The sequence below is a fragment of the Rhodococcus sp. 3258 genome (assembly GCF_031456475.1).
In the GTDB taxonomy this organism is placed as follows: Bacteria; Actinomycetota; Actinomycetes; order Mycobacteriales; family Mycobacteriaceae; genus Rhodococcoides; species Rhodococcoides fascians.
Genome location: NZ_JAVDUT010000008.1, coordinates 1 through 186333 on the forward strand (window position 1 = coordinate 1; position 186333 = coordinate 186333).

Sequence of the window (186333 nt, forward strand, 5' to 3'; positions counted from 1 at the left end):
ATAATCCGCTGCCTCAAACGAGCCGTCGCCCGCGAAATGTTCCAACTTCTCACCCAGAAAACTGCCACTTGACACTCATAGGAGCATCACATGCGAGCGAAGCGAGCTCCACTCCCGCTCACATGCGAGCGAAGCGAGCTAGGACGAATGCATACAGGCCGTACAACGCGATTCCCACGCCGGCGAGGATCAACAGAACCTGCCCGTACGGCTGGGCTCCCAGGGTCTTGACGGCACCGTCGATTCCGGTGGCCTTGGATGGATCGGACTGCAGTACCGCTACGACGACGAGGATTCCGGCCCCCACGAGCGCCGTGCCCTTGGCCGCGTATCCGGCGATGCCGAGTTTGACGACCGCTCCGCTCTGGCTGCCTTCGAGGTCGTCGAGGAAATTCTTCGAGACGCCCTTGTAGACGTGGTATCCGCCGACGCCGATGACGATCAGGGCGATGACGATCAATACGAGCTTGCCGCCACCGGATTCCATCAATCGCGCCGAGTAGCCGGCGTTCTGTTGTCCGCTGGACTTACCGGATCCGGTCGCGAAACCGTAGGTGGAGAATGCGAAGGCAATGTAGACGACGGCCAGCGCTGCCGCCTTGAGTCGATCCATCGCGCTGCCCTCGTCGGAATCGGACTTCTTGCCGACGATGGCCTCGACGATGCGCCACAGGGCCAGTGCCACGAACGCGACGACGGCAACCCACAGTGCGATCTTGCCGCCGGGCTTCTCGGCCAGTTCGGCGAGTGCTCCGGACTGGTCGGCGTTACCGCCCTGACCGAACGCCAATCGGATGGCGATGTACCCGATCAGGACGTGCAGCACTCCGCTGACGAAGTGGCCGGCCCGGGCCGCCTTCTCGAATGCACCGTTGTCCTGAACCGAATTGGCCAGTGATTTTCCTGTAGCCGATTTTCCTGTTCCCGAATGTCCCGACGTGGATTTTCCCGACGTGTTCACGAACGTTCCCCGATCAGTTGATGTGGGCCGATGTTTACCCCACGTAGAGCGGGGAGAAACGGTCTTTCGGCGCGAAACGCCGTACGAGATCCCAGCCCGGCGTTAACGCCGGGCGGACACTGATCGATGTAGCAAGCGGAGTGTCGGGACCAACGAAGAAATTGTTCGGAGTGATCCACCGTGAAATTACAGTCGATAATGCGTCGTACCAGCAGTGATCTGCCCCTGTTGAAGACCGCCAGGATGAGCGGCAGTCCGCGTACCTGGCCTGCCGAGAAGCTCGAGCGGCTGCTCACCCCGCAGGAGATCGATCTGATCAGGCGCGGCCGAATCTGACCCTGCTGTTCCCAGGCTCGACGCCGTCACTTACCTCCCATAGGGGGTCCGGTGGTGGCATGCTCATGAGGTTGACGAGCACCAGTCCTGGAGGGTCATGAAACCGGTCATTCTCAGCGTCGACGACGATCCCGGAGTATCGCGTTCGGTCGCCCGCGACCTGCGCCGCCGGTACGGCGAGCAGTACCGCATCGTGCGCGCGGAATCCGGTGCCGGGGCGCTCGATGCGCTCAAGGAACTGACGTTGCGCGGCACTCCGGTCGCGATTCTGTTGGCCGACTACCGCATGCCGAACATGAGCGGCATGGAATTTCTCGAACAGGCCATGGATCTGTTCCCGACGGCGCGGCGAATCCTGCTCACCGCCTATGCCGACACCGACGCTGCGATCGACGCCATCAACGTCATCGATCTCGACTACTACCTGCTCAAGCCGTGGGATCCACCCGAGGAAAAGCTCTACCCCGTCCTCGACGCTCAGCTCGAAGCCTGGTGCGCGTACGACCACCGGGCCGTGGAGGACACCAAGATCGTCGGCCACCGCTGGTCTGCGCGGTCCTCGGAGATCAGGGAGTTTCTCGCCCGCAATCAACTGCCGTACCGCTGGTACATGTCCGACGAATCGGAGGGTGCGCGGCTGTTGGCCGCGGCCGGAGTGGCCGACGACCGCCTCCCGGTGGTCATCACCACCGAAGGTGACGCGCTGATCGAGCCGTCCGATGCCGAACTCGGCAACCGTCTGGGGCTGACGGTCTCACCGTCGGAAGAGTTCTACGACCTGGTTGTCATCGGCGGCGGCCCGGCCGGACTCGGCGCTGCGCTCTACGGCGCGTCCGAGGGCCTGCGCACCACGTTGATCGAGCGCACTGCGACCGGCGGGCAGGCCGGGCAGAGTTCACGCATCGAGAACTACCTCGGCTTTCCCGACGGCGTCTCGGGCGCACAACTCGCGGAGCGGGCTCGTCGGCAGGCGCTGAAGTTCGGTGCAGAGGTGGTCACCACGCAGGACGTCGTGGCCCTGGAGACCAACGGCGCTGCGCGGACCGTGCGGTTCGCCGACGGCCGCAGCATCAGTGCCCAGACGATCATCCTGTCCACCGGCGTCGCCTACCGCCGGTTGGAGGCCCCCGGAATCGACGACTTCACCGGCCGCGGGGTGTTCTACGGGTCGGCGATGACCGAGGCAGCTCGCTGCGCCGAACAGGACGTCTTCATCGTCGGCGGCGCGAACTCGGCAGGCCAGGCGGCGGTCTATCTCTCGCGGGGCGCGAGGTCGGTGACGATCCTGATCCGTGCGGCGTCCCTCGAGGCATCGATGTCGTACTACCTCATCAAGCAGATCGAGGAGAACCCGAAGATCAGCGTTCGGCCGTGTACCGAGGTCGTCGGCGTCTCCGGTGACGGGCACCTGGAGCAGATCACGCTGCACAACAGGGCAACCGACGAGACGACGACGGTGGACGCGCAGTACCTGTTCCTGTTCATCGGCGCGGCACCGCGGACCGATTGGCTCGACGGCGTGCTCGTGCGTGACGATCACGGATTCGTGGTGACGGGCCCCGATCTGGTGGTCGACGGCCGTGGTCCTGCCGGGTGGACACCCGCGCGGTTGCCGCATCACCTCGAGACGAGCGTGCCGGGAGTGTTCGCGGCCGGTGACGTCCGGTCGGACTCGGCCAAGCGGGTTGCCTCGGCAGTGGGAGAAGGAGCGATGGCCGTGATGTTGGTGCACAGATACCTGGCAAATCCGTGAACGCGCCCCTGTGCGATCCGGAGGAGTTGCGGACGCTGTTCTTGTTCGAGCAGCTCACCGACGCACAGCTCGCCGAGCTGTGTCGAGACGGCCGTATCGAAACGATCGAGCCGGGGCCGGTGTACGCGGAGGGCGACCCAGCGACGTGCTTCTACGTGTTGATCGAGGGCTCGGTGGTGCTCTCGAAGCTGTCGGGCGGGGAAGACCTGGTGGTCAATCGCACCTCGCAGCGCGGGGTGTATGCCGGTGCGTGGCAAGCGTATCTGGGCGATCGAGTACCGCAGACCTACCAGGGTTCGATGCGGGTGACCGCGCAGTCCCGGTTCTTCGTCCTCGATGCCGACTGCTTCGCCTCGATCGTGCGCGAGTGGTTCCCGATGGCCCTCCATCTGCTCGAGGGATTGTTCTTCGGTAACCAGAACACCAAGCAGGTCGTCGAGCAGCGAGAACGCTTGTTGGCGTTGGGCTCTCTGTCGGCCGGGTTGACGCACGAGCTGAACAATCCGGCCGCGGCCGCGGTGCGGGCGACGTCCGCGTTGCGAAATCGGGTGGCGCACATGCGGCAGAAATTGGCAATGATTGCCGGCGGGACTCTCGATCGCTCGAGCTTGTCGCATCTGGTCGGACTGCAGAACGAGGCCGTGGAGTTGGTGGCCAAGGCTCCGAAGCTCACCGCAATGGAAGCGTCGGACCGGGAGGACGAGCTCGGAGAGTGGTTCGACGACAACGGAATCGACGGGGGATGGGATCTGGCCCCCACTTTCGTCTCGGCGGGTCTCGACGTGCCGTGGCTGGATCGGGTGTCGGCGACGGTGGGGGATCCGGCCATGCTCGAAGGGGCGATCAGGTGGCTCAACTACACGGTGGAAACCGAGTTGTTGATGAACGAGATCTCGGATTCGACCACTCGGATCTCCACTCTGGTCGGCGCGGCCAAGCAGTACTCGCAAATGGACCGCGCGCCATACCAGACGGTGGATGTTCGAGAACTGCTCGACAGCACGCTGATCATGTTGGGGCGCAAGATCGGTGACGATATCCGCGTGGTGAAGGAATACGACCCGTCGGTACCTCCCATTCCCGCGTATGCCGCCGAGCTCAATCAGGTATGGACCAATCTGATCGACAATGCGGTGCAGGCCATGGAGGGCCGCGGCACGCTCACCGTTCGCACACTTCTCGACGACGATCAGGTGCAGATCGAGGTGTGCGATACCGGACCCGGTGTGCCGGAAGACATTCGGTCGCGAATATTCGAGCCGTTCTTCACCACCAAGGCCGTCGGTGAGGGCACGGGGCTCGGTCTGGACATCTCGTGGCGGATCGTGGTGAAGAAACATCAGGGCGATCTGCGAGTGGTGTCCCAGCCGGGGGACACCCGATTCATCGTGCGGCTGCCCGTTCATCCAGCAATCGAGGAGGCATCATGACAATCGACGGTATCGATCCGACAGTCTCGCCGTCCGGCCCGGGCTGCGTGGAGTGCACGCAGACGCAGGGGTGGTGGGTGCATCTGCGGCGGTGTGCGCAGTGCGGGCACATCGGGTGCTGTGATTCGTCTCCGTCGCAGCACGCCAGCAAGCATGCCGAATCCACTCGGCACCAGTTCGTGCGCAGCTTCGAGCCCGGCGAGGACTGGTTCTACAACTACGAGGACGAGCAGATGTACGACGGGCCCGAACTTGCTCCGCCGCAACATCATCCGCTCGACCAGACGGTTCCGGGCCCTCGTGAACGGGTGCCCTCGAATTGGCAGAGTCTGATCAACTGAATGGGCGGGGCCGACTGAACAGTCGATTTCGCGCGGATGAACACCGCAAATCGAGTGCGCACTGTGGGTAATCTCGCAGCATGACCTTGATTGCGGAGGACCTGCTGCTGTTGTTGCTCGACGACGAATCGGGCAAGCCATCGGCCGATTCCACCAAGTTGCCCCGTGTTCTCGCGGGTGCGCTGGTCGTCGAGCTCGCCCTGGGCGGGTCGCTCCGCATCACCGGTCCCGGTGAGCAGACCACGAAGGACCACGTCGTCGTCGCGGGAGATCCGCCCGCGGACCCGTTGCTGCGCCGGGTGTTCGATCTGGTAGCAACGGCGTCGCGGTCGATGAAGCCGCAGAAGGTGATCGAGAAGTCGCAGAAGAATCTGGCGAAGGAACTGGCTGCGCGTCTGGTCGCGCAGGGCTTCGTCACCGAGAAGCAGGACAAGGTCTGGGGGCTTTTCCCGACGACGACGTGGCCGGCTCGCGACACCTCTCGGGAGAAGGTGCTGCGGGATGCACTGCGGAGTGCTCTCGTCGACGGCACGACGCCGACGCCGCACTCGGCTGCTCTGATCTCACTGATCTCGGCAGTCGATCTGACGCACAAGGTCATCGTCGATGCCGACAAGAAGGTGCTGAAGACGAGGGCCAAGCAGATCGCCGAGGGTGAGTGGGCGGGTGCAGCTGTCCGCAAAGCGGTCTCGGACGTCAATGCCGCGGTGACGGCAGCGATCATGGTGCCCGTCATCGTTTCGACCACGAGCAGCTGAGGGCGAAAATGAGAAGTATTGCGATTCTGTTGTTCGACGACGTCGAGGTGCTCGATGCCTGCGGGCCGTTCGAGGTGTTCTCGGTGGCCAATCGGGTGGCCCAACGTGCCGGTAGCGCGGTGCCTTTCGACGTGACGCTCGTCGGGCTCGACGACGCAGCGGTACGCGCGCGAGGTGGGATGAGAATCGGCGTCGACACCACGATCGACGATCCACGGACCTATGACCTCGTCCTGGTTCCCGGCGGTGTCGTCGACGCGGTCGAAGCGGACGGCCGAGTGCTTCAGTGGCTGCAGCGACTTCGACCCACCGCAGAAGTTGTCGCATCGGTGTGCACCGGTGCTTTCGTTCTCGCCGCGGCGGGCCTGCTCGATTCGCGTCCGGTCACCACGCACTGGGAGGACCTCGACCTGTTGCGCACGCGCTGGCCCGCGCTGGCCGTGCACGAGGGAGTTCGATACATCGACCACGGTGATCTGGCGACGTCGGCCGGTATCAGTGCAGGCCTGGACCTTGCGCTGCATCTGGTCGCGCGGTGGACGAGCGCCGATCAGGCTCTCGCCACCGCGGGCCAGATGGACTACGACTGGTCAGGCGCTGAGCACCCGTAGGACCAGGGCGACGACGGCGAACACGGCCAGGCCTGCCGCCGGACCGAATTCCTTGTCCTTGATGCGCAGGTGCGCGACGACTGCTCCGACGAAGTACGCGATGACGCCGATGGCTGCCGCGACTCCTATCGGCCATGCGAACAGGCCGACGAGCAGGCCGATGGCACCGAGGATCTCCGCGTAGGCCAACCACGGAATCTTGTCTGCGGGCACGCCCACCTGTTCGAGCATCGGGACGACGGAGGGGTTGCGCGTCAGCTTTCCGACGGCGGAGAACGTGAGTGCCACGGCCAGCAGCACCGACACGACGACTGTTGCGATGAACATGAGCCCTGCTTTCATTTCTGAGGCCACTAGTGAATCAGAAGTGGCAAGGCAGACAGTAGCACTTCGGTACGGTGGGGTCATGGCCGCGAACGAACCCACTCACGAACCTCGTGCCTGCGACGGAGCCCTGACCAAAGCGTTCGGCTTCCTCGGCAAGCGATGGAACGGAATTCTGCTGGCCACCCTGATGAACGGGTCGATGGGATTCGCGGACCTACGCCGGGCCGTCGGTGGTATCAGCGATTCGGTCCTGTCCGAGCGGCTCGGTGAGCTCGGCAAGGCCGGCCTGGTCCAGCGAACAGTGGACAACGGACCGCCGCTCTCGGTGCAGTACAGCCTGACGCCGTCCGGTGCGGCGCTGCTGCCGTCCCTGCAAGCACTGACCGACTGGGCTTCGAAAAACCTCTGACCCCCGCGAACAATGTCGCGAGGGCCAGAGATCGGTGGTTGAGAAGGTGCTCAGTCCGCGTTCTTGCTGACGTTCTGGCCTTCGGCCGAATCTGCGAACTCCTGGGTGTCGAACACTTCGCCGCCCAGGGGATCGACCGGTGCGTTGTCACCGGAGTACTCGACCGCACCCGTCTCGGGGTGAATCTCGAGTTGTTCGGTGGGCACCTCGTGCACCGCCAGCACGACGCTGCCGTCCGTGCGCGGCGGCGTCACCCCTTCTCGAGACGGTGCCAGGCCGGAGAATGTCGACGAAATTCCGGCACTCACTCGCTTGCGAACCGCCGGTGACACCGGTGCTGCCTGAGGCTCGTCCTGCCCCACATCGGGTGTCGCGGTGACGCGCAAGTACCGCGGGGTGGTGGCGACGTCGTAGCGGAAGGCCTTGAGCATCGATATGCATGCGAGCACAAGGATGATCGAGAACGGTACTGCCGTGGCTATCGACATCGTCTGCAGGGCCGTCAACGATCCTGTCCCGCCGATCAGGAGCAGCACCGTTGCTGCCACGCCTTCGAGAATCGACCAGTACACGCGGGTGATCTTCGGGGGCTCGAGGTCACCGCCGGTGGAGAGGATGTCGATGACCAACGAGCCGGAATCGGAGGAGGTCACGAAGAAGAACACGATGACGAAGATCGCCAGCACGCTACTGATCGTAGCCAACGGCAACGTGTCGAGCAGCTGAAACAGACTCGTGTTGGTGTCGACGGCACCGTCGACCAGCAGGTCACCGTTGTCCCGCTGACGCAGAATGCCGGCATCACCGAAGATCGTGAACCATAGCGAACCGATGATGGTCGGTGCCAGCAGCACTCCGAACACGAATTCGCGGATGGTACGGCCGCGTGAGATGCGGGCGATGAACATGCCGACGAACGGTGCCCAGCTCATCCACCAGCCCCAGTAGAAGATGGTCCAGGCACCGGCCCAGCCATCGTCGGAGAAGGGCGACGTGCGCAGCATCAACTCGGGCAACGCCTGGACGTAGCCGCCGAGGTTCTGCACCCAGGACTGCATGAGGAACAGGCTCGGTCCAGCGATCAGAACGAAGACGGCCAGCGCCGCGGCCATTCCCATGTTGATGTTCGAGAGCCATTTGAGCCCTCGTGAGACGCCGGATACGACAGAGAACGTGGCGAGGCCGGTGACGCCGGCGATGATGAGGACCGTCACCCAGTTGTTGGTGTCGACCCAACCCAGGTACTCGAGACCGGCCGAAATCTGCTGCACACCGAATCCGAGCGAGGTGGCCACACCGAACAACGTGCCGATGATGGCGACGGAGTCGATCGCATGGCCGATGCCGCCCTCGATGCGCTTGCGTCCCAGCAGCGGCTCGAGCAACCAGCGCACGGACAGTGGGCGTCCTTTGCGGTACGTCATGTAGGCCAGCCCGAGTCCGACCACGACGTAGATCGCCCAGGCGTGCAGACCCCAGTGGAACAGGGTCAGCTCCATCGCCTGACGGGCGGCCGGGTCGGTGCTGCCGGGAATGCCCCCGGCTTCGGGTGGCGTGACGTAGTGCGAGAGAGGTTCGGCGACGCCGTAGAACACCAGGCCGATACCCATGCCGGCGCTGAAGAGCATCGCGAACCAGGACAGGACGCCGAACTCCGGCTTCTCGTCGTCGCGGCCCAGGCGAATGTTGCCGACCCTACTGAGGCCGCAGTACAGCGCGAACACCACAAAACCGGTGGTGGCCAGGATGTACCACCAGCCGACGCCACTGGTGATGGCGTTGTTGAGCTTGTCGAACGCGTCGGCGGCAGTGCCGGCATAGATCACCGAGAAGGTGATCATCACAAAAATGACGATAGATGCGGGGACGAAAACCGGCTTGAGCAGGCCGCCCCACGCTTCCTTTACTGCTTTCACTTACTTGACTTCCTTACAACTCGAGTCGAGGTGATCGGCTGACCACTATCGGTATGCCGTTCTTTTTCCCTTGTTTTGGTCAAGTACCGGTAATCACCATAAACGACGTCGGCGCGGGCGGCGAAACGTGACCGAGCCGGTGAGCTGGGGAGACAGGCCCGCGTCGAAAGTCTGCCGAGTCGCCGCGAGCACCCGAACGGACTACAGTTCTGTCGATGTTGCGGTCTCGCCCGGTCGTCCCCTTGTGGAGTCGATGTGCCGCGAGTAGCACTGCTGCACAGGAGATTCTGTGAATCCCGGCCAGCTGCAGCCGGGTGCGGAGTTCGCCGGCTTCCGGGTGCAGCGTCGCCTCGGGGTCGGCGGCATGAGTGAGGTGTACCTCGTACTCGGCCGCGGACACGATCGGCTCGAAGCTCTGAAGATCCTCGACCGCGACGCCTCGCGCTCGCCGCGACTGCGCACCAAATTTCGGACCGAGGCCACGGTGGCCGAGCTGCTGGTGCATCCGAACATCGTGTCGGTGCACGAACACGGTGAGTTCGAGGGCCAGTTGTGGATGTCGATGCACTACGTCGACGGGTACAGCGCGGCGCGGTTGGTCGCTCGCGGTCAGATCGCTCTCGACGTCTCCCGCGTGGCACGCATCGTCGCCGAGGTGGCCAAGGGCCTCGACTACGCCCACTCGAACGGCGTCCTGCACCGCGACGTCAAGCCGTCGAACATCCTCATCTCCACCGAGCGGGTGGACGGGTACGAGCAGGTGTTGTTGTCCGACTGGGGAATTGCGCGTCTGGTCGACGACTCGACGCCGCTGGTCGTCGGCGGAACTGTACTGGCGTCCATCCACTACGCGGCACCGGAACTGCTTCGCGGGGGAGTGCTGAGCGCGCAGACCGACGTCTACGCATTGGGGGCGACGCTGGTCGAATTGCTGACCGGGCGAACGCCGTACCCGTTGGCCACGCCGCTCGCGATCACGGCCGCCCATCTGTCGGCCGAACCGCCTGCGGTGACGAGGCGTCGGCGATCACTGCCGCGGGGTCTCGACGCGGTGGTCGCACGCGCGTTGGCCAAGGACCCGGCAGATCGATTCCAGACCTGCGTGGAGCTTGCCGATGCCGTGGCTGCTGCTGTTTCTGCCGGAGTGCCGGAGCCGCCGGCGCGACGCTCACCGTTCACCCGCTCGCGATGGCTCAGGTTTTCGTGACTCCATGAGCAGGGCCCCGCATCGGGTCGATGCGGGGCCCTGGCTCGAGAGGGGGTTGGGAAGGGTCACTCCTCCGGTTCGGTCGGACGGTTGGCCACCACCGGGTACTGGCCGGTGTAGCCCATTCGTTCTTCGGCCACCGAGAGCACCTTGGTGCGCACCAGGAACCAGCCGCCGATCAGTGCGGGGATGATGACGACGAGGGTCGCGATGGTCCACGAGCCGATCGGGGCATCGAAGGCCATCAGGACCAGCACGCCGAACAGGAAGACCAGCGTCGCGTAGCTCGTGTACGGCGCACCGAACAGACGGAACTTGGGCCGCTTCAGGATGCCCTTCTTGGACCAGCGGTACAGCTGGATCTGGCACAGCACGATGGTTGCCCAGCTGGCGATGATGCCCAGTGCGGACATGTTCAGCACGATCTCGAACGCTTCGCCCGGGGCGATGGCGTTGAGGGCGACACCGAACAGTGTGATGAAGCAGGTCAGCAGAATGCCGCCGAACGGTACTCCGCCCTTGGTCATCTTCTTGGTGAATTCCGGTGCGCTGCCGTTCATCGCCATCGACCGCAGAATTCGGCCGGTCGAGTAGAGACCGGCGTTGAGGCTGGACAGCGCCGCGGTGAGCACCACGATGTTCATGATGGTGCCCGCGCCGCCGAGGCCGATGCTCGAGAAGAACGTCACGAACGGCGAGGTACCGGCCTGATATGCGGTGTACGGCAACAGTAGTGCGAGCAGTACCAGCGAGCCGACGTAGAACAGTGCGATACGGGCGATGACCGAGTTGATCGCCCGCGGCATGATCTTCTCCGGGTTCTCGGTCTCGCCGGCCGCGGTCCCCACCAGTTCCACTGCGGCATAAGCGAACACGACACCCGAGATGACGATGACCAGGGGCCACGCGCCGGACGGGAACAGGCCGCCGTTGTCGGTGATCAAGCTGATTCCGGGCATCTCGGAACCGACGGGGATGCGGCCGGCCAAGAAGACGATGCCGACGATCAAGAAGGTCACCAGCGCGATGACCTTGATCATGGCCGCCCAGAACTCCATTTCACCGAACCACTTGACCGACACCAGGTTCAGGCTCATCACCAGAACCAGTGCGACCAGCGCGATGGCCCACTGCGGAATCACCTCGAAACTTCCCCAGTAATGCATGTAGGTCGCGATGGCCGTGACGTCGACGATGGCCGTCATCGCCCAGTTGAGGAAGTACATCCACCCGGCGACGAATGCGGCCTTCTCGCCGAAGAACTCGCGAGCGTACGAGACGAAGCTGCCCGACGACGGGCGGTGCAACACCAATTCGCCGAGGGCGCGGAGAATGAAGAAGACGAAAATTCCACAGAGGGCGTAGGCGAGGAACAGGCCAGGCCCGGCACTGGCGAGGCGTCCGCCTGCGCCGAGGAAAAGGCCGGTGCCGATTGCGCCACCGATCGCGATCATCTGCAACTGTCGAGGTTTGAGGCCCTTGTGGTAGCCCTCTTCCTCGTGGTCCATCGCCGAGTTGTCGTACGACGTGTCGACCGTATCGGACATATTCGATCCTCACTGTCGCTTTTGCGGGGGTTTGTCCGAATTTTTCGGGTGTCGAAACCGTTGTCGCTCAACGGTATTAGCGTCACGGGTCCGATGCACAGTATTCGGATGTTAACAATGCGTACAGGTGTGAACAGTGTGTGACGGATACCGGCTCGGCCGAGCATCTGCTCGGCACCTGCGTCCCGCGGTGGCGTCGAGCATGGGGGGTGCGGCGGTTCGCCGGCGGCGGACGACCTTGCACTCACCATGGGCGAGTGCTAGAAATGCAGTTGGCACTCTCGACACGTGAGTGCCAGGTCGGGACACGGTGAGGCCGGGGAATCAACGACACCCCTGGTCGTCCGTCGCGGGCACCGAGCTCGGCCAGCAATGTGTCACCCCCAATCCGGAGGATCACTTCGCAATGGCCAAGATCATCGCGTTCGACGAAGAGGCACGCCGTGGCCTCGAGCGAGGCCTCAATGCCCTCGCCGACGCAGTAAAGGTGACGTTGGGCCCCAAGGGTCGCAACGTCGTACTCGAGAAGAAGTGGGGAGCTCCCACGATCACCAACGATGGTGTTTCCATCGCCAAGGAGATCGAGCTCGAAGATCCCTACGAGAAGATCGGTGCCGAGCTCGTCAAGGAGGTCGCCAAGAAGACCGACGACGTCGCAGGCGACGGCACCACCACCGCTACCGTTCTCGCTCAGGCACTCGTCCGTGAAGGCCTGCGCAACGTCGCAGCCGGCGCGAACCCGCTCGGCCTCAAGCGCGGCATCGAGAAGGCTGTTGCAGCCGTCACCGAGTCGCTGCTCGCGTCCGCCAAGGAGATCGACACCAAGGAGCAGATCGCTGCTACCGCTGGCATCTCCGCAGGCGACCCGTCCATCGGCGAGCTCATCGCCGAGGCAATGGACAAGGTCGGCAAGGAAGGCGTCATCACGGTCGAGGAGTCCAACACCTTCGGCCTGCAGCTCGAGCTCACCGAGGGCATGCGCTTCGACAAGGGCTACATCTCGGCGTACTTCGCCACCGATGCAGAGCGTCAGGAAGCCGTCCTCGAAGACGCGTACATCCTGCTCGTCAGCTCCAAGATCAGCACCGTCAAGGACCTGCTGCCGCTGCTGGAGAAGGTCATCCAGTCCGGCAAGCCGCTCGTCATCATCGCCGAGGACGTCGAGGGCGAAGCTCTCTCCACCCTCGTGGTGAACAAGATCCGTGGCACCTTCAAGTCCGTCGCCGTCAAGGCTCCCGGATTCGGTGACCGTCGCAAGGCGCAGCTCGCCGACATCGCCATCCTCACGGGCGGCGAGGTCATCAGCGAAGAGGTCGGCCTCTCCCTGGAGACCGCCGGACTCGAGCTGCTCGGACAGGCACGCAAGGTCGTCATCACCAAGGACGAGACCACCATCGTCGAAGGCTCGGGAGATTCCGACGCCATCGCCGGTCGCGTCAACCAGATCCGCGCCGAGATCGAGAACTCCGATTCCGACTACGACCGCGAGAAGCTGCAGGAGCGCCTGGCCAAGCTGGCCGGTGGCGTTGCAGTCATCAAGGCCGGAGCGGCAACCGAGGTCGAGCTCAAGGAGCGCAAGCACCGCATCGAAGATGCCGTGCGTAACGCCAAGGCAGCCGTCGAAGAAGGCATCGTCGCCGGTGGCGGCGTGGCACTGCTCCAGGCAGCGCCCGCACTCGACAACCTCAAGCTCGACGGTGACGAGGCAACCGGCGTGAACATCGTTCGCGTCGCACTGTCCGCCCCGCTCAAGCAGATCGCATTCAACGCAGGCCTCGAGCCCGGCGTCGTTGCGGACAAGGTCTCCAACCTGCCAGCAGGTCACGGCCTCAACGCCGCGACCAACGAGTACGAGGACCTGCTCGCTGCAGGCATCAACGACCCGGTCAAGGTCACCCGCTCGGCACTGCAGAACGCAGCGTCCATCGCGGCTCTGTTCCTCACCACCGAGGCCGTCGTCGCCGACAAGCCCGAAAAGGCCGGAGCGCCCGCTGGCGATCCGACCGGTGGCATGGGCGGCATGGACTTCTGAGTCCAGCCCCTCGCTGAAAAAGCCCGACTCCCTTTCGAGGGGGTCGGGCTTTTTCGTGTGCTGTAGTCAGTCCCGGTGATACGCGATGTTGACGACGTTGCCGTCGGGAGCGCGAACGAAGAAGCGGCGCACACCCCACGGCTCGGTCGTCAATGGGTGCACGATCTCGTAGCCCAGTTTCTGCGCTTCGGCGTACGCGCCATCGACATCGTCGGTGTGCACCGACATCACCGAATCCTCGGGTGCGCTCCGATCGCTCGTCACCAGCTGAACGCTGACCGGGCGGTCGGGTGACGACAGCCGCGCGACCCACCCCATATCGAACTCCTCGGATTTCAGACCGAGGAACTCGGTGTAGAACGATTTGGCCTCGTCGACGTCCGGAACCCGCAGGTTGGTGATGATGCTCATTGTTTTCATCGAACTCCCTTTCCGAACGTGGGCCGGTCGGAGACCCGGGAGGTTCGACGCTAGCAGCGGAGTTGTCGGCTGTTCGGTGGTTAGTGTGGGGCATGACGCGAATCCGCTCGATGACGGTCGCACTCGCTCTGGCAGCGGCCCTCGCAGGCTGCTCCACCTCGGGAACTGCCACGCCGGCGTCGGCACCGACCACAACCGATGTCACCGCCACCACCGAGCGCGCCGAGCCGACGTCTACAACGCCAACCACTACCTCGAGTGCCGCCGAGCCGTACGTCGTCGGCAGCACCCGAGTCACCGGATCTACGGAGCGTGCGACCTACGACGTCGCAATTCCACAGCTCAGTGGTGGAAACGCTGCCGTGACGGCGGAGTTCAACGAGTCGATGCGCGCCGCGCTCCAGGATCAGATCGACCGCGAGTACGGGAACGACTTCGCCCTCAGCGACGGCTACTCGACGGGTACGACCTACGTCGGGAGGCGCGTGATCAGTGCCGAACAGATCACCGATTGGATCGCCGTACCGCCCGGAGCGCACGGTAATTCACTGCTTGCGACCGTGACGATCGACGCCGACACCGCACAGCCGATCTCCCTCGACGATGCCTTCACCGATCTCGACACAGGCCTGGCCCGGCTGTCCGAACGAGCAGCGGAGATTCTTCCGACCACCCGGGCAGGCGACAGTTTCGAGCGCTCGGGCATCGAGCCGACGGTGGCCAACTTCGCGAACTGGACGGCATCGCCGGAGGGAATGAACATTCACTTCGGGGACTATCAGGTGGGTTCCTACGGCATCGGCCTCATCACCATCACCGTCCCGTGGTCCGACCTCTCGGACGTCCTCGCTCCCGGCATGCAGGACGTGCTGAGCAGCTGACCTTCGGCGCGACAATGCGAACATGGACCGATGATGATTCGCGCAGGGGTGCTGGATGTGTCGTTCGACCGCTTCGGTGATCCGGCGGGCCGCTCGGTGGTGCTGTTGCACGGATTTCCCTACGACACCAGGTCCTACGACGACGTTGCCAGGCTGCTCGCCGAATCCGGCTACGACGTGGTGGTGCCCTACCTGCGCGGCTTCGGACCGACTCGCTTCGTCGACGCCGACACGATGCGCTCGGGTGAACAGGCTGCGATCGGCCACGACCTTCGTGAGCTGATCGTCGCGCTGGCACTGGACCGACCGATCGTCGCCGGCTACGACTGGGGTGGGCGAGCAGCGTGCGTCGTCGCCGCGCTGTGGCCGGAGCTGGTGTCGGGCCTGGTGAGTGTCTCCGGATATCTGGTCCAGGACATCGCTGCCGCTGTGTCCACGCCGGTGCCGCCGCACCTCGAGAAGCGGTACTGGTATCAGTACTACCTGCACTCCGAGCGCGGCAGGGCCGGGCTCGCGGCCTACCGCGCCGAGATCGCGCAGACACTGTGGACGGATTGGTCGCCGACATGGCGGTTCGGGGACTCCGAATTCGCGGCCACCGCGCCCTCGTTCGACAACCCCGATTTCGTGGATGTGTCCGTGCATTCCTATCGGCACCGATACGGAATCGAGGCGGGCGACGTCGCTTACGCCGCGACGCAGGAGTTGCTGACACGGCAACCGGCGATCACGGTGCCCACGGTCGTGATCGATCCGACCGAGGACACCGTCGCCTCGCTGTACGGCCGCCCGGACCACGCGGCGCACTTCACCGACCTGATCGATGTTCGTCAGGTCGAGTGCGGCCACAACCCGCCCCAGGAGTTGCCCGGGCAATTCGCCGACGCCGTCATGACCCTCGGTCAGGTGATCCGGGATCGCGAAAGGAACTAGTCGACCGCGAGTTCGCCCAGTTCGTTCCAATCGGTGCCGTCGACTTCCTGGCTGATGATCTTCGGCGTCTCCACCAGGTACGGCGGAAGATCCTTCTGGGCCTGCTTGAAGTGATCCGAATTCACATGGGCGGCACCGGCATCCGGGTCCTTGAACGCCTCCACGAGGACGTACTCGGTGGGGTCGTCCAGGGTGCGGGACCAGAAGTACCAGAGGCATCCTTCCTCGGCCTGGCAGGCTTCGGTGAAGTCGCGTGAGATCTCGGGCCAGTTGTCGGCGTGCTCGGGCTTGACCTTGAACTTGGCGGTGATGAAGATCAACGTTGCTCCTCGTAGTTGGAATGGTGCTGGTGGGTACTACCCGATTTCAGGGTACGAGAATCGCGCGGCCGCGAACTCGTCCGTTGTCGAGGTCGTCGATGGCGCTCTGGAAGTCGTCCAGTGCGTACGTCTGCGTGTGCAGGTTGACGGCACCGCGGGCGGCGAGTGACATCAGATCGCACAGGTCGTTGTAGGACCCGACGAGATTGCCGACGATGTTCTTCTCCGCCGACACCAGGTCGATGGTCGGCACGTCGACGTTCTCTCCGTACCCGATGACGTGATAGTCGCCGGCCCGCCTCGTCATGGCCAATCCCTCTGCCGTGGAACCGTTCTCACCGACGAAGTCGAGTACCACCTCGGCTCCGAAGCCGCCGGTGAGTTCCATGACCTGATCGACCTGACTGCCGTCGGCGACCACCGCGTGATCGGCCCCCAAGGTGAGCGCGAGTTTCACGGCGTCGGCATTGCGGTCGATGACGATCAGCTCGGCGGGCGACAGTGCTTCGAGTACCTGAATGCCGATGTGGCCGAGGCCGCCTGCTCCGATGACGACGCACTTGTCGCGGGGAGTCAGACGCCGGGCCGCCTTCGCGGCCGCGTGATATGCCGTCAGGCCGGCATCGGCAAGTGCAGCGACTGCGGACGGTTCGAGTGAATCATCGATCTTGACGACGGTTCGCGCATTGGTCCGTAGGTAATCGGCGTATCCACCGTTGGTGTCGATACCCGGGAAATCGCTCGTCTCGCAGTGGACGTCGTCGCCCGAGCGGCACGCCCGGCACAACCCGCACGTGACGAGTGGATGCAGAATCACCTTGTCGCCCTCGCGGACGTTGGTGACGGCCGAGCCGACGGCGTGGACCCACCCGGCGTTCTCGTGGCCGATCGTGTAAGGCAGTGTGACGCCGGACTTCTCGGCCCACTGGCCTTCGAGAATGTGCAGATCGGTACGGCAGACGCCGGCACCGCCGATCCTGACGATGACGTCGAGTGGGCCCTGTACTTCCGGAATCGGTACCTCGGTCATCTCCAGATTCTTGTGATATCCGACGACCTGGACGGCGCGCATCGAACTCATGAAACATGCTCCTGTGTAGTGCGGAGGGGGACAGTGAGAGTGGTGAGAGGAACGAACGCGCCCTCTTCGCGAGGGACTTGCTGTTCCTCTGCGCCGGGGTAGCGGGTCTGCAGCAATCCGCGGCAGAAGTGCGCATTACCGTCGATCGAAACGCGGGTGGCGCGGGCGCGTCGCATCACCATCGTGAGGTCGCCGGTGTGTGGACGACCCGCATGATCGACCAGTGCCGGTGCGGCCGGATTGGTCCGCAGGCCGAGAGCCTCGCGTCGGCGAAGCAGCGCGGTCGTCGTGCGGTTGTCCGGTAGGTCTGCGAGAACCACTGCGGCCAGGTCGTTCTCGGTCGAGTCGGGATTGGCGCGCAACCACGCCATGAGCGACCGTTCCATCGCCGCCACATAGGCCTTGCGACGGAACGTCGCTCGTAGTTCCTCGAGATCCTCCTCGGCCTCGTGTCCGAAGGTGCCGCGGTAGCCGGCGTCGGCGGCGAGGCCGGCATTGATCTTGTCCGAGTCGTGGTGATCGTCGAGTTCGACGAGAACGTGCTCGGTCCACGGCAACGCCGTCAGCACGTCCTTGGAGTCTCCCGCCATCAGATACGCGAAATTCGGTGAGCAGAACGACGTGGGCAGTCGAAGATGAACGTGCACTGTGCCCTCGTCGACTTCGAGGGATCGCACGAACCCGAGATCGGTGATCGGCTCGTCCAATTCGGGATCCAGGACGACTCCGAGGGCGGTGTACGCCTCGTCCTTCCTGGTGGTCACAGCAGTCGTCACGTCACACCGCCGCAAGGTCGGCGCGTTCGGGCTGACGCGGTCCGGTCTCGGTTTCGTCGGCGTCGGGCAGCTGCAGCTCGGCGGGCACCGGGATGTCGTAGAGCTTTGCGGCGTTCAAGCCCAGGACCTTTTTCTTCTGCTCGAGTGTGATCGGTGCGTATTCGTCGAGGGACTCGTGGATCTGGAAATCGACGAATCCTTCGACCAACCACTTGGGCGTCCACAGTGCGTAATCGGAGGAGAAGAAGATGCGGTCCTCGCCGAGCCAGTACAGCAGCTCGCCCATGATCTGACCGAAGTACTTCGGCCGCGTGTGCATGAACGGGATGGCGACCGCGAGGCCGGCATACACGTTGGGCTCCTGGGTGGCGATCCAGCAGAAGTCCTCCAGGCGCGGCAGTCCGCAGTGTTCGACGACGAAGTTCAGATCGGTGAAGTCGGTGGCCACGTGGTCGACGTCTGCGACGTCGAACGCATCGCGATCGAGCGGACGGATGGTGGGTCCCTTGTGCACGTGGATGTTCTTGATGCCGACCTCGCGGCACACGTCGAGGTAACGCCGGGTCCAGTCGTCGTCGAGCTTGTAACCGCGAGAATCGCCGTGCCAGTCGGCCGTGTAGAGCTTGACGCCCTTGAGCCCGAAGCGTTCTGCGTCGGCACGCAGTTGGTCCAGGCCACGCTCGCCGTTGCGTGGGTCGAAGTGATGGTTGTAGGTCAGCTTGTCCGGGTGAGCTGCAGCGAGCGCCGATGCCTCGTCGGTCTGGCCGAACCCGCGGTGATAGAACTCGCCCAGGTGAGCGGGCTGGAAGATGGCGTGGTCGACGTATCCGATCTCGAACAGGTCGCGCATCAACCGATCGCCGCCCTGGTAGAGGTACTCGTCATAGGTCCACAGCTCGCTCTCGGGGGAGAGGTTGCGGTGGTAGTCGTAGAAGCAGTCGATGAACTGCTTGCCGTGGATGTTGCGTTGGTTCTCCTGCCGCGCATCCCAGAGCGCGACGTGGGCGTCCACGATGAAGTAGTTCTCGCCGTTCTTGCTGTACATGGCTGACCTCCAGAGACTGTGCGTGACGTCTGTCACAAGCGATCTGTGGATGACGGTAGGCGCGGCGAAGGCTCGACGAAGTAGCGCGATGTCTCAATTCGAGACGCTGGTTTCGGATCCATGGCGACCAGCGAATGTAACCTGAATCACATGGCAGATCCCGAGGGTCTCGTACGAGCCCGCTTGCACTCGGAGCCCCTCGCTGCCGTGTCGCATCGGTTGCTCGCATCGTGGCACCGAAGCCAGGAATTCGGAGTGCCACTCGAAGACGTCGTACCAGCATTTTCGGGCACCTACGACGGCGAATCACTGTTCTACCGATGTGGGCGTGAGGTGCTCGACGGACTGCGCGACACGTTGGCGAACGAGCCGGTGTCGATGATGTTGACCGACGCCGACGGTCTGGTGCTCGATCGAGTGAGCGCGGACCGTGAGCTGTTGGCAGCGCTCGACCGTGTGCATCTGGCCCCCGGCTTCTCGTACGGCGAGAACCAGGCGGGCACCAACGGCCTCGCCCTCGCGCTCGCCGATCGAATTCCGGCAGTGGTGCGCGCCTCCGAGCATTACTCGCTCTCGCTCACCGGATACACCTGCGCCGCGGCACCGGTGCTGAACCCGATGACGGGCACCGTGGAGGGCTGCGTCAACCTCACCACGTGGTCGGAGTCGTCGACGGATCTGCTGCTGGCCCTTGCTCAGTCGGCGGCAGGGAACACCGCGGCGATGATGCTCGCGCGAGCGCAGGGACAGCACGCGCGTCCGGCACCACGTGGGACGGTCTTCCGCGTCGAAGCGTCGTCGGGTCGGCCGGGTGCGGGCAGCGTCCCGACGCTGTCGACGCGGTGGAATCAGGCTCTCGCGTCCTCCGAAACAGCTCTCAGCCAACATGATTCGGTCCTGCTGGTGGGAGAACCGGGAACCGGACGTGCCACGATTCTGGCCCGAGCGCTGCGTACCATCCGCCCACGGGGTCGAATTCTGAGTGCCGGAGTTCCGGCGGCGCGCGACGTCGACGCCTGGCTGGATCTGTGGACGCCCGAGCTGCCCAAACCCGACACCGCAGTCATCGTCCGCGACGTGGACCGGCTTCCGGCGCGAGGGGCAGACGCGTTGGCGGAACTGATCTCTCGTGTCGGTGACGGCGTGCCCGTCACCCTGACGGCCTCCGATTACGACGCTGTTCCCGCTGCCCTGGCGCAATTGGTGCGTTCGGTCGTCGAGGTCCCGCCGCTGCGCGATCGGCCCGAGGACATCGCTCCGCTCGCTCGGCATCTGGCATTGCGGGCGCGTGGACGCGAGGTCAGCCTGACCGGAGACGCCGAACGAGCCCTCGTCGGATATTCGTGGCCGGGGAACGTCACCGAGTTGGCGACGGTGATGCACGAGGCGGCGGTCCGCGCCGACGTCGTCGGCGTCAATCACTTGCCGCCCGAGGTGCTTTCGCGGACCACCCAACGTCTGACACGAATCGAGACGTTCGAGCGCGACGAGATGATTCGAGTACTCAGCCGGCCCGGCATCACGATGAATCAGGCGGGCGAGGAACTGGGAATGAGTCGAGCCACGATCTACCGCAAGCGAGACCGCTACGGCATCACGCTGCGTTCCCACACGTAGCTCCGGTGGACCTGCGAGAAAATCTCCGACTTCCGAGCGCGCGCGGCCGCGGGTACATCTAGTGTCGCTGGTATGGCATCTCCGGCAATAGAACTCGAGGTGGGCACGCGCACGGTGCGCATTTCCAACCCCGATCGGGTGTATTTCCCCGAGAGCGGTGCCACGAAGCTGGACCTGGTGAACTACTACCTGAGCGTCGGCGACGGCATCGTCCGCGCGTTGCGGGAGCGGCCGTGCATGATGCATCGCTTCCCCAAGGGCCTCGCCGGTGAAAAAGTGCACCAGAAGCGGGTGCCGCACGGAGCCCCGCCGTGGTTGGAGACCGTCGAGGTGACGTTCCCCCGCTACAACCGCACCGCGGACGAGCTGTGCGTGACCGAATTGGCGCACGTGGCGTGGGCGGTGCAGATGTCGACGGTGGAGTTCCATCCGTGGAACTCGCGCCGCGCCGACGTCGAGATGCCCGACGAATGGCGCATCGACCTCGATCCGATGCCCGACTGCCCCTTCGATCGGGTCCAACGCGTCGCCGGTGTCGTGCAGGACGTGCTCGGTGACCTCGGCGCAGTCGGCTGGCCCAAGACCTCGGGCGGTCACGGTCTGCACATCTACGTTCGCATCGACCCCGCGCACGGCTTCAAGGACTTGCGAAGGGCTGCACTGGCATTCGCGCGGGAGGTGGAGCGCCGCGCACCCGAGGACGTGACGACGACGTGGTGGCGCAAGGATCGCGACCCGTCGAAGTTGTTCGTCGATTACAACCAGAATGCCCGCGACCATACGATCGCCAGCGCGTATTCGGTGCGGGGAAACCCGAGGGCGACTGTGTCGACACCCATTTCGTGGGCCGAGGTACCCGACGTCGATCCACGCGAGTTCACGATTTTCACCGTACCGGCCAGATACGCCGAACTGGGCGACCTACATGCGGGTATCGACGACGCGGTGTTCGCAATCGACGAGCTACTCGAATGGGCGGAACGCGACGAGCATCAGGGCCTGACGGAGCCCGAGGAGTAGCCGAACTCGAAGTTATGGACGGACATCGGCAGAAATCCGTCCATAACTTCGAGTTCGGCAGCCAGAAGTCAGTCGGTGCCGGACTCGATTGCGGCGTGGTCGAGGGCTGCGGAGTCCACCGAGTTGTCGGCGCTGCTGGCGGCGATGGCGTCGGCTCCACCGGGGGCGAGTTCGCCGATCAGGTCGCCCCAGGCGGTCAGCTGATCCTGAGCGGCGTACTGCTCGAGTTTGCTGCGCGAATCTGCGATGTCGAGGTTGCGCATGGTCAACTGGCCGATGCGGTCGCCGGGGAAGAAGGCCTGCCCCTGGCTGCGTTCCATCGACAGTTTCTCGGGGTGGTAGCTGAAGTTCCTGCCCTGGGTGTCCACGATGGTGAAGTCCTGACCGCGGCGCAGGCGAACCGTCACGCTGCCGGTCACGACGTTGCCGACCCAGCGCTGCAGGCCCTCGCGCAGCATGAGTGCCTGCGGATCGAACCAGCGGCCCTCGTAGAGCAGGCGTCCGAGGCGGCGGCCCTCGTTGTGGTACGAGGCGATGGTGTCCTCGTTGTGGACGGCGTTGACGAGCCGCTCGTACGTGATGTGCAGCAGTGCCATACCCGGGGCCTCGTAGATGCCGCGACTCTTGGCCTCGATGATCCGGTTCTCGATCTGGTCGGACATGCCGAGTCCGTGGCGTCCGCCGATCGCGTTGGCTTCCATCACCAGGTCGACGGCACTGTCGAAGGACTTGCCGTTGATCCGAACGGGACGGCCACGCTCGAAGTCGACGGTGACGTCCTCGGCTGCGATCTCGACCTCGGGGTCCCAGAAGCGGACACCCATGATGGGCGAGACGATCTCGAGGGATGTGTCGAGGTATTCGAGACGCTTCGCCTCATGGGTGGCACCCCAGATGTTGGCGTCGGTGGAGTACGCCTTCTCGGCCGAATCACGGTAGGGGAGGGTGCGCTGGGTGAGCCACTGCGACATCTCGTGCCTGCCGCCGAGCTCGGCGACGAATGCCTCGTCGAGCCACGGCTTGTAGATGCGCAACTCGGGGTTGGCGAGCAGGCCGTAGCGGTAGAACCGCTCGATGTCGTTGCCCTTGTACGTCGAGCCGTCGCCCCAGATCGAGACGCCGTCCTCCTGCATCGCGCGCACGAGCAGCGTGCCGGTCACCGCGCGGCCGAGGGGAGTGGTGTTGAAGTACGTCTGCAGCGACGATCGGATGTGGAACGCGCCGCAGGTCAGTGCCGCGAGGCCTTCCTCGACCAACGGTTCGCGGCAGTCGATCAGCCGGGCCTGCTCGGCACCGTACGCAAGGCCGCGGGCGGGTACGTCGGACAGATCCGGCTCGTCGTACTGGCCGATGTCGGCGGTGTAGGCAAACGGGATCGCGCCGTGCTCGCGCATCCAGGCCACCGCTACCGAGGTGTCGAGACCACCGGAGAATGCAATGCCGATTCGTTCACCGACCGGGAGGGAGTTCAGTACCTTCGTCACGGCCAGCAGCTTAGTCGTACGGTCAGCTGGGCCGATCGGCGAGCGACTCCACTGCATCACGAACCGCATCGAGGTGCGCGGTCATGGCGCGAGCTGCTGCGTCGTACTCGCCGGATCGGATACCGGCGACGATGGCGTCGTGTTCGACGTTGGACTGCTGCTGCCGGTGGGCGACGAGGTTCAACGTTTCGGACTGCCGCGTCAAGGCGTCCCGGATGTCGACGACGATCGACTCGAACACGCGGTTTCTGCTGGCCCGCGCGATGGCGGTGTGGAACTGCGCGTCCAACAGGACCCAGGCCTCGTGGTCGTCCTCGGAACGCATCTCGTCGGCGAGGCCGGAGAGAACCGCCAACTCGTCGGCGGTACGTCGTTCGGCCGCCCACCCGGCTGCGGGTACCTCGACGTGGGGTCGGGCCTCCATGAGTTCACGGGCCTCGTAATTGCCGATGTCGAGGTCGCTACCCACTCGATCGCGGACGACGAAGGTGCCGAGGCCCGTCTTCGTTTCGGTCAGACCGAGCGCGTGGCACGAGCGCAGAGCCTCGCGGATGACGGAACGACTGACGCTGTGCCTCGCGGCCAGCGCCGCCTCGGACGGGAGCTTCTGCCCGACGGGGAGCTTTCCCGATGAGATCGCGGCACGCAGGTCGGCGAAGACTGCTTCGGCGGCGCTCATGCGGGCATTGGTGGGCGCACTGACTGCCCAGCTGTCCGACAGGTTCATGCAGTGATCCTATCCCGGGGTTGACCGACGAGGTGTTCTACGCCACACTCTACCTGTCAGACAGCCGGACAGCTGGACACCCCCTGAAGGAGCGCACCCACCGTGGCCGATACCCGCATCGAGAAAGACCTTCTCGGCGAACGCGAGATTCCGATGACCGTTTACTGGGGGATCCATACCCTGCGCGCGCTGGAGAACTTTCCCATCACGGGGCGGCCGATCTCCACCAATGCCCACCTCGTACGCGGGCTGGCAGCCGTGAAGTGGGCGGCCGCGGCGGCCAATCAGGACCTCGGAATACTCGACGCCACCCGCGGGGAAGCGATCCGGGCCGCGTGCCAGGAAATTCTCGACGGCCAGTGGCACGAGCAGTTCGTCGTCGACGTCATTCAAGGTGGCGCGGGTACGTCGACCAACATGAACGCCAACGAGGTCATCGCCAATCGTGCCCTGGAAATCCTCGGCCACGCGCACGGTGACTACTCGATGCTGCACCCCAACGAGCATGTGAACGCCTCGCAGTCCACCAACGACGTGTATCCGACGTCGGTGAACATCGCGACCATCTTCGCGGTGCACGAGCTGATCGCATCGATGAAGGTCCTGCGAGATTCGTTCTCCCGCAAAGCAAGCGAGTTTGCCACCGTCGTGAAGATGGGCCGCACCCAGCTGCAGGACGCGGTGCCGATGACACTCGGTCAGGAGTTCGGCACCTACGCGATCATGATCGACGAGGACTGCTCCCGGCTCGAGGAGGCCGCGCTGCTGGTGCACGAGATCAACCTCGGGGCCACGGCCATCGGTACCGGGCTCAATGCTCCTGCCGGATACACCGAGTCGGCCGTCGCGCACCTGCGCACCATCACCGGCCTGCCGTTGGTCACCGCAACGGACCTCATCGAGGCAACGCAGGACGTCGGTCAGTTCGTGCACCTGTCGGGTGTGCTCAAGCGCGTCGCAGTGAAACTGTCGAAGATCTGCAACGACCTTCGGTTGCTGTCCTCCGGGCCGCGCGCGGGCTTCAACGAGATCAATCTGCCTCCGATGCAGGCGGGTTCGTCGATCATGCCCGGCAAGGTCAACCCCGTCATTCCCGAGGTTCTCAATCAGGTTGCCTACGAGGTGATCGGTCACGACGTCACCATCACGATGGCCGCCGAGGCAGGGCAGTTGCAGCTCAACGCTTTCGAGCCGATCATCGTCAAATCCCTGTCCGACGGTATGGCGCATCTGAGTGCGGCCTGCCGGACCGTCGCGCATCGGTGCGTCGCCGGCATCACCGCGAACATCGATCTGCTGCGTGAGCGGGTGGAGAACTCGATCGGTCTGGTCACCGCGCTCAGCCCGTACCTCGGGTACGTGGAGTCGACGGCCATTGCGCAGGAAGCGCTGGTCACCGGCCGCAATGTCGTCGACCTGGTGCTCGAGAAGGGCCTGCTGGCGCGAGAAGAGCTGGATCGATTGCTGAGCCCCGAGCATCTCGCGAACCTGCGGGTGGCTCCCACCGAGCATTCCGTTGCTCCCGAGACGTCGACGAGGTAATGCGATGAGCACCGAGAACCCGATCCAGAAGCAGGCCTTCCGCGAGGAGGAGCTGGGGTATCGAAAAGAGCTGGCTCCGCGCCAGATTCAGATGATCGCCATCGGCGGCGCGATCGGCACCGGCCTGTTCATGGGTGCCGGTGGAAGACTGCGCGACGCCGGGCCCGCGTTGGTTCTGGTCTACGCACTGTGCGGCTTCTTCGCATTCCTGATCCTGCGCGCGCTGGGTGAGCTGGTGATGCACCGCCCGTCGTCCGGATCGTTCGTCTCGTACTCCCGCGAGTTCTTCGGTGAGAAGGTCGCGTTCGCGGCCGGGTGGTTGTACTGGATGAACTGGGCGATGACGGCCGTCGTGGACGTGACGGCAGTGGCGTTGTACATGAACTTCTTCAAGAAGTACTGGGCACCGCTGGGCAACGTGGATCAGTGGGTGTTCGCGCTGGCCGGCCTGGTGTTGGTTCTCGGTCTGAACCTGGTGTCGGTCAAGGTGTTCGGTGAGCTCGAATTCTGGTTCGCGCTCATCAAGGTCGTGGCCCTGGTGACGTTCCTCGCGATCGGCACCTACTACGTCATCTTCGGTACCCCCATCGACGGTCAGGCTCCGGGTCTGAGCGTCCTCACCGACAACGGCGGTCTCATCCCCAACGGACTGCTTCCGGCGATCGTCGTGATCCAGGGCGTCGTATTCGCCTATGCCTCCATCGAATTGGTCGGTACCGCCGCCGGAGAGACGCAGAACCCCGAGAAGGTCATCCCAAAGGCGATCAACACCGTCATCGTCCGCATCGTCGTCTTCTACGTCGGCTCGGTGCTGCTGCTCTCGCTGTTGCTGCCGTACACCGCGTATCAGGCCGGGGAGAGCCCGTTCGTCACATTCTTCGGAGCGATCGACGTCGAGGGTGCCGACGCGATCATGAACCTCGTCGTGCTCACCGCAGCGCTGTCGTCTCTCAACGCCGGGCTGTACTCCACCGGTCGCATCCTGCATTCGATGGCGGTCGCCGGTTCGGCACCGAAATTCGCGGCCCGCATGAACAAGCAGGGAGTTCCGTACGGCGGCATCGCACTGACGTCGGTGGTGACGCTGCTCGGGGTCGTCCTCAACGCAGTCGTCCCGGCGCAGGCGTTCGAGATCGTGCTGAACCTTGCTGCGCTCGGCATCATCAGCGCGTGGGCCGTCATCGTGGCGTGCCAGCTCAAGTTCTGGTCTCTGTCCAAGACCGGCGCGGTAACCCGGCCTGCGTTCCGGTTGTTCGGTGCCCCGTACACCGGCTACGCAACGCTAGGCTTTCTGGCGTGTGTACTGGTACTGATGGCCTTCGACAAACCCGTCGGTACATGGACCGTCGCGTCCATCCTGCTCATCGCGCCGATGCTGATCGCCGGATGGTACATGTGCCGCAACAGAATTCGAGAGGTAGCCGCCCGTAATGACTGAGGAGTGGAGCCTGCCGGAACGACCCGACAGTGCTGAGTTCGTCGCGTTGTTGACCACCGGTGGGACGATCGCCAGTAGTCGCGACGAGCACGGGGTTTCTCGGCCGGTCGCAGGCGTGGGCGTCGACATGGACGGCGTGGTGGTGCGCGAGGTGATGTCGAAGGACAGCTCCGCCCTGGACCTCGCCGATCTCGACGCCATTCGCACTGCCGTGGTCGACGCGTTGGCCGAGGACGGCTGCGCCGGAGTGGTGGTGTTGCACGGCACCGACACCATGGAGGAGTCGGCGTTGTACGTCGACCTGTTCCACGACGACGCGCGTGCGGTGGTGTTCACCGGGGCCCAACGCACCGCCGATCATCCGGACCCGGACGGCCCCGGCAACATCGCCGCAGCGGTGACGGCGGCGCGGTCCGAGCAGGGGGTGCTGATCGCGTTCGGCGGACGAGTACTGCCGGCCCGCGGGGCGATCAAGAAGCACACTTCCGAACTCGACGCCTTTCGGTCGGCAGCAGTGCCGAGGCCGGACCCGCTGCGGTGGCAGCCCGTCGCGGGAGTGCGCGTGGACGTGGTGGCCCTGTACCCGGGCGCGGACGGGGTGCAGATCGATGCCTGTCGCGAAGCCGGGGCGTCGGGCATCGTGCTCGAGGCGTTGGGCTCGGGTAACACCAACGCTCTGGTGGTGCACGCGGTGAAAGAGGCCGTTGCTGCCGGGCTGCACGTGGTCGTCACGACGCGGGTGCCGTTCGGTGAGACCTCGCCGACGTACGGCGGCGGAGGCGGCGGCCACGATCTGCTCGACGCCGGTGCGGTGTTCTCCCGCGAACTCCGGGCCGGGCAGGCGCGCATCCAGTTGGCGGCGCTGGTCGCCACCGGAGCGACTGACGTAGTTGTCCACAATTCGTTCGCCTAGGCGGGATCCCGCCTGCGGAGCCGAATAGTGGACACTCAGCGCACCAGGGAGGCTGACGTGAGCACGATCGAGATCGAGTTCGCTCCACATTGGGTGAACGCGTCGTTGGTGCGCATGCTGGCGCGGCCGTTCGTGACGATCGACGGCGTGGAGCATCGCCAGTCGTGGTCGAAACCGTCGACCTACGAGCTGGCACCGGGTGGCCACGAGCTCACCGCATTCATCCGCTACCGCGGCACGACGTCCGCACTCGGCACTGGACGGCGACGCGTCGAACTCGGTGCAGAACAGCATCTTCGGCTGCGAGCTCGAAACGGGTGGGCGAACCACATGCCGTTCGAGTTACAGCTCCGATTCGCCCCAGGTCTCGACGCGTAGTTCGTCCCCGACCGAGATTGTCCCTTCCTCGATCACCGAGAACTTCGAACCGAAGGCGACGCCCTTCTGCCGAGCCCGGCGGTAGGTGCCGAGAGTGCGCAGAGGTTCGGGTCCGGTGCGAATACCGGTGCTCTGCTCCACCGTGGTGACGGCGCAGCGGATCGCCAGCTTCGTGTACGCCAATCGTGCGTCGCCGATCGAGATGTTGCGCACTTCGTCCTCGACATGAGCGTCCTGCGAGCCGTCGACGACGATGTTGGGCCGAAATCGGTCGATCGGCAGCGGGGCGTCGAGGCGAGAGTTCAGACCGGCCAGCGTGGCGGTCGAGAGGATGTGGACGGCGGCGCTGTCGGCGAAATGGGCCGAGCCGGGACGGATTCCGTCGGTGACGCGGCCGTGATCGCGGGGCGCGGCGACGAGGCGGGAGGGCTCGCCGATGACGTCGGTGAGCCAGGCGGCGATGTCGTCGCCCTGGTCGATGCCCCGCAGCGGCGTGCCGAACATCGTGACCCCGCGGTCCGCGGAATCACGATCGACGACGGCGGTGACGCTCCCTGCGCTCTCGTGGCGCAGTGTCAGTGAGCCGTTTTCCACCGAGCAACGAACGACGGCCAGCACGGGATCGGTGCGTTGGCTGCGGAACGAGCCGTCGGAGTCGACGATCATGAACGCTCGGTCGTGTTCGAGACCGGCTGTGCTCACCCGGGCCGAGTCCAGTGCCGTACCGGCACATCCTTTGACGGGATAGGTCACCAGAGACGACACGCGCACCCGTCGAGGATACTGGGACACATGACTCGTGCTCTGTTGGTAGTCGATGTTCAGAACGATTTCACCGAGGGTGGTGCTCTGGCCGTGGTCGGCGGTGGGGAGGTGGCGCGCAGGATCAGCGCGTACCTCGCCCGGAGCGGCGACGACTACGACCTCGTGGTGTCCTCACGCGACTGGCACGACGGCGACAGCGACAACGGTGGACATTTCGCCACCGACGCTGCCCCGGATTTCGTCACCACGTGGCCCGTGCACTGCGTCGCGGGAACGGTCGGCGCGGAATATCACCCGGATTACCGAACCGGCAGCGTCGACGTGCATGTCTACAAGGGGCAGGGCAGACCGTCGTACTCGGCGTTCGAAGGCGTCACCGAGGACGGAACATCCCTGTCCGAGATCCTGACCGCCAACGAGGTGACGGCCGTCGACATCGTCGGTCTCGCCACCGATTACTGCGTGCTGGCGTCGGCGAAAGATGCAGTGGCACAGCACCTGGACGTTCGGGTTCTCACCGATCTGGTGGCCGGGGTCGCTCCCGAGACTTCCGCAGCGGCTCTCGACGAACTGCGCGAAGTCGGAGCAGCAGTGGTGTGAAACAGCAGTGGTCTACGAGTCGATCGTGGTGGTGATGGAGGTGACCGACGGTGCCGCGGGGGTGCTGCCGAATCCGAACGTCACCGGGGGAGTGACGGGCGTCAGCGAGCCGAGGTCCTCTCCTTGCCAGGATGCGACGACGTCGACGACGCGGTGCTGGTGCCTGGCTCCGTAGTATTCGCGCCGGCCTCCGCCGGCGCTGCCGCGAGTTCGCACTCCGCGCAGTATCACTCGGGCGATGGGGTCGCTGATCGTGCAGAACCACGGTGCGGTGGACACGGCGTCGGGGACGAGGCTCAGGGCGCGGCCGAGAACCGTCGGTCCGGCCACTCGGATGCGTACCGACAGATCCCCGGCCACGACGGACCGCCACCCGTCGGGCTGTTCGGAGAAGGTGACCGGTACCAGCTCGGTGGAATCGAACGAGTATGTCGCCGTGACGAATTCACGTACCGCCTCGTTCGGGGCCACGAGTAGGCGTCGACCGTCCGCGAATTGGACCATCACATCGGTGAATTCGCCGAGGGGCGAGCGCGTCCAGTGTCCGACGACGATGCGCACTCCCGATGTCGTACCTACCCCGTAGATCTCTCCGTGAAACCGTGATCTGGTCATCTTCGTGCACTCTCACCTAGGTAGCACTATGCGGTGCATAGTGGAGGTCATGGCGTCCTCGCAACCCACTGTATTCGTCCTGTTCGGCGCGACCGGAGACCTCGCGAAGCGAATGGTTCTGCCGTCGTTCTACCAACTCCACGTCGAAGGCCTGCTGCCGGAGAAATGGATCCTGATCGGCAACGGTCGCAAGGACTCGTCCGACGACGAGTTCCGCGACCACGTGAAAGATGTGCTCGACGAGTTCGCCGAGAACGTGGCCGACGACGATTGGTCGGCGTTCTCGAAGCGAATCCGTTTCGCGGGCAACGGCTTCACCGTCGACGATCCCGGCAAGCTCCCCGACGTCGTCGCCGACGCCAGGAAAGAGATCGGTGACGACGCACAGCTGGTGCACTACATCGCGCTGCCGCCGAGCACGTTCGTCGACTACACGAAGGCCCTGGGTGCACACGATCTCGCCGAGGGTTCCCGAGTGGTGTACGAGAAGCCGTTCGGCACCTCGCAGCACAACTTCGAGGAACTCGACAAGGCGGTGCACGAGGTCGTGAAGGAGGAACAGGTCTATCGCATCGATCATTTCCTCGGTAAGGAAGCAACGCAGAACCTGCACGTGCTGCGGTTCGCCAACGGCATGATCAGCGGCATCTGGAACTCCGAGCACGTGGAGCATGTGCAGATCGACGTGCCCGAGACACTCGACATCGACGACCGCGCCGAGTTCTACGACGAGACCGGTGCCGTACTGGACATGCTGGTGACCCATCTGTTCCAGGTGGCCGCCGAGGTGGCCATGGAACCCCCTGCGTCGTTGAAGGCCGAGGATCTGCAGTCGGCTCGCGAAACGGTGATCGGGCAGTTCCGTCCACTCGACACCGACGAGGTGGTTCTGGGGCAGTACGACGGCTACCGCGACGTCGACGGCGTTGCCGAGGATTCGACGGTCGACACGTTCGTGGCCGCGAAGCTGTGGGTGGATACCGATCGCTGGCGTGGGGTGCCGTTCCTGCTTCGTACCGGCAAGATGCTCGGTGCCGGAGCGCAGCGGGTGTCGCTGGTGTTCCGCAAGCCCGCCGACAGTCCACTGTCGACGCTGCCCGAGGACGGCGCGGTGCTCTCGTTCGACCTGTCCGGTGACGGCAGCATCGATATCGCCATGACGGTCAAGGAACCCGGACCGGATTTCGACCTGTCCGTCGGGCATCTGTCGTTGCCGCTGAAATCGGTGCCCGACGCGGAGCCGTTGAGCCCGTACTCCCGGCTGATCCTCGATGTACTGAACGGGGACCGATCGCTGTTCACCAGACCCGACGGCCTGGCCCACGTGTGGGAGGTGGCGGCGCCGCTGTTGAACGATCCGCCCGCGGTGAAGAACTATGCGCCGGGCTCGATGGGACCGACGGAAGCCGACGATCTGGCTGCGCCCTGCGGTTGGTTGATCACCGGGAAAACCGAGGACTGATCACCGGAACGGTGAAGAACCGGGTCGGCTTTCGAGCCCCGAAACAGCCGGTGGGTCCTTTTTGTCCGAAACGATGGAATGGATCGCGTCTGGAACGTTATGTTCCTGTGGCCTGGTCACCTTCCGACTCGGGCCACGACGTGTCTTTCGAAAGGCTTACCCATGCTCCTCGATCTCCTCACCGGCCTCCTGCCCATCCTCGGCGGCGGCGAAGACGGTGGCATCACCGGACCCATCACCGGTGGCCTCACCGATGGTCTCGGTGAACTTCTCGACGGACTGTTCGGCGGAAGCACCGGTAGCTTCGGCTCCAGCTAGGCCCCATTCCGCGAAGTCCGACGGCAAGGCCCCGTTCCTCCGCCGGCGAGGATGCGGGGCCTTTCCGCGGTCGCGGGAGCTCACGGGCGGCGCGGCATCAGCATCAGGGCCGCCAGGTAGATCAGCACGACTGTGCCACCGCTGAGCACTGCACCGGCGACGGTGGCGACGCGAACGAGGTTGACGTCCCAACCGAAGTAGTCGGCTATACCGCCGCAGACGCCTCCGATCATCTTCTGTGAGTTGGACAGGGTGAATTCTCTGGGGGAATTGCTCTCGAATGTCATGGTGAGAAGTCTGCGTCGCCGACGCCTGTGGGCACATCGGGGCTTTCACCCATATCGACCCGGAGAATCGAACGATCGAGAAACGGGTCGCCGAACAAGTTCGGTGACTTTTACGACGCAGACACTCGACCTGTTGTCGGCGCGAGGATTACGGTCGGATGTGTCGGTCGCTTCCGGTCCGTCCCCCTTGCAGACCGGAAGCGTGTCCGATGCGTCCGGTTGCGCTCGGTGTTCACCGAATCGCCATGGACCGGTCACCGATGAGCACTAACTTTCGGCGCATGACCGACTTCGATCTCCGCAACGGCGTGGCTGCACGCAAGAATCTCAGCGACGTGCGGGACATCACGACCGCCGTGGATCTTGCCGATACTTCGGGGTTCGTCGTCGACGACTCCGATGACGACGACCCGGTGCTGCTGACGGTCCCGGGCGGTCACGTCGTCGACACGTGGCGGGAGAACTACCCCTACGACGAGCGTATGACCCGCGCCGAGTACGAACTCGAAAAGCGGCTGCTGCAAATCGAACTGCTCAAGCTGCAGATGTGGTCCAAGGACACCGGACGACGACACGTCATCATCTTCGAGGGTCGCGACGCCGCCGGTAAGGGCGGCACGATCAAGCGGTTCATGGAGCACCTCAACCCCCGCGGCGCACGCGTCGTCGCGTTGGAGAAGCCGTCGGTGCGGGAGTCGACGGAGTGGTATTTCCAGCGGTACATCGGGCATCTGCCTGCGGCCGGCGAAATTGTGATGTTCGACAGGTCTTGGTACAACCGTGCCGGTGTCGAACGGGTCATGGGGTTCTGCACCGAGGAGCAGCATGCACAGTTCGTTCGGCAGGCACCGCTGTTCGAGCAGATGTTGGTGGACGAGGGCATCAGCTTGACCAAGTTCTGGTTCTCGGTGTCGCAGCACGAGCAGCGCACTCGCTTCGCGATCCGGCAGGTGGATCCGGTACGGCAGTGGAAACTGTCGCCGATGGATCTTGCGTCACTGGACAAGTGGGATGCGTACACCGCTGCGAAGGAAGAGAACTTCCGCGCCACCGATACCGACGTAGCACCGTGGACCGTGGTGAAGAGCAACGACAAGAAGCGCGCGCGGATCAACGCGATGCGGTTCGTGCTCAACAAGTTCGACTACGCCAACAAGGACTCCGAGATCGTGGGCGAAACAGACCCGTTGCTCGTCGGTCGCGCGAAAGACGTGCTCGGAGAATAATTCTGGGCTACATACCGGGGTCTGCTCGGTGAACGTCCTGCGTCGCTTCGGTATCCGCGCAGTGAGTTCGTGCCGCGTTGTGCACCGCGACGGTGGTTGCGGTAGGAAAGTGGTAGGCCGTATTACCTACGGCTGTACGAAGAGACGAGCATCAGGAGTTCTCATGGGTTCAGCTGCGCAGTTCATCACCGACATTGCAACCGGAGTCTACGACGGCATCGTCGACGCGATCGTCGAGCAGATCGTCGGCGTGCTGACGTCGGGTAGCGCCGCGTAATTCGTCGGTCCACGAGTCGCGGTCGCTGTCGGGGGCGGCCGCGACTTTTCGTCTCCGTGACCGTTTTGTGACAGCTCACCAAGATTTCTGACTTTTCGATGCCAATGCGTGTACGAAACGTTATCCGTTCGGGTAGAAATCTTCATGCAGAGGTAATCGAGTGACGACCGTCACGTTCGATCTGCACATCCCTCGAACAACAAGGAGCCTGTCGCATGTCCGCTGAACTCGGTGACCTCTTGGCAATCTTCATCCAGCTCTTCTCGGGTATCAGTTCTTCCTCCGACTGACATCCCGGCTCCGCGCCGTAGGCCTCGGCCAGGACGGCAGACCGGAGCCGAATCGATGAACAGTAAGGCTCGCGACGCCGCGTCGGCGGCGAATCCCCCTCTCTCGAAGGAGTTTTGATGGAATTTCTCTCGCTGTTGCTGCAGTTGCTCGCTGTCGGCAGCTCCGAAGGAACAGGTTCGGTCGTCAACATCCCCGGCACGCTTCCCAGCTGAAGCGCGACCCCGAAGCCGGGCCCGACTTACCGTCGGGCCCGGCTTTCTTGGTTTCGAAGTGTCATTCGTTCGACCGAAATATCCTCCAGCGGTCGATGATTCGCCGCCGACCGGGTAGACCTGAGCCTCATCGTCGATGCGCTCGGTATCGACGGTAGTAGAGGGGGCACCATGCTCGAAGCCATAGTCGGATTCATCAACAGTCAACTGTTCTGGTTCAGCTGGTCGACCGGTAGCTACCACCCGATCATCCTGTGAGGTAGTGCCCTGGGGCGGGTGCGGTCGCACCCGTCATAGGGTTGGCCGATGCAGACGGTTCCGATTCAGATGCCCGACGGTTCGACGGTGCCGGTGACGCTGTTTCCGAGTGAGGGCCGAGACGATGCGCCCGTCATCGTCGTTCTCCCGGGTCTCGGCATCCCCGGCGGCTACTACCGGCTGTTCGCCGAAGCGCTCGTCGCCCGCGGATTCCATGCTGCGATCGGCGATCTTCGGGGCCAGGGGGACAGTAAGCCGAAGCCGAGCTCGTCGAGCAGGTACGGATATCAGGAACTGGTCTCGGTCGACTTTCCGGCGATCTTCGAGGTGGTGCGCGAGCAGTTTCCCGCCGCAACCCCGTATCTGCTCGGCCACAGTATGGGCGGACAACTGGGCGCGATGTACGCCGCCCGAATTCGAGGCAGGCTCGGTGGCTTGATCCTGGTGGCATCCGGGTCGCCGTACCACCGCGGTTTCGGCACCACTCGCGGGGTCCCGCTCTACTTCGGCGCGGCGGCGATGGCGATCACCAGCAACATCGCCGGATTCTGGCCGGGGGACCGCATCGGCGTCGGCGGATTCGGCCGTCAATCACGAGTGTTGATCGACGACTGGTCGAGGTTCGCCCGAACGGGCTCGATCGAGCCGGCCGGTGCCGACATCGACTACGAGGAACGGATGGGCCGGCTGACCCTACCGGTGCTGGCAGTGACCATCGAGGGCGACGATCTGGCACCCAAGGGTTCGATGGAGAATCTGACGGCCAAGCTTGCCAACGCCGACATCACCACCGAACACATCGACGAGCCGCTGGGCCACAACGGGTGGATCCGCAATCCCACCGCGGTGGCCGACCTGGTCGAGCGGTGGATGCACCGCTGACACAACCCCGAGCCGTACGATACGGTCGTTTGGATTAATTCATGCGATAAGTTCCAACTCCGCGCCCGTTCTGGTGTACAACGCTAGTGACTCAACTTCTGTTCTGCCGAAGATAGCGAGCACGTGTATGAACGGCCTGGGGGCTACAGCTCGTCGGATCGGTAGGGCTGTGCTCGTGGCCGCGTGTATCGCTGCGTCGGCCTCGCAGGGCACGGCCCTCGCCGCGCCCGACGCGGACAACGCGTCGACGTCGTACGTGGTGCGCACGGAGGAGACCGACGCAGTCGCCATGACGGCGTTCGTGCATTCGGCCGCGATGGATCGGACCATCCCGCTGAAGATCCTTCGCTCTCCGGACCGCGCGAAGCCGAGCCCCACCGTGTATCTGCTCAACGGCGCGGGCGGTGGGGTGGACGGTATGGACTGGTACACCCAGACCGATGTCGTGTCGTTCTTCGCGGACAAGAACGTCAATGTGGTCACACCCGTCGGCGGGGCCTATTCCTACTACACGGACTGGCAGCGAGACGATCGCGTGCTCGGCCGCAACAAGTGGGAGACCTTCCTTACCCGTGAACTGCCTCCACTCGTCGACCAACTGCTGAAGACCAACGGCCGCAACGTCATTGCCGGAATCTCGATGGCTGCGACGTCGGTGCTCAATCTGGCGGCACACAACCCCGGTCTCTTCCGGGCGGTCGGCTCCTACAGCGGCTGCGCCTCGACCACCGATCCGTTGGGTCGCGCGTACGTCAAGACCGTCGTATCGATGGCGCTCGGAACCGACGTGAAGAACATGTGGGGCGCGGACGACGACCTCGACTGGGTGCACAACGACGCTGTCGTCAACGCCGACAAGCTGCGCGGCACCGCGCTGTACATCTCCAACGGCAGTGGCCTGGCGGGGGCATCGGACACCTTCGACGGAACCAACCCCAACGGCCCCGGTTTCGTGCTGCTGAACCAGATGGTGGTGGGCGGCGCCATCGAGGTCGCCACCGGCGACTGCACCCGTCGACTGAAGAGCGCTCTCGAAAAGCTGGATATACCAGCCCATTTCGAGCTACGGGAACGCGGGACGCACTCCTGGGGATACTGGCAGGACGATCTCCACAATTCCTGGCCGATGTTCGAGCAGGCTCTGGCCGACTGACATCACCGGCTCTCGAGGTGCCGCCACAGGAACTCGTACGTCAGTGCGGTCTTGAAAGCCAGCTGCGCATTGTCCGACGCCCCGCCGTGGCCGCCCTCGATGTTCTCGTAGTAGCTCACGTCCTGACCGAGCTCGGCCAGCCGCGCAGCCATCTTGCGCGCGTGTCCGGGATGGACTCGATCGTCTCGGGTGGACGTGGCGATGAGTATCGGTGGGTACTTCCGCTCGGACGCGGCCACGACGTTCTGGTACGGGGAGTACTGCGAGATGAACTCCCATTCGGCGGGGTCGTCGGGGTTGCCGTACTCGGCCACCCAGGATGCTCCCGCGAGCAACAGGTGGTACCGCTTCATGTCCAGTAGCGGGACCTGACATACCAACGCCCCGAACAGTTCCGGGTACTTCGTTTCCATGATGCCCATCAGCAGGCCGCCGTTGCTGCCGCCCTGGGCGGCCAAGCGATCGGCGGTGGTGATCCCTCGGGCCACCAGGTCGCGGGCGACCGCGGCGAAGTCCTCGTGGACCAGATGCCGGCCCGCTCGCAACACCTGGGTGTGCCAGGACGGTCCGTACTCGCCGCCGCCGCGGACGTTGGCGACGACGTAGGTGCCGCCGCGCTCGAGCCACGTTCGACCCATCGCTCCGCTGTAGCCGGGCGTCATCGAGATCTCGAAGCCGCCGTAGCCGTACAGCAGTGTGGGGCCGGGGCCTGCGTCGCCGCGTCGGACGACGAAGTAGGGGATCGCGGTGCCGTCGTCCGACTCCGCGAAGAACTGTTGCACGGTCATGCCGTCCGCGTCGAAGAAAGCGGGAGCCTGCTTGAGTACCTCGAGCGCGCCGCCGACCGTGCCGACCAGCAGCGTGGCCGGGGTGAGGTAACCCGAGGAGCCGAGGAAGAACTCGTCCCCGTTCTCCTCGGCGTCCGTACCGATGATCTCGGTCGACGCCAACTCCGACAACCCGTCGACGGTGGCCGTGTCCCACTCCGTCGTGCGCGTTTTGCGCCCCTCCAGGTACGCAAAACGCGCACGAGGGGTGAGCACATGCAGACGAGTGCGGACATCCTGCAGCGTCACCAGCAGCAGATGATTCTCGGTCCAGGCGTACTGATGCAGGGATGTGTGCTCGTCGGGAGTGAACAGAACCGTCAGAGATGCTGTGCCGCTCATGAATTCGTCGAAGTCGGCCGCGAGCAGCGCGCCCGCCGGATGGGTGACACCGTCGTAGGTCCACTCGGTCATCGTCCGAACCAGCAGCCAGTTCTCGTGGACCGACGTCGATGCGTCCGTCGGCGTCGGAATGCGGGTCACCGCCGTACCGTCGAGCACGTAGGTCTCGGAGTTGTAGAAGTCGGTGGACCGCTGCACGAAGTCGCGCTCGAATCCCGGCGTGCGGTCGTGCCACGCGGAGATCGAGATGTCCTGGGATTCGCCCTCGTAGACGGTCTCCGCGTCGGCGAGCGGGGTGCCTCGGTGCCATCTCTTGGTGATCCGCGGATAGCCGGATTCGGTCAGGGACCCCGGTCCGAAATCGGTGCCGACGAACACTGTGTCGACGTCGATCCAGCCGATGTCGGTCTTGGCCTCGGGCAGCGTGAAACCGCCGTCCTCCGCAGCGCGGAATGTGCGGGAGTCGAGATCGAACTCGCGTACCACCGTCGCGTCGGCACCGCCTCGGGACAGCGTCACCAAAGCGCGCAGCTGGTCGGGGCGCAGTACCTGAGCGCCGCCCCATACCCAGTTCTCGCCCTCGTCGGCGGCCAGGGCATCGAGATCGAGCAGGACGTCCCATGCGGGTTCGTCCGTGCGGTACTCGTCCATCGTGGTGCGCCGCCACACCCCGCGGATGTGCTCGGCGTCGCGCCAGAAGTTGTAGAGGAACTGCCCGCGCCTGCGTGCGTACGGGATCCGCGCATCGGTGTCGAGAATCTCGCGTACACCCGCCACGGTGGCGTCGAAACGCTCGCCTGCCAGCGCCTCGATCGTCACCTCGTTCTTCTCGCGTACCCACGCGAGTGCGTCGTCGCCGGTGACGTCTTCGAGCCAGAGGTACGGGTCGTCCGAGAAAGCCATGGCACAGTTCTAGCAGCACACGTGCGGTCGGGTGCAGGACGCGTGCGAGGCTACCGGCTGGTAACGAAGACCAGGTCGAGACAGTGTCGAAGGGCACGACTACGCTGGGGACTCGTGACCTCACACTATGACGTCGTTGTCCTCGGAGCCGGTCCCGGTGGGTACGTCGCTGCTATCCGCGCGGCACAACTCGGACTCAGCACTGCCATCATCGAGAAGAAGTATTGGGGCGGTGTGTGCCTCAACGTGGGCTGCATCCCCTCGAAGGCGCTTCTCCGTAACGCCGAGCTGGCGCACCTCTTCACCAAAGAGGCCAAGCTGTTCGGTATCTCGGGTGAAGCATCCTTCGACTTCGGCGCAGCATTCGACCGCAGCCGCAAGGTCGCGGACGGACGCGTCAAGGGCATCCACTTCTTGATGAAGAAGAACAAGATCCCCGAGTACGACGGCCAGGGCACGTTCACCGATGCCAACACCATCGAGGTCGAACTGTCCAAGGGCGGCACCGAGACGATCACGTTCGACAACGCGATCATCGCGACCGGCAGCACCACCAAGCTGCTCCCGGGAACCGAGCTCAGCAAGAACGTCGTCACGTACGAAGAGCAGATCATGACCAAGGATCTGCCGGGCTCGATCCTCATCGTCGGCGCGGGTGCCATCGGTATGGAATTCGGGTACGTCCTGAAGAACTACGGAGTCGACGTCACCATCGTCGAGTTCCTCGATCGCGCGCTCCCCAACGAGGACAAGGACGTCTCGAAGGAGATCGAGAAGCAGTACAAGAAGCTCGGCGTCAAGGTCATCACCGGCGCAGGTGTGCAGAGCATCGACGACGACGGCTCCAAGGTCACCGTCGAGATCAAGCACAACAAGTCCGGTGAGAGCGAGACCTTCACCGTCGACAAGGTGATGCAGTCCGTCGGATTCGCTCCTCGCGTCGAGGGCTTCGGTCTCGAGAAGACCGGTGTCGAGCTCACCGATCGCGGTGCCATCGGCATCACGAACACGATGCAGACCAACGTCCCGCACATCTACGCCATCGGCGACGTCACCGCCAAGCTCCAGCTCGCCCACGTGGCGGAGGCGCAGGCCGTGGTGGCTGCCGAAACCATCGGCGGCGCAGAGACATTGCCGATCGACGACTACCGGATGATGCCACGCGCCACGTTCTGCCAGCCGCAGGTCGCCAGCTTCGGTCTGACCGAGGACCAGGCCCGCGAAGAAGCGCAGGCTCGTGGATCCGACATCAAGGTCGCGAACTTCCCGTTCGCCGCCAACGGCAAGGCACACGGCCTGGGCGACGCGACGGGCTTCGTCAAGCTCATCGCCGACACCGAGCACGGTGAGCTGCTCGGTGGCCACCTCATCGGACCGGACGTCTCGGAGCTGCTGCCGGAGCTGACCCTGGCCCAGAAGTGGGACCTGACGGTCAACGAGCTGGCCCGCAACGTCCACACGCACCCGACGCTGTCGGAGGCACTGCAGGAAGCGATCCACGGCCTCGCAGGCCACATGATCAACTTCTGATCTCTGCTGTAGAACGACGAACGGCGGCGACCACCTCGGTGGTCGCCGCCGTTCGCTTCGTTCTGGGGTGCTAGGACTTTCGCCAGTGATCGAACCTGCCCTTGATGTCCGACGCCACGTCGCCGATTCCGTTGCCGACGGCGTCGACGGCACCGGTGAAGCCGCTGCCGATGTCGCGGACCGTCTTGATCAGCGGGTCCTCCGACGTGTCGAAGTTGTTTTTGTACGTGCGGGCCGCGTTACGGAACTCCTCCGACACCTTGGCCTCGTGGTCGGTGGACCGGCGTGGGTAGTCGCCACGAAGGACCGCCGCGTACTCGCCGGTGTCGACCCACTTCTTCAGTTCCGCAGCTCGCAGCACCGAGAACGGGTGCGAGAGGAGTTCGAGATTGAGCAGCTTGAGCACGCCGTCGCGCAGATCTCCACTGGCCTCGTACTCGGCGGCCTGAGCGAGGAAGGCGTCGACGTCGATTTCGCTGATACGTGCGCCGCCCGCCAACTTGAGCTGCACGCTGATCGCGGTGTGCACATCCTGTCCGCACAGCAAACCTGCTCTGTCGCCGGATAATTCGGATTTGCGCTGCCATTCCATCAGCCCCGCGATGACCGCGCGCAAGGCCCAGCCGCCCACCGGAACCCAGCCGACCGTGCCGGCGAGGCGCATCAGGTGCATGAGAACGGTGCGGTACACCGCGTGGCCGGACAGGGCGTGGCCCAGTTCGTGGCCGACCACGAATCGCTGTTCCTCGTAGGTCATGATGTCGAGCATGCCGGTGGTCAGGACGATGAACGGTCGATCCATCCCGATGGTGAACGCGTTGACCATCGGCGACTGAACCACGAACAGCTCCGGAGTTTCCTCCGCGCCGAGAATCTGCACACAATCGGCTCGAAGATCGTTCAGATCCTTGAACTGGCGTTCGTCGACGCGCACCGCGGTGGCCAAGTACATCAGGCGGTGCTGTCTCTCGCGCAGCAGTCCGGACAGCGTTCGCAGCACCGTGTCGAAGCCCTTGAGGGTGCGAAGAGTGACCAAGGCTGCTCGGTCCGAAGGGTGTTCCCAAGTGCGAGAAGAGATATCGGGAAACTCGATACGAGTACGGTCCGGTGCGTGTGTCACTGTGTGGCTCCCAGTCTGATCGGTCTGTTTGCCAAAGTATCAGTAAAAAGCCCTTCCGGTTCGTTCTTGACCACGGTCAGGTCTCGCATTGCCGGGGGTACAGCAGGGTCGGTAGCGCTAATTCTTGGTGGCACTGACGAATTGGGCGAGACCGCGGATGTCCTGCTCGATGTCGGTCATGCCCGCAGCGGCGAACATCTCGGTGAACTGCCCCTTCGGGAACATGCGTACCCCGACGGCGGCAGATCCCAGGCCGACGACGGTACGCAGCGGTGCCAGGCCCAGTTGACAGCTGGTCATGATGGCGATGCGTCCACCCGGTCGCAGGACGCGGATGAGCTCGTCGACCACCTGCAGTGGATGTGGCACGAGATACAGTGCGGCATAACAGCATACGGCGTCGAATGTCGCGTCGGCGTACGGGAGTTCGGCCGCATCGCCGCGAACGTACGCCGCACGCGGCCCCCGATTGTCGCGCACTGCGCGAGCGATCATGGCCTCGGAGATATCGAAGCCGACGGCGATACCGTCCTCGGTCAGCTGCTCCGACAGGAACCTGGTGAAGTTGCCGGGGCCGCAGGCGACGTCCAGGACTCGCTGCGGCCCGCGTAGCCGCAGATCGGCGACGGCCTTGGCGCGTTCGGCGGACATGGGCAGCCCGCCGATGCCCATCATCGATACTCCGAACGGGCGCCACATGTTCTCGTAGATCGCCGCGACACCGCGGTTGTTCATCGCTCGGCTGGCCATCGTGGGATTGGGGGCTTTGGCGTCGCCCATGAGTTCGACGTAGCCGCCGTCGATCCGGGCGCTCGTGCGCACCGACTCCGGTTCGATCATCGCCAGAGCGCGGCGCAGTGCAGTCTCGGGTGTCTCTTTCATCGTCGTGGTGGCCGGTCGCCGTAGTCGCGTTCGACGCGGAGGGTGCCCAATGTGGTTGCCAGCCCGTCGTATTGGGTGACCAGTAAGACGAATTCGATGAGGCGACGTTCGTCGAACTGGGTCGCCAGTTCGGACCACGTGGCGTCGGTGAGCGTCTTGGTCTCGATCAGCTCGTCGACGGCAGTGAGGATGGTGCGGTAGCGAGTAGACAGCCCAGGGGCGTGCGGGCCGGTCATGATCAGCTCGAGCAGGTCTCGGTCGATGCCGGCTCGACGGCCCAGGCGGATGTGGTGGTCCATCTCGTATGCCGATTCGCGCAGGTGCGCCACCCGGAGAATCACCATTTCCGATTCCTTGCGGGAGATCTTTCCGCCCGGCATCAGATGGCCGCTGTAGAACAGCCACGCCCGGTACAGGCCACCGGTTCGACCGAGAGTGGTGAACAGGTGGGGGTTGGGTACTCCCGCGCCTTTGGCGATGACCTTGCAGATGACCCAGTTGACGGGGCCGAGAGTGCGGGCGGTACCGGACGGAATGCGAGGAGTGGTCACGATCACATCCTACCGACTGGTAGCTCCGCCGTCCGGGGACGCGGTTCGCAACGCCTTGCAGGGTAGGCTAACCTCTTTTGTGTCTCGCATTGTTCTACCCGGAGGTCCCTCGAAGTGGTGCAGTTCAAGCTCGGTCTGACAGCGTTGGCCATCACCGCGCTCGCGGTGGCGGCAGGAGCGACGGCATGCTCGTCGGCCGATACCGCCGACGGGTCCGCCGGCGAAGCGACTCGAACGGTCGAGACCGTTCGAGGCTCGATCGACGTTCCCGACAATCCTCTGCGGGTCGTCACCCTGGAACCGGTGGAACTCGACACCACGGTCGCGCTCGGCATCGTGCCCGTCGGCACGGCGGTGCTCAGCGAAACCGCCGGTGTGCCGGCCTATCTCGGTACGGAAGCGGCCGGCATCGCCACGGTCGGCACGGTGGCCGAACCGACCATCGAGGACATTGCTGCCGCGCAACCCGACCTCATTCTCGGGACGGAGACTCGGCACGCGCAGTACTACGACCAACTCTCCGCCATCGCGCCGACGGTGTTCATCGCCTCCCAGTCCGATCCGTGGCGCGACAGTGTCCGATTCGTCGGGCGCGTTCTCGGCAAGGAGGCGAAGGCCGAGGAACTGCTCACCGCATACGACGACCGGTGCGCCCAGATCGCCGAAAAGCACGACACCGCCGGGAAAACAGCGCAACTGATCAGGCCGCGAAGTGGTGAGCTGACCCTGTACGGGCCGTCGTCGTTCGCCGGAAGCACGCTCGAATGCGCCGGATTCACCACCCCGCCGCGGCCGGAATGGGCCGACGAGATCTCGGTCGACCTCTCGCCCGAGCTCGCGGCTCAGGCGGCAGCGGACCTGATCGTCGTCACCGCCGACAACCCGTCGGACCCCGCCGCCATCCCGGCGTCGATCACCGCTAACGCTGCGACACTGCCCAATCCGCATGCGGTGGACCTGTCGTACTGGATCACCGGCGTCGGGCCCATGGGCGGACAAACCGTGCTCGACGACATCGACCGAATCTTGTCGGATGCCAACTGACGCGTCAGATTCGGACCGCGCCGGCCAGTGCCGCGGCCTGACGGGCGCGCTCGACCACTCGGTCGCGGGACGAATCGATATGTGCAACAAGCGTATCCAGCGCCGTGTCCAGCTGCCCGGCCAGTAGGTGCTCGACGATCGCGAGATGTTCATCGATCGCCGAGACCACGGCCGAGGCGTCGAGACCACCGAGAATACGCACGGGCCGCACCTTGGCGTTGACGGCGCACAGGGCCTCGGTCAGAGCCGCATTGCCCGACGCGGCCGACAACGCGACATGGAACTGCTCGTCCATGGCGACCATGTCGTCGGTGGTCTCCGGTGGGTGCGCACGCAACCCGGCCCACGTCGCCGCCAACGCCGACAAGGCAGCCCGATCGAAGGACTGCGGCGTCGAGCGAGTGATTCCGCGGGACTCGAGAGTCGACCGCAGTTCGTACAGATCCGGTAGATCGCCGAGCCGGGGACGATAGGGATGCAGACCGGCCTCGTCGCGCACGACCAGACCGTCGGCTTGCAGACGTGCCAGCGCCTCCCGCACAGGAGTGCGCGAGACGCCGTACAGCTCGGCGAGACGCTCCTCGCCGAGCCGTTCCGTGGAGCCGATCGCACCGGAGATCAGATCCCGGCGCAGTGACGAATAGACCTTCTCGCGAAGGTCCTTGCGCGGCACGATAAGCCCGGTCAGATCGCCATGGCTGCGCGCACGTCGGCCTCGGAATCGGATCCGCCCACACCGGTGGACGTGATCCGGCCGGCCTCGAGAATGTAGTACTTCTGGGCAGATTCCAATGCGAAGCCGATGTGCTGCTCCACCAACAGCACTCCGAGACCGCCGCGGCGGGTGAGCTCGATGACGGTGCGCTCGATCTCGGCGACGACAGACGGCTGAATGCCCTCGGTCGGCTCGTCGAGAATCAGCATCCGCGGTTCGGTGATCAAGGCTCTTGCGATGGCGAGCTGTTGGCGCTGGCCGCCGGACAGCAGGCCGGCTCTGCGATTCAGCAATTCCTTCAGCGCCGGAAAGAGGTCGAGTGCCTCGTCGATCAGTGCCTTGCCGCGCTTGCGCCCGTCGGCCACCACCTGCAGATTCTCCGCTGTCGTCAACTGACCGAACGACTGCTGGCCCTGTGGCACGTACGCCAGACCCCGGGCGACGCGGGCGCTGGGCCGCAACGCACTGACGTCCTCACCGTCGAACATGACCTTGCCCGAGTTCACTTTCAACAGCCCGACCGCCGCGCGCAGCAGCGTCGTCTTGCCCGCACCGTTGTGGCCCATCACCGCCGCGACACCGTCGGCCGGAACCGTCAGCGACGCACCGTGAACGACCTCGCTGCGGCCGTAACCTGTTCTGACGTCGACCAGTTCAAGCATGATCGGCTCCCTCTTCTGCGATGTGCTCGAGTTCCTCGCCCGCCGCGGCGGTGCCGAGGTAGACCTGCTGAACCTTCGGATCGGCCTGCACCTCGGCCACGGTGCCCTCGGCCAGAACGCGTCCGGCCGCCAGCACTGTCACCGAGGTCGCGAACATCCGCATGAAGTCCATATCGTGCTCGACCACCACCACGGTCCGTTCACCGCCGATGCGTTGCAGCAGCTGGCCCGTCTCCTCACGTTCCTCGTGGCTCATGCCGGCGACCGGCTCGTCGAGCAGAAGCACATCGGCGTTCTGCACCAACAACATTCCGATCTCGAGCCACTGCTTCTGGCCGTGCGCCAGAATTCCTGCGGCCTTGTCTCTCTGGGCCGTCAGACCGATCGTCTCGAGGGCCTCCTCGATCTGGGGCAGAACCGATGCCCGACGGCGCAGCATCGTCAGCACCGATCGTCCGGATCCGGCGGCGATGTCCAGGTTCTGCAGCACCGTCAGATTCTCGAAGATGCTGGCGGTCTGAAAGGTTCGGCCGATGCCGAGGCGCGCGATCTGATGCACCTTCTTGCCCAGCAGTTCCACTCCGGACTTGGTGACCGAGCCAGTGGCCGGAACGAGTCCGGTGATGGCGTCGATCAGCGTGGTCTTGCCGGCTCCGTTCGGTCCGATGAGGAAGCGAAGATCGCCCTGCATCAGCGTCAGATCGACGTTGGTGTTGGCCTTGAAGCCGTCGAAACTGACTGTCAGATCGCGGACTTCGAGGTACTGACTGGACATGCCGGCGTTGCCGCCGAACGTGGGCTGCGGGCCTTCGACGTGGATCATCGTGCGAGCTCTTTCTCTGGTTCCGCGCTGGCCTTGGGGACCGATTCGGGCTCTTTCTTTCGCTTGCGCAGTGCGAAGAGTCCGGCGATGCCGGCGGGGAAGAATCCGACGACCACGACGAACAGCAGACCCTGCGCATACGTCCAACCGGACGGGAACTGCTCGGACAGCGTGGTCTGCGCCCATGCGACTCCGAGCGCGCCGAGAACCGGGCCGAGCAGGGTGGTGCGCCCGCCGATGGCAACGCCGATGAGAAACGCGATGGACGGAACGATGCCGACGTCGTTGGGGGAGATGATGCCGACGATCGGGACGAACAGCGCACCGGCGAGACCGGCGAAGAACGCTGCGGCCACGTACGCGACGATCTTCACGTTCGCCGGGTCGTAGCCGAGGAAGCGCACTCGCTCTTCCTGATCACGGACGGCCACCAGTAGTTCGCCGTAGCGCGAATACATCAGCTGGCGGGTGATGGCGACGACGACGAGCAGTACGCCCGCAGCGATGAAGAACAGCATCTGCTTGTTGGCGGGGTCGTTGAGGTTGAACCCGAAGAACGTGCGGAACCTGTTGAGCCCGTTGGATCCACCGGTGGTCTGCTGTCCGATGAGCAGGATCGCGAAGGCGGCGGCCAGTGCCTGACTGAGGATCGCGAAGTACGCGCCCTTGACGCGACGCTTGAACACGCCGAGGCCGAGCACCAGCGCCACCAGTGCCGGCACGAACAGGATGCCCAGGATCGTCGTGATGGGCGAGGTGAACGGCAGCCAGTACGAGGGCAATTCACGGATGCCGGCGATGGACATGAAGTCCGGTACCGCGTCGCCGCGCAGATCGGCGTCGGAGATCTTCAGATGCATGGCCATGATGTAGGCACCGATGCCGAAGAAGACACCCTGGCCGAGGGTGAGCATTCCGCCTCGGCCCCAGGCCAATCCGATACCGACAGCCACAATTGCGTAGCAGATGAACTTGCCCAGCAGATTCAACCGGAAGTCGCTGAGGACGGCGGGTGCCACAGCGAACAACAGGATTGCGGCGAGCGCGAAACCGAGCAGAGCGCCGCGCTTGGAGATGAACTCGCTCATACCAGGCTCCTTGTCTTGACGGCGAACAAGCCCTGCGGGCGGGCCTGCAGGAAGATCACGATGAGGACGAACACGATGACCTTGGCGATCGAGGCCGTGGTGCTGTATTCGATGAACGAGTTGAGGATTCCGAGGGCGAAGGCGGCGATCACCGCGCCCTTGATCTGGCCGAGTCCACCGACGACGACCACCAGGAAGGCGTCGATCAGGTAGCTCTGTCCCACAGTGGAACTCGTGGATCCGATCAGAGTCAGTGCCACACCCGCGACGCCCGCCAAACCGGAGCCGAGGAAGAACGTCGAGATGTCGGTCCGGCGGCTCGAAATGCCCGAGGTTTCCGCGAGATCGCGGTTCTGCACCACCGCGCGGATGCGTCGACCCATTGCGGTCTTCTTCAGCGCGATCGACAGTGCGACAACGGCGACGACCGCCAGCACGAGAATGAAGATTCGGGTCTTGGGCACCACGGCACCGAGGATGTCGACGCCGCCGCTCAGCCATTCCGGCGAGACGACGTTGACCGCCGGGGCACCGAAGATGTCGCGAGCGAGCTGCTGCAGGATGAGCCCGACGCCGAACGTGACGAGCAGGGTGTCCAGTGGGCGGTGGTACATGCGCTGGATCAGCGTCACCTCGAGCAGCACACCCATCGCGCCGCCGACGAGGAAGCCGACGATCAGCGAGATGAACAGTGATGCGCCGCCGGTCGAGACGATCTGCTGCACTACGTAAGCCGTGTACGAGCCGGCCATGATGAACTCGCCGTGCGCCATGTTGATGACGCCCATCTGACCGAACGTCAGTGAGAGCCCGAGGGCGGCGAGCAAGAGAATGGATCCGATCGACAGGCCGGTGAACAACTGTCCGATCACGACGTCCATGGGGGAGCTCCTTCGGAGCATGTGAGTGGAACTTCGTAGCAGGCTACGAAGTTCCACTCACATGGGTGGTGGTCAGTTGAGGTCGGAGGCCCAGTCGTAGGTCTCGAGGAACGGGTCGGGAGCGATGGCCTCGGGGGACTCCCACACCGTGTAGATCAAGCCGTCGGGCCGGATCTCACCAATGCGGGCGGTCTTGGAGATGTGGTGGTTGTCGCCGTCGATGACGACCTCGCCCTCGGGAGCGGCGAAGCTGACACCGTCGGCTGCGGCCTGAATGTCGGCCACCGCGAACGAATTTGCCTTCTCGACGGTGTTCTTCCACAGGTAGACCGAGGTGTACGCGGCTTCCATGGGGTCCGAGGTGGGCTTGTCGGCACCGTACTTCGCCTTGTAGTCGGCGACGAACTTGGTGTTCTCCGGGCTGTCGACGGTCTGGTAGTAGTTCCAGGCAGTCAGCTGGCCCGCGATGTTCGCGGCTCCGATGCCCGCCACCTCTTCCTCGGCGATGGACACCGAGATGACCGGCATGTCAGCAGCTTTCAGGCCGGCGTTGGTGTACTCACGGAAGAATGCAACGTTGGAATCACCGTTGAGCGTGTTGAACACGGCATCGGCGTCGGCGGAGCGCACCTTGTTGACGATGGTGGAGAAGTCCGTCGAACCGAGCGGGGTGTAATCCTCGCCCTTTATCTCGATACCGTTGGCGGCCGCATACGCCTTGATCTCGCGGTTGGCGGTCTGCGGGAACACGTAGTCGCTGCCCACCAGGTAGAGGGACTTGACGCCCTTCTCCTTCAGGTAGTCCAGGGCCGGGATGATCTGCTGGTTGGTGGTGGCTCCGGTGTAGAAGATGTTCTTCGACGCCTCGAGGCCCTCGTACTGCACGGGGTAGTAGAGGAGAGCGTCGTTGTCCTCGAACACCGGCAGCATCGCCTTGCGCGACGATGACGTCCAGCCACCGAAAACGGCTGCGACACAATCGCTGCTGATCAGCTTCTCGGCCTTCTCGGCGAACACGGTCGGCTCGGATGCGCCGTCCTCTGCGACGACCTCGATCTGCTTTCCGTTGACGCCACCGGCCGCGTTGATCTGCTCGACGGCCAGTGCGATCGAATCACGCACTGTCACTTCGCTGATCGCCATCGTGCCGGACAGGGAGTTGAGCGAGCCGACCTTGATGGTGTCACCGGAGGTGTCCACACACGAGGTGGACGAGCCCCCGCCGCCCTCGGCGGTGGTGGTGTCGCTCGCCTTGCTACCGCAGGCAGTGGCAACCAGGCTCAATGCAGCCAGTGCTGCGGGAACGACCATGACGCGCTTGACGGACATGCGCTTCGAGACAGCAGGCATCTACGGCCCTTTCGGAAAGTGTGTATACGGAGATGTATTCGCGATTGCGAACAGTAAAGGCAACTTATTGCGTTGGTATTTTCTGCGGTGACGAGTCTGTTTCGCGCGTTACGAGTAGGTAAAGGCGAGCCAATGACAAGACTGCTTGACATTCTGTGACAAGCAGAGTTGACTTTCTGTCATGCCCGGATCCAACAACGTTCGCGCGCACCGCAAACAGGCACGCATCACGCAGGCCGAACTCGGCACAATCTGCGGAGTCAGCCGGCAGAGCATCGTCTCCGTCGAGGGCGGCGACTACGCACCGAGCGTGTACCTGGCACTGCGACTGGCCCGAGCACTCGACACGACAGTCGAAACACTGTTCGGCGACGACGAAGGGAAACGAACATGAGCGCATTCACCAAAGCTGCCCGCTTCGTGGGAGACCTGGACGACGACTTCTACGCCGACGAACTACAACGCGACATCTGGAACGAGGCCTCGGCCGTCGGATTCCAATCCCTGCTGTGGATCGGAATGATCGTCGGCGCTGTACTGCCCTTCGCGGCGGGTGTCACCGGGGCCTGGGTGGCATTGGGAATCTTCGTGGCTCTGACGGCCGTCGCGAACGTGGTGTTGGCATACGGCCGCGCGCGGGGGATCGACATGTACACCTCGCAGGAACTCCGGCGCGCTCGAATCGCATTGGCGGGCGTGCTGCTTTTTCTCACCGGCGGCGGCGCAATGATTCGTCTGCTTGCTCATTACGGTGGCGGTGACCTCGGGTCTGTCGCGATCGGAGCCGCAATAGGTGCACCCGTGGGCCTGGCTGCCGTAGTCGTGGGTGTGAAGATGCATCAGCTCCGGCAGCGAAAGGCCGAGCATGCCGCCGAGCTGGCCGAGCAGCGGGCTTTCGATACGGACGAATGAATTGGGTCTCGAATGTGTCGCACGATCTGTTACAGGGTGCAAGGATGCGTAAAGGCTTCGGTTGGACCGTCTCCGTTTCGCAGATTTGCAGGCCGGAGGGTATGTTCTGACCGATGACATCGCGATTTCCCGGTGTTGCGGCTGTAGGGGTGCTGTTCGGCGGCGGTTTCGGTAACGCGGACGGATGCACGTTCGATGTAAAGGGAGGCTCGGGTGGACGGCGATGACGACGTGTAATACCAATCCGTCCTCCGTCGCGCCACGAAGTACCAACGAGACCGTGTCGGGCGTCCACCTTCCGGTGGAGCATGCAAACAGGGAAGTCGAGACCGTGCGCAGAGAAAAGAGCTACCTCAGACTCGTAGGGTCGAGCACTCCCACGATCGAGGTTCTGGGCGGCCCCAGAACCATCACCGTCGATGTGGACAACGTTTTTCCGGGTCAGGTATGCGAGGTCCTGCACAACGGCATGCTGTCGCTGAGCCCACGCGTCGTCGTGGAAGACAACGCGACAAGCATCACGATCAGCACGTTCGCGCTCAAGCCGGGTGAGTACAACGTCTCGCTGCGTCTGGACGGACGCCTGGATTGCGTCACCGAATCGCAGACTGCTGTCGTCGGCGAGCAGTTCGAGGTCCGACGTAGTTCGTAGGCCGGACACAGCTCCTAGGCCGGACGCAAGGCCCGGTCATTTCAACACAGCGAAGCGGCGCGTAGCTCAGGTGAGCTACGCGCCGCTTCGCTTCGTTGTCGGTCCTCGCTGCCGTCAGGTCGCGCCAGTCAGTGACAGGTGCTGCCGGGATCGGTGTGGCAGTGCTTCGGCTCCGACGGTGCGACGTCGAGTGAGGGGTTGCGGTCGAAGAAGCCGAAAGGCTTGAGCCAGAACGAGACGGTGTCGGACGGCATCACCGGCCAGTCCTCGGGCCTGGTGATGTGATGGATGCCGAAGGTGTACCAGACCACCACATCGGTGTTCTCGATCGAACGGTTCTTCTCGGTCCACTCGGGGAGGCCGTGGTCGACGCCACTCTGATTGACGAACTCGCCACTGGGCCAACGCTCGTCGGGTGAATTGGGCGTGACCCACACGGTGTGACCGATCACCTGCGAACGCTGGAAGATGGGCGACGCCGGGTCGAACATCGCCGGAATCGCCGAGCCGGGAACCAACTTGTACGCCGGCCGGGTACCGAGACCGTTGGTGACGTTGTCGTTGACCACCTTCCACGCCTTCTGCGTGTTCCAGTCGTAATCCTGCTTGCCCTCGGACTCGGTGGTGAGCGGGGTGTTCACCTGCGTCAGGGCGAGGCCGTACGGATTGTCGGGACCCATCGGAACCATCTGGGTCTGGCTGGAATAGACGGTGTTCTCGGTGCCGTCGATGTCCAGATCGAGCCGGGCGACCAGGAAGTGCTGGTGGTACGGCGCATACGTGCGATTGTCGATCAGCGTGCCCGACGGATGAGTGCCGCCCTCCTCGAAGTGGGTGACGACCATGATGCCGGTGGCGCGCACCTCGCACTCGATGTTGCCGTCCTGATAGAAGCGCCAGTAGACGAGATACTCGTAGTTGGCGACGGTGGCGTGGAAGCTGACGGTGAGACGGCGCATCCGACGCACCTCTGCCCCGGCGTCGTGATCGACGTGCTTCCACAGCACCGCGTTGTCTTCCTCGTGGATGCAGATCGCGTTGGTGATCGTGTACGGCTCGCCTTTGCTGTTGTGCAGCACGGCATCGAGGTACCGGATCTCACCGAGGCAATCGCAGCCGAGCTCGAGCGAGGTGGTCATGAAGCCCAGGCCCCACTCGCCGATGTCGAATGCGGTGCGCCGATAGTGGTCCTCGGTGTGGTCACGATACGGAACGACCATCTCCGCGAACGACATTCGGTTCGCGACGGATCGCGTGTTCCCGTTGTCGTCGTAGGTGACCGCGTGCAGCGTCATGCCCTCGCGGTAGTTGAACCCCACACGCAGCGACCAGTTCTGCCACGTCAGCTTGTTGCCGTCCAGCTCGAACGACGGGCCGTCCGGCTGGGTGATCTCGAGTGGCTTCAGCGGCGGACGGCTGCTGGCGTTGCGGATGCGCTCCGGAATATGGCGGGGTACATACTCGCCCATGATCTCCGGCCGCTCGACGCGGTAGGTGTCCTCGATTTCGAGCAGTTCCATCGTGTTGGCGTCGATGACGCAGTGGAAGCCGCCCACCGGCCCCGCGTACGGATTGGCACCCTCTGCGGCTTTGACCCACGTGTCGGACCAGCCCAGGCGTCGACCCTTGTACTTCTCGGGCGTCACCGCCTCGCCGTACGTCCAGGTGTCCATGAACACGAGATCGAGATCGGTGATCCCGCGATCGGCAAGCGCGGCAATCACATCGGGGTGTGCACGCAGCGCCGCGTCGGCCTCTTCCCACTCGTCGACGGTGAAGTTGGGCTGCACGTCCGGGATGTGGGTCCAGGATTCGGTGCTCCTGTTGTCCAGTGACACCACGGCCTTGAACGTGCTGTTCTCGGCGCGGTTCAACACCACCGAGACTGCGCGACGGGCGGGGACGGTACCGTCCGCATCGAACGCGGCGACCTCGGACTTGGACGGTTCGATCATCTCGATCGAGGCGAATCGCCACCCGTCGCCGACACCGTGTTCCCGGCCCAGAACCTCGGCGACGGCGGAGAACTCGTCGCTCGAGAGTGGGTCCAGGGGATGAAGTGTCATGCGATGGTCTCCGTCGAGCTCATCACGTGCTTGATGCGGGTGTAATCGTCCACGCCGTAGGCCGAGAGGTCCTTGCCGTAACCGGAGTACTTGAAGCCACCGTGCGGCATCTCGGCCACCAACGGGATGTGGCAGTTGACCCAGACGGCACCGAAGTCCAGAGCCGCCGAAATGCGAAGCGTGCGAGCATGATCGGACGTCCAGACGCTCGACGCGAGACCGAAGTCGACGTCATTGGCAAGTTCGATCGCCTCTGCCTCGTCGGAGAACTTCTGCACCGTCAGCACCGGGCCGAACGTCTCCTCCTGCACGATGGGATCGGCTTGCTGCACGCCCGTGATGATCGTGGGCTCGTAGAAGAATCCCTTGTCGCCGATGCGCTTTCCGCCGGTGACGATGGTGGCGTGCGCGCCGATACCGTCGACCTTGGAGCTGACCTGGCCGAAGTGGTTGACGTTGTTCAGTGGGCCGAGGAAGGTGTCGGGGTCGTCGGGCAATCCGACCTTCAGTGTCTTCGCCTTGGCGACGAGTGCGTCGACGAGCGAGTCGTGTACCGACTCGTGTACCAACACGCGAGTGACCGCCGTGCAGTCCTGGCCGGCGTTGAAGAACGCGGCCTCGGCAATGCCGTCGGCGGCCATGGTGATGTCGACGTCGTCGAACACGATGGCCGGTGCCTTGCCGCCCAGTTCGAGGTGCGCGCGCTTGAGCTGCTTGGCAGCGGCGACGGCGACGGCGATGCCTGCCCGCACCGAACCGGTGATCGAGACCAGGCCGGGCGTCTTGTGCTCGACGATGGCGGCGCCGGTGCCGCCGTTGCCGAGCACGATGTTCAGCACGCCGTCGGGGACGATGCCCTTGGACAATTTCGCCAGCACCAGGGTGCTCTCGGGGGTGGTGTCGCTCGGCTTGAGGACGACGGTGTTGCCGGCCGCGAGGGCAGGCCCGATCTTCCAGATCGCCATCATGAACGGGTAATTCCACGGCGTCACCTGCCCCACGACGCCGATCGGCTCGCGGCGTACGTACGAGGTGAACCCGTCCATGTACTCGCCGGCCGACTTGCCTTCGAGCATCCGTGCTGCCCCGGCGAAGAACCGAATCTGATCTGCTCCGACGGTGACTTCCTCGGCGGAGATGGTGGCCTTTGGCTGACCGGTGTTACGACTCTGCGCCTCGACGATCTCGTCGCTGTGGGCCTCGATGGCATCGGCGAGCTTCAGCAGTACCTTCTGCCGCTCACTCGGAGTCGTCTTGCCCCAGGTCTCGAAAGCTTTGGCGGCAGCCGACATTGCGGCGTCGACATCGGCAGCATCGGAAATCGGGGCTCGGGCGACCACCGACTCGTCCACCGGACTGACGACATCGAGCATCTCGGTACCCGAGGGCGTCACGAATGCCCCGTCGATGTAGTTCTGCAGGACAGGCACCGTCATCACAACCCCTAGCGTCGACTATTTCGGTTCTGCAAAGCCTGCACCCACGGGCGAGACTTTGCCACCCGACAAGATGTACACGACGATGCTAGTAATCAGGACGAAACGTCCGTCTCCTCGGCCAGGGCCCTGACACCGGCGATGTAGGTGTCCAGCCCGAGCTTCTCGAACGCCGTCCGCGCGCTGACGTCGCTCAGATACGAGGCTGCGGCGAGGATATTGGGAAACTCGTCGGGATGGAGGGAGTCCATCGTTTCCGCCACCTCGTGTTCGACGTGTGCCCGACGCTCCGGCTCGACTTCGACACCCGTGAACAGCGGCTCCGTGATCAACGAAATGGCGACTCGAACGCCGTGACGGGCCAGCTGGGTGGCGTCGGACAGGGAGAAGCCGGCCTCGCCGAGAAGTTTCAGGCTGAGCTCCATCGCCGCTCTGCTGTTGGGGGAGAACAGCATTCGTGGAACGACGATGGTCGCTGCTCCGGGATGTGCGCGCAAGGCGCGCATGAAGTCCTCGAGCACGGTGCGCAGTTGCTCCCACCACGTCGCCGTGGGATCGACGGTGATCTCGAGATCCTGGCAGACGCGGTCGCCCATGGCGTCGACTAGTTCGTCCTTGTTCTTCACATGCCAGTAGATCGCCATGGGAGAGACACCGAGTTCGGTGGCGATCTTGCGGATGGTGAGCGAGTCGAGTCCGCGTCGGTACGCGACTTCGAGCGCGGCGTCGACGACGGCAGTCCTGGTCAAGCGAGGCACCGGCAGAACTATACAGGCGTACGAGTCGGTGTTAGCGTGACTTGTACTTAGTACGAGAGAGGGGTGCGCGATGGATGACGTCATCCTCGTCGGCGGTGGGGTGATGAGCGCGACGCTCGGCACGCTGCTGCAACGTGTGGAGCCGACCTGGTCGATTCGGGTCCTCGAACGATTGCCCGAGGTAGCGATGGAAGCCTCCGACGGGTGGAACAATGCCGGGACCGGCCACGCCGGCCTGTGCGAAACCAACTACACGACGGAGAGAGTCGACGGCTCCGTCGATATCGACCGGGCCGTCGCGATCGCCGAGCAGTTCGCCGTGACGCGACGCTTCTGGTCGACGCTGGCCGACACCAGCTTCGTACGTTCGGTGCCGCACATGACCCTGGTGCAGGGGGCGGAGAACGTCCGATCGCTGCAGGCCAGGCATCGAGCGTTGACCGCGCATCCGCTGTTTCGAGCCATGGAGTACACCGAAGATGCTGCGGTACTGGACGAGTGGGCACCGCTGGTGTCGGCGGGACGAACAGGCGACTGGGCCGCCACCCGAGATGCGACCGGAACCGACGTCGACTTCGGTGCACTGACGCGGCAGTTGCTGGGGGACATGAGTGGACGTGGTGCGCGCGTGGAGACCGGGCGGGAGGTGACCGGGATGAGTCAGGAACGGGACGGATCCTGGTCCCTGCGAGTGCGCGGTGGCCGATCGATCGAGCGCGCGCGCTTCGTGTTCGTCGGTGCCGGTGGCTGGGCTCTGAAGCTGTTGCGCACAGCAGGGATTCCCGAGGCCCGCGGTTACGGACTACTACCGATCAGCGGGCAGTTCTTGCGTTGTGATCGGCCCGAGGTGGTCGACAGACACGACGCGAAGGTCTATGGAACTCCGCCCATCGGAGCGCCTCCGATGTCGGTGCCCCATCTCGACACCCGCATCGTCGACGGGCGGCGGTCCATACTTTTCGGACCGTACGCCGGCGCGAATCCTCGGTTTCTGAAACATGGATCGTGGCTCGACTTCCCGACGTCGATCGACCGGCACAACATCGGGTCACTGCTGTCGATGGCAGGCAACAACACGCCGTTGATAGGTCTGCTGCTGTCGGAATTGACGGCCACCCGAGCCAAGAAGATCGCTGCGTTGCGCCAATTCGTACCGAATGCCGACCCGTCGGACTGGTCCGTGGTCCCCGCCGGACAGCGCGCCCAGATCGTCGTGAACGGGCAATTGCGTTTCGGCACGGAGGTGATCGCGTCGCGGGACGGCTCCATCGCCGCCGTGCTCGGCGCATCGCCCGGCGCCTCCACCGCTGTTCCCATCATGCTGGAGGTATTGGGTCGATGTTTTCCGGAGCGCCAGTGGAATGGTGGACTGCAGGAGATGCTCAGCGGATAGCCTGTGGCAGTGCGAAACACCGAGGTGGGATACCAGCAGATCGCCGACGATACCTGGGCCTTCATGCGTCCGCCGGGCAGTTGGGGGCAGACCAACACCGGGCTCGTCGTGGCACCCGGTTCGGCGTCGATGCTGATCGACACCGTCTGGGACGTGAACTGGGCCGAGAGGGTTGCCGCCGACACGGCCGAGTTGGTTGCCGCCGCACCGATCACCGAGGTCCTCAACACGCATTCGGACGGTGATCACTGGTGGGGTAACGACAGCGTGCCCGCCTCCGCACGCATCACCACCAGTGCGGCGTCGCTGCACGCGATGAAGGAGGAGACTCCGCCGAAGGGTGTATCCGCATTCGCGTCCTTCGGCAAGGCAGTCGGCTGGGTGCCGGGACCGATCGGTGCGATGGGCTCCTACATGGACCGTGTTCGCGGCGATGCGCTGTTTCCGTCGGCGCTGCCCCGGCTGCCTGATCACACCTTCGAAACCACCGAAACCATCGATGTCGCAGGACGACTGGTTCACCTGCGCTACCTCGGTCCGGCGCACACCGAAGGCGATCTCATCGCTCACCTCCCGGACGTGGGGGTCGTGTTCGCGGGCGACCTGCTCTTCATCGACGCCACCCCGGTGCTGTGGCACGGCCCGCTGCAAAACTGGATCGACGCCCTCGACCACCTCCTCGAACTCGACGCCGACGTGTACGTTCCCGGCCACGGCCCCCTGTGCGGCACCGACGAAATACGCGCCGTGCGCAGCTACTGGACCTGGGTCGGCGAGGCCGGACGAGCGTGCTTCGACGCGGGCCTCGGCTCCACCGAGGCCGCCCTGAACCTGCTCAAATCACCCGAATTCGGCCATTACGCGCACTGGGATTCGCCGGAGCGACTCATCCTCAGCATGAGCACGCTCTACCGCCTGTGGCGAGGCGAACCCGCTGCGCCACCCACGCTGACGCGTCGAGCACGCGCATTCGCCGACGCGGGACGCTATCTGCGGGAGCGCTAGTGTCAGCCTTTGGGTGAGACTGCTGGTTACCGGGCTCCGAACTCCGCCGTCAAGGACGCGGCGTGCGCGAACAGTGGGGTCGGATCCGGTTGTTCTGCAGTCGGTTCGAGTACGACAGTGGTCGCGCCCGCATCGATCCAGCGCTGCAGATTGCTCATGGCGGCATCGGAGTCGGATCCGACGGCGACATAGACGACGATGTCGTGCCCCGGCCCCGCGGCGATATGCCCGACAGCAGTCCGCAGCTGATCCGGGTCCGTCTCGCTCGTGAGAATGGTGCCGACACTCCTGCGGCCGCTCAGAGCAAGGGTTTTCGGGCCTGTCGCCCCGACGAGCAGTGGAGGTGCCTGCAGCGGAGGCCAATCGAGCTGCACATTGTCGAGCGAGACGTACCGACCCTGCACGGTGACGCTCTCGCCCGCCAACAGCGCGGTGAGCGCCGTCATCTGCTCGTCGAGCAACGTCAGCGGAGACTGCACTCGCGCGCCGATCTGGCCCATCCACGACTGGACGCCGTGGCCGAGCCCCACGCGGAGCCGGCCCGGATGGACCCGAGCGACGGTCGCGATCTCCATGGCCGTCGACGCGACGTTCCGCATCGGAGTGGGCAACACCCCGATGCCGACGTTCACGCGATCGGTGCTCGCGAGAATCAGTGCAGCAGTGGACAGCCCGCCGGAGAAGAAGCAGTCTTCCCACAGCCAGACCTCGTCGACGCCCGCGGCATCGGCTGCGCGAGCCGCGTCGACCAGCGCCTCCGGTGCGATCTCGGGCCGGAGTACAACGCCGATTCGGGTCATGGAAATTCTCTTTCTACTCAGCGAACGAGGTACGGGGACACCGAGCTTCGGTGCTCGTCTATGTCGAGATCCTTGCCGAGCGGCGGAAACGCACGCTGCGGGCAGTTCGAGCGTTCGCAGACCCGGCAACCCGCTCCGATCGGAGTTGCGACCGCCGAGCCCTGCACGTCCAGTCCATCGGCATAGACGAGCCGTCCGGCATGGCGCAGTTCGCAACCGAGGCCGATGGCAAAAGTCTTGCCGGGCTGCCCGTATCGAGCGGCGCGGCGTTCCACCGTCCGCGCGATCCACAGGTAGTTGCGGCCGTCGGGCATCTCGGCGATCTGCGTCATGATCTTGCCGGGATACGCGAACGTCTCGTACACGTTCCACAGCGGGCACGTGCCGCCGCTGGAGGAGAAGTGAAAGCCGGTGGCGGACTGTCGTTTAGACATGTTGCCGGCGCGATCGACCCGGACGAACGAGAACGGCACACCGCGCATCTCGGGGCGCTGCAGCGTGGAGAGTCGGTGGCAGATGGTCTCGTAACTCACCGAGAAGAAGGCCGACAGCCGCTCGATGTCGTATCGGAAATCCTCGGCGACATCGTGGAACTGGTGATACGGCAACACCGTCGCGGCCGCGAAATAGTTGGCGAACCCGAGCACCGCCAATTTCTTCGACGCCTCGCTCGTGAAGTTTCCCTCGTCGGCCATCTTGTTCAACAGATCACCGCATTCGAGATACGCGAGCTCGGCGGCGAACTTGAACACCTTCTGCCCGCCGGAGAGGTGAGGAGAAATCTCCAACACCCGCGTCTGCGGGTCGAACCGATGCAGCACGTTCTCACCGAGGTCGATGCGATTGACGATCTGCACGTCGTGCACCGTGCGCAACCGCTTCGCGATCTCACCGCCCACGTCGGCGCGATGGAACCGGATCCGCGATGTCAATGCCTCTGCGGCGGTATCCAATTCGTGCAGATAGTTCTGTCGTTGATAGAAGTAGTCGCGCACCTCTTCGTGCGGCTTGCTGATCGAGCCGCTGCCGCTGCCGTCGGAGAATCGTTCCTCGGTCGCTGCCAACAGCTGAGCCGTCGTATTGCGGTATCGGCGATGCATATTGACCATTGCCCGAGCCAGCTGTGGGTGCGAGCTGACCATCTGCGCGATCTCGTGCGGATCGGCATCGATGCCCATGTCCTGATCGAGTGCGACTTCGCGCAACTCGGCAACCAACCTGGTGTCGTCCTCCGAGGAGAAGAACGAGGTGTCGACGCCGAAGACCTCCGAGATCCGCAGCAGTACCGGAACCGTCAACGGGCGTACGTCGTGCTCGATCTGGTTGAGATAGCTGGCCGAGATACCGAGCTTCTGCGCCAGAGATACCTGGCTCATGCTGCGTTCGCTGCGGAGCTGCCGAAGGCGAACGCCGACGAAAGTCTTGGACACGGTTGCCAGGCTACGCCTGCGAAGAATTGCCTTAACACCGTTCGCAACTAGCTGCTGGGTCACGATTCGGTGACCGTCGGGAACATTAGCCGAAGTAAAGGCGTATACCGATATACGAGCTATTCACCACGCACCTCGAGGAGCGGTCATGTCCAATCGTCAGCGCACATCGGAAATCGTCAGGGACGTCGTCGTCTTCGTCACCGGAGCCGTTCTGGTCGCCTCCACCGTCTGGCTTCCCGTCCAGGGCGACCAAGAAGTCACCGGAGCCATCCTGGTGCTCGGCATCCTCGCGGCATCGTCGGCGCTCTGGGCCATCGGATCCGCGTCCAGGCAGAGTCACTGGACTCACGTCGGCCTCGGTGTGTTGCTCGCCGTCTCACCCGCGCTGATGGTCTTCCCCTCCGGATTGCTGGCCGCGGACCTGTTCGCCATCGTCGGCGGACTCGTGATCGCCGCCATGGGTGCGCTGGGGGTCATCGCGTCGCGCCGGGCACCGGTCACCTCGCGAGTAGTGGCCTCCAGCGACGAACGCTCCGGCATTCGCATCTGAGCCTTCTCTGCAACTGATGCTCCACTTCCCGGGACAGGCGCGATGAATCTCGTGCTCGCCTCGGGAAGTGGAGCATTTCGTGCATTCAGCGCCGGGTCGGCCACTGCGACCGGCCGGATGCAACTGATGCTCCACTCCCTGGGGCGGGCGCGATGAATCCCGTGTGCGGCCCCAGCGAGTGGAGCATTGTGTGCAGTCATCGCCGCGATGCCCGTCGTCGTCGAATTACCGCTGCGATCTCGCCCGCAACGCGATCGGGTGCAGTGAGCACGTCGAATGCCGAGTAGCGCAGCACCAACCAGCCATCGAGGACCAGCGCGTTCTGTCGTCGGCGATCCTTGCTGAATACGGCTGCTGCACTGTGGAATTCGCGACCGTCGACTTCGATGATCGTTCGGCTGCGGCGGTCGACGAAATCACACACGAACGGACCGACTGAAGCGTTCATTTCCAGGCGCAGGCCGAGTCGATGCACTGCGCGGCCCAGGGCGCGCTCGGGCTCCGACGCAAATCTCGATACCGCGAGCCGCACCGGACGAGCCAGCTCGACGTTCCCGTGCCGACCCGGGAATCGGTCGAGTAGGCAGAGCAGCGAAGCCGGGTCCATTCCGAACTTCAGGCGCTCGTCGATCAGCAACTCGGAATCGGGGCGGGGGAGTAGCGCCAGGCAATCGAGCATCGTCTGCGCAGAGATGGTGCAGGGCAGCGCCGCGACCTCGTCGACGAGCGTGGAGTCCATATCGCGGCGGTGCAGCCGAAGCCATGACGGAGGTCGCAGCCGCGCAGTTCGGGGGACGGTGGCGTCGAGCATTGTCGGTTCGGTGGTCCAGCCGCGCAGGTACGCGGCCGATCGATGACTGAGGACGGCGTCGGGTCGCCACAGCGTGATCGCCCGACAACGGTCCATCGTCGACGGCTCCCCGCGCATATGGACCGTCGGCAGGACGCGGGTGAAGCGACGCGAGATGGTGCTGGGGTGAATCCCTGCGTCGACGAGATCCCTCCAAGTGGTGGGAGTGGAGCCTGCGGAGGTGGGAGTGGAGCCTGCGGAATGACCTGCGGGGGTGAGAGTGGAGCCTGCGGAACGACCTGTGGGGTTGTGGTGTGTCATGGCTGGAGCATCGGTGTGTCGTTGTGAGGTGTTGATCGGTCGACCTGGGGAAATGGAATGGCCTGTGCATGGCCGATGGCTTGTGGATGGTGCAATTCCTGCTCCACTCGACGCACTCGCACGGGGGATTCTCCAACGAGAGATCGCGAGTGGAGCACCTTGTGCAGCGTCCACATCGTGAGACAAAGCGTGTGTGACGTCCATCACTACCAAGCCGTTTTCTGACTCGATTCAGACGCCCGATTCAAACCGTACAAGCGTCCCGTAAAGAATTTTGTTCATTCCGTTCACCAACTGGGGATTCGTCGCTACCGACGAGTAACCACGCCGCCCGATCAGCGAGGTATGCGAGCCCCAAAAATTCGCAGACTTAGCAAAGGGCTCTGGAAAGCTAGCCAAGATTGGCACTAACAACTGGTAGACGCCTGTTTTCGGGTGTGCCATTGTTTTGGAGTACACCAGAAGGGCCTGGCAACGATGTGAAGATTCGTCTCGCGGCAGGCCGAGAAGCAGAGAAGAGACTGGAGCTCCGATGTCGACCACCGGCACCCCGAAGACCACCGCCGAGATTCAGCAGGATTGGGACACCAACCCGCGCTGGAAGGGCGTCACCCGTAACTTCACCGCGCAGCAGGTCTCCGACCTCCAGGGCACTGTGGTCGAAGAAGCCACACTCGCTCGCCGCGGCAGCGAGATCCTGTGGGATCTCGTCAACAACGAGGACTACATCAACTCGCTCGGTGCCCTCACCGGCAACCAGGCCGTGCAGCAGATTCGCGCCGGCCTCCAGGCGATCTACCTCTCCGGCTGGCAGGTCGCCGGTGACGCCAACCTCTCGGGCCACACCTACCCGGACCAGAGCCTCTACCCGGCCAACTCGGTTCCGTCGGTCGTCCGTCGCATCAACAACGCACTCCTGCGCGCCGACGAGATCGCCAAGATCGAGGGCGACACGTCCGTCAAGAACTGGGTTGCACCCATCGTGGCCGACGCCGAAGCAGGCTTCGGTGGCGCACTGAACGCATACGAGCTGCAGAAGGCCATGATCGTGGCCGGCGCTGCCGGTGTGCACTGGGAAGACCAGCTCGCGTCGGAGAAGAAGTGCGGCCACCTCGGTGGCAAGGTGCTCATCCCCACCCAGCAGCACATCCGCACCCTGACCTCCGCCCGTCTGGCCTCGGACGTCGCCGACGTCCCCTCGGTCATCATCGCCCGCACCGACGCCGAGGCAGCCACGCTGATCACCTCCGACGTCGACGAGCGTGACCGCGAGTTCCTCGACGGAACCCGCACCGCAGAAGGCTTCTTCGGCGTCAAGAACGGCATCGAGCCCTGCATCGCTCGCGCCAAGGCCTACGCACCGTACGCAGACCTCATCTGGATGGAGACCGGCGTCCCGGACCTCGAGGTCGCCAAGAAGTTCTCCGAGTCGGTTCGCAGCGAATTCCCGGACCAGCTGCTCGCCTACAACTGCTCGCCTTCGTTCAACTGGAAGGCACACCTGGACGACGCCACCATCGCGAAGTTCCAGAAGGAACTCGGCGCCATGGGCTTCAAGTTCCAGTTCATCACCCTCGCGGGCTTCCACTCGCTCAACTACGGCATGTTCGACCTGGCACACGGCTACGCCCGCGAAGGCATGACCGCGTTCGTCGATCTGCAGGAGCGCGAGTTCAAGGCTGCAGAAGAGCGTGGCTTCACCGCCATCAAGCACCAGCGTGAGGTCGGCGCGGGCTACTTCGACCGCATCGCCACCACCGTCGACCCCAACACCTCGACGGCAGCTCTGAAGGGCTCCACCGAAGAAGGCCAGTTCCACTGAGCTAGCCCGCCTCCCCGGATCTTCAGCGCACTAGTCAGGCGGCCCCAGCGTTTCGCTGCGGGCCGCCTGATTTGTATCGCCTGGGTTCTGGGCGTACCCCGGAAGAGTTACCCTCATCTCGCTTTAAGCTGTTGTGCTGCAACATTATTCGCTAGGAGTTTGCTGTGACGGTCGAGAGGGTGGGGATCGTCGGAGCCGGACAGATGGGTGCGGGAATCGCAGAGGTCTGCGCCCGCGCGCACGTCGACGTGGCGGTCTACGAACAGACGCGCGAACTGGCGACGGCCGGCCGCAGCCGCATCCTGCGATCACTGGACCGCGGAGTGAGCAGCGGCAAGATCACCGAGCGCGAACGAGAACACGCCGCCTCCCGGTTGCGGTTCACCTGCGACCTCGCGGACTTCGCAGACCGTCAACTCGTCGTCGAAGCAGTCCTCGAGGACGAAGAGATCAAGTCGGCAATATTCGCAGAACTCGATGCGGTGGTGTCCGACGCGAATGCCGTGCTCGCGTCCAACACTTCGTCTATTCCGATCACGACGCTCGCGTCGGCCACCACGGCACCGCAGCGCGTCGTCGGACTTCATTTCTTCAATCCGGTTCCGGTATTGCCGCTCGTCGAGCTGGTCACCACGAGCACAACGTCCGATGCGGTGGCCGACCGCGCCGAAGCCTTCGCCGGAGATGTTCTCGGCAAGCAGGTGGTGCGATCCGCAGATCGCTCGGGCTTCGTCGTCAACGCACTTCTCGTTCCGTATCTGCTCTCGGCGATCCGCATGGTCGAGTCGGGATTCGCCACCAAGGAAGACGTCGACAAAGCGACGGTTCTGGGTTTGGCGCACCCGATGGGACCGCTCGCGCTCGCGGATCTCGTAGGTCTCGACACCGTCAAGTCCATTGCCGACTCCATGTATTCGGAATTCGACGAGCCGCTGTTCGCGGCACCGCCGCTGTTGCTGCGCATGGTCGAGGCGGGACAGACGGGCAAGAAGACCGGGGCCGGGTTCTACCGCTACGAGAACGGCCGCGTAGCAAAGTAGTGGGCGTCTCGGGCGGGTCGCCGCGCAGCGGCTTGCCGAGCGCTATTGTCGGTCTGCCGGTGCAAATCCATCGATCCCAGGGAGCATGTCAGTGAGCAAGTCCAAGAAGTCGAACGGTCTGGTGCCCAAGGCATTCGGAATCGGGTTGGCCGCAACAGGCGCGGCCCATTTCGTGGTGCCGGAGGCCTTCGAGGGAATCACCAAGCTTCCGTTCCCCAAGGACACTCGAACCTGGATCAGTCGTAACGGGGCCACCGAACTGGCCGTCGGCGTGGCGATCGCGTACCCCAAGACCCGCAAGATCGGACTGGTCGGTCTGGCAGCGTATGTTGGATGGCTCGGCGTCAATATCGCCAAGAACAGCTGACGTTACTGTTGCGAACGACTCGTCCGGAGCAGGAATAGCCTGGTCGCAGCGGTAGCTGTGTTGCGCTTACACAGATGCGTAGGTAGCAATGTAGACATGACTTCAGCTACCGCTTACCAGGCCACCGCTCCGGACGCTCCGCTCGAGAAGGCGACGATCGAGCGACGTGCAGTCGGACCGCACGACATCCTCATCGACGTCAAGTTCGCGGGCATCTGCCACTCCGACATCCACACCGCCCGAAACGAGTGGGGCGGCACCACTTACCCCGTCGTTCCCGGACACGAGATCGCCGGCATCGTGGCCGAGGTCGGCTCCGAGGTGACCACCCGCAAGGTCGGCGACCGCGTGGGCGTCGGCTGCTTCGTCGACTCCTGCGGCAAGTGCGAGGCATGTCTCGACGGCGACGAGCAGTACTGCACCAAGGGCGTCGTCCAGACGTACAACTCCACCACCTACGAGGGTGAGTTCACCAACGGCGGCTACTCCACCCAGATCGTCGTCACCGAGAAGTTCGTCCTCGGAATCCCGGAAGGCGTCGAACTCGACGTCGCAGCGCCGCTGCTGTGCGCAGGCATCACGCTGTACTCGCCCCTCAAGCACTGGGGAGCCGGCCCCGACAAGAAGGTCGCCATCATCGGTATGGGCGGCCTCGGCCACATCGGCGTCAAGATCGCTCACGCCATGGGCGCGCACGTCACCGTGCTGAGCCAGACGGATGCGAAAGAAGCAGACGGCAAGGCCTACGGTGCCGACGAGTACTACGCCACCAAGGACACCACCGCGCTCAAGGATCTGCAGGGCAAGTTCGACCTGATCCTCAACACCGTCTCGGCCAACCTGCCCATGGGCAAGTACCTGGGACTGCTGGCCCGCAACGGCACCCTCGTCGAGCTCGGTGTTCCCGAGAAGCCCCTCGAGATCCCGGCATTCGCCCTGTTGACCAACCGTCGCTCGTTCGCGGGCTCGATGGTCGGCGGCATCGCCGAGACCCAGGAAATGCTGGACTTCTGCGCCGAGCACCACATCGGTGCCGAGATCGAGGTCATCCCGGCCGAGAAGATCAACGAGGCATACGACCGCGTCGTCAAGTCCGACGTGCGCTACCGCTTCGTGATCGACGCAGCCACGCTGTAACTCTCTCCTTGGACGCGTGAATGGTCCATCGACCTGCCCAGACGGGGGTCGATGGACCATTCACGCCTTCGGAGGGGGTTCAGCTCTCGGCCAGCCGCTTCTTCTCGTGTTCGACATCGAAATCGGCTGCGGGCCAATCGAGATCGAGCTTTTCGAGCGCGTCGATGAGAATTTCCGTGACGGCCAGTCTGCTGTACCACTTGCGGTCGGACGGGACGACGTACCACGGTGCGTGGTCGGTATCCGTGCGATCGAGAACCCGCTGATACGCCGTCCGGTACTGCGGCAGGAAACCACGCTCGGTGACGTCGCCCGGGTTGTACTTCCAGTGCTTCTCGGGTCGATCCAGCCGTTCCTGCAGTCGCTTCTTCTGTTCGTCGGCCGAGACGAACAAGGCCACCTTGACGACGACCGTGTCCTCGTCGACCAACTCCTTCTCGAAGGCGTTGATCTCGTCGAATCGCTTCTCCCACACCTGCCGTGGCACGAGGTCGTGGACCGCGACGACGAGAACGTCCTCGTAATGGGACCGATCGAACACCCCGATTCGGCCTGCGCGCGGAAGAGCTTTGCGGATGCGCCACAGGTAGTGGTGTTGCTTCTCCTCCTGGGTCGGTACCCCGAACGACGCGAGGTCGACGCCCTGCGGATCGACCATCCCGATGACGTGCTTGACCATGCCGCCCTTGCCCGCAGTGTCCATGCCCTGCAGCACGAGCAGAACCGACTTGGTGCCGCCTGCGCGCCCGTGGGCATAGAGCTTTTCCTGGAGCGCCGCAAGGACCGCACCGCGCTGCTCGAGGACGTCGTTGCCGTGTGCTTTCGCGCCGTCGAACCCCGGAGTGGCGGTGAAATCGATGTCCTCCACACGAGGAGAGGCACTGGCGCGCAGCACATCGACGGGAGAGAGCGTCCACAGTTTCGACTTGTCGGCCATAGGCGGAAGACTACTTCTCTACCATGGGATTCATGGCCCCTACCATCGCAAAAGCCGAGACTGTGTCGCGTGAGCAACTGCTCGAATTCGTATCTCCGCGGCACCACCACACCCTGATCACGCGTAAGCGCGACGACGGTCTGCAGGTCTCCCCGGTGTCCGCAGGCGTGGACTCGGAAGGCCGCATCGTCATCGCCACCTACCCCGAGCGCGCCAAGGTGCACAACATCCGCCGCACGCCGGCCGTCACCGTGTTGGTGCACAGCGACGACTGGAACGGCGACTACGTCCAGGTCGACGGGACGGCCGAGATCATCGATCTCCCCGACGCCGTCGAGCCTCTGGTGGAGTACTTCCGCAGCATCGCCGGCGAGCACTCGGACTGGGACGAGTACCGCGCGGCGATGGTGAAGCAGGGAAAGTCGTTGATCCGCATCACGATCGACACCTGGGGCCCGATCGCCGCGGGTGGCTTCCCGCCCGGGAGAGTGTGACAAGCCCCCGGGAAGAACGTGACAAGCCCGCCCGGGAAGAGTGTCGCAAGCCCTCCCGGGCGGGTGTGAGCTAGGCCTTCAGTGGTGCTGCGAACAGTGGCACTGCGTTGTCCAGTGCATATCGGGTTCCCGCGACCGAGGCGGCCGAGAATGCGTTGGACAGGTCGGTGTCACCGAGCACGACGAGGCGTCCGTCGCGGGCCGATGGCAGTCCCTGGATGAGCGGGTTCTCGGTGATGACCTCGGGTCCGCTGCCGATGGGGAACATGACCGTCAGGTCGGCGTCGAGGTTCGCGATGTTCTCCTCGGAGAGGTCGACGCTGAACTTCCCGGGTTGGGCGAGGTCCTGGATGGCCGGGGCGTTCGTCAGTCCGAGTGCTTCGAGGAAGTCGACTCGGGTGTCGCCGCGTACGTAGGCCCCGCTCTGGCCGCTGTACAGCGTGCCGACGGCGACGGACTTGCCGGCGAATTCCGGGTTGGCAGCCACGGTCTCGGCGAATTGGGTCTTGGTGTCGTCGATCAGCTTCTTGCCTTCGTCGACTTTTCCGAGCGCCTCGGCGACGATCTCGGTCTGCCCGTCCCATGTGGTGCCGTAGGCGACGTCGGTTCCCGGAGGTGCCGCGACAGTGGGGGCGATGTCGGACAGCTGGTCGTACACGGCCTTGTCGTTGGTGCTCCTGGTCCACAGGATCAGGTCCGGTGCCAGGGCGGCGACCGATTCGACGTCGATGTCGTAGGTGGCCAGGATCGTCGGGTCGGTGTCGTACTTTTCGGTGACCCAGGGGCCGAGGCCGTTGCCGCCGACGCCGAGCCAGTCACTGGCTCCGACGGGCTGCACGCCGAGAGCCAATGCGGTTTCGGCGTCGGACCAGCCGAGCGCAACTACTCGCTGGGGGTCGGCCGGCACCTCGACCTCCCCGAACATGTCGGTGACGACGGTGCCCGCAGCAGCCGAATCGGCCGGGTCGCCGTCGTCGGAATTACCGGATCCGCACGCGGTCAGGGTCAGGGCGAGGGCCACGGCTGCCGCAGGCAGGGCCAGAGATCGAGAAATGCGCATAGGGCACGCTAACCTATCAAGCGCGGAAGTGCTCCACGATCTTCGCGCAGAAGGCAGGCAGGTCGTCGGGGTTGCGGCTCGACACCAGATTGCCGTCCACGACCACTTCCTCGTCGACGACAGTCGCACCGGCGTTACGAAGGTCGGTCCGAATGCTCGGGTAGGACGTCAGCGTGCGGCCTTTCAGTACGTCTGCTTCGGCCAACGTCCACGCGCCGTGGCAGATGACTCCGACCGGTTTGCGCGCCTGAACGAACGCACGCACGAACTCCACTGCGTCCGCATCCACGCGCAATTGATCGGGATTCGTGGTGCCGCCGGGCAGGATCAATGCGTCGAAGTCGTCGACCGATACCTCGCCCGCGATCTTGTCGACACTGAACGTGTCGCCTGCGTTCACGTCGCTGTTCATGGCTTGGATGTCGCCATGATCGAGCGACACCAATGTGACTGTGCCACCGGCATTTTCGACGGCTTCACGGGGCTGCACCAACTCGACCTGCTCTACACCGTCGGTGGCGAGAACGGCAATGCGGCGTCCGGACAATGTTTCGTTGCTCATGCTCGTTCGGATTACCGGCGCGATCGACTTTCAAACGAGAACCGTGTGCGCGGCAGTGGTACGAATGGACACATGAGCGAATCACCGATCGAATCTCCGACCGAGGATCGCGTCGAGCAGAATCTGCCGATCGCGGACGAACCGGACGAGCCGGATGCGGGCGATCTCCCCGTCGAGGCCGACGCCACGGACGTCATCGAACAACGCACCGAAGTTCCGCTCGACGACGAATACGACGAGCGCTAGGACTTACCCGGCTCGTCGTCCACCAGAGGATGCGGCTGCGACTTGAACTTGGCCGGTGAGCCGTCGGCCATGGCCACGCCGTGGATGCCGCCCCACATCATCATGCAGAGGTAGTCGATCAGGTCGTCGGCGGACATGGACTTGTTCGAGATCCACCAGTGCGTGGCCAACTGGACTGCGCCGACGATGGCGAACGCCCACGGCACCGAGCCGCCCGAATCCATCTCACGTTGGCGCAGCCGCTCACCCAACACGGTGGAGAGGAGTTCGGCGATCATGCGCTCGGACTCGGCCACCACGTCCCGGTTGTTGCCGGCGTTGTTGGCCATCACGTAGAGGTACACCTCGGGATCGGTGGCCACCGTCTCGACGTAGGCGGTCACCACCACCCGGGTCAGCTCGTACTCGTCGAGCTCGTGGGAGATCGCGGAGTAGATGCGCGGCGCGAGGGTGGTTTCGACGTACCGGGACATCGTCGCGCTGGTCAGATCGTTCTTGTCGGTGAAATACCGATAGAGCACCGTCTTCGAGATACCGATCTCCGACGCGATCTCGTCCATCCCGATCTCGCGACCACGCAGCCGGATCGCGGCCAACGTACCGTCGACGAGCTCCTCGCGTCGGGCAATCTTGTGCTCTCGCCATCGACGCTTGCGGCCGTCCGGCTTCTCGATCTTGGGCTTGTCCGCGTCCGCCTCGGGGGCGTCCTCCGAGGCTGCCGCCGCACTATTTTTCACCACGTCACCCACCTTATGCGTCGGGTACGACACAGGAGGGGGCCGTGCCCGGTTGATCGGTTGCGATTCTGGGCACAATGTCGGGTGTGCAGCTCATGAACTTCGACGACGAGACCAAGCGTCGCGACCTCCGCAAGATGAAAACCGTCGCGACGGGATTCCTCGTCTTCGCCTCGATCGTCTATCTTTTCTGCCGCTGGCAGGAATCCACCGGGGCCGGGGCATGGGTGGGGTACGTCCGAGCGGCGTCGGAGGCAGGCATGGTGGGCGCGCTGGCGGACTGGTTCGCGGTGACGGCCCTGTTCAAGCATCCGCTGGGCATTCCGATTCCGCACACGGCCCTGATCAAGAAGAAGAAGGACCAGCTCGGTGCCAGCCTGAGCTCGTTCGTCGGTAGCAACTTCCTCGCGCCCGAGGTCGTCTCGGAGAAGGTCGCGTCGGCCCAGGTGCCGTTGCGACTCGGCACCTGGCTCGCCCAACCCGACAATGCGGAACGGGTGGCGGCCGAGGCGGCAACGGTGCTGCACGGCGTGGTCGACGTGCTCAACGACGAGGACATCACCGCCGTCATCGACAGCACCATCGTGCGCCGACTGGCCGATCCGCAATGGGGGCCGCCGATCGGCCGCATCCTCGACGAGCTGCTTCGCGAGAATCGTCAGCTCCCGCTGATCGACATGCTGGCCGAGCGCGCTCATCAGTGGGCACTGGGCAGCCAGGAAATGATCGATCGTGTCGTCGCCCGGGACTCGCCCAACTGGTCGCCGAAGTTCGTCGACACGCTGCTGGGGGAGAAGGTCTACAAGGAACTCGTCGAGTTCACGTGGAAGATCCGCTCCAATCCCGAACACGAGGTGCGCCTGGCGGCGAACAAGTTCCTCGTCGACTACGCCAACGATCTGCAGAACGATCCGGCCACCATCGAGAAGGCCGAGAAGCTCAAGGCACAGATCATGGGCCGCGAGGAGATCACCGGGCTCGCCGCGTCGACGTGGAAGGTGGCAAAGCGTCTGATCACCGAGTCGGTGGACGATCCGACGAGTACTTTGCGCAACAAGATCAAGGAGAACACGGCCAACTTCGGCATTCGACTGCGCGACGACGACGAATTGCGCGGAAAAGCGGACGGTTGGCTGCTGGGTGGGGCCCGTTACATCGCTGCCAACTACGCAGACGAGATCACGACGATCATCGGCGACACCGTCGCGCGCTGGGACGCCGAGGAAGCGAGCAGGAAGATCGAACTGCAGGTCGGACGAGACCTGCAGTTCATCCGGATCAACGGCACCGTCGTCGGTTCCATCGCAGGCCTGGCGATCTACACCGTCTCCGATCTGATCTTCGGGCACTAGTGCTAGCAGAGTGCTTGCAATAGTTAGCACCCTTCGGTACCGTCCAGTAGGACACCGAAACCAGGAGGCCGAGATGGCCGAGAACGAGGGGGATCTGGTCGCCAAAGCGACCGAGGCGACGCAGGTGGTCGCCGAGGCCGGAGACCTTGTCGCCGCAGTCGTCACGACTGCAGCCCAGGACATCGGAAGCTACATCCGGTCCCAGCGAGAAGCCGCACAAGTATCCATGCGGCAGCTCGCGAGCAGGGCCGGAGTGAGCAACCCGTATCTGAGCCAGATCGAACGCGGACTACGCAATCCGTCCGCAGAAGTGCTTGCGCAGATAGCCAAGGGTCTGCGCGTCTCCTCCGAGGTGCTGTACGTCCGGGCCGGGATCTTGGAAGCGCGTCCCCACGGTCCGGTGCGCGAAGCTCTGCTCGGCGATGAGCACATCACCGAACGGCAGAAGCAAGTGCTGATCGAGATCTACGACTCGTTCTGTCGTGAGAACGAGTCGACGCAAGAGCCCGAAACCGACGAACAGGAGACACCCGATGTCTGATTCCAAGAACTTCGAGAACGTCAAGACTCCGATCTACGCAGCTGTCGGTGCCGGCGACGCAGTCGTCCAGGCCGTAGCAGATGTCGTGGCACAGGTGCGCTCGCGCGCCGAGAGCCGGACCAGCGAGGTCAACGCCCGCATCGCAGACCTCTCCGACGAGGTCACCGAGGGCGTCGAGTCGCTCCGCGAGCGCCTGACGAACCTGCCCGCAGAGCTGCCCGACGAGATCGCCGAGCTCCGCGAGCGCTTCACCCCGGACGAGCTTCGCAAGGTAGCCGAGGCGTACCTCAAGGTCGCGTCCGACCTGTACACCTCGCTCGCCGAGCGCGGCGAAGAGACCGTCGAGCGCATCCGCCGCACCCCGGCAGTCGAAGAAGGCCTCGAACGCGCCAACTCCGCCGCCAACGACGTCGTCGACCTCACCGAGCACGCTCTCGGAACTGTCGCATCGCAGACCCGTGCGGTCGGCGAGCGCGCCGCAGCTCTGGCCGGCATCGCGTCGGACAAGGTTCGCGAAGGTGCCGACGAGATCTCCGAGGCCGCCGACGAGCTCGCCGAGAACATCGACGAAGCCGGCGACGAAGCCAAGGACAAGGCCGTCGAGGCGTCCGACAAGGTGAGCGGCGTGGCGGGCAAGGTCGAATCCAAGACCCGCGGCACCGCCGACGCACCGATCAAGAAGGCTGCTCCGGCACCGGCCAAAAAGACGGCACCGGCACCGGCCGCCAAGAAGACCGCACCGGCACCGGCTGCCAAGAAGGCTCCGGCCAAGAAGACCACCAGCTAAAGCACTCGTAAAGAAAACGACCCCTGCACCGCACGGTGCAGGGGTCGTTTCTCGTACACTGGGCGACGTGATTGCGAGCAGCTTCTCCCAGACGATCTTCCTGATCCTGCAAATCATCTCGATTGCAGGGGCTGCGTACGCAATCTTCCACGCGCTACGCCAACGTGCCGACGCTTTTCCGGCCACCGGCAAGCTGACCAAGAACGCCTGGCTGGGCATTCTGGCCGTCGGGCTGCTGCTGACGCTGATCGGCCCGATCGTCATCATGTTCTGGATCATCGGAGTCGTCGCGATCGCGGTGTACCTGGTGGACGTGCGTCCCAAGATCGACGGAATTCAGCGCGGACCGCGCTGGTAGAGGGGCTTCGACGCCCGTTCGGCGCTGGGCGTAACCTCTACCGCACCCGCTCGGGGGTCACATGTAGAGGGGAATATCAGTGGTTTCGCGCAAGGTAATCGAACGTTCGCTGCTCGGAGTCGGAGGCATCGCCGCTGTCGCGAGCATCGGGGCCTTCGTCGTTCGGCGACGTCGACTGCATTCGTTCACCAAGACCACGGACGTGCAGCCGGACGAGTTGCTGCAGCATCCCACGTTCGAGCCGACCGTCACCGAAGTCGTCACCGATGACGGCGCACACCTGCACGTGCGTAGCTACGGTGACCCCGATGCCGAACCCGTCCTGTTCAGTCACGGTTGGACCTGCTCGGCCGATTACTGGTTTCCGCAGATCAATGCGCTCGCAGGTCGCTACCGCGTCATCGTCTACGACCAGCGCGGACACGGGCGCAGCGACGTCGGAACGCGCCCGCTGAGCCCCGACGTACTGGCCGACGACCTGTCGGCCGTTCTCTCGGCCACCGTCACCGAGGACAACAAGACCGTCCTGGTGGGGCACAGTATGGGCGGCATGTCGATCATGGCGTGGGCCGGAAATTACCCCGATCAGGTCGACCGCCTGGTCAGCGCCGTGCTGCTCGCCAGCACGGCGACGGATTCCCTCGTCCGAGAGACCACCGTCATCCCGTTGCCGCAGCGCTTCCCACGGGTACCCGCTCCGGTGGGACGCGCTGTGCTGAGCTCGGCGCTACCGCTACGGCCATCCCCGGTGACCCGCCAAGCCATCAAGTACATCTCGATGGCCCCCGGTGCCACGCCCGCCGAGGTGGCGTTCTGCGAGAAGATCGTGCTCGAGTGCGCGCCGCGTACCCGGGGTATCTGGGGCGCTGCGTTGAGCGACCTCGACATCCGCGAGGCGCTCGAGAACATGTCCGTGCCCACCAGCGTGCTCGTCGGATCTGCGGATCGACTGACCCCGCCCGTGCACGCGCGCAAGCTCGCCCGAGCACTCGACGACCACGATCACCTGAGCCGACTGATCGTGATCCCCGGAATCGGCCACATGAGCTCGGTGGAAGCGATCGACGACTTCAACGCCGAAGTGGTTCGCCTGCGGAACCTGTGACCCGAACGGTCTAGCTGAACACCACGGTCTTGCGTCCGTGCACCAGGACGCGATCCTCGAGGTGCCAGCGCAAACCGCGGGAGAGCACCAGCTTCTCGATGTCGCGCCCCTGACGCACCATGTCGGCCACCTCGTCGGAGTGGTCGACGCGGATGACGTCCTGCTCGATGATGGGACCCGCGTCGAGCTCGGCCGTCACGTAATGGCACGTCGCGCCGATGAGCTTGACGCCACGGGCGAACGCCTGGTGGTACGGCCGAGCACCGACGAACGACGGCAGGAAGCTGTGGTGGATGTTGATGGCGCGACCGGCCCAGTGCTCGCAGAGCGACTCGGGCAGCACCTGCATGAAGCGCGCCAACACCACCGCGTGCGGGTCGTAGGAGTCGACGAGCGAGCGGACTTCCTCGAAGGCCGGTCCGCGCTCGGACGGGTCCTTCGCGAACTCGACGTGATGGAAAGGTGTTCCGTGCGCCGCAGCAACGGGCTCGAGCGACCTGTGGTTGCCGATCACCGCCGAGATCTGTGCGGGTAGCTCCCCGCCGGCCGCGCGGCCCAGGAGATCGTGCAAGCAGTGTGCTTCCTTGCTCACCAGCAGTACGACTCGCTTGGGTGCGCCCGAATCATGCAGTGCCCATTCGGTTTCCGGGCCGAGCTCGGCAGCCACCTCGGCGAAGCGGGCACGCAGATCCTCGACACTCATGCTCACCGACGAGGCCCGCACGGCCTGACGCGTGAAGAACCAACCGGTATCTGGATCGGCGTGATAGGCGGCCTCGACGATCCAGCCGCCGACCTCGGCGAGGAACGTGGAGATACGGGCGACGATGCCCGTCTTGTCTGGGCAACCGAGGGACAGAACGTAGCGGCGATCCTCGGACACGGAAGAACTCATGAGGGCAATTCTCTCAGGGCGCTCGCAACCCGGTTGCCACCAGTGTCCCGAGATCGATCGAATCGATGCCGCGCTCGGTCAGCGACGCGAACAAGTCCGCTCGAATCCGCCCGACGGCTGCATCGTCGAACGGGGTGAGGGCACCGCGCAGAGCACTGCCCAACACGAAGCTCCACACGAACGACTCGGTGGCGGGTAAATGATTGCTCAGCTCGGATACCCGGACGTCCGTCGTACCCGCCGCCGCGAGCCACGTACCGAGCAGATCGGCCGTCTCCATCCGCCGGATCGGGTGCTTGTCGTACCCCTCCTGCGCGAGGCGGCCCACCTGCTCCGTGGACGGAGAATGTGCTGCGATCACCTCGAAATACGCACGGGAGAACGCCTCGATCGCGCCCTGACGCCACACCGTCACCCCGACGCCGCCACCAGGCCGGACCAGCGACACCAGGCGCGAGAAGTCCCGCTCGGGATCCGGCAGGAAGAAGATGCCGTACGAACACGCCAGGGCGTCGTATCCGGCGTCGGGAACGGTCGACGGCGGTTCCCAGGCAGTGGCGTCGGCGACGACGAAGTCGATGTTGCGTAGGGCGCGCTCGGTGGCTTTCACCCGGCCCACCTCCAGCAGGTCGTCGGCGAGGTCGACGGCATGGACCAGACCGTCCGGGCCGACAGCTGCCGCGGCGGGGAGTGCGGACGCCCCCGTGCCGGAACACACGTCCAGTACGGCGTCGCCGGATCGCAGCCCGAGAGCGAATATCAGCGACTGCCCGGCCGGGCCCCAGACCAGCGGCGTCACCGCGTCGAACTCCCTGCTGGTGGCGTTGAACGTGTCGGCGAGCGAGGCTGCGTCCATAGCCGAGAATGGTAGACCGACAGGGCCGCGACATGCGGTGCTGTGAAAAGCTGGGTTCATGACACTCACCCGCGCCGCCCTCGCCGGAATGGTCGATCACACCCTGCTCAAGCCGGAGGCCACGGCCGCCGACGTGGAGGCCCTCATCGAGGAAGGCCGCGAGCTGGGAGTGCTCGCCGTGTGCGTCTCCCCGTCGATGCTGCCGATTCGCGCCGAGGGCATGCTCACCGCTGCGGTGGCCGGATTCCCGTCGGGCAAGCATCATTCGCTGATCAAGGGATCCGAGGCGCGACTGGCCGTGCAGCAGGGGGCCGACGAGGTCGACATGGTGATCGACGTCGGCGCGGCCATTGCCGGGGACTACAACGCCGTTCTGGCCGACATCGTGACCGTTCGCGAAGGCATCGGCGACGCGGTACTCAAGGTGATCATCGAATCGGCAGCGCTGTCCGACGAGGCGATCGTCGAAGTGTGCCGCGCCGCGGAGAAGGCCGGAGCTCACTTCGTCAAGACATCCACCGGATTCCATCCCGCTGGCGGCGCGAGCGTCGAGGCGGTGCGGCTGATGGCCGAGACCGTCGGCGGACGTTTGGGCGTCAAAGCCAGCGGCGGCATCCGCACCACGGACGCTGCCCTGGCCATGATCGACGCCGGTGCCACGCGGTTGGGGCTATCGGGTACCCGTGCGGTGCTGGACGGGCTGAACTAGAGCGACTGCGTCGCACGTGCACGGAAACTCGTAGTGGGCTACGAGTTTCCGCTCACGTGGGTTACGCGACCAGGGAGCAACCCTCAGGCGTCTGCTGATTCTGGTTCTGCTGGGTGGCCGGGATGGTGTACTGGCCCCCTTCGAGGGCGAGCTCGATGCCGGAGTCGGTGACGGTCAGCGACGTCGGAGCCATGTCCAGCGGGTACGCCTGCAGGCTGTCGGTGAGCACGCCGACGACGGAATCGACCAGATCGGTGGGGATTCCCAGGCCCAGAATCGATGCGTCGACGGTTTGGACGTCGACCTTGCCGCCCGTGACCTGGGGCTTGACGGTCAGCTTCGCAAGCGCGCCGACGGCGAACTCCAGGGTGCCCGCCGACGCGTCGGACGTGACCCCGGAGACGATGGCACCGATGCCCTGGCTCTGCAGGGTGCGGGTGATGCCGTCGGTCGACCACGAGATGTCGGCACTCGAGCTACCGATGGTGCCGCCGGAGTCGGCGCTCTGGGTCAGATTCAGATCGTTCGCCTCGGCGTGCACGACCATGCCCTCGGCAGGGCCGAATCGAGCATCGTCGCTGTCGACGGTCACCGACGAAACCTTCTTGTCGACCAAGGACAGCAAGACCGGCTTGAAGCCGAGACCCACCTCCACCTGGCTGCCCAGCTCGGACTCGAGCTGGCCGGCGAGGCAGGATTTGATCTGCTGCCGAACGAACAGTTCTCCGCCGATGACGGCGACGAGGAGGACGACAACAACGGAGACTGCGATCAGCGGTACTGTGCTGCGCCTGGCTGAGGATGTCATTCCCGGCAGTCTTCCCGAAGTTTCTGAGCAAGCTCTGTGAAACTCGCCGAGTCCGGGGATTCGATTCGAAAGTTTGTGATGTGTAACACATTCTGACGTACTCTTGCTGCATGAGCACGATAGGACCGAGTGTGCAGGAGCTGCACTCGCTCGCTACCCGGCAGGACGGCTACTTCACCGCCGAACAGGCCGGTGAACTCGGCTTCGACTCTGCGATGGTGCGCGTCAACCTGGCCACGTCCACGTGGACTCGCGTCGAGCGCAACCTGTTTCGGCTCGGGCAGTGGCCGCACAGCGAACTCGAAGTGTTCGCCATGTGGTGCGCGTGGTTCGGCGGCGAGGCAGTGATCTCACACCAGAGCGCCGCCGAGTTGCACGGTTTCGGACACCTGCACCCGCAGTTCGTACATCTCTGCGCGTTCGGAGACCTACGACTCACCGACACTCGCCTGGCAGTGCATCGACTGCGGCTCGAGCCGCGTGACGTCGAATCGGCCGGCACGTTCAACATCACCACTCCCGTACGCACGGTCCTCGACCTCGCCGCAGGTGGCATCTCGCAGATCACCCTCGACGAGGTGGTGGGCGACGCCGTGGCCATCGGTCGCGTCGACCCGCAGGCGCTGTACTCCGAGGCCGGCAGCAGCACCGATCGAGTGGCCGAACGCGTCGAACTGGCGCTGTCCGCCTGTACGTGATCGCTAGCCCGCGTGCACGATGCGGGTGCGGGTGACGACGAAGCCTGCGCGCTCGAAGGCTGCTCGCATGGGTGCGTTTGCTGCATCGGTGGTTCCGACTATGCGGTGCTGCCCGTCGTCGTGGTGTATCCGGACCATCTCGGACAGTAGATCGTCGACATAGCCCTGACCACGATGCTCGGGGAGCACCCCGAGATAGCTAATGGCCGCGTCGTAGGCATTTCTGGTCGGGACGACGAAGCCCACCGTCGTGCCGTCGAGTCGGCCGGCGATCTGCCAGGACTCCCGCCGCCCCGGTAGCGAACCATAGAAGACGAGATCGTCCGCGGCGAGTGTGGCGACGCCGTGCTCGGCGACCATCTCTCGAGTATGGGAGTCGAGGCTTCCGGCTGCGACGGCTTCGAACACCTCGAGGAATTCTGCATCGGTGCCCGCCGAGAAGTGCAGTCGGGTCGACGTCTCGGGCGGCGGGGCGTCAGCCGTCCGGGCGAACGAGACGCGTTCGGTCGTGCGGGTGAATCCGCCTCCGTACGCAGCCGATGCGCGCCACGCCAACGCCCGCGGCAGGGAATCGTCCATCGAGTTCCCCACCGGCACATCGACATTGAACTCGAGTGCGGTGCTGCGATCGAACGCCGCACGGGCGGCACCGACCAGGGCAGCGCCGACGTCGTCCGGTCTCTCCTCGTCCGGGGCGACCGACAAGCAGTCGAGGGTGACCGGGCTCGTTGCGTCGGAACGGCCCCACCACACCGCGCGCCCGACCGGACGACCGGCGCGTTCGGCCAGCCACATCCACTCGAACCGGTAATTGCCCGATGCCATGTCCTCGTGGAGGCGAGCCGAATCGACCCACTCGACTGGATCCACAGTGCGCCACTGCTCGAGGACCTCGAGGTCGTCGCGCACACACGGCCTCACCGTGAGAGGGCCAGGTGGCTTCATGCGGTTTTCTTTCGCAGCAGGGTCGGTCACCTCGGGGCGACCGTCGACCAGGGCACTGTGAGCACGTTGTCTCGCATGCGGCGGCGGGGGAGTGTTACCGGGAGTCCTTGCTCTGCAAGCACTTTCAATGCCGCCCGCCAACGCAGGCGGGGTCCGAACGGGGCCAGTGGTGCCGAGACCGACCACGCGCGGTCGGCGCGGCGGAGCACATCGTGGATCAGCTCGCCCTCGATGTTGCGGTGTATCAACACTTTCGGAAGCCGCTCCGCGATGTCCGACGGCATCTCGACATCGAACGGGTCCCAGGCCAGAGTCAGAGATCGTGGCCCATCGGCGTCGAGCAGCACCCATGCGCAGCGTCGACCGAGTTCGTCGCAGGTGCCGTCGACCAACAGGCCGCCGGGTGCCAGGCCCGACAGAATGCGGTGCCAGGCACCGGGAACCGCGTCCTCGGGATATTGCCGCAGCACGTTGAAGGCCCGCACCAGATTCGGTCGCAGTCCGGCCAACTCGAAACCGCCACGGGCGAATTCGACGCCGCCGCTTCCTTCGACCACCCGCGCGGGATCGATTTCCAGACCGGTGACTCGGAGATCGGGCCTGACGGTGCGAAGTCGGCCCGCGAGTTCGAGAGTCGTGTTCGGCATCGCCCCGTACCCGAGGTCGACGACGAGGGGGTCCGGTGATTCGCGCAGGACGCGTCGGACATCGGGATCGTGCATCAACCACCGGTCGCTGCGACGCAACCGATTGATACCGGTGGTGCCGCGGGTGATGACACCCTCAGGCTTGTTCAGGGCTAGGCGTTCTTCTCGAGCCAGTCGGCGGTCACTTCGCCCTCGCCGCGCCACAGGTCGATGAGGTTGACGAGCATCAGCTGTTCGAGTTTGCCGCCGATGAACGGCAGGAACACCTTGGCCTCGGAGGACGTGCGCAGCGTCGAGCCACCGTTGGTGGGGAACAGTGACGTGGTGCCCTTCAGTGAGCCGGGTCCGGCCGGAATCGACGCGTCGTAGTGCCCCGCAGTGGTTTCCCCGTACGCGTCGAAATGCACGTTGCGGGTGATGACCATGTCTTTCTTCATCACCGTCTGTGCGATGTCGGGCAGTTCGGTACGGGGGATGACGTGGTGCATCACGATGTCGATTCCGGCGTCGGACACCTCGAAGCTCTTCAGCTCGTTCTCCGAATACTTACGCATCTCCTCGATGCGCGCGTCCCAGTGCTCGCGACTGGACAGCGCTGCATAGACCTGCTGCGTCGAGTGGGTGAACCGGGCGGAGTAGTTCATTCGGCGAGCCATAGTGCGCCAGGTTACCCAGGAGTGGAGCCTGCGGAACGACCAGGCTCAGCTGCTTGCTTGCGCCGCGATCCAGTTACCGGTGAAGTCCTGCTCGTTGTCGATGAGGGCGAGGACCTGCTCGCTGATCATCGCTTCGATCTTCCCGCCGAAGATGGGGACCTTGACCTCGGTGGTGCCGGCCAGCGCCACGGTGGTCGTCTCGCCCTTGCCGTCGAGGCTGGTGGTGCCGGTGATGCGCGCAGGTGCTCCTTCGACGGTTGCTCCGAAGGTGCCCGCGGCGTGGGTGCCGTCGAACTGTCCCCAGCTCTCGGTGCGTTCGATGATGAGGTCGCCCTTCTTGAAGGCTGTGACCGCGGACGGCAACTCTTCTTCGGGGACCGACTGGGTCATGACGACGTCGATGGTGCCGTCGCCGACGGTGACGCTCTTCAAGCTGGCACCGGGGCCGCCGATCTGCTCGATGCGGTCCTTCCAGTACTGCTCGGACGTCAGCGCTGCGTGGACCTTGTCGGCGGAGGCGGGCACAGTCGAGCTGTGCTCAATAGGGCGAGGCATCCCCGCAGGTTACCGGGTGACTGAGGACGTTCGTGCGCGACCGGTAGCGTGAGAGTCCGTGCCTACTGCAATTTCCGAACTCACCACCATCCGGGTGGGCGGCCCAGCCCGTGAATTCACCGTCGCGACGAACGCTGACGAGTTGGTCTCCCTGGTGCGTGACGCGGACCGTGCAGGGACGGACGTGCTGGTCATCGGCGGCGGATCCAACCTGGTCGTCGGCGACGACGGGTTCGACGGCCGGGTGGTTCGGGTGACCGGCTCGCGGTTGGAGATCGACGGCGAACGGGTGACCGTGGACGCCGGTGTCGAGTGGGATGCCGTCGTACAGGCGACGATAGATGCCGGGCTGTCCGGGATGGAAGCGCTGTCGGGGGTTCCTGGAACGACGGGCGCGACGCCCATTCAGAACGTCGGGGCCTACGGCGCGTCGACGTCGGAATTGCTGCACAGCCTCACCGTCTACGACCGGCAGACGCAAGAGACGGCAGTGTGGACGCCGGAGCAGTGCGGATTCGGAACGCATCGGTCGTCGGTGTTCAAGCGATCGTCGCGCTACGTGATTCTGGACGTGACGTTCGCGCTGAAGAAGACCACCGAATCGCTGCCGGTGCGCTACGCGGCGTTGTCGGAGCGGCTCGATGTGCAGATCGGCGACGTCGTTCCGGTACCGGACGTACGCGCAGCAGTGCTCGCGCTGCGCGGTGAGCGTGGAATGGTGCTGGATGCGGCCGATCACGACACGTGGAGCGTGGGGTCGTTCTTCCTCAACCCGGTGTTGCCGGAGGTGCCGGAGCAGGCAACCCACGCGCCGAGCTTCCCCGATCCGGCCGGCACGAAGATTCCGGCCGCCTGGCTCATTCAGAACTCGGGATTCCCGCGCGGCTACGGCACCGAGTTCGGCCGCGGTACCGCGGCCCTGTCGACCAAACATGTACTCGCGATCACCAACCGGGGCGGGGCCACCGCGTCGGACATCATGGCTCTTGCCGCGCACGTCCGAGACGGTGTGCGAGAGAAGTTCGGGGTCACGCTGACCCCCGAGTGTGACCTCGTCAACTGCGCTCTGGGTTAGGGACGCTCGAAACGGCGCATACGATGGAGATTCGAGAGTTCGGCTCGTAGGAGGTAAGTCAGTGCAGGTCACCAGCGTGGGGCACGCGGGATTCCATATTCGGACCGAGGCGGGGAGCATCCTGTGCGATCCGTGGGTGAACCCGTCCTTCTACGCGTCGTGGTTCCCTTTCCCCGACAACTCGGGCCTGGACTGGGACGAGTTGGGTGATTGCGATTACCTCTACGTCTCGCACCTGCACAAGGACCACTTCGATCCGAAGAACCTGGCCGAACACGTCAACAAGGACGCGACGGTGTTGCTGCCGGACTACCCGGTGCTCGATCTCAAGCACGAGCTGGAGAAGCTCGGCTTCCACAAGTTCTACGAGACCACCGACTCGGTCAAGCACACGTTGACCGGGCCCAAGGGTGATCTCGACATCATGATCATCGCGCTTCGCGCGCCTGCCGACGGCCCGATCGGCGACTCCGGCCTGGTGGTGTCCGACGGGAAGACCGTCGCGTTCAACATGAACGACGCGCGGCCGGTGGACCTGGACATGATGACCGAGCAGTTCGGTCCCGTCGACGTCCACATGCTGCAGTATTCGGGCGCGATCTGGTACCCGATGGTCTACGACATGGTCTCGCGCGCGAAGCGGAACTTCGGTATCCAGAAGCGTCAGCGACAGATGGATCGTGCGCGCCAGTACATCGAGCAGGTCGGCTCCACCTGGGTCATTCCGTCGGCGGGCCCGCCGTGTTTCCTCGACGACGAACTGCGCTCGCTCAACGACGTCTACGGCGACCCGGCCAACGTGTTCCCGGACCAGATGGTGTTTCTCGAGCAGATGCGCCTGCACGGTCACGACAAGGGTCTGCTGATGATTCCGGGCACGACGGCCACGTTCGAGGGTTCGGATCTGAAGTCCCACGAGCATCCCATCCCCACGGCCGACGCCGAAGCCATCTTCACCACCGGCAAAGCCGACTACATCGAGGCCTACGCCCAGCGTCAGGCGTCGGTCATCGCAGCCGAGAAGGCGGGCTGGGCACCGGCCGAGGGAGAGTCGCTCCTCGAGCCGTTGCGCGGACTTTTCGAGCCGATCATGGCGCAGACGGATCTGATCTGCGACGGCATCGGCTACCCCGTCGGGATCACGATGGGTGACGAGACGGTTGTGCTGGACTTCCCGAAGAGGATTGTCCGAGAGCCTATCTCGAACGAGAAGTTCCGTTACAGCTTCACGATCCCGCCGGAACTGGTGCGCACGGCAGTGCGTGATCAGGAGCCGGACTGGGTCAACTCGATCTTCCTGTCCACCCGGTTCCGGGCCCGACGCGTCGGCGGGTACAACGAGTTCCTGTACACGTTCTTCAAGTGCCTCACCGACGAACGCATCGCCTACGCCGACGGCTGGTTCTCCGAAGCACACGACGACACCGCCACCATCACGATGGGCGGCTACGAGATACAGCGTCGCTGCCCGCACCTGAAGGCGGACCTGACTAAGTTCGGCATCGTCGAGGGCAACAAGCTCACCTGCAACCTGCACGGCTGGGACTGGAACCTGGACTCGGGCCGGTGCCTGACGTCGAAGGGACACGAGCTGCGCTCGCAGAAGCTCTGACTCGTCGTCGACGGTTCGCTGTGAGACTGCCCCCAAAAACAGTGGGAAATGTGGGGTAGTTCGCAGACGCAGGTACGTTGGACAACGTGCATGAGCAGGTAGAACAGACAAAACGGACGCGCATGGTGTGGTTGGTCACCGTGCTCGTCGCACTGGTTGCGTTAGTAGCCGGCTGCACCGTCGGATCGGGCGACAAGAGCCCCGGTGCTTCGGCACCGACGACCGAGGCAGCGCCCGTCGCGCAGATCACGCAGAACCCGGCCGAAGGTGCCACCGACGTCAGCCCGGTGGCACCGATCTCGGTGTCGGTGACGAACGGAACGCTCACCCAGGTCGAGTTGACGAACCCGGACGGCAAGATCGTTCAGGGGGCACTGGCACCCGACAAGGCGTCCTACGCCGTCACCGAGCCACTCGGGTATGGGGTGAAATACACGTGGTCCGGTTCCGCCGTCGGCGCGGACAACAAGACCGTGCCGATCGAGGGCAGCTTCACCACCGTCGAACCGGACAGCCGCACCTCGGTGAGCACCAACATCGGCGACGGCCAGGAAGTCGGCATCGCAGCGCCGATCATCCTGCAGTTCGACTCGGCGATCGAGGACAAGGCAGCCGTCGAGAAGGCGCTGACCGTCACCACCAACCCGCCGACGCCCGGTGCCTGGGCGTGGTTCCCCGACGACAACGGCTCGCGCATCCACTGGCGTCCCACCAACTACTGGACGCCCGGCACGACGGTCTCGGTGAACGCCAAGCTCTACGGCGTGAACTACGGCGACGGTGTCTACGGGGCCGACGACGTCACCCTGAACTTCAGTATCGGACGCAGCCAGGTCGTCGTCGCCGACGCCACCAGCCACCGCATGCAGGTGGTGCGTGACGGCGCGACGATCATGGACATTCCCGTCAGCTACGGCGAGGGCAACGAGGATCGCAACGTCACCCGCAGCGGCATCCACGTCGTCACCGAGAAGCACGAGGACTTCCTCATGTCGAACCCGCCGTTCTACGAGAACGTGCGCGAACGCTGGGCGGTGCGCATCTCGAACAACGGCGAGTTCATTCACGCCAACCCACTGACCACCGGCGTGCAGGGCGCATCGAACGTCACCAACGGATGTATCAACCTCTCGACCGAGGACGCGCAGCAGTACTTCGGTACGGCTATGTACGGCGACCCGGTGGAGGTCACCGGCACCCGCATCGACCTCTCCGCAGCGGACGGTGACCTGTACGACTGGGCCATCGACTGGCCGACGTGGGAGTCGATGTCGGCGCTCCCTGCCGGCGGGGCACCAGCGACGACGACGCCTGCGACAACGGCACCCGCGACGACAACGGCACCTGCGCCCGCTGGGTGAGTGCCTACAGCAGTGGTCCGGTTATGTACCCCAGGGGGCACTTAACCGCACCACTGCGCGCAGCGCACTACTACTTACGGGAGAAGCGCCCCGGACCGGCCTGATCGCGTGGCTTGATGATGATCTGATCGAGATTGACGTGCGACGGGCGGGAGGCGACGAAGCCGATCACCTCCGCGATGTCGCTCGCGACCAACGGCGTGATGCCCTGGTAGACCGCGTCGGCCTTGGCCGCGTCACCGTCGAAGCGGACGAGTGAGAACTCGGTTTCCACGGCACCCGGTGCGACCTCGGTCAACCGCACCGGTTTGCCGAGCAGCTCGCCGCGCAGCGTCCGATGCAGTACGGCCTGAGCATGTTTGGCGGAGGTGTAGCCCGAGCCGTTGTCGTAGGCCTCGAATGCCGCGACGGAGGTGATGGTGACGATCAGGCCGTCTCCGGAATCGATCAGCTTGGGCAGCAACGCTTTCGTGACGCGGAGTGTGCCGAGAACGTTGGTCTCCCACATCCAGCGCCAGTCGTCGAGGTCGGCGTCGATCACCGGGGCCAATCCCTTCGCGCCACCGGCATTGTTGATCAGGACGTCGACGCGGGGGATGACGGCGGTGAAGGCGGCCACCGAATCCTCGTCCGTCACATCGAGTTCCAGGGCGGTGCCGCTGATCTCCGAGGCCAGTTCTTCGAGTCGGTCGAGCCTGCGTGCGCCGATGACGACGTGGAATCCGTCGGCGGCGAGTTGGCGCGCGGTGGCCGCGCCGATGCCGGAACTCGCTCCGGTGACGACGGCGATGCGGGTATCGGGTGCGATGTGTTCGGGCGAGGTCATGGAGAAATTCTAGTTCGGGAGAAACAGCGCATCCGGACGGGCCCGATTGGACAATCGGGCTTCGAGTGCTAATTTTGGGTTCATGTCCGCCAGCGAGACCACCGCGATGCGGGTCACCTATGTGACCGCGTCCCTCGGGTCTCGCCTCCCGCTTCCTCGGGAATTGTGTTGTCTCGGCCAAGGAACCTGTCTCTAGCCTTCTCGCGCTACGGGCAGTCGATTCGCGTGACGTGGACCTCCCCGGTCCGCCTCACCCCTTGACCTGCATCACTTCGCACCTTCGTCGACGTCTTACACGAGACGGAGGTTTCCACTGCTGAGGAACACGACGGATGTCCGTATCCACGCTGCACCACCACTCTCGCCCCACCGCGCTGCGCTCGCCGGCGCGGTCCACCTCCCACGCCCCGCTGCGATCGCGGGTCCAGCTCGTCGCGCCCGATCTTCGGATTGCCGACAGTCCCGCGGCGTCGGTACTGCGGGTCGCATGCGTCGAGGGCCCGATCTCGCGTGACAGTGCTGCGCGCACAACGGGTTTGAGCATTGCCACGGTCAATCGTCAGGTGTCTGCTCTGCTCGGCGTCGGATTGCTGCGCGAGCGCGCGGACCTCACGGCCGCCGGTGCGATCGGACGACCCCGCGTGCCGTTCGAGGTCAATCACGAGCCGTTCTCGACCATCGGGATCCATATCGGTGCCGTCGTCACCGGAATCATCGTCAGTGACCCGCGCGGAAAGATCCTGGGGGCTGTGGAGATTCCCACGCCGAGCGGGTCCGCCGATGCAGCGCTCGCTTCGATCACCCGCAGCGCCGGGGCCTTCGCCGGCAGATGGCATCGGCGCACCCCACTGTGGGTGGGGGTTGCCCTCGGCGGCCGTGTCGACACGACGACGGGCACTGTCGATCATCCGCGGCTGGGCTGGGAGAACGCCCAGGTGGCGGGTGTCATCGGCGGTGGGTTGGGGCTACCGATCTCTGTTTCCGGCCACGTCGAAGCGATGGCGGCGTCGGAACTTCTGCTCGCACCCCGGGTATCGGACGCCGCTGCTCCGTCGAGCAGCACCGGCACCTCGCTCTACTTCTATGCACGCGAAAGCGCAGGCATGGCGCTGACGATCGACGGCCGCGTGCACACTCCGTCCAGCGGACCCGGGTCGATCGCTCACCTGCCCACCGGCTCGTCGGTGCTGTGCAGCTGCGGCAACCGGGGCTGCCTCGAAGCGGCCGTCAGCGATCGCGCGATAGTGACCGCGGCGATCGACCGCAAAATTTTCGCGAGCGTAGCCCGCGGAGCCCGGCCGACTATCTCCGCCGTGTACCGAGCCGCGACCGACGGCTCGGAGGCGGCCAGGGACTTGCTCGTCGAACGGGCCGTCACGTTGGGTCGGACGGTCGCCCTGTTACGCGACATGTTCAATCCGGATCGAGTGGTACTCGGTGGCCAGGCGTTCACGGCGTATCCCGCAGGGATTCCGCACGTGGGGGAGGCCTTCGCCGCCAATTCGACGTTGCCGCGCAGGGACATTCGGGTCACCGGATTCGGCGACAGGGTGCAGGAGTTCGCCGCAACGGTGGTTTCGCTCAGTTCCCTGTACTCGGATCCACTGGCCTCGATGCGCCGAGCAGCCGCGTAAGTTGACCCCACATGAGCACCCCTGCAGCAGGACCGGTTCGGCAGGCCACCGGCATCGACGGAACGAACATCGTCTACCGCGTCACCGGTGACCCGGCGGCGAGACCGCTGGTTCTGCTGCACGGGTGGGCGCAGAGTTCGGCGTGTTGGGGCGACGGGCTGCTGGCCGATCTTTCGTCGCGCTACCGCGTCGTTGCCGTCGACCTGCGTGGCCACGGTTACTCCGATGCCCCCGAGGCCGGATACGACGACTCGAAGATCTGGGCCGGGGACGTGGCCGCGGTGCTGGACGCCGAGAACATCACCGCAGGCGCAGTGCTGTTGGGGTGGTCGTACGGCGGGCTGGTGATCTGCGATTATCTCGCGACTCACGGCTCGGACGCGATCGCGGGCATCGTGCTCGTGGGCGCGATTACGAGTATCGGCAGAGGCGAGGCAGGCGGACGGGTGGGCACGGCCATGCGGGCGGCGATCCCCGGGGCGATGGCGGAAGAACCGCGTATCGCCATCAAGGCGCTGGGTAGTTTCGGTAATGCGTTGACAGGCCCCGTCGAGGGAAAGGGCACCGAAGCGCAGGCCCTGTTCGGGCTGACCCTGTCCACCCGGCCGAGGGTTCGCGCCGCATTGTTCGATCGCACCGTCGGCCACGACGAGCTGCTGCGCAACCTCGATGTCCCCGCCTTCGTGCTGCACGGAACCGACGACACCGTCGTCGATGTCTCGGCCGGTCGGCACGCCGCGGACCTCATTCCCGGAGCCGGCGCGTCGTACTGGGACGGCGTCGACCACGGCCCGTTCGTGGCCGATCCGCAGCGCTTTCTCGGCGAGGTGAGCGAATTCGTCGACGGTCTGGACGGGTGAGCAAAAGCGCAGGCCGTGCGAAGCGGCAGACGTGGCGACGTAATGTGGAGGCGTGCACGCTGAAGAAGTGACTGGACGCCGGCTGAACAGGGTCGCTGTGTTGTCCTTGCATACCTCCCCGCTGGCGCAGCCCGGAACGGGCGATGCCGGGGGAATGAACGTCTACGTACTGCAGAGCGCCAAGCAGTTGGCCGAACGCGGCGTCGAGGTCGAGATATTCACCCGCGCGACGTCGTCGAGCGATGCGCCGGTCGTCGAGGCCGCTCCCGGGGTGCTGGTACGCAACATCGTCGCGGGGCCGTTCGAGGGTCTGGACAAACACGACCTGCCCACTCAACTGTGTGCGTTCGCGGCCGGGGTGCTCCGCGAGGAAGCTCGGCACGAGCCCGGCTACTACGACCTGGTTCATTCGCACTACTGGCTGTCGGGTCAGGTGGGTTGGTTGGCGCGTGATCGCTGGGGAGTGCCGTTGGTGCACACGGCTCACACCCTCGCCGCCGTCAAGAACGCGTCTTTGGCTCAAGGCGACGCACCCGAGCCCGCGGCCCGTCAGATCGGTGAGCAGCAGGTGGTCGCCGAGGCCGATCGATTGATCGCCAACACCACCGAGGAAGCGAAATCGCTCGTCGAGATCTACGGGGCTCGGCAGGAGTCGATCGACGTGGTTGCCCCGGGAGCCGATCTGGCGCAATACAACCCGGGAGACAAGCGGGCTGCACGTGCCGCACTCGGACTCTCGCAGGACGAGGCCGTCGTCGCGTTCGTCGGGCGGATCCAACCGCTCAAGGCCCCCGACGTTCTGGTCGCTGCGGCTGCCGAAGTGCTGCAACGACATCCGAGCATGCCGCTGCGGATCCTGATCGTCGGCGGACCGTCCGGCAGCGGGTTGGACCGACCCGACAGTCTGATCGATCTGGCCGATACGCTCGGGATCACCCCGCACGTGACGTTCATGCCGCCGCAGCCGTCCGCTCGCCTGGCGCAGGTGTACCGGGCCGCCGATCTCGTGGCGGTGCCGAGCTACAACGAATCGTTCGGTCTGGTGGCGATCGAAGCCCAGGCCTGTGGAACACCGGTTCTCGCGGCAGATGTCGGCGGGCTCGGTGTCGCGGTGCGATCCGGTGAAACCGGGCGACTGGTGCAGGGACACCGCATCGCGGACTGGGCCGACGCATTGGCGTCGATGCTCGTCGATCGAGCGGCGTTGTCCGAGATGGCAATTGCCGCACCACTCCATGCGCGAAACTTCTCGTGGGAACACACCGCGGACGGCCTGATCGAGAGCTACCGGCAGGCCCGATTCCACTTCGATCGAGGCGAGGCACCGAGTGAATTCTCGCCGCGTCGAGTCAGAGGATTGTCGAAATTGCGCAGATCGGGAGCAGTGACTGCATGAGCGAAACCGCCGAACTGATCGACCGGGTCCTGAAGGACCGCGAACTGGACTACACGCGGCGCGGCGAGGTGTTCACCGTCGAACTGCCCGGGGAACGCAAACTGAAGACGACGACGATGGTGACCGTCGGACACCACGGGGTGCGCATCGAGGCCTTCGTCTGCCGCAAGCCCGACGAGAACTTCGAGGGCGTCTACAAATACCTGCTGCGTCGCAACCGTCGGCTGTACGGAGTGCATTACACGATCGACAAGGTCGGTGACATCTACCTGGTGGGCCGAATGTCGTTGCGCGCCGTCGACGGTGACGAACTCGATCGGATCTTCGGTCAGACCCTCGAGGCCGCCGACGGCGATTTCAACGTGTTGCTCGAGCTGGGTTTCGCGGAGTCGATCAAGCGCGAATGGGCCTGGCGTGTGTCACGCGGAGAATCGCTCGCGAATCTGAAGGCGTTCGAGCACCTGGTGGCCGGTGGCAGCAGCGACGAGCCGGAACATCCGTAACTCGCCGGAAACGGCTGGGTATTGCCCTCGGTAACGTCCGGTTCCTAGCCTGAGGTCATGACCAGGCCCGAGGACACTCGCCCGCCGCTGCTGCAGATGTTCGGTTACGGCATGCAGCACATCCTGTCCATGTTCGGCGGTGTCATCGCCGTCCCGATCATCGTGGGCGGAGCAGCGGGCCTGTCCGGGGCCGATCAAGCGCTGCTCATCTCGTGCGCGCTGTTCGTCAGTGGCGTCGCGACCGTGCTGCAGACCGTCGGAGTGCCCTTCTTCGGCTCGCAACTGCCGCTGGTGCAAGGCATCTCGTTTGCATCGGTGTCGACGGTGCTGACCATCATCGGCAGCGCCGAGGACGGTAGAACCGGGCTCCGCACGGTCCTCGGGGCCGTCCTGGTGGCCGCGCTGATCGGTTTGGCCATCGCCCCGTTCTTCTCGAAGATCGTCCGCTTCTTCCCACCCCTGGTGACCGGAAGCATCATCACCGTCATCGGGCTGTCGCTGATGCCGGTCGCCGCACGCTGGATCACCGGCCAGGAGATGGTGGGCGGTGCGCCGAACCCCCAGTACCTGGACCCCGGCAACATCGGACTGGCGATGTTCACCCTTCTCGCGGTGCTGGTGATGACCAAGATCAAGGTGCTCTCGCGCCTGTCCATCCTGCTCGGGCTCGTCGTCGGGACGATCGCAGCACTGATCGTGGGCAAGACGGACTTCGGCGGCGTCGGGGACGCCGCGGTGGTCGCGGTGCCCACCCCGTTCGCCTTCGGCTCGCCGATCTTCGCCGTCGGTGCGATCGTGTCGATGACGATCGTGATCCTGGTGGTGATGGTGGAGACCACGGCCGACATCCTGGCCGTGGGAGAGGTCGTCGGAACCGACGTCGACTCCCGACGTGTAGGCGACGGATTGCGCGCAGACATGGTCTCCTCGGCCGTCGCCCCCATCTTCAACACGTTCCCGGCGACGGCGTTCGCACAGAACGTGGGACTGGTTGCGATGACCGGCATCAAGAGCCGCTTCGTCGTCGCCCTGGGCGGCGGCGTGCTTGCGCTGCTGGGTCTTTCGCCGGTTCTCGCTGCGGTGGTCGGCGTGGTTCCGCTGCCCGTGCTCGGCGGTGCCGGAATCGCCCTGTTCGGAACCGTCGCCGCCAGTGGAATCCGCACCCTCGGCAAGGTGAACTACGACAACAACGCCAACGTCGTCATCGTGGCGGTGACCTTGGCTTTCGGTCTCATTCCTGTTGTTGCGAGCGACTTCTGGGACGAGTTCCCGGACTGGTTCGTCACGGTGTTCCATTCCGGAATCAGTGCCGCAAGCATTGTCGCAGTGGTGCTCAACGTATTCTTCAACGTATTCAAGCCCGGTACGCCGTCGAATCCATCGGTGGTCGCCGCGGGCCCGGCAGTGATGGTGCGCGAGGACGAAGCACGGGTACTCGGCAAAGGCGGAACCTTGCCCGGCAAGGTCGCGCCCGAGTCCGATACCTGAGTGAAATCCTGCGCACCCAGGTTCGCGCGAGTACCGTCCCGAAACAGACGAAACACACATCGATATTGGAGGACATCTTGTCATTCGTTACCCGCACGAGTACGCGGAAGGCAGCACTCGGCGGCGTCGCGTCGCTCGGTGCCATCGCCCTGATCGCAGGCTGTGGATCCGCACCCGAGAACGAAGGATCCGGCGGGGGCGGCTCGAGTGACTTCCTGCCCTGCATGGTCTCCGACAGTGGCGGATTCGACGACAAGTCGTTCAACCAGCTCGGATTCGAAGGACTCACCGAGGCAGCAGGCGAGCTCGGCGTCGAGCCGCGCACCGTCGAGTCCACGTCCCCCACCGACTACGCCCCCAACATCAACAACCTCGTCGATCAGGGCTGCAACCTGATCGTCACCGTCGGATTCGACCTGGCCGACGCCACCAAGGTCGCGGCCGAGGCCAACACCGACATCGATTTCGCGATCATCGACGACTCCTCGATCGATCTGCCGAACGTCAAGCCGCTGACCTACGACGCGTCGCAGTCGGCATTCCTGGCCGGTTACGCCGCCGCCAGCTACAGCAAGACCGGAGTCGTCGGCACCTTCGGCGGCTCGCAGCTGCCGACCGTCACCATCTTCATGGACGGTTTCGCCGACGGTGTGAACTACTTCAACGAGCAGAAGGGCAAGGCAGTCCGCGTCATCGGCTGGGACGTGCCCTCGCAGAACGGCTCGTTTACCGGCGGATTCACCGCCAACGAGGTCGCCAAGAACACCGCCCAGGGCCTGATCGACCAGAACGCCGACGTCATCTTCCCGGTCGGTGGACCCATCTATCAGAGTGCGGCGCAGGCCATTCGGGACTCCTCTCGTCCGGTCGCGCTGATCGGTGCGGACGCCGACGTATTCGAGTCGGACCCGTCTGTCGGCGACCTGCTGCTCACCTCGGTGACCAAGGGCCTCAAGACCAGTGTCGACGAGGTAGTGGCCAACTCCGGTGCAGACAAGTTCGACAACAGCCCGTACGTGGGCACCCTCGAGAACGACGGCGTCGGCATCGCGCCGTTCCACGACTTCGAGTCCCAGGTCGACCCCGCGCTGCAGGGCGAACTGGACACGATCAAGGCCGGCATCGTCGACGGGTCCATCACCGTCGAATCGCCGTCGGCACCCAAGTAGCCTCGGTCGTAAAGGGATATGAAGCTCGAACTTCGCGGTATAACCAAACGATTCGGCTCGTTGATCGCCAACGATCACATCGATCTGACGGTCGAATCCGGCGAGATCCACTGCCTCCTCGGTGAGAACGGTGCTGGCAAGTCCACGTTGATGAACGTGCTCAGCGGCCTGTACCGCGCCGAGGAGGGCCAGATCCTGCTCGACGACGTCGAGCAGCAGTTCGCCGGACCGGGCGAGGCGATGACTGCAGGAATCGGCATGGTGCATCAGCACTTCATGCTGATTCCGGTGTTCACCGTGGCCGAGAACATCGTGCTCGGCAACGAAACCACCTCGCTCGGTGGACGACTCGACCTCGTGGCAGCACGAAAGCTGGTACGAGAGATATCCGCGAGGTTCGGCTTCGACCTCGACCCCGATGCTCTCGTCGACGATCTCCCCGTCGGCGTGCAGCAGCGGGTCGAGATCGTCAAGGCGCTCTCTCGAGAAGCCAAGGTGCTCGTGTTCGACGAGCCGACGGCCGTGCTGACGCCGCAGGAAACCGACGATCTGATGCGGATCATGCGGGAACTTGCGGCGTCGGGCACCACCATCGTGTTCATCACCCACAAGCTCCGTGAAGTACGCGAGGTAGCAGACAAGATCACCGTCATCCGGCTCGGCAAGGTCGTCGGCGAAGCGAAGCCGACGGCAGGCAACACCGAACTCGCCGCGTTGATGGTGGGACGTGATGTGCAGCTGACCGTTTCGAAGGAACCGGCCGAGCCGGGTGCTGCAGCATTGGTCGTCGAGAACCTGTCGGTGTTCGACGCCCAGGGCAACAAGACCGTCGACGACATCAGTCTCGAGGTCGCCGCGGGAGAAATCCTCGCCATTGCCGGCGTGCAGGGCAACGGGCAGACCGAATTCGTCGAGGCGCTACTCGGCTTGCAGGAGAACGTATCCGGAAAGATCGCCCTCGACGGCCGCTCTCTCGTCGGGGCGACAGTTCAGCAGGTGCTCGACGCCGGCGTGGGGTTCGTGCCCGAGGACCGGACCGTCGACGGCCTGGTGGGGGAGTTCTCGATTGCCGAGAACCTGATGCTCGACCGCTCCATCAGCGAGCCGTTCGTGCGGCGCGGAGCGGTACAGCGGGAGTATCTCGACACGTTCGCGTCGGAGAAACTGACCGAATTCGACGTGCGGGCACCGGGAATCGGAACCGCCGTCGGACGCCTGTCCGGTGGTAACCAGCAGAAGGTGGTGCTCGCACGCGAACTGAGCCGCGATCTGCGACTGTTCGTCGCCGCGCAGCCCACTCGCGGAATCGACGTGGGATCCATCGAATTCGTACACAAGCGCATCGTCGCCACCCGGGATTCCGGGATCCCGGTCATCGTGGTGTCGAGCGAACTCGACGAGGTCGCCGCACTGGCCGACCGCATAGCCGTCATGTATCGAGGAGCAATCGTGGGAATCGTCCCCGGGGATACGTCCCGCGAAACACTCGGATTGATGATGGGCGGCGAGCGCGGTGAGTGAGACCGAGCAGCCGTCGAAAGCTCATGTCGTACTTCGGCAGATCTTCACCGGCAGTGCCATCATCTCGGTTCTCGCGGTCCTGCTTGCGCTGATCGTCGGTGCCGTCCTCATTGCCGCGACCAACTCCGGCGTCCAGGAATCGGCAGGCTACTTCTTCTCCCGTCCGTCGGACATGCTGACGGCGATCTGGGATTCGGTGTCCGGCGCGTATTCGTCGCTGTTCCAGGGGTCGGTGTACAACTTCCGTCGTCCCGGGTTCGAGAACGGCATCCGGCCGTTGACCGAGACGCTGACATTCGCGACACCGCTCATTGTCGCCGGACTCGGTGTGGCCCTTGCCTTTCGGGTCGGTATGTTCAACATCGGTGGTCGTGGCCAGATGCTCATCGCCGCCGCCTGCGCGGGCTGGGTCGGTTTCGGGGTGAGCCTGCCCGCCGGCATCCATCTGCTGGTGGCCGTCGTCGCAGGCGTTGTCGGCGGCGCGGTCTGGGGCGGCATCGCCGGATTCCTCAAGGCCCGCACCGGTGCCCACGAGGTGATCGTCACGATCATGCTCAATTACGTTGCGTTCTATCTCATCTCGTACCTGCTGCGTACTCCCGGTGCGCTGCAGGCTCCGGGATCGAACAATCCGAAGACGGCCCCCATCGAATCGACGGCCGTGTTCCCGAAGCTGTTCGGCGACAAGTACAACCTGCATCTCGGGTTCGTGCTGGTCATCCTCGTGACGGTCGCGGTGTGGTGGCTGCTCGAACGATCGAGCCTCGGATTCCGATTCCGTGCCGTCGGTGAGAACCCGCACGCGTCCCGCGTCGCCGGAATGAACGTCAACCGCATCTACCTCTACGCGATGATCCTGTCCGGAGCTCTCGTCGGCCTGGCCGGTGTAGCGCAGGTGCTCGGTACGGTCACCACCGGCTTCAGTGCCGACATCGACGCCGGTATCGGATTCGACGCCATCACCGTGGCCCTGCTCGGGCGATCCAAACCGTGGGGCGTCTTCTTCGCGGGAATCCTGTTCGGCGCGTTCAAAGCCGGCGGGTTCGCCATGCAGGCGGCCGAGGGCGTACCCATCGACATCGTGCTCGTCGTGCAGTCGGTGATCGTGCTGTTCATCGCCGCACCGCCGTTGGTGCGAGCGGTGTTCCGATTGCCCAAACCCGGTGAAGAGAAACTCGCCAAAGCCGAGACCGCGAAGGTGGGTGCACTGTGACCACCTCCGTCGACTCACCCGCAGAGACGGTCCTCGGTCGTAGTTGGAAGGTGCCCACGATCCTCGGGGTCGTGACACTGCTGGCGTTGGTGCTGTTCGTGGTCCGAAAAGGCTCGGGCACCAGTACATTCGCGCTGGCCTCCGAAGACGACTTCTTCGCACTGCCCGCCGTCGGCGTACCGTCGTACGGTGCCGGCCTGGTCGTGGTGGTACTACTGGCCGTCATCACCGGCTACGCGGCGCTGTTGGCGTCGCGTTACCGGTCGACGCCGCTGTGGCTGCTCGCCGTGTTCGCAGTGCTGTTCGTGTTCGGATTCCTCGCGTGGGCCGCGGACGGGGAGACGATCCCCGTGCCCGGATTGCTCATCGGCGCAGTCGCTTTGAGCACACCGCTGATCTTCGGTGCGATGGGCGGAGTGATCTCCGAGCGCGTCGGCGTCATCAACATCGCCATCGAAGGGCAGCTACTGGCAGGGGCTTTCGTCAGCGCCGTCGTCGCGTCGATCACCGGTTCGACCTACGTGGCGTTGCTCGCCGCTCTGGTCGCAGGCGCACTGACGGCGTCTCTGCTGGCCGTGTTCTCGATTCGCTACTTCGTCAATCAGGTCATCGTCGGTGTGGTGCTCAACGTGCTCGTCGTGGGACTGACGAGCTTCCTGTACTCGGTGGTGCTCACCAAGAACGCCGAGACGCTGAATTCACCACCGCGCTTCGCGCGCATCGACATTCCGGTGCTCTCGCAGATTCCGATCCTCGGTCCGGTGCTGTTTCGACAGACACTGATCGTCTATTTGATGTACATCGCCGTGGCCCTGGTGTTCTTCGGTCTGTTCCATACCAAGTGGGGTCTGCGACTACGTGCCGTCGGTGAGCATCCGCAAGCCGCCGACACCGTCGGAATCAACGTGGCCCGAACGCGGTTCTGGAACGTCTGCCTCGCCGGTGCCATCGCCGGGCTCGGCGGTGCGTATTTCACGCTCGGGTCCGTCGGAGCCTTCGGCAAGGAGATGACCGCAGGTGCCGGCTACATCGCACTCGCCGCGGTCATCTTCGGCCGATGGGATCCGGTGCGCGCCACCCTGGCCGCATTGCTGTTCGGATTCGCGTCGAATCTGCAGAACGTACTGGGCATCATCGGGTCCCCGGTGCCGAGCGAGTTCATGCTGATGCTGCCGTACGTGGTCACCATTTTCGCCGTCGCCGGCCTGGTGGGCCACGTGCGAGGACCGGCCGCGGCGGGCAAACCGTACGCGTCCAGGAGTTGACGGTTTCGCCATCTGACTCAGCGGTAGGGTCGCTGTCCGATGTGACCGCTTTCACTGTAAGGTTCGATCATTGTTGCCGCAGTTTTTCGAAGGAGAGCCATGAGCTTCCGCAGTCCCTTTCCCGACGTCGAGATCCCGAATCTGAGCGTCTACGACTTCCTGTTCGGGTCCATCGCCGAGTCCGATCTGGACAAGCCTGCGCTCATCGACGGCACGTCGGGTGACGTCACCACCTACAAGAGCCTGATCGGCCAGGTCGACGCGATCGCCGGGGCGCTCGCTGCCCGTGGGCTCGAGGTCGGCGACGTCGTCGGACTGCATTCGCCGAACGTCCCCGCATTCGCTTCGGTGCTGCACGGCATTCTGCGTGCCGGCGGAACCGCGACGACGATCAATGCGCTCTACACCGCCGAGGACATCGCCAAGCAGCTCACCGGCTCCGGCGCGAAGTTCCTGTTCACCGTCTCCCCGCTGTACCCGCAGGCCAAGGCCGCCGCGGACAAGGTGGGTATCGACGCCGATCACGTCATCGTGCTCGACGGTGCCGAGGGCCACCCGAGTCTGCGGGACCTGCTCACCCAGGGCGCGCCTGCTCCCGAGGTCTCGTTCGATCCGGCGACGCACGTTGCCGTGCTGCCGTACTCGTCCGGCACGACGGGTGTGCCCAAGGGCGTCATCCTCACGCACCGCAACCTCGTCGCCAACGTGGCCCAGATGGAACCGCGCGTGGGCATCGACAGCAACGACGCGATCCTGGCGCTGCTGCCGTTCTTCCACATCTACGGCCTGACGGTGCTGCTCAACATCGCCCTCAAGCTGCGCGCGCATCTGGTGACGATGCCGAAGTTCGACCTCGTCGAGTTCCTGCGCATCATCCAGGACCAGAAGCTGACCTACCTGTTCATCGCCCCGCCGGTGGCCGTCGCGCTCGCCAAGCACCCGATGATCGATCAGTACGACCTCTCGAGCGTGCACACCATCTTCTCCGGCGCGGCCCCGTTGGACGAGGAGCTCGGCAAGGCCGTCGCCAAGCGCTTGAACACGCGGGTGCGTCAGGGCTACGGCATGAGCGAGCTCAGCCCGGTCAGCCACGCGATCCCGTTCGATCGCGACGACATGCCGCTCAGCTCGGTGGGCCAGCCACTGGCCAACACCGAGAACAAGCTCGTCGACCCGGGCACGCTCGAGGAAATCGAGCTGCCCACAGAGGGATTGAGCAAGCCGGGCGAGCTGTGGGTCAAGGGACCGAACGTGATGGCGGGATACCTGAACAATCCTTCCGCCACCGCGGAGACCCTCGACTCCGACGGTTACCTGCACACCGGCGACATCGCCGTCGCCGACCACGAGGGTGTCGTCTACATCGTCGACCGCCTAAAGGAACTGATCAAGTACAAGGGCTACCAGGTGCCCCCGGCGGAGCTCGAGGCGCTGCTGCTCACGCACGAGGAAATCGCCGACGCGGCCGTCATCGGTGTTCTCGACGACGAGGGCGAGGAAATCCCCAAGGCGTTCGTCGTCCGCCAGCAGGGTGCCACGATCGACGAAGAGGGCATCATCGCGTTCGTCGCCGAGCGCGTCTCCCCGCACAAGAAGGTCCGACGCGTCGAGTTCATCGACATCGTGCCGAAGTCTGCGGCCGGCAAGATTCTTCGTAAGGATCTGCGGGCCGCGGAGGCCGGAAAGTAATACTCCGTTCCATGACAACACCCCGTCCCACACTCAGTGGGGCGGGGTGTTGTGTTGTGGCGCAGACGTTTCGATAGTGCGCACCCATTTTTCCGACCGCGCGACCCTCCTCGGGCGCAAACATGGGCGCTCAGTCGGTAGCAGGGGTGTGAGGTTGTCGTGGAACCGCGCTCGAATCAGCCGGGTGCACTCATCGCCGGGCATCGGGTGAGGCGGTTGTATTCGTCCAGGGTGGTCAGTGGGGGACGGTCGACGAGAGACAACGGTGCCACGCTCATCGAGAGCTGAGTTCCGGTGGTGGAGAACGTGGTGAACCCGGCTCCGGAATCGCTCAGGCCCAGGCGCGAGAACATCGTGGCGATGATCTGCCGACTCATGACAGCCAACTCCGACGTCGGCCGATTTCGATGCCGTCGGGTTCCCAGTCCGACCTGGCCGATCGCGCCGATACCCAACCGGTCGCACGTATCGAGCAGTACACCGATCTCGACTCCGTAGCCGGGGGCGAACGGAAGTGCTTCCAGGAGGCGACGAGTCGCGGCGTATTCCCCGCCCAACGGTTGGAAGACGCCGGCGAGTTCGGGCCGAAGCGCCGTCAGTAGAGGACGTACCGTCAGCTGCGTGACGCGGCCGCCGCCGTCCTCGTCGGTGGTGTCACCGATCGTCAGCGGCCGACGGTAGAAGCCTTTGACCAACTCGACGTCGTCGGACATGACCAGTGGACCGACGAGGGAGGGAACGAAGTGCGAACCGGGATCGACCAGATCGGAGTCGACGAACACCACGAGGTCGCCCGAGGTGGCGGCCACTCCGCGCCACAGCGCTTCACCCTTGCCGCGAACCACGGGTGTGCCGGGTAGGGCGTCCTCCCTGGAGACGACGGTGGCACCGGCGCAGCGGGCCCGCGCCGCGGTGCGGTCGGTCGATCCCGAATCCAGCACCACCAGCTCGTCGATCAGGCTGCCCAGATGGGGAGTCATCGAGGCGATGACGCCGGCGACGGTCTCTTCCTCGTCGAGAGCGGGCAGCACGACCGAGACGGTCCGGCCACGTTTGGCCCGGATGATGTCTGCCAGTGGCCACGGAGAGCGGGCCCAGGTGGCAGCCAGAGCCGGAGTGCCCGCAACGTCGGTTCGGTTCATCGCTTTTCCTTCGTCATCGCTCGAGGAGTGCACGGCTCAGGACGGGCCGGTCGGCAGCCCCAACGACGGTGCGATCACCGACCACGAATCGTGCAGATCCTGTTGCCAGTAGGCCCAGGAATGGGTCCCGTTGGGTCGGAAGTTGTAGGTGGCCTCGATGTTCAACTCCTGCAACCGTTTCTGCATCTGTTGCGAGCACACATCGGTCGTCGCTTCGATCACTGCGCCGACGGCGAGTTGTTGGGCGAGCTTGCCGTAATCGCTGCCGATACCGGGGCCGCCCGGCACGTCGAACGCACCGGGCGCTCCCGTTCCGGACGAGATGTAGACGGCCATGCCGCGCAGCCCCTCGGCATTGACGTAGGGGTCGTTGGCAATCCAGTCGGCGCTGCCCTGTGGTCCCCACATGTTGGCGGTCGACCCACCGCCGCGGGCCTCGACGACGGACCTGACGTACATGGCACCCACCGGGTCGCTGGTGCGTGCGCATCCACTGAACGCGGCGACGGATCGATACACCGAGGGATGGGCGATGGCCAACTGCAGAACGGACGTGCCTGCCATCGATATACCGGCGACCGCATTGGCCCCGTTGCCGTCGAGCAGAGCATCCATCAACGGAGGAAGTTCGCGACCGAGAAAGGTGGACCACATGTTTCGGCCCAGTACCGGATCGTCGTGCAACCAGTCGGTGTAATAGCTCGCAGCGCCGCCCCGCGGAACCACCACGTTGACGTTCTTGTCTCCGAAGAAGCCGGCGATGTCGGTCTGATCGAACCAGCTGCTTCCCCCGTCACCGCCCGCCGCTCCGTTGAGTAGATAGAGCGTGGGTGAACCGGGCTGCGCCGACCGAAATACGTCGAGCTGGATATCGCGGTCCATGGCTGCCGAATGCACCCATACGATGTCTCGTCGGTCGGCAACTCCCTCGACGCCGACCACCGACGAGACGGTGTCGGCGGAAGCCGACCCCGCCGTAGTCGATAGGAGAACGACGACGGTAGCGAGCACACTCAGCGCCGACAAGGTCGCCTGACCGAGGCGAAATCGACTGGGCATCAACGGTTCCTGACATTGTGGGAGCCACGCACGACTAACCTCCGGCGAGCGCGATGTGCCTTTGGACGGTAATGCGAATCACTGGTGTCGACAACAATGTTGACGATCCTTCAGTTCTGACACAGATATCCCGCGAATCGTTGTCAATTTTCCAAAATGCTCGTCGACGGGGTTTCTCGGCCTCTGCCCGGGTGATGCACTGGCCCCTCCGACGCACCTCGCCGCGTCGAATCGCTCTGTCTCCTTCGAAAGGTTGTGTCGTGGTCGCATTCGGACTCATCGACGAGTGGAAGCCCGCTCCAGGACCGCTCACCACGTGGTCACCCACCGTCGCCTCACGAGCTGCTGCCGCGGCTGCGCCCGTTCACCCGGCACCGCCCTCGCACATCCAGCAGGCGTATCTCGAAGCCGCCTACCGCAACCGGGGATCGTCGTTCCGATTCTCCCGGCTGTGCCTGGTGACGTTCAAGATCGAAGGCGCACTGGACCGCACCGCGATGGGACGAGCATTCAACACGTTCGTCACCCGACACGATTCGTTCCGTAGCTGGTTCTCGACGACGGCCGAGTGTTCGACGCGCCACCTCGTCGACGTCGCCGACATCGCGCTCGAAGCGACCGATTTCGGAACGCCTGCGGACTCCGAGGCCATTCGGAGTCACGTGCAGGACAGCACGCCCGGCCCCGAGAGCTGGGACTGCTTCTCGTTCGGAACGATCGAACACGACGATCACTTCGTGGTGTACGCGGCGGTCGATCACCTCGACACCGACGGCATCTCGCAGGCCCTGACCTACTACGAACTGCGCCAGCTCTATCGCAACGCGGTGACGGGGGAGTCCGACGGCCTGTTCACCCCGGGCAGCTACCTCGAGTACTGCCAGCGCGAACGCCTCGAGAGCGACGCGACGACTCTCGAGAGCCCTGCGGTTCGGACCTGGATCGACTTGGTCACCGACAACGGGGGAGATCTGCCGACGTTCCCACTTCCGTTGGGACGCAACAGCGCCGACTACACGCGGACCTCGCACAGTTCGTTCCCGTTGTTCGACGGTGCCACCGCGCAGGCAGTCGACGAGGCGTGTGCAAGCGTGGGAGTCAAGTTCATCGGCGGAATCTTCGCCGCCGCAGCGCTGGCGGAGTACGAGCTCGCCGGCCGGGGCAGCTACCTCGGTCTGACGCCCAAGAGCACTCGGGCGACCCCGGGCGAATTCGCGTCGATCGGGTGGTATTCGAGCCTGATTCCGGTGCAATTCGACCTCGGTGAGCAGCCGACGTTCCGTACCCTCGCAGTGCTCGCACAGGCAGCATTCGACTCCGGAAAGTTGCTGGCGAACACCTCGTACCACCGGGTGCTCGAGCTGGCCTTGCCGGAACACGGAATCACGACCCAGCCGGGATGGACCGCGCCGATGATCTCGTACGTCGACGTTCGCAAGTTGCCGGGCGAAGCCGAATTGGATGCGGCGGGAGCGGGTCTGTACGGCAACCGCGGCAGTTCCGAGGAAGTCTTCATGTGGATCAACCGTTTCGAGGACCACACCGGCGTCGAGTTCCTGTACCCGGGCACGGACGAGGCCGATCGTTCGATCGACCTGTACTTCTCCAAGATCTCCGAAATCTACGCCGCCGTCGTCGACAAGGGTGACTACATCCCACAACCACCCGAGGCTCACGTGTTGGCCCACGAGCTTCCGGACGTCAGCAGGGTATGACGCTCCCTCGCCGCGGGTCGTGGCTGACGCTGGGTGCCTGCCTGCTGGCCGTCACGATGCAGATGATCGACGTCACCGCCGTCACCGTGGCGTTGCCGACGATCGCGCGTGACCTCGACGCGTCGGGCACCCAGCAGGTCTGGATCCCGACGGCGTATCTGCTCGCCTTCGCCTGCGCGCTGCTCACGATGGCGCGCGCAGGTGAGGTGTTCGGGCGCAGAACGGTATTCGTCACCGGCACTGCACTGTTCGCCGTGACGTCGGTGCTCTGCGCCTATGGGCCCACCGTCGAACTGCTCGTCCCCGCCCGCGTGCTGCAGGGGCTCGCGGGAGCGGCGATGTCGGCGCAGACGGTGGCGATCGTGACAGCGGCCTACTCCGGCACGCGGCGCACCACCGCGTTCGCGCTGTACGGTGGCACCGCGGGGCTGGCCGGACTCGCCGGGCCGTCCATCGGCGCAGCGCTGCTGCACCTCGACATCCTCGAAACCGGTTGGCGAGCACTGTTTCTGATCAACGTCCCGATCGCGGCGGCGGCGATCGTTCTCGGCCGCAGGTTCGTGGCATCGGGTACCGAGCAGGTCCCGGCCGGACACGGCGGACGGTTCGACCCGGTCGGTGCCGTCCTGTGGTCGATCGGGGCCCTGCTGATCGTCTGTCCCGTCATGATCAGCTCGAGTGTCGCCGCAGCGTTGCCCGCGGTTGGGCTCGGTCTGACGACACTGGCCGGGTTCGCGATGTGGGAGCGTCGTCGACGTGCTGCAGGAGCACACGTCATGGTGAACATCGGCGTCTTCGGTGAGCGAGGATTCTCCGTGGGATGCGCGGTATCGGCTCTCGTGTACGGGACCTTCACCGGGTTCGTTCTGACGATGTCGGTGACACTGCAATCCGGACTGGGTGAGAGCGCGTCGACGGTGGGAGTGATCACTGTTCCCTTCGCTCTCGGGGCGGTGCTCGCTTCGGTGGCCGCGCCGATCTCGTTCCACCAATGGGATTCTCGCGTCGTTGCGGCCGGCGCGGCCGCCATGGGACTGGCTCTGCTCGTTCTCGGCGTCACCACCGAATATCTGGACCGTGCCGGCTTTCCCTGGTGGGCGGTCGTGCCGCTCGGGATACTCGGCGCGGGTCTCGGGTCGGTGATCGCGCCGTTGCAGAGCACCATCGTCGCGGGGGTGGCCCCGCACGCCATCGGCTCGGCATCGGGAATTCTGCCGACCGTCCAACAAGTGGGATCGGCTGTGGGAACCGCGGTGTCCGGGGCCCTGTACTTCGGTCTGCTTCCTGCGGAGCCGGTTGCCGCGGACTATCTGGCGTCTCAGCGGACGGTGTTGTTCGGGCTGGCCGCGACCATGGTGGTGGCCACCGCAGTCGCGGCCGCGCTGCCCCGCGGCGTCATCGAACGCAGCTCGTCGATGGTTTCCCAGGGTGTGCCGTGAATATTTCTAAGTGATTGTCCCGCAACAGTATCCGTCAATATCTCACCCGGACCAGGAGTTCGGGCCGATCGAAATCGAGAAGAGTTACACCATGCTTCGCACCCTCGTGACCTCGACACTCGTCGTCGGGCTTATGTCGCTGTTGTTCGTAGCTGCTCCCCATGCGTCGGCCGCGCCCGGTGATCCGGCCCCGGTACCCGGCACGTTGTATGCGGCGGCTGCGGACCTGAACGGGAAGAACAACGGCGATGTCGTTGCCAGTCGGCGGTTTTCGAGCCCCCTGTATCCCGGTGCCGACATCTGGCAGCTCCAGTACCGGTCGTCCGATTCCCGAGGCGACGCCATCGCCGCAGTGACAACCGTTCTGGCACCGACGAACCGCGCACCCGGTGGGCCTCTACTGTCGTATCAGCCGTTCGTCAACGCGCTCGGATTGCAGTGCGCACCGTCGGAGTCCCTGTTCGGTGCCGACCCGACGACCGGTGTGCAGGAACGTGAATTTCTCAACCTCGCGCTGATGCGTGGATGGACCGTGGCGGTACCGGACCACCTCGGGCCCAAAAGTGCTTACGGCGCAGCCAAGTTGGGCGGACAGATCACGCTCGACGGCGTCCGCGCCGCACAGCGCGTGCCGGAACTCGGTTTGGCAGCGAGCCCGGTAGGTATGGCCGGTTACTCCGGCGGCGGTATGGCGACGGCGTGGGCCGCGGCGCTCGCTCCCAGCTATGCACCCGAGCTGAACATCGTGGGTGCCGCAGCCGGAGGTGTGCCTGCGGATCTGGACAACATCGCTCGCGCGTTGGGTTTTCAGCCCCATCAGGCATTCGGTCTCGCGTTCGCGGCCGCCCTCGGACTCGAACGCGAATACCCGGATCGCCTGCCGATCACCGCGCAGCTCAATCCCACCGGTCTGGCGTTGAAGGATCAGGTGTCGAATGCGTGCACGCCGGTGATTCTTGCGACCGGAGCCTTCAAGAGTGCGCTGGCGGTCTCGACCACTACGTCGTTGGTGGACAGCCCCAAGGCGCAGCAGATCATCGACGAGAACAGTCTGGTCAAGTACGCCGGTGTGCCGACGGCACCCACGCTTCTGTGGGGAAGCGACAACGATCCGCTCATTCCGATCGGTGCGTTGCGTGACACTGCTGCTCGGTACTGCGCGAGTGGTGCCACCTTGCAGTTCGACGTCGTCCACGCACCGCAGCACATCCAGGCGGCGTTCGAGGGTCTTCCCGCGGCACTGACATTCCTGGACAACAGGTTCCGGGGTGTCGCACCGCCGACGAACTGCCTCCGATGAGACGACTGGCAACCGTCGTCGCTGCTGTGACGACGGCTCTGGTCGCGGCTTCCGCGCCCGGATATGCAGCGGAGCTTCCGGTCCTGGCACCGCAGACGCTCGGCGACTTCTCGGTGCAGACTCGGTACTTCGACGTCGCAGTGGGGCCCGAACACGACCAGCATTGCACCGTCGTCGGAGATGTGTACGTTCCTGTCGGGCTGGGACCGGACCACCGAGCTCCAGCCATTCTGACCAGCAACGGTTTCGGCGGATCCAAGGACGACCAGGCCGGTGCCGCTGCCAGATTCGCCACTCACGGCTACGTGGTTCTGACGTACTCGGCTCTGGGTTTCGGCGGCTCGACGTGCAAGATCTACTTCGCCGATCCCGATTACGACGGCATGGCCGCATCGGCTCTGATCGGCTATCTCGCCGGTGAGAGCGGCGGGGTGTTCACCGATCCCGCACGGACGGTTGCCGCCCCGGCACTGGATGTGGTTCGACTCGACGCACCGGGTGACCCGCGCGTCGGCTACCTCGGCGGTTCCTATGCCGGCGCAACGGGATTGGCGACGGCGTCGGTCGATCCACGATTGGACACCGTCGCGTCGATGATCACCTGGAACGATCTGGCGCGGTCGTTGGCACCGGACGGGGCCGGCCGCAGATCCGTCGGGCCGGTCAAGAGCGTGTTCGGTTCGGCATTTCTGGCCGCCGGTGCCGTTCTGACCGGACCGGGCGGATACGCCGTGGATCCGGCACGGGCACAGGGGTGCCCGAACTACGCCCAGTGGGTGTGCGACGCCGCGTCCGCCTTCACGGCCAATCGCGAACCCGACCCGAGAACTCTGGCGGCGATGCGTCATGTCTCGCCCGTCGACTATCTCGATCGAGTCGATGTGCCGGTGTTGCTCACGCAGGGGCAGAAGGATTCGCTGTTCAGTCTCGACGAGGCCGCAGCCACGTTCGAGGCCCTGCGGGCGCGGGGAGTGGAAACGTCCATGGTCTGGCACTCGTGGGGACACAATGATCGCAAGGGTTATCCGGGTGAGTTCGACATCAAGGCCCCCGACCCGTTCACTCAGCACGAAGCGGCACTGGTGGGCAATTGGCTCGACCGACACCTCAAGGATCGTGACGTCGACCCAGGACCGGCTTTCACCTACTTCCGGGACTGGGTGCCCTACACCGGCGTCGCGTCGCCGGCCTACATCGAATCCGAGACATTTCCCGTCGGTGCTCGCCGCACGTTCCGTTTGTCGAATGGATCACTGGCGGAGGGGGATTCGTCGAACGAAGTGTGGACGCAGACGATTCGGGGTTCAGGTGCGCCGATGCCCACCACGTTCGGACTGCCGAATCTCGCGGCCGAGTTGCCCGTGCCGCGGGTCTCGCTACCCGGCTCTGCCGCGCACTGGACGACGCCGCCACTGACCGAACCCATCGACGTCGTCGGCGCACCGGAATTGTCCATCGGTCCCACGGTGTCCGGTCCCGCGACCGTCTTCGTCACCGTGCTCGACGTAGCACCCGACGGTGCGCGAAGCCCGATTCACGGACTTCTCGCACCCGCCGTACTCACCGGATCCGGTGAACCGGTGACCATCTCGCTGCCCAGCATCGTCCATCGATTCGACCGCGGTCATCGCGTCGCCGTCGAGATCACCGCGTCGGATCCGTCCTTCGCAGGTGGGCCGGGCCCAGCGGACGTCACCGTGTCCTCGACGGATCCGATCAACCAGTTCTCTCTTCCCGTAGTTCCGTGATCTTCGATTTTGCTCACCCGAAAGGCTCGCTGTGATCCGAAAATTCTTTACCCTGGGGTCCATCCTGGTGGCACTCTGCGCGTCCCTGTTCGCAGTGGGCACAACAGCTTCGGCGGCTCCCGCGCCGACGGCCCCGGATCCGGACGTCTTCTACGCGGCACCGGCCGACATCGCCGATCACGCGCCGGGTGACATCCTGGCCAGCCGACGGGCCGACGCCTGGATGTACCCCAACACCGACATCTGGCAACTCAAGTATCGGTCCACCAACTCCGCAGGTGCACCCGTCGCCGCGGTGACGACCGTGCTGATGCCGCGAGGCAAGGGCGCGGGAACCCCACTGGTGTCCTATCAGGCCGTCATCAATGCTCTGGGCGTCAAATGTGCACCGTCGCATGGTCTTTTCACATACGAGATCGGTGAAGCGCCGAGCCTGTACGTCGGTATGGTCGCCCGCGGGTGGGCGGTTGCGGTGCCGGATTACCTCGGCCCGACCGGAGCCTACGGAGCCGCGGAGTACGAAGGTCGTTTGACGCTCGACGGTGTGCGGGCCGTGCAGAACTTCGAGCAGTTGCCGCTGAAGGACAGTCCCGTTGCTTTGCTGGGTTACTCGGGAGGTGCACTGGCGACCTCGTGGGCCGGTGCCATGGCACCCACCTACGCGCCGGAGCTGAACATCGTGGCCAGCGTGCACGGTGGAACCCCGGCCGACCTGGGATTGATCGCACAGAACCTGGGTTACAGCGCGATTCCCCACCCCGCCTTCGGAATGGCACTCGCGGCATCACTCGGACTCGAACGTGAATACCCGACGGAATTCCCCGTCTCGGAGAACCTGAATGCAGCGGGCCTGGCCCTGCGAGATCGCGTGAGCAACGAATGCAGGCGCCCCATCATCATCGGCGGAGCGTTCAAGAGCGCGAGAGATCTGTCGAACGTCGACATCGCGTCCCTGCCCTCTGCGCAGGCGGTACTGAAGAAGAACAGTCTCGTCGACTACGACGGCGTCCCCACGGCCCCGGTGTACATCTGGCACGGCATCAACGACTTCATCACCCCCTACGCGCCGGTGAAGGAGACGGTCGACCGCTACTGCGCAGCCGGGGCAACCGTGCAGTTCCGGGCGTATCCACTCGCCGAGCACTTCAGCGGATCGATCGTCGGACTGCCCGAGGCCTACGCCTACGTGGACGCACGATTCCGAGGAGAGCCGGCACCGTCGAACTGCGGCTGATGTCCGCTGGGTAATGACCTCACACCGCATTTGTCGACTTCGCGCCCTTGCTCCTGAGAGTGGGGGCGCGCAGTCGGTAGTAAGGGTGTGAGGTTGCCGGGGAACCGAGTCGGGGCTCGCCGCGTCCAACCAGTTGTGAGAGCAACGGGGCGCTGGGTTACGGGTGTGGTCGGACTGATGATGCTGGTCGCCGGATGTGGTGAGTCGACGCCGAGTGCACCGAATGCTGCGTTGCCGACGTCGACCAGCGTTGCGCCGATCGCCACCGAGCCCTGGGATCCCTGCACCATCCCGGACAATGCCGTCGAGGCCGCGGGATTGGATGTGGACAGTAAAAGCTCGAACCTGTTCGGAGACGCCCCGCTGTCGAACGACTGGAAGACGTGTATCTGGACAGACCCTGACCCTGGATCGTGGTACTTCCTGGGCGCGTTCTCGGGCTTCCACTCGCTGGACGATCTGGAGGCGAACGACCGCTTCAATCAATTCTCGAAAGTCGACGGTCTCGGCGGATACCAATTCCTCCGCGCCGATCGCCCCGCCGGACGAAGTTGTGGCATGGCATTCGAGGTGGAGAAGGGTCTGGTGTATTTCGTCCTCGACACTCGCGCGGCGAGCGAGCCAGCAAGAGATCCGTGTGTGGAAATCGAGAATATTGCGCGCACCACGCGCGCATCGCTCCCACCTATATCGAACTGAACTGGAGGGTATGACTGTGGGACAAGACCCCGGGGATCTGTTCGACTCGATGCAGAACTGGAGGCGCTTGTCGGATCAGGCCGCAGCCGGAATTTTGGATATACCGGAAGGTGTTGCGGCGCAGTGCGACGCTGCATGCGTCACGTACATCGCCCACCTGGAGGGCATGGTGCAGCAGACGGAGTTTCTCGTCGATCTCGACGCATTCGGAACGCTTCCTTCAGCTCAACAGCTGGGTCGCAAGTTCAAGCGACTGGCCGATGGTGAGGAACGGTCGGCGGCTGTCGCGATCAGGCAACACATCGAGGTCATCGAATTGATGCGCTCGGTGTTTCGGCGCTATTTCGTCGACACCGAAGAGGTTGATCAGAGCGTGGGCGCTCGGGTCGGCGAGATCGGGGCGGCGCTGGGGGAGTAGTCCCGCAACCTCACACCCTTTCTCCGGACCTCGCACCCCCGCTATGCGGGGAACCCCGGCGCGCGGTCGCCCAAAAGGGTGGGAGGTTCCGTAAATCGCCAACGCCGTACCGTCGACCCTGCCCGAAATGTCCGTAAAGGCAACTACGGCAACGCAATCACGACAACATTCGCGAATCGGATGCCTTACTCTGCCTTCGTGAATCTTTCCACGGCCCGGCTGGTACAGATGCGTCCGCGCGATCCGAACGAACCGCATCGCGCGGCGAGTCCACTCGAATTGTTCTTCGACCTCGTGTTCGTCGTGGCCGTGAGTATCGCGGCGGTGCAACTCCATCACGCGCTCACCGAGAACCACGTCGCCGACGGCCTGCTCAGTTACGCCCTCGTGTTCTTCGCGATCTGGTGGGCGTGGATGAATTTCACGTGGTTCGCCACGTCCTTCGATACCGACGACTGGCTCTATCGAACGCTGACCGTCGTACAGATGGCCGGCGTGCTGGTGCTCGCCGCCGGAGTCGAATCGGCGTTCGTGGACAAGGATTTTGCGGTCGTAGTGCTCGGCTACGTCGTGATGCGCGTGGCGATGGTGACGCAATGGGTTCGAGCGTCTCGGACCGGTGACTACAAGAAGACCGCACTGACATACGCGACAGGCATTGCGGGCGTTCAAGTTCTGTGGATTCTCTGGCTGGTGCTGTTCGACGGCATAGCCGCCGTCGTCTTGTTCTTCGTCCTGGCAGCGGCGGAAATGGCGGTTCCACTGATCGCCGAACGCAGCGGGTCGACGCCATGGCACCCGCATCACATCACCGAACGCTACGGGCTGTTCACGCTGATACTGCTCGGCGAGAGTCTGCTCGCATCGGCCAACGCCATCATCGAAGCGCTGCACGACGAGACGGCGCTGGCACCCTTGATCTCGATTTCCGTCCTCACCCTCGTCGTCACCGCGAGTCTGTGGTGGATCTACTTCTGGCCGCCGCATCACCGGGCCATCGGAAAGTTCGGCAACTCGCTGATCTACGGCTACACGCACTACTTCATCTTCGCCGCGGCGGGCGCGTTCTCGGCCGGCATCGAGGTCGAGATCGATGTGCTCACCGAACACAGCAAGCTCGGCGACGTCGCCGCGTCGTTCACCGTCACGGTTCCGATTGCGATATTCGTCCTCGGCGTCTGGCTGATCGCCATCCGCGCCCACGCGGATCGCGTCGTCAACATCGCAGTTCCGGTCGGTGCCGTGCTCGTCTTGTTCGACCCGATCATTCCCATCCCGATCACCCTCACCGCGGTCGTCATGATCGTCGTCGTCGGCGTGCTCGTCGCACGCGGGCCACGACCCCCAGCGTTAGGTCGTTCCGCAGGCTCCACTCCCCAGCGTCCCGCATGAGAAACTGACCACATGAGTATCGGAACCCTGATTCTGCTTCGTCACGGCGAGAGCGAATGGAACGCGTCCAACCAGTTCACCGGCTGGGTCGACGTGCGACTGACCGAGAAGGGCGAGGCCGAGGGCAAGCGCGCCGGCCAGCTCCTCGCCGAGGCGGGCGTACTGCCCGACCTGCTGTACACCTCGCTGCTGCGCCGCGCGATCAGCACCGCGAACCTCGCGCTCGACGCGGCCGAGCGGCATTGGATCCCCGTCGTGCGCGATTGGCGTCTGAACGAGCGGCACTACGGCGCACTGCAGGGCTTGAACAAGGCCGAGACCAAGGACAAGTACGGCAACGAGCAGTTCATGCTGTGGCGTCGTAGCTACGACACGCCGCCGCCCGCCATCGAGGCAGGCAGCGAGTTCAGCCAGGATGCCGATCCCCGCTACGCCGACCTGGACAGCGTTCCGCTGACCGAATGCCTCGCCGACGTCGTCGAACGGCTCATCCCGTACTTCGAGGAGACGATCGTCGCCGATCTGAAGGCCGGCAAGAACGTGCTCGTCGCCGCACACGGCAACTCGCTGCGTGCACTTGTGAAGTACCTCGACGAGATCTCCGACGCGGACATCGCCGAACTGAACATCCCCACCGGCATCCCATTGCAGTACGACCTCACCGAGGTCGACGGGAAGCTCAAGCCGACCAATCCGGGTGGCACCTACCTGGATCCGGAAGCAGCGGCTGCGGGTGCGGCTGCCGTGGCAAACCAGGGCGGTAAGTAACTCCGCCACGCACAAACCGGCAGTTTGTCGAAACTGCAGGTGAACGAACGAAGAACACTGCCGACGAGGGCTATGACGACCAGGGAAATGCCTGCACCCTGCGTATGTGAGCCGTCCATCGAACGTACGATTCCGGTGTGAGTGTTGCATCGGCCGTACTACTGGCAATTGCCGCGGCCTTCGTGGGATACCTCGTCGGCGGTGTTCTGATCCCGTACCTCAACACTCGACACTCGGAGCGCCGCCGCGCCACCTCCGGATTGACGATGTCGCAGGTACTGGACCTGATCGTGCTGGCGTCGGAGAGCGGTATCGCCGTCGTCGATCAATTTCACGACGTGGTGCTGTCGAATCCTCGGGCCGAGGAGCTCGGCCTGGTGCGTAACCGTTCCATCGACGAGCGGGCGTGGGCCGCGGCGACGAAAGTGCTGTCCGACGGCAATCCCGTCGAAGTCGATCTCAGTGCCAAGGCCCCCCGGCCCGGCCGCGACAAGATCGCTGTCCGGTGCGTCGCGAGACTTCTCAGCAAAGAAGACCGACGGTTCGTCGTTCTCTTCGCCGACGACGATTCCGAGCAGGTACGGATGGAGGCCACGCGTCGCGACTTCGTGGCCAACGTCAGTCACGAACTCAAGACACCGGTCGGTGCCATGAGCCTGCTGGCCGAGGCGCTGCTGGAATCCGCCGACGATCCCGACTCCGTTCGGCACTTCGGCGGCAAGGTCGTCGCCGAATCCAAGCGCCTGGGCAACATGGTGACCGAGCTGATCGCACTGTCGCGTCTGCAGGGGGCCGAGAAACTGCCCGACCTGGAAGTGGTGGACGTGGACACCGTCGTCAACGAGGCGATGGACCGATCCAAACTCGCTGCCGAGAACGCGGGCATCTCCGTCACCACCGACCACCCGAGCGGGCTCGAAGTACTCGGCGACCAGGCGCTACTGGTGACGGCGCTCGCCAACCTCATCCAGAACGCGATCGCGTACTCCTCCGACGGTTCACCCGTCTCGGTCAGTAGGGCACTGCGCGGCTCGAACGTCGCGTTCGCCGTCACCGACCGCGGAATCGGTATCGCCAAGGCGGACCAGGAACGCGTCTTCGAGAGATTCTTCCGCGTCGACAAAGCTCGGTCGCGGGCTACCGGCGGCACAGGCCTGGGCCTTGCTATCGCCAAACACGTCGCAGCCAACCACAACGGCAGCATTTCGCTGTGGAGCAAGCTGGGCACCGGATCCACCTTCACCCTCCAGATCCCCGCGTACTTCGAAGAAGAAGACGACGCCGCGGTTACAGAAAGAGAGAATCAGTGACCAACGTTCTGATCGTGGAAGACGAAGAGTCGTTGGCCGATCCACTGGCCTTCCTGCTCCGCAAAGAGGGGTTCGAGGCCACCGTCGTCGGCGACGGACCGTCGGCTCTGGCCGAATTCGATCGTGCCGGCGCAGACATCGTGCTGCTCGACCTGATGCTTCCCGGAATGAGCGGCACCGACGTGTGCAAGCAATTGCGTTCGCGCTCAGGCGTTCCGGTGATCATGGTGACCGCGCGCGACAGTGAGATCGACAAGGTCGTCGGGCTCGAACTCGGTGCCGACGACTACGTCACCAAGCCGTATTCGGCCCGTGAGCTGATCGCTCGTATCCGCGCCGTACTGCGCCGCGGCAGTGACGCCGAGGTCGACGGCGGCACCGACACCGGAGTGCTCGAAGCCGGGCCGGTGCGGATGGACGTCGAACGGCATGTGGTGATGGTCGGATCCGATCAGATCACGTTGCCGCTCAAGGAGTTCGACCTGCTCGAATACCTGCTGCGCAACTCCGGCCGGGTCTTGACCAGGGGCCAGTTGATCGACCGAGTGTGGGGTGCGGACTACGTGGGCGACACGAAGACTCTCGACGTGCACGTCAAACGACTGCGGTCGAAAATCGAGACCGACCCGGCCAAGCCGGAGCATCTCGTCACCGTGCGCGGTCTGGGCTACAAGCTCGAGGGGTAGAGCCTGCGGCATGTGAGTGGAAAAGCGTAGTGGGCTACGAGTTTCCACTCACGTGCGGCGCCAGCCGCTCTACCGGCGCTGGGCCTCACGAGTAGCCGGATGTACGGCAATCAGACCGAGGCCACGACGACGCTTGCACAGGGACGCCAACTCCTCGTACGCGGCCTTGCCGAGCAGCTCGGTCAATTCCGGCTTGTACGACTCGAACACCTGCTTGGCTCCGACGTGCGCGTCGGGTGAGCCGGAGCAGTACCAGTGCAGATCGAGTCCGCCTTCGCCCCAACCGCGTCGGTCGTACTCGCCGATGGTGGTCTTGAGAATCTCGGAGCCGTCGGGCCGCGTCACCCAATCCTGGGTGCGCCTGATGGGCAACTGCCAGCACACGTCGGGCTTGACCTCGAGCGGCTCGATGCCCTTGCGCAGCGCCATCGAATGCAATGCGCACCCGATGCCACCCTCGAACCCGGGTCGGTTCTGGAAGATGCACGCACCCTTGTACCGCCGCGTGCGCAGAGATTGCTCGTCGTCGAGATCGTCGTATTCGACGTATCCCTTCTTGCCCAGACCCTTGTCCATCAGCTGCCAGTCCTGCGGCGTGAGCAACTTCACCGACTCGTCGAGCTTGCGTTTGTCGTCCTCGTCGGACAGGAACGCGCCGTGCGAACAGCAACCGTCGTCGGGGCGACCCTCGACGGTGCCCTGGCAGGCGGGGGTACCGAACACGCAGGTCCAGTTGGACAACAGCCACGTCAGATCGGCGGCAATGACATGTTCGGCATTGTCGGGGTCGGGAAACTCGACCCATTCTCGCGGGAAATCCAACTCGACCTCTGCAGCGAACGACTGCTGCTCACGACCTGCTGTCACAAACGACGACGGTAGACCCAGTACCGTGGGGTTGTGCGATTAGGGGTGCTCGACGTCGGTAGCAACACGGTGCATCTGCTCGTAGTGGACGCACACCGTGGCGCACACCCGACGCCGATGAGCTCGAGCAAGGCGACGTTGCGCCTGTCGGAGAACACCGACGCGTTCGGCAACATCACTCCAGCAGGTGCCGATCGGCTCGTCGACGAGGTGCGTGAGTTCGCCGCCATCGCCGCCCGGTCGGGTTGCAGTGAACTGATGGCGTTCGCCACCTCCGCGGTGCGCGACGCCTACAACTCCGACGACGTTCTCGCGCGGGTTCTCGCCGAGACCGGAGTGGCCCTGGAAACCCTGTCCGGCGTGGACGAGGCCAGATTGACGTTCCTGGCCGTGCGCCGCTGGTACGGCTGGAGCGCCGGGCGCATCCTCGGACTCGACATCGGCGGCGGATCGCTGGAACTGACCAGCGGCAGCGACGAGAATCCCGACGTGGCGTTCTCCCTGCAGCTCGGTGCCGGCCGCCTCACTCGGGACTGGCTCGACGAGGATCCTCCGGGAAAGCGTCGTATCGCCGTTCTTCGTGACTGGTTGGATGCCGAACTCGCGACACCGGCCAAGGAACTGTTGGCTGCGGGCGATGCGGACCGCGCGGTGGGAACGTCGAAGACATTTCGTTCGTTGGCTCGCTTGACCGGTGCTGCGCCTTCCGCGGCCGGTCCGCGAGTGACGAGAACGCTGACGGCGAGCGGTCTGAGGCAACTCATCGCGTTCATATCGCGGATGACGGCCGCCGACCGTGCAGAATTGGAAGGCATCAGTGCCGACAGGTCACCACAACTGGTGGCCGGGGCGCTGGTAGCGGAGGCGAGCATGCGGGCACTGTCGGTGGAATCACTCGAGATCTGTCCGTGGGCGCTGAGGGAAGGTTTGATTTTGAGGAAGCTGGACACCGAAGCCGACGGCGATCTGGTGGGGAGTTCGAGATGAGCGACGCCAACCCGGAAGACACCGGGCAGATCTCGGTCGCCGAGCTGTTGGCCAGAAACGGCCAGAAGACCAACCTGACGGCAGGAGGGCGACGCCGGCGAGGCGTCAAGGGCGGCATTTCCGTGGCCGAACTGACCGGGGAGATTCCCGTCGTTCGTGACGAACCCGGCGACCGCAGCGCACCCGTCGTCGACGAGCCGCGGGACGAAGCTCCCGATACCGCTGCGAACGAGACCACGAGCAGCGCATCCGACGGCGACACGACCACGTCGTCCAGGCCGCAACCGGCCCGGCCCCAGAGCACCCGCCCGACCCCGTACCAACCGGCAGGCAAGCGCGACAAGCAGCAGCCCGAACCGGAACTGCTGTCGGGCTCCACGACCGTCGCCGGAGACCTGCTCAATCGATCTCACGACGACACCGCGCGCGGGTTGCGGCCCGCTGCTCCTGCCGCGCAAGGATCGGAGCGACGCCCGTACGGGTCGACCCAGGCCGAGCAGGGACGGGCCCGTCGATCGGCGGGATTCCAGCCGCCGCGTTCGACCGAATCCGCCGAACCCAAGACCGACGTCACCTCGCGTGCGCCGCTCGTGGAGAGCCCACATGCCGCTCTCGTCGAGGTGGACGACCTGGCGAAGACCGCGGTCACCCCGCGCATCACGCGCGGTAACGAGGTCGACGACAAGAAGACCGCCGACAAGAAGACCGCTGACAAGAAGATCGCCGGCGAGAAGGCCACTGACGAATCGGCCGACGAGGCCGGCACTCAGGTCATACCCGAGGTGGTCGACCTCACGAAGCCGACCACCGACGAAGGCCCCGCCGACTCGACGACCGCCGACCCGAAGACCGCCGACACCGCGAGCACCGGCTCGCGTGCCGATCGACGCAAGTCGGCGAGTAAGGACAAGGCGAGCAAGGACACGGCGAGCAAGGACACGGGAAGCAAGGACAAGTCCCCGGTCAAGGGCAAGGGCGGCGCGGTTCGGCAGTGGCTGGTGCTCATCGGGCAGGCCGTGGTGTCGATCGTCGTCGGTGCGCTGCTGTTCAAGGGCTTCGAGCAGCTGTGGGACGTGTTGCCATGGGTGGCACTGGTGCTGTCGGTGCTGGTCATCGTCGGTCTTGTCGCCGTCGTGAGGATTCTCCGGCGTACCGACGATCTGGTCTCGATCGTCATTGCCATAGCCGTCGGTGTGTTCGTCACGCTCGGTCCGTTGGCCTTCCAGCTCAGTACCGGCTGAGCTTCGACAACGATGGCGGCGAAGCGAATCAAGGTCGGATTGTCCACGGCCTCGGTGTACCCGCAAAACACCGAGGCAGCGTTTCGCTATGCCGCCGATCTGGGTTACGACGGCGTCGAACTGATGGTGTGGGCCGAATCGATCAGTCAGAACGTCGATGCGGTGGCTGCGCTGTCACGTGAGTACTCGATACCGGTGCAGGCCATCCATGCGCCGTGTCTGCTGATCTCACAGCGGGTGTGGGGATCGGATCCGATCGTCAAACTGGCCCGGTCGGTCGAAGTGGCCGAGAAGCTGGGTTCGGCGACCGTCGTCGTGCATCCGCCGTTCCGCTGGCAGCGCAAGTACAGCGACGGATTCGCCGATCAGGTGGCGGAACTGGAATCGAATTCCCACGTCGTGGTCGCGGTGGAGAACATGTTCCCGATGCGTGCCGACAGATTCTTCGGGCGCAAGGAGAAATCCGCCCAACGGCTGGAACGACGCGGAGGCCCGGGAGCGGCCCTGTCGGCGTTCTCGCCGTCGTACGACCCGACCGACGTCGGTCACGGCCACTACACACTCGACCTCTCGCACACCGCGACCGCAGGCTCGGACGCACTCGAGATGCTCGACCGGATGGGCGACGGGATAGCGCACCTGCATCTGGCCGACGGCCGCGGCGCGTCCGTGGACGAGCATCTGATCCCGGGGCACGGCAGCCAGCCCTGCGCCCAGGTCTGCACCGAACTGGTGCGGCGTGGATTCGACGGCCAAGCCGTCATCGAGATCAACACTCAGAATGCGCGCACGGTGCCCGAGCGTTCGTCGATGCTGGACCAGGCGCTGCAGTTCGCCCGCGCACACCTGTCCTGACTGCCGGTAAGTTGTCCGGAATGAGTTCCACCAGCCCGTTCCGGGCCGCAACCACACTGGTCCCACTCGACGTCTCCGCAGACACGGCGTCCTTCGCCGGTGCGATCGATTCCACCTGGACCATCGGCCCCAAAGTGCACGGCGGGGCGATGCTCGCCATCTGCGCGGCCGCGGCGCGTCAGCAGATCGTGCTGATCGACCCGGCCCAGGTCGAGATCCAGCCGCTGGCCGTCAGCGTCAGTTATCTGGCCGCGCCCGATCCCGGCGAAGTGGCGCTCACGACGATCGTGCGCAAGCGCGGCAGGCAGGTCTCGCACGTCGACGTCGAGCTGACTCAGGCCGGACGTGTCGCAGTGCGGGCGGTGGTCACCCTCGGTCGGCCCGACTCGGAGGAACCGAACCACGAAACCCCGTTGTCGCTGGCGTCGATGGCCGCGGAGCCTCCTGCGGACACCCTCGCGGTGGCAGGCGATCACCCCATGGCGTCGATCGTGCACGTGGCCAAGGGCTGCGAGATGCGGATCGAACCGTCGTCGGCATCGTTTCTCACCGGTCAGCAGGGTGAGGCCGAAATTCGACTGTGGGTGCGCCCCTTCGCGGGCGACGAAGCCGACGCCGACACGTCGGTGCTCTTCGCGTTGATGGCAGGCGACATCTCGGCCCCGGTGACGATGAACCGCGGAATGTTCGGTTGGGCACCGACGGTCCAGCTGACGACATATCTGCGTCGCCGCCCGGCTCCGGGGTGGCTGCGAGTGGCAGCGACCAGCTCCGTCATCGGCAGCACCTGGTTCGAGGAGGACCACCTGATACTCGACTCGACCGGTGCCGTGGTGGTGCAGAGCCGACAGTTGGCGATGGTGCCGCGCTCGAACTGACATGGCAGGCTTGGCCGTATGACGAGAATTGCAGTGATCGGTGGCGGACGGATCGGCGAGGCATTGATTGCGGGACTCCTCGAGGCCGGTCACGCCGTGCGCGACCTCGTGGTCGCCGAGAAGTCCGAGCCGCGCGCCAAAGAGATCGCGAAGGACTTCGGAGTACTGACCGCCAGTGTCGCCGACGCGGCCGAGGGAGCCGACGTCATCGTGCTGGCGGTCAAGCCGGCCGACGTCGAGGGCGCACTGAATCAGATCACCAAGATCGAGCTCGACGGTGACCGCGAACAACTCATCGTCTCGCTCGCCGCAGGCGTGCCCACCGCCAAGTTCGAGCCCAAGCTCCCCGCCGGATTCCCGGTCGTACGGGTCATGCCCAACACCCCCATGCTGGTAGGGGAGGGCGTCAGTGTGCTGGCCCCGGGGAAGTACGCCCGCGCCGAGCACCTCGAGCTCGTGCGCTCCATCCTCTCGGCCGTCGGCAAGGTCGTCGTCGTCAAGGAACATCAGCTCGACGCGGTGACGGCCGTGTCCGGGTCCGGTCCGGCCTATTTCTTCCTGGTCGCCGAGGCCATGATCGACGCGGGAGTGGGCCTGGGATTGAGCCGGGATGTCGCGTCTGCACTCGTCGCACAGACGATGGTGGGGTCGGGAGCGATGCTGGATCGCTCGGACGAGTCCGCCAGCGAGCTTCGGTACGCCGTGACCTCCCCGGGCGGAACGACCGCCGCGGCGGTGCGCGAATTGGAGCGAAACGGCCTCCGAGCTGCGTTTTTCGATGCTCTCGGTGCAGCCAACGCCCGATCGATTGAGATGGGCATCACAGCAGAATAAAAAATCTTTTCCCCACACCCGTCGCAGTAACCCCATCTGTCCCTATAGGCTCGGGGGCAGCACGTGCGTGTCTGTTCGGCAGGAGGGGAAGCCTGCCGCATGAGACGTGCCGGAGGTAAGTGGATTGATGGCGTCTATAAACAAGCCGTCCAAGGGTTCGTCCCCGGACGGTCAACCGGCTCTGGCCGGAACACAGTTCCTCACTGTCGCCGAGGTGGCGACTCTGATGAGAGTTTCGAAAATGACCGTGTACCGACTGGTGCACGGCGGAGAGCTGCCCGCAGTACGGGTGGGTCGATCTTTTCGTGTGCACGCCAAGGCGGTACACGACTATCTCGAGACCTCGTATTTCGACGCAGGCTAGTGCACGTAGCTAGGTCGTAAGACCGGGCCGGTTTCGTAAGTCACGGCTCACACCGGTAGGATTGGCGTTCGTCGTGCCAGCCAGCCGGTGTGCAGCCGTGGGCGAGTACGTGGCCCCAGCGCCAGCTCGGTGACCAAGGTTGTTGGCTCGAAGCCTTCGGGCTTGGTTGTCAGGTAGGCGTACGCAAACGGCGTGCGCGAAAACGCTAGAGAAGAACGTGAGGACACCCGCATGGGTTCAGTGATCAAGAAGCGTCGCAAGCGCATGTCGAAGAAGAAGCACCGCAAGCTGCTTCGTCGTACCCGCGTGCAGCGCAGGAAACTCGGCAAATAAGCCTGCCGTCATCTGCTTCACGGCCGAGCCCGTCACCATCGGTGGCGGGCTCTGCTCGTTCGAAGGCGAGTGGCACCTTTCCTTTCAGACCTCGCGGAAACCTGTAGATCCAGTAGGCTCGGCACGGGAGCCGAAGTTGGGGAGGCGCAGTGAGTCCGAGCGATCGTGGTGTTGCCGCGCCCCGGGTGGTGCTCGTGACCGGTGCCAGTCGATTCCTCGGCGGATACCTCGTTACCCGGCTCGCTCAGAACCCTCGCATCGAACGTGTCATCGCTGTCGACGAGAAATCTCCGAGCAAAGATCTGCTGCGACGTATGGGTCGCGCGGAATTCGTTCGTGCCGATATTCGAAACCCGTTGATCGGCAAGGTGATTCGTAACGCCGGCGTCGATACCGTCGTGCATGCGGCCACGGTCGCCAAGCCTCCGAAATCCGGCGGCCGCGCGACGATGAAAGACCTCAACGTCATCGGAGCCATGCAGCTGTTCGCGGTGTGCCAGAAGTCGCCGACCGTGGAGAAGGTGGTCCTGCGGTCGTCGTCCTCGGTATACGGATGCAGCGCCAAGGATCCGGTGAAATTCACCGAGGAGATGAGTGCCCGACGCCCACCGAGCGGCGCGTACGCCAAGGACACCATCGACATCGAGGGCTACATTCGCGGACTCGGTCGTCGTCGCCCGGATATCGCGGTATCGATCCTGCGTATGGCCCCACTGATCGGCCCGCGGCTCAACGGCACCATCTCCCGGTACATGACGTCACCGCTGATCCCGAGCATCGTCGGACGCGACGCGCGCATGCAGTTGTTGCACGAGGAGGACGCCCTTGCGGCCCTCGAACGCGCGACCATCGGCGGGCCGGCGGGCACGTTCAACATCGGTGCCGACGGCACCATCATGCTGTCGCAGGCGATTCGACGTGCCGGTCGCGTGCAGGTTCCGGTGCCGTTTCCACTGTTCAAGAGCGTGGGGCGGGCGCTCATGGGCGGAATGATGCGCGAATTCACGACCGAGCAACTCGATTACTTCCATTTCGGCTGCGGGCTGGACACCACACGGATGCGGTCCGTGCTCGGGTTCGAGCCTCGGTGGACCACAGTCCAGGCGTTCGACGACTTCGTGCGCGGCGCGGCTCTTCGGCCGGTCGTCCGAACCGAATGGGTCGACGCCATCGAGAATCGGCTGCTCGGGGCCGTCGATACGGGCGCGTCCGCGGCGCGCGTACTGGCCTCGCTCGGCAGTGCCGACACGGCGCGAGAATCCGGAGCGGACAGGTGAGCGACGTGGCCAAAGTAATTCCCTTGCACGGCGGCGCGTCCGCGCGGTCCGCCCGCGCAGCGCAGGGTTCACGCGAGCGGCACCCATCGGCCTACGCCGATCCACGTGAGCCAACGCCGCTGGTGGACCCGACCCCCGCCGCTTCTGCGGCCACGATCGCCGCAGAAGCGGCACCCGTGCTGTCGATGATCGACGACACCAAGACCGCGATCGTCGACCAGATCTCCTCGGTCGCCGAGTTCGTGCGTCGACGCCTGGCCGGCGACTACAGCGTCGACGAGTTCGGCTACGACCCGCACTTCGCCGATGCCGTCTGGCTGCCGCTGCTGCGTCCGCTGTTCGACAAATGGTTCCGCGTCGAGGTCAAGGGCATCGAGAACATCCCCGCCGAGGGAGGTGCGCTCGTCGTGGCCAACCACGCCGGAGTCGTACCGGTCGATGCGCTGATGACGTCGGTTGCCGTGCGCGATCATCACCCTGCCCACCGGCCGTTGCGAATGTTGGCTGCCGACATGGCATTCGAGATGCCCGGCGTCGGCACGATCGCCCGCAAGGCCGGGCATACGCTGGCGTGCAATCCCGACGCGGAGCGGCTGCTGCGCACCGGGGAAGTTGCCGCCGTGTTCCCGGAGGGCTTCAAGGGCATCGGCAAACCGTTCAGTGAGCGGTACAAGTTGCAGCGGTTCGGCCGCGGCGGGTTCGTCTCGGCTGCGCTGCGAACGGGTGCGCCGATCATTCCGTGCTCCATCGTCGGGTCAGAGGAGATCTACCCGAAGATCGGCGACATCGCCCCGCTGGCACGACTGATGGGGATGCCGTACTTCCCGGTGACACCGTTCTTCCCGCATCTCGGGCCGCTGGGCCTGATTCCGTTGCCGTCGAAGTGGTACATCGAGTTCGGCAAGCCCATCCACACCGACTCCTACGACGCCACCGCGTTCGAGGATCCGATGGTGCTCTTCGAGCTGACCGACCACGTGCGCGAAACCATTCAGCACACGTTGTACCGACTGCTTGCCAAGAGACGCAACGTCTTTCTCGGATAGCTCGGGTTATCCTCTGCCAGTGCATATTCGCGACACCACGGTAGAAGACCTCCCCGACATTCTCGACATCCACAACGATGCGGTCGCCAACACCACCGCCATCTGGGACGAGGAACAGGTGGACCTCGCCGATCGCACAGCGTGGTTCGAGGGACGGATCGCTGCCGGGTACCCGGTACTCACCGCGGAGGTCGACGGCCGGGTCGCCGGCTACGCGTCGTACGGCCAGTGGCGAGTCAAGAGCGGCTACCGGCACTCGGTGGAACATTCGGTGTACATCCACCGCGACTTCTATCGCCGCGGCCTGGCCAGTGCCCTGCTGAGCGAATTGATCGACCGGGCCCGAGGCGGCGACGTCCACGTGCTGGTGGGGTTCATCGAATCCGAGAACACCACGTCCATCGCACTGCACGAGAAGTTCGGATTCGTTCGCGTCGGACAGATGCCGGAGGTAGGGGTCAAGTTCGGGCGCTGGCTGGACCTGACCCTGATGCAACTGACGCTCTGATCCGACGGACGGGCGAGGTCAGGCCTTACGGCGACCGATCACCGCGGCGAGACCGCCGCCCACCGCGCCCAGGGCCAGCGCAGTGGGAACGCCGATCTTGGCGGCCTTGCGTCCGGTGCGATAGTCGCGAATTTCCCAGCCGCGGTTCTTCGCCAGCTCACGCAGGTCCGGATCGGGGTTGATCGCGACCGCGGTACCGACGAGCGAGAGCATCGGCACGTCGTTGTGGCTGTCCGAATACGCGGTGCACCGCTTGAGGTTGAGGCCTTCTCGTACGGCCAACGACCGCACCGCATGAGCTTTGCCGATGCCGTGCAGGATGTCGCCGACGAGACGGCCGGTGAAGACGCCGTCCTTACTCTCGGCGACAGTTCCCAGCGCGCCCGTCAGGCCCAGCCGCTTGGCGATGATCTGCGCCAGTTCGAGGGGAGTGGCGGTGACCAGCCACACCTGCTGACCTGCGTCGAGGTGCATCTGGGCGAGGGCACGGGTGCCCGCCCAGATCTTGTCGGCGATCATCTCGTCGTAGATTTCCTCGCCGAGCCGGCTCAGTTCGGCAGTGGGACGACCGGTGATGAACGAGAGCGCCTTCTCGCGGCCACTGGCCACGTCCTCGCTGTTCTCCTTGCCGCTGACCCTGAATTTGACTTGCTGCCAAGCGAATTGGGCCACGTCGCCCGTGGTGAAGTACTTTCGGGCGGCGAGTCCGCGCGCGAAGTGGATGATCGACGCGCCCTGGACCATGGTGTTGTCCACGTCGAAGAAGGCGGCTGCGGTCAGATCGCGGGGAACCGCTCCCTCGGACTCGACCTGCAGGGCGAGAGCGGCATCGGCGCTCGCTTCACCCGCGACGTTGGCGCGGACCTCCGCATCGGACGGGCCGAACGGATTGCGAATCCGGCGAATACGCCGCTTGCGCTGCTTGTCCCCGTCCGGATCGTTCGTGTCGACCATGTCGACATCGGGCGTGTCCTCGATCGGCAGGTCTGTGCCCCCGTCAGTCACCACGTCCACCTCCCTCGCCAGTACGTCACTCGCAGCCTAATGCGTGTGTCCGACACGAGCGTCGCACGACGGCACCTACCGACGATGAACAGTTCCCGACGCACCGCGCAGCTGTGACCTTCGTCTCTGTTACCGGCATGTCAGAGTGGACGGATGGAAACGACTCCGTCCGGCGTGGCACTTCTCACCCGCGCAGGCTGCCATTCCTGCACCCACGCGTCCGCGGTGCTCCACGAGGTGTGCGCCGAATTCGGCGTCGCCGTGACGGTCATCGACGTGGACGAGGCCGCGGCCGAATCGCCTGACCTGCGCGCGGAGTACGGCGACCGAGTGCCCGTGGTGCTACTCGACGGTGTCGAGCACAGTTACTGGGAGGTCGACGTGCCCCGATTGCGGGCCGATCTGGGCCGGGCAGGGCACCCTAAGAACGTGTGATTGCTCTCCGTGTGCAGGTGAGGGCCGGTATGCGCAACTTTGTTCATTCGTTCACAAGCAGTTACCGTGGTGTGAACAGCATTCGTGAAATAGACACGAACGCAGGATCAGCGTGAAGACCGGCATCGACGCCGTTCGGACGAGGAGCCCCAGACGTGACCGAAGAGCGCCCGTCGCCCAGCGGCGTAGAGCGGGTCATCCCTCAGGCTACGGTCACTCGTCTGGCGACATACCTGCGGGTCCTCTCGATCCTTGCAGACGAAGGCGTTCTCATCGTCTCGAGTGAAGAGCTTGCCACCGCAGCAGGCGTCGGATCTGCGAAATTGCGCAAAGATCTCTCGTTCCTCGGACCCAACGGTGTGCGCGGAGTCGGTTACGACGTCGCGCGCCTGCGCGCCAAGATCGACAGTGCTCTCGGGCTCGACCGTGGCCACCGCGTCGTACTGGCCGGTGTGGGCAACCTCGGTCAGGCCCTCGCCGGATACGGCGGTTTCGCACGTCGCGGATTCACCATGGTCGGCCTGTTCGACAACGACCCCGCGCGAGTCGGCACCGAGGTCGAGGGACTCACCGTTCGGCATATCGACGAGCTCGAAGACGCCTGCCGCGAACTCGAGGCGACCATCGGTGTCATCGCCACTCCCGACGAGGCCGTCCACCAGGTGGCGGGCCGGTTCGTTTCGGGCGGAGTCGAGTGCATCCTGAGCTTCTCGCCGATGGTGCTCGACGTCCCCGACCACGTCGAGGTACGCCGAGTCGACCTGGCCGTCGAGATGCAGGTTCTGTCCTTCAACAGCTCCCGCAACGTGTCCGGGCCGACGATCGTGACGGCCCCGGTGCCGACGCCCGTGTTGGCGTCACCACTGCCTTCCACCTCGCGTCTGGGCCGCAGTCACGGCCCGCGCATCGCCGGTAATCCAAGCCCAGTCAACAGTTCGACAAGAAACGGATCGGTGATTGCACCGTGAGTGTCCTTCTCGTCGGGATATCGCACCGTAGCGCTCCCGTCGCAGTCCTCGAGCGTGTCGCCATCACGGACACCGATCGCCCGAAACTGACCGACAAACTGATGGCCAGCGGAAACATCTCCGAGGTCATGGTGGTCTCCACGTGCAACCGCGTCGAGATCTACGCGGTCGTCGACGCGTTCCACGGCGCACTGACCGCCGTCGGCGAAGTTCTCGGTGAGCACTCCGGCCTCGAAATCGCCGACCTGACCAAGCACGCCTACGTTCGGTACAGCGAGGCAGCCGTCGAGCACCTGTTCGCCGTGGCCAGTGGCCTGGACTCGATGGTCATCGGAGAGCAGCAGATCCTCGGCCAGATTCGATCGGCCTACGCCGCTTCGGACGGTCAGCAGGCATCGGGCCGCGTCATGCACGAACTCGCGCAGCAGGCTCTGCGAGTCGGCAAGCGCGTGCACAGCGAAACCGGCATCGACGCCGCCGGAGCCTCGGTGGTGTCCGTCGCTCTCGACCGCGCCGCAGACGTGTTCGGCGGCTCGCTCCGCGGCCGCACCGCGGTGGTCCTCGGCGCAGGAGCGATGGGCGGACTCGCCGTCGCACACCTGGGCCGCGCCGGAATCGACGCGCTGACCGTCGTCAACCGCACCCGCGAACGAGCCGACCACCTGGCCGAGAACGCCGTCTCGAACGGAATCGCCGCCTCCTCGGTCGCGCTCGAGAACCTGGCCGACGCAGTGGCCGCCGCCGACATCCTCGTCACCTGTACCGGTGCGGTGGGGGCCGTCGTCTCCATCGCCGACGCCCACCTCGCACTCGCCCGCCGCGACGCAGACCGGCCGCTCGTGATCTGCGACCTGGGACTGCCGCGCGACGTCGACCCGGCCGTCTCCGGTCTGCCGGGCATCACCGTCTTCGACATGGAATCCCTGCAGCGCGACCCCGCTGCCGGAGCTGCCGCGAACGACGCGTCGGCCGCACGCGAGATCGTTTCCAATGAGCTCTCGGGTTACCTTGCGGGACAACGACTTGCCGAGGTCACCCCCACCGTCACAGCGCTGCGCCAGCGCGCCGCCGAGGTGGTCGAGGGGGAACTGCTGCGGCTCGAGTCGCGGTTGCCCGGGCTCGACTCCCCGCAGCGTGACGAAGTGGCCCGCACCGTGCGCCGCGTCGTCGACAAGTTGCTGCATTCACCGACGGTGCGCGTCAAGCAGCTCGCCAGCACTCCCGGCGGAGATTCCTATGCTGCGGCGCTGCGCGAATTGTTCGAGCTCAGCCCCGGTTCGGTCGAGGCCGTGGCGACTCCCATGGAAATCGGTTCCCTGGAGTTGGTCGACGACTTCACGGCAAGCCGTACCGATCTTCGCCCCGGAACCACCGCCGAGGGGGATCAGGAATGACCGGCGTCGTCAAGATCGGTACTCGCGGAAGCCTTCTCGCGACCACTCAGGCCGATACGGTTCGGGTGGCTCTCGCTGCGGCGGGAGTCGAAGCCGAACTGGTGATCGTCAAGACCGCAGGCGACCTGTCGGCAGCACCGGTGCAGACCATCGGCGTCGGGGTGTTCACCGCGGCGTTGCGTGAGGCCCTGGCCGACGGCACCGTCGACATCGCCGTGCACTCGTACAAGGATCTGCCGACCGCCGCCGACGAGCGCTTCACCATCGCTGCCATTCCGGAGCGTGAAGATCCCCGAGATGCACTGGTGGCCCGCGACGGGCTCGTGCTCGGTGAGCTGCCGGCCGACGCGAAGGTGGGTACTTCCGCGCCTCGTCGGATCGCTCAATTGCGTGCTCTCGGACAGGGATTGGACGTTCGGCCCCTGCGCGGCAACCTCGACACCCGCATCGGCAAGGTGGCCTCGGGTGAGCTCGACGCCGTCATCGTCGCGCGGGCGGGACTGGCCCGTATCGGCAGGTTGGACGTCGTCACCGAAGCGCTGGATCCGGTGCAGTTGCTGCCGGCTCCCGCACAGGGGGCACTGGCCGTCGAATGTCGCAGTGGCGACACCGATCTCGCCGCCTCCATCGCCACACTGGACGATGCACATTCGCGGGCCGCAGTGGCCGCCGAACGCGGATTGCTCGCAGAACTCGAAGCCGGCTGCACCGCGCCGGTGGGTGCCATCGCCGAGGTCGTCGAGTCCATCGACGAGGACGGCCGCATCTTCGACGAGTTGTCGCTGCGCGGCTGCGTCGCGGCCATCGACGGCAGCGACACCATTCGCGCGTCGATCGTCGGGTCACCCGACCGGGCCGAGGAACTGGGCCGCGAACTGGCCCGCGAACTACTCGATCTCGGTGCACGCGAACTCGTTTCGGTCACCGAACCAGCACAGGGCGGATCTCATGTCTAGGGCAATAACGGCACCCGTTCGCGGACGCGCCAAACGCGCGGCGACCCGTCCCGTAGTGCGAAGAGAGTCGATCGCCACTGCCCGGCTGATTCCCAAACGGGGCACCGCAACCCCGATAGAACTGCAGTACCCATACAAGACAGCACTGGAGAACAACCGATGAGCCCAGTCCGCAAGAACACCAACGGACGGATCCTGTTCGTGGGATCCGGGCCCGGTGACCCGGCTCTGCTCACGGTCCGGGCACGGGAAGTGCTCGGAGCGGCCGAGCTCGCTTTCACCGATCCCGACGTCGACAAGGGTGTCACCGCTCTCGTCGGTGCCGACGTCCCTCGCGATGCGGAGACGGGTGAGAACGGGGTCGAGGTGCGCCCGGCACTGGGCGAGCCCGCCGAGGTCGCCAAAACCCTTCTCGCCGAAGCCAAGAACGGCCACGATGTGGTGCGTCTGGTCTCGGGAGATCCGCTGACCACCGACTCGGTGATCGCCGAGGTCAGTGCCGTGGCCCGCACTCACGTGCCGTTCGAGGTGCTGCCCGGTCTGCCTTCGGGCTCCGCGGTACCCAGTTACGCAGGCATGGCACTGGGCTCCGGCCACACCGAAGCGGACGTTCGCGGCGAGGTCGACTGGGCTGCACTTGCGGCTGCTCCCGGCCCGCTGGTGTTGCACGCCACGGCGGGGCACCTGGCCGAAACCGCCAGTGCCCTCGTGGAACACGGCCTGGCACCGCAGACACCTGCAGCCATCACCGTGCGCGGCACCACCCGTCAGCAGCGCACCGTCGAGGCCACACTGGCCACCCTCAACGACGCGGGATCCGAGCTCGTCGGATCTCTGGTGGTCACCGTCGGCAAGGTCGTCTCCGGACGAAACAAGATGTCCTGGTGGGAGTCTCGCGCACTGTACGGCTGGACCGTGCTGGTGCCGCGCACCAAGGATCAGGCCGGCGAGATGAGCGATCGCCTCGTCACGCACGGGGCCATCCCCATCGAAGTTCCGACCATCGCCGTCGAGCCCCCGCGCAGCCCGGCTCAGATGGAACGGTCGGTCAAGGGCCTGGTCGACGGCCGCTACCAGTGGGTCGTGTTCACCTCGACCAACGCCGTTCGCGCGGTGTGGGAGAAGTTCGAGGAATTCGGCCTGGACGCGCGTGCGTTCTCCGGCGTCAAGATCGCCTGTGTCGGTGAGGCAACCGCGGCCAAGGTGCGCTCGTTCGGTATCAATCCCGAACTCGTTCCGTCGGGGGAGCAGAGCTCGCTCGGACTGCTCGAGGACTTCCCGCCGTACGACGAGGTCTTCGACCCGGTCAATCGAGTTCTGTTGCCGCGCGCCGACATTGCTACCGAGACGCTCGCCGAAGGGCTGCGCGAACGCGGCTGGGAGATCGACGATGTCACGGCCTACCGCACCGTCCGGGCAGCGCCGCCCCCCGCCGAGACCCGCGAGATGATCAAGACCGGTGGATTCGACGCGGTGTGCTTCACCTCGAGCTCCACCGTGCGGAACCTGGTCGGCATCGCAGGTAAGCCGCATGCTCGCACGCTCGTCGCGTGCATCGGCCCGAAGACTGCCGAGACGGCCGTCGAGTTCGGTCTGCGCGTGGACGTGCAGCCGGAGTCGGCTCAGGTCGGACCGCTGGTCGAGGCGCTGGCAGAACACGCGGCTCGGCTGCGGGCCGAGGGTGCACTGCCGCCACCGCGCAAGAAGTCACGCAGGCGGTAAGAAGTCACGCAGGCGCTGAATGCGCCTCGTGCGCGTTGTGCGTAGCTCCGGCCACACACAACGCGCACGACGAACCAAGTGAGGCAGGTTCGCTTGTTCCCCACCGACCGTCCCCGACGCCTTCGCCGCACTCCGGCACTGCGCCGCCTCGTGGCCGAAACGTCGCTGCAGCCACGGCATCTGGTGTTGCCGATGTTCGTCGCCGACGGCATCTCCGAGCCCCGCGCGATCAGCTCGATGCCCGGAGTGTTCCAGCACACGCTGGACTCGATGAGCAGGGCCGCCGAGGAAGCAGTCGCAGCCGGTGTCGGCGGCGTGATGTTGTTCGGTGTCCCCAAGGTCGAGGACAAGGACGAGAACGGTTCGGGGGCAACGGATCCGGACGGAATCCTCAACCGGGGCCTGGCCCGTCTCAAAGCCGATCTCGGTGACTCGACGGTCATCATGGCCGACACCTGCCTCGACGAGTTCACCTCGCACGGCCACTGCGGTGTGCTGAGCGAGAACGGCTCGATCGACAACGACGCGACGTTGCTGCGGTATGTCGACATGGCCGTCGCGCAGGCGGAATCCGGAGCGCACCTGCTCGGGCCGAGCGGCATGATGGACGGCCAGGTCGGTGCCATTCGGGCTGGACTCGATGCGGCCGGTCACGTCGAGGTGGGGCAGCTGGCGTATTCGGCGAAGTACGCGTCTGCGTTCTACGGACCGTTTCGTGAAGCGGTCGGCTCGTCGCTGCAGGGTGACCGTCGGACGTATCAGCAGGACGCGGCCAACCGCCGTGAGGCGACCCACGAGGTCGAGCTCGATCTTGCCGAGGGTGCCGACATGGTGATGGTCAAGCCGGCGATGTCGTATCTGGACATTCTCCGCGACGTGGCCGAGATGTCACCGGTTCCGGTTGCGGCGTACCAGATTTCGGGGGAGTATGCCATGATCACCGCCGCTGCCCAGAACGGGTGGATCGACCGGGACGCCGCGGTCCTCGAATCGCTCGTCGGCATCAGGCGCGCCGGTGCAGATGTCGTACTGACCTACTGGGCAACCGAAGTGGCGGGCTGGCTGTGAACGATTTTCCTCCGAGCAACAACGCGGACGGTAACAATCCTGACAGCAACGTGCCGAACAATCCTCCGTTGCAACCGGACTGGCAGCGCTGGGAGCTCGAACACGGCTTCCCTCAGTCCGGTCCCGAGCTCGAGCCGTCCGCTCGCCCGGCACCGGTGGATGTGGAGACTGCCCGGCACCTGTGGTGGGGAGTTGCACTGATCGGTGCGATCTCGGCGCTGTACTCGGTGTGGACGCTGTTCGGCGCACGCGCGGAATTCGCGCAGTCTCTGCTCGACGACCTCGCAGCACAGGGCGCGGCGGCGGACATGACCGTCGAATCCACGCAGTCCATGGTGACGGTGATGCTCGTCGTGACGCTGTTCGTCGTCGTGGGATTCGGTGCCCTGTTCCTGTTCTGGGTGAAGCGGATGCGTGCCGGCAAGATGTGGGCGCGCATGCTGCTGACCGTCATCGGCTCGATCACCGTGTTCACCACGATTCTCGACCTGTTCGCGATCGCATCGAGTGCCGGTGCGATGAACATCGTCATGAGCGTGCTGAGCATCGGCCAAGGTGTGCTTGCTGCGGGTGCGATCTACCTGATGCACCGCAAGGAATCCAACGAGTACTTCCTGTCCTCGCGGAAGCGCTGATTTCGAGCGTGTTCCGCGCGCCGAGCCTGTCGGTGTGACTACCATCACTTTCGATAAACGTATCGAGTGATCGGATCGAACATGGCAGAGAACATTCCGGTGCCGCCCAGTCGTGCCCTCCCGGAGTCGATCGCGGCGGCCGAGAGCAACGCGTGTCCCGCCGAGAACGGCAGGCCCGGGTGGGCATTGCTCGGTCTGCTGCTCGCCGTGTCGGCGGCCATCGCCATCATGGCGCTGGGAATTTCTGCCGGCTGAACTCTGCGCCGCCGCGCGGTGGCAGTATGTCGAGCGTGAGTGCTGACATTGACGAATCGATGGTTCGTCCCCGGGTGGTCTCCACCGCGTACTGGTTGTGGTTGGCGTCGGCAGTGATGCTGATCGTCGTGTGCATGATCGCGCTCACGTTGCCCGTCGATCAGATCCGCGCGTCGTTCACCGACGGCGGCGCGAGCGACGAACAGATCGACTCTTTTCTGACCGTGTTCCGAGGTCTCGGTGTCATCTTCGGAGTGGTCGGCCTGGCAGTGGGGCTGATGTCGGGCCCCGTCCGAGGTGGCGACCGACGGTTCCGACGGGCGTTGGTGGCGCTGTCCGGGGCCACCGCGCTGCTCTTGACCTTCGCCGCGCTCGTCTTCCCGTTCGTGTTGCTGATCATCACGATCGCGCTGGTCGTTGCATCGGTGCTGGTGTATCGCCCATCGGCGCGAGAGTGGTTCGTCCGTGAGCAATGATCTCGGCGGCACCGACCCCGTTCTGTTCCACGAGCCCGGTGGCCGTTGGCGCGTACTGCTGTGGGGCCCCGCGTTCTGTCTGGTGGTGCTCGCGGTCGAGCTGGCGTCGGGCCCGGTGATCCACTGGTTCGCCCTGGCGCTGTTCTCGCTGATTCTCGTCGGACTGACCTACGTACAGCTCCGCGCAGCCCGGATGCATGTCAGCGTCGAGCTGACCACTCGGCAGCTGCGCCAGGGGACCGAAACCGTCGACGTCGCCGAGATCACGGAGATCTTCCCTCCTGCCGAGTACGAGGACGGCGAATACGAGCCGAAGAAGTGGGAAACCGCACGCGTTCTCGGGGAGCTCTCGGGGGTGCCGCGCAAACGGCACGGCATCGGGCTGCGACTGGTCGGTGGCGGTCTGGTGCAAGCGTGGGCAAAGGACGACGACGGTCTACGCGCCGCACTCGAGACGGCGAAGCAGGAGTACGTGTGAGGAAGTCCGTCGGCTGGGTGGAACTGGTCCTCGCAGTGGTCGCGGTGATCTGCGCGATGGTGTGCTGGAAGGCAGGCGTACGCACCACCGAATTCGCCGCCGTTCCCGACGTGTCTCCGGCGTACACGGGCACGTACTACTCGGGGTCGTGGATTGCGGTCGCCGCCCTGGCGGTGATCGTCGGGGGACTGGTTGCCATCGATGGCGTCCGTCGACTGCTGACGGACGAACCTCCCCATACCGGGTAGGGGTATGATCGACGGCATGAGCAGCTACAGCGCCGAACAGGACGACCTGCTGAAAAGACTGCGTCGCATCGAGGGGCAGGTGGCCGGCATTTCACGCATGGTCGCCGACGACCGGTACTGCATCGACGTTCTCACCCAGGTATCTGCGGTGACGAAGGCGTTGCAGTCCGTCTCGCTGAAGCTGCTCGACGCCCACCTCGCTGGGTGCGTCGTCGACGCCGCGCGGCAGGGCGGACCCGAAGCAGACGCGAAAGTCAAAGAGGCGTCCGAGGCCATTGCGCGTCTCGTACGTTCCTGACCAGGCACAGGAGGCAACAAAATGCAGACGACCTACTCCGTCGAAGGTATGACGTGCGCGCATTGCGCAGCGTCGGTGAAAGAAGAAGTGTCCGAGGTTCCGGGCGTCACGGGCGTCGATGTGGACGTCGACACCGGAGCCGTCGTGATCAGCAGCGACGCGGAGCTCGACGCTGCTGCCGTCGACGCCGCGATCGAAGAAGCCGGCTACCGAATCGCGTCCTGACTGCGTCGGCCATCTCCTCGGTGTGTTTATGATCGTGTGATACCGGTCATATCGGGCTGGTGGCCGATCGTCGTCAGGAGTGTGGATGAACAAGCTGGTGTCCAGTTCCGGTGTACTCGCCGCCAGCGTCTTCCTGACGCTGGCATGCTCGACGGGCGCGACGGCACAGGCCGATCCACTGCCCGACCTGACGGTCACCACCGTGCTCGACGGGCTCGCGAAACCGTGGGATGCCGTGGTTGCCCCCGACGGGACGGTGCTGACCGGCGAGCGAGCGGGACGATTCGTCATTCGTGATGTCGGCGGTGCCACTCGCGAAATCGAAGCGGATCTAGGCGATCTCTACGCGTCGGGCGAGACAGGCCTGATGGGCATCGCACTGGCGACGGACTTCGCCACATCCAGAACGATCTACACCTGCCAGGGCGTGCAGGGTCAGGGAACAGGTGCCGGCAGTGCGGGCACCGGTAGTGCGGGCGGGGGCACCGACAACCATATCGCCGTGGTGTCGTGGACCGTCGACTCTGCATGGACCGAGTTGACGCGCACCGGCACTCTCGTCGACGACATCCCCGTCGCCGACGGTGGTCGCCACGGCGGCTGCCGCATCTTGGCCCACCCCGACGGCACCCTGTACATCGGCACCGGCGACACTGCGTCGCCGTCGGTGCCGCAGGATCGAAACTCGTTGGGCGGCAAGGTGTTGCACATCAACGCCGATGGCTCGGCGGCGGCCGATGCACCCGGACGTGTCTTCACGCTCGGTCATCGGAACGTACAGGGGCTCGCAATACGACCCGGCACTCAGGACATCTACGAGGTGGAGCAGGGCACCACCAGGGACGACGAACTCAACCTGCTGGTCCCTGGCGGCAACTACGGCTACCGGCCGGATCGGCTGCCGTTCGTCTACGACGAGTCGGTGCCGATGACCGATCCCACCCGGGTGCCCGGGGCCCGCGCGGCGGTGTGGAGTTCGGGTAGTCCCACGATCGCGACTCCCGGCCTGACCTTCGCTAACGGCGCGGGATGGGGTTCCTGGAACGGTTCCGCAGTGGTGTCGAGTCAGCAGGGCGAGAAGCTCGTGTTCCTCAAGCTGTCCGAGGACGGCACGGACTACGTCGACGAAGCCGACGCCCTGGTGGGTACCTACGGTCGGCTGCGCTCGCTCACCAGCTTCGGAAGCGACGGAGCCTTCCTGCTGACCACCGACAACGGATCCGACGACAAGGTTCTGCTCGTCACCCCTGCTGCCGACTGATGTGCGGCCCCGAGGTCGTCGAGTCTGTTCACCGCAGGATCGGACGTAGGGCGCTGTTCGGGTCGTTGGGGGCAGCTGCTCTGACGGTCGCGGCCGGCGGTGCTGCACGCGCCGCACCGGCGGTCGCAGCGGTGATCCCCGCAGGTCGACTAATCGATCTGACGCACACGTTGAGTCCGACGTTTCCGGTGTGGCCGGGTAACGAACCGTTCTCGATGCACCCGGTCGCCGCCTACGAGTTGGGCGGCTTCCTCGTCAACAAGCTCTCGTACTACGAGCACACGGGCACGCACATCGATGCCCCCGCGCATCGAGTGCGCGGCGGTGCGACGGCCGACATCCTGCCGCTGGAAGACCTGATCGCCCCGCTGGTCGTGCTGGACATCTCCGCGCGGGCCGCGTCGGATCCGGAATCGGTCGTGACGACCGAGGACATCGCCCGGTGGGAGCGCGAGCACGGACGGATACCCGATCGCGCACTGGTGGTCATGCACAGTCGATGGCAGGACCGGCTCGCCGAACGTGCCGCACCCGGGTTCGGCGGTGACGCGGCACGGATGCTGGTGCGCGAGCGCAACGTCGTCGGAATCGGGGTAGACACGCTCAGTCTCGATCGGATGAGCGACCGCGACTATCCAGCGCACACAGCGGTACTCGGCGCGGGCCGATACGGAGTGGAGGCACTGGCGAATCTGGATGCCGTGCCCCCGGCAGGGGCCACGGTCGTCGTCGGCGCACCGAAGCACGCGGGCGCGACCGGTGGTCCCTGCCGGGTCTTCGCGATCTCTCCCGGCTGACCCCCGACTACGCGTCAGTGCGCGTGGCTGGGGTTTCCGGCCGGTTCTTCCTCGGTACCCGCTCCGGGCTCGCCGAGCATCGCGGCACCGACGAGAGCCTCGGGCACGCCGAAGCCGTCGACCAGCAACTCCGCATGCGGACGCAGGGTGCGGCACCGCTCGTTGATCGCGCGAGTCACTGCCTTGGAGCGCTCGGTGGACAGGTAGCGATGCTCGATGAACCAGGCCTTGTCGTCCTCGATCACCGACAGGGCGTAGAGATCGCAGACCTCCTCGAGCAGGTCCTTGGTGGTCTCGTCCTCACACGACTCGATACCGGCGATGAAGGCCTCGAAGATGATGCGGTCGATGTGGGCGCTCGCAGCGTGCAGAACGTGGTCCTGTACCGCGTTGAACGCGTCGAACGAACTGCTCTCCTTCGACTTCGACTGCAGACGGCGCGCGACCGTGGACAGCAGGTACTCCTCACGATCCTCGAACATCTTGACCTGGGTGCCGCGGTTGAACAGCGACCCCTCCTCTTCGTTGTCCTGACGCCGATCGAGAATGGTCTGCATGATCGCCTGCGCCGCAGTGCGTTTGACGACGCGATCGCCGACCATGTCGGCTGCGAACTTGACCCACTCGACCGGGCTCATCGACTTCACGTCGTCGGCGTACGCGGTGAGCAGTTCCTTGGCCACCAACTGCGTGAGCACGTGGTTGTCGCCCTCGAAGGTGGTGAACACATCGGTGTCGGCCTTGAGTGAGATCAGCCGGTTCTCGGCCAGGTAGCCAGCGCCGCCACATGCCTCGCGTGCTTCCTGGATCGCGGCAGTGGCGTGCCAGGTGTTGGCGGCTTTGAGGCCGGCGGCACGCGACTCGAGCTCGCGCTGCTCCTCGGCATCCGGGTTGTCCGCAGTCTGCAGCTCGTGCATCTTCGACACCAGCTCGTTCTGCGCGAACTGCAGTGCGTACGACTTGGCGATGAGCGGGAAGAGTCGACGCTGATGCACCAGGTAGTCCATGATCAGCACTTCCTGATCGGAACCGGGGGCAGCGAACTGCCTGCGCTGCAACGCATATCGCGTCGCGATGTCGAGGGCGACACGAGCTGCGGCCGCAGCGCTGCCACCGACTGTGACGCGCCCGCGGATCAACGTGCCGAGCATCGTGAAGAACCGCCTGGACGGATTCTCGATGGGGGAGGTGTACGTGCCGTCAGCAGAGACGTCGGCATACTTGTTGAGCAGGTTGTCCCGCGGAATGCGGACATGGTCGAACATCAGTCGGCCGTTGTCCACGCCGGGGAGTCCGCCCTTGTACTGACAATCCGAGGTCGTCACGCCGGGGAGGTCGTCGCCGTTCTCGTCCCGCAGCGGCACGAAGAAGCAGTGCACGCCGTGGCCCTCGGGCTCCTCGCCCGGCCCTGCGGTGATCAGCTGCGCGAAGACGGCAGCGACGGTCGCAGTCTCGGCGGCACCACCGATGTAGTCCTTGCGGGAGGACGGAGTGGGTGAGTTGATCACGAACTCGTCGGTCTTCGGGTCGTACGTCGCCGTCGTCTCGAGAGACTGCACGTCACTGCCGTGTCCGGTCTCCGTCATGGCGAAGCAGCCCAGCAACTCGAGGTTGATGATCTTCGGTACGTACGCCTCGTGGTGACGCTCGGTACCCAGGTTCTCGATGGCACCGCCGAACAGTCCCCACTGGACCCCGGCCTTGACCATCAACGACAGGTCGCTCATCGCGAGCATTTCGATCATCGTCACCGCGGCACCGACGTCTCCGGTACCGCCGTGTTCCTTCTTGAATCCGTTGTCGGCAGCCCCGGCCGCGGCGAGAAGCTTGAGCTGCTCGAGCGCCTTGGTGCGGGCGATGACGGTGTTCGGTGTGTAATGCGGGCGGAACTCGTCGCGCGCGAGTTGCTTGCGCGCCTCGTTCTTCACATCACGCCAGCGGCCGTCCAGAGTGTTCCGAAGGTGATCCGTTGTGGTTGCCATACTCGACGGTAACCTTTTGCCGCGGCCCGTGAGGCCCGGAACTTCAGACCGGCCAGACGAATTCTCGGAACACGGCCCGGAAGGTCCGCCAGAAGCCGGATCTGCCGTAGGGACCGTCGTGGAACAGCGACGCGCAGTTGTCCTCCATGGCCCTGGTCACCAGGGGACTGAAGTCGGTGAACTCGCAGACCAGGAACTCTTTGAAGCCCGTCGGCCACGCCTGCTGAGCCGGTTCGTGTTGTGCCTCCACGGGCACGAGTGTAATCCAGCGGTAACACCGGTGTTACAAATCCCACTCACTTCAACAAAGCGAAAGCTTCCTGCGCAACCAGGAACGCGTAGCTGGACGGGATCAGGTCGATGGCACCGTCCGCCCGGAACTGCTCGGTGACGATCCAGTCCTGGCCCGAGGCGTCGGTTGTCAAAAACGCCGCGGCGAGGTCGCCAGGAGCGTTTCCGCCTTTGAAGCCGGAGTACGGCCATCGAGCGGGATCGAGCTGCACACCCGGGGTGATGGCCAGGATCCGACGGTTCTCCTCCGCCGACGGGCCGGTTGCCAGGTACCCCATGGCCGCACACACGTCCTGCGCGTTCGCGAACCACTCCACGCCGTCGGCCGATGCCGGGTTGTCGAGAAAATTCTCGAAGTCGATGTCCAGCGGCCGGGAATCGGCTTGCTTCAGGAGCTGCTCGCGAGCGTCGGCGTCCGCGTCCGCCCATTCGGAACGAAGATTCGGATTCCCGAACCCGATGACGAAGAACTGTCGGGTGTCCATCATCGGCGTCATCGCCGCGGGATCGTGATGACCCATCGTGGCGAGCTGAGCCTCGACGCGGCCCCGACCGAGGCGTTCCATCAGCAGGTCCGTGGCGGTGTTGTCGGACAGCGAGATCATCTTCTCCGCGGCCTCGCGCACCGACACCGTCGTGCCGTCGCGGCGATTCTGCAGCTCACCCGATGGCGCACTCTTGTTTTCGTCGCGGATGGTGAGCTGGTCGTCCCATCGCACGCTGCCCGCCTCGATCTCGTCGGTCAGCGCCCCGAGAACGTACAGCTTGAACACCGATCCCAGCGGGAGCATCGCGTCGGCATTGACCGAGTACACCGACTCGCACTCACCGCCGTTCAGACGAGACGCGCTGTAGGAGTAATTCGGAGCCACCTTCGACAGGGCGGCATCGAGCTCGTCGAAGGACGAGATCTTCGGAGTTTCCGGACTGGCCAGAATGCCGTCGAGCGTGCCGTCGGCACCGAGGGAGGTGGTGATCGTGGCCGGAATGCCGGCGGTGGTGAAGCGAAGAACGGCGCTGTCCGGTCCGGCCTCGAAACCCGTCGCCACGTTCGGCGCACCGGCGCGCAACTGCTCGAGAGGGGTGACGAGCCCGCCCATCGGCTCGAGTGCTGCCGCCAGCTCCGGGCCGGTGACGGCGTCCACCGCCGCGGGATCCGGGGCGGCGTCGGCGTTGATCCACTGCAGAATTCGGTCGTTGACCGCGCCCAGCGGCGTCGAGGTGTCGATCGCGAACGCCGGTGCCGTGGTGGTCGTGGGCGTCGGCGTTTCGGACGGTCCCCCGCAGGCGGACAGCGTCAGAGTTACGGCCACGACCACCCCTGCCAGTCTCGTCACGGTGCGCGTCGTCATGTCGCAATGCTAAAGGATTCGGACATTTCGCCACCCGCCCAGTCTCGGTACGACCGGTCGGGTGCTGTGGCAGTGTGCTCTGGCGTGCTGACTTCAGACGACGTCCGTCGAATAGATTCCGAGCATCTCTGGCATCCCTACAGCGGGTTTCCGTCGACGACGACACCGTTGGTCGTCGACAGCGCGTCCGGGGTTCGACTGACGTTGGCCGACGGTCGCCAACTCGTCGACGGCATGAGTTCGTGGTGGGCGGCGGTGCACGGCTACCGGCATCCGGTGCTGGACGCGGCAGCGCGAGACCAGCTCGACCGCATGAGTCACGTGATGTTCGGAGGCCTCACACATGCGCCCGCGGCGCGATTGGCGGAGCTGCTGGTCTCGATCACGCCGGCCGGGCTGGACAAGGTTTTCCTCGCAGATTCCGGGTCCGTGTCCGTCGAAGTCGCGGTGAAGATTGCATTGCAGTACTGGCGTGGGCGGGGTGAGAGCGGGCGTACGAAGTTGCTGACGTGGCGGGGCGGCTATCACGGGGACACGTTCGCGCCGATGAGTGTCTGCGATCCGGACGGCGGGATGCACAGGTTGTGGACCGGTGTGCTGGCGCAGCAGGTGTTCGCGCCCGCGCCACCCGCCGCGTCCGATGCGGCGGGTATCGCCGCCTACGTCGCCGAGTTCGAGCAGGTGCTCGCGGCGCATGCGAACGATGTGGCCGCGATCATCGTCGAGCCGATCGTGCAGGGTGCCGGCGGAATGCGCTTCCACGACGCACGTCTGCTGGTCGAACTGCGCCAACTCGCGGACGAGTACGGCGTGCTGTTGATCTTCGACGAGATCGCCACCGGGTTCGGCCGCACCGGTGAGCTGTTCGCCGCCGATCACGCGGGCATCGCACCCGACATCATGTGTGTCGGCAAAGCGTTGACCGGCGGCTACATGACGCTGGCGGCGACGCTGTGCACCACCGAGGTGGCGGAGACGGTGTCGAACAGTGAGGCGGGCGGTCTGATGCACGGGCCCACGTTCATGGGCAATCCACTGGCCTGCGCGATCGCGGTGGCGTCGGTGGAGCTGCTGCTCTCGCGCGACTGGCGCGCCGAGGTCGCCGCCGTCGCAGACGTGCTGACCGAACGGCTCGAGCCGGCCCGGTCGCTCCCGGGCGTGGCCGACGTGCGCGTGCTCGGCGGAATCGGGGTGATCGAACTGACCGGCGCGGTCGACATGGCACGTGCGACGGCCGTCGCCGTGGACGCAGGTGTCTGGCTGCGGCCGTTCGGCAGGTTGGTCTATGCGATGCCGCCGTATGTCTGTACCGATGCCGATGTGGCAGCCATCGCCGATGCCATGGTGGCGGTGGCGCGCGACCATACTTGAACACCCATACTTGAACACTGTTCAAGTATGGTCGTGGACATGAGTGCACTCGATTGGCTCGACGCCGCCGCATACGACCGTCGCGCGGCCGGGCTCGAGCGCGTCGTCCACGCTCGCAGTCCCGAGGATTCGACACTCGACCTGGCGTCGAACGACTACCTCGGCCTGTCTCGTCATCCGCACGTCGTCGACGCGGCCTGCGCGGCCACGCGTCGGTGGGGCACCGGGTCCACCGGATCTCGATTGGTCACCGGCACGACCACCGCCCACGAACAGCTCGAGCAGGACCTTGCCGACTTCGTCGGTGCCGAGACCGGACTGGTCTTCTCGTCCGGCTACACCGCCAATCTCGGAGTCGTCACCGCGCTCGCCGACCGCGACTCCGTCGTGATCTCGGACGCCGCGTCGCACGCGTCGTTGATCGATGCCTGCCGTCTGTCTCGGGCGCGGGTGGCCGTGGCGCGGCATCGCGACGTCGAGCACGTCGAGCAGTTGCTCCGCGAACGAACGGAATCTCGCGCGCTCGTGGTGACCGACTCGATCTTCAGCGCCGACGGCGATCTCGCGCCGCTGCACGAGCTGTACGCGGCGTGCCGGAGATGGAACGCGGTGCTGATCGTCGACGAAGCCCACGGGCTGGGCGTCCGAGGTGACGGTGGGCGCGGTGCCGTCCACGACGCCGGTGTGGCGGGACTGCCGGACCTGGTGATCACCGCGACGCTGTCCAAGGCGCTCGGATCGCAGGGCGGGGTGGTGCTCGGGCCGGCTTCGGTACGGCACCAGGTACTGCACAGTGCGCGCAGCTTCGTCTTCGATACCGCGCTCGCCCCGGCCGCGGTCGGCGCGGCATCGGCAGCGCTGGCGGTGCTGCGCAGCGAACCCGATCGGGTCGCTGCGATCGGTCGGCGGGCAGGGCAATTGGCGGTGGCCGCCGGTGTATCGCCGACGGCGTCGGCGGTGGTTCCGGTAGTACTCGGCGACGCCGTGCGTGCCGTCCGCGCGGCCGGGGAGTGTCTGAACCTGGGCGTGCGCGTCGGGTGCTTTCGGCCGCCGTCGGTTCCCGCGAACGCATCTCGGCTGCGATTGACCGCCCGTGCCGACCTCAGCGACACCGATATCGACCGTGCCACGTCCGTTCTCTCGACGGTGTTGCGTGCGGCGGTGTCGGGATGACGGTTCTTCTCGTCACCGGAACGTCGACCGGCGTCGGCAAGACCGTGGTGACCGCGGCGCTCGCGGCCGCAACCCGGGCACATGGACGGACGGTGGCGGTGTGCAAACCGGCGCAGACCGGAGTCGGTGACGACGGCCTGGACGAGTCGGATATGGATGTGGTGGAACGTCTTTCGGGAGTCCGCGGAATCGAGCTGGCGCGGTACCCCGAGCCACTCGCGCCCGACGTCGCAGCACGCCGTTCGGGTCGGTCGATGCTCGAACTCGACCACGTCGTCGACGCGGTGCGAGGGCTCGACGAGGCCCACGATCTCGTCGTGGTCGAGGGTGCGGGCGGGGTAGCGGTGCGCCTGGGTGCCGGCGGGTTTACTGCACTCGATGTCGCCGGTGCCGTCGGCGCATCGGTCCTGATCGTGGCAGGGGCAGAGCTGGGGACGCTCAACCACAGCGCGCTGACCGTCGCCGCGGTGCGCGCAGCGGGTGTGACATGTGCGGGCCTGGTGATCGGATCGTGGCCGGCCGAACCCGATCTGGCGGCGCGGGTCAACGTGGAGGAGTTGCCGCTCGTGACGGGCGTCGAGCTGCTGGCATGTGTGCCGAACGGGGCCGCCGCGCTGGACGCACAGGACTTCGGTGCGCTCGCCTGGACGATGTTCGGCGAGTTTGCCGGCTCATTACTCGGGTAACCGGCTCGGAACGTCTGCCACTTCGGCAGTCGGAACAGATCGGGAGTTCCATCATGAGCACCGCAGTGTGGATCATCGTTGCAGTAGTAGTCGTAGTGTTGGTCGTTGCCGTCGCCCTGGTTGTGGCACGCAAGGGCAAAGAGCGAAAGAGGCTGGAAGCGAACCACCTTCGCGAGAAGGCGGCCGATCAAGCGACCGTCGTCGAGGAGCGTGAACTGCAGGCCCGCGAGAGCGAGGCCAAGGCACGCCGCGCCCAGGCGGAGGCGGACGTCAAAGCTGCCGAGGCGGAGAAACTTGCTCAGCAGGCCCAGTCTCACCAGGGAGTCGCGGCGGCATCACGCGACGAAGTGAACTCACAGTTCGAGCGCGCGAACCACATCGATCCGGATGTGAAGGGCGACCGCAAGGTGACCGGTGACCACAACGTCGGCCGCGACGCGGGCGCGGATCGGGACTTCGGTGCGCAGCACAACGCGACTGTCGATCGGAACGCGAGTGCCGATCGGAATGCGACTGTCGATCGGAACGCGAGTGCCGACCGGTCCGAGGCAGGACAGCATGACGTGACCGGTAATCCGGACCTGCCCCCGACGGCGGCCCGGCACGAGCGCAACTAGCTCGTCGAGGTATTGGGCAGTTCGAGTTCGACCACGTCGTTCTCGCCCAGGTTCGGACGCTCGTGGGTGACCTTCGCCTTGGCGTAGGCCAGCAGGGTCGACACCTTCGAGCCCGGGGTGGACCAGTACTCGGCACCTTCGGCGGCCACGTGGATCAGAGCGACCTCACGCGAATCGGGGTTCTTCTCGAACCACGCGGCCGCCCGAGAATTCCATAGCTCCTCCGCCTTGGCCTTGTTCTCGACGACCGCAGCAGTACCGGACAGTGACACCCAGCCCTGACCGGATTGGAACGAGACGTTGACCGTCGGGTCGGCGGCGATGTCGCGTACCTTTCTGGAGTCCTGCGCTGCGAAAAACCACAGGTCCCCGTCGAACTCCGCTTCCTGCAATGCCATCGGACGCGAGATGAGGTGGCCGTCCCGGCCCACGGTGGTGAACATGCACAGTCCGGCTTCGGACATCAATTCGGCGACCTTGGTGACGCCATCGGTGTTTGTCATCGAAAGTAAATACCCGGGGCGGGGGTCTTCAATCGCCGAAACCAGGCCGACTCCCCGTTTCGGTGATTATTACGCCCTGTAGTTGGTGATTTCACAGAACCTGGGACACTGGAAGTCGTGACTGTTCCTGACGGCAACGACGCCCCCGTATCGGCCCAACTCTTCGCCCGCGCGAGCACAGTGATTCCAGGTGGCGTCAACTCTCCGGTGCGTGCGTTCGCATCGGTCGGCGGCACTCCACGCTTCATCACGCAGGCCAGCGGATACACGATGACCGACGCGGACGGGAAGTCCTACGTCGACCTCATCTCGTCCTGGGGTCCGATGATCCACGGACACGCGCATCCGGCCATCGTCGAGGCAGTCCAGAAGGCGGCCGCAACCGGACTGTCGTTCGGCGCACCCACCGAGCGCGAAATCGAACTCGCCGAGGAAATCGTGCGCCGCGTCGGCCCCGTCGACCAGGTTCGCCTTGTGAATTCGGGCACAGAGGCCACGATGAGCGCGGTGCGTCTGGCGCGCGGCTTCACCGGCCGCACCAAGATCCTCAAATTCTCCGGCTGCTACCACGGCCACGTCGACGCCCTACTGGCCGACGCGGGCTCGGGACTGGCCACCTTCGGACTGCCGACGTCACCCGGAGTGACCGGCGCTCAGGCGTCGGACACCATCGTCGTTCCCTACAACGACCTCGACGCCGTCACCGCCGCGTTCGACGCCAATCCCGGCGAGATCGCGTGCATCATCACCGAGGCCGCCGCGGGCAACATGGGCGCGATCCCGCCGGTCACCGGCTTCAACGAGGGACTACGCCGACTCGCGACCGAGCGCGGCGCATTGCTGATCATGGACGAGGTGATGACCGGATTCCGTGTCAGCGCCGCAGGCTGGTACGGCATCGACGGTGTCGCCGGCGACCTCTACACCTTCGGCAAGGTCATGTCCGGCGGGCTACCGGCCGCAGCATTCGGTGGCCGCGCGGACGTCATGGCCTACCTCGCACCGGCCGGGCCGGTGTACCAGGCGGGCACCCTCAGCGGAAACCCCGTCGCCGTCGCAGCCGGCCTGACGAGCCTGCAACTGGCCGACGCCGCCGTCTACGAGAAGCTGCAGACCAACTCACAGCGACTCGGAACACTGCTCGGCGATGCTCTCACCGCCGAAGGCGTCCACCACCACGTGCAGTTCGCGGGCACTATGGTGAGTGTGTTCTTCGCCGATGGACCCGTCACCGACTACGCGCAGGCCAAGGCTGCCCAGACGTGGCGCTACCCGGCGTTCTTCCACGCGTTCCTCTCTCGCGGGGTGTACCCGCCGCCGAGCGCATTCGAGGCATGGTTCGTCTCGGCTGCTCTCGACGACCGAGCTTTCGAGATCATCGCCGACGCAGCCCCGGCTGCCGCGAAGGCTGCGGCAGCCGCTGTAGCACCACTGTGACGTCCACTCAGAAGTGATCACCACCCGACTAGCGAGAAACAGGACCCCGACGTGACCGAGGCCCCCGCAACACATCCGCACTCGACGACGCGCACCATCGTGCACGTCCTCCGGCACGGCGAGGTGCACAACCCCAAGGGCATCCTCTACGGGCGGCTGCCCGGCTTCAAGCTGTCGGTCACCGGCCAGTCCCAGGCCAAGGCCGTCGCAGATGCGCTCGCCGGTCACGACATCACCCACGTCGTCGCGTCGCCGTTGCAACGCGCCCAGGAGACTGCCGCCCCGATCGCGGCAGCCCACGGCCTGACGGTGTCCGAGGACGAGAACCTCATCGAGGCGGGTAACGAGTTCGAGGGGCTGCGCGTTGCCGTCGGCGACGGAGCCCTGCGTAGGCCTCGGCACTGGTGGAAGCTGCGCGACCCGTTCACCCCGTCCTGGGGCGAGCCGTATCTGCAGATCGCGCACCGCATGCTCGCGGCCGTCAACGCGGCCAGAGTCGCAGCCGTCGGGCACGAGGCCGTCTGCGTGAGCCACCAACTCCCGGTCTGGACGCTGCGCCGGTTCCTCCAGGGCGACCGGCTCTGGCACGACCCGCGCAATCGCCAGTGTGGACTCGCGTCGCTGACGTCACTGGTCTACGAGGGCGATCAGCTCGTCGATCTCGTCTACTCCGAGCCAGCAGGAGCATCCGACCCGAGGATCACCGGTGCGTAGGTTACTGCTTGCGATTGCCGCTGTGGCCCTCGTCGCCGGCTGTTCGACCGGCACCGACGCGGTTGCTCAGGGCGGAACCTTCCAGTTCGTCTCGCCCGGCGGAAAGACCGAAATCTTCTACGATCCGCCGTCCGACCGCGGCGCACTCGGCGAACTCTCCGGGCCCGACCTGATGACCGAGGGCAAGACGACCTCGCTGTCGGACTACGAGGGTGACGTCGTCGTCCTCAACGTCTGGGGTCAGTGGTGCGGACCGTGCCGCGGGGAAGCGGACGACCTCGAGAAGGTCTACGAGGCCACCAAGGCCTCCGGCGTCGAATTCCTCGGTATCAACGTGCGCGACGAATCACAGACCGCAGCACAGGATTTCGTCGTCAGCAACAACGTCACGTACTCCTCGATCTACGACCCGCCGATGCGCACCCTGACCGCGCTCGGTGGCGTTCCGACCTCTGTCATTCCGACGACCATCGTGCTCGATCGACAGCACCGCGTGGCCGCAGTGTTCCTGCGTGAACTGCTCGTCGAGGACCTGCAGCCCGTCGTCGAGCGCGTGGCAGCCGAGGAGCCTGTGCAGCCGTGAGCGAGATGTACCTAGCCGGCGTCGGCGCGAGTTTCCAGGAAGCTGCGGCCTCCGGGCCGCTGATCCTGGCCCTCGGAGCCTGCGTCCTGGCCGGGCTCGTCTCCTTCGCGTCACCGTGCGTCGTACCGCTGGTTCCGGGATATCTGTCGTACCTCGCCGGGGTCGTCGGAGCCGACGCACCGGCGGTCAGCGCCGACGAAGCGGCCGTCAAGACGAAGGTGCGCAGCGGTCGGCTGCGCGTCGCGGGAGCCGCGGGGCTGTTCGTCCTCGGATTCACCGTGGTGTTCGTTCTCGCCACCGCGTCGGTGTTCGGCGCAATTTCGGTGCTGGCGATCAACCGCGAACTGCTCATGCGAATCGGCGGCGTCGTCACCATCGCCATGGGCCTGGTGTTCGTCGGACTGATTCCCGCGCTGCAGCGCGATGTGCGGTTCGAGCCGAAGCAGATCGGCTCCCTCGCCGGAGCGCCCTTGCTCGGGGGAGTGTTCGCACTCGGCTGGACCCCGTGCCTCGGGCCCACCCTCGCCGGCGTCATCTCGCTCGCCGCAGGCACCGACGGTGCCACGGCTGCCCGCGGAGTCACCCTCATCGTGGCGTACTGCCTCGGTCTTGGATTGCCGTTCGTGATCCTCGCGTTCGGATCGGTCAGCGCACTTCGAGGCGTCGGCTGGCTACGTACACACGCACGACAGATACAGGTGTTCGGCGGAATCATGTTGATAGCGGTAGGAATTGCACTGGTCACCGGTGCCTGGGATCAATTCGTCGGCTGGGTGCGCGACGCCTTCGTCTCCGATGTGGTGTTGCCGATATGACCGCCGAGACCGAGGAGCGGACAGAAGCGTCGCCGCCGCACAAGCAATCCGTACTCGGTAAGGCCGTGGCCGTGGTGCGCAACACCTGGCGCGGGCTCACCAGTATGCGGACCGCGCTGGTGCTGCTGTTCCTGCTGGCCTTCGCCGCCGTGCCCGGAGCCCTGGTACCGCAACGCAGCCTCAACGCGGGCAAGGTCGACCAATACATCGCCGACCGTCCGACACTCGGCCCCATCATGGACAAGCTCGAACTGTTCGACGTGTTCGGCAGCTTCTGGTTCACCGCGATCTACGCACTGCTGTTCGTCTCCCTGATCGGCTGCATCCTGCCGCGGTGCATCGAGCACGCAAAACAGTTGCGTACCAAGCCCGTTCGTGCGCCGCGGAACCTCTCGCGCTTGCCGCACCACACTCGGTACGACGTCGACGGCGCACCCGAGGAGATCGCAGCCCAGGTCCGTACTCAGCTGCGTGGGTGGCGCGTCGCGCAACGGTCCGAGGGCAGCGGGGCAGTGACGCTCTCGGCGGAGAAGGGCTACGTTCGCGAACTCGGCAACCTCGTGTTCCACCTCTCGCTCGTCGGACTGTTGGCCGCGATCGCCATGGGCAAGCTGCTCGGCTACGAGGGAAACCGCATCGTCATCGCCGACGACGGCCCCGGATTCTGTACCTCCACGCCTGCCAACTACGACTCTTTCCGGGCGGGCAACCTCGTCGACGGCACCGACCTCGAGCCGTTGTGCTTGCGCGTCAAGGATTTTCAGGCGGACTACCTCGACAACGGCCAGGCGGAAATGTTCACCTCGAACATCCAGTACCAGGCCGGCGAAGATCTGGCGAACAACGACTGGCAGGACGACCGACTGCAGGTCAACCATCCGCTGCGGGTCGCGGGCGACCGCGTCTACCTGCAGGGCCACGGCTACGCGCCCACGTTCACGGTGACGTTCCCGAACGGCGAGACCCGCACCGACACCATCCAATGGCAGCCGACGGACGCCACCACATTCCTCTCCAGCGGGGTACTGCGAGTCGACCCACCCGGTGGCCTCTACCCCGACGCGCTGGACCGGCGTAAGAACCAGATCGCCATCGAAGGACTGTTCGCCCCGACGGCGTCGTTCCACGGCAGTCTGCTGTCGTCGAGCTTCCCGGCGATGAACGACCCGGCCGTCGCCATCGACATCTACAAAGGCGACACCGGACTCGACACCGGACTCCCGCAGTCCATCTTCTCGCTCGATCAGGAAATGATCGCCCAGGGCAGGCTCGTCAAGCAGGACCGCGTCAACCTCATGCCCGGGGAATCGGCCACACTCAGCGACGGCACCGTCGTGAGATTCGACGGGGCGAAGGAATTCGTCAACCTGCAGGTCTCGCGCGACCCGGCTCAGACCTGGGTCCTGGTGTTCGCGCTGACGATGATGGGCGGACTACTGGTCTCACTGGTGATCAAACGTCGCAGAATCTGGGTCCGACTCACCGCCGACGACGACCCACGACGTACTGTAGTAGAACTCGGCGGACTTGCACGCACCGATCAGGCGGGGTGGGGCGAAGAGTTCGACCGCCTGTGCACCCGCCTGCTCGGCGACACCTCGAAACAGGAGAACTGACCGATGCCGATCAACGAGACACTCTCGCAGTACAGCGACTGGTCGTTCGAATCAGCCTTCACCATTTACGTGCTCGCATTCGTCCTGCTCATCGCTCAGTACGCCTCCGCCAAGGCGACGGCCGCTCAGGCCAAGGAACTCGTCGGTGCCGGAGCCCCCGTGACCGCGTCGTCGCAGGCTGCGTCCTCCGGCCCGGGACGCGTTATCGAAGCACCCAAGCGCCCGCTGTCCGAACGCCTCGCAGGTATGGGGTTCGCGCTGCTCGCACCGGCCCTCGTCCTACACATCGCCTCGGTCGTGCTCCGCGGATTCGCCACCCACCGATTCCCGCTGGGCAACATGTACGAGTTCGTCACCATGGCAACCGCTGCCGCAGCACTGACCTCCGTGGTGGTGCTGCGCAAGAAGGCGATGCGCCCGATGCTGGTGTTCGTCCTTGCACCCATCATCGTGCTGATGTTCTTCGCCGCCACCAAGCTCTACGCCGACGCCGCACCCGTCGTCCCGGCGCTGCGCTCCTACTGGCTGCCCATCCACGTCACCATCGTCAGCGTCGGCAGCGGCATCCTGCTGGTCTCCGGTGTCGCGAGCCTGCTGTTCCTGCTGCGCATCAAACAGCCCCTCGGCGAGGAGAGCGTGGGATTCTGGGGCCGCTTCGCCTCCAAGCTCCCTGACGCCCAAGCCCTCGACCGACTCGCCTACAAGACGACCATCGTCGCCTTCCCGCTGTTCGGAGCCGGCGTCATCCTCGGCGCGATCTGGGCCGAGGCCGCCTGGGGACGTTTCTGGGGCTGGGACCCCAAAGAAACGATGTCCTTCATCACGTGGATCATCTACGCCGCTTACTTGCACGCCCGCGCCACCTCCGGCTGGCGAAACACCCGCGCCGCGTGGATCAACGTCGGTGGATTCACTGCCATGCTGTTCAACCTCTTCATCATCAACATGGTCGTCTCCGGTCTGCACAGCTACGCAGGACTGAACTGACCGCTGCGCGTTCCACACGCTCCGCTGCCGACGTGCAGCTGGTAGCGTCCGATCCGGCTCGATGGGGGAGACATCCGAGCCGGCACTCGACGCGGGACGCACACTGGGGGGGAATCGGTCATGGCCGATCGGCACGGAAACAATTGGCAACCCGTCCGACCGATGGACGACGACGAACCCCCGAACACGCCGGAGCCGGTGGTGACCGAGACCCCGGTTGTCGGGTCTGCCGGGGTTGGGGAAGTTTCGGGGGTTGCGGGGTCTGCCGAGCCTGCGGGGTCTTCTCGGGTTGTGGGGGAGTCTCGGGTTTCGGGGGAGCGTGAACCGTTCCGATCCACCCCCATCGCCATGCCGCCCGCGGATGCTCCGAGCCCGACTCCTGTTGTCGCGGCAATGTCGACTCCACCCGTCGAGGTGACGCCACCGACCGACGAGATGCCGACGATGCCCGAAGCATCGGGTCCACCGGTTGTGCCACCGGTTTCGTCCGACACTGCCATGCCCCTTGGTCCGCCGACTCGGCCCATGGGCGAGCCGCAGCCGCCTGGGCAACAGGGTCAGCACCCTGTCCAGCCGCAGAACGGGGTGGTGTTGCCCCAGAATGCTGTTGTGCCCCAGCAATATTGGCAGCCGAACAACGAGTGGGCAGCCCAGAATCAGTGGCAGTCCCAGAACGGCTGGCCGACGCATGGGCATGGGCAGGGAAATGGGCAGGGTCAGGGGTATGGGCAGTGGGCTCCGCAACCCGGTTCGTGGCCGCAACCGATGGTGCCCGGCCATGTTCCTGCTGTGGTTCCTGCCGTGGCTGTTGTCGTTCAGCCGGATCATCGACCACCGTCGCAGCCGATGTCGGCGGCCGACCTCGGCGATTCGTTGCTCATCAGGTCGGCAAGTGTCGCTCCGGTGGCCGGGTGGCGTCGTGCGCTGTATCTGATGTCCGGTGGTCGGATCGATGTGGGGAACAGTCCGGCGCAACAGCGACGCCTCGAATTGACCGCGCAGGTCGATCGACAATTGGTGGGGTGCTACCGCGTCGCGGTGCTCTCGCTGAAGGGTGGGGTCGGAAAGACGACGACAACGGCCACGTTGGGCTCGACGTTCGCAGACATCCGCGGTGACCGCGTGATTGCGATCGACGCGAACCCCGACCGCGGAACGCTGGGGCAGAAAGTACCGTCGGAAACGACGGCGACGGTCCGAAATCTGTTGCGAGACATGGATTCCTTGGAGCGCTACAGCGACGTTCGGGCCTACACCTCACAGAACGTCCATCGGCTGGAGGTGCTGGCCTCCGATTCGGACCCGGCGGCGTCCGAGGCATTCAGCGGTGACGACTACGACCGAACGGTGACACTGCTCGAGAAGTTCTACAGCATCGTCATCACCGACTGCGGCACCGGATTGATGCATTCGGCGATGGAAAGCATTCTCGAGGGCGCGGACACTCTGGTCGTCGTCAGCTCAGGGTCTGTGGACGGGGCGCGGAGCGCGTCGGCGACATTGGATTGGCTGGATGCTCATGGCTATCGAGAACTGGTGGCCACGTCGGTGGCGGTGGTCAACGCGGTAAGACCGAGGGCGGGAAAAGTCGACTTGCAGAAGGTGGTCGAACATTTCGAGCAGCGATGCGCTCAGGTTCGGACGATTCCGTTCGACCCGCATCTGGAGGAGGGGGCTGAGATCGAACTGGGCAGGCTTCGTGGACGCACGCGAAAGGCACTCCTCGAAGTAGCTGCGGCGGTGGCAGCAGGCTTTCCGGCCTCGCCCACTACTTCTCGCCGCAGCTGACCGGAAACTTTATTCGCCGACTTCAGTGCCGGCGTCGGTCCCGTCCTTGCCTCCGCGACGAGCGTCCCGGTTGATTTTCCAGAGAAATTCCGGATCGTCATCGGGCCCGACAGTCCGCGGGGGTTCAGGTTGCGTGCTGGGTCCGAATGCCTTCCACAGCAGCACAATCACTGCCACCAAACCGATCAACGCCAATAGATAGATCACGACGCACCTCCTACTACGAGGGTAGCCGTCATGCAACGACCTCCGCACCCGTCGAGCGTCGAAGATTCCTGAGAATGTTCGATGAGTTCGTACGGGTGCGGAGGTCGTTGCCGAAACTGCGCCGAATGGCCTGTCTCAGTGCTGTACGCCGGCTTCGGTCGTCAGAGAAGTCAGCAGCTGCATGACCTCGGTTTCGCGGAAGCGACGGTGTCCGCCGGGAGTGCGGAGCGATCCAAGACGTCCGGCGTGCGCCCAGCGAGTCACGGTCTTGGGGTCGACGTGAAAAAGCGCTGCTACCTGACCCGGTGTGAGAAGTGAGTCCTGAGCTTTGTGGAACGTGGGTGCGCTCATCTGTCGTGTCCTCCTACGGTGCGGTTCTGTGCATTTGCGTCGAACCGGAGATATCGGTCTGCGGTGTTGTGAGCCCCATGGTTGCACTCGGACCCCTAGGTACTCGACTGATACAAGGTTGGTAAAGGGGAGGTAATGGACAAATCGGTCACGCCAGGGGTGGGTGGGAAGCCCTGGCGTGACCGGTAACCTTGAGCTCGTGAGCGATGCGACGAATGCCGACCGAAGCGACCCGACCAGCGGAAACCCCACGCCCGGCCGTTCTGCGAAGAAGTCCCTTGCCGTCAATCTCGCCGTGTACACGTTTGCGCGTCTGGCGCTCGTCATCGTCATCGCCGCGATCATCATCGGTGTCGGTTTACTCTTCGGCATCGAGGTTCCGATCCTCGTCGCCGCGATCTTCGGCGTCCTCATCTCGCTGCCGTTGTCCCTGCTTCTGTTCAAGCAGATGCGCATCCGCGTCAACGAGTCCATCGCTGCGGTCGACGAACACCGACGCACCGCTCGCGCGGACCTGCAGTCCAAGCTGCGCGGTGAAGACGGCCGCAAGTGACCGCATCGGTGGACCGCTCCGGATCGCGTGAGTGGGTCGACAACGCAGTCCGGTTGATCGAAGCCGATTCTCAGCGCAGTGCCGACACACACCTGCTGAGCTATCCACTGCCTGCCGCATGGGGAATCTCGCTGTACCTCAAGGACGAATCCACTCACATCACCGGCAGCCTCAAACACCGGCTGGCGCGATCGCTGTTTCTGTACGCGATCTGCAACGGCTGGGTCACCGCGCGAACCACGGTCGTCGAGGCGTCGTCCGGCTCCACGGCGGTCAGTGAGGCATATTTCGCCGGCCTGCTGGGATTGAAATTCGTCGCAGTCATGCCCAGAAGTACAAGTCCCGCCAAGATCGCCCTCATCGAATCGCACGGTGGGCGCTGCCACTTCGTCGACCACCCGGGTGAGATGTACACCGAGGCGCACCGGCTCGCAGCCGAGCCCGACTGCCACTATATGGACCAGTTCACCCACGCCGAACGGGCCACCGATTGGCGAGGAAACAACAACATCGCCGAGTCCATCTACGATCAGCTCCGGCTCGAGAAATGTCCCATCCCCGATTGGGTGGTCGTAGGCGCGGGAACAGGCGGAACGAGCGCCACCATCGGTCGCTACATCCGATACCGCAGACACGCAACGCGTTTGGCCGTCGTGGACCCAGAGAATTCGGCCTTCATCGGAGGCTACGAAACCGGTGACGCGAGTTTCGAGACCGGTAAGTCCTCACGTATCGAAGGCATCGGGCGACCGCGGGTGGAACCGTCCTTCGTCGGCCAAGTGATCGATCGAATGATCGCGGTGCCCGACGCTGCGTCGGTGGCGGCCGCGAGATTCACTTCGGCTGCGATCGGTAAACGAGTGGGAGGATCCACCGGCACCAACATCTGGGGTGCCTTCGGATTGATCTCCGAGATGATTGCCGCGGGGCGCACCGGCAGTGTGGTGACGTTGTTGTGCGACGGCGGAGACCGTTACTCGCAAACCTATTTCGACGACACCTGGGTCGCGGGCCAGGGGATGGATCTCGACGAACCGACCGCCGCGCTCGAGCAGTTCATCCGTACCGGGGTGTTCTGAGCAGATCTACCAGGTCACGACCATCGACGTCACCGCAGTGACAGCGGCGACCGTCCCGACGGCCGGCCACGCACCGATCTTCTTCGCGAGCGGATGCGACGCACCGAACGCCACGAGGTACGTCCCGATCAGTGCGCCGGCACGAGCCGAGCCCGAGGATTTCTGCCATTGCGTGGTGCAGGCGACGCCGACTGCAGCGAGCACTGCTCCGCCGAGTTGGCGATTGTGCGACCGGCGAGCAACAGCGAAGCCGCCGAGCAAGCCGCCTGCGGCGAGAGCGGACGTGGCGAACGAACGTCGAGCATCATGGTCGGACATGATCGTCACCCTAGCCGAGCCTGCACGCGCAAACTCCGGGCCAGGTGATCTCTCTGCTCGATCACCAAGCGCCGCAACGCAGCCGGTGCCCACTCGTGCTCGGCGAGCCACACGTCTGCACTGTCGGTCGACGATTGCTGAGGAAAGAGGCGAACAACTATCCTCCGTGCGATCTCGATGCTGCGTGAGGTCCACAACGAGGAGATGGACTCGAAATACCGGCCCTCGTACGGTTGAGTGAGGTCCGGTCGGTGACCCGCCCCGAACCCGGTGATGTAGGCGTCGAGAACATCGTTGGACACGTCGTCGCGCTCGGTGATGGAAGTCCACGCGCTCGCTTTGACTGTGGCGTCAGGGATCGCCGTCGCCGCCGCTGTGTGGGCAGTGCGCCCCGAAAGTGTGTCGTCCGAACCGAGTTCGGCATCCAGCTCTGCGATAGTTGCGTGTCCGGTGGCGGCGAGTGCCAGCCAGAATGCCCAGCGCTGATCGGGGTCCAGCCTCAGCCCGGCAATGGTCGCGGTGCCATCGAGCAGGGAGCGTAGATCGTCGGCCAGGAAGTCGTCGAGTTGCGCAGCCGATGCGACCGCCCGCGCCCACACCAACTGCGCGTCGCTTCCGGGTTCGCTCGACTGCAGCTGCCGCCACGACGCTTCGAGCCAATGCCGGGTGGGCTCGTCCCGTCGGTCTTCGGGGAGGTAGTGCGCGAGTGTGTACGCGACGTTGGCCGTGACTGCGGAGAGCAACCCGATCTTGGGTTCGGTTGGCGCGAATCTGGTTGCGATGTCCAGGTATTCGATCGCAGAGAGCTCGGCGTCCCGGGTGGAGTTCCACAGTGCCGACCACACCAGCCCTCGTGCAAGGGGATCGACGATGCGATCGAGTGAGGTCCGCACGGTGGCGGTGGAGCGCTCGTCGAATCGGATCTTGGCGTAGGTCAGATCGTCGTCGTTGAGCAGAACCAGTGCAGAATCGGGGAAGTCGACGGGCGTTCGCGAGTCGGTGATGTCGAGTTCGTAGCGGTGGGTCCTCGTGAGATTTCCGGCCTCGTTCGGATCGTAGAGCCCGACCGCGATGCGGTGCGGACGCGGATCCGACTGCTCGACGGCGTCGCCGGTATAAGTCAGTGTGGACACGCCGGTGGTCTGCAGCCACGCGCCCGCCCAGGTCTCGAGGTCTCGCCCGCTGGCGGTGGACATCTCGCTCAAGAGATCCGTCAGGGTCGTATTACCGAAGGCATGCGTACGAAAGTAGTTGCGGGACGCTGCGAAAAAGGCGTCGGCACCGACGAACGCCCCCAACTGCTTGAGCACGCTCGCGCCCTTCGCGTAGGTGATGCCGTCGAAGTTGAGCTTGGCTGCCTCGAGATCGGTGATGTCGGCGACGATCGGGTGAGTGGTGGGAAGCTGATCCTGCAAATAGGCCCACGCCTTTCGGCGGTTCGCGAAACTGACCCAGGCATCGGTGAATCGGGTGGCTTCGGCCGACGCGTACGCACCCATGTAGTCGGCGAACGACTCCTTGAGCCACAGATCGTCCCACCATTGCATCGTGACGAGGTCGCCGAACCACATGTGCGCCATCTCGTGCAGAATCGTGTTCGCCCGAGCCTCGTACTGGGCTTCGGTTGCCGCCGAACGGAATACGTACGATTCGGTGAACGTGACGAGCCCGGGGTTCTCCATCGCACCGAGGTTGTATTCGGGGACGAAAATCTGGTCGTACTTACCGAACGGGTACGGATAGTCGAACTTGTCGTGGAAGAAGTCGAGGCCACGCTCGGTGATGTCGAAGATGTCCTCGGCGTCGAAATACTCGGCGAGGGATGCGCGGCAGTACGCGCCGAGCGGGACAGTCAGATCGCCTCGAGTCCAGGACGATTCGACGCCGTGGTACGGCCCGGCCGCAACCGCGGTGATGTACGTCGATATGGGCAGCGTCGGGGCGAACGTGGTGACTGTGCCGTCGGTGACTCCCGCGCGGTTGGACAGGACCGTCCATGCCGGGGGTGCTGTGACCCTCAGCGTGAACGAGGCCTTCAGATCGGGTTGCTCGAAATTCGCGAACACCCGTCGAGCATCGGCAGGTTCGTACTGGGTGTACAGGTAGACGTTGTCGTCGACGGGGTCGACGAAGCGGTGGAGTCCTTCACCCGACCTGCTGTACCGCCCGCGTGCACGTATCCGAACGACGTTGTGGTCGGCGAGTCCGACCAGTTGAATGCGAGCTCCGTCGTAATCGACCTGCGCATCGGTGCCGTTGACGGTGACCTCGTCCACGGACGCACCGATGAAATCGACCCATGTCGCCGCCGTCGTCGCATCGAATTCGATGGTCGTCACCGACTCGAAGGTGTCGACGTCCGTGTCCTCGGCGCGCAGGAGGTTCAGATCGACGAGATACTTCACCCCGTCTATGTGGCGCGATCGCCTGCGAGTTTCGGTTCGGGTCAGATTCGCGGTGCTCACCGAACCAACCCTAGGTGATTGTTTTTCACAGGGCGGGTGGGGTGAAGTAGTGACGTCCGAGTGGATCGACGATATGTAGCACTCCATCCGGAAGCAGTTCGGTGCGCCAAAGTTTGCGCGTTTTGAGGTTGTGGTGGAGCCGACAGCGCGGACCGATGTTCGTGAGGATGGTCCAGCCGCCCTTCTCGGGGCGGTGTCGGTCGAATTCGACGATGTGGTCGAGGTCGCATCGTTCCGAGGGCACGTTGCAGCCAGGATGCAGGCAGTACGGGTTCTCGGCTCGAACCTTCGCCGCGAGAGCTCGACTGGGCGTATAGCTCAGCGCGCCTGGCGGCGGGAGTTTCATGCCCCCATGGCCGTCGGGGTACAAGGCGTGGATCCCGATGGGGTCGTCCCCGACGGTGGCACGCCACCGTTCGATCAGCGTTCCCCCACCCGGCCGCGATCGGGTAGCTCTGGTATTCACAGAGCCGGGCGTGGGAAGCCTGGGTGGCGGTGCGTCCGGTGGGATCGTGTTCGGTGATTGGCTCGTCGGCGGCTCGTCCCCCGGTGCAGCGGAAGTGGAACTGCCGCTGCGTGTTCCGTCGGTTGCGGCGCAGTCGGTGTCCGATGGTTCGTTGTCCGCTGTGTCCGGATCATCGTGCTCGGGGGCCCTGTCGCCGTCGCGCGGCGTCAGGCATGTCGCGCACTCGCACAGCAGTGTCTCCCCGCGCATCAAGGCGGTCTGAGCGTCGGCCCGTCGTTGGTCGTCCGACCGCGGATCCTCCGGGTGCAGGCGTATGACCTCGGCGTCGATCCGCGCAAGTTGTTCGTCGGCTTCGCCGTCGGTCATCAGTGTGGTCAGGCTCGACAGTCCTCGTGCCCGGCGACGAAGGCGGATTCGCTTCTCGGTGCGTGCGGCACGCTTGCGTACCGCACGGTCCCAGTCGGCGTCGGCCTCGATGAGCAGTCGATCGATTTCGCGGCCCAGAGCTCCCGGTGCCATCTCCCGGGCGGCCTTGAGAATCTCGGTCTCCAGGGCAACGGCCGTCTCCGGACGGGCATGAAGTAGATGATCGTGGATCGTTCTGACTCGCTCCAGATCGAGGGCACCGTCGATGAAGCCCTGACGCACGAGAGGGCGCAGTTGACGCCACATCTGCACCTTGTTGTTGATGGCGGCAAACGTGGACGACAGAGCCGCCGCCAGTTCACAGACTGCCGAGTTGAACAGATCTTTCTCGGTGACCCCGGTGTCCCACGGTGACGCGCCGGCCGTTCGGCTGCGGACATACTCGTCCAGCAGAGCAAGTTCCGAAGCGACGGCAGCGTTGATCGTCCGTCGCGCTCCCAGAACGTCGGCGAGCGGAGAATGGTCCCCCGTCACCCACGCCGCTTTCCGTAGCCCCATGTCACCCCCCAGCGACTGAAGATCGAACACGTATTCGATCCACTGCGGCAAGTGTAGAACAGGGCACCGACACATTCTTCGGCGCTGGCAGGAGGCGTCAGACCGCGCTGACGGCTCGGGTCACATCGAGTTCGAGTAGGTAGTGATTGATGGCGATTGCAGCCTTCGATCCTGCTGCCGCCGAATTGATGAGCTGGGCGGGCGAATCCGAGACGTTCCCCGCAGCCCACAGGCCGTCGACGCTGGTGAGCCCGGTCGGGTCCGTGGCGATCCATCCGTTTTCGAGACGCGTGCACCCCATCGGCATCAGGAGAATGTCGTTCGGAACGAACGTCGGGCCGACGAACACGACTGTTCGAGGATGGACCATCCCGTCGGACAGCTGGATGCCTGTGACGCGACCGTCCTGCACAACGATTCGGGCAACCGGTACGTCGACGATTCGGACCGATCGGGCGTCGAGTCGGAGACGTTCGTCGTCACTCAGTTCGATGCCGTTGGTGAAGAAGACGACGTCGTCCGACCATTGGCGGATCAGCGACGCCTGGTGAATCGTGAACGGTCGGTTGGAGCCGCCGACGACGGCAATGGGCTGGTCCCGGACCTCGTAGCCGTGACAGTACGGGCAGTGCAATACCCCCGAACCCCACTGCTCTCGTACTCCGGGGATGTCGGGTAGCTCGTCCCGCAGCCCGGTCGCTGCCAGGACCGAGCGCGAACCGAGGACTGTGTCATCGTCGAGGTGGAGCTCGAAGCCATCCTCGATTCGAGTTACGTTGCCAAGCAGAAACTCTCCGCCGTAGCGCAGGACTTCGCGACGTCCAGCCCGACGCAATTCTTCTGGTGCGGAACCATCGCGCGAGAGGAAGTTGTGAACATGTTCGGCACGCGCGTTGCGCGGCTCTTCGGCGTCGACGACGATCACCTTTCGGCGGGCGCGGGCCAGAAGTGTCGCGGCACTGAGTCCGGCGGGGCCGCCACCGATTACCACGGTGTCGTACGTCAAGATGCCTCCTCGGTGGTGGGATATGTTGTGAACGTAGCAGAACTGTCAACTAGTTAACAATATTGGTGGTGCCGATGACCGATGCCTCGCTTCGTGAGCTGACCTGTGCACGGTGGGCCGAGCTCAATCCGGAGCTGGACACCTCGCCGATGCAGGTAGTGGCCGAGATCAAGCGAATCGTCGCGCTGCTCGACGTGGCCGTCGAACCGATATACGCCGCGGCCGATGTATCCGTCGCCGAGGTGGAATTGATGGTGCCCCTGCGGTACGCGATCGAACCTGTGACGGCAGCGCGGTTGGCGGAGCTGCTCGGCATGACCCGCGCAGGTGTGAGCAAGACGCTCGGAAAGCTCGAACGTCGCGGCTTTCTGCAGCGAGTGCCCAGCGCCGAAGATCGACGGTCTGCGTCGATCACCCTGACCGATCAGGGGAGGCGCATCGTGGATGATGTATTTCCCCGAGAGCTCGAAGCGCACGGGCGATTGTTCGATGCGTTGGGTGCACGTCGAACCCGTGTTCTCGAGGCCCTGACCACGCTCGCCGAGTCGATGGAGTCCGGTCTGTCGTCGCAATGACGTTCCCGTCGGCCTGTGTCACGGCTACGCTCGCCGACACGTGCGGGGCGATTCCTTAGGCGGACATGATGAATACATTTCAGAAGTCGGCGGCAGTGTTCAACAAGGCCTTCATGGTCGTGATGAAGGCTCCGGTTCTCGACAGGGTGCTCGGACGTTCGATGGGCATTTTGACCTACACCGGCCGGAAGTCCGGCAAGAGGATCTCATTGCCGCTTGCGATCAGCCGGACGGGCGAGCACCTGAAGGTCAGGGTGGCGATGCCGGACAAGAAGAACTGGTGGCGAAATTTCGTGGACGGCGGCGGTCGTGCCGACGTCGACCTCGGCGGTGTCCAGTACTCCGGCCTTGCGACGGCGACCCGTGACGACCGTGGGCGGGTCTCTGTCGATATCGCCTTGGATCGCTGACCGGCTGAAGTGTGTCAACAAAGGTTGACAACCTCCTTTCTGTCAACCTAAATTGACATGCATGACAGAAGCCACTGCATTGGCCGCCGCGGCCGCCAGTTCCGATCCGGGGGAGGGGTTGCGTGCCGTAGCCGCACTTCGCCGTCTGCTCGAACGTCTGGAAGCCGTCCAGGTTCGCAACGCACGGAATCAGGGATGGGCGTGGCAGGCAATAGCGGATTCGCTGGGTGTCAGCAGGCAGGCCGTTCACAAGAAGCACGGCGGAAAGGGAAGGTAGACAATCATGTTCGAGCGATTCACCACACAGGCCAGGGCGGTCGTCGTCAGTGCCCGGCTGCACGCCCGGGTGTTGCACTCGGAGCGGATCGAACCCATCCATCTGTTCCTCGGTGCGCTCGACAAGGCCGACGAACCGCTCGGGTCTGCGCTGGCCGAGGCGGGGTTCACCCTCGACAACGCGCTCGAGGACGTGCTGTCGAGGGACGCCCGGGCCCTACGGTCCATCGGCATCGACCTTCACGAAGTGATCGACACCGTCGAGACTGCGGTGGGATTCGGCGACGTCGACCATTCGAACGATTCTCACCTGCCGTTCGCGCCGTCGGCCAAGGAGGCGCTGAAGCAGGCCTTGAAGGAGGCCGTCCGACTGCGGGACAGGGAGATCGGCGTCGAGCACATGCTTCTCGGTGTGATCGCAGGTGCCGATCCATCGTTCACCGAGCTCGTGAGTGTTCGCGGCAGCCTGGACGATCTGCGCGACGCCGTCCTGCTGGTTCGCACGTCATAGCTCCGTGCGGGCCCGAACTCTACGATGGGCGCCATGAACTTTTTGATTCGGCTCGTGATCAATGCCGTCGCCATCTGGGTTGCGAAGGAATTCGTGGACGGCATCACCGTGACCAGCTCGGGCCGCGGTGACGGGTGGGACATCGTGGTCCTGCTCGGTATTGCGGCCGTGTTGACGATCGTCAACGCGTTCATCAGGCCGATGGTGAAGCTGCTGTCACTGCCGCTGCTGATTCTCACCCTCGGGCTGTTCACTCTCGTGATCAACGCGTTGATGCTGATGTTGACGGGGTGGCTGTCGTCGCAGACCGGTTACGGCCTCGAGATCGTCGGTTTCGCTGCCGCGTTCTGGGGTGCGATCATCATCTCGATCGTGAACTTTCTGCTCGGCGCATTCGTGCCCGAGAGGCGTTAGGCGAACGCCAGCGCCACACCCGTGCCGGCACCCCAGACGAGCATTGCCAGTCCCGAATCACGCAATGCAGGAATCAACTCGAAGCCGTGAGCACCGCCGCGAACCGGCGAGTTGGCGCGCGCAGCGAGAGGTAGTGCGAGCAGGGCGACCAGGGCCCACGGGGTTCGGGCGGTCAGCGCGACGGTCATGGCGAACGGGACGACCAACAGTGCCAGGTGTAGATAGCGCGTGCGGGTATCGCCCAATCGCACTGCGAGCGTTCGTTTTCCGGACTCGGTATCGGTAGGGATGTCCCGGAGGTTGTTCGCGACGAGTACCGCACTGGAGAAGGATCCGACGGCTACCGCGGCCAATACCCCCGCCCAGTCGATCTGCTCGGCCTGTACGTACTGGGTGCCGAGCACGGCGACGAGTCCGAAGAACACGAATACGGCAATCTCGCCGAATCCGCTGTAGCCGTAGGGCTTCGAGCCACCGGTGTAGTACCAGGCACCGGCTATGCAGATCAGGCCGACGATCACCAACCACCAAGCGCTCGTGGCCGCCAGGACGAGACCTGCGACGGCACCGACCGCGAAGCAGCCGATGGCGGCCCGTTTGACGGCTCCTGCCGAGGCGGCCTTGGAGCCGACGAGTCGAAGTGGGCCGACTCGGTCGTCGTCCGTGCCGCGGATTCCGTCGGAGTAGTCGTTGGCGAAGTTGACGCCCACGATCAGCGCCAACGAGACGATCAGTGCCAGTAGAGCCTTCCACCACACGCCTGCGTCCAGGGACACGGCTGCACCGGTGCCGACGAGGACGGGGGCGATAGCGTTGGGGAGCGTCCGGGGTCGCGCCCCTTCGATCCATTGTGCTGTGGTGGCCATGAGCGACGATCTTTCCGTATCTGCCGGGAGGATGTGGACGCGGCCGGTCAGAACGGCAGACGCGGCAGTACCGGCAGCGGGATGACGGGCATCTGGACACCAGGGATCTGCGGAAGCGGCACCGTCGGAGCCGGTGCCGGCGGCGGCGGGTTGTAGTGCGGTTGATACTGCACGTACGGCGTGCTGTCGGCGGCCGGAGGTGGTGCAGCGGACGTCGGCGGCGGGGCCGGGACGTCCGGGGTCGGCGACGGTGTCGCGGTGGTGGTTCGTGCAGCCGGCGGTGTCGTGGTCTGCCGGATGCCCTCGCCCACGCTGGCCGGGGTGCTCAGCGGTTGGTCTTCGTTCTCGGAACTCAGGCCCGAGAACAGTCCGACGGCGGCGATGACGCCCACGATCGGGAGCGCGATCAGTCCGAGCCGCGCCAGCGCCGGACGGTGCGAGACGACCGGCGCGATGCGGTCGACGTCGACGCGCGCAGCGTGGACGGCCGCCCCACCTGCAACGACGAGTTCCGGTTGCTCGGGAACGATGATCGGAAGTTGCAGAAACCGTTCGAGTGTCGTGCGGACCAGAGGAACGTTGCTCGTTCCGCCGATGGCGATGACGGCGTCGGGATAGAACTCGGCTTCGAGCCCCAGTTGGCGGACCGTGGTGGCCGCCTGTTCGGTGAACCGGGCGATCGACAGCTCGAAGATGTGGCGCTCGAGGAGAATGTGTTCGCCGTCGGGTGTGCTGGTGGTCTCGTGCGTGGACAGTGCCTCTTTGATGCCGCGGCAGAATGCCGTCAGAGCAGTGTCCTCGTCGTGTGTGTGCGGCTCTCGCACGATGCCGAGGCCCAGTATGTGTTCCCGAACCACCGCGTCGAACGATGCCCCACTGATCGCTGTCGTACGAGTCGAGCCGTAGGAACGGCCGGACTCGACGTCGACGATGTCTATGTCGACACCGGTTTCGCCTGCGTCGAACAGGGCGATGGTGCGGTGCTGACTGGCCAGGCCGGGACGTAGGTACTCGAGTGCAGCGTCGGTCTCGTCGATCAGATGTACGTCCGAGACGTATTCCTCGGCCAGAGCGTTCGTGATGCGATCACGTTCGTCGGCGGTCCGGTATGCAACGCCCAACGATTGCGGCGCATCCGGGCGGTCGACGATTCCGCGAACGACGCGCGCGACGTCCTGAGGGGAGGGGGAGAGCTGCCAGTCTTCGAAGGGAGCGGCGTCTGTCCAGGTGCCGTCTTCGGTCGTCCGAGACGTGCGGATGCCGCACGTTCCCAAGGACACACCTACCGACGAACGCATCTCTACCCGGCCTCTCCTGTACGGCGACGTGGACACTGTACCGTCTCGAGGTTTGATTAGAGGTCCAAAACAATCCGAACGTCAGGTCGAGGGTGCTCGACGGGCGGCCTACGATCTGATGTCAGTGCGCAGTGACATCTCCGACCCCCACACGACGGACCCCACGACCGGCAAACCGGTGGTGGGGCTTCTCGGCGTGGTCACCGCGACGGTCGACGGCCGTTCGGTGCCGGTTCCCGGTGCGCGAGCGCAGTCCCTGCTCGTGTCTCTGGCGCTGCATCCGGGGCGGGCGCGATCACCGCAGGCCCTCATCGACGACGTGTGGCCCGACGAACCCCCTCGATCTCCGAAGAATGCGTTGCAGACGCAGATCTCTCGGTTGCGGTCGGTGTTGCCCGACGGTGCATTGGCCGGCGGCCCCGGGGGTTATCGGTTGCTCCTCGGTGCCGAGGACACCGACCTCTCCTGTGCGCAGGCCCTGGCCCGGGCAGCGGGCAACATGCTCGACGACGGGCAGTGTCAGGAGGCCCTCGACGCTGTCACCGAGGCACTGGGCCTGTGGCGCGGCGAGCCGCCTGAAGCCGTCCGCGTCGAGGCCGACGCGGTGGAGACTGCCCTGACATCCCTGCGGACAGCAGCGCTGCTCGGCCTGCGACGATTCGGCGAGGTGATCCCGCTCGCGAAAGCTCGGGTCGCGGCCGATCCAGCGGACGAGGGCGCTGCCGTCGAGCTCATGCGGGCTCTGCACGGCGCAGGTAGATCGAACGACGCGTTGATGGTGTTCGCGTCGCTGCGTACCGAACTGTCACAGCGGTTGGGAACCGATCCGTCGCCCGCGACGACCGCTGTGAACGCCGACATTCTCCGACAGATGGACGCGGCTCCGAAGGTGTTGCACACCAGCGGATTGCGCGCCGCACCCAATGCCCTCATCGGTCGAGACGACGATCTCGTCGCGATCGAACACATCCTGGCCGGCTCGCGCGTGACGACCGTGCTCGGGCCCGGTGGGGCGGGAAAGACGCGGATCGCGCACGCGCTCGGGCGTCGGGCCGCAGCGAGAATGCCGGTGGCGTTCGTCGAGTTGGCTTCGCTCCGTAGCGGAGAGGACGTGGCATCGGCCGTGGCTGCGACTCTCGGTCTGGCCGAGGCCGACTATCTGGTGGGAGGGTTGCAGGTCGCTCGGATCCATTCGATCCAGGAACGTCTGGCCGACGCGTTCTCGGCTCGGCCCGGTCTGCTCGTTCTCGACAATTGCGAGCACGTGATCGACGAGGTTGCGGCGGTGGTGGACAACCTGGTTTCGGCCACCGATGCGGTGACGGTGTTGACGACCTCCCGTTCTCCGATCGGGTCGACGTCGGAATCGGTGTATCCGCTGCCGCCTCTCGGTGCGGCCGGACCGAATTCGCCTGCCACGGAACTGTTCTGCCTCCGGGCGCGTGCGGTTCGCCCTTCTGTGACGCTCGACCTCGAGGCGGTCGCCCGGCTGTGCAGGTCGTTGGACGGGCTGCCGCTGGCGATCGAGTTGGCTGCGGCGCGGGTCAAATCGATGACGGTGGAGGACATCGCCGCCAGATTGGACCGGCGCTTCACGCTGCTTCGTTCGGTCGATCGGACCAGACCCGAACGGCACCGGACCCTGCACGCGGTGATCGACTGGAGTTGGAATCTGCTCGACCCCACCGAGCAGGCGGCGCTGCGACGCCTGTGTCGCTTTCCGGCGGGTTTCGATCTCGAGGCCGCACGTCTGGTCGCGGAATGGGCCGACGTCGAGGATGTTTCGGCTGCAGTCGACGGTTTGGTCGATCAGTCCATGCTCACCGTTGTCGAAACGCAATTGGGAATCCGCTATCACATGCTCGAGACGGTTCGTGAGTACGGTGAGGAGCAGCTCGACGTCAGTGGGGAAGCGGCCGAGGTTGCTGCACGGGTGCGTTCGTGGTCCGAGGCCGTCGCGGTTCGGGTGTCGGCTGGTTACTCTGCTGGGCGACCGGCCGAGATGGTTCTGGTGTTGGAGGCCGAGCACGACAACTTGTTGTCGGTGATGAGACATTCTTTCGCGCATGATGTTTCGGACAATGTGTGCACACTGTTCTCGGTGTTGGGCTATTTCTGGGCCATGCGCGGCGCGCACGCGGAGGTGCTGAACTGGGCCGGCCGGGTGCAGGACAGTATGCGCCGCGGCCTCGCCGGTACACCCGACGACAATGCCGCGATGTGCCTGCTGGTGTTGGCGGCGCACTTCGCCTACGGCGGGAACCTGCGCCAGGTGGCGAGAATGCGGGTCTACTTACGGCATCTCCTGCGCACCAGGCCGGGAATGGCACCGGGGTTGCGGTTCGATTGCGAGGTGGTGGTCCATCACACGGGCGGCCGCGGGCTGGCCCGAAAGCTGGCCCTCGCCAGTCGATCCGAACACGAGGATGTGCGCTGTAACGCGTACGTGGTTCGGTCCATGCTCGCGCAGAACTCGGGTCGGTTGTTCGAGTCGATCAGGGACGGCGAGCGCGCACTGAGTATCGCTCGGCGGCGGGGCGACCTGTGGGCTGTCGGGTCGACCTCGCAGACGTTGGCGAGCTCGTACGGTCTGTCCGGTGACCACGTTCGCGCGGCCGAGTACTACCGGACGGCCGCCGATGTGATGTGGGAGATGCACGCGTACGAGGAGAGCGTGCAGACCCGAACCTTCCTTGCGATGGCCTTGATCGGCGCGGGACGGGTTGCCGAGGCGCGGCCGTTGATCGACGAATTGTCCTCGCCCACAGGGCAACCGGAGTGGTTCGTCGATGGGGGTGCAGAGACCGCGGAGCGTGACGGCGACGGTGTCGGTGCTCGATGGGATCGAGCCCAGCAGAGGTCCACATCGGCGTCCTTGACTGCGGCGCGAGCCGCCGCGGATCTGGAGGACGGTTCGATCGAGCAGGGGTTGACGCTGTTTCGTGAGGCGCTGGCGATGGGTGGGTGGCCGTCGGACGATCCGACCGATCCGTTCATGTCGATCCTGGTGTGTGCAGCCGTGGGCGCACATGTGTTGCACCGACGCGCCGAGGATGTGCGCGGTGCGGTGGAGCATCTGCTGCGCACACCGTGGAACAAGCTGATGCCAGGCGGTTTCTACGATATTCCGATGCTCGGTGCCGTCGCCTGCGCGGTGGGTTCTTTCGAGGTGCACTGTGGTGACCGAGAGCTGGGTCTGCAGTTGTTGGCGGCGTCGAACCGAGCGGTGGGGCGACAGGACTTTCCGTCGATGCGGATCGATCGGCACGTGACCGCAGCCCGGGCGATCACCGGCGACCGTGCGGTCGATTCCGGTATTGCCCGGGCTGCTGGGATGACCAGACATGCTGCACTGCAGGAGATTCTGAGGTTGCTTTCGCTTCGCTAGGCCTTGCGCATGTAGGACCTGACGGTCAGTGGGGCGAAGGCAGCGACGATGACCGCGGCACCGATGAGTGACCAGACGACGTGGATGCCGACGTGTCCGTTGTTGGCCAGCTCGCGCACCGCTGTCACCAGGTGCGAGACGGGGTTGATGTTCGCGAACGACCGGAGCCAGTTCGGCATCGTCGAGGTGTCGACGAAGGCGTTCGACAGGAACGTCAGGGGGAACAGCACCATCATCGAAATGCCCTGTACGGACGAGGCTTTGCTCATCAGGGTGCCCAGGAGTGCGAAGATCCAGCTGATGGCCCATGCGCAGACCATGACGAGCAGGATCGCTCCCGCGAGACCCAGTACTCCGCCTGCCGGGTGGTATCCCATCGCGAAGCCGGTGAGAAAGGTGACGACTGCGGCAATGAGGTAGCGGACGACGTCGGCCATCAATGCCCCTGCGAGCGGGGCTATTCGAGCGATCGGCAGCGATCTGAACCGGTCGAAGACGCCTTTGTCCATGTCTTCTCGTAGCTGAGTCCCGGTGACGACCGAGCCGGTGATGACCGTCTGAACGAGAATGCCCGGCACGATCATCGGAAGATACGACGTGACGTCGCCGGCGACGGCACCGCCGAAGATGTAGCTGAACATCAATGTGAAGATGACGGGTAACAGCACCACGTCGGTGAGCTGTTCGGGATTGTGGCGGAGCTTGAGCAGTCCGCGGTAACCCATCGTGACCGACTGTGCGGCCGTTCGGGCGGGACCTATGTACTTCGGGACGTGCCGGTCGGCGGGGTCGATGGTCGTCGGGGCGTCGTGGGTAACGGTGATGGTCATGCTGCGTCCTCGTCTGCACTCTTGCCGGTGAGGGTCAGGAAGACCTCGTCCAGGCTGGGTTTGGTGACTGTGATCTCGCTGACGTCGATACCGAAGTCGCGCAACCGGATCAGGATGTCCGGCGTGGCCGAGGTCTCGGTCATCGGGGCGGTGAGCCGTGCTGCCTCGGGGCTCACGGTGACCTCGACACCGAGTTGCCGAGCGACGATCGCTCGGGCATCGTCTATCTGGCTGCGGTCGGTGAGGGTCAGTGCCAGCGACGACGTTCCGACCGAGGACTTCAGCCCGTCGGCAGTGTCGTCGGCGATGACGCGGCCGTGGTCGATGACTGCGATGCGATCGCACAGTTGGTCGGCCTCGTCGAGATATTGCGTGGTGAGCAGGACCGTCGACCCTTCGGCGACGAGACGACGGATGGTGTCCCACATCTGAGCACGGGTCCGGGGATCGAGGCCGGTGGTCGGCTCGTCCAGGAACAGTAGTGGCGGAGCCGAGATCAGGCTCGCGGCGAGATCGAGTCGACGACGCATACCGCCGGAGAACATTTTCAACGGTCTCGACGCGGCGTCGGTCAAGCCGAATTCTTCGAGCAGCGCAACGGCTTTGGCTTTGCTCTCGCGTCTGCCGAGCCCGAGTAGACGCGAGAACACGACGAGATTCTCGGTGGCGGTGAGGTCCTCGTCGACCGACGCGTACTGGCCTGTCACGCCGACCAACGATCGGACCGCGGTGGCGTCGGCGACGACGTCGTGACCGAAGATGCGGGCAGAGCCGCCGTGGGGTCGGAGCAGGGTGGCGAGCATGCGTACCGTCGTGGTCTTGCCTGCCCCGTTGGGGCCGAGTACGCCGTACACGGCCCCGGTGGGAACGGTCAGACTGACGCCGTCGACCGCGCGTTGCTTACCGAATGTCTTGACGAGGCTCTCGGCCTCGATGGCTGGAGTTGTCATGGGGCAAGAATTGCCCCGGCCGCTTGCACGACGCGTACGTCACGCTTGCGTCGGCTGTCGTGTCAGAGCGGGAGTGAGGTCTCCGTCAGGCCGACGCCGCCGGTGCCCCTCAGTTTGCGGAACCATTCGAGGCCGAACGCAGTGGTCAGTTGCTCGATGGGCATTGCGAGAAACGGTCCGAAATCGCCGACCTGAGTCTCGTGCGCTTCCATCGCAGCCCGCTTCGCCGCGATCACGCTCGACACGTCGACGACCGTGGTGATCTCGGTTTCGGGCAACCCGAACGTCTCCATGTCCGGTGGTGACGCCTCTTCGCCCCAGTGGGGATTGGCTTCCATCAACCTGCGCATGTGGTCACGGTTGGTGGTCGTCTCGTACACGTACGGGGTCTCGGCGATCTCGGCCGCGCGCTTGCCGACGACGTGCACCTGAATATGGTCGGGGTGGCCGTATCCACCGTTCGGGTCGTAGATGGTGACGACGTCGGCGTGCTCCTCGCTGAGGATGTCCGCCAATCGCTGCGCCGCGGTGTCGACGTCGACGTTGCAGAACGCCTCCGGGTTGCCGTTCTCCGGCGTGCCGGCCATCCCGGAATCGGCATAGTGCAAGCGGACGACGCGCGCGACGCCCAGGACGGCAGCCGACCGATCGAGTTCGATGTGTCGGCGCTCGGCCAACGTCTCGCCGTCGGCGAGGATGCCGGCGGGATATTCGCCGACGGCACCGTCGGTGGCCGTCACCAGGACGACGCGGTGGCCGGCGTCGGCCGCGAGCCGCATGACGCCGCCGGTCCCGAACACTTCGTCGTCGGGATGCGCGTGGAAGCAGACCAGAACACTCATGCTGTGAATGCTTGCACGTCGTAGTGGGTACGACCCAGTCGGCGGCCATTTACGATTGGCGGGTGACCACACAGCGGTCTGCCTCGATACGTTCGTACTGGCAGGATTCGCGGGCGGATCGGTACTGCCGCTCACTGCATCCCGTCGGTTCGTTCTTCGCTCTGGTGTTCTTCGCGCTGTCGATGACTCCGTCTCTGCTGCCCCGCGTGTGGTACCTGCAGGCTGTGGCCACCGGAATCAGTGTTGCGATCGGGTACGGCGTGGGGTGCCTGATCGCCTGGGTGGTCAGGCTCTGCGGGGTGGCACCGGACTGGTCGGACCGGTGGCGTCGACGTGGGTGGTGGGCGTTGGTCGTGGCTGCGATGGTGGTGATTCCGCTGTTCCTGATCCTCGGATCGTGGTGGCAGCAGATCGTGCGCAAGCTCGTCGGCGTGGAAGACCCAGGCCGGCCGCTCTACCTCGCGGTGCTGGTGCTCTCGGTGGTGGTAGCGGTGGCGGTGCTTGCTCTGGGCCGCCTGCTGCGCAGAGCGACCCGGGCACTGACGCGATGGGGTAAGCAGTACGTTCCGAAGCCGGTGGCGCGGATCGCCAGCGTGATCGTCGTTGCACTGCTGGTGGTGTTCGCCGTCAACGGTGCCCTGATCCGGGGCATAGTGGCCGTTGCGGAGAAGTCGGCGTCGACCGCCGACCGCGGCAACCACGAGGGTGTGGAAAAGCCTGGTGCAGAAGAACTTTCGGGGTCCGATGCGTCGAACGAAGAATGGGATTCGTTGGGCCAGGAGGGGCGACGCTTCGTGGTCTCCGGGGCATCGCCCGACGAGATCGGCGACTTCACCGGAAGGCCTGCGGTGCAACCGATCCGGGTGTACGCCGGAGTCGAGTCGGCCGACACCGTAGAGGGCGTCGCAGACCGGGTGGTCGCGGAGCTCGAACGCACGGGTGCGTTCTCCCGGGCCGTGCTCGGTGTCGCGACCACTACCGGACGCGGATGGGTCAACGAATCCGTGGCCGGGCCTCTCGAGTATCTGTACGACGGTAATTCGGCGATTGCGTCGATGCAGTACTCGTTCCTGCCGAGTCCTATGGCGTTTCTGGCCGATCGTCAGACCCCGCAGGATGCCGGTCGTGCGCTGTTCGAGGCGATCTACGCGGTGTGGAGCGAACTCCCGGAGGGCTCGCGACCCAAGTTGGTGCTGTTCGGCGAGAGTCTCGGCGCCTACGGTGGCCAGGATGCGTTCAGCGGTGCGCAGGACATGATCGCGCGTATCGACGGTGCCCTGTGGGTTGGCAACCCGAACTTCACTCCTCAGTGGGCCCGCATCACCGGTGGACGCGACGCCGGTTCCCGCGAGATCCTGCCTGTCATCGACGACGGCGAACACGTCCGTTTCGCCGGGTCTTCCGGTGATCTCGACATCGGCGGTCCGTGGGAGGAGCCGCGAATCGTGTACTGGCAGCACGCATCCGACCCCATCGTGTGGTGGTCACCCGATCTGATCCTCGGCAAGCCCGACTGGTTACGGGAACCCCGCGGCACCGACGTCGACCCGGGAGTGCAGTGGTTTCCGTTCGTGACGTTCTGGCAGTTGACCTTCGACCAGGTGTTCTCCACCGACGTCGACGACGGGCACGGCCACAGCTACGGAGCCGACGCAGTGCGCATGTGGGCCGACATCCTCGAACCGGCGGGATGGTCCGACGCCGACGTCGAGCGGCTGTACGAGAAAATGGCGGGTTGACATCGGTGCCGGAGAACGACGAGGTCGGCCAGGTGTTGGAGCTGGAGCGGAAGTTGCAACGTGCCGAGACACGGGGTGACAGAAGCAGACTCGTGGCTCTGCTCGCGGACGATTTCGTCGAGATCGGAGCGTCGGGGGTGGTGTGGACCAAGCAGTCGATACTCGAGCTGTTGGGCGGAGAAAGTGCGGCCGACGGCATCATCGAGGTCCACGATCTCTCCGGACGGATACTGGACGTGGGTGTCGTTCTGGTGCAGTGGACGTCACGACGGTCGGGACGTCGAGCCCGTCGATCATCGATCTGGCGACGCACCTCCGATGGATGGGAACTGGTGCATCACCAAGGCACACCTGTGGTCGACGGTCCGCCGGATCGGACGGGGTAGCCGAACCCGGGGACGCAGAGTGGATTTCTGCGTCCCCGGGTTGCAGGGTCAGGCAGTCACGACGACGAATTCGTTGGGCGTGACATCGAGTTGCTTGCTCTCGGTGACGTTTCCGGTGGTGAGGTCGACGGCGTGGATGCTGTTGCCGGCCGGTTCGGTGACGTAGGCGGTGTCACCCGCGATGGAGATGCCGGGGTGGGCGTCCTGGTATTTCGCGGGACCTTCCCAGGCGTCGATGACGGGGTACGAGGCGGTGAATGTCTTTGTCGTCGGATCGAATACGTGGACTGCGCCGTCCGATCCGATGATGTAGGCCAGGTCGCCGGGGCCTCGGGCGACTCCGCGCCAGGTGTACTCGGCACCGTCGGGGAGCTTCACGACGTCGAGGGTCTTGGCCGCGGGGTCGATGACGGTGACCGCGTGCAGGAGTGAGCCCTCTGCGTCCGGGTCGTCCTTGTAGTCTCCCACGATGAGGGGGCTGGTCTCGCTCACGTACGCGTTGCCCGTCCGCCCGTAGGGCTGGTCCGGAGCGTCGAGCTTGGTTATCTGGCCCTTGTCGTAGATCAGAGCGCCGTTCTCGCAACCGAAGACGACGATCTCGCCTTCCGCTGTTCCCTCTCCGTGGACGCCGGGGCACTGATCGTTTTTGGCGACGACCGCTCCCGATGCGTCACGAACCTCGATGCCGGTGCGGCCGTTCGAGTTCCCGACCGTGGTGAGAAACGTGCCGTCTTCGAGGACGATCGAGACGCCGTGGTGCGCGTCGACACCGGGGATGCTCTCGGTCTCCGGAAGCCCGTCTGCGGATTCGAGCGCTGCGGTGTCGAAGATCGTGGTGTCGCTGGTGCCGTCGGCGTACAGGATGGTCTTGCCGCCGTGTCGTACGACGTGACCGGGCTTCTCGGCTTCGAAGACGGTGTCGGTCAGTTGCGGTTGCTCGGTCGTCCCGGCCGCGGTGTCGAGCACACGGAAGCCCTCGCTCGTGGTGACCATGACGTTGCGGTCGTCACCGGCGAGGTTGAGGCGCGTGTACTCCTCGGAGTCGAAATCAGCGACGGTCTCGAACGTGTCGGCGTCGAGCACCCGAAGGCCGCCTTCGTAGGACACTGCGACCCGTGGCCCGGCCGCAATCGCTGTGGATTCGGCGGCGGGGGTGGTGCCGGAGGAGCACGCCGCCAGGGTCGCTACCGCACCGAGGGCGAGCGCGGTGACGCTCGCCCTTCGAAAATCGTTGATACGCATGATTGTTCCTTTTCTGTGTGACGAATCGGTCAGCTGGTGAGTCCATCGGAGATGCGCTCGGTGTTGACGCGCATCATGGTGAGGTAGTCGGGGGCACCGCCGTCGGGTGCGGTGAGGGATTCGGTGAACAGTTCGATCACAGCGACACGAATGTCGGCCTCACTCGCCAAGGCCTGGACGAGACGATCCGGAGAAGACGATTCCGCGAATATCGCGGGAACACCGGTCTTCTCGATGGCTCCGACGAGTTCGGCCAGATCGGAAGCAGACGGTGCCGCCAGGGTGGTGCCGCCGGGAATGGCTGCCCCGATCACCGTGAAATCGAAACGGTCTGCGAGATAACCGAATACATGGTGATTGGTGACGAGTGCGCGGCGCTGATCCGGGATCGCAGCGAAGGTGGCGCTCATGTCGTCGTCGAGCCCCTTCAACTGCAGCCGATAACCTGCTGTGCGGTCGGTGATTTCGGCAGAATCGACACCGTCCAACCCGGCGAGCGCCGGCTCGAGGGCATCGACGACGGCTGTCATGCGCGCGGGATCGGTCCAGAAGTGCGAATCGGGACTGCCTGCGGCGTCCCCTTCCGTGTACTCGAGGACGTCGATGGCGTCGCCCGCGACGAAGGTGGGCACGTTCTCCGCCGTTGCCTCGTCGAGGTGTTGCTGCAGACCTTCCTCGAGGCCGAGACCATTGGAGACGATCAGGTCTGCCGTGCGTAGGCGGGCACCTTCCTGCGCCGAGATCTCGAAGGAATGCGGGTCGGCGTTCGGCTTCATCAGCGTCACCACGTCTGCCTCGTCGCCGACGAGCTGCTGCACGACGTCGCCGAGGATGTTCGTGGACACGATCACCACCGGGCGGTCGTCACCGTCGGCGGAGCAGCCGCTCAGGCACAGTCCGATTGCTGCGGCTATCGCCACTGCCGATGAGAAACGGCCGACGCGTCCGCTCGTCATCGTCCGGTCTCCGCGGTGAAGGCCGGTTCGGTCGCGGTGTCGAAGGTCCGCGCTATGCGGGCACCGTCGGCGTAGTCGATCTCGTACAGCCGTCGTTCGGTCGGGGCGCTGAGATAGGCGCGCTGATCGTCGGCGACGAGGGTCGGGGACGCGCCGGCCTCGAGTGATTCGGCCACCAGCGGTTCGGTTTCGGCCAGGATTGCTCCGTTGTTGCCGTCCAATACCAGGACCCGGCCATCCTCGGTGAGGGCCAGCACGTGCTCGTCCGCATCGTCCACGGCGGTGACGTGTACCAGGGGTGCCGGTGCCGGGAGTAGGGACCACGATCGTTCGCGGGTATCCAGTATCCAAATGCCCTCTGCATAGGCAGAACCTGCGACCGTGGGGCGGCCCTCGCGGTTGTCGAACGACGTCGCTGCCGCGGCGGTGGCGCCGGCCGGGTAGGGGATTCTCTCGACCGCCAATTCGTCACCGGTGGCCGAGGCGAGCAGTGCGCCGTCTGCGCACCCGATCACGGCGCCAACCCTGGTGGTGATCGTGCTGCGGGCCTGCGGGCACGGCTCGACCGGCCCGGTGCGTTCGCCGTCGGCGGTGTACCCGACGACCGAGGTCGACGGTCCGGATCCCTCGGTCACGAGCGCGAAAGTGCCGACGGGAACGACCATTCCGGCACCGGGCGTGGTGACCTTTCGGAATCGTTCCACGACTGTGCCTTTCGACAGGGCCTCGGTGTCGAGCAGCACAGCCTCGCCGGAGTCGGCAAAGAACAGTCCGGTACCTCCCGAAGTCGAAAGGTTGGACGTGGCAACGGTTGCCGTACCTGAGCCGCCGACCGTGCCGAGCAGTCGAGGCTCGCTGCGGTAGTAGTGAAAATGGTCGACGTGGTCCCAGGTCCAGACCCCGCTGTCGACGATCTCGACGCCCGCGTCGGTCTGCACGAACAGGTAGCGGCCGTCGGTGTGTAGAGCCTGCGGGGCTCCGATGGTCCCGAGATCGGTGACGGTGTCGTCGAGCAGATCGAGATGGGACACCCGCCCCGTCGGGTCCACGGACGTGAGCCCGAGCCGCGGTTCGGCGAGTTCGGCGGCACCGGCTATTGCCCCGTGGCCTCCGCCTGTGGGTTCGTCTGTGCGCGGCACGTTCGTCTCCGAGGAACAGGCCGTCGATGCGAGAACGAGGGCACCGACGGCGATTGTGGTGGTCAGGATGCGGGGGCGCACGTGTTCCTTTCGGGTGAAGTGGGGCGAGGACGGATGGCGGTGACGGCACTGCGTATCGCGTACGACAGGCCGGACACCGCGATCGCGGTCGCCGCCACGGAGGCACCGGCGGCGGTGGCCGCGTGCCAGGAGATCAGTAGGCCGCCGAACACGGACAGCACGCCGAGGACGGCCGCCAACAGCATTCGAGTGGGAATGCGGGTGGTCCACTGCCCGGCGGCGACGGCAGGGGCGAGCAACAGTCCGACGACCAGCAGCGAGCCGACGGCTTGGTACGACGCGACGACTGCCAGCGTCACGAGTGCGACGAGAACTGCTTGGGCCGAGCGAGGCCCGAGTCCGAGCACGGAGGCAATTCGGGGGTCCAGCGCAACGGCGACCAGCGGTCGATGAAACAGCGCCGCGACGGCGACTCCGAGTGCGGCCGATCCGGCCAGGAGATAGAGGTCCGTGTGCGAGATGGCAAGAATGTCGCCGAACAGTATGGACGTGGCGTCGGTGGCGAAGCTCCCCGAGTGGGAGATGACGATGACGCCGAGCGCCAACATGGACACGAACAACATCCCGATGCTCGTGTCGTAGGACAGTGTTCCGCGGCGTTGCAGCGCGGTGATCCCGAGGCTCATGGCGACCGCGCTCAGTGCGCCGCCGATCATCACCGGAACTCCGAGAACGGTCGCGAGAGCGACACCGGGCAGCATTCCGTGTGCGAGCGCCTCACCCAGAAATGCCATGCCGCGGATCACCACCCACGTTCCGACCACCCCGCACAGCACGGCGACCAGGGCTCCGCCGAACAGGGCGCGTTGTACGAAACCGAGGGCGAACGGCTCGAACAGCGCGTCGATTGTCTGAAATGGCACATTCGGGAGCCTAATGAGATTGATAACGATATTCAAAATCGTATAGTGGCAATGTGAACACCTCAGCTGTCAGCGCGTCGTCCGAGTTCGCTCGCCTCCGGGGCGTCCGCGTCGAGTTCTCCGGCCACACGGCACTCGCAGGCGTCGATCTGGACCTGTTACCCGGTCGGCTCATGGCCATCGCAGGGCCGAACGGTGCCGGCAAGTCCACGTTGCTCGAGGTGGTCGCCGGCACCCGGCCACTGACGGGCGGGACCCGAAGCGCAACTCGCGCAATTGCATTCGTTCCGCAGCGCGCTGCTGTGCCGGATCGGTTGCCGTTGACCGTATGGGATGTCGTGGCAGTGGGTGCGTGGGGACGCCTCGGCCGGTGGCGTCCGATGAACACCGAGGCTCGGGCATCGGTGCGCGACGCCCTCGAGCGCCTCGACATCGCGGAACTGACCGGCATGCCGTTCGCCGACCTGTCCGGAGGGCAGCGTCAGCGCACCCTACTGGCTCAGGGTGTGGCCCGCCGGGCCGATCTCCTGTTGCTCGACGAACCCACGACAGGTCTCGACGCCGCCAGTGGACAACGGATTCGAGCCGTCATGCGTGAGGAGACGATGCGCGGAGTTGCCGTTGCGTGTGTGTCTCACGATCCCGAGGTGTTGGCCGCGGCCGACGAAGTGGTGCGACTCGAGGACGGTCGAATCGTCTTCTGACGGATACGCGTGTCGGGTGCTCTCACCGCGCCGCCAACGCGGCTCGCAATCCCGCGCGGTCCAGTTTGCCCGGGCCTCGGGTCGGAAGTGCGTCGACGAGGAACAGCTCCCGCGGTGCAGCGGTGGCATCGAGCGACTGCTCTACGTGAGAGCGCAACTCCGTCAACGTCACCGGCGCAGAGGCAACCACTGCTACCACCACTTTCTGGCCGAGGCGCTCATCCGGCAATCCGACGACAGCGCACTCTCGGACAGCGGGATGCGTTGCCAGCGCGGCTTCGACCACCTGCGGTACGACGGTCAAGCCGCCCGTCGAGATGGCCTCGTCGAGTCGACCGGTGATGCTCAGCACCCCGTCGATCATCGTGCCTGCGTCGTCCGTGCGGAACCATCCCGGCTCGGCGAATGCCGGATGGTCCGGTAATCCGCGATAGCCCGAGGCCAGAGTCCGCCCGCCCAGAACCACTCGTCCGTCGTCGATCCGAACGACGGTGCTGTGCAACGGAACTCCGTCGTACACACAGCCGCCCGCGGTTTCGCTCATGCCGTAGGTGCGTACCAATCGAACGCCCGCGGCAATGGCTCTCTCGCGCAACGGAATCGGCGTGGCAGCGCCGCCGAGCAACACGGCGTCCAGCGATGCCAGTGCAGCAGTGGCCTCGGGGTTCTCGAGTGCTTTGACCAACTGGCCGGGCACCAGGGAGGTGTAGCGCAGCGGACCCGACATCCGTCCCACGGCCTCGATCAAGGCGGCCGGGTCGAAGCCGGCAGAGACGTCCATGATCACCGGCGACGTGCCGGCGAGCACGCTGCGCAGCAACACCTGCATCCCGGCGATGTGGTGTGCTGGCAGAGCCAGCAGCCACGAGCCGGGGCCGCCGAGGCGCTCCTCGGTTGCCGTCGCCGACGCGACCAGTGCGGACGCAGACAGCATGGCACCCTTGGGAATTCCCGTCGTCCCGGATGTCGCGACGACCAATGCGACGTCGTCGTCGATGGGGGTTCCGGGGGCCAACGCGTCGTGCAGGCGACGGATCTCGCGTGGATCGTCGGCGGGGACGGGGAGGACGGCCGGGCCGTCGCCGGCCAGCAGACGGCTCAGCCGCGGCAGGATGTCTGCCGCGGCCGAGCCTGCTGGAATGGGAACGCTCTCGAGCACACTGGCGAGATTAGTCCTTGCGCCGGATCGTGAACGGGTCGGCCAGAGGCCAACCCCCGGCGGCGAGGTTCGCGCGCACCCGATTGACGTCCTCTTCTCGGGGCAGCTCGTTGGTGACCTTGGTGATGGTGACGGAAATTCCGGCCTTGTCGGCAGGTAACTGGCCGTCGGCGATGAGGGCATCCATCACCGACTGCACTTCGTCGTCGGACAGTCGCCGATTCAGAAGGGCAAGGAGGGGAACGTAATCCGCTTCGGGTACCCCGTCGGGATACCCGCCGCGGAGCCACTCGACGATCGAGTGGAGGAACGACGGGACCGCCATGGTCTTACAGGGCAGCCGGATCCGCGAGCGGCCAGCCACCGGCGGCCAGTCGTGCCGAGACACGGGAGATGTCCTCGGCCGTCGGCTCGGCGTCGATCTGGTCGCGGATGTACGTCGCGATCTCCTCGGTCGAAATGGCACCGTCGTCGAGTGCGCCGGTGGCGGGAGAGACGAGTTCGAGAACGATCTCTTGCACCTGAGCGTCGGTGAGTGCGGCGCGGCGCAGAAGGGCGACGAGCGGGAATCGGTCCTTGGGCGGAACGCCCTCGGGGTATCCGGCTCGGAGCCATTCGAGCACCGAGGCCGGGAATGCGGTCTTGGTGGAGTCGGTCATGAGAGCTGTACCCCTTCTCGGGTGTGTCAGAAGACGGAGATGCCGAATGTGCTGTCGAGGAAGTTCTTCATGATGAAGAGAATTCCGGCCACGATGGCGACGACGACCACTGCGAAACAGAGGACGGCCGCGGCGGTGGCGACTGCGGGTCGGGCCACGCGTGTGGTGCCCGAGGCAGTGGCCTCGTCCGAGGGCTCACCGACCGAGAGTGCCTTGAGTCCGAAAGCGAAGATCGCGGGCAGTCCGGCACCGAGCAGCAGGCCGACGAGAACGACCTGCCAGAGCGAATCGAGTGTGTGCTTGAGGGTTTCCATGATGTTCAGACCTTCGCGGGGGAGTCGGTTTCGGCGGCGGCAGGAACGAGTCCGCCGTCCCATTCGGCGTTCACGTTGTCCGGATCGACGGGTTCGCGGCGCGAGCGGATGTACATGACGGTGGCCAGGCCGACGAGGATGGCGAAGACCACGAGGATGCCGGGCAGACCGCCGATCGTGTGGGCGAGCAGCCAGCATGCGGCGCCGACCACGCCGGCGAGCGGCAAGGTGATGACCCAGGCGACGGCCATGCGTCCTGCGACGTTCCAGCGCACGGCGGCACCGGGCTTTCCGAGTCCCGATCCGAGGATCGAGCCGGTCGCGACCTGCGTGGTCGAGAGCGGGAGGCCGAGGTGGCTCGACGTCAGAATGATTGCGGCAGAAGAGGACTCGGCTGCCATGCCCTGCGGGGATGCGATCTCCACGAGGCCCTTACCGAGGGTGCGGATGACGCGCCAGCCGCCGAGGTAGGTGCCCAACGCGATGGCGAGGGCGCACGTGACCTTGACCCACAGGGGCATCTCGGCGTCCGGCGAGACAGTCCCGTAGGCGACGAGCGCCAGGAAGATCACGCCCATCGTCTTCTGGGCGTCGTTGGTGCCGTGGGCGAGCGAGACGAGTGAGGCCGAACCGATCTGGCCCCACCGGAATCCGCGCTCCTTGGACTTCTCGGGAACTGCGTTGGTGATGCGGTAGATGATCCAGGTACCGACGGTGGCGACGAGGCCGGCGACGATGGGGGCCAGCACGGCGGGCAACACGATCTTGCTCCACACCCCGTCCCACACGACGCCGCTGGTTCCCAGGCCCGCCATGGTGGCACCGATGAGGCCGCCGAACAGTGCGTGCGAGCTGCTCGACGGGATGCCGAGCAGCCAGGTGGCGAGGTTCCACAGGATGCCGCCGACGAGGCCGGCGAAGATGATGGTCAGCAGGGCCTGGCCGCCGGTGTCGCCGAGATTGACGATCCCCTTCGCGACGGTGGCTGCGACCTCTACGGACAGGAAGGCGCCGACCAGGTTGAGGACGGCAGACAGGGTGACCGCGACCTTGGGCTTCAATGCCCCCGTTGCGATCGACGTCGCCATGGCGTTGGCGGTGTCGTGGAAACCGTTGGTGAAGTCGAAGGCCAGGGCCGTCACGACCACCACGAGAAGTACGAGAAATTCAGCGCTCACGGTGGAAAGTGTGGGACACGAACGGCCATTCGCGGAAATTTCTTGCGAAGTGTTCTTCTCGGGTGCCGCGAAGTCGTCTCCAGTTCACCTCCAGTTCACCTTTTTGCCTTATATGTCCACTTCGTCTGTGGCGTAGCGCACGACGGTGGTCTCCTCCGGTCGAAGCATTGTGGAACAGTGGACGACGTGAAGGGATCCGGTATGGATGATGCGGTGTCGGCCGCCCTGTCGTACTTCGATTCCGTCGATCCGGCTCTTGCCGCCGACGCCCGGCTCGGGTGGGACGGACTGGCCGCGGTGTCGCCGCCTGCGGGGCCGACACAGCATTCCGTACAGACATTTCTGTGGATCTATCTGCGCCACGCGGCCGAGGGCCCCGATCGGGCCGTCGACATCGCCCGAGCGCTCGGGGATCTGCTCGAGCGGCTGGGACGCGTCGCGTATGCGGAGATCGCACGCAGCGGCGTGACGGACGAGCTCGTACGTGCCACCGACGATGCGATCTGGCTGCAGCAGTATCGCGCCGCCACCGAGCAATCCGGTATCGGAGCAGTCGACACCGAGTTGGTGACGTGGCAGGACGCTCCGACCGGGGTCGAGCGGGCCATCGTCGAAAAGATCGGTGAGACACTCGAAGTGGCGACCATTGCCGGTGAGTTCGAGCCGTCGAAGCCCGGTGGCAGGCCGCTGGGAGTCACCGCACGGGCGACGCGTCGCCGCGGCGTGACCGACGCGGTGCTGACCTCGGATCAGGGCAAGAACGGCACCGACGACGTTCTGCTCGAACAACTTCTCGACCACCGCATCGAACTGTGGAGCAGTTACAGCGCTCCACGCGCCGAGCTCTACCTGGGCTTGCGCGAGGCGCTGCACGAGGCAGTCGAGCCGGTGTACGGGTGCGTGCGCAGACTCGAGAGCTTCATCGGGTGCATCGGCGACGGCGTGGCGCTGACCGATGCCGGGTATCTGCCGGACGATCTGGTGGCGCGGATCGCTCGCACCGTCTTTCCGGTAGCCGAGCGTCCGCAGTTCGTCGGACGCGAACTCGATACCGACAAGGTTCTCGCTCTCCGGCGCCTGGTGATGCGACTTCGGTTGATGCGTCGATCCGCAGGCAGGCTGGTTCCGACGACGCGCACCCGGCAGCTGAGCTCGGACGGATTGTGGCGCGTGCTCACCGGGGGAATAGTCGGCAGTGACTACCACCCCGACTCGATCGCGGCGGAGGTTCTCCTGGCCCGGATGATCCTGGGCAACGACATCGCCGACGCGCAGGCGACGGCCGACGATTCGGCTCGACTGTTGCGTGCGGAGGGATGGACCCATGCGGGGGAGGAGCCGGAGTCGGAGCACGCCGAGACTCTGGCGGACACGTTGATCGCAGAACTCGACGCTCTCGGAGCGTTCCGCTCGGCCGACAACCGCGTCGCAACCGACGAAGGCGCACGGGTGGCTGCGGCTGTGTTGCGTCATCGGCTCCTGCACACACGCTTCCCGGCATTGTGACGAGCTCGAGATGGGGTTTGCCTGCGGTCTGCCGTTCGTGCACGGTTAAACTCGGTTCCACCCGGGTCGAGAGCGTGCCCGGATGTCGGCTGCGAGGAGATGCTGGTGGACGGTGAGGTGCACGACACCGCACGCTCCCAGTCCCGGCGGCAGAGCGACTCGGCTCGCCGCTACCTCGATCTGGAAGCAACCACACCCGCGTTGCGCTCCACCGTCGAATTCGCGGCACGCAGTGTCGGATTCGCCATCGCCCAGCTGAACGTGTTGGACGAGGACACCCAGTACACATTGGTCAACATCGGTGGTCCACCGATGTCCACCGTGGTGCGGGCCGACACCCTGTGTGACGACGTGGTGCGCACGGGAGTGCCTGCGGTCGTCGCCCACGGCCGGGTCGATGCCACCACCCGGCAACGCGCGCTGCTCGACGAGAACGGCATCGAGTCCTATGCCTCGGTTCCGCTTCGCGGACGAGAAGGTCTGGTGATCGGCACTCTGTGCTTGCTCGACCGCACCTCGAGGCCCCTCTCCAACGACCAGATGCAGGAGCTCGAACAGTTCGCGTCCGTCCTCGAAGAGCAGCTCGATCTGCATCGGCGGGTCGGCTCGGGATCCACCCGACTCGGCAGCGACAACGACATCGCCGACTCCCTCGCCGACGGTCACATCGTCCCGTGGTTCCAGTCGATCGTGGACCTACGGACAGAGGAGATAGTCGGCTTCGAGGCATTGGCGCGCTGGCACCATCCCACTCGGGGTCTGGTGGTGCCCGCGGACTTCGTGCCGTTCGCCGAGGCGAGTGAACTGATCATCGACGTGGATCTGAGCGTGCTCGCGCAGGCAGCCGCGGAGATGAAGAAGTGGCACGTACACCGACCGGACCTGCGGCTGACCGTCAACATTTCCGGACGTCATCTGGCGCATCCGGACGGCGTCGGCCAACTCGAACGCGCGATCGCGTCGACCGAGGTGTCCCCGAAATCCATTTCGCTCGAACTCACCGAGACCTCGTCGGTGACGCCAGGGCCGTTGCTGCGCAAGCACATCGACGACGTGCACCGGCTGGGTTTCCGCGTCCTGCTCGACGACTTCGGCTCCGGCTGGTCGTCTCTCGAACGCTTGGTGACGTTGCAACCGGACGGCATCAAGATCGACGGACATCTGACGCGGTTCATCGACACCGTGGCCGGTCGGGCGATGATCAAGTCGTTGGCCTCGGTCGCCAAGGATTTGGAGCTGACGATGATCGTCGAGGGGATCGAAAGTCGAGCTCAGGCCGACGCCGCTCTCGATCTCGGATGCACTCTGGCGCAGGGATATCTGTGGTCGAGGCCGCAATCGGCGTCGGCGGTACTGCGAACCGTCTCGGGTGGCTAGCGAGTATCCCGGCGGAGTGGGTGGTCCTGCGGAATCTGCACCAGCACGATGGGGATTCCGTCGGGATCCTCGATCCACATCTCGATGAGCCCCCAGGGTTCGGTGGTCGCCGCCCGCACGATCGCAATGCCGGCCTGCTCCAATTCCGCTGTGGCAGAATCGATGTCGCGAACCTGCAGCCACAGTGCCCCGGAGAACGATCCCGGCTCCTCGGTGCCGCCGTGCGCTGCGATCTCGATCAACCCTTGGCCTGCGAACAACACCGTGCCGCCGGGATATTCACGGCACACCGCAAGAGACAGGCCGTCTCGATAGAACTCGAGGGTCTTCCGGTAGTCGACCGGGCGCAGGATGGTACGTGCAGCGAGGATGTCCACCACGCATGGATATCACGCAACCGACCATCACTGCCGCAGGATGGTCACAGCGAGAGTGGAGCCTGCGGAACGACCCGGATCAGTGGCGTCACAGCACCGTCGTGACGATCCGGTTTCCGCCGGCTGCCTTGGCCTCGTACATCACCGAGTCCGCCACCCGCATCGCCCGCGTCACGAGGTCGAGGTTCTGCTCCCACAGGGGTGAACTCGCGTGCAGGATGGCTGCCCCCACACTGACCGTCACGGCGACGCCGTCGTCGGGATCGCGCATGGCTCGTCGAACACCGTGGATCAACGCATCGATGTGCAGGCGCGACGTCGAGACCACGGCGAGGTATTCCTCGCCGCCGGTGCGCGCGATCACGCCGTATCTACCCATGTGTACGCCCAGACGCTCGGCGACGCGAACGATGACGGCGTCTCCCTCCTCGTGCCCGTAGTCGTCGTTGACGGCTTTGAAGCGATCGATGTCCACGACCACGACGGCCGAGCAGCGATCCTCCTCGCGGCCGAGCAACCAGACATCGTGGATCACCGATTCGAGTCCGCGCCGATTCAGCAACCCGGTGAGCGGGTCGAGCAACGAACTACGGGCGTCGTCGGTCAACACGGTGACCAACAGATGCGAGGTGAGCGGCACCCCGGCGATCGCGAGCAACACCACGTCGGTCCGGAAGATCAGTGACGCGACGTCCACGTCGCCGGTGCGGTATGTCGCCGCCGCGGCAGCGACGGTGCACGCCACCGAGAAGATCAGGTGAGCCACCAGCCACCGTGGGCTGACGAAGAACGTGCAGAAGGTGCCGATGACGGCGAACAGCGCGCACGTCAGGATCGCGTCGGCGATCGGGTTGACGAGGATCGACGACGCGGTGCCCAGATCGGCGAACACCGCGAATGCCACCACCCCGAGGCGACCCGGGAACGGCTTGGCGATCCACGCGGCCGCGACCGCCACCGCCATGACGACCAGGAATGCCTTCCAGCCGATTGCCGCGGCGTTCCGCGTGGCACCGTCGGAGAAGAGGGCCACCACCGCCAGAGCGCCGTAGTTCAGCGTCAGGATCGCCATCACCCATCGGATGAGCTTTCCGGTGGGCCGCGAGTTCTGGAAGTCCGCCATCCAGCGGTAGTCGTACGGCTGCGTGAACCAGGCCCACAGAGCACCCGCGGCAGTACCGCGATCGCGGTGATGTGAGTTCGGGGTCACGAAGCGTCAGAAATATCGAGGAAACGGCGACCAGTCGGGCTCGCGCTTCTCCAGGAACGCATCGCGTCCCTCGACGGCCTCGTCGGTCATGTATGCCAGCCGGGTGGCTTCACCGGCGAACAACTGCTGGCCGACGAGACCGTCGTCCTGCAGGTTGAACGCGTACTTGAGCATCCGCTGCGCCTGCGGCGACTTGGCGTTGATCTTCGCGGCCCACTCGATGGCGGTGTTCTCGAGTTCGGCGTGATCGACCACCTTGTTCACCGCGCCCATGCGGTGCATTTCCTCGGCCGAGTACGTCTCGCCGAGGAAGAAGATTTCTCGGGCGAACTTCTGCCCGACCATCTTGGCCAGGTACGCACTGCCGTAACCACCGTCGAAGCTGCCCACGTCGGCGTCGGTCTGCTTGAAGCGAGCGTGCTCGCGGCTCGCGAGCGTCAGATCGCACACCACGTGCAAGCTGTGCCCGCCACCCGCTGCCCACCCGTTGACGAGGCAGATGACGACCTTGGGCATGAAGCGGATCAGCCGCTGCACCTCGAGAATGTGCAGTCGGCCCGCGCGAGCCTTGTCGACCGTCTCGGCCGTTTCACCGTCCGCATACTGGTAGCCACTTCGTCCGCGAATGCGCTGATCGCCGCCGGAACAGAACGCCCAGCCGCCGTCCTTGCTGCTCGGCCCGTTGCCGGTGAGCAGCACCGTTCCCACGTCCGAACTCACGCGAGCGTGTTCGAGCGCGCGGTACAGCTCGTCGACGGTGTGCGGCCGAAAAGCGTTGCGAATCTCGGGACGATCGAACGCCACCCGCACGGTCGCGTCGGACACGTGGCGGTGATAGGTGATGTCGGTCAGATCTTCGAAGCCGGGAACGGGACGCCACAGTGCGGGAGTGAAGGTCACGTGGGCCAGCTTAACGGTGGCGAGGGCTGAATCCGCTGCGGCCGGGCGATGCAGCTAGCGTGCAGGTCATGACCGATCCGATGCAGCTCGACCGCAGTTCCGACCCCGATTACGACCACCACGGCGGCTTCCCGCGTTTCGTTCCGGCGAAGGTGGGGCCGGAATACGGGCAGTTGCTCGAGGCACTGCGCACGGTCCAGGATCTCGCGGTGTCCACGTCGCTGCCCGCAGACGTCACCGAGGCAGCCGCGAGCAAGACTCGGGAATTGATCGAGTTGTTGGAGCCGCACGTGGTCGCCGAAGGCAAGCAGACCGCGGGGCGGGTACCTGCTCTGCCGGGCCGTGGTTCGCTGCTGCTGCCGCCGTGGATCATCGAGAAATTCGCAGCCGACGGCGTCCGTAGCCGTGGCATGTTCCGTCGCTTCCACCTCGGTGGCAACGCCGCCGCGCACGGCGGCACCCTTCCGCTGCTGTTCGACGACCTCTTCGGCCTGATCCAGCACGCCTACGGTCGGCCCATCAGCCGGACCGCATATCTGCACATCAACTACCGCAAGGTGACCCCCCTGAACACCGAGTTGGTCGTCGAGGGTGCCGTGGACAAGGTGGAGGGTCGTAAGACGTTCATCAGCGCGAGGCTGACGGATCTGGACGGCAACCTGCTCGCCGACTGCGAGGCACTGATGGTGCAGTTGCTCCCGGGGCAGCAATGATTCCCCCGATCGACGATCTGCTCGACGGTGCGCACGTGCTCTCGATGCCGATGCGGACGAAGTTCCGTGGGATCACCACCCGTGAGGTGATGTTGATTCGTGGTCCCGGTGGGTGGGGTGAATTCTCTCCGTTCCCCGAGTACGACGACGTCGAGTCCGCCCCGTGGTTGGCGTCGGCGATCGAGGCCGCGTGGGAGGGCCCACCGAATGCGGTGCGTCGACGCATCGCGGTCAACGCGACCGTGCCCGCGGTCGACGCCTCCGATGTGGCGGGCGTGCTGAGCCGCTCACCCGGGGCCGAAACGGCGAAGGTGAAAGTGGCCGAGAAGGGGCAGAGCCTGGCCGACGACGTGGCTCGCGTTCGTGCGGTGCGCGAGCTGGTGCCGCGGGTGCGGATCGACGCCAACGGGGGCTGGACCGTCGACGAGGCAGTCACTGCGTTGGTTGCTCTCACTGCGGACGGGCCACTCGAATACGCGGAGCAGCCGTGCGCCACGGTTGCCGAGCTCGTCGAGCTGCGCCGCCGGGCTCCGGGAGTTCGGGTGGCCGCGGACGAGAGCATCCGTCGGGCCGAGGACCCGATGAAGGTCGTGCGGGCCGGCGGCGCGGACATCGCGGTACTCAAGGTCGCTCCGCTCGGCGGCATGCGCGCACTGCTCGAACTGGCCGGCGAACTGGGGGAGTACGGCGTGCCGGTGGTCGTGTCGAGTGCACTCGATTCGGCTGTGGGCATCGCCTCCGGGCTCGCCGCTGCCGCCGCGCTGCCGCATCTCGAATTCGCCTGCGGACTGGGGACGGGCAGCCTGTTCGTTCGCGACGTCGCACCGGCACCCGAGGTGGTCGACGGAACGTATCCGGTCCAGAGCGTCGAGCCGGATCCGCACGCGTTGATCGAACTCGGTGCCGACGCCGAGCGCACCCAGTGGTGGATCGAGCGAGTGCGGCGCTGCCACGCACTGCTGCGGTAGTGTTGCGCCCGGTCCGCGTGGGGCCGCCGACACATCTGGGAGGAAGTTCGAAGTGGTTGCTGCACTGAAGGATTCGCTGCTCGACGAGTCGAAGGCCGACGCTCTGCGCGTCGACGTATTGGCATTGATCGACGCCGAGGTAGCCGACAAGAAGGGCGCGAGTGGCCTCGCGGTCAAGGGGGGCTACGGCGCAGTGAAGAAGGTCGGTCCGTCCTACATCGACAATGCGGTCTCGGCTCTGTGGCCCGATTTCGTCGACAAGCTCGATCCGTTCTGGCAGTCGTACAACGCTGCCCCGCAGGGCACGTTCGGTGAGTACCTTGCTGCCAACGGAGATGCCGCGTCCGACGCTTTGCTCTCGGTCACCGATGCGCGCATCGAGGAGACGGACAAGTCCGTCGTCAAGAAGTTCTACGGCAGCCTGCGTGGCTCGGCGAAGAAGAACGTCACCGAGGCACTGCCGCGCGTCGGCGATCTGGTCGCCAAGCACGCCTGAGCGGCTTCGCCGCATGTGATGCTCCTATGAGTGTCAAGTGGCAGTTTTCTGGGTGAGAAGTTGGAACATTTCGCGGGCGACGGCTCGTTTGA

General features: G+C 65.0%; 193 protein-coding genes. 120 read left to right on the top strand and 73 right to left on the bottom strand.

Features of this window, described 5'->3' with window-relative positions:
- Nucleotides 1-118: 118 nt before the first annotated feature.
- A complete protein-coding gene (locus tag J2X62_RS20845) occupies nucleotides 119-895 on the bottom strand; it encodes a DUF1206 domain-containing protein (RefSeq protein WP_222088472.1) in 777 nt (258 codons plus the stop codon).
- Nucleotides 896-1159: 264 nt separating this feature from the next.
- On the opposite strand from J2X62_RS20845, the gene J2X62_RS20850 reads away from it, so the two are divergent.
- From J2X62_RS20850 to J2X62_RS20875, 6 genes are all read left to right on the top strand, one after another.
- Nucleotides 1160-1297 (top strand): hypothetical protein, encoded by a 138-nt coding sequence (locus tag J2X62_RS20850; protein WP_155288428.1) that lies wholly within the window; start codon nucleotides 1160-1162, stop codon nucleotides 1295-1297.
- 97 nt (nucleotides 1298-1394) lie between these two features.
- On the top strand, nucleotides 1395-3050 hold the full coding sequence (locus tag J2X62_RS20855) for an FAD-dependent oxidoreductase (RefSeq protein ID WP_032386146.1): 1656 nt from the start codon (nucleotides 1395-1397) through the stop codon (nucleotides 3048-3050).
- The gene (locus J2X62_RS20860; protein ID WP_032390652.1) at nucleotides 3047-4480 is read left to right on the top strand and encodes an ATP-binding protein; all 1434 of its coding nucleotides are present in this window, start codon (nucleotides 3047-3049) and stop codon (nucleotides 4478-4480) included. The genes J2X62_RS20855 and J2X62_RS20860 overlap by 4 nt, the downstream gene beginning before the upstream one ends.
- A complete protein-coding gene (locus J2X62_RS20865; protein WP_032390651.1) occupies nucleotides 4477-4821 on the top strand; it encodes a UBP-type zinc finger domain-containing protein in 345 nt (114 codons plus the stop codon). Before J2X62_RS20860 ends, J2X62_RS20865 begins: the two co-directional genes overlap by 4 nt.
- A gap of 80 nt (nucleotides 4822-4901) precedes the next feature.
- A complete protein-coding gene (locus J2X62_RS20870; RefSeq protein WP_032390650.1) occupies nucleotides 4902-5579 on the top strand; it encodes a GPP34 family phosphoprotein in 678 nt (225 codons plus the stop codon).
- Between the two features lie 8 nt (nucleotides 5580-5587).
- Nucleotides 5588-6190, top strand: coding sequence for a DJ-1/PfpI family protein (locus tag J2X62_RS20875; protein ID WP_027498452.1), 603 nt, complete (start codon nucleotides 5588-5590; stop codon nucleotides 6188-6190).
- Here the strand turns inward: J2X62_RS20875 and J2X62_RS20880 are convergent.
- Nucleotides 6170-6517, bottom strand: coding sequence for a DoxX family protein (locus tag J2X62_RS20880; RefSeq protein ID WP_032365408.1), 348 nt, complete (start codon nucleotides 6515-6517; stop codon nucleotides 6170-6172). The genes J2X62_RS20875 and J2X62_RS20880 overlap by 21 nt on opposite strands.
- A gap of 79 nt (nucleotides 6518-6596) precedes the next feature.
- Here J2X62_RS20880 and J2X62_RS20885 point away from each other — a divergent pair, with 79 nt between their 5' ends.
- The gene (locus tag J2X62_RS20885) at nucleotides 6597-6926 is read left to right on the top strand and encodes a helix-turn-helix domain-containing protein (RefSeq protein WP_032365146.1); all 330 of its coding nucleotides are present in this window, start codon (nucleotides 6597-6599) and stop codon (nucleotides 6924-6926) included.
- Between the two features lie 50 nt (nucleotides 6927-6976).
- On the opposite strand, the gene J2X62_RS20890 is transcribed toward J2X62_RS20885, so the two are convergent.
- On the bottom strand, nucleotides 6977-8842 hold the full coding sequence (locus J2X62_RS20890) for a BCCT family transporter (protein WP_032365147.1): 1866 nt from the start codon (nucleotides 8840-8842) through the stop codon (nucleotides 6977-6979).
- Nucleotides 8843-9131: 289 nt separating this feature from the next.
- On the opposite strand from J2X62_RS20890, the gene J2X62_RS20895 reads away from it, so the two are divergent.
- A complete protein-coding gene (locus tag J2X62_RS20895) occupies nucleotides 9132-10049 on the top strand; it encodes a serine/threonine-protein kinase (protein WP_032390649.1) in 918 nt (305 codons plus the stop codon).
- Nucleotides 10050-10114: 65 nt separating this feature from the next.
- Here the strand turns inward: J2X62_RS20895 and J2X62_RS20900 are convergent, their stop codons facing one another.
- On the bottom strand, nucleotides 10115-11596 hold the full coding sequence (locus J2X62_RS20900) for an amino acid permease (RefSeq protein ID WP_027498447.1): 1482 nt from the start codon (nucleotides 11594-11596) through the stop codon (nucleotides 10115-10117).
- A 406-nt stretch (nucleotides 11597-12002) separates the two neighbouring features.
- Here J2X62_RS20900 and groL point away from each other — a divergent pair, with 406 nt between their 5' ends.
- Nucleotides 12003-13628, top strand: coding sequence for a chaperonin GroEL (groL, locus tag J2X62_RS20905; protein WP_008713461.1), 1626 nt, complete (start codon nucleotides 12003-12005; stop codon nucleotides 13626-13628).
- 66 nt (nucleotides 13629-13694) lie between these two features.
- Here groL and J2X62_RS20910 read toward each other — a convergent pair whose 3' ends face one another.
- Complete coding sequence (locus J2X62_RS20910) at nucleotides 13695-14048, bottom strand: VOC family protein (RefSeq protein ID WP_027498446.1); 354 nt, start codon at nucleotides 14046-14048, stop codon at nucleotides 13695-13697.
- Nucleotides 14049-14140: 92 nt separating this feature from the next.
- On the opposite strand from J2X62_RS20910, the gene J2X62_RS20915 reads away from it, so the two are divergent.
- The gene (locus J2X62_RS20915; protein WP_310183113.1) at nucleotides 14141-14929 is read left to right on the top strand and encodes an RsiV family protein; all 789 of its coding nucleotides are present in this window, start codon (nucleotides 14141-14143) and stop codon (nucleotides 14927-14929) included.
- Nucleotides 14930-14959: 30 nt separating this feature from the next.
- On the top strand, nucleotides 14960-15862 hold the full coding sequence (locus J2X62_RS20920) for an alpha/beta hydrolase (RefSeq protein ID WP_310183115.1): 903 nt from the start codon (nucleotides 14960-14962) through the stop codon (nucleotides 15860-15862).
- On the opposite strand, the gene J2X62_RS20925 is transcribed toward J2X62_RS20920, so the two are convergent.
- The 4 genes from J2X62_RS20925 to J2X62_RS20940 are packed head-to-tail and all read right to left on the bottom strand — an operon-like array spanning nucleotide 15859 to nucleotide 19084.
- Entirely contained in the window at nucleotides 15859-16182 is a 324-nt protein-coding gene (locus J2X62_RS20925) for a putative quinol monooxygenase (protein WP_032365151.1), read from the bottom strand. The two genes, J2X62_RS20920 and J2X62_RS20925, sit on opposite strands and share 4 nt — an antisense overlap.
- A gap of 46 nt (nucleotides 16183-16228) precedes the next feature.
- Nucleotides 16229-17254, bottom strand: a complete 1026-nt coding sequence (locus J2X62_RS20930) for an NAD(P)-dependent alcohol dehydrogenase (RefSeq protein ID WP_027498442.1) — start codon at nucleotides 17252-17254, stop codon at nucleotides 16229-16231.
- Nucleotides 17255-17259: 5 nt separating this feature from the next.
- A complete protein-coding gene (locus J2X62_RS20935; protein WP_310183118.1) occupies nucleotides 17260-18039 on the bottom strand; it encodes an iron-sulfur cluster assembly protein in 780 nt (259 codons plus the stop codon).
- A gap of 1 nt (nucleotide 18040) precedes the next feature.
- Nucleotides 18041-19084, bottom strand: coding sequence for an amidohydrolase family protein (locus J2X62_RS20940; RefSeq protein ID WP_094622774.1), 1044 nt, complete (start codon nucleotides 19082-19084; stop codon nucleotides 18041-18043).
- 150 nt (nucleotides 19085-19234) lie between these two features.
- Here J2X62_RS20940 and J2X62_RS20945 point away from each other — a divergent pair, with 150 nt between their 5' ends.
- Nucleotides 19235-20701, top strand: a complete 1467-nt coding sequence (locus tag J2X62_RS20945; RefSeq protein WP_051365423.1) for a helix-turn-helix domain-containing protein — start codon at nucleotides 19235-19237, stop codon at nucleotides 20699-20701.
- A gap of 72 nt (nucleotides 20702-20773) precedes the next feature.
- Nucleotides 20774-21721 carry a non-homologous end-joining DNA ligase gene (ligD, locus tag J2X62_RS20950; protein WP_094692607.1) on the top strand — a complete coding sequence of 316 codons (948 nt, stop codon included), beginning with the start codon at nucleotides 20774-20776 and terminating at the stop codon, nucleotides 21719-21721.
- Nucleotides 21722-21789: 68 nt separating this feature from the next.
- Here ligD and argG read toward each other — a convergent pair whose 3' ends face one another.
- Both argG and J2X62_RS20960 read right to left on the bottom strand, forming a co-directional pair.
- A complete protein-coding gene (gene argG / locus J2X62_RS20955) occupies nucleotides 21790-23205 on the bottom strand; it encodes an argininosuccinate synthase (protein ID WP_230073350.1) in 1416 nt (471 codons plus the stop codon).
- 22 nt (nucleotides 23206-23227) lie between these two features.
- Complete coding sequence (locus tag J2X62_RS20960) at nucleotides 23228-23932, bottom strand: FadR/GntR family transcriptional regulator (RefSeq protein WP_310183124.1); 705 nt, start codon at nucleotides 23930-23932, stop codon at nucleotides 23228-23230.
- Nucleotides 23933-24034: 102 nt separating this feature from the next.
- Between J2X62_RS20960 and aspA the strand changes: the two genes are divergently transcribed.
- Genes aspA through J2X62_RS20980 form a run of 4 tightly spaced genes read left to right on the top strand, consistent with a single transcriptional unit; the run spans nucleotide 24035 to nucleotide 28203 of the window.
- Nucleotides 24035-25474 (top strand): aspartate ammonia-lyase, encoded by a 1440-nt coding sequence (gene aspA, locus J2X62_RS20965; protein WP_310183126.1) that lies wholly within the window; start codon nucleotides 24035-24037, stop codon nucleotides 25472-25474.
- A 4-nt stretch (nucleotides 25475-25478) separates the two neighbouring features.
- Entirely contained in the window at nucleotides 25479-26912 is a 1434-nt protein-coding gene (locus tag J2X62_RS20970; RefSeq protein ID WP_027498435.1) for an amino acid permease, read from the top strand.
- A complete protein-coding gene (locus tag J2X62_RS20975; RefSeq protein WP_094643896.1) occupies nucleotides 26905-27825 on the top strand; it encodes an asparaginase in 921 nt (306 codons plus the stop codon). Before J2X62_RS20970 ends, J2X62_RS20975 begins: the two co-directional genes overlap by 8 nt.
- A gap of 57 nt (nucleotides 27826-27882) precedes the next feature.
- Nucleotides 27883-28203 carry a hypothetical protein gene (locus tag J2X62_RS20980; protein ID WP_310183130.1) on the top strand — a complete coding sequence of 107 codons (321 nt, stop codon included), beginning with the start codon at nucleotides 27883-27885 and terminating at the stop codon, nucleotides 28201-28203.
- Here the strand turns inward: J2X62_RS20980 and J2X62_RS20985 are convergent.
- Entirely contained in the window at nucleotides 28168-28974 is an 807-nt protein-coding gene (locus J2X62_RS20985; protein WP_310183132.1) for an MOSC N-terminal beta barrel domain-containing protein, read from the bottom strand. The genes J2X62_RS20980 and J2X62_RS20985 overlap by 36 nt on opposite strands.
- A gap of 21 nt (nucleotides 28975-28995) precedes the next feature.
- Here J2X62_RS20985 and J2X62_RS20990 point away from each other — a divergent pair, with 21 nt between their 5' ends.
- The gene (locus J2X62_RS20990; protein WP_032365156.1) at nucleotides 28996-29568 is read left to right on the top strand and encodes an isochorismatase family protein; all 573 of its coding nucleotides are present in this window, start codon (nucleotides 28996-28998) and stop codon (nucleotides 29566-29568) included.
- Between the two features lie 12 nt (nucleotides 29569-29580).
- On the opposite strand, the gene J2X62_RS20995 is transcribed toward J2X62_RS20990, so the two are convergent.
- Complete coding sequence (locus tag J2X62_RS20995; protein ID WP_032386158.1) at nucleotides 29581-30183, bottom strand: hypothetical protein; 603 nt, start codon at nucleotides 30181-30183, stop codon at nucleotides 29581-29583.
- 49 nt (nucleotides 30184-30232) lie between these two features.
- Here J2X62_RS20995 and J2X62_RS21000 point away from each other — a divergent pair, with 49 nt between their 5' ends.
- Together J2X62_RS21000 and J2X62_RS21005 are read left to right on the top strand one after the other, a co-directional pair.
- Nucleotides 30233-31645 carry a glucose-6-phosphate dehydrogenase (NADP(+)) gene (locus J2X62_RS21000; RefSeq protein ID WP_027498429.1) on the top strand — a complete coding sequence of 471 codons (1413 nt, stop codon included), beginning with the start codon at nucleotides 30233-30235 and terminating at the stop codon, nucleotides 31643-31645.
- 162 nt (nucleotides 31646-31807) lie between these two features.
- Entirely contained in the window at nucleotides 31808-31963 is a 156-nt protein-coding gene (locus J2X62_RS21005) for a hypothetical protein (protein ID WP_179273912.1), read from the top strand.
- Between the two features lie 80 nt (nucleotides 31964-32043).
- Here J2X62_RS21005 and J2X62_RS21010 read toward each other — a convergent pair whose 3' ends face one another.
- Nucleotides 32044-32250 carry a PspC domain-containing protein gene (locus J2X62_RS21010; RefSeq protein WP_027498428.1) on the bottom strand — a complete coding sequence of 69 codons (207 nt, stop codon included), beginning with the start codon at nucleotides 32248-32250 and terminating at the stop codon, nucleotides 32044-32046.
- Nucleotides 32251-32531: 281 nt separating this feature from the next.
- On the opposite strand from J2X62_RS21010, the gene ppk2 reads away from it, so the two are divergent.
- The 3 genes from ppk2 (at nucleotide 32532) to J2X62_RS21025 (ending at nucleotide 36549) form a co-directional block, all read left to right on the top strand.
- Nucleotides 32532-33476, top strand: coding sequence for a polyphosphate kinase 2 (gene ppk2 / locus J2X62_RS21015; RefSeq protein ID WP_045840630.1), 945 nt, complete (start codon nucleotides 32532-32534; stop codon nucleotides 33474-33476).
- Nucleotides 33477-34562: 1086 nt separating this feature from the next.
- Nucleotides 34563-35396, top strand: coding sequence for an alpha/beta fold hydrolase (locus J2X62_RS21020; RefSeq protein WP_027498426.1), 834 nt, complete (start codon nucleotides 34563-34565; stop codon nucleotides 35394-35396).
- 127 nt (nucleotides 35397-35523) lie between these two features.
- A complete protein-coding gene (locus J2X62_RS21025; protein ID WP_371832756.1) occupies nucleotides 35524-36549 on the top strand; it encodes an alpha/beta hydrolase in 1026 nt (341 codons plus the stop codon).
- A 2-nt stretch (nucleotides 36550-36551) separates the two neighbouring features.
- On the opposite strand, the gene J2X62_RS21030 is transcribed toward J2X62_RS21025, so the two are convergent.
- Nucleotides 36552-38621 carry a prolyl oligopeptidase family serine peptidase gene (locus tag J2X62_RS21030; protein WP_310183141.1) on the bottom strand — a complete coding sequence of 690 codons (2070 nt, stop codon included), beginning with the start codon at nucleotides 38619-38621 and terminating at the stop codon, nucleotides 36552-36554.
- A gap of 114 nt (nucleotides 38622-38735) precedes the next feature.
- Here J2X62_RS21030 and lpdA point away from each other — a divergent pair, with 114 nt between their 5' ends.
- Complete coding sequence (lpdA, locus tag J2X62_RS21035) at nucleotides 38736-40151, top strand: dihydrolipoyl dehydrogenase (protein WP_032365160.1); 1416 nt, start codon at nucleotides 38736-38738, stop codon at nucleotides 40149-40151.
- Nucleotides 40152-40221: 70 nt separating this feature from the next.
- Here lpdA and J2X62_RS21040 read toward each other — a convergent pair whose 3' ends face one another.
- The 3 genes from J2X62_RS21040 to J2X62_RS21050 form a co-directional block, all read right to left on the bottom strand.
- Entirely contained in the window at nucleotides 40222-41271 is a 1050-nt protein-coding gene (locus J2X62_RS21040) for a M48 family metallopeptidase (RefSeq protein ID WP_032365161.1), read from the bottom strand.
- A gap of 117 nt (nucleotides 41272-41388) precedes the next feature.
- Complete coding sequence (locus tag J2X62_RS21045) at nucleotides 41389-42153, bottom strand: class I SAM-dependent methyltransferase (RefSeq protein ID WP_256983310.1); 765 nt, start codon at nucleotides 42151-42153, stop codon at nucleotides 41389-41391.
- Nucleotides 42150-42710, bottom strand: a complete 561-nt coding sequence (locus tag J2X62_RS21050; RefSeq protein ID WP_027498420.1) for a carboxymuconolactone decarboxylase family protein — start codon at nucleotides 42708-42710, stop codon at nucleotides 42150-42152. The genes J2X62_RS21045 and J2X62_RS21050 overlap by 4 nt, the downstream gene beginning before the upstream one ends.
- A gap of 108 nt (nucleotides 42711-42818) precedes the next feature.
- On the opposite strand from J2X62_RS21050, the gene J2X62_RS21055 reads away from it, so the two are divergent.
- Entirely contained in the window at nucleotides 42819-43748 is a 930-nt protein-coding gene (locus J2X62_RS21055) for an iron-siderophore ABC transporter substrate-binding protein (protein ID WP_032390637.1), read from the top strand.
- 4 nt (nucleotides 43749-43752) lie between these two features.
- Here the strand turns inward: J2X62_RS21055 and J2X62_RS21060 are convergent, their stop codons facing one another.
- The 6 genes from J2X62_RS21060 to urtA all read right to left on the bottom strand — a co-directional run bounded on the left by J2X62_RS21060 (nucleotide 43753) and on the right by urtA (nucleotide 49267).
- Nucleotides 43753-44421: a GntR family transcriptional regulator gene (locus J2X62_RS21060; protein WP_037219573.1), complete on the bottom strand. Its 669-nt coding sequence runs from the start codon at nucleotides 44419-44421 to the stop codon at nucleotides 43753-43755.
- An 11-nt stretch (nucleotides 44422-44432) separates the two neighbouring features.
- Entirely contained in the window at nucleotides 44433-45125 is a 693-nt protein-coding gene (gene urtE, locus J2X62_RS21065) for an urea ABC transporter ATP-binding subunit UrtE (RefSeq protein ID WP_032373723.1), read from the bottom strand.
- On the bottom strand, nucleotides 45118-45948 hold the full coding sequence (gene urtD, locus J2X62_RS21070) for an urea ABC transporter ATP-binding protein UrtD (protein WP_027498416.1): 831 nt from the start codon (nucleotides 45946-45948) through the stop codon (nucleotides 45118-45120). The genes urtE and urtD overlap by 8 nt, the downstream gene beginning before the upstream one ends.
- A complete protein-coding gene (gene urtC / locus J2X62_RS21075) occupies nucleotides 45945-47036 on the bottom strand; it encodes an urea ABC transporter permease subunit UrtC (RefSeq protein WP_310183148.1) in 1092 nt (363 codons plus the stop codon). The genes urtD and urtC overlap by 4 nt, the downstream gene beginning before the upstream one ends.
- Nucleotides 47033-47917 (bottom strand): urea ABC transporter permease subunit UrtB, encoded by an 885-nt coding sequence (gene urtB / locus J2X62_RS21080; RefSeq protein WP_027498414.1) that lies wholly within the window; start codon nucleotides 47915-47917, stop codon nucleotides 47033-47035. Before urtB ends, urtC begins: the two co-directional genes overlap by 4 nt.
- A 72-nt stretch (nucleotides 47918-47989) precedes the next feature.
- Nucleotides 47990-49267: an urea ABC transporter substrate-binding protein gene (gene urtA, locus J2X62_RS21085; protein WP_032369802.1), complete on the bottom strand. Its 1278-nt coding sequence runs from the start codon at nucleotides 49265-49267 to the stop codon at nucleotides 47990-47992.
- A 181-nt stretch (nucleotides 49268-49448) separates the two neighbouring features.
- On the opposite strand from urtA, the gene J2X62_RS21090 reads away from it, so the two are divergent.
- From J2X62_RS21090 to J2X62_RS21100, 3 genes are all read left to right on the top strand, one after another.
- A complete protein-coding gene (locus J2X62_RS21090) occupies nucleotides 49449-49661 on the top strand; it encodes a helix-turn-helix transcriptional regulator (RefSeq protein WP_027498412.1) in 213 nt (70 codons plus the stop codon).
- Complete coding sequence (locus J2X62_RS21095) at nucleotides 49658-50179, top strand: hypothetical protein (RefSeq protein ID WP_310183152.1); 522 nt, start codon at nucleotides 49658-49660, stop codon at nucleotides 50177-50179. Before J2X62_RS21090 ends, J2X62_RS21095 begins: the two co-directional genes overlap by 4 nt.
- Nucleotides 50180-50402: 223 nt before the next feature.
- Complete coding sequence (locus tag J2X62_RS21100; protein ID WP_310183155.1) at nucleotides 50403-50831, top strand: hypothetical protein; 429 nt, start codon at nucleotides 50403-50405, stop codon at nucleotides 50829-50831.
- Nucleotides 50832-50959: 128 nt separating this feature from the next.
- Here the strand turns inward: J2X62_RS21100 and J2X62_RS21105 are convergent, their stop codons facing one another.
- From J2X62_RS21105 to J2X62_RS21115, 3 genes are all read right to left on the bottom strand, one after another.
- Complete coding sequence (locus J2X62_RS21105) at nucleotides 50960-52897, bottom strand: primary-amine oxidase (protein WP_310183158.1); 1938 nt, start codon at nucleotides 52895-52897, stop codon at nucleotides 50960-50962.
- Complete coding sequence (locus J2X62_RS21110) at nucleotides 52894-54333, bottom strand: gamma-aminobutyraldehyde dehydrogenase (RefSeq protein ID WP_310183161.1); 1440 nt, start codon at nucleotides 54331-54333, stop codon at nucleotides 52894-52896. Before J2X62_RS21110 ends, J2X62_RS21105 begins: the two co-directional genes overlap by 4 nt.
- 95 nt (nucleotides 54334-54428) lie before the next feature.
- The gene (locus J2X62_RS21115) at nucleotides 54429-55091 is read right to left on the bottom strand and encodes a TetR family transcriptional regulator (RefSeq protein WP_222059687.1); all 663 of its coding nucleotides are present in this window, start codon (nucleotides 55089-55091) and stop codon (nucleotides 54429-54431) included.
- Nucleotides 55092-55161: 70 nt separating this feature from the next.
- Here J2X62_RS21115 and mqo point away from each other — a divergent pair, with 70 nt between their 5' ends.
- The gene (mqo, locus tag J2X62_RS21120) at nucleotides 55162-56484 is read left to right on the top strand and encodes a malate dehydrogenase (quinone) (protein ID WP_094622762.1); all 1323 of its coding nucleotides are present in this window, start codon (nucleotides 55162-55164) and stop codon (nucleotides 56482-56484) included.
- A 9-nt stretch (nucleotides 56485-56493) separates the two neighbouring features.
- Complete coding sequence (locus tag J2X62_RS21125; RefSeq protein ID WP_256991889.1) at nucleotides 56494-57489, top strand: MBL fold metallo-hydrolase; 996 nt, start codon at nucleotides 56494-56496, stop codon at nucleotides 57487-57489.
- Between the two features lie 26 nt (nucleotides 57490-57515).
- Here the strand turns inward: J2X62_RS21125 and J2X62_RS21130 are convergent, their stop codons facing one another.
- Together J2X62_RS21130 and ramB are read right to left on the bottom strand one after the other, a co-directional pair.
- Entirely contained in the window at nucleotides 57516-58289 is a 774-nt protein-coding gene (locus J2X62_RS21130) for an LLM class flavin-dependent oxidoreductase (protein ID WP_094665574.1), read from the bottom strand.
- A 17-nt stretch (nucleotides 58290-58306) separates the two neighbouring features.
- Nucleotides 58307-59719, bottom strand: coding sequence for an acetate metabolism transcriptional regulator RamB (ramB, locus tag J2X62_RS21135; protein WP_027498407.1), 1413 nt, complete (start codon nucleotides 59717-59719; stop codon nucleotides 58307-58309).
- 148 nt (nucleotides 59720-59867) lie between these two features.
- Here ramB and J2X62_RS21140 point away from each other — a divergent pair, with 148 nt between their 5' ends.
- Nucleotides 59868-60272, top strand: a complete 405-nt coding sequence (locus J2X62_RS21140) for a hypothetical protein (protein ID WP_310183165.1) — start codon at nucleotides 59868-59870, stop codon at nucleotides 60270-60272.
- Between the two features lie 196 nt (nucleotides 60273-60468).
- On the opposite strand, the gene J2X62_RS21145 is transcribed toward J2X62_RS21140, so the two are convergent.
- Nucleotides 60469-61383: a DUF559 domain-containing protein gene (locus J2X62_RS21145; RefSeq protein ID WP_310183166.1), complete on the bottom strand. Its 915-nt coding sequence runs from the start codon at nucleotides 61381-61383 to the stop codon at nucleotides 60469-60471.
- A 532-nt stretch (nucleotides 61384-61915) separates the two neighbouring features.
- Here J2X62_RS21145 and aceA point away from each other — a divergent pair.
- The 4 genes from aceA to J2X62_RS21165 all read left to right on the top strand — a co-directional run bounded on the left by aceA (nucleotide 61916) and on the right by J2X62_RS21165 (nucleotide 65749).
- Complete coding sequence (aceA, locus tag J2X62_RS21150) at nucleotides 61916-63205, top strand: isocitrate lyase (protein WP_027498404.1); 1290 nt, start codon at nucleotides 61916-61918, stop codon at nucleotides 63203-63205.
- A 164-nt stretch (nucleotides 63206-63369) separates the two neighbouring features.
- The gene (locus J2X62_RS21155) at nucleotides 63370-64245 is read left to right on the top strand and encodes a 3-hydroxybutyryl-CoA dehydrogenase (protein ID WP_201011077.1); all 876 of its coding nucleotides are present in this window, start codon (nucleotides 63370-63372) and stop codon (nucleotides 64243-64245) included.
- Between the two features lie 85 nt (nucleotides 64246-64330).
- The gene (locus J2X62_RS21160) at nucleotides 64331-64612 is read left to right on the top strand and encodes a hypothetical protein (protein WP_205914000.1); all 282 of its coding nucleotides are present in this window, start codon (nucleotides 64331-64333) and stop codon (nucleotides 64610-64612) included.
- Between the two features lie 96 nt (nucleotides 64613-64708).
- Complete coding sequence (locus J2X62_RS21165) at nucleotides 64709-65749, top strand: NAD(P)-dependent alcohol dehydrogenase (RefSeq protein ID WP_032365177.1); 1041 nt, start codon at nucleotides 64709-64711, stop codon at nucleotides 65747-65749.
- A 79-nt stretch (nucleotides 65750-65828) separates the two neighbouring features.
- Here the strand turns inward: J2X62_RS21165 and J2X62_RS21170 are convergent, their stop codons facing one another.
- Nucleotides 65829-66686: a PPK2 family polyphosphate kinase gene (locus J2X62_RS21170; protein ID WP_032365178.1), complete on the bottom strand. Its 858-nt coding sequence runs from the start codon at nucleotides 66684-66686 to the stop codon at nucleotides 65829-65831.
- A gap of 32 nt (nucleotides 66687-66718) precedes the next feature.
- On the opposite strand from J2X62_RS21170, the gene J2X62_RS21175 reads away from it, so the two are divergent.
- A complete protein-coding gene (locus tag J2X62_RS21175; RefSeq protein ID WP_027498399.1) occupies nucleotides 66719-67180 on the top strand; it encodes a PPOX class F420-dependent oxidoreductase in 462 nt (153 codons plus the stop codon).
- A gap of 70 nt (nucleotides 67181-67250) precedes the next feature.
- Here J2X62_RS21175 and J2X62_RS21180 read toward each other — a convergent pair whose 3' ends face one another.
- Together J2X62_RS21180 and J2X62_RS21185 are read right to left on the bottom strand one after the other, a co-directional pair.
- The gene (locus tag J2X62_RS21180) at nucleotides 67251-68240 is read right to left on the bottom strand and encodes an iron-siderophore ABC transporter substrate-binding protein (RefSeq protein WP_032365179.1); all 990 of its coding nucleotides are present in this window, start codon (nucleotides 68238-68240) and stop codon (nucleotides 67251-67253) included.
- Nucleotides 68241-68256: 16 nt separating this feature from the next.
- Nucleotides 68257-68802: a type 1 glutamine amidotransferase domain-containing protein gene (locus J2X62_RS21185; RefSeq protein ID WP_176456693.1), complete on the bottom strand. Its 546-nt coding sequence runs from the start codon at nucleotides 68800-68802 to the stop codon at nucleotides 68257-68259.
- A gap of 72 nt (nucleotides 68803-68874) precedes the next feature.
- Between J2X62_RS21185 and J2X62_RS21190 the strand changes: the two genes are divergently transcribed.
- On the top strand, nucleotides 68875-69048 hold the full coding sequence (locus J2X62_RS21190; RefSeq protein ID WP_167326064.1) for a hypothetical protein: 174 nt from the start codon (nucleotides 68875-68877) through the stop codon (nucleotides 69046-69048).
- Here the strand turns inward: J2X62_RS21190 and J2X62_RS21195 are convergent.
- Nucleotides 69045-69722 carry a TetR/AcrR family transcriptional regulator gene (locus tag J2X62_RS21195; protein ID WP_228139367.1) on the bottom strand — a complete coding sequence of 226 codons (678 nt, stop codon included), beginning with the start codon at nucleotides 69720-69722 and terminating at the stop codon, nucleotides 69045-69047. The two genes, J2X62_RS21190 and J2X62_RS21195, sit on opposite strands and share 4 nt — an antisense overlap.
- Nucleotides 69723-69862: 140 nt before the next feature.
- Between J2X62_RS21195 and J2X62_RS21200 the strand changes: the two genes are divergently transcribed.
- The 5 genes from J2X62_RS21200 (at nucleotide 69863) to J2X62_RS21220 (ending at nucleotide 73928) form a co-directional block, all read left to right on the top strand.
- Nucleotides 69863-71137 (top strand): DUF445 domain-containing protein, encoded by a 1275-nt coding sequence (locus J2X62_RS21200; RefSeq protein WP_027498395.1) that lies wholly within the window; start codon nucleotides 69863-69865, stop codon nucleotides 71135-71137.
- Nucleotides 71138-71210: 73 nt separating this feature from the next.
- Nucleotides 71211-71678 (top strand): helix-turn-helix domain-containing protein, encoded by a 468-nt coding sequence (locus tag J2X62_RS21205; RefSeq protein ID WP_027498394.1) that lies wholly within the window; start codon nucleotides 71211-71213, stop codon nucleotides 71676-71678.
- Nucleotides 71671-72465 (top strand): heparin-binding hemagglutinin, encoded by a 795-nt coding sequence (locus J2X62_RS21210; protein WP_032390624.1) that lies wholly within the window; start codon nucleotides 71671-71673, stop codon nucleotides 72463-72465. The genes J2X62_RS21205 and J2X62_RS21210 overlap by 8 nt, the downstream gene beginning before the upstream one ends.
- A gap of 67 nt (nucleotides 72466-72532) precedes the next feature.
- A complete protein-coding gene (locus tag J2X62_RS21215) occupies nucleotides 72533-72823 on the top strand; it encodes a DUF2516 family protein (protein WP_027498392.1) in 291 nt (96 codons plus the stop codon).
- A 73-nt stretch (nucleotides 72824-72896) separates the two neighbouring features.
- A complete protein-coding gene (locus J2X62_RS21220) occupies nucleotides 72897-73928 on the top strand; it encodes an alpha/beta hydrolase (protein ID WP_310183318.1) in 1032 nt (343 codons plus the stop codon).
- A 10-nt stretch (nucleotides 73929-73938) separates the two neighbouring features.
- Here the strand turns inward: J2X62_RS21220 and purU are convergent, their stop codons facing one another.
- Both purU and J2X62_RS21230 read right to left on the bottom strand, forming a co-directional pair.
- Complete coding sequence (purU, locus tag J2X62_RS21225; protein ID WP_027498390.1) at nucleotides 73939-74823, bottom strand: formyltetrahydrofolate deformylase; 885 nt, start codon at nucleotides 74821-74823, stop codon at nucleotides 73939-73941.
- Between the two features lie 13 nt (nucleotides 74824-74836).
- Complete coding sequence (locus tag J2X62_RS21230; protein WP_310183174.1) at nucleotides 74837-75679, bottom strand: class I SAM-dependent methyltransferase; 843 nt, start codon at nucleotides 75677-75679, stop codon at nucleotides 74837-74839.
- A gap of 58 nt (nucleotides 75680-75737) precedes the next feature.
- Between J2X62_RS21230 and deoC the strand changes: the two genes are divergently transcribed.
- Nucleotides 75738-76388, top strand: coding sequence for a deoxyribose-phosphate aldolase (deoC, locus tag J2X62_RS21235; protein ID WP_032369790.1), 651 nt, complete (start codon nucleotides 75738-75740; stop codon nucleotides 76386-76388).
- A gap of 61 nt (nucleotides 76389-76449) precedes the next feature.
- Here deoC and J2X62_RS21240 read toward each other — a convergent pair whose 3' ends face one another.
- Nucleotides 76450-77196, bottom strand: coding sequence for a DUF2993 domain-containing protein (locus tag J2X62_RS21240; RefSeq protein WP_027498387.1), 747 nt, complete (start codon nucleotides 77194-77196; stop codon nucleotides 76450-76452).
- Between the two features lie 110 nt (nucleotides 77197-77306).
- Here J2X62_RS21240 and J2X62_RS21245 point away from each other — a divergent pair, with 110 nt between their 5' ends.
- Nucleotides 77307-77894, top strand: coding sequence for a type IV toxin-antitoxin system AbiEi family antitoxin (locus J2X62_RS21245; protein ID WP_027498386.1), 588 nt, complete (start codon nucleotides 77307-77309; stop codon nucleotides 77892-77894).
- 3 nt (nucleotides 77895-77897) lie between these two features.
- Here the strand turns inward: J2X62_RS21245 and J2X62_RS21250 are convergent, their stop codons facing one another.
- The 4 genes from J2X62_RS21250 to J2X62_RS21265 all read right to left on the bottom strand — a co-directional run bounded on the left by J2X62_RS21250 (nucleotide 77898) and on the right by J2X62_RS21265 (nucleotide 80697).
- A complete protein-coding gene (locus tag J2X62_RS21250; RefSeq protein ID WP_310183179.1) occupies nucleotides 77898-78803 on the bottom strand; it encodes a GNAT family N-acetyltransferase in 906 nt (301 codons plus the stop codon).
- A 62-nt stretch (nucleotides 78804-78865) separates the two neighbouring features.
- Nucleotides 78866-79561: a methylase gene (locus J2X62_RS21255; RefSeq protein WP_048317231.1), complete on the bottom strand. Its 696-nt coding sequence runs from the start codon at nucleotides 79559-79561 to the stop codon at nucleotides 78866-78868.
- Nucleotides 79562-79638: 77 nt separating this feature from the next.
- Nucleotides 79639-80142 (bottom strand): DUF2505 domain-containing protein, encoded by a 504-nt coding sequence (locus J2X62_RS21260; RefSeq protein ID WP_032381240.1) that lies wholly within the window; start codon nucleotides 80140-80142, stop codon nucleotides 79639-79641.
- A gap of 45 nt (nucleotides 80143-80187) precedes the next feature.
- Nucleotides 80188-80697 carry a DUF2505 domain-containing protein gene (locus tag J2X62_RS21265; RefSeq protein ID WP_032369787.1) on the bottom strand — a complete coding sequence of 170 codons (510 nt, stop codon included), beginning with the start codon at nucleotides 80695-80697 and terminating at the stop codon, nucleotides 80188-80190.
- A gap of 58 nt (nucleotides 80698-80755) precedes the next feature.
- Between J2X62_RS21265 and J2X62_RS21270 the strand changes: the two genes are divergently transcribed.
- From J2X62_RS21270 to J2X62_RS21280, 3 genes are all read left to right on the top strand, one after another.
- Entirely contained in the window at nucleotides 80756-81772 is a 1017-nt protein-coding gene (locus J2X62_RS21270) for a UDP-N-acetylmuramate dehydrogenase (protein WP_310183185.1), read from the top strand.
- 61 nt (nucleotides 81773-81833) lie between these two features.
- On the top strand, nucleotides 81834-83384 hold the full coding sequence (locus J2X62_RS21275; protein ID WP_032406483.1) for an MBL fold metallo-hydrolase: 1551 nt from the start codon (nucleotides 81834-81836) through the stop codon (nucleotides 83382-83384).
- Nucleotides 83385-83506: 122 nt separating this feature from the next.
- A complete protein-coding gene (locus tag J2X62_RS21280; protein WP_310183188.1) occupies nucleotides 83507-84745 on the top strand; it encodes an Ig-like domain-containing protein in 1239 nt (412 codons plus the stop codon).
- Nucleotides 84746-84815: 70 nt separating this feature from the next.
- Here the strand turns inward: J2X62_RS21280 and J2X62_RS21285 are convergent, their stop codons facing one another.
- Nucleotides 84816-85571 (bottom strand): SDR family oxidoreductase, encoded by a 756-nt coding sequence (locus J2X62_RS21285; protein ID WP_310183191.1) that lies wholly within the window; start codon nucleotides 85569-85571, stop codon nucleotides 84816-84818.
- A 332-nt stretch (nucleotides 85572-85903) separates the two neighbouring features.
- Here J2X62_RS21285 and J2X62_RS21290 point away from each other — a divergent pair, with 332 nt between their 5' ends.
- The 10 genes from J2X62_RS21290 (at nucleotide 85904) to J2X62_RS21335 (ending at nucleotide 98309) form a co-directional block, all read left to right on the top strand.
- Nucleotides 85904-87205, top strand: coding sequence for an ROK family transcriptional regulator (locus J2X62_RS21290; RefSeq protein ID WP_057472723.1), 1302 nt, complete (start codon nucleotides 85904-85906; stop codon nucleotides 87203-87205).
- 11 nt (nucleotides 87206-87216) lie between these two features.
- A complete protein-coding gene (locus J2X62_RS21295) occupies nucleotides 87217-88065 on the top strand; it encodes an alpha/beta fold hydrolase (RefSeq protein WP_306905747.1) in 849 nt (282 codons plus the stop codon).
- Nucleotides 88066-88132: 67 nt separating this feature from the next.
- Nucleotides 88133-89461 carry a D-inositol-3-phosphate glycosyltransferase gene (mshA, locus tag J2X62_RS21300; RefSeq protein ID WP_032390617.1) on the top strand — a complete coding sequence of 443 codons (1329 nt, stop codon included), beginning with the start codon at nucleotides 88133-88135 and terminating at the stop codon, nucleotides 89459-89461.
- Entirely contained in the window at nucleotides 89458-89964 is a 507-nt protein-coding gene (locus tag J2X62_RS21305) for a YbjN domain-containing protein (protein WP_094665551.1), read from the top strand. The genes mshA and J2X62_RS21305 overlap by 4 nt, the downstream gene beginning before the upstream one ends.
- A gap of 57 nt (nucleotides 89965-90021) precedes the next feature.
- A complete protein-coding gene (locus J2X62_RS21310; protein ID WP_310183198.1) occupies nucleotides 90022-91452 on the top strand; it encodes a nucleobase:cation symporter-2 family protein in 1431 nt (476 codons plus the stop codon).
- Between the two features lie 77 nt (nucleotides 91453-91529).
- Entirely contained in the window at nucleotides 91530-92621 is a 1092-nt protein-coding gene (locus tag J2X62_RS21315; protein WP_228139285.1) for a BMP family protein, read from the top strand.
- 18 nt (nucleotides 92622-92639) lie between these two features.
- Nucleotides 92640-94142: an ABC transporter ATP-binding protein gene (locus J2X62_RS21320; RefSeq protein WP_032369781.1), complete on the top strand. Its 1503-nt coding sequence runs from the start codon at nucleotides 92640-92642 to the stop codon at nucleotides 94140-94142.
- Nucleotides 94135-95355: an ABC transporter permease gene (locus tag J2X62_RS21325; RefSeq protein WP_032365197.1), complete on the top strand. Its 1221-nt coding sequence runs from the start codon at nucleotides 94135-94137 to the stop codon at nucleotides 95353-95355. The genes J2X62_RS21320 and J2X62_RS21325 overlap by 8 nt, the downstream gene beginning before the upstream one ends.
- Nucleotides 95352-96620, top strand: coding sequence for an ABC transporter permease (locus J2X62_RS21330; protein WP_027498372.1), 1269 nt, complete (start codon nucleotides 95352-95354; stop codon nucleotides 96618-96620). The genes J2X62_RS21325 and J2X62_RS21330 overlap by 4 nt, the downstream gene beginning before the upstream one ends.
- A gap of 99 nt (nucleotides 96621-96719) precedes the next feature.
- Nucleotides 96720-98309, top strand: a complete 1590-nt coding sequence (locus J2X62_RS21335; protein WP_032365199.1) for an AMP-binding protein — start codon at nucleotides 96720-96722, stop codon at nucleotides 98307-98309.
- 176 nt (nucleotides 98310-98485) lie between these two features.
- Here the strand turns inward: J2X62_RS21335 and J2X62_RS21340 are convergent, their stop codons facing one another.
- Nucleotides 98486-99451: a glucosyl-3-phosphoglycerate synthase gene (locus J2X62_RS21340; RefSeq protein WP_032365200.1), complete on the bottom strand. Its 966-nt coding sequence runs from the start codon at nucleotides 99449-99451 to the stop codon at nucleotides 98486-98488.
- Between the two features lie 36 nt (nucleotides 99452-99487).
- On the bottom strand, nucleotides 99488-100510 hold the full coding sequence (locus tag J2X62_RS21345; protein ID WP_032365201.1) for an alpha/beta hydrolase family protein: 1023 nt from the start codon (nucleotides 100508-100510) through the stop codon (nucleotides 99488-99490).
- Between the two features lie 260 nt (nucleotides 100511-100770).
- Between J2X62_RS21345 and J2X62_RS21350 the strand changes: the two genes are divergently transcribed.
- The 11 genes from J2X62_RS21350 to J2X62_RS21400 all read left to right on the top strand — a co-directional run bounded on the left by J2X62_RS21350 (nucleotide 100771) and on the right by J2X62_RS21400 (nucleotide 113219).
- Nucleotides 100771-102225, top strand: a complete 1455-nt coding sequence (locus tag J2X62_RS21350) for a condensation domain-containing protein (protein WP_310183205.1) — start codon at nucleotides 100771-100773, stop codon at nucleotides 102223-102225.
- A complete protein-coding gene (locus J2X62_RS21355) occupies nucleotides 102222-103664 on the top strand; it encodes an MFS transporter (RefSeq protein WP_310183207.1) in 1443 nt (480 codons plus the stop codon). The genes J2X62_RS21350 and J2X62_RS21355 overlap by 4 nt, the downstream gene beginning before the upstream one ends.
- 91 nt (nucleotides 103665-103755) lie before the next feature.
- Nucleotides 103756-104964, top strand: a complete 1209-nt coding sequence (locus J2X62_RS21360) for a lipase family protein (protein WP_310183209.1) — start codon at nucleotides 103756-103758, stop codon at nucleotides 104962-104964.
- Nucleotides 104961-106712: a CocE/NonD family hydrolase gene (locus tag J2X62_RS21365; protein ID WP_310183212.1), complete on the top strand. Its 1752-nt coding sequence runs from the start codon at nucleotides 104961-104963 to the stop codon at nucleotides 106710-106712. Before J2X62_RS21360 ends, J2X62_RS21365 begins: the two co-directional genes overlap by 4 nt.
- Nucleotides 106713-106764: 52 nt before the next feature.
- Nucleotides 106765-107946 carry a lipase family protein gene (locus J2X62_RS21370; RefSeq protein WP_032369918.1) on the top strand — a complete coding sequence of 394 codons (1182 nt, stop codon included), beginning with the start codon at nucleotides 106765-106767 and terminating at the stop codon, nucleotides 107944-107946.
- Between the two features lie 177 nt (nucleotides 107947-108123).
- Entirely contained in the window at nucleotides 108124-108645 is a 522-nt protein-coding gene (locus tag J2X62_RS21375) for a DUF3558 domain-containing protein (protein WP_310183215.1), read from the top strand.
- A gap of 10 nt (nucleotides 108646-108655) precedes the next feature.
- Nucleotides 108656-109063 (top strand): hypothetical protein, encoded by a 408-nt coding sequence (locus J2X62_RS21380; RefSeq protein WP_205913143.1) that lies wholly within the window; start codon nucleotides 108656-108658, stop codon nucleotides 109061-109063.
- A 228-nt stretch (nucleotides 109064-109291) separates the two neighbouring features.
- Entirely contained in the window at nucleotides 109292-110455 is a 1164-nt protein-coding gene (locus J2X62_RS21385) for a low temperature requirement protein A (RefSeq protein WP_204847102.1), read from the top strand.
- Nucleotides 110456-110467: 12 nt separating this feature from the next.
- A complete protein-coding gene (locus J2X62_RS21390; protein WP_027498363.1) occupies nucleotides 110468-111223 on the top strand; it encodes a phosphoglyceromutase in 756 nt (251 codons plus the stop codon).
- Nucleotides 111224-111360: 137 nt separating this feature from the next.
- Nucleotides 111361-112533, top strand: coding sequence for a cell wall metabolism sensor histidine kinase WalK (locus tag J2X62_RS21395; RefSeq protein WP_027498362.1), 1173 nt, complete (start codon nucleotides 111361-111363; stop codon nucleotides 112531-112533).
- Nucleotides 112530-113219, top strand: a complete 690-nt coding sequence (locus tag J2X62_RS21400) for a response regulator transcription factor (protein WP_027498361.1) — start codon at nucleotides 112530-112532, stop codon at nucleotides 113217-113219. Before J2X62_RS21395 ends, J2X62_RS21400 begins: the two co-directional genes overlap by 4 nt.
- Nucleotides 113220-113288: 69 nt before the next feature.
- Here the strand turns inward: J2X62_RS21400 and J2X62_RS21405 are convergent, their stop codons facing one another.
- Nucleotides 113289-114086: a hypothetical protein gene (locus J2X62_RS21405; RefSeq protein ID WP_027498360.1), complete on the bottom strand. Its 798-nt coding sequence runs from the start codon at nucleotides 114084-114086 to the stop codon at nucleotides 113289-113291.
- 33 nt (nucleotides 114087-114119) lie between these two features.
- On the opposite strand from J2X62_RS21405, the gene J2X62_RS21410 reads away from it, so the two are divergent.
- The 10 genes from J2X62_RS21410 to J2X62_RS21455 all read left to right on the top strand — a co-directional run bounded on the left by J2X62_RS21410 (nucleotide 114120) and on the right by J2X62_RS21455 (nucleotide 122409).
- Nucleotides 114120-115073 (top strand): Ppx/GppA phosphatase family protein, encoded by a 954-nt coding sequence (locus J2X62_RS21410; protein WP_032365208.1) that lies wholly within the window; start codon nucleotides 114120-114122, stop codon nucleotides 115071-115073.
- Nucleotides 115070-116314: a hypothetical protein gene (locus J2X62_RS21415; RefSeq protein WP_310183228.1), complete on the top strand. Its 1245-nt coding sequence runs from the start codon at nucleotides 115070-115072 to the stop codon at nucleotides 116312-116314. The genes J2X62_RS21410 and J2X62_RS21415 overlap by 4 nt, the downstream gene beginning before the upstream one ends.
- Nucleotides 116315-116326: 12 nt before the next feature.
- Complete coding sequence (locus J2X62_RS21420) at nucleotides 116327-117169, top strand: sugar phosphate isomerase/epimerase (protein ID WP_032365210.1); 843 nt, start codon at nucleotides 116327-116329, stop codon at nucleotides 117167-117169.
- A 20-nt stretch (nucleotides 117170-117189) separates the two neighbouring features.
- Complete coding sequence (locus tag J2X62_RS21425) at nucleotides 117190-118047, top strand: thioesterase family protein (RefSeq protein ID WP_048316267.1); 858 nt, start codon at nucleotides 117190-117192, stop codon at nucleotides 118045-118047.
- An 18-nt stretch (nucleotides 118048-118065) separates the two neighbouring features.
- Nucleotides 118066-118881, top strand: a complete 816-nt coding sequence (proC, locus tag J2X62_RS21430) for a pyrroline-5-carboxylate reductase (protein ID WP_027498355.1) — start codon at nucleotides 118066-118068, stop codon at nucleotides 118879-118881.
- A gap of 127 nt (nucleotides 118882-119008) precedes the next feature.
- Nucleotides 119009-119245 (top strand): helix-turn-helix domain-containing protein, encoded by a 237-nt coding sequence (locus tag J2X62_RS21435; protein ID WP_008713658.1) that lies wholly within the window; start codon nucleotides 119009-119011, stop codon nucleotides 119243-119245.
- A 231-nt stretch (nucleotides 119246-119476) separates the two neighbouring features.
- Nucleotides 119477-119578, top strand: coding sequence for a 30S ribosomal protein bS22 (locus J2X62_RS21440; RefSeq protein WP_003402602.1), 102 nt, complete (start codon nucleotides 119477-119479; stop codon nucleotides 119576-119578).
- Between the two features lie 149 nt (nucleotides 119579-119727).
- Nucleotides 119728-120855, top strand: coding sequence for an NAD-dependent epimerase/dehydratase family protein (locus tag J2X62_RS21445; RefSeq protein ID WP_228139283.1), 1128 nt, complete (start codon nucleotides 119728-119730; stop codon nucleotides 120853-120855).
- A complete protein-coding gene (locus tag J2X62_RS21450; RefSeq protein WP_027498354.1) occupies nucleotides 120852-121901 on the top strand; it encodes a lysophospholipid acyltransferase family protein in 1050 nt (349 codons plus the stop codon). Before J2X62_RS21445 ends, J2X62_RS21450 begins: the two co-directional genes overlap by 4 nt.
- A gap of 19 nt (nucleotides 121902-121920) precedes the next feature.
- A complete protein-coding gene (locus J2X62_RS21455; RefSeq protein WP_027498353.1) occupies nucleotides 121921-122409 on the top strand; it encodes a GNAT family N-acetyltransferase in 489 nt (162 codons plus the stop codon).
- Nucleotides 122410-122427: 18 nt separating this feature from the next.
- On the opposite strand, the gene J2X62_RS21460 is transcribed toward J2X62_RS21455, so the two are convergent.
- Complete coding sequence (locus J2X62_RS21460; RefSeq protein WP_045840673.1) at nucleotides 122428-123363, bottom strand: HAD family phosphatase; 936 nt, start codon at nucleotides 123361-123363, stop codon at nucleotides 122428-122430.
- A gap of 204 nt (nucleotides 123364-123567) precedes the next feature.
- Here J2X62_RS21460 and J2X62_RS21465 point away from each other — a divergent pair, with 204 nt between their 5' ends.
- The 15 genes from J2X62_RS21465 to J2X62_RS21535 all read left to right on the top strand — a co-directional run bounded on the left by J2X62_RS21465 (nucleotide 123568) and on the right by J2X62_RS21535 (nucleotide 134630).
- Nucleotides 123568-123849: a glutaredoxin family protein gene (locus J2X62_RS21465; protein WP_027498351.1), complete on the top strand. Its 282-nt coding sequence runs from the start codon at nucleotides 123568-123570 to the stop codon at nucleotides 123847-123849.
- Nucleotides 123850-124004: 155 nt separating this feature from the next.
- Nucleotides 124005-124817, top strand: a complete 813-nt coding sequence (locus J2X62_RS21470) for a redox-sensing transcriptional repressor Rex (protein ID WP_310183246.1) — start codon at nucleotides 124005-124007, stop codon at nucleotides 124815-124817.
- Nucleotides 124814-126211, top strand: coding sequence for a glutamyl-tRNA reductase (locus tag J2X62_RS21475; RefSeq protein ID WP_094622736.1), 1398 nt, complete (start codon nucleotides 124814-124816; stop codon nucleotides 126209-126211). The genes J2X62_RS21470 and J2X62_RS21475 overlap by 4 nt, the downstream gene beginning before the upstream one ends.
- The gene (gene hemC / locus J2X62_RS21480) at nucleotides 126208-127167 is read left to right on the top strand and encodes a hydroxymethylbilane synthase (protein WP_167327507.1); all 960 of its coding nucleotides are present in this window, start codon (nucleotides 126208-126210) and stop codon (nucleotides 127165-127167) included. Before J2X62_RS21475 ends, hemC begins: the two co-directional genes overlap by 4 nt.
- A gap of 159 nt (nucleotides 127168-127326) precedes the next feature.
- Nucleotides 127327-128889, top strand: coding sequence for a bifunctional uroporphyrinogen-III C-methyltransferase/uroporphyrinogen-III synthase (locus J2X62_RS21485; protein WP_027498347.1), 1563 nt, complete (start codon nucleotides 127327-127329; stop codon nucleotides 128887-128889).
- 93 nt (nucleotides 128890-128982) lie between these two features.
- Nucleotides 128983-129957, top strand: coding sequence for a porphobilinogen synthase (hemB, locus tag J2X62_RS21490; RefSeq protein WP_032365429.1), 975 nt, complete (start codon nucleotides 128983-128985; stop codon nucleotides 129955-129957).
- Nucleotides 129954-130592 (top strand): hypothetical protein, encoded by a 639-nt coding sequence (locus tag J2X62_RS21495; RefSeq protein WP_230591911.1) that lies wholly within the window; start codon nucleotides 129954-129956, stop codon nucleotides 130590-130592. Before hemB ends, J2X62_RS21495 begins: the two co-directional genes overlap by 4 nt.
- A gap of 81 nt (nucleotides 130593-130673) precedes the next feature.
- On the top strand, nucleotides 130674-130847 hold the full coding sequence (locus J2X62_RS21500) for a hypothetical protein (protein ID WP_155288423.1): 174 nt from the start codon (nucleotides 130674-130676) through the stop codon (nucleotides 130845-130847).
- A gap of 35 nt (nucleotides 130848-130882) precedes the next feature.
- Nucleotides 130883-131323, top strand: coding sequence for a hypothetical protein (locus J2X62_RS21505; protein WP_027498344.1), 441 nt, complete (start codon nucleotides 130883-130885; stop codon nucleotides 131321-131323).
- The gene (locus tag J2X62_RS21510; RefSeq protein ID WP_032365217.1) at nucleotides 131313-131801 is read left to right on the top strand and encodes a hypothetical protein; all 489 of its coding nucleotides are present in this window, start codon (nucleotides 131313-131315) and stop codon (nucleotides 131799-131801) included. Before J2X62_RS21505 ends, J2X62_RS21510 begins: the two co-directional genes overlap by 11 nt.
- Nucleotides 131798-132049: a hypothetical protein gene (locus J2X62_RS21515; RefSeq protein ID WP_032365218.1), complete on the top strand. Its 252-nt coding sequence runs from the start codon at nucleotides 131798-131800 to the stop codon at nucleotides 132047-132049. Before J2X62_RS21510 ends, J2X62_RS21515 begins: the two co-directional genes overlap by 4 nt.
- A 16-nt stretch (nucleotides 132050-132065) precedes the next feature.
- Nucleotides 132066-132347, top strand: a complete 282-nt coding sequence (locus J2X62_RS21520) for a metal-sensitive transcriptional regulator (protein WP_027498342.1) — start codon at nucleotides 132066-132068, stop codon at nucleotides 132345-132347.
- Between the two features lie 21 nt (nucleotides 132348-132368).
- Nucleotides 132369-132572, top strand: a complete 204-nt coding sequence (locus J2X62_RS21525; RefSeq protein ID WP_027498341.1) for a heavy-metal-associated domain-containing protein — start codon at nucleotides 132369-132371, stop codon at nucleotides 132570-132572.
- A gap of 85 nt (nucleotides 132573-132657) precedes the next feature.
- On the top strand, nucleotides 132658-133833 hold the full coding sequence (locus tag J2X62_RS21530) for a PQQ-dependent sugar dehydrogenase (RefSeq protein WP_310183256.1): 1176 nt from the start codon (nucleotides 132658-132660) through the stop codon (nucleotides 133831-133833).
- The gene (locus J2X62_RS21535) at nucleotides 133833-134630 is read left to right on the top strand and encodes a cyclase family protein (protein WP_032365220.1); all 798 of its coding nucleotides are present in this window, start codon (nucleotides 133833-133835) and stop codon (nucleotides 134628-134630) included. Before J2X62_RS21530 ends, J2X62_RS21535 begins: the two co-directional genes overlap by 1 nt.
- A 14-nt stretch (nucleotides 134631-134644) precedes the next feature.
- Here J2X62_RS21535 and J2X62_RS21540 read toward each other — a convergent pair whose 3' ends face one another.
- The 3 genes from J2X62_RS21540 to J2X62_RS21550 are packed head-to-tail and all read right to left on the bottom strand — an operon-like array spanning nucleotide 134645 to nucleotide 138255.
- Nucleotides 134645-136612, bottom strand: a complete 1968-nt coding sequence (locus tag J2X62_RS21540) for an acyl-CoA dehydrogenase (RefSeq protein ID WP_032365221.1) — start codon at nucleotides 136610-136612, stop codon at nucleotides 134645-134647.
- A gap of 43 nt (nucleotides 136613-136655) precedes the next feature.
- On the bottom strand, nucleotides 136656-136862 hold the full coding sequence (locus J2X62_RS21545; protein ID WP_027498338.1) for a hypothetical protein: 207 nt from the start codon (nucleotides 136860-136862) through the stop codon (nucleotides 136656-136658).
- Nucleotides 136863-136908: 46 nt separating this feature from the next.
- Entirely contained in the window at nucleotides 136909-138255 is a 1347-nt protein-coding gene (locus tag J2X62_RS21550) for a serine hydrolase (RefSeq protein WP_052073656.1), read from the bottom strand.
- Nucleotides 138256-138339: 84 nt separating this feature from the next.
- Between J2X62_RS21550 and J2X62_RS21555 the strand changes: the two genes are divergently transcribed.
- From J2X62_RS21555 to J2X62_RS21570, 4 genes are read left to right on the top strand one after another with little or no spacing between them, the layout of a single operon-like run.
- The gene (locus J2X62_RS21555; RefSeq protein ID WP_370878746.1) at nucleotides 138340-139626 is read left to right on the top strand and encodes an adenosylmethionine--8-amino-7-oxononanoate transaminase; all 1287 of its coding nucleotides are present in this window, start codon (nucleotides 138340-138342) and stop codon (nucleotides 139624-139626) included.
- 39 nt (nucleotides 139627-139665) lie between these two features.
- A complete protein-coding gene (locus J2X62_RS21560) occupies nucleotides 139666-140799 on the top strand; it encodes an 8-amino-7-oxononanoate synthase (protein ID WP_032365434.1) in 1134 nt (377 codons plus the stop codon).
- Nucleotides 140796-141485: a dethiobiotin synthase gene (gene bioD, locus J2X62_RS21565; protein ID WP_032365222.1), complete on the top strand. Its 690-nt coding sequence runs from the start codon at nucleotides 140796-140798 to the stop codon at nucleotides 141483-141485. Before J2X62_RS21560 ends, bioD begins: the two co-directional genes overlap by 4 nt.
- A 53-nt stretch (nucleotides 141486-141538) precedes the next feature.
- Nucleotides 141539-142102: a hypothetical protein gene (locus tag J2X62_RS21570; RefSeq protein ID WP_052073657.1), complete on the top strand. Its 564-nt coding sequence runs from the start codon at nucleotides 141539-141541 to the stop codon at nucleotides 142100-142102.
- On the opposite strand, the gene J2X62_RS21575 is transcribed toward J2X62_RS21570, so the two are convergent.
- Nucleotides 142099-142605, bottom strand: coding sequence for a pyridoxamine 5'-phosphate oxidase family protein (locus tag J2X62_RS21575; protein WP_032365223.1), 507 nt, complete (start codon nucleotides 142603-142605; stop codon nucleotides 142099-142101). The two genes, J2X62_RS21570 and J2X62_RS21575, sit on opposite strands and share 4 nt — an antisense overlap.
- 117 nt (nucleotides 142606-142722) lie before the next feature.
- On the opposite strand from J2X62_RS21575, the gene hemL reads away from it, so the two are divergent.
- The 7 genes from hemL (at nucleotide 142723) to J2X62_RS21610 (ending at nucleotide 150545) form a co-directional block, all read left to right on the top strand.
- Nucleotides 142723-144042 carry a glutamate-1-semialdehyde 2,1-aminomutase gene (gene hemL, locus J2X62_RS21580; RefSeq protein WP_032365224.1) on the top strand — a complete coding sequence of 440 codons (1320 nt, stop codon included), beginning with the start codon at nucleotides 142723-142725 and terminating at the stop codon, nucleotides 144040-144042.
- Between the two features lie 51 nt (nucleotides 144043-144093).
- Nucleotides 144094-144756, top strand: coding sequence for a histidine phosphatase family protein (locus J2X62_RS21585; RefSeq protein ID WP_027498332.1), 663 nt, complete (start codon nucleotides 144094-144096; stop codon nucleotides 144754-144756).
- Entirely contained in the window at nucleotides 144749-145339 is a 591-nt protein-coding gene (locus J2X62_RS21590) for a TlpA disulfide reductase family protein (protein ID WP_032365225.1), read from the top strand. Before J2X62_RS21585 ends, J2X62_RS21590 begins: the two co-directional genes overlap by 8 nt.
- A gap of 5 nt (nucleotides 145340-145344) precedes the next feature.
- Nucleotides 145345-146154, top strand: a complete 810-nt coding sequence (locus J2X62_RS21595) for a cytochrome c biogenesis CcdA family protein (protein WP_032365436.1) — start codon at nucleotides 145345-145347, stop codon at nucleotides 146152-146154.
- Nucleotides 146151-147770 (top strand): cytochrome c biogenesis protein ResB, encoded by a 1620-nt coding sequence (locus tag J2X62_RS21600; protein WP_310183260.1) that lies wholly within the window; start codon nucleotides 146151-146153, stop codon nucleotides 147768-147770. The genes J2X62_RS21595 and J2X62_RS21600 overlap by 4 nt, the downstream gene beginning before the upstream one ends.
- 3 nt (nucleotides 147771-147773) lie before the next feature.
- Nucleotides 147774-148757: a c-type cytochrome biogenesis protein CcsB gene (ccsB, locus tag J2X62_RS21605; RefSeq protein WP_310183262.1), complete on the top strand. Its 984-nt coding sequence runs from the start codon at nucleotides 147774-147776 to the stop codon at nucleotides 148755-148757.
- A 498-nt stretch (nucleotides 148758-149255) separates the two neighbouring features.
- Nucleotides 149256-150545 carry an AAA family ATPase gene (locus J2X62_RS21610; RefSeq protein WP_371832758.1) on the top strand — a complete coding sequence of 430 codons (1290 nt, stop codon included), beginning with the start codon at nucleotides 149256-149258 and terminating at the stop codon, nucleotides 150543-150545.
- 9 nt (nucleotides 150546-150554) lie between these two features.
- On the opposite strand, the gene J2X62_RS21615 is transcribed toward J2X62_RS21610, so the two are convergent.
- Together J2X62_RS21615 and J2X62_RS21620 are read right to left on the bottom strand one after the other, a co-directional pair.
- Complete coding sequence (locus J2X62_RS21615) at nucleotides 150555-150752, bottom strand: membrane protein (protein ID WP_027498326.1); 198 nt, start codon at nucleotides 150750-150752, stop codon at nucleotides 150555-150557.
- A 135-nt stretch (nucleotides 150753-150887) separates the two neighbouring features.
- On the bottom strand, nucleotides 150888-151103 hold the full coding sequence (locus tag J2X62_RS21620) for a BldC family transcriptional regulator (RefSeq protein WP_027498325.1): 216 nt from the start codon (nucleotides 151101-151103) through the stop codon (nucleotides 150888-150890).
- A 199-nt stretch (nucleotides 151104-151302) separates the two neighbouring features.
- Between J2X62_RS21620 and J2X62_RS21625 the strand changes: the two genes are divergently transcribed.
- Nucleotides 151303-151656 (top strand): DUF4229 domain-containing protein, encoded by a 354-nt coding sequence (locus J2X62_RS21625; protein ID WP_027498324.1) that lies wholly within the window; start codon nucleotides 151303-151305, stop codon nucleotides 151654-151656.
- The gene (locus tag J2X62_RS21630) at nucleotides 151653-152735 is read left to right on the top strand and encodes a PLP-dependent cysteine synthase family protein (protein WP_032390602.1); all 1083 of its coding nucleotides are present in this window, start codon (nucleotides 151653-151655) and stop codon (nucleotides 152733-152735) included. Before J2X62_RS21625 ends, J2X62_RS21630 begins: the two co-directional genes overlap by 4 nt.
- A gap of 6 nt (nucleotides 152736-152741) precedes the next feature.
- Here the strand turns inward: J2X62_RS21630 and J2X62_RS21635 are convergent, their stop codons facing one another.
- The 4 genes from J2X62_RS21635 to J2X62_RS21650 all read right to left on the bottom strand — a co-directional run bounded on the left by J2X62_RS21635 (nucleotide 152742) and on the right by J2X62_RS21650 (nucleotide 157914).
- The gene (locus J2X62_RS21635; protein ID WP_032365437.1) at nucleotides 152742-153053 is read right to left on the bottom strand and encodes a hypothetical protein; all 312 of its coding nucleotides are present in this window, start codon (nucleotides 153051-153053) and stop codon (nucleotides 152742-152744) included.
- Between the two features lie 5 nt (nucleotides 153054-153058).
- Nucleotides 153059-155518 carry an aminopeptidase N gene (gene pepN, locus J2X62_RS21640; RefSeq protein ID WP_032375568.1) on the bottom strand — a complete coding sequence of 820 codons (2460 nt, stop codon included), beginning with the start codon at nucleotides 155516-155518 and terminating at the stop codon, nucleotides 153059-153061.
- A 25-nt stretch (nucleotides 155519-155543) separates the two neighbouring features.
- Nucleotides 155544-156938, bottom strand: a complete 1395-nt coding sequence (locus tag J2X62_RS21645) for an HNH endonuclease signature motif containing protein (protein WP_057472747.1) — start codon at nucleotides 156936-156938, stop codon at nucleotides 155544-155546.
- Between the two features lie 67 nt (nucleotides 156939-157005).
- A complete protein-coding gene (locus J2X62_RS21650) occupies nucleotides 157006-157914 on the bottom strand; it encodes an NAD(P)/FAD-dependent oxidoreductase (protein ID WP_310183275.1) in 909 nt (302 codons plus the stop codon).
- A gap of 74 nt (nucleotides 157915-157988) precedes the next feature.
- Between J2X62_RS21650 and J2X62_RS21655 the strand changes: the two genes are divergently transcribed.
- The 5 genes from J2X62_RS21655 to J2X62_RS21675 all read left to right on the top strand — a co-directional run bounded on the left by J2X62_RS21655 (nucleotide 157989) and on the right by J2X62_RS21675 (nucleotide 160100).
- Nucleotides 157989-158489: a MarR family transcriptional regulator gene (locus J2X62_RS21655; protein ID WP_310183277.1), complete on the top strand. Its 501-nt coding sequence runs from the start codon at nucleotides 157989-157991 to the stop codon at nucleotides 158487-158489.
- Between the two features lie 65 nt (nucleotides 158490-158554).
- Nucleotides 158555-158899 carry a hypothetical protein gene (locus tag J2X62_RS21660; RefSeq protein ID WP_310183279.1) on the top strand — a complete coding sequence of 115 codons (345 nt, stop codon included), beginning with the start codon at nucleotides 158555-158557 and terminating at the stop codon, nucleotides 158897-158899.
- A gap of 61 nt (nucleotides 158900-158960) precedes the next feature.
- Entirely contained in the window at nucleotides 158961-159176 is a 216-nt protein-coding gene (locus J2X62_RS21665) for a hypothetical protein (RefSeq protein WP_032365231.1), read from the top strand.
- Nucleotides 159177-159182: 6 nt separating this feature from the next.
- A complete protein-coding gene (locus tag J2X62_RS21670) occupies nucleotides 159183-159686 on the top strand; it encodes a Clp protease N-terminal domain-containing protein (RefSeq protein WP_310183282.1) in 504 nt (167 codons plus the stop codon).
- Between the two features lie 33 nt (nucleotides 159687-159719).
- A complete protein-coding gene (locus J2X62_RS21675) occupies nucleotides 159720-160100 on the top strand; it encodes a phage holin family protein (RefSeq protein WP_209205261.1) in 381 nt (126 codons plus the stop codon).
- Here J2X62_RS21675 and J2X62_RS21680 read toward each other — a convergent pair.
- A complete protein-coding gene (locus tag J2X62_RS21680) occupies nucleotides 160097-160966 on the bottom strand; it encodes a 1,4-dihydroxy-2-naphthoate polyprenyltransferase (RefSeq protein WP_027498317.1) in 870 nt (289 codons plus the stop codon). The two genes, J2X62_RS21675 and J2X62_RS21680, sit on opposite strands and share 4 nt — an antisense overlap.
- A 47-nt stretch (nucleotides 160967-161013) precedes the next feature.
- On the bottom strand, nucleotides 161014-162264 hold the full coding sequence (locus J2X62_RS21685; protein WP_135041254.1) for an Hsp70 family protein: 1251 nt from the start codon (nucleotides 162262-162264) through the stop codon (nucleotides 161014-161016).
- Nucleotides 162265-162382: 118 nt separating this feature from the next.
- On the opposite strand from J2X62_RS21685, the gene J2X62_RS21690 reads away from it, so the two are divergent.
- Complete coding sequence (locus tag J2X62_RS21690; protein ID WP_310183288.1) at nucleotides 162383-165652, top strand: BTAD domain-containing putative transcriptional regulator; 3270 nt, start codon at nucleotides 162383-162385, stop codon at nucleotides 165650-165652.
- Here J2X62_RS21690 and J2X62_RS21695 read toward each other — a convergent pair.
- The 3 genes from J2X62_RS21695 to J2X62_RS21705 form a co-directional block, all read right to left on the bottom strand.
- Entirely contained in the window at nucleotides 165649-166482 is an 834-nt protein-coding gene (locus J2X62_RS21695) for an ABC transporter permease (protein WP_310183291.1), read from the bottom strand. The genes J2X62_RS21690 and J2X62_RS21695 overlap by 4 nt on opposite strands.
- Complete coding sequence (locus J2X62_RS21700; protein WP_310183293.1) at nucleotides 166479-167432, bottom strand: ATP-binding cassette domain-containing protein; 954 nt, start codon at nucleotides 167430-167432, stop codon at nucleotides 166479-166481. Before J2X62_RS21700 ends, J2X62_RS21695 begins: the two co-directional genes overlap by 4 nt.
- A gap of 62 nt (nucleotides 167433-167494) precedes the next feature.
- The gene (locus tag J2X62_RS21705) at nucleotides 167495-168274 is read right to left on the bottom strand and encodes a PIG-L family deacetylase (protein ID WP_310183296.1); all 780 of its coding nucleotides are present in this window, start codon (nucleotides 168272-168274) and stop codon (nucleotides 167495-167497) included.
- 86 nt (nucleotides 168275-168360) lie between these two features.
- Between J2X62_RS21705 and J2X62_RS21710 the strand changes: the two genes are divergently transcribed.
- Together J2X62_RS21710 and J2X62_RS21715 are read left to right on the top strand one after the other, a co-directional pair.
- Nucleotides 168361-170013 carry an alpha/beta hydrolase gene (locus J2X62_RS21710; protein ID WP_371832757.1) on the top strand — a complete coding sequence of 551 codons (1653 nt, stop codon included), beginning with the start codon at nucleotides 168361-168363 and terminating at the stop codon, nucleotides 170011-170013.
- A 5-nt stretch (nucleotides 170014-170018) separates the two neighbouring features.
- Nucleotides 170019-170399, top strand: a complete 381-nt coding sequence (locus tag J2X62_RS21715) for a DUF4440 domain-containing protein (protein ID WP_027498313.1) — start codon at nucleotides 170019-170021, stop codon at nucleotides 170397-170399.
- A gap of 48 nt (nucleotides 170400-170447) precedes the next feature.
- Here J2X62_RS21715 and aztD read toward each other — a convergent pair whose 3' ends face one another.
- Genes aztD through aztB form a run of 4 tightly spaced genes read right to left on the bottom strand, consistent with a single transcriptional unit; the run spans nucleotide 170448 to nucleotide 174680 of the window.
- Nucleotides 170448-171641 (bottom strand): zinc metallochaperone AztD, encoded by a 1194-nt coding sequence (gene aztD / locus J2X62_RS21720; protein ID WP_027498312.1) that lies wholly within the window; start codon nucleotides 171639-171641, stop codon nucleotides 170448-170450.
- Nucleotides 171642-171670: 29 nt separating this feature from the next.
- Entirely contained in the window at nucleotides 171671-172597 is a 927-nt protein-coding gene (aztC, locus tag J2X62_RS21725) for a zinc ABC transporter substrate-binding protein AztC (RefSeq protein ID WP_032381266.1), read from the bottom strand.
- Complete coding sequence (locus J2X62_RS21730) at nucleotides 172594-173817, bottom strand: ABC transporter (protein WP_310183304.1); 1224 nt, start codon at nucleotides 173815-173817, stop codon at nucleotides 172594-172596. The genes aztC and J2X62_RS21730 overlap by 4 nt, the downstream gene beginning before the upstream one ends.
- On the bottom strand, nucleotides 173799-174680 hold the full coding sequence (gene aztB, locus J2X62_RS21735; RefSeq protein ID WP_202595083.1) for a zinc ABC transporter permease AztB: 882 nt from the start codon (nucleotides 174678-174680) through the stop codon (nucleotides 173799-173801). The genes J2X62_RS21730 and aztB overlap by 19 nt, the downstream gene beginning before the upstream one ends.
- Before the next feature lie 53 nt (nucleotides 174681-174733).
- Between aztB and aztA the strand changes: the two genes are divergently transcribed.
- Entirely contained in the window at nucleotides 174734-175384 is a 651-nt protein-coding gene (gene aztA / locus J2X62_RS21740; RefSeq protein WP_037219540.1) for a zinc ABC transporter ATP-binding protein AztA, read from the top strand.
- Nucleotides 175385-175406: 22 nt separating this feature from the next.
- Here aztA and menE read toward each other — a convergent pair whose 3' ends face one another.
- The 5 genes from menE to J2X62_RS21765 are packed head-to-tail and all read right to left on the bottom strand — an operon-like array spanning nucleotide 175407 to nucleotide 178694.
- Entirely contained in the window at nucleotides 175407-176543 is a 1137-nt protein-coding gene (gene menE, locus J2X62_RS21745; RefSeq protein ID WP_027498308.1) for an o-succinylbenzoate--CoA ligase, read from the bottom strand.
- A gap of 10 nt (nucleotides 176544-176553) precedes the next feature.
- Nucleotides 176554-176868, bottom strand: a complete 315-nt coding sequence (locus J2X62_RS21750) for a DUF3349 domain-containing protein (RefSeq protein ID WP_027498307.1) — start codon at nucleotides 176866-176868, stop codon at nucleotides 176554-176556.
- A 4-nt stretch (nucleotides 176869-176872) separates the two neighbouring features.
- The gene (locus J2X62_RS21755; protein ID WP_027498306.1) at nucleotides 176873-177202 is read right to left on the bottom strand and encodes a DUF3349 domain-containing protein; all 330 of its coding nucleotides are present in this window, start codon (nucleotides 177200-177202) and stop codon (nucleotides 176873-176875) included.
- A gap of 26 nt (nucleotides 177203-177228) precedes the next feature.
- On the bottom strand, nucleotides 177229-177516 hold the full coding sequence (locus J2X62_RS21760) for a hypothetical protein (protein WP_027498305.1): 288 nt from the start codon (nucleotides 177514-177516) through the stop codon (nucleotides 177229-177231).
- 5 nt (nucleotides 177517-177521) lie between these two features.
- The gene (locus tag J2X62_RS21765) at nucleotides 177522-178694 is read right to left on the bottom strand and encodes an inorganic phosphate transporter (protein ID WP_027498304.1); all 1173 of its coding nucleotides are present in this window, start codon (nucleotides 178692-178694) and stop codon (nucleotides 177522-177524) included.
- 177 nt (nucleotides 178695-178871) lie between these two features.
- Here J2X62_RS21765 and J2X62_RS21770 point away from each other — a divergent pair, with 177 nt between their 5' ends.
- A complete protein-coding gene (locus J2X62_RS21770) occupies nucleotides 178872-180200 on the top strand; it encodes a hypothetical protein (RefSeq protein WP_230591124.1) in 1329 nt (442 codons plus the stop codon).
- 105 nt (nucleotides 180201-180305) lie between these two features.
- On the top strand, nucleotides 180306-181577 hold the full coding sequence (locus J2X62_RS21775; protein ID WP_027498302.1) for an EAL domain-containing protein: 1272 nt from the start codon (nucleotides 180306-180308) through the stop codon (nucleotides 181575-181577).
- Here the strand turns inward: J2X62_RS21775 and J2X62_RS21780 are convergent.
- From J2X62_RS21780 to J2X62_RS21790, 3 genes are all read right to left on the bottom strand, one after another.
- Nucleotides 181574-181954 (bottom strand): VOC family protein, encoded by a 381-nt coding sequence (locus J2X62_RS21780; RefSeq protein WP_027498301.1) that lies wholly within the window; start codon nucleotides 181952-181954, stop codon nucleotides 181574-181576. The two genes, J2X62_RS21775 and J2X62_RS21780, sit on opposite strands and share 4 nt — an antisense overlap.
- An 88-nt stretch (nucleotides 181955-182042) precedes the next feature.
- Entirely contained in the window at nucleotides 182043-183164 is a 1122-nt protein-coding gene (locus J2X62_RS21785) for a GGDEF domain-containing protein (RefSeq protein ID WP_310183313.1), read from the bottom strand.
- A gap of 6 nt (nucleotides 183165-183170) precedes the next feature.
- Nucleotides 183171-184064 (bottom strand): 1,4-dihydroxy-2-naphthoyl-CoA synthase, encoded by an 894-nt coding sequence (locus J2X62_RS21790; protein WP_027498299.1) that lies wholly within the window; start codon nucleotides 184062-184064, stop codon nucleotides 183171-183173.
- 68 nt (nucleotides 184065-184132) lie between these two features.
- On the opposite strand from J2X62_RS21790, the gene J2X62_RS21795 reads away from it, so the two are divergent.
- From J2X62_RS21795 to J2X62_RS21805, 3 genes are read left to right on the top strand one after another with little or no spacing between them, the layout of a single operon-like run.
- On the top strand, nucleotides 184133-184777 hold the full coding sequence (locus J2X62_RS21795) for a PaaI family thioesterase (protein ID WP_027498298.1): 645 nt from the start codon (nucleotides 184133-184135) through the stop codon (nucleotides 184775-184777).
- Complete coding sequence (locus J2X62_RS21800; RefSeq protein ID WP_027498297.1) at nucleotides 184774-185745, top strand: o-succinylbenzoate synthase; 972 nt, start codon at nucleotides 184774-184776, stop codon at nucleotides 185743-185745. Before J2X62_RS21795 ends, J2X62_RS21800 begins: the two co-directional genes overlap by 4 nt.
- A gap of 52 nt (nucleotides 185746-185797) precedes the next feature.
- Entirely contained in the window at nucleotides 185798-186241 is a 444-nt protein-coding gene (locus tag J2X62_RS21805; RefSeq protein ID WP_027498296.1) for a DUF6918 family protein, read from the top strand.
- The last annotated feature ends 92 nt before the right edge of the window (nucleotides 186242-186333 follow it).

Bases quoted from the DNA above. Each gene is read 5' to 3' on its own strand.
- J2X62_RS21110 (WP_310183161.1), bottom strand. From the start codon at position 54,333: ATGACGGTGCCTGTCCTGCAGAACTACATCGACGGGGCATTCGTGACG.
- J2X62_RS21700 (WP_310183293.1), bottom strand. From the start codon at position 167,432: ATGACAACTCCAGCCATCGAGGCCGAGAGCCTCGTCAAGACATTCGGT.
- J2X62_RS21105 (WP_310183158.1), bottom strand. From the start codon at position 52,897: ATGACACTTCATCCCCTGGACCCACTCTCGAGCGACGAGTTCTCCGCC.
- J2X62_RS20910 (WP_027498446.1), bottom strand. From the start codon at position 14,048: ATGAAAACAATGAGCATCATCACCAACCTGCGGGTTCCGGACGTCGAC.
- J2X62_RS21685 (WP_135041254.1), bottom strand. From the start codon at position 162,264: ATGCGTTCGTCGGTAGGTGTGTCCTTGGGAACGTGCGGCATCCGCACG.
- J2X62_RS21415 (WP_310183228.1), top strand. From the start codon at position 115,070: ATGAGCGACGCCAACCCGGAAGACACCGGGCAGATCTCGGTCGCCGAG.
- J2X62_RS21800 (WP_027498297.1), top strand. From the start codon at position 184,774: ATGATTCCCCCGATCGACGATCTGCTCGACGGTGCGCACGTGCTCTCG.
- J2X62_RS21010 (WP_027498428.1), bottom strand. From the start codon at position 32,250: ATGACATTCGAGAGCAATTCCCCCAGAGAATTCACCCTGTCCAACTCA.
- J2X62_RS21675 (WP_209205261.1), top strand. From the start codon at position 159,720: ATGAACTTTTTGATTCGGCTCGTGATCAATGCCGTCGCCATCTGGGTT.
- groL (WP_008713461.1), top strand. From the start codon at position 12,003: ATGGCCAAGATCATCGCGTTCGACGAAGAGGCACGCCGTGGCCTCGAG.
- J2X62_RS21200 (WP_027498395.1), top strand. From the start codon at position 69,863: ATGTCGGGTGTGCAGCTCATGAACTTCGACGACGAGACCAAGCGTCGC.
- J2X62_RS21595 (WP_032365436.1), top strand. From the start codon at position 145,345: ATGTACCTAGCCGGCGTCGGCGCGAGTTTCCAGGAAGCTGCGGCCTCC.
- J2X62_RS21255 (WP_048317231.1), bottom strand. From the start codon at position 79,561: ATGCACGATCCCGATGTCCGACGCGTCCTGCGCGAATCACCGGACCCC.
- J2X62_RS21660 (WP_310183279.1), top strand. From the start codon at position 158,555: ATGATGAATACATTTCAGAAGTCGGCGGCAGTGTTCAACAAGGCCTTC.
- J2X62_RS21260 (WP_032381240.1), bottom strand. From the start codon at position 80,142: ATGGCTCGCCGAATGAACTACTCCGCCCGGTTCACCCACTCGACGCAG.
- J2X62_RS21185 (WP_176456693.1), bottom strand. From the start codon at position 68,802: ATGAGCAACGAAACATTGTCCGGACGCCGCATTGCCGTTCTCGCCACC.
- J2X62_RS21520 (WP_027498342.1), top strand. From the start codon at position 132,066: ATGAGCAGCTACAGCGCCGAACAGGACGACCTGCTGAAAAGACTGCGT.
- J2X62_RS21175 (WP_027498399.1), top strand. From the start codon at position 66,719: ATGGCCCCTACCATCGCAAAAGCCGAGACTGTGTCGCGTGAGCAACTG.
- J2X62_RS20855 (WP_032386146.1), top strand. From the start codon at position 1,395: ATGAAACCGGTCATTCTCAGCGTCGACGACGATCCCGGAGTATCGCGT.
- J2X62_RS21145 (WP_310183166.1), bottom strand. From the start codon at position 61,383: ATGACACACCACAACCCCACAGGTCGTTCCGCAGGCTCCACTCTCACC.
- J2X62_RS21795 (WP_027498298.1), top strand. From the start codon at position 184,133: ATGACCGATCCGATGCAGCTCGACCGCAGTTCCGACCCCGATTACGAC.
- J2X62_RS21130 (WP_094665574.1), bottom strand. From the start codon at position 58,289: ATGACCCGAATCGGCGTTGTACTCCGGCCCGAGATCGCACCGGAGGCG.
- J2X62_RS21345 (WP_032365201.1), bottom strand. From the start codon at position 100,510: ATGCCCAGTCGATTTCGCCTCGGTCAGGCGACCTTGTCGGCGCTGAGT.
- J2X62_RS21425 (WP_048316267.1), top strand. From the start codon at position 117,190: ATGAGTTCCACCAGCCCGTTCCGGGCCGCAACCACACTGGTCCCACTC.
- J2X62_RS20885 (WP_032365146.1), top strand. From the start codon at position 6,597: ATGGCCGCGAACGAACCCACTCACGAACCTCGTGCCTGCGACGGAGCC.
- urtE (WP_032373723.1), bottom strand. From the start codon at position 45,125: ATGCTTGAACTGGTCGACGTCAGAACAGGTTACGGCCGCAGCGAGGTC.
- J2X62_RS21655 (WP_310183277.1), top strand. From the start codon at position 157,989: ATGACCGATGCCTCGCTTCGTGAGCTGACCTGTGCACGGTGGGCCGAG.
- J2X62_RS21600 (WP_310183260.1), top strand. From the start codon at position 146,151: ATGACCGCCGAGACCGAGGAGCGGACAGAAGCGTCGCCGCCGCACAAG.
- aztC (WP_032381266.1), bottom strand. From the start codon at position 172,597: ATGACGAGCGGACGCGTCGGCCGTTTCTCATCGGCAGTGGCGATAGCC.
- J2X62_RS21500 (WP_155288423.1), top strand. From the start codon at position 130,674: ATGGCAGAGAACATTCCGGTGCCGCCCAGTCGTGCCCTCCCGGAGTCG.
- J2X62_RS20865 (WP_032390651.1), top strand. From the start codon at position 4,477: ATGACAATCGACGGTATCGATCCGACAGTCTCGCCGTCCGGCCCGGGC.
- J2X62_RS21485 (WP_027498347.1), top strand. From the start codon at position 127,327: ATGAGCCCAGTCCGCAAGAACACCAACGGACGGATCCTGTTCGTGGGA.
- J2X62_RS21535 (WP_032365220.1), top strand. From the start codon at position 133,833: ATGTGCGGCCCCGAGGTCGTCGAGTCTGTTCACCGCAGGATCGGACGT.
- J2X62_RS21365 (WP_310183212.1), top strand. From the start codon at position 104,961: ATGAGACGACTGGCAACCGTCGTCGCTGCTGTGACGACGGCTCTGGTC.
- J2X62_RS21385 (WP_204847102.1), top strand. From the start codon at position 109,292: ATGCGTCCGCGCGATCCGAACGAACCGCATCGCGCGGCGAGTCCACTC.
- J2X62_RS21100 (WP_310183155.1), top strand. From the start codon at position 50,403: ATGACGACGTGTAATACCAATCCGTCCTCCGTCGCGCCACGAAGTACC.
- J2X62_RS21180 (WP_032365179.1), bottom strand. From the start codon at position 68,240: ATGCGCATTTCTCGATCTCTGGCCCTGCCTGCGGCAGCCGTGGCCCTC.
- J2X62_RS21285 (WP_310183191.1), bottom strand. From the start codon at position 85,571: ATGACCTCGCCCGAACACATCGCACCCGATACCCGCATCGCCGTCGTC.
- J2X62_RS21290 (WP_057472723.1), top strand. From the start codon at position 85,904: ATGTCCGTATCCACGCTGCACCACCACTCTCGCCCCACCGCGCTGCGC.
- J2X62_RS21340 (WP_032365200.1), bottom strand. From the start codon at position 99,451: ATGAACCGAACCGACGTTGCGGGCACTCCGGCTCTGGCTGCCACCTGG.
- J2X62_RS21280 (WP_310183188.1), top strand. From the start codon at position 83,507: ATGGTGTGGTTGGTCACCGTGCTCGTCGCACTGGTTGCGTTAGTAGCC.
- purU (WP_027498390.1), bottom strand. From the start codon at position 74,823: ATGAGTTCTTCCGTGTCCGAGGATCGCCGCTACGTTCTGTCCCTCGGT.
- ligD (WP_094692607.1), top strand. From the start codon at position 20,774: ATGGCATCTCCGGCAATAGAACTCGAGGTGGGCACGCGCACGGTGCGC.
- J2X62_RS21165 (WP_032365177.1), top strand. From the start codon at position 64,709: ATGACTTCAGCTACCGCTTACCAGGCCACCGCTCCGGACGCTCCGCTC.
- J2X62_RS21530 (WP_310183256.1), top strand. From the start codon at position 132,658: ATGAACAAGCTGGTGTCCAGTTCCGGTGTACTCGCCGCCAGCGTCTTC.
- J2X62_RS21440 (WP_003402602.1), top strand. From the start codon at position 119,477: ATGGGTTCAGTGATCAAGAAGCGTCGCAAGCGCATGTCGAAGAAGAAG.
- J2X62_RS21610 (WP_371832758.1), top strand. From the start codon at position 149,256: ATGCCCCTTGGTCCGCCGACTCGGCCCATGGGCGAGCCGCAGCCGCCT.
- J2X62_RS21090 (WP_027498412.1), top strand. From the start codon at position 49,449: ATGCCCGGATCCAACAACGTTCGCGCGCACCGCAAACAGGCACGCATC.
- bioD (WP_032365222.1), top strand. From the start codon at position 140,796: ATGACGGTTCTTCTCGTCACCGGAACGTCGACCGGCGTCGGCAAGACC.
- J2X62_RS21240 (WP_027498387.1), bottom strand. From the start codon at position 77,196: ATGACATCCTCAGCCAGGCGCAGCACAGTACCGCTGATCGCAGTCTCC.
- J2X62_RS21005 (WP_179273912.1), top strand. From the start codon at position 31,808: ATGCTCCTCGATCTCCTCACCGGCCTCCTGCCCATCCTCGGCGGCGGC.
- aceA (WP_027498404.1), top strand. From the start codon at position 61,916: ATGTCGACCACCGGCACCCCGAAGACCACCGCCGAGATTCAGCAGGAT.
- J2X62_RS20940 (WP_094622774.1), bottom strand. From the start codon at position 19,084: ATGTACAGCAAGAACGGCGAGAACTACTTCATCGTGGACGCCCACGTC.
- J2X62_RS21750 (WP_027498307.1), bottom strand. From the start codon at position 176,868: ATGGCGGTCCCGTCGTTCCTCCACTCGATCGTCGAGTGGCTCCGCGGC.
- J2X62_RS21095 (WP_310183152.1), top strand. From the start codon at position 49,658: ATGAGCGCATTCACCAAAGCTGCCCGCTTCGTGGGAGACCTGGACGAC.
- J2X62_RS20990 (WP_032365156.1), top strand. From the start codon at position 28,996: ATGACTCGTGCTCTGTTGGTAGTCGATGTTCAGAACGATTTCACCGAG.
- ppk2 (WP_045840630.1), top strand. From the start codon at position 32,532: ATGACCGACTTCGATCTCCGCAACGGCGTGGCTGCACGCAAGAATCTC.
- J2X62_RS21550 (WP_052073656.1), bottom strand. From the start codon at position 138,255: ATGACGACGCGCACCGTGACGAGACTGGCAGGGGTGGTCGTGGCCGTA.
- aztD (WP_027498312.1), bottom strand. From the start codon at position 171,641: ATGCGTATCAACGATTTTCGAAGGGCGAGCGTCACCGCGCTCGCCCTC.
- J2X62_RS21170 (WP_032365178.1), bottom strand. From the start codon at position 66,686: ATGGCCGACAAGTCGAAACTGTGGACGCTCTCTCCCGTCGATGTGCTG.
- J2X62_RS21380 (WP_205913143.1), top strand. From the start codon at position 108,656: ATGACTGTGGGACAAGACCCCGGGGATCTGTTCGACTCGATGCAGAAC.
- J2X62_RS21205 (WP_027498394.1), top strand. From the start codon at position 71,211: ATGGCCGAGAACGAGGGGGATCTGGTCGCCAAAGCGACCGAGGCGACG.
- J2X62_RS21000 (WP_027498429.1), top strand. From the start codon at position 30,233: ATGGCGTCCTCGCAACCCACTGTATTCGTCCTGTTCGGCGCGACCGGA.
- J2X62_RS20920 (WP_310183115.1), top strand. From the start codon at position 14,960: ATGATGATTCGCGCAGGGGTGCTGGATGTGTCGTTCGACCGCTTCGGT.
- J2X62_RS21190 (WP_167326064.1), top strand. From the start codon at position 68,875: ATGAGCGAATCACCGATCGAATCTCCGACCGAGGATCGCGTCGAGCAG.
- J2X62_RS21420 (WP_032365210.1), top strand. From the start codon at position 116,327: ATGGCGGCGAAGCGAATCAAGGTCGGATTGTCCACGGCCTCGGTGTAC.
- J2X62_RS21525 (WP_027498341.1), top strand. From the start codon at position 132,369: ATGCAGACGACCTACTCCGTCGAAGGTATGACGTGCGCGCATTGCGCA.
- mqo (WP_094622762.1), top strand. From the start codon at position 55,162: ATGGATGACGTCATCCTCGTCGGCGGTGGGGTGATGAGCGCGACGCTC.
- J2X62_RS21635 (WP_032365437.1), bottom strand. From the start codon at position 153,053: ATGTCCGACCATGATGCTCGACGTTCGTTCGCCACGTCCGCTCTCGCC.
- J2X62_RS21670 (WP_310183282.1), top strand. From the start codon at position 159,183: ATGTTCGAGCGATTCACCACACAGGCCAGGGCGGTCGTCGTCAGTGCC.
- urtB (WP_027498414.1), bottom strand. From the start codon at position 47,917: ATGGACGTCGTGATCGGACAGTTGTTCACCGGCCTGTCGATCGGATCC.
- J2X62_RS21310 (WP_310183198.1), top strand. From the start codon at position 90,022: ATGACCAGGCCCGAGGACACTCGCCCGCCGCTGCTGCAGATGTTCGGT.
- deoC (WP_032369790.1), top strand. From the start codon at position 75,738: ATGACACTCACCCGCGCCGCCCTCGCCGGAATGGTCGATCACACCCTG.
- J2X62_RS21355 (WP_310183207.1), top strand. From the start codon at position 102,222: ATGACGCTCCCTCGCCGCGGGTCGTGGCTGACGCTGGGTGCCTGCCTG.
- proC (WP_027498355.1), top strand. From the start codon at position 118,066: ATGACGAGAATTGCAGTGATCGGTGGCGGACGGATCGGCGAGGCATTG.
- J2X62_RS21140 (WP_310183165.1), top strand. From the start codon at position 59,868: ATGTCCAATCGTCAGCGCACATCGGAAATCGTCAGGGACGTCGTCGTC.
- J2X62_RS20970 (WP_027498435.1), top strand. From the start codon at position 25,479: ATGAGCACCGAGAACCCGATCCAGAAGCAGGCCTTCCGCGAGGAGGAG.
- J2X62_RS21705 (WP_310183296.1), bottom strand. From the start codon at position 168,274: ATGAGTGTTCTGGTCTGCTTCCACGCGCATCCCGACGACGAAGTGTTC.
- J2X62_RS21665 (WP_032365231.1), top strand. From the start codon at position 158,961: ATGACAGAAGCCACTGCATTGGCCGCCGCGGCCGCCAGTTCCGATCCG.
- hemC (WP_167327507.1), top strand. From the start codon at position 126,208: ATGACCGGCGTCGTCAAGATCGGTACTCGCGGAAGCCTTCTCGCGACC.
- J2X62_RS20945 (WP_051365423.1), top strand. From the start codon at position 19,235: ATGGCAGATCCCGAGGGTCTCGTACGAGCCCGCTTGCACTCGGAGCCC.
- urtA (WP_032369802.1), bottom strand. From the start codon at position 49,267: ATGCCTGCTGTCTCGAAGCGCATGTCCGTCAAGCGCGTCATGGTCGTT.
- J2X62_RS20975 (WP_094643896.1), top strand. From the start codon at position 26,905: ATGACTGAGGAGTGGAGCCTGCCGGAACGACCCGACAGTGCTGAGTTC.
- J2X62_RS21465 (WP_027498351.1), top strand. From the start codon at position 123,568: ATGGAAACGACTCCGTCCGGCGTGGCACTTCTCACCCGCGCAGGCTGC.
- J2X62_RS21045 (WP_256983310.1), bottom strand. From the start codon at position 42,153: ATGAAAGAGACACCCGAGACTGCACTGCGCCGCGCTCTGGCGATGATC.
- J2X62_RS21020 (WP_027498426.1), top strand. From the start codon at position 34,563: ATGCAGACGGTTCCGATTCAGATGCCCGACGGTTCGACGGTGCCGGTG.
- J2X62_RS21305 (WP_094665551.1), top strand. From the start codon at position 89,458: ATGAGCGAAACCGCCGAACTGATCGACCGGGTCCTGAAGGACCGCGAA.
- J2X62_RS21230 (WP_310183174.1), bottom strand. From the start codon at position 75,679: ATGGACGCAGCCTCGCTCGCCGACACGTTCAACGCCACCAGCAGGGAG.
- J2X62_RS21560 (WP_032365434.1), top strand. From the start codon at position 139,666: ATGAGTGCACTCGATTGGCTCGACGCCGCCGCATACGACCGTCGCGCG.
- J2X62_RS20850 (WP_155288428.1), top strand. From the start codon at position 1,160: ATGCGTCGTACCAGCAGTGATCTGCCCCTGTTGAAGACCGCCAGGATG.
- J2X62_RS21360 (WP_310183209.1), top strand. From the start codon at position 103,756: ATGCTTCGCACCCTCGTGACCTCGACACTCGTCGTCGGGCTTATGTCG.
- J2X62_RS21375 (WP_310183215.1), top strand. From the start codon at position 108,124: ATGATGCTGGTCGCCGGATGTGGTGAGTCGACGCCGAGTGCACCGAAT.
- urtC (WP_310183148.1), bottom strand. From the start codon at position 47,036: ATGAGCGAGTTCATCTCCAAGCGCGGCGCTCTGCTCGGTTTCGCGCTC.
- J2X62_RS21620 (WP_027498325.1), bottom strand. From the start codon at position 151,103: ATGAGCGCACCCACGTTCCACAAAGCTCAGGACTCACTTCTCACACCG.
- J2X62_RS21755 (WP_027498306.1), bottom strand. From the start codon at position 177,202: ATGACCGACTCCACCAAGACCGCATTCCCGGCCTCGGTGCTCGAATGG.
- urtD (WP_027498416.1), bottom strand. From the start codon at position 45,948: ATGATCCACGTCGAAGGCCCGCAGCCCACGTTCGGCGGCAACGCCGGC.
- J2X62_RS21025 (WP_371832756.1), top strand. From the start codon at position 35,524: ATGAACGGCCTGGGGGCTACAGCTCGTCGGATCGGTAGGGCTGTGCTC.
- J2X62_RS21460 (WP_045840673.1), bottom strand. From the start codon at position 123,363: ATGGTCGACACGAACGATCCGGACGGGGACAAGCAGCGCAAGCGGCGT.
- J2X62_RS21210 (WP_032390624.1), top strand. From the start codon at position 71,671: ATGTCTGATTCCAAGAACTTCGAGAACGTCAAGACTCCGATCTACGCA.
- J2X62_RS20915 (WP_310183113.1), top strand. From the start codon at position 14,141: ATGACGCGAATCCGCTCGATGACGGTCGCACTCGCTCTGGCAGCGGCC.
- J2X62_RS21295 (WP_306905747.1), top strand. From the start codon at position 87,217: ATGAGCACCCCTGCAGCAGGACCGGTTCGGCAGGCCACCGGCATCGAC.
- J2X62_RS21680 (WP_027498317.1), bottom strand. From the start codon at position 160,966: ATGGCCACCACAGCACAATGGATCGAAGGGGCGCGACCCCGGACGCTC.
- J2X62_RS21435 (WP_008713658.1), top strand. From the start codon at position 119,009: ATGGCGTCTATAAACAAGCCGTCCAAGGGTTCGTCCCCGGACGGTCAA.
- J2X62_RS20930 (WP_027498442.1), bottom strand. From the start codon at position 17,254: ATGCGCGCCGTCCAGGTCGTCGGATATCACAAGAATCTGGAGATGACC.
- J2X62_RS21390 (WP_027498363.1), top strand. From the start codon at position 110,468: ATGAGTATCGGAACCCTGATTCTGCTTCGTCACGGCGAGAGCGAATGG.
- J2X62_RS20995 (WP_032386158.1), bottom strand. From the start codon at position 30,183: ATGACCAGATCACGGTTTCACGGAGAGATCTACGGGGTAGGTACGACA.
- J2X62_RS21320 (WP_032369781.1), top strand. From the start codon at position 92,640: ATGAAGCTCGAACTTCGCGGTATAACCAAACGATTCGGCTCGTTGATC.
- J2X62_RS20875 (WP_027498452.1), top strand. From the start codon at position 5,588: ATGAGAAGTATTGCGATTCTGTTGTTCGACGACGTCGAGGTGCTCGAT.
- J2X62_RS21570 (WP_052073657.1), top strand. From the start codon at position 141,539: ATGAGCACCGCAGTGTGGATCATCGTTGCAGTAGTAGTCGTAGTGTTG.
- J2X62_RS21335 (WP_032365199.1), top strand. From the start codon at position 96,720: ATGAGCTTCCGCAGTCCCTTTCCCGACGTCGAGATCCCGAATCTGAGC.
- J2X62_RS21760 (WP_027498305.1), bottom strand. From the start codon at position 177,516: ATGGAAACCCTCAAGCACACACTCGATTCGCTCTGGCAGGTCGTTCTC.
- J2X62_RS20900 (WP_027498447.1), bottom strand. From the start codon at position 11,596: ATGTCCGATACGGTCGACACGTCGTACGACAACTCGGCGATGGACCAC.
- J2X62_RS21575 (WP_032365223.1), bottom strand. From the start codon at position 142,605: ATGACAAACACCGATGGCGTCACCAAGGTCGCCGAATTGATGTCCGAA.
- J2X62_RS21690 (WP_310183288.1), top strand. From the start codon at position 162,383: ATGTCAGTGCGCAGTGACATCTCCGACCCCCACACGACGGACCCCACG.
- J2X62_RS21695 (WP_310183291.1), bottom strand. From the start codon at position 166,482: ATGACCATCACCGTTACCCACGACGCCCCGACGACCATCGACCCCGCC.
- J2X62_RS20960 (WP_310183124.1), bottom strand. From the start codon at position 23,932: ATGAACCTGTCGGACAGCTGGGCAGTCAGTGCGCCCACCAATGCCCGC.
- ccsB (WP_310183262.1), top strand. From the start codon at position 147,774: ATGCCGATCAACGAGACACTCTCGCAGTACAGCGACTGGTCGTTCGAA.
- J2X62_RS21245 (WP_027498386.1), top strand. From the start codon at position 77,307: ATGAGCACGATAGGACCGAGTGTGCAGGAGCTGCACTCGCTCGCTACC.
- J2X62_RS20880 (WP_032365408.1), bottom strand. From the start codon at position 6,517: ATGTTCATCGCAACAGTCGTCGTGTCGGTGCTGCTGGCCGTGGCACTC.
- J2X62_RS21160 (WP_205914000.1), top strand. From the start codon at position 64,331: ATGTCAGTGAGCAAGTCCAAGAAGTCGAACGGTCTGGTGCCCAAGGCA.
- J2X62_RS20870 (WP_032390650.1), top strand. From the start codon at position 4,902: ATGACCTTGATTGCGGAGGACCTGCTGCTGTTGTTGCTCGACGACGAA.
- J2X62_RS21030 (WP_310183141.1), bottom strand. From the start codon at position 38,621: ATGGCTTTCTCGGACGACCCGTACCTCTGGCTCGAAGACGTCACCGGC.
- J2X62_RS21265 (WP_032369787.1), bottom strand. From the start codon at position 80,697: ATGCCTCGCCCTATTGAGCACAGCTCGACTGTGCCCGCCTCCGCCGAC.
- J2X62_RS21540 (WP_032365221.1), bottom strand. From the start codon at position 136,612: ATGGCAACCACAACGGATCACCTTCGGAACACTCTGGACGGCCGCTGG.